At 65.0% G+C, this 225,851-nt stretch carries 216 protein-coding genes, 5 tRNA genes and 3 pseudogenes (1 of these 224 only partly in view); 110 read left to right on the plus strand and 114 right to left on the minus strand.

The features are described from left to right. Window positions 1–56: 56 nt before the first annotated feature. From ACSBP4_RS01140 to ACSBP4_RS01150, 3 genes are all read left to right on the plus strand, one after another. The gene (locus tag ACSBP4_RS01140; protein WP_006183066.1) at window positions 57–305 is read left to right on the plus strand and encodes a GIY-YIG nuclease family protein; all 249 of its coding nucleotides are present in this window, start codon (window positions 57–59) and stop codon (window positions 303–305) included. 88 nt (window positions 306–393) lie between these two features. Next, window positions 394–1,347: a hypothetical protein gene (locus tag ACSBP4_RS01145; protein ID WP_435551122.1), complete on the plus strand. Its 954-nt coding sequence runs from the start codon at window positions 394–396 to the stop codon at window positions 1,345–1,347. A 62-nt stretch (window positions 1,348–1,409) separates the two neighbouring features. After that, window positions 1,410–2,804, plus strand: coding sequence for a phosphoglucomutase/phosphomannomutase family protein (locus ACSBP4_RS01150; protein WP_435551123.1), 1,395 nt, complete (start codon window positions 1,410–1,412; stop codon window positions 2,802–2,804). 288 nt (window positions 2,805–3,092) lie between these two features. Here ACSBP4_RS01150 and cysE read toward each other — a convergent pair whose 3' ends face one another. The 4 genes from cysE to ACSBP4_RS01170 form a co-directional block, all read right to left on the minus strand. After that, window positions 3,093–3,608: a serine O-acetyltransferase gene (cysE, locus tag ACSBP4_RS01155; RefSeq protein ID WP_435551124.1), complete on the minus strand. Its 516-nt coding sequence runs from the start codon at window positions 3,606–3,608 to the stop codon at window positions 3,093–3,095. Between the two features lie 195 nt (window positions 3,609–3,803). Continuing rightward, window positions 3,804–4,472, minus strand: coding sequence for a metallophosphoesterase family protein (locus ACSBP4_RS01160; RefSeq protein WP_435551125.1), 669 nt, complete (start codon window positions 4,470–4,472; stop codon window positions 3,804–3,806). A 129-nt stretch (window positions 4,473–4,601) separates the two neighbouring features. Beyond that, window positions 4,602–4,988, minus strand: a complete 387-nt coding sequence (locus tag ACSBP4_RS01165) for a hypothetical protein (RefSeq protein ID WP_435551126.1) — start codon at window positions 4,986–4,988, stop codon at window positions 4,602–4,604. Between the two features lie 79 nt (window positions 4,989–5,067). Then, window positions 5,068–5,658: an IMP cyclohydrolase gene (locus ACSBP4_RS01170; protein ID WP_435551127.1), complete on the minus strand. Its 591-nt coding sequence runs from the start codon at window positions 5,656–5,658 to the stop codon at window positions 5,068–5,070. A gap of 116 nt (window positions 5,659–5,774) precedes the next feature. Here ACSBP4_RS01170 and ACSBP4_RS01175 point away from each other — a divergent pair, with 116 nt between their 5' ends. Then, window positions 5,775–6,368 (plus strand): homing endonuclease associated repeat-containing protein, encoded by a 594-nt coding sequence (locus ACSBP4_RS01175; protein ID WP_435551129.1) that lies wholly within the window; start codon window positions 5,775–5,777, stop codon window positions 6,366–6,368. 228 nt (window positions 6,369–6,596) lie between these two features. Next, entirely contained in the window at window positions 6,597–7,295 is a 699-nt protein-coding gene (locus tag ACSBP4_RS01180; protein WP_049965287.1) for a rhodanese-like domain-containing protein, read from the plus strand. Between the two features lie 4 nt (window positions 7,296–7,299). Here ACSBP4_RS01180 and ACSBP4_RS01185 read toward each other — a convergent pair whose 3' ends face one another. The 3 genes from ACSBP4_RS01185 to ACSBP4_RS01195 form a co-directional block, all read right to left on the minus strand. Further along, window positions 7,300–8,670, minus strand: coding sequence for an NADH:flavin oxidoreductase (locus ACSBP4_RS01185; protein WP_435551130.1), 1,371 nt, complete (start codon window positions 8,668–8,670; stop codon window positions 7,300–7,302). A 61-nt stretch (window positions 8,671–8,731) separates the two neighbouring features. Then, entirely contained in the window at window positions 8,732–9,232 is a 501-nt protein-coding gene (gene cgi121 / locus ACSBP4_RS01190; RefSeq protein WP_435551131.1) for a KEOPS complex subunit Cgi121, read from the minus strand. Continuing rightward, window positions 9,232–11,604 carry an ATP-dependent DNA helicase gene (locus ACSBP4_RS01195; protein WP_435551132.1) on the minus strand — a complete coding sequence of 791 codons (2,373 nt, stop codon included), beginning with the start codon at window positions 11,602–11,604 and terminating at the stop codon, window positions 9,232–9,234. The genes cgi121 and ACSBP4_RS01195 overlap by 1 nt, the downstream gene beginning before the upstream one ends. Before the next feature lie 320 nt (window positions 11,605–11,924). Between ACSBP4_RS01195 and ACSBP4_RS01200 the strand changes: the two genes are divergently transcribed. Further along, a complete protein-coding gene (locus tag ACSBP4_RS01200; RefSeq protein WP_006648422.1) occupies window positions 11,925–12,383 on the plus strand; it encodes a universal stress protein in 459 nt (152 codons plus the stop codon). Window positions 12,384–12,419: 36 nt separating this feature from the next. On the opposite strand, the gene ACSBP4_RS01205 is transcribed toward ACSBP4_RS01200, so the two are convergent. Together ACSBP4_RS01205 and ACSBP4_RS01210 are read right to left on the minus strand one after the other, a co-directional pair. Next, the gene (locus ACSBP4_RS01205) at window positions 12,420–13,628 is read right to left on the minus strand and encodes an inorganic phosphate transporter (RefSeq protein ID WP_435551133.1); all 1,209 of its coding nucleotides are present in this window, start codon (window positions 13,626–13,628) and stop codon (window positions 12,420–12,422) included. 81 nt (window positions 13,629–13,709) lie between these two features. Beyond that, window positions 13,710–14,507, minus strand: a complete 798-nt coding sequence (locus ACSBP4_RS01210; protein WP_435551134.1) for a class I SAM-dependent methyltransferase — start codon at window positions 14,505–14,507, stop codon at window positions 13,710–13,712. Between the two features lie 114 nt (window positions 14,508–14,621). Between ACSBP4_RS01210 and ACSBP4_RS01215 the strand changes: the two genes are divergently transcribed. After that, complete coding sequence (locus ACSBP4_RS01215; RefSeq protein ID WP_006648419.1) at window positions 14,622–14,867, plus strand: ferredoxin; 246 nt, start codon at window positions 14,622–14,624, stop codon at window positions 14,865–14,867. 112 nt (window positions 14,868–14,979) lie between these two features. Here ACSBP4_RS01215 and mdh read toward each other — a convergent pair whose 3' ends face one another. Next, on the minus strand, window positions 14,980–15,894 hold the full coding sequence (gene mdh / locus ACSBP4_RS01220; protein WP_049965294.1) for a malate dehydrogenase: 915 nt from the start codon (window positions 15,892–15,894) through the stop codon (window positions 14,980–14,982). 168 nt (window positions 15,895–16,062) lie between these two features. Between mdh and ACSBP4_RS01225 the strand changes: the two genes are divergently transcribed. From ACSBP4_RS01225 to ACSBP4_RS01235, 3 genes are all read left to right on the plus strand, one after another. Next, window positions 16,063–16,521, plus strand: coding sequence for a TIGR00725 family protein (locus ACSBP4_RS01225; protein WP_435551135.1), 459 nt, complete (start codon window positions 16,063–16,065; stop codon window positions 16,519–16,521). A gap of 60 nt (window positions 16,522–16,581) precedes the next feature. After that, a complete protein-coding gene (locus ACSBP4_RS01230) occupies window positions 16,582–17,301 on the plus strand; it encodes an Sjogren's syndrome/scleroderma autoantigen 1 family protein (protein WP_435551136.1) in 720 nt (239 codons plus the stop codon). 246 nt (window positions 17,302–17,547) lie between these two features. Then, window positions 17,548–18,405, plus strand: coding sequence for a phosphatase PAP2 family protein (locus ACSBP4_RS01235; protein ID WP_049965297.1), 858 nt, complete (start codon window positions 17,548–17,550; stop codon window positions 18,403–18,405). A gap of 1 nt (window position 18,406) precedes the next feature. On the opposite strand, the gene ACSBP4_RS01240 is transcribed toward ACSBP4_RS01235, so the two are convergent. The 8 genes from ACSBP4_RS01240 to ACSBP4_RS01275 form a co-directional block, all read right to left on the minus strand. Next, the gene (locus ACSBP4_RS01240) at window positions 18,407–20,842 is read right to left on the minus strand and encodes a DEAD/DEAH box helicase (RefSeq protein ID WP_435551137.1); all 2,436 of its coding nucleotides are present in this window, start codon (window positions 20,840–20,842) and stop codon (window positions 18,407–18,409) included. A 755-nt stretch (window positions 20,843–21,597) separates the two neighbouring features. Continuing rightward, window positions 21,598–22,455, minus strand: a complete 858-nt coding sequence (locus ACSBP4_RS01245) for a hypothetical protein (protein ID WP_435551138.1) — start codon at window positions 22,453–22,455, stop codon at window positions 21,598–21,600. A gap of 514 nt (window positions 22,456–22,969) precedes the next feature. Further along, window positions 22,970–23,797: an ABC transporter permease gene (locus ACSBP4_RS01250; protein ID WP_049965300.1), complete on the minus strand. Its 828-nt coding sequence runs from the start codon at window positions 23,795–23,797 to the stop codon at window positions 22,970–22,972. A 256-nt stretch (window positions 23,798–24,053) separates the two neighbouring features. Then, entirely contained in the window at window positions 24,054–25,265 is a 1,212-nt protein-coding gene (locus ACSBP4_RS01255; RefSeq protein WP_049965302.1) for an MFS transporter, read from the minus strand. Between the two features lie 99 nt (window positions 25,266–25,364). After that, a complete protein-coding gene (locus ACSBP4_RS01260; RefSeq protein WP_006648411.1) occupies window positions 25,365–25,949 on the minus strand; it encodes a dolichol kinase-like protein in 585 nt (194 codons plus the stop codon). 146 nt (window positions 25,950–26,095) lie between these two features. Next, entirely contained in the window at window positions 26,096–26,725 is a 630-nt protein-coding gene (locus ACSBP4_RS01265; protein ID WP_435551139.1) for a hypothetical protein, read from the minus strand. 166 nt (window positions 26,726–26,891) lie between these two features. After that, window positions 26,892–28,652, minus strand: coding sequence for a glycine--tRNA ligase (gene glyS, locus ACSBP4_RS01270; RefSeq protein ID WP_435551141.1), 1,761 nt, complete (start codon window positions 28,650–28,652; stop codon window positions 26,892–26,894). Next, complete coding sequence (locus tag ACSBP4_RS01275) at window positions 28,645–29,496, minus strand: CBS domain-containing protein (RefSeq protein WP_435551142.1); 852 nt, start codon at window positions 29,494–29,496, stop codon at window positions 28,645–28,647. Before ACSBP4_RS01275 ends, glyS begins: the two co-directional genes overlap by 8 nt. A gap of 129 nt (window positions 29,497–29,625) precedes the next feature. Here ACSBP4_RS01275 and ACSBP4_RS01280 point away from each other — a divergent pair, with 129 nt between their 5' ends. Beyond that, a complete protein-coding gene (locus ACSBP4_RS01280; protein ID WP_162834891.1) occupies window positions 29,626–29,787 on the plus strand; it encodes a DUF7556 family protein in 162 nt (53 codons plus the stop codon). 178 nt (window positions 29,788–29,965) lie between these two features. Further along, complete coding sequence (locus ACSBP4_RS01285; protein ID WP_435551144.1) at window positions 29,966–30,487, plus strand: hypothetical protein; 522 nt, start codon at window positions 29,966–29,968, stop codon at window positions 30,485–30,487. 158 nt (window positions 30,488–30,645) lie between these two features. Here the strand turns inward: ACSBP4_RS01285 and ACSBP4_RS01290 are convergent, their stop codons facing one another. The 6 genes from ACSBP4_RS01290 to ACSBP4_RS01315 form a co-directional block, all read right to left on the minus strand. Then, window positions 30,646–30,801, minus strand: a complete 156-nt coding sequence (locus tag ACSBP4_RS01290; RefSeq protein WP_162834892.1) for a hypothetical protein — start codon at window positions 30,799–30,801, stop codon at window positions 30,646–30,648. 152 nt (window positions 30,802–30,953) lie between these two features. Then, on the minus strand, window positions 30,954–32,273 hold the full coding sequence (locus ACSBP4_RS01295; RefSeq protein ID WP_435551145.1) for an ABC transporter ATP-binding protein: 1,320 nt from the start codon (window positions 32,271–32,273) through the stop codon (window positions 30,954–30,956). Beyond that, window positions 32,266–33,426, minus strand: coding sequence for an ABC transporter ATP-binding protein (locus tag ACSBP4_RS01300; protein WP_006648403.1), 1,161 nt, complete (start codon window positions 33,424–33,426; stop codon window positions 32,266–32,268). Before ACSBP4_RS01300 ends, ACSBP4_RS01295 begins: the two co-directional genes overlap by 8 nt. A gap of 2 nt (window positions 33,427–33,428) precedes the next feature. Next, a complete protein-coding gene (locus ACSBP4_RS01305; protein WP_006648402.1) occupies window positions 33,429–34,457 on the minus strand; it encodes an ABC transporter permease in 1,029 nt (342 codons plus the stop codon). 2 nt (window positions 34,458–34,459) lie between these two features. Beyond that, on the minus strand, window positions 34,460–35,461 hold the full coding sequence (locus ACSBP4_RS01310; protein WP_006648401.1) for an ABC transporter permease: 1,002 nt from the start codon (window positions 35,459–35,461) through the stop codon (window positions 34,460–34,462). 96 nt (window positions 35,462–35,557) lie between these two features. After that, window positions 35,558–37,135: an ABC transporter substrate-binding protein gene (locus tag ACSBP4_RS01315; RefSeq protein ID WP_373632208.1), complete on the minus strand. Its 1,578-nt coding sequence runs from the start codon at window positions 37,133–37,135 to the stop codon at window positions 35,558–35,560. Between the two features lie 291 nt (window positions 37,136–37,426). Here ACSBP4_RS01315 and ACSBP4_RS01320 point away from each other — a divergent pair, with 291 nt between their 5' ends. Together ACSBP4_RS01320 and ACSBP4_RS01325 are read left to right on the plus strand one after the other, a co-directional pair. After that, a complete protein-coding gene (locus ACSBP4_RS01320; RefSeq protein ID WP_435551146.1) occupies window positions 37,427–37,846 on the plus strand; it encodes a PPC domain-containing DNA-binding protein in 420 nt (139 codons plus the stop codon). 1 nt (window position 37,847) lies between these two features. Next, a complete protein-coding gene (locus tag ACSBP4_RS01325; RefSeq protein ID WP_435551148.1) occupies window positions 37,848–41,489 on the plus strand; it encodes a DNA polymerase II large subunit in 3,642 nt (1,213 codons plus the stop codon). 231 nt (window positions 41,490–41,720) lie between these two features. On the opposite strand, the gene ACSBP4_RS01330 is transcribed toward ACSBP4_RS01325, so the two are convergent. Next, window positions 41,721–42,632 carry an alpha/beta fold hydrolase gene (locus tag ACSBP4_RS01330; protein ID WP_435551149.1) on the minus strand — a complete coding sequence of 304 codons (912 nt, stop codon included), beginning with the start codon at window positions 42,630–42,632 and terminating at the stop codon, window positions 41,721–41,723. A gap of 352 nt (window positions 42,633–42,984) precedes the next feature. Here ACSBP4_RS01330 and ACSBP4_RS01335 point away from each other — a divergent pair, with 352 nt between their 5' ends. Further along, window positions 42,985–43,323, plus strand: coding sequence for a DUF7130 family rubredoxin-like protein (locus tag ACSBP4_RS01335; RefSeq protein WP_006183028.1), 339 nt, complete (start codon window positions 42,985–42,987; stop codon window positions 43,321–43,323). 173 nt (window positions 43,324–43,496) lie between these two features. Then, window positions 43,497–44,402 carry a ketopantoate reductase family protein gene (locus ACSBP4_RS01340; RefSeq protein ID WP_435551150.1) on the plus strand — a complete coding sequence of 302 codons (906 nt, stop codon included), beginning with the start codon at window positions 43,497–43,499 and terminating at the stop codon, window positions 44,400–44,402. Between the two features lie 97 nt (window positions 44,403–44,499). Here ACSBP4_RS01340 and ACSBP4_RS01345 read toward each other — a convergent pair whose 3' ends face one another. Both ACSBP4_RS01345 and ACSBP4_RS01350 read right to left on the minus strand, forming a co-directional pair. Continuing rightward, window positions 44,500–44,865 (minus strand): NifU family protein, encoded by a 366-nt coding sequence (locus tag ACSBP4_RS01345; RefSeq protein WP_006183026.1) that lies wholly within the window; start codon window positions 44,863–44,865, stop codon window positions 44,500–44,502. 72 nt (window positions 44,866–44,937) lie between these two features. Continuing rightward, window positions 44,938–45,255, minus strand: coding sequence for a DUF5783 family protein (locus ACSBP4_RS01350; protein WP_006648395.1), 318 nt, complete (start codon window positions 45,253–45,255; stop codon window positions 44,938–44,940). A gap of 157 nt (window positions 45,256–45,412) precedes the next feature. On the opposite strand from ACSBP4_RS01350, the gene ACSBP4_RS01355 reads away from it, so the two are divergent. Beyond that, window positions 45,413–45,802, plus strand: coding sequence for a hypothetical protein (locus ACSBP4_RS01355; protein WP_006648394.1), 390 nt, complete (start codon window positions 45,413–45,415; stop codon window positions 45,800–45,802). A gap of 32 nt (window positions 45,803–45,834) precedes the next feature. Here ACSBP4_RS01355 and ACSBP4_RS01360 read toward each other — a convergent pair whose 3' ends face one another. Together ACSBP4_RS01360 and ACSBP4_RS01365 are read right to left on the minus strand one after the other, a co-directional pair. Beyond that, window positions 45,835–46,641, minus strand: a complete 807-nt coding sequence (locus ACSBP4_RS01360; protein WP_435551151.1) for a DUF7260 family protein — start codon at window positions 46,639–46,641, stop codon at window positions 45,835–45,837. Beyond that, a complete protein-coding gene (locus tag ACSBP4_RS01365) occupies window positions 46,638–47,564 on the minus strand; it encodes a DUF7551 domain-containing protein (RefSeq protein WP_435551152.1) in 927 nt (308 codons plus the stop codon). The genes ACSBP4_RS01360 and ACSBP4_RS01365 overlap by 4 nt, the downstream gene beginning before the upstream one ends. Window positions 47,565–48,579: 1,015 nt before the next feature. On the opposite strand from ACSBP4_RS01365, the gene ACSBP4_RS01370 reads away from it, so the two are divergent. Beyond that, complete coding sequence (locus ACSBP4_RS01370) at window positions 48,580–49,335, plus strand: CehA/McbA family metallohydrolase (protein WP_006183022.1); 756 nt, start codon at window positions 48,580–48,582, stop codon at window positions 49,333–49,335. 328 nt (window positions 49,336–49,663) lie between these two features. Here ACSBP4_RS01370 and ACSBP4_RS01375 read toward each other — a convergent pair whose 3' ends face one another. Continuing rightward, window positions 49,664–51,148, minus strand: a complete 1,485-nt coding sequence (locus ACSBP4_RS01375; RefSeq protein ID WP_435551154.1) for a DHHA1 domain-containing protein — start codon at window positions 51,146–51,148, stop codon at window positions 49,664–49,666. A gap of 158 nt (window positions 51,149–51,306) precedes the next feature. Here ACSBP4_RS01375 and ACSBP4_RS01380 point away from each other — a divergent pair, with 158 nt between their 5' ends. The 3 genes from ACSBP4_RS01380 to ACSBP4_RS01390 are packed head-to-tail and all read left to right on the plus strand — an operon-like array spanning window position 51,307 to window position 53,947. Beyond that, window positions 51,307–52,185 carry a complex I NDUFA9 subunit family protein gene (locus ACSBP4_RS01380; RefSeq protein ID WP_435551155.1) on the plus strand — a complete coding sequence of 293 codons (879 nt, stop codon included), beginning with the start codon at window positions 51,307–51,309 and terminating at the stop codon, window positions 52,183–52,185. Between the two features lie 53 nt (window positions 52,186–52,238). Then, window positions 52,239–52,922 carry a DUF4166 domain-containing protein gene (locus ACSBP4_RS01385; protein ID WP_435551156.1) on the plus strand — a complete coding sequence of 228 codons (684 nt, stop codon included), beginning with the start codon at window positions 52,239–52,241 and terminating at the stop codon, window positions 52,920–52,922. Beyond that, window positions 52,919–53,947, plus strand: a complete 1,029-nt coding sequence (locus tag ACSBP4_RS01390) for a YndJ family transporter (RefSeq protein WP_006648388.1) — start codon at window positions 52,919–52,921, stop codon at window positions 53,945–53,947. Before ACSBP4_RS01385 ends, ACSBP4_RS01390 begins: the two co-directional genes overlap by 4 nt. 13 nt (window positions 53,948–53,960) lie before the next feature. Here the strand turns inward: ACSBP4_RS01390 and ACSBP4_RS01395 are convergent. From ACSBP4_RS01395 to hemC, 5 genes and pseudogenes are all read right to left on the minus strand, one after another. Beyond that, window positions 53,961–54,113, minus strand: a pseudogene (locus ACSBP4_RS01395) (recombinase RecJ); the annotation flags it as partial. A 68-nt stretch (window positions 54,114–54,181) separates the two neighbouring features. Next, window positions 54,182–55,270 (minus strand): CapA family protein, encoded by a 1,089-nt coding sequence (locus tag ACSBP4_RS01400; protein ID WP_435551157.1) that lies wholly within the window; start codon window positions 55,268–55,270, stop codon window positions 54,182–54,184. Next, window positions 55,267–56,007, minus strand: a complete 741-nt coding sequence (locus ACSBP4_RS01405) for a uroporphyrinogen-III synthase (protein ID WP_435551158.1) — start codon at window positions 56,005–56,007, stop codon at window positions 55,267–55,269. Before ACSBP4_RS01405 ends, ACSBP4_RS01400 begins: the two co-directional genes overlap by 4 nt. Window positions 56,008–56,010: 3 nt before the next feature. Then, a complete protein-coding gene (gene cobA / locus ACSBP4_RS01410; protein ID WP_435551159.1) occupies window positions 56,011–56,817 on the minus strand; it encodes a uroporphyrinogen-III C-methyltransferase in 807 nt (268 codons plus the stop codon). Between the two features lie 14 nt (window positions 56,818–56,831). Further along, on the minus strand, window positions 56,832–57,971 hold the full coding sequence (gene hemC / locus ACSBP4_RS01415; RefSeq protein ID WP_435551160.1) for a hydroxymethylbilane synthase: 1,140 nt from the start codon (window positions 57,969–57,971) through the stop codon (window positions 56,832–56,834). Window positions 57,972–58,156: 185 nt separating this feature from the next. On the opposite strand from hemC, the gene ACSBP4_RS01420 reads away from it, so the two are divergent. After that, window positions 58,157–58,522, plus strand: a complete 366-nt coding sequence (locus ACSBP4_RS01420; protein ID WP_049965323.1) for a group I truncated hemoglobin — start codon at window positions 58,157–58,159, stop codon at window positions 58,520–58,522. 250 nt (window positions 58,523–58,772) lie between these two features. Beyond that, window positions 58,773–61,097 carry a nitric-oxide reductase large subunit gene (locus tag ACSBP4_RS01425; protein ID WP_435551161.1) on the plus strand — a complete coding sequence of 775 codons (2,325 nt, stop codon included), beginning with the start codon at window positions 58,773–58,775 and terminating at the stop codon, window positions 61,095–61,097. A gap of 175 nt (window positions 61,098–61,272) precedes the next feature. Here ACSBP4_RS01425 and ACSBP4_RS01430 read toward each other — a convergent pair whose 3' ends face one another. From ACSBP4_RS01430 to ACSBP4_RS01455, 6 genes are all read right to left on the minus strand, one after another. Next, on the minus strand, window positions 61,273–61,725 hold the full coding sequence (locus ACSBP4_RS01430; RefSeq protein WP_233274328.1) for a hypothetical protein: 453 nt from the start codon (window positions 61,723–61,725) through the stop codon (window positions 61,273–61,275). A gap of 96 nt (window positions 61,726–61,821) precedes the next feature. Continuing rightward, on the minus strand, window positions 61,822–63,168 hold the full coding sequence (gene hemL / locus ACSBP4_RS01435) for a glutamate-1-semialdehyde 2,1-aminomutase (RefSeq protein ID WP_049965325.1): 1,347 nt from the start codon (window positions 63,166–63,168) through the stop codon (window positions 61,822–61,824). A 139-nt stretch (window positions 63,169–63,307) separates the two neighbouring features. After that, on the minus strand, window positions 63,308–63,895 hold the full coding sequence (locus ACSBP4_RS01440; RefSeq protein WP_435551162.1) for a PH domain-containing protein: 588 nt from the start codon (window positions 63,893–63,895) through the stop codon (window positions 63,308–63,310). Between the two features lie 126 nt (window positions 63,896–64,021). Beyond that, the gene (locus tag ACSBP4_RS01445; protein ID WP_435551163.1) at window positions 64,022–65,671 is read right to left on the minus strand and encodes an ammonium transporter; all 1,650 of its coding nucleotides are present in this window, start codon (window positions 65,669–65,671) and stop codon (window positions 64,022–64,024) included. Window positions 65,672–66,161: 490 nt separating this feature from the next. Continuing rightward, window positions 66,162–67,175 (minus strand): porphobilinogen synthase, encoded by a 1,014-nt coding sequence (hemB, locus tag ACSBP4_RS01450; protein ID WP_435551164.1) that lies wholly within the window; start codon window positions 67,173–67,175, stop codon window positions 66,162–66,164. 52 nt (window positions 67,176–67,227) lie between these two features. Beyond that, window positions 67,228–68,847, minus strand: coding sequence for a succinic semialdehyde dehydrogenase (locus tag ACSBP4_RS01455; protein ID WP_435551165.1), 1,620 nt, complete (start codon window positions 68,845–68,847; stop codon window positions 67,228–67,230). A 417-nt stretch (window positions 68,848–69,264) separates the two neighbouring features. Between ACSBP4_RS01455 and ACSBP4_RS01460 the strand changes: the two genes are divergently transcribed. Further along, window positions 69,265–69,588: a 4Fe-4S dicluster domain-containing protein gene (locus tag ACSBP4_RS01460; RefSeq protein WP_006648373.1), complete on the plus strand. Its 324-nt coding sequence runs from the start codon at window positions 69,265–69,267 to the stop codon at window positions 69,586–69,588. On the opposite strand, the gene ACSBP4_RS01465 is transcribed toward ACSBP4_RS01460, so the two are convergent. Both ACSBP4_RS01465 and ACSBP4_RS01470 read right to left on the minus strand, forming a co-directional pair. Continuing rightward, window positions 69,589–69,753, minus strand: coding sequence for a DUF6757 family protein (locus ACSBP4_RS01465; protein WP_006183007.1), 165 nt, complete (start codon window positions 69,751–69,753; stop codon window positions 69,589–69,591). 56 nt (window positions 69,754–69,809) lie between these two features. Then, on the minus strand, window positions 69,810–70,589 hold the full coding sequence (locus tag ACSBP4_RS01470) for a PHP domain-containing protein (protein ID WP_435551166.1): 780 nt from the start codon (window positions 70,587–70,589) through the stop codon (window positions 69,810–69,812). 159 nt (window positions 70,590–70,748) lie between these two features. On the opposite strand from ACSBP4_RS01470, the gene ACSBP4_RS01475 reads away from it, so the two are divergent. Continuing rightward, window positions 70,749–71,036, plus strand: a complete 288-nt coding sequence (locus tag ACSBP4_RS01475) for a DUF5789 family protein (protein WP_006648371.1) — start codon at window positions 70,749–70,751, stop codon at window positions 71,034–71,036. 233 nt (window positions 71,037–71,269) lie between these two features. On the opposite strand, the gene ACSBP4_RS01480 is transcribed toward ACSBP4_RS01475, so the two are convergent. Further along, on the minus strand, window positions 71,270–72,331 hold the full coding sequence (locus ACSBP4_RS01480) for a zinc-dependent alcohol dehydrogenase family protein (RefSeq protein ID WP_435551167.1): 1,062 nt from the start codon (window positions 72,329–72,331) through the stop codon (window positions 71,270–71,272). A gap of 89 nt (window positions 72,332–72,420) precedes the next feature. Beyond that, complete coding sequence (locus tag ACSBP4_RS01485; RefSeq protein ID WP_435551168.1) at window positions 72,421–73,428, minus strand: DUF5784 family protein; 1,008 nt, start codon at window positions 73,426–73,428, stop codon at window positions 72,421–72,423. Between the two features lie 136 nt (window positions 73,429–73,564). On the opposite strand from ACSBP4_RS01485, the gene ACSBP4_RS01490 reads away from it, so the two are divergent. Further along, a complete protein-coding gene (locus ACSBP4_RS01490) occupies window positions 73,565–73,738 on the plus strand; it encodes a DUF5786 family protein (RefSeq protein ID WP_006183001.1) in 174 nt (57 codons plus the stop codon). Window positions 73,739–73,812: 74 nt separating this feature from the next. Here ACSBP4_RS01490 and ACSBP4_RS01495 read toward each other — a convergent pair whose 3' ends face one another. Next, on the minus strand, window positions 73,813–74,805 hold the full coding sequence (locus ACSBP4_RS01495) for a YkgJ family cysteine cluster protein (RefSeq protein WP_435551169.1): 993 nt from the start codon (window positions 74,803–74,805) through the stop codon (window positions 73,813–73,815). 113 nt (window positions 74,806–74,918) lie between these two features. Here ACSBP4_RS01495 and ACSBP4_RS01500 point away from each other — a divergent pair, with 113 nt between their 5' ends. Beyond that, window positions 74,919–75,164, plus strand: coding sequence for a DUF7561 family protein (locus ACSBP4_RS01500; RefSeq protein ID WP_049905478.1), 246 nt, complete (start codon window positions 74,919–74,921; stop codon window positions 75,162–75,164). A 160-nt stretch (window positions 75,165–75,324) separates the two neighbouring features. On the opposite strand, the gene ACSBP4_RS01505 is transcribed toward ACSBP4_RS01500, so the two are convergent. Next, a tRNA-Gly gene (locus ACSBP4_RS01505) sits at window positions 75,325–75,413 on the minus strand. Between the two features lie 223 nt (window positions 75,414–75,636). On the opposite strand from ACSBP4_RS01505, the gene ACSBP4_RS01510 reads away from it, so the two are divergent. After that, on the plus strand, window positions 75,637–77,487 hold the full coding sequence (locus ACSBP4_RS01510) for a helicase C-terminal domain-containing protein (protein ID WP_435551170.1): 1,851 nt from the start codon (window positions 75,637–75,639) through the stop codon (window positions 77,485–77,487). 6 nt (window positions 77,488–77,493) lie between these two features. On the opposite strand, the gene ACSBP4_RS01515 is transcribed toward ACSBP4_RS01510, so the two are convergent. The 4 genes from ACSBP4_RS01515 to ACSBP4_RS01530 all read right to left on the minus strand — a co-directional run bounded on the left by ACSBP4_RS01515 (window position 77,494) and on the right by ACSBP4_RS01530 (window position 80,980). Next, a complete protein-coding gene (locus tag ACSBP4_RS01515; RefSeq protein ID WP_211249104.1) occupies window positions 77,494–77,607 on the minus strand; it encodes a surface glycoprotein in 114 nt (37 codons plus the stop codon). 37 nt (window positions 77,608–77,644) lie between these two features. Then, window positions 77,645–78,790 carry a class I SAM-dependent methyltransferase gene (locus ACSBP4_RS01520; protein WP_435551171.1) on the minus strand — a complete coding sequence of 382 codons (1,146 nt, stop codon included), beginning with the start codon at window positions 78,788–78,790 and terminating at the stop codon, window positions 77,645–77,647. Beyond that, on the minus strand, window positions 78,783–79,904 hold the full coding sequence (locus ACSBP4_RS01525) for a 60S ribosomal export protein NMD3 (RefSeq protein ID WP_435551172.1): 1,122 nt from the start codon (window positions 79,902–79,904) through the stop codon (window positions 78,783–78,785). Before ACSBP4_RS01525 ends, ACSBP4_RS01520 begins: the two co-directional genes overlap by 8 nt. A gap of 302 nt (window positions 79,905–80,206) precedes the next feature. After that, window positions 80,207–80,980: a creatininase family protein gene (locus tag ACSBP4_RS01530; RefSeq protein WP_435551173.1), complete on the minus strand. Its 774-nt coding sequence runs from the start codon at window positions 80,978–80,980 to the stop codon at window positions 80,207–80,209. A gap of 137 nt (window positions 80,981–81,117) precedes the next feature. On the opposite strand from ACSBP4_RS01530, the gene htpX reads away from it, so the two are divergent. The 10 genes from htpX to ACSBP4_RS01580 all read left to right on the plus strand — a co-directional run bounded on the left by htpX (window position 81,118) and on the right by ACSBP4_RS01580 (window position 94,769). Then, window positions 81,118–82,008: a zinc metalloprotease HtpX gene (gene htpX, locus ACSBP4_RS01535; RefSeq protein ID WP_006648361.1), complete on the plus strand. Its 891-nt coding sequence runs from the start codon at window positions 81,118–81,120 to the stop codon at window positions 82,006–82,008. 24 nt (window positions 82,009–82,032) lie between these two features. Then, window positions 82,033–82,638 (plus strand): PspA-associated protein PspAB, encoded by a 606-nt coding sequence (gene pspAB / locus ACSBP4_RS01540; protein WP_435551174.1) that lies wholly within the window; start codon window positions 82,033–82,035, stop codon window positions 82,636–82,638. Between the two features lie 274 nt (window positions 82,639–82,912). Further along, a complete protein-coding gene (locus ACSBP4_RS01545; RefSeq protein ID WP_435551175.1) occupies window positions 82,913–84,121 on the plus strand; it encodes a PQQ-binding-like beta-propeller repeat protein in 1,209 nt (402 codons plus the stop codon). A gap of 143 nt (window positions 84,122–84,264) precedes the next feature. Next, window positions 84,265–85,296 carry a DNA repair and recombination protein RadA gene (radA, locus tag ACSBP4_RS01550; RefSeq protein ID WP_006182991.1) on the plus strand — a complete coding sequence of 344 codons (1,032 nt, stop codon included), beginning with the start codon at window positions 84,265–84,267 and terminating at the stop codon, window positions 85,294–85,296. Window positions 85,297–85,898: 602 nt separating this feature from the next. Then, window positions 85,899–87,272, plus strand: coding sequence for a diaminobutyrate--2-oxoglutarate transaminase (locus ACSBP4_RS01555; RefSeq protein WP_435551176.1), 1,374 nt, complete (start codon window positions 85,899–85,901; stop codon window positions 87,270–87,272). Beyond that, window positions 87,269–88,852, plus strand: coding sequence for a pyridoxal phosphate-dependent decarboxylase family protein (locus tag ACSBP4_RS01560; RefSeq protein WP_435551177.1), 1,584 nt, complete (start codon window positions 87,269–87,271; stop codon window positions 88,850–88,852). The genes ACSBP4_RS01555 and ACSBP4_RS01560 overlap by 4 nt, the downstream gene beginning before the upstream one ends. Beyond that, window positions 88,849–90,738 (plus strand): IucA/IucC family protein, encoded by a 1,890-nt coding sequence (locus tag ACSBP4_RS01565; protein ID WP_435551178.1) that lies wholly within the window; start codon window positions 88,849–88,851, stop codon window positions 90,736–90,738. The genes ACSBP4_RS01560 and ACSBP4_RS01565 overlap by 4 nt, the downstream gene beginning before the upstream one ends. Beyond that, window positions 90,735–91,400, plus strand: coding sequence for a GNAT family N-acetyltransferase (locus ACSBP4_RS01570; RefSeq protein WP_049965346.1), 666 nt, complete (start codon window positions 90,735–90,737; stop codon window positions 91,398–91,400). The genes ACSBP4_RS01565 and ACSBP4_RS01570 overlap by 4 nt, the downstream gene beginning before the upstream one ends. Beyond that, window positions 91,393–92,859: a lysine N(6)-hydroxylase/L-ornithine N(5)-oxygenase family protein gene (locus ACSBP4_RS01575; protein ID WP_049965347.1), complete on the plus strand. Its 1,467-nt coding sequence runs from the start codon at window positions 91,393–91,395 to the stop codon at window positions 92,857–92,859. The genes ACSBP4_RS01570 and ACSBP4_RS01575 overlap by 8 nt, the downstream gene beginning before the upstream one ends. Window positions 92,860–92,861: 2 nt before the next feature. Continuing rightward, window positions 92,862–94,769 (plus strand): IucA/IucC family protein, encoded by a 1,908-nt coding sequence (locus ACSBP4_RS01580; protein WP_435551179.1) that lies wholly within the window; start codon window positions 92,862–92,864, stop codon window positions 94,767–94,769. 195 nt (window positions 94,770–94,964) lie between these two features. Here the strand turns inward: ACSBP4_RS01580 and sufU are convergent, their stop codons facing one another. From sufU to ACSBP4_RS01595, 3 genes are all read right to left on the minus strand, one after another. Beyond that, entirely contained in the window at window positions 94,965–95,384 is a 420-nt protein-coding gene (sufU, locus tag ACSBP4_RS01585; RefSeq protein ID WP_006182984.1) for a Fe-S cluster assembly sulfur transfer protein SufU, read from the minus strand. 111 nt (window positions 95,385–95,495) lie between these two features. Continuing rightward, on the minus strand, window positions 95,496–96,128 hold the full coding sequence (locus ACSBP4_RS01590) for an HD domain-containing protein (protein WP_435551180.1): 633 nt from the start codon (window positions 96,126–96,128) through the stop codon (window positions 95,496–95,498). Window positions 96,129–96,178: 50 nt separating this feature from the next. Next, complete coding sequence (locus ACSBP4_RS01595; protein ID WP_373632281.1) at window positions 96,179–96,631, minus strand: response regulator; 453 nt, start codon at window positions 96,629–96,631, stop codon at window positions 96,179–96,181. A gap of 300 nt (window positions 96,632–96,931) precedes the next feature. Between ACSBP4_RS01595 and ACSBP4_RS01600 the strand changes: the two genes are divergently transcribed. Then, window positions 96,932–97,198, plus strand: coding sequence for a hypothetical protein (locus ACSBP4_RS01600; protein ID WP_435551181.1), 267 nt, complete (start codon window positions 96,932–96,934; stop codon window positions 97,196–97,198). A 103-nt stretch (window positions 97,199–97,301) separates the two neighbouring features. On the opposite strand, the gene ACSBP4_RS01605 is transcribed toward ACSBP4_RS01600, so the two are convergent. Next, window positions 97,302–97,577, minus strand: a complete 276-nt coding sequence (locus tag ACSBP4_RS01605) for a hypothetical protein (RefSeq protein WP_435551182.1) — start codon at window positions 97,575–97,577, stop codon at window positions 97,302–97,304. A 295-nt stretch (window positions 97,578–97,872) separates the two neighbouring features. Between ACSBP4_RS01605 and ACSBP4_RS01610 the strand changes: the two genes are divergently transcribed. From ACSBP4_RS01610 to ACSBP4_RS01630, 5 genes are all read left to right on the plus strand, one after another. Then, window positions 97,873–99,129 carry a DNA cytosine methyltransferase gene (locus ACSBP4_RS01610; RefSeq protein ID WP_435551183.1) on the plus strand — a complete coding sequence of 419 codons (1,257 nt, stop codon included), beginning with the start codon at window positions 97,873–97,875 and terminating at the stop codon, window positions 99,127–99,129. A 140-nt stretch (window positions 99,130–99,269) separates the two neighbouring features. Continuing rightward, window positions 99,270–101,438, plus strand: coding sequence for a DrmE family protein (locus ACSBP4_RS01615; protein ID WP_435551184.1), 2,169 nt, complete (start codon window positions 99,270–99,272; stop codon window positions 101,436–101,438). Next, window positions 101,422–104,916, plus strand: a complete 3,495-nt coding sequence (locus tag ACSBP4_RS01620; protein WP_435551185.1) for a DEAD/DEAH box helicase family protein — start codon at window positions 101,422–101,424, stop codon at window positions 104,914–104,916. The genes ACSBP4_RS01615 and ACSBP4_RS01620 overlap by 17 nt, the downstream gene beginning before the upstream one ends. Then, on the plus strand, window positions 104,916–106,763 hold the full coding sequence (locus tag ACSBP4_RS01625) for a hypothetical protein (protein ID WP_435551186.1): 1,848 nt from the start codon (window positions 104,916–104,918) through the stop codon (window positions 106,761–106,763). Before ACSBP4_RS01620 ends, ACSBP4_RS01625 begins: the two co-directional genes overlap by 1 nt. A gap of 2 nt (window positions 106,764–106,765) precedes the next feature. Next, window positions 106,766–108,952, plus strand: coding sequence for a hypothetical protein (locus ACSBP4_RS01630; RefSeq protein WP_435551187.1), 2,187 nt, complete (start codon window positions 106,766–106,768; stop codon window positions 108,950–108,952). 24 nt (window positions 108,953–108,976) lie between these two features. Here ACSBP4_RS01630 and ACSBP4_RS01635 read toward each other — a convergent pair whose 3' ends face one another. The 6 genes from ACSBP4_RS01635 to ACSBP4_RS01660 form a co-directional block, all read right to left on the minus strand. Then, complete coding sequence (locus tag ACSBP4_RS01635) at window positions 108,977–109,648, minus strand: hypothetical protein (RefSeq protein WP_435551188.1); 672 nt, start codon at window positions 109,646–109,648, stop codon at window positions 108,977–108,979. A 752-nt stretch (window positions 109,649–110,400) separates the two neighbouring features. Next, window positions 110,401–111,648: an aminotransferase class V-fold PLP-dependent enzyme gene (locus tag ACSBP4_RS01640; protein ID WP_435551189.1), complete on the minus strand. Its 1,248-nt coding sequence runs from the start codon at window positions 111,646–111,648 to the stop codon at window positions 110,401–110,403. 366 nt (window positions 111,649–112,014) lie between these two features. After that, complete coding sequence (locus tag ACSBP4_RS01645) at window positions 112,015–112,866, minus strand: sensor domain-containing protein (protein ID WP_435551190.1); 852 nt, start codon at window positions 112,864–112,866, stop codon at window positions 112,015–112,017. 11 nt (window positions 112,867–112,877) lie between these two features. Further along, window positions 112,878–113,213, minus strand: a complete 336-nt coding sequence (locus ACSBP4_RS01650; RefSeq protein WP_049965352.1) for a DUF7521 family protein — start codon at window positions 113,211–113,213, stop codon at window positions 112,878–112,880. 43 nt (window positions 113,214–113,256) lie between these two features. Then, window positions 113,257–113,580 carry a hypothetical protein gene (locus tag ACSBP4_RS01655; RefSeq protein ID WP_049965353.1) on the minus strand — a complete coding sequence of 108 codons (324 nt, stop codon included), beginning with the start codon at window positions 113,578–113,580 and terminating at the stop codon, window positions 113,257–113,259. 5 nt (window positions 113,581–113,585) lie between these two features. Continuing rightward, entirely contained in the window at window positions 113,586–113,927 is a 342-nt protein-coding gene (locus ACSBP4_RS01660) for an ArsR/SmtB family transcription factor (RefSeq protein ID WP_066299244.1), read from the minus strand. Window positions 113,928–114,029: 102 nt separating this feature from the next. Between ACSBP4_RS01660 and ACSBP4_RS01665 the strand changes: the two genes are divergently transcribed. Both ACSBP4_RS01665 and ACSBP4_RS01670 read left to right on the plus strand, forming a co-directional pair. Then, window positions 114,030–115,016: an ABC transporter ATP-binding protein gene (locus ACSBP4_RS01665; RefSeq protein WP_435551191.1), complete on the plus strand. Its 987-nt coding sequence runs from the start codon at window positions 114,030–114,032 to the stop codon at window positions 115,014–115,016. Then, window positions 115,013–115,888: an ABC transporter permease gene (locus ACSBP4_RS01670; protein ID WP_435551192.1), complete on the plus strand. Its 876-nt coding sequence runs from the start codon at window positions 115,013–115,015 to the stop codon at window positions 115,886–115,888. The genes ACSBP4_RS01665 and ACSBP4_RS01670 overlap by 4 nt, the downstream gene beginning before the upstream one ends. 43 nt (window positions 115,889–115,931) lie before the next feature. On the opposite strand, the gene ACSBP4_RS01675 is transcribed toward ACSBP4_RS01670, so the two are convergent. Then, entirely contained in the window at window positions 115,932–116,132 is a 201-nt protein-coding gene (locus ACSBP4_RS01675) for a hypothetical protein (protein ID WP_435551193.1), read from the minus strand. 597 nt (window positions 116,133–116,729) lie between these two features. On the opposite strand from ACSBP4_RS01675, the gene ACSBP4_RS01680 reads away from it, so the two are divergent. Continuing rightward, window positions 116,730–118,334, plus strand: coding sequence for a PH domain-containing protein (locus tag ACSBP4_RS01680; RefSeq protein WP_435551194.1), 1,605 nt, complete (start codon window positions 116,730–116,732; stop codon window positions 118,332–118,334). A gap of 102 nt (window positions 118,335–118,436) precedes the next feature. On the opposite strand, the gene ACSBP4_RS01685 is transcribed toward ACSBP4_RS01680, so the two are convergent. From ACSBP4_RS01685 to ACSBP4_RS01700, 4 genes are all read right to left on the minus strand, one after another. After that, entirely contained in the window at window positions 118,437–119,342 is a 906-nt protein-coding gene (locus ACSBP4_RS01685) for a halocin C8-like domain-containing protein (protein ID WP_435551195.1), read from the minus strand. A gap of 572 nt (window positions 119,343–119,914) precedes the next feature. Then, on the minus strand, window positions 119,915–120,205 hold the full coding sequence (locus ACSBP4_RS01690) for a DUF424 domain-containing protein (RefSeq protein WP_435551196.1): 291 nt from the start codon (window positions 120,203–120,205) through the stop codon (window positions 119,915–119,917). Between the two features lie 4 nt (window positions 120,206–120,209). Further along, window positions 120,210–121,148: a tetratricopeptide repeat protein gene (locus ACSBP4_RS01695; RefSeq protein ID WP_049965357.1), complete on the minus strand. Its 939-nt coding sequence runs from the start codon at window positions 121,146–121,148 to the stop codon at window positions 120,210–120,212. A gap of 64 nt (window positions 121,149–121,212) precedes the next feature. Further along, on the minus strand, window positions 121,213–122,865 hold the full coding sequence (locus ACSBP4_RS01700) for a hydroxysqualene dehydroxylase (protein WP_435551197.1): 1,653 nt from the start codon (window positions 122,863–122,865) through the stop codon (window positions 121,213–121,215). Window positions 122,866–122,984: 119 nt separating this feature from the next. Between ACSBP4_RS01700 and thpR the strand changes: the two genes are divergently transcribed. From thpR to ACSBP4_RS01725, 5 genes are all read left to right on the plus strand, one after another. Further along, window positions 122,985–123,542 (plus strand): RNA 2',3'-cyclic phosphodiesterase, encoded by a 558-nt coding sequence (gene thpR / locus ACSBP4_RS01705; protein WP_435551198.1) that lies wholly within the window; start codon window positions 122,985–122,987, stop codon window positions 123,540–123,542. 175 nt (window positions 123,543–123,717) lie between these two features. Further along, window positions 123,718–123,870 (plus strand): 50S ribosomal protein L39e, encoded by a 153-nt coding sequence (locus ACSBP4_RS01710; RefSeq protein WP_004267621.1) that lies wholly within the window; start codon window positions 123,718–123,720, stop codon window positions 123,868–123,870. Between the two features lie 2 nt (window positions 123,871–123,872). Further along, window positions 123,873–124,151: a 50S ribosomal protein L31e gene (locus ACSBP4_RS01715; RefSeq protein WP_006182969.1), complete on the plus strand. Its 279-nt coding sequence runs from the start codon at window positions 123,873–123,875 to the stop codon at window positions 124,149–124,151. A 2-nt stretch (window positions 124,152–124,153) separates the two neighbouring features. Next, window positions 124,154–124,819 (plus strand): translation initiation factor IF-6, encoded by a 666-nt coding sequence (locus ACSBP4_RS01720; RefSeq protein WP_006648335.1) that lies wholly within the window; start codon window positions 124,154–124,156, stop codon window positions 124,817–124,819. A 136-nt stretch (window positions 124,820–124,955) separates the two neighbouring features. Beyond that, window positions 124,956–125,279: a hypothetical protein gene (locus ACSBP4_RS01725; RefSeq protein WP_435551199.1), complete on the plus strand. Its 324-nt coding sequence runs from the start codon at window positions 124,956–124,958 to the stop codon at window positions 125,277–125,279. Window positions 125,280–125,282: 3 nt separating this feature from the next. On the opposite strand, the gene ACSBP4_RS01730 is transcribed toward ACSBP4_RS01725, so the two are convergent. After that, window positions 125,283–125,594 carry an ASCH domain-containing protein gene (locus tag ACSBP4_RS01730; protein ID WP_435551200.1) on the minus strand — a complete coding sequence of 104 codons (312 nt, stop codon included), beginning with the start codon at window positions 125,592–125,594 and terminating at the stop codon, window positions 125,283–125,285. Between the two features lie 150 nt (window positions 125,595–125,744). Here ACSBP4_RS01730 and rpl18a point away from each other — a divergent pair, with 150 nt between their 5' ends. The 8 genes and pseudogenes from rpl18a (at window position 125,745) to ACSBP4_RS01770 (ending at window position 133,271) form a co-directional block, all read left to right on the plus strand. Beyond that, on the plus strand, window positions 125,745–125,918 hold the full coding sequence (gene rpl18a / locus ACSBP4_RS01735) for a 50S ribosomal protein L18Ae (protein ID WP_006182965.1): 174 nt from the start codon (window positions 125,745–125,747) through the stop codon (window positions 125,916–125,918). Next, the gene (pfdA, locus tag ACSBP4_RS01740) at window positions 125,918–126,364 is read left to right on the plus strand and encodes a prefoldin subunit alpha (RefSeq protein ID WP_006648332.1); all 447 of its coding nucleotides are present in this window, start codon (window positions 125,918–125,920) and stop codon (window positions 126,362–126,364) included. The genes rpl18a and pfdA overlap by 1 nt, the downstream gene beginning before the upstream one ends. A gap of 28 nt (window positions 126,365–126,392) precedes the next feature. Continuing rightward, on the plus strand, window positions 126,393–127,982 hold the full coding sequence (gene ftsY, locus ACSBP4_RS01745; RefSeq protein WP_435551201.1) for a signal recognition particle-docking protein FtsY: 1,590 nt from the start codon (window positions 126,393–126,395) through the stop codon (window positions 127,980–127,982). Window positions 127,983–128,073: 91 nt separating this feature from the next. Beyond that, window positions 128,074–128,277 (plus strand): annotated as a pseudogene (locus ACSBP4_RS01750) (signal recognition particle-docking protein FtsY); the annotation flags it as partial. A 239-nt stretch (window positions 128,278–128,516) separates the two neighbouring features. Further along, on the plus strand, window positions 128,517–129,101 hold the full coding sequence (locus ACSBP4_RS01755) for a hypothetical protein (protein WP_435551202.1): 585 nt from the start codon (window positions 128,517–128,519) through the stop codon (window positions 129,099–129,101). A gap of 303 nt (window positions 129,102–129,404) precedes the next feature. Continuing rightward, entirely contained in the window at window positions 129,405–131,090 is a 1,686-nt protein-coding gene (locus ACSBP4_RS01760) for a nitrite/sulfite reductase (RefSeq protein ID WP_435551203.1), read from the plus strand. Next, window positions 131,080–132,816, plus strand: a complete 1,737-nt coding sequence (locus ACSBP4_RS01765; protein ID WP_435551204.1) for a Coenzyme F420 hydrogenase/dehydrogenase, beta subunit C-terminal domain — start codon at window positions 131,080–131,082, stop codon at window positions 132,814–132,816. The genes ACSBP4_RS01760 and ACSBP4_RS01765 overlap by 11 nt, the downstream gene beginning before the upstream one ends. Before the next feature lie 260 nt (window positions 132,817–133,076). Next, entirely contained in the window at window positions 133,077–133,271 is a 195-nt protein-coding gene (locus tag ACSBP4_RS01770; RefSeq protein ID WP_049965366.1) for a hypothetical protein, read from the plus strand. A gap of 355 nt (window positions 133,272–133,626) precedes the next feature. Here ACSBP4_RS01770 and ACSBP4_RS01775 read toward each other — a convergent pair whose 3' ends face one another. After that, a complete protein-coding gene (locus ACSBP4_RS01775) occupies window positions 133,627–134,586 on the minus strand; it encodes an AEC family transporter (RefSeq protein ID WP_435551205.1) in 960 nt (319 codons plus the stop codon). 324 nt (window positions 134,587–134,910) lie between these two features. Between ACSBP4_RS01775 and ACSBP4_RS01780 the strand changes: the two genes are divergently transcribed. From ACSBP4_RS01780 to ACSBP4_RS01800, 5 genes are all read left to right on the plus strand, one after another. Next, complete coding sequence (locus tag ACSBP4_RS01780) at window positions 134,911–135,519, plus strand: GNAT family N-acetyltransferase (protein ID WP_049965368.1); 609 nt, start codon at window positions 134,911–134,913, stop codon at window positions 135,517–135,519. An 84-nt stretch (window positions 135,520–135,603) separates the two neighbouring features. Further along, window positions 135,604–136,269, plus strand: coding sequence for a thiamine phosphate synthase (gene thiE / locus ACSBP4_RS01785; protein ID WP_049965369.1), 666 nt, complete (start codon window positions 135,604–135,606; stop codon window positions 136,267–136,269). Continuing rightward, window positions 136,266–137,096 (plus strand): hydroxyethylthiazole kinase, encoded by an 831-nt coding sequence (gene thiM, locus ACSBP4_RS01790; protein WP_435551206.1) that lies wholly within the window; start codon window positions 136,266–136,268, stop codon window positions 137,094–137,096. Before thiE ends, thiM begins: the two co-directional genes overlap by 4 nt. Window positions 137,097–137,184: 88 nt before the next feature. Beyond that, on the plus strand, window positions 137,185–137,457 hold the full coding sequence (locus tag ACSBP4_RS01795) for a DUF7553 family protein (protein WP_435551207.1): 273 nt from the start codon (window positions 137,185–137,187) through the stop codon (window positions 137,455–137,457). A 183-nt stretch (window positions 137,458–137,640) separates the two neighbouring features. Continuing rightward, a complete protein-coding gene (locus ACSBP4_RS01800; protein ID WP_435551208.1) occupies window positions 137,641–138,315 on the plus strand; it encodes a hypothetical protein in 675 nt (224 codons plus the stop codon). Window positions 138,316–138,668: 353 nt separating this feature from the next. Here ACSBP4_RS01800 and ACSBP4_RS01805 read toward each other — a convergent pair whose 3' ends face one another. The 3 genes from ACSBP4_RS01805 to ACSBP4_RS01815 all read right to left on the minus strand — a co-directional run bounded on the left by ACSBP4_RS01805 (window position 138,669) and on the right by ACSBP4_RS01815 (window position 140,680). Then, window positions 138,669–139,304: a hypothetical protein gene (locus ACSBP4_RS01805; RefSeq protein WP_006648320.1), complete on the minus strand. Its 636-nt coding sequence runs from the start codon at window positions 139,302–139,304 to the stop codon at window positions 138,669–138,671. A gap of 68 nt (window positions 139,305–139,372) precedes the next feature. Beyond that, window positions 139,373–139,585: a hypothetical protein gene (locus ACSBP4_RS01810; RefSeq protein ID WP_006648319.1), complete on the minus strand. Its 213-nt coding sequence runs from the start codon at window positions 139,583–139,585 to the stop codon at window positions 139,373–139,375. Between the two features lie 237 nt (window positions 139,586–139,822). After that, window positions 139,823–140,680, minus strand: coding sequence for a sulfurtransferase (locus tag ACSBP4_RS01815; RefSeq protein WP_006648318.1), 858 nt, complete (start codon window positions 140,678–140,680; stop codon window positions 139,823–139,825). Window positions 140,681–140,959: 279 nt separating this feature from the next. Between ACSBP4_RS01815 and ACSBP4_RS01820 the strand changes: the two genes are divergently transcribed. Continuing rightward, window positions 140,960–141,763, plus strand: a complete 804-nt coding sequence (locus tag ACSBP4_RS01820) for a sulfurtransferase (protein WP_435551209.1) — start codon at window positions 140,960–140,962, stop codon at window positions 141,761–141,763. A gap of 16 nt (window positions 141,764–141,779) precedes the next feature. On the opposite strand, the gene ACSBP4_RS01825 is transcribed toward ACSBP4_RS01820, so the two are convergent. From ACSBP4_RS01825 to ACSBP4_RS01840, 4 genes are all read right to left on the minus strand, one after another. Further along, window positions 141,780–142,121: a HalOD1 output domain-containing protein gene (locus ACSBP4_RS01825; protein ID WP_373632322.1), complete on the minus strand. Its 342-nt coding sequence runs from the start codon at window positions 142,119–142,121 to the stop codon at window positions 141,780–141,782. A gap of 52 nt (window positions 142,122–142,173) precedes the next feature. Beyond that, a complete protein-coding gene (locus tag ACSBP4_RS01830) occupies window positions 142,174–142,851 on the minus strand; it encodes a helix-turn-helix domain-containing protein (protein ID WP_049965374.1) in 678 nt (225 codons plus the stop codon). Window positions 142,852–142,909: 58 nt separating this feature from the next. Then, entirely contained in the window at window positions 142,910–144,364 is a 1,455-nt protein-coding gene (locus tag ACSBP4_RS01835) for a dihydrolipoyl dehydrogenase (protein ID WP_435551210.1), read from the minus strand. An 84-nt stretch (window positions 144,365–144,448) separates the two neighbouring features. Beyond that, window positions 144,449–144,670 carry a type II toxin-antitoxin system HicB family antitoxin gene (locus tag ACSBP4_RS01840; protein WP_049965376.1) on the minus strand — a complete coding sequence of 74 codons (222 nt, stop codon included), beginning with the start codon at window positions 144,668–144,670 and terminating at the stop codon, window positions 144,449–144,451. A gap of 145 nt (window positions 144,671–144,815) precedes the next feature. Between ACSBP4_RS01840 and ACSBP4_RS01845 the strand changes: the two genes are divergently transcribed. The 4 genes from ACSBP4_RS01845 to ACSBP4_RS01860 all read left to right on the plus strand — a co-directional run bounded on the left by ACSBP4_RS01845 (window position 144,816) and on the right by ACSBP4_RS01860 (window position 148,428). Continuing rightward, a complete protein-coding gene (locus ACSBP4_RS01845) occupies window positions 144,816–145,352 on the plus strand; it encodes a DUF7342 family protein (RefSeq protein WP_435551211.1) in 537 nt (178 codons plus the stop codon). Next, complete coding sequence (locus ACSBP4_RS01850; RefSeq protein WP_435551212.1) at window positions 145,353–145,802, plus strand: hypothetical protein; 450 nt, start codon at window positions 145,353–145,355, stop codon at window positions 145,800–145,802. 123 nt (window positions 145,803–145,925) lie between these two features. Beyond that, window positions 145,926–147,320: a signal recognition particle protein Srp54 gene (locus tag ACSBP4_RS01855; protein WP_006648310.1), complete on the plus strand. Its 1,395-nt coding sequence runs from the start codon at window positions 145,926–145,928 to the stop codon at window positions 147,318–147,320. 112 nt (window positions 147,321–147,432) lie between these two features. Beyond that, window positions 147,433–148,428, plus strand: a complete 996-nt coding sequence (locus tag ACSBP4_RS01860; protein WP_435551213.1) for a hypothetical protein — start codon at window positions 147,433–147,435, stop codon at window positions 148,426–148,428. Here the strand turns inward: ACSBP4_RS01860 and ACSBP4_RS01865 are convergent. Continuing rightward, window positions 148,425–148,838 (minus strand): RNA-binding domain-containing protein, encoded by a 414-nt coding sequence (locus ACSBP4_RS01865; protein ID WP_049965380.1) that lies wholly within the window; start codon window positions 148,836–148,838, stop codon window positions 148,425–148,427. The two genes, ACSBP4_RS01860 and ACSBP4_RS01865, sit on opposite strands and share 4 nt — an antisense overlap. Next, entirely contained in the window at window positions 148,835–149,413 is a 579-nt protein-coding gene (locus ACSBP4_RS01870; RefSeq protein ID WP_006648307.1) for an AAA family ATPase, read from the minus strand. Before ACSBP4_RS01870 ends, ACSBP4_RS01865 begins: the two co-directional genes overlap by 4 nt. A 331-nt stretch (window positions 149,414–149,744) precedes the next feature. Here ACSBP4_RS01870 and ACSBP4_RS01875 point away from each other — a divergent pair, with 331 nt between their 5' ends. From ACSBP4_RS01875 to ACSBP4_RS01885, 3 genes are all read left to right on the plus strand, one after another. Next, complete coding sequence (locus ACSBP4_RS01875; protein ID WP_435551214.1) at window positions 149,745–150,101, plus strand: hypothetical protein; 357 nt, start codon at window positions 149,745–149,747, stop codon at window positions 150,099–150,101. A 176-nt stretch (window positions 150,102–150,277) separates the two neighbouring features. Beyond that, window positions 150,278–150,352, plus strand: a tRNA-Arg gene (locus ACSBP4_RS01880). A 476-nt stretch (window positions 150,353–150,828) separates the two neighbouring features. Further along, entirely contained in the window at window positions 150,829–151,494 is a 666-nt protein-coding gene (locus tag ACSBP4_RS01885) for a YIP1 family protein (protein ID WP_435551215.1), read from the plus strand. Here ACSBP4_RS01885 and ACSBP4_RS01890 read toward each other — a convergent pair. Next, window positions 151,491–152,606 (minus strand): glutamate-cysteine ligase family protein, encoded by a 1,116-nt coding sequence (locus ACSBP4_RS01890; RefSeq protein ID WP_435551216.1) that lies wholly within the window; start codon window positions 152,604–152,606, stop codon window positions 151,491–151,493. The two genes, ACSBP4_RS01885 and ACSBP4_RS01890, sit on opposite strands and share 4 nt — an antisense overlap. Before the next feature lie 221 nt (window positions 152,607–152,827). Between ACSBP4_RS01890 and ACSBP4_RS01895 the strand changes: the two genes are divergently transcribed. The 3 genes from ACSBP4_RS01895 to ACSBP4_RS01905 are packed head-to-tail and all read left to right on the plus strand — an operon-like array spanning window position 152,828 to window position 154,740. Further along, window positions 152,828–153,433, plus strand: a complete 606-nt coding sequence (locus ACSBP4_RS01895) for an FAD-dependent oxidoreductase (RefSeq protein WP_435551217.1) — start codon at window positions 152,828–152,830, stop codon at window positions 153,431–153,433. Window positions 153,434–153,481: 48 nt separating this feature from the next. Further along, window positions 153,482–154,102, plus strand: a complete 621-nt coding sequence (locus tag ACSBP4_RS01900; RefSeq protein WP_049965385.1) for a VOC family protein — start codon at window positions 153,482–153,484, stop codon at window positions 154,100–154,102. Further along, window positions 154,099–154,740, plus strand: a complete 642-nt coding sequence (locus ACSBP4_RS01905) for an alpha/beta hydrolase (RefSeq protein ID WP_049965386.1) — start codon at window positions 154,099–154,101, stop codon at window positions 154,738–154,740. Before ACSBP4_RS01900 ends, ACSBP4_RS01905 begins: the two co-directional genes overlap by 4 nt. A gap of 33 nt (window positions 154,741–154,773) precedes the next feature. Here ACSBP4_RS01905 and ACSBP4_RS01910 read toward each other — a convergent pair whose 3' ends face one another. Further along, window positions 154,774–155,193, minus strand: coding sequence for a universal stress protein (locus ACSBP4_RS01910; protein ID WP_006182934.1), 420 nt, complete (start codon window positions 155,191–155,193; stop codon window positions 154,774–154,776). A gap of 118 nt (window positions 155,194–155,311) precedes the next feature. Beyond that, on the minus strand, window positions 155,312–156,406 hold the full coding sequence (locus ACSBP4_RS01915; protein WP_435551218.1) for an aminopeptidase: 1,095 nt from the start codon (window positions 156,404–156,406) through the stop codon (window positions 155,312–155,314). Window positions 156,407–156,531: 125 nt separating this feature from the next. Here ACSBP4_RS01915 and ACSBP4_RS01920 point away from each other — a divergent pair, with 125 nt between their 5' ends. Then, window positions 156,532–157,548 carry a threonine aldolase family protein gene (locus ACSBP4_RS01920; protein ID WP_435551219.1) on the plus strand — a complete coding sequence of 339 codons (1,017 nt, stop codon included), beginning with the start codon at window positions 156,532–156,534 and terminating at the stop codon, window positions 157,546–157,548. A gap of 20 nt (window positions 157,549–157,568) precedes the next feature. Here ACSBP4_RS01920 and ACSBP4_RS01925 read toward each other — a convergent pair whose 3' ends face one another. Together ACSBP4_RS01925 and ACSBP4_RS01930 are read right to left on the minus strand one after the other, a co-directional pair. Then, window positions 157,569–157,715, minus strand: a complete 147-nt coding sequence (locus tag ACSBP4_RS01925) for a hypothetical protein (RefSeq protein WP_006182931.1) — start codon at window positions 157,713–157,715, stop codon at window positions 157,569–157,571. A 439-nt stretch (window positions 157,716–158,154) separates the two neighbouring features. Beyond that, window positions 158,155–158,667: a metallophosphoesterase gene (locus ACSBP4_RS01930; RefSeq protein ID WP_435551220.1), complete on the minus strand. Its 513-nt coding sequence runs from the start codon at window positions 158,665–158,667 to the stop codon at window positions 158,155–158,157. Between the two features lie 149 nt (window positions 158,668–158,816). On the opposite strand from ACSBP4_RS01930, the gene ACSBP4_RS01935 reads away from it, so the two are divergent. Beyond that, the gene (locus ACSBP4_RS01935; RefSeq protein ID WP_049965390.1) at window positions 158,817–159,761 is read left to right on the plus strand and encodes a cation diffusion facilitator family transporter; all 945 of its coding nucleotides are present in this window, start codon (window positions 158,817–158,819) and stop codon (window positions 159,759–159,761) included. Window positions 159,762–159,781: 20 nt separating this feature from the next. Here ACSBP4_RS01935 and ACSBP4_RS01940 read toward each other — a convergent pair whose 3' ends face one another. Beyond that, on the minus strand, window positions 159,782–160,192 hold the full coding sequence (locus tag ACSBP4_RS01940; protein WP_049965391.1) for a hypothetical protein: 411 nt from the start codon (window positions 160,190–160,192) through the stop codon (window positions 159,782–159,784). 150 nt (window positions 160,193–160,342) lie between these two features. Between ACSBP4_RS01940 and ACSBP4_RS01945 the strand changes: the two genes are divergently transcribed. After that, entirely contained in the window at window positions 160,343–162,511 is a 2,169-nt protein-coding gene (locus ACSBP4_RS01945) for an ATP-dependent DNA helicase (protein WP_435551221.1), read from the plus strand. A gap of 1 nt (window position 162,512) precedes the next feature. Here ACSBP4_RS01945 and ACSBP4_RS01950 read toward each other — a convergent pair whose 3' ends face one another. Both ACSBP4_RS01950 and ACSBP4_RS01955 read right to left on the minus strand, forming a co-directional pair. After that, window positions 162,513–163,013 (minus strand): 2'-5' RNA ligase family protein, encoded by a 501-nt coding sequence (locus ACSBP4_RS01950; RefSeq protein ID WP_006648294.1) that lies wholly within the window; start codon window positions 163,011–163,013, stop codon window positions 162,513–162,515. Window positions 163,014–163,061: 48 nt separating this feature from the next. Further along, complete coding sequence (locus ACSBP4_RS01955; RefSeq protein WP_006182922.1) at window positions 163,062–163,247, minus strand: DUF7554 family protein; 186 nt, start codon at window positions 163,245–163,247, stop codon at window positions 163,062–163,064. Between the two features lie 84 nt (window positions 163,248–163,331). Here ACSBP4_RS01955 and ACSBP4_RS01960 point away from each other — a divergent pair, with 84 nt between their 5' ends. The 10 genes from ACSBP4_RS01960 to argF all read left to right on the plus strand — a co-directional run bounded on the left by ACSBP4_RS01960 (window position 163,332) and on the right by argF (window position 174,029). Then, window positions 163,332–164,453, plus strand: coding sequence for a helix-turn-helix transcriptional regulator (locus ACSBP4_RS01960; RefSeq protein WP_435551222.1), 1,122 nt, complete (start codon window positions 163,332–163,334; stop codon window positions 164,451–164,453). Window positions 164,454–164,793: 340 nt separating this feature from the next. Continuing rightward, window positions 164,794–165,993, plus strand: coding sequence for an argininosuccinate synthase (locus ACSBP4_RS01965; RefSeq protein WP_435551349.1), 1,200 nt, complete (start codon window positions 164,794–164,796; stop codon window positions 165,991–165,993). A 2-nt stretch (window positions 165,994–165,995) separates the two neighbouring features. Beyond that, complete coding sequence (argH, locus tag ACSBP4_RS01970) at window positions 165,996–167,510, plus strand: argininosuccinate lyase (protein WP_435551223.1); 1,515 nt, start codon at window positions 165,996–165,998, stop codon at window positions 167,508–167,510. 228 nt (window positions 167,511–167,738) lie between these two features. Next, complete coding sequence (lysW, locus tag ACSBP4_RS01975) at window positions 167,739–167,903, plus strand: lysine biosynthesis protein LysW (RefSeq protein ID WP_006182918.1); 165 nt, start codon at window positions 167,739–167,741, stop codon at window positions 167,901–167,903. Between the two features lie 88 nt (window positions 167,904–167,991). Continuing rightward, window positions 167,992–168,870: a lysine biosynthesis protein LysX gene (lysX, locus tag ACSBP4_RS01980; RefSeq protein WP_006648290.1), complete on the plus strand. Its 879-nt coding sequence runs from the start codon at window positions 167,992–167,994 to the stop codon at window positions 168,868–168,870. After that, window positions 168,867–169,943 carry an N-acetyl-gamma-glutamyl-phosphate reductase gene (gene argC / locus ACSBP4_RS01985; RefSeq protein WP_435551224.1) on the plus strand — a complete coding sequence of 359 codons (1,077 nt, stop codon included), beginning with the start codon at window positions 168,867–168,869 and terminating at the stop codon, window positions 169,941–169,943. Before lysX ends, argC begins: the two co-directional genes overlap by 4 nt. After that, entirely contained in the window at window positions 169,944–170,864 is a 921-nt protein-coding gene (locus ACSBP4_RS01990; protein ID WP_435551225.1) for an acetylglutamate/acetylaminoadipate kinase, read from the plus strand. It begins immediately after the preceding gene. Beyond that, on the plus strand, window positions 170,861–172,009 hold the full coding sequence (locus ACSBP4_RS01995; protein ID WP_435551226.1) for an aspartate aminotransferase family protein: 1,149 nt from the start codon (window positions 170,861–170,863) through the stop codon (window positions 172,007–172,009). The genes ACSBP4_RS01990 and ACSBP4_RS01995 overlap by 4 nt, the downstream gene beginning before the upstream one ends. Further along, window positions 172,006–173,076 (plus strand): [LysW]-lysine hydrolase, encoded by a 1,071-nt coding sequence (locus tag ACSBP4_RS02000; RefSeq protein WP_049965399.1) that lies wholly within the window; start codon window positions 172,006–172,008, stop codon window positions 173,074–173,076. The genes ACSBP4_RS01995 and ACSBP4_RS02000 overlap by 4 nt, the downstream gene beginning before the upstream one ends. Window positions 173,077–173,099: 23 nt before the next feature. Beyond that, window positions 173,100–174,029: an ornithine carbamoyltransferase gene (argF, locus tag ACSBP4_RS02005; RefSeq protein WP_136396877.1), complete on the plus strand. Its 930-nt coding sequence runs from the start codon at window positions 173,100–173,102 to the stop codon at window positions 174,027–174,029. Window positions 174,030–174,248: 219 nt separating this feature from the next. Here the strand turns inward: argF and ACSBP4_RS02010 are convergent, their stop codons facing one another. Further along, window positions 174,249–174,734 carry a hypothetical protein gene (locus ACSBP4_RS02010; protein WP_049965416.1) on the minus strand — a complete coding sequence of 162 codons (486 nt, stop codon included), beginning with the start codon at window positions 174,732–174,734 and terminating at the stop codon, window positions 174,249–174,251. A gap of 472 nt (window positions 174,735–175,206) precedes the next feature. On the opposite strand from ACSBP4_RS02010, the gene ACSBP4_RS02015 reads away from it, so the two are divergent. The 3 genes from ACSBP4_RS02015 to ACSBP4_RS02025 all read left to right on the plus strand — a co-directional run bounded on the left by ACSBP4_RS02015 (window position 175,207) and on the right by ACSBP4_RS02025 (window position 178,393). After that, window positions 175,207–175,590 (plus strand): helix-turn-helix domain-containing protein, encoded by a 384-nt coding sequence (locus ACSBP4_RS02015; RefSeq protein WP_049965417.1) that lies wholly within the window; start codon window positions 175,207–175,209, stop codon window positions 175,588–175,590. Window positions 175,591–175,645: 55 nt separating this feature from the next. After that, window positions 175,646–176,923 (plus strand): threonine synthase, encoded by a 1,278-nt coding sequence (thrC, locus tag ACSBP4_RS02020; protein ID WP_435551227.1) that lies wholly within the window; start codon window positions 175,646–175,648, stop codon window positions 176,921–176,923. Between the two features lie 543 nt (window positions 176,924–177,466). Further along, on the plus strand, window positions 177,467–178,393 hold the full coding sequence (locus tag ACSBP4_RS02025) for a transcription initiation factor IIB (protein WP_015299249.1): 927 nt from the start codon (window positions 177,467–177,469) through the stop codon (window positions 178,391–178,393). A 90-nt stretch (window positions 178,394–178,483) separates the two neighbouring features. On the opposite strand, the gene ACSBP4_RS02030 is transcribed toward ACSBP4_RS02025, so the two are convergent. Together ACSBP4_RS02030 and ACSBP4_RS02035 are read right to left on the minus strand one after the other, a co-directional pair. Then, entirely contained in the window at window positions 178,484–182,002 is a 3,519-nt protein-coding gene (locus tag ACSBP4_RS02030) for an LAGLIDADG family homing endonuclease (protein WP_435551228.1), read from the minus strand. 86 nt (window positions 182,003–182,088) lie between these two features. Continuing rightward, window positions 182,089–182,618: pseudogene (locus ACSBP4_RS02035) on the minus strand (DUF502 domain-containing protein). A gap of 243 nt (window positions 182,619–182,861) precedes the next feature. Between ACSBP4_RS02035 and ACSBP4_RS02040 the strand changes: the two are divergent. Continuing rightward, entirely contained in the window at window positions 182,862–183,038 is a 177-nt protein-coding gene (locus ACSBP4_RS02040) for a hypothetical protein (protein ID WP_006182904.1), read from the plus strand. Between the two features lie 938 nt (window positions 183,039–183,976). On the opposite strand, the gene ACSBP4_RS02045 is transcribed toward ACSBP4_RS02040, so the two are convergent. The 4 genes from ACSBP4_RS02045 to ACSBP4_RS02060 form a co-directional block, all read right to left on the minus strand. After that, a complete protein-coding gene (locus tag ACSBP4_RS02045; RefSeq protein WP_435551229.1) occupies window positions 183,977–184,117 on the minus strand; it encodes a hypothetical protein in 141 nt (46 codons plus the stop codon). 565 nt (window positions 184,118–184,682) lie between these two features. Next, complete coding sequence (locus ACSBP4_RS02050) at window positions 184,683–186,797, minus strand: tetratricopeptide repeat protein (protein ID WP_435551230.1); 2,115 nt, start codon at window positions 186,795–186,797, stop codon at window positions 184,683–184,685. Window positions 186,798–187,394: 597 nt separating this feature from the next. Beyond that, entirely contained in the window at window positions 187,395–187,661 is a 267-nt protein-coding gene (locus ACSBP4_RS02055; protein ID WP_435551231.1) for a hypothetical protein, read from the minus strand. A 193-nt stretch (window positions 187,662–187,854) separates the two neighbouring features. After that, a tRNA-Pro gene (locus ACSBP4_RS02060) sits at window positions 187,855–187,927 on the minus strand. Window positions 187,928–188,009: 82 nt separating this feature from the next. Here ACSBP4_RS02060 and ACSBP4_RS02065 point away from each other — a divergent pair. Then, a complete protein-coding gene (locus ACSBP4_RS02065; RefSeq protein WP_006182897.1) occupies window positions 188,010–188,261 on the plus strand; it encodes a pro-sigmaK processing inhibitor BofA family protein in 252 nt (83 codons plus the stop codon). Here ACSBP4_RS02065 and ACSBP4_RS02070 read toward each other — a convergent pair whose 3' ends face one another. Continuing rightward, window positions 188,262–188,954: a DUF7504 family protein gene (locus ACSBP4_RS02070; RefSeq protein WP_435551232.1), complete on the minus strand. Its 693-nt coding sequence runs from the start codon at window positions 188,952–188,954 to the stop codon at window positions 188,262–188,264. A 110-nt stretch (window positions 188,955–189,064) separates the two neighbouring features. Then, window positions 189,065–191,131, minus strand: coding sequence for a DEAD/DEAH box helicase (locus tag ACSBP4_RS02075; RefSeq protein WP_049965427.1), 2,067 nt, complete (start codon window positions 191,129–191,131; stop codon window positions 189,065–189,067). Window positions 191,132–191,273: 142 nt separating this feature from the next. On the opposite strand from ACSBP4_RS02075, the gene ACSBP4_RS02080 reads away from it, so the two are divergent. After that, window positions 191,274–193,622, plus strand: coding sequence for a methyl-accepting chemotaxis protein (locus tag ACSBP4_RS02080; protein ID WP_435551233.1), 2,349 nt, complete (start codon window positions 191,274–191,276; stop codon window positions 193,620–193,622). A 1-nt stretch (window position 193,623) separates the two neighbouring features. On the opposite strand, the gene ACSBP4_RS02085 is transcribed toward ACSBP4_RS02080, so the two are convergent. The 7 genes from ACSBP4_RS02085 to ACSBP4_RS02115 form a co-directional block, all read right to left on the minus strand. Then, complete coding sequence (locus tag ACSBP4_RS02085; RefSeq protein ID WP_435551234.1) at window positions 193,624–194,733, minus strand: ABC transporter substrate-binding protein; 1,110 nt, start codon at window positions 194,731–194,733, stop codon at window positions 193,624–193,626. Between the two features lie 67 nt (window positions 194,734–194,800). Next, window positions 194,801–195,904: an ABC transporter substrate-binding protein gene (locus ACSBP4_RS02090; protein WP_435551235.1), complete on the minus strand. Its 1,104-nt coding sequence runs from the start codon at window positions 195,902–195,904 to the stop codon at window positions 194,801–194,803. A 48-nt stretch (window positions 195,905–195,952) separates the two neighbouring features. Further along, complete coding sequence (locus ACSBP4_RS02095; RefSeq protein WP_435551236.1) at window positions 195,953–196,816, minus strand: ABC transporter ATP-binding protein; 864 nt, start codon at window positions 196,814–196,816, stop codon at window positions 195,953–195,955. Continuing rightward, window positions 196,816–197,925 carry a FecCD family ABC transporter permease gene (locus ACSBP4_RS02100; protein WP_006649759.1) on the minus strand — a complete coding sequence of 370 codons (1,110 nt, stop codon included), beginning with the start codon at window positions 197,923–197,925 and terminating at the stop codon, window positions 196,816–196,818. The genes ACSBP4_RS02095 and ACSBP4_RS02100 overlap by 1 nt, the downstream gene beginning before the upstream one ends. 120 nt (window positions 197,926–198,045) lie before the next feature. Next, window positions 198,046–198,411 carry a cupin domain-containing protein gene (locus tag ACSBP4_RS02105; protein ID WP_006649760.1) on the minus strand — a complete coding sequence of 122 codons (366 nt, stop codon included), beginning with the start codon at window positions 198,409–198,411 and terminating at the stop codon, window positions 198,046–198,048. 185 nt (window positions 198,412–198,596) lie between these two features. Further along, window positions 198,597–198,791 carry a cold-shock protein gene (locus ACSBP4_RS02110; RefSeq protein WP_005554588.1) on the minus strand — a complete coding sequence of 65 codons (195 nt, stop codon included), beginning with the start codon at window positions 198,789–198,791 and terminating at the stop codon, window positions 198,597–198,599. An 87-nt stretch (window positions 198,792–198,878) separates the two neighbouring features. Continuing rightward, entirely contained in the window at window positions 198,879–199,097 is a 219-nt protein-coding gene (locus ACSBP4_RS02115; protein ID WP_006649761.1) for a hypothetical protein, read from the minus strand. An 83-nt stretch (window positions 199,098–199,180) separates the two neighbouring features. On the opposite strand from ACSBP4_RS02115, the gene ACSBP4_RS02120 reads away from it, so the two are divergent. From ACSBP4_RS02120 to ACSBP4_RS02130, 3 genes are all read left to right on the plus strand, one after another. Beyond that, window positions 199,181–199,642 (plus strand): Lrp/AsnC family transcriptional regulator, encoded by a 462-nt coding sequence (locus ACSBP4_RS02120; RefSeq protein WP_006182886.1) that lies wholly within the window; start codon window positions 199,181–199,183, stop codon window positions 199,640–199,642. A gap of 304 nt (window positions 199,643–199,946) precedes the next feature. Beyond that, window positions 199,947–201,443, plus strand: coding sequence for a proton-conducting transporter transmembrane domain-containing protein (locus ACSBP4_RS02125; RefSeq protein ID WP_049965432.1), 1,497 nt, complete (start codon window positions 199,947–199,949; stop codon window positions 201,441–201,443). After that, window positions 201,433–203,889, plus strand: coding sequence for a DUF2309 domain-containing protein (locus ACSBP4_RS02130; protein WP_435551237.1), 2,457 nt, complete (start codon window positions 201,433–201,435; stop codon window positions 203,887–203,889). Before ACSBP4_RS02125 ends, ACSBP4_RS02130 begins: the two co-directional genes overlap by 11 nt. 18 nt (window positions 203,890–203,907) lie before the next feature. Here the strand turns inward: ACSBP4_RS02130 and ACSBP4_RS02135 are convergent, their stop codons facing one another. Continuing rightward, on the minus strand, window positions 203,908–204,627 hold the full coding sequence (locus ACSBP4_RS02135; RefSeq protein WP_435551238.1) for a carbonic anhydrase: 720 nt from the start codon (window positions 204,625–204,627) through the stop codon (window positions 203,908–203,910). Between the two features lie 130 nt (window positions 204,628–204,757). On the opposite strand from ACSBP4_RS02135, the gene ACSBP4_RS02140 reads away from it, so the two are divergent. Further along, a complete protein-coding gene (locus ACSBP4_RS02140) occupies window positions 204,758–205,774 on the plus strand; it encodes an NADP-dependent oxidoreductase (protein ID WP_435551239.1) in 1,017 nt (338 codons plus the stop codon). A gap of 34 nt (window positions 205,775–205,808) precedes the next feature. Here the strand turns inward: ACSBP4_RS02140 and ACSBP4_RS02145 are convergent, their stop codons facing one another. The 4 genes from ACSBP4_RS02145 to ACSBP4_RS02160 all read right to left on the minus strand — a co-directional run bounded on the left by ACSBP4_RS02145 (window position 205,809) and on the right by ACSBP4_RS02160 (window position 209,496). After that, window positions 205,809–206,321, minus strand: coding sequence for a DUF4870 domain-containing protein (locus ACSBP4_RS02145; protein ID WP_338044089.1), 513 nt, complete (start codon window positions 206,319–206,321; stop codon window positions 205,809–205,811). A 31-nt stretch (window positions 206,322–206,352) separates the two neighbouring features. After that, window positions 206,353–207,156: an ABC transporter permease gene (locus ACSBP4_RS02150; protein WP_435551240.1), complete on the minus strand. Its 804-nt coding sequence runs from the start codon at window positions 207,154–207,156 to the stop codon at window positions 206,353–206,355. Then, window positions 207,156–208,163: an ABC transporter ATP-binding protein gene (locus ACSBP4_RS02155; protein ID WP_049905774.1), complete on the minus strand. Its 1,008-nt coding sequence runs from the start codon at window positions 208,161–208,163 to the stop codon at window positions 207,156–207,158. The genes ACSBP4_RS02150 and ACSBP4_RS02155 overlap by 1 nt, the downstream gene beginning before the upstream one ends. A 94-nt stretch (window positions 208,164–208,257) precedes the next feature. Next, on the minus strand, window positions 208,258–209,496 hold the full coding sequence (locus ACSBP4_RS02160) for a CBS domain-containing protein (protein ID WP_435551241.1): 1,239 nt from the start codon (window positions 209,494–209,496) through the stop codon (window positions 208,258–208,260). Window positions 209,497–209,692: 196 nt separating this feature from the next. On the opposite strand from ACSBP4_RS02160, the gene ACSBP4_RS02165 reads away from it, so the two are divergent. Next, window positions 209,693–209,944 (plus strand): hypothetical protein, encoded by a 252-nt coding sequence (locus tag ACSBP4_RS02165; protein ID WP_049965439.1) that lies wholly within the window; start codon window positions 209,693–209,695, stop codon window positions 209,942–209,944. 47 nt (window positions 209,945–209,991) lie between these two features. Here ACSBP4_RS02165 and ACSBP4_RS02170 read toward each other — a convergent pair whose 3' ends face one another. Both ACSBP4_RS02170 and tnpA read right to left on the minus strand, forming a co-directional pair. Further along, window positions 209,992–211,266: an RNA-guided endonuclease InsQ/TnpB family protein gene (locus ACSBP4_RS02170; RefSeq protein ID WP_049965440.1), complete on the minus strand. Its 1,275-nt coding sequence runs from the start codon at window positions 211,264–211,266 to the stop codon at window positions 209,992–209,994. Then, on the minus strand, window positions 211,263–211,643 hold the full coding sequence (gene tnpA, locus ACSBP4_RS02175) for an IS200/IS605 family transposase (RefSeq protein WP_006649773.1): 381 nt from the start codon (window positions 211,641–211,643) through the stop codon (window positions 211,263–211,265). Before tnpA ends, ACSBP4_RS02170 begins: the two co-directional genes overlap by 4 nt. Before the next feature lie 164 nt (window positions 211,644–211,807). On the opposite strand from tnpA, the gene ACSBP4_RS02180 reads away from it, so the two are divergent. Then, window positions 211,808–212,338: a 50S ribosomal protein L16 gene (locus ACSBP4_RS02180; protein ID WP_435551242.1), complete on the plus strand. Its 531-nt coding sequence runs from the start codon at window positions 211,808–211,810 to the stop codon at window positions 212,336–212,338. A gap of 283 nt (window positions 212,339–212,621) precedes the next feature. Continuing rightward, entirely contained in the window at window positions 212,622–213,491 is an 870-nt protein-coding gene (locus ACSBP4_RS02185; RefSeq protein ID WP_435551243.1) for an ATP-grasp domain-containing protein, read from the plus strand. Between the two features lie 440 nt (window positions 213,492–213,931). Here ACSBP4_RS02185 and ACSBP4_RS02190 read toward each other — a convergent pair whose 3' ends face one another. Both ACSBP4_RS02190 and ACSBP4_RS02195 read right to left on the minus strand, forming a co-directional pair. After that, window positions 213,932–214,333, minus strand: coding sequence for an Hsp20/alpha crystallin family protein (locus ACSBP4_RS02190; protein WP_435551244.1), 402 nt, complete (start codon window positions 214,331–214,333; stop codon window positions 213,932–213,934). Window positions 214,334–214,491: 158 nt separating this feature from the next. Then, window positions 214,492–215,505, minus strand: coding sequence for a type II glyceraldehyde-3-phosphate dehydrogenase (locus tag ACSBP4_RS02195; RefSeq protein WP_435551245.1), 1,014 nt, complete (start codon window positions 215,503–215,505; stop codon window positions 214,492–214,494). 212 nt (window positions 215,506–215,717) lie between these two features. On the opposite strand from ACSBP4_RS02195, the gene ACSBP4_RS02200 reads away from it, so the two are divergent. The 5 genes from ACSBP4_RS02200 to ACSBP4_RS02220 all read left to right on the plus strand — a co-directional run bounded on the left by ACSBP4_RS02200 (window position 215,718) and on the right by ACSBP4_RS02220 (window position 219,753). Beyond that, window positions 215,718–216,674: an aminopeptidase gene (locus ACSBP4_RS02200; RefSeq protein WP_435551246.1), complete on the plus strand. Its 957-nt coding sequence runs from the start codon at window positions 215,718–215,720 to the stop codon at window positions 216,672–216,674. Between the two features lie 70 nt (window positions 216,675–216,744). Continuing rightward, a complete protein-coding gene (locus tag ACSBP4_RS02205; RefSeq protein ID WP_435551247.1) occupies window positions 216,745–217,326 on the plus strand; it encodes an LURP-one-related/scramblase family protein in 582 nt (193 codons plus the stop codon). Window positions 217,327–217,392: 66 nt separating this feature from the next. Next, window positions 217,393–218,046 carry an HVO_0476 family zinc finger protein gene (locus ACSBP4_RS02210; RefSeq protein ID WP_435551248.1) on the plus strand — a complete coding sequence of 218 codons (654 nt, stop codon included), beginning with the start codon at window positions 217,393–217,395 and terminating at the stop codon, window positions 218,044–218,046. A gap of 163 nt (window positions 218,047–218,209) precedes the next feature. Beyond that, window positions 218,210–218,851: a protein-L-isoaspartate(D-aspartate) O-methyltransferase gene (locus tag ACSBP4_RS02215; RefSeq protein WP_435551249.1), complete on the plus strand. Its 642-nt coding sequence runs from the start codon at window positions 218,210–218,212 to the stop codon at window positions 218,849–218,851. A 131-nt stretch (window positions 218,852–218,982) separates the two neighbouring features. Next, window positions 218,983–219,753, plus strand: a complete 771-nt coding sequence (locus tag ACSBP4_RS02220; RefSeq protein ID WP_435551250.1) for a protein-L-isoaspartate O-methyltransferase family protein — start codon at window positions 218,983–218,985, stop codon at window positions 219,751–219,753. Between the two features lie 643 nt (window positions 219,754–220,396). Here the strand turns inward: ACSBP4_RS02220 and ACSBP4_RS02225 are convergent. From ACSBP4_RS02225 to ACSBP4_RS02240, 4 genes are all read right to left on the minus strand, one after another. Then, window positions 220,397–222,511 carry a bacterio-opsin activator domain-containing protein gene (locus tag ACSBP4_RS02225; RefSeq protein WP_435551251.1) on the minus strand — a complete coding sequence of 705 codons (2,115 nt, stop codon included), beginning with the start codon at window positions 222,509–222,511 and terminating at the stop codon, window positions 220,397–220,399. Window positions 222,512–222,622: 111 nt separating this feature from the next. Then, complete coding sequence (locus ACSBP4_RS02230) at window positions 222,623–223,036, minus strand: group I intron-associated PD-(D/E)XK endonuclease (protein ID WP_435551252.1); 414 nt, start codon at window positions 223,034–223,036, stop codon at window positions 222,623–222,625. A gap of 97 nt (window positions 223,037–223,133) precedes the next feature. Then, window positions 223,134–223,206, minus strand: a tRNA-Asp gene (locus ACSBP4_RS02235). Window positions 223,207–223,572: 366 nt separating this feature from the next. Next, window positions 223,573–223,645, minus strand: a tRNA-Asp gene (locus ACSBP4_RS02240). A gap of 316 nt (window positions 223,646–223,961) precedes the next feature. Here ACSBP4_RS02240 and ACSBP4_RS02245 point away from each other — a divergent pair. The 3 genes in view from ACSBP4_RS02245 to rpoB are tightly spaced (at most 3 nt apart) and all read left to right on the plus strand, a layout consistent with a single transcriptional unit that may run on beyond the window. Beyond that, entirely contained in the window at window positions 223,962–224,189 is a 228-nt protein-coding gene (locus ACSBP4_RS02245) for a DNA-directed RNA polymerase subunit H (RefSeq protein ID WP_006649783.1), read from the plus strand. Beyond that, window positions 224,190–225,770, plus strand: coding sequence for a DNA-directed RNA polymerase subunit B'' (locus tag ACSBP4_RS02250; protein WP_049965451.1), 1,581 nt, complete (start codon window positions 224,190–224,192; stop codon window positions 225,768–225,770). Between the two features lie 3 nt (window positions 225,771–225,773). Next, window positions 225,774–225,851 carry the 5' portion of a DNA-directed RNA polymerase subunit B gene (rpoB, locus tag ACSBP4_RS02255; RefSeq protein WP_006649785.1) on the plus strand. It continues 1,752 nt past the right edge of the window, so the window shows 78 of its 1,830 coding nt (coding positions 1–78); it begins with the start codon at window positions 225,774–225,776; the stop codon falls past the right edge of the window.

Below are 225,851 nucleotides of genomic sequence, written 5' to 3' on the forward strand. Positions count from 1 at the left end.
ACCACGCGCCCCCACGGACGAGACGCTTTTTAGGCTGGTCTCCCTGCTCACGACCGATGGCCGATCACGTCGTCTACGTCCTCGAGTGTGCCGATGGCTCCCTCTATACCGGCTACACGACCGACCTCGAGCGACGCGTCGCCGAACACGATGCGGGCGAGGGCGCGAAGTACACCCGCGGTCGGACGCCGGTCGAACTCCGCTACCACGAGCGCTTCGACTCGAAATCGGCGGCGATGTCCCGCGAGTACGAGATCAAACAACTCTCACGAACTGAGAAGGAACGGCTTGTGGGCCTCGAGTAACGCCGGTCACGACGAATGTCTCGCCGGTCATTTCCCTCTGACACACGCCGAAAAATAGATATCCATCGGGAATGACAGTTCTCTCGAGATGCAAATCGACGTCGTCGACGAACTCAGACAACCGGAGTACACCGGCGACAACCGGTGTGAGCCCTGTACAGTCCTGAACCTGGTTATCGCGGCGATACTTGGTTCGATCGTCGCCCGCAAATCCCGTCTCGGCGGACTGGTCGCCGTCGGCGTTTCGATCGCGCTGATCTACCTCCGTGGGTATCTCGTCCCCGGGACGCCGACGCTGACCAAGCGGTACCTCCCGCCTGCAGTACTGCGCTGGTTCGGCAAGGATCCCGAGCCCACGGTCGCGAGCGGCCTCGGCGGCGGCCCGACGACCGAAACCGACCGCGATTCGACGGCGGACGACGCGGTCACGTTCGACGAGGACGCGGCCGTCGCGACCGACGACACGACGTCAGCCGCCGACGGCGACGGGACCGCCGCTGCCGGAGCCGACGCCGATCCTGTCGCCGATCTCGAGACGTTCTTCCTCGAGAACGACGTCCTCGAGCCCTGCGAGGATCGCGACGATCTCTGTCTCACCGACGAGTTCGAAGCCGTCTGGTTCGGCGAGATCGACCCGCTCGCTGAGTCGGGGGTCGACGTCGAGGCGGCCGTCGACGCCTTCGGGTTCGACGCCGACCCCGAGCGGTTCGAACTCGGCGAACACGGGGAGGCGTACCGACTGCTCTCGGAGACGGGCGCGGCCGGCCGCTGGCCTTCCCACGCCGCCCTGCTCGCCGACGTTGCCGCCAGCCGCGCGCTCGCGTCGTGGACCGACGACTGGGACGCCTACGCGCCCGAGACGAAAGGCGAGGTCCTCAACGGCCTCCGGATGTTCCTCGAGACCTGTCCCTCCGGCGGCGACGTCCGGATGGGCGAGGAGGTCGTCGAGTCCTGCTGTAGCTCCCACGAAGTGATCGCGGTCACCTGCGAGGACACCGGCGAGCGACTCTTCGAGCAGCGACTCGCGGACGTCGACGCCTGATCGCTTCCGACCGGCCCCGTCGTCCCGTCGCTTTTTTCGCGCCGGCCCTCGACCACCGGTGCATGGAGTCGATCAGCTTCGGTACCGACGGCTGGCGGGCGACGCTCGAGGAGTTCACGTCGCCCCGCGTTCGGATGGTGGGGCAAGCGGTCGCGACGTATCTCACCGACGAGGGCCTCGAGGGACCGGTCGCGGTGGGGTACGACGCCCGCGAGGGTTCGCGGGGGTTCGCCGAGGAACTGGCACGGGTGCTGTGTGCCAACGGGTTCGACGTCCTGCTCGCCGATCGGGACCGACCGACGCCGCTCGTCGCCTACGCCATCGCCGACCGTGACCTCGCCGGCGGGCTGGTGATCACCGCCTCGCACAACCCGCCGGAGTACAACGGCGTCAAGTTCATCCCCGGCGACGGCGCGCCGGCCCTCCCCGACGTTACCGACGCCATCGCCGACCGGCTCGCCGAGCCAGATCCGCTCCCCGAGGCCGACCACGGGGCCGTCACCGAGGTCGACTTCGCAGGGCCACACGCCGACGCCGCCCTCGAGCTGGTCGAATCGATGGCCGGCGACGTCGACCTCGCCGACCGCACCGTCGCCTACGACGCCATGCACGGCAGCGGCCGCGGGACCACCGACGCCCTGCTCGAGCGGGCCGGCGCGTCCCTCGAATGCCTGCGCTGCGAGCCCGACCCCGAGTTCGGCGGCGGCGCGCCGGAACCGGCCGCCGAGAACCTCGAGACGCTGATCGACCTCGTCACCGCCGACGACACCGCGCCGGAGCTGGGGATCGCCAACGACGGCGACGCCGACCGCCTCGCCGTCGTCACGCCCGAGCGGGGCTACCTCGACGAGAACCTCTTTTTCGCCGCGCTCTACGACTACCTGCTCGAGACCGACTCGGGGCCGGCGGTCCGGACCGTCTCCACGACCTACCTGATCGACCGGGTCGCCCAGTCCCACGGCGAGACAGTCCACGAGGTCCCGGTCGGCTTCAAGTGGGTCGCGCAGGCGATCGGCGAACACGACGCCCTCGTCGGCGGCGAGGAGTCGGGCGGGTTCACCGTCCGGGGCCACGTCCGCGAGAAGGACGGCGTCCTCATGGCGCTGCTCGCAGCCGTGATGCACGCCGCGGAGCCGATCGACGACCGGGTCGATCGCCTGCTCGAGGCCCACGGGACCGTCGTTCAGGACAAGATCAGCGTCGACTGTCCCGACGACGAGAAGTCGCGGGTACTCGCCGACCTCGAGGACGTGATCCCCGAGACCGTCGCGGGGACCGCCGTCGAGGACATCAACACCGCCGACGGGTTCAAGCTGCTGCTGGCCGACGGCTCGTGGCTGCTGGTGCGTCCCAGCGGCACCGAGCCCGTGCTGCGGGTCTACGCCGAGGCCGAAGACGAGGCGCGGGTGAGGGAGTTGCTCGAGGCCGGTCGGGAACTGGTCGAACCGCTGGTGTGAGTAACCGCATCTGTTGAACGGTTTGCGTAGGCAGCAGTTCCGGGGTTCAGCGCGTTCTGCTATCGTGGCAACAGGGAGCGGCCACGCCCTCCCCAGCCGATTCGCTCGTTCCTTCCAGTCACTCGCTCATCCCTCGCGCAGTGTCATCGATCGCCCTCGCTAGCGCTCGGTCGATCGACAGTACGCGCCACCGCAGACGACAATTGGCTTGCAGTGAGACGCCTTTCACGTGTCTGTTTGAGGCGTCGGTCGGGCGTGCTGGATGAGGCGATCCGTTTCCTCGAGCCCTCAGTCGACCCGCTCTGCGGGAACGCCGACGACGGTCGCACCTGCCGGCACGTCGCTCGTGACGACCGAGCCGGCGCCGACGGCCGCGTCCGCGCCGATCGTGATGTCGCCCAACAGCGTCGCGTTCGCGCCCAGTTGCGCGCCGTCCTCGACGGTCGGGTGGCGCTTGACCGGTTCGTTCGTGTCGCCGCCGAGCGTGACGCCGTGATACATGTGAACGTCGTCGCCGATTTCGGCCGTCTCGCCAATGACGACGCCCATCCCGTGGTCGATCGTCACCCGGCGGCCGAGTTCGGCGGCCGGATGGATCTCGACGCCGGTCAGCCAGCGCACCAGATGCGAGATCAGTCGTGCGAGCAACCGGAACCCGCCGCCGCGGTTCCAGCAACGGTGGGCGAGCCGATACCCCCAGACCGCGTGTAGCCCCGAGTAACACAACAGGACCTCGAGTCGCCCCTTCGCGGCGGGGTCGCGCTCGGCCATCGCCCGGACGTCCTCACGCACGCGCTCGAACATCGGTCTCCGTCGCGGCGGCGGTCTCGCGGCGACGCGTGCGGTGCGGGGACGGCAAGCGACAACACCGGCCCACGGCGCGACGGGGTCGGTTCCGAGCGGGACGCGCGGTGTGGCCGATGGATACCATGTCCGGCAGTAGCAGCGGGGTGAGTGTAAAAGGGTTCGTTTCGGGGTGCCGACCGCGTCGCTCGAGTCCTATTTCCCGCGGGCCAGCCGGGTGCCGATGCGACTCGGCAGTTCGGCCTCCTCGACGGCCGCCTGGACCGCGTCGATATCGTACTCGACGCGGTGGGTCTCGACGGTCAGCGCGTCGAGATCGACTACCGCGTAGCCCGCTCGCGGGTCCCCGTCGCGGGGCTGGCCGACGCTGCCCGGGTTGACGACGATCCCCTCCCCGAACCGCTCGACGCCCTGGACGTGGGTGTGGCCGAGTACCAGCACGTCCTCGTCGCCGAGCATCCGTTCGGTGAACTCCTCCGGGTAGGTGTAGCGCGTGTAGCGGTCGGGATCGTCCGGGTGGCCGTGAACCAACTTCACCCGGCCGTCGCACGCCAGCCGTTCCGCCGGCAGGTCGGCCAGCCACTCGAGCTGGTCGTCGGATAGTGTCGCCTTCGCGTGGTCGACGCCGGCCTTGGCCATGCCGTTGAACCGGAACGGGGTATCCCCGGCGACGGCAGCGTCGTGATTACCCATCACCGTCGGCACGTCCCGCGCACACAGTTCGTCGACGCAGTCGCCGGGCCAGGGGTTGTAGCCGACCACGTCGCCCGCACAGCACAGTACGTCGACCGCGGGCATGTCCGCGAGGACGGTCTCGAGCGCGACCCGGTTGCCGTGGACGTCAGAGACGAGTCCGACCTTCATGTGCGAGTGATAGCCCCGCGAGGGATTTGTAGGTTGGCCGACCGTCCGTCATCCGTCGAGCATCCTCGAGCGGGGACCGCGGCTCAGGAACGGCCAACAGACACGACAACTGTGGTGACGCTGCTGCTGTCAGTCCGGCCCGATCCGGAGCAGGAACTTCCCGGCGACGCTCCCCCAGACCACCGCAAGGACGCCGAGTTCGACCGCAACTGGCAACCCGTCCGGGACGACGATTGTACCCAGAACGAATCCGCCCCCGACGACGGCGACGGCCACGCGGAGTCCCCGCCGCCATGCACCGGTACGGACCGTCCGTCGGTCGTCGAAGACGGCGGCCATACCGCCCAGCGCGAGTCCGCTCCCGACGGCTATCAGCAGCACCACTGTGTCCGGAAGCGGCGGGACCGCCCCGTCCCACCATTCGACGTAGACGACGGTCCCCACGAAGAGCGCGAAGAGGAACTCGAAGACGAGCCCTGCGGACTCAAACCGTCGGCTATCCCGGTCGGTCGCCATAAATATCGATCATATGGGTGTTGATAAAAAGGCACCGACGATTCTCACGTCCGCCGATCAATTCCGTCCGCCAGCGGCGTCACTTGCCGTTCTCGATCGCCGTCTCGAACCCGTCCTCGGTCCGGGCGACGCCGGCCGCACAGACCGCGTGTTCGAACTCGAGGTCGTAGGCCTCGCTCGCGGCCTCGGACGCGCTGTCTGCCTCGAAGTCGAACGCCTCAGGCACGTTCTTCTCGTAGGTCGCGACCAGCGTTGGCTCGTCGACGGTCTCGATCAGCAGGGCGTCCTTGCGAACGGTCCCGATCAGGGCCTCGCCGTCGCCGCCGATCGTCGCTGCGATCCGGGGCGTGTCGTAGTCGTCTTTCTCGTAGTCAAGCGCCAGCAGGCTCTCGGCGAGGGCGTCGCGGGCGGGATACCCCAACTCGAGTTTCTCCGCGATCGGATCGACGTGCGAGCCGTTGCCGAAGGCGGCCGTCTCGCCGGTCGGCGTCTCGACGACCCGCAGGCAGTTGTAGGAGACGTAGGGGTTGTCCGTCTCCGGGGCGTCCGCGGTGGGGCCGACGGTCAGGGCCTCGTCTCGAGCGGTGAGCTTGCGGTTCGGGAACGATCGCGAGGAGACGCGATAGGCGCCGACCTCGGGACCGACGACGACGAATCGTCCGACGTACATACTCGGGGGTGCGCGCGACTGGGGAAAAGGAATGTCGGTTCGCGCCCGCTCTCTCGCCGGGCTTCGGATCGGAGCGCCGACGAGGGTTTATATGGGATGCCGCGGCCAACGGCGATATGGTTTCCGAGGCGGAGTGCCTCGAGGCGCTGCGGGAGGCCGCCGAGCGACTGGGTGAGTCGCCGACGAAGGCGCAGTACGAGGAGCTGAGACTGACGCCGGCTTCCGCGACGATTATGGAAACGCTAGGTGGTTGGAACGCGGCGAAAGAGCAGGCAGGCTTGGAAACGTTTGACCCATCTGTGACGGGCGGACAGCCCGTTCAGCCGAAACCAGAGTGGGTCGATATTCCAGATGACGCTGACTGGGAGGAACTCACTGGCCAACAGCGCTGGTATTACAAGAACCGTGAGGAACGGATCGAACGGAAGGATCGCCGTCGAGCGGCGATCCGGAGATGGCTCTACGCGTACAAGAACCGCTACTGCGAGTGTGCCCACTGTGGGGAGGAACGCCCACCCTGCTTGGATTTCCATCACCCCGACGAGAAAAACCACAGCATCGCTACGATGGTCGTTAACGGACATTCGAAGGCGAGTATCCGCGCAGAGATCGAGCGTTGCATCGTTCTCTGTGCGAATTGCCATCGTCTCGAACACGCGGATCCGCCGGACTGCGGTTCAGTTGAACTCCAACCCGACAGTCATAAATAGGGTCGAATCCAACCATCTGTCGCAGCGCAGTCCCCTGGGGTAGTGGCCAATCCTGAAGCCTTCTGGGGGCTTCGACACAGGTTCGAATCCTGTGGGGACTACTTCTCTCCCGTTTCGACTCGAGCAATCTTCCAGCCTCGTCTGTCGGTCTCCAGTTGAAACGAAGGGGTCGGTGGTGACGTGAGAGTCACCAGAAACCATATCTCCCTCTCGTCGCTAGACGAACCTATGAACCGACGGAGATTCCTCGCTCTCGGGGGGACGGTATCGCTCGGGGCGGTCGCCGGCTGTCTCGGCGACGACAATGGAACGCCGGCCAACGAGTTCGACTACGAGACGACGACGACCGACGGAACCGAGGTCCCGCTCGCGCCGGTCACGGACGTTTACGAGTGGTACGACAACGATAAGGCACGGTTCGCGGACGCACGGGGCCGCGATCAGTACGAAGAACTCCGCATCGCGGGTGCCGTGTTCTCGCCGGCTCCGGACGGAACCGAGAACGACCCGGTCGAGGAATGGTCGACGGACACGCGGATCGTTACCTATTGTCGGTGTCCCCATCACCTGTCCTCTCAGCGCGCCGCGTCGCTGATCGATGCGGGCTACGAACACACGTACGCGATCGACGAGGGACTGGGCGGCTGGGAAATGCAGGGATATCCGGTCGAGGGGTCGAACGTTCAGGCAGACTTCCAGCGCTACGAGATCAGCGGGACGACCGATACCGAGTACGCCGACGAGATGGTCGCACTCGAGCAGGTCGATGCGGACCGGAAGGAAGCGGCACCGATCGCCGACGACGGTTCGTACACCCTGCAGCTTCACTATGCGGGCCCGACCGACTCGCGGTTCAGAGTCGGCGTCGACGACACCTGGACCGAGGGGACGCTCGCGGAGTTGACCAGCGACACCGTGACGCTGTAAGGCGCTACGACCGGTCGTAGGTACCGTTTCGCTCGAGTTCGCCCCGTTTTCGCACCACTGTGGGCGTCCGGCAGATCCCCGGTGCCCCGGTCACTTGCGGCACCGTACAGTTGTTGCAGCTCTCACAGAGGGCGCGTGTCCGTTCGCTTGCCGTGCCGTCAGTGCCACCCTCGAGCAGCCGTGCGCCAAGTCGCGGCTCGGCGTAGAACGGTCGAGCCATGCCGGCCATGTCACAGGCCGGGTCGGCGTTGCTCGCACCGCCCCGATCCCCGCTCGAGTCGCCCAGCAACCGATCCATCTGCGCTCGCTCGCGAATCCCTCCCTCCGCCAGCACCGGGATCGACACCTGCTCGCGAACCCGGCGACAGAACGTCTCGTTCCACGCGGGTTCGAAGTCGTACTGCAGCGATTGGAGCCGGTTCGCCAGCGCGACGAGTCGCTTTCGGGCCGGGCCGCCGAACGCCGCGTCGTACTCCGCCTGCAGCCCCTCGTTGTCCCACGCCCGCTCGGGGTACTCTCCGCGGACGATGCTCATGTCCCAGACGACGGACGTCTGTACCGGCACGACCGCGTCGTAGCCGATCCGCTCGAGTCGACGCGCGATCTCGACGCCGTCCCGAAGCGAGAGTTTGCGACGGACGATCGGCGCGGGCGGGGCGGGCGTTTCGGCCGGCACCTTCGTCAGCAGCGGCACGTCGCCGGCCCGCTCGCGGATCTCGTCGTGGACGACCGCGAGGAACTCGAGTCGCGCTTCGGGCGAGCCGCCGAACTCGTCGTCCCGGCGGTTGTAGAAGGGCGAGCAGAACTGTTGGACGATCCCCATGTTCGCGCCGGCGAGGTGGACGGCGTCGTAGCCGGCGTCGACGGCACGGGCCGCCGCCCGGCCGAAATCCGCCACGAGTTCGTACACTTCTTCGGTCGTGAGGACGTGCGGGTCGTACGCGAGAAAGCCCAGCCGATCGAGGACGCGTAACTGCCACGGCGGCTCCGAGACGGCGAGTTGCTCGAGATCGGGATGCTCGTCGTGGTATTCGGCGTGCCAGGTCTCCATGCTCCGGAGGCCGCCGTGTTCGAGCTGGATGGCGATCCGGCTCCCGTGGTCGTGGATCCGGTCGGTCAGCCGCGACAGTCGCGAGACGAACTCGGGGTCGTGGACGCGGGTCATCCCCGGCGCGGCACAGCCGCCCTCGCCGCGGACGATCGTCGCGCCCTGACAGACGAGCCCGACCCCCGATGCCGCCGCAGGCTCTAAGTCCGCGATCAGCGCGTCGACTGCGTCGGGGCCGTTGCCCGCACACTCGAGCAGCGGCGCGCGGTAGAGCCGGTTCGGGATCGTGAGACCGCCGATCTCGACGGGATCCTCGAGGGTGGCCATGGCGGATGTATCTCGTGCCGACACAAGAGCGTAGTGTCGATTCGGGACTGTCGACGCCGGCCTACTTCTCGACCTCGAGCAGCGCCACCCGCTCGCGGACCAGCGCCGCCAGCCCCGCATCGGTCGCCGCCCGCTCGGCGTCGGGAACCCCGAAGAAGTCACACAGCGTTTCGTCGTCCCGCGACTCGAGCGTCTCGGTCCGTCCGTGAAACGCGGTCAGGTCCTCGACCGCCTCGAGCGCGGCGCGTTCGTCCCCGTCGCCGTCGACGAGTACCACCGCCTGCGTCTCGCCCTCGTCGACGCCCATCTCGAGGGCCCGATCGATCTGCCGGCGGCCCGCGGCGTACAGCAGGATCTCGACGGCGCGGTCCCGAGCGACGTTCTCGTCGCGGTCGATGGCTCGATCGGCCAGTTCGACGGCGCGCTCGAGGTGTCGTCGATCGGCCACGTACCGCGAATCGAAGGCCTGGACCGTCACACCGTGGCGGTCGCCGAGTTCGCCGAGCGCGGCAACGAATTCGTCCAGATCGTCGATCACAAGGGTACACTCGAGTAGCTCCATCAGAAATCACCCAGGCTCGCTTGACTGTCGTCTGGCTCCGCCTCTGTCGCTTCCACGGTGCCGTCGTCCGTTCCATCGCTTCCGGCCGTCCCGTCAGCGGCGTCGCTCGCGCTCGGCTCGACGCCGTCCATCGAGGGGTCCTCGCGGCCGGCGTTCTCGAGGACGGTCTCGGCCGTCTTCTCCCCCTTGAGGACGCTCAGGACGACGCCCTTGTCCGCGGTCCGGAGGTCGGCGGGCTCCTCGATCCCCGCGTCGTGGAGCCGCCGGGCGCGCTTGCGGCCCACGCCGCCCACCGAGACGAGTTCGAGCAGGTCCTCACCGACCCCGTGTTCGACGCGGGCGCGGGCCTCCCGGACCGCGACGGTCCACTCGCTGTCGATCTCGGCGGCCAGCGATTCGGCCGCGCCCAGCAGCCACTCGGCGGTGTCGACCTTCCCGCGGAGGTCGCCGGGGCCGACCTGGTACCGGTCCGTGATCCGCTCTTCGTCGGTCTCGTCGGCCCAGTCCTCGAGCAGCTTGCCCGTCTTGAGCGCGGCCAGCCAGTCCTCGAAGCGTTCCTCCTCGAACTCGCTGGGGGCGGCACCCAGCAGTTCGGCCTCGCGCTCGTAGAACAGTTCGCCGTACTGCTCGTCCTCGCCCGACCGGAGGTAGAGTTCGTACATGTCCGGCGTCCGCGAGACGAGTTGGTAGAGCCCGAGCGCCGTCGGACGCTCGTCGGCGTCCTCGAGTCCGTGGACGATCTCGGCGGCGCTCATCGGATCCAGATAGAGCCGCGAGACGGTGTGGCCGAGGCTGGTCGCCTCGAGTTTCTCGTCGCGGCCGCCGCCCTCGAGGGCGGCCGCGGTGGTGAACGCGCCGTCGTCGTCGCGCTCTCGCGGTGAATCGCTCGAGGATTCCGAGGCGCTACGCGCCTCGCGCTCGATGAAGTCGTTCGACTCGAGGTACTCCAAGACGGTGTCGGTCACCGTCTCGAGCCGGCCGGCTTCGCTCGACTGGCTGGCATAGAGGGTGGCCTCGAGGAACTCGAGCAGGCCCTCGCGGGTGCGGGCGAAGCCCGAGGCGATGGTCGCGAGGACGTGGGTCCGCAGCGCGGGCTCGGCCGCCAGTTTCGACCGGACGGGCTCGGGATCGGCCCAGATATAGCGGTCGAACAGCTCCTCGCTCTCGTCGTGGCTCTTGGCGAGTAACACGGCCTCGCCGTAGGGGTCGAGCCCGGGACGCCCCGCTCGCCCCATCATCTGGTGGACTTCGAGGACGTCGAGCGGGGACATCCCGCCCGCACTGGGGTCGAACCGCCGCCAGTCGCGGACGATCACGCGGCGGGCGGGCGTGTTGACCCCCGCGGCGAGCGTTGGCGTCGCCGAGATCACCTTCAGGAGCCGGTCGCGGAAAGCCGCCTCGACGATCGAGCGCTGGGTACTTGAGAGGCCGGCGTGGTGGAAGGCCGCGCCCCGTTCGACGCAGTCGGCCAAGTCCTTGCTCGTCTCGGTGTCGCTGTCGTCGCGGATATCGTCGGCCAGATCGGCGAGTTCGGCCCGCTCGTCGGCGGTCAGCTCCGGTTTCACGACCCCGCCCAGCCGGCCCGCGGCGGCCTCGGCGTTCCGGCGGGAGTTGACGAACACCAGCGACGAGCCGCCCTCCCGGACGATGTCGCGGACGAGCGCGGCCTCCTGCTTTTCGCTGCCCTGGACCGGCACCTCCCGGGTCGAGCCGTCGTCGAAGTTCAGGGCGTTGCCGTAGTGGACGCCCATCCGCAGGTCGATCGGCCGCCAGTCGGTGTCGATCAGGGCCGCGTCGAGCCAGTCGGCGATCTCGTCGGCGTTGCCGACCGTCGCCGACAGCGCGACCTGTTGCATCCCCGGGTTGAGCTTCCGGAGTTTCGCGAGGGTCACCTCGAGGGTCGGTCCCCGATTGCGGTCGTCGATCAGGTGGACCTCGTCGCTGACGACACAGGTCAGCTCCGAGAGCCAGTCCGCGCCGTTGCGCACGAGCGAGTCGACCTTCTCGCTGGTGGCGACGACGATGTCCTTCGTCGCGAGCCAGTCGCTGGTACTCTCGTAGTTGCCCGTCGTGACCCCGACCGTGACGCCGAACTCCTCGTAGGCCTCGAATTCCTCTTTCTTCTCGCTGGCGAGCGCCCGCAGGGGGACGATATAGAGCGCTTTCCCGCCGCGTTCGATCGCCGACAGCATCGAGAGCGCGGCGATCATCGTCTTCCCGCTGGCGGTCGGGACGGCGGCCACGAGGTTCTCCCCGTCGGTCGCCCCGGCCTCGACGGCCTCGGCCTGGGGCGGGTAGAGTTCCTCGATGCCCTCGCGCCGGAAGTGGTCGACGGCACCGGCCGGGAGCCCCGACAGCTCCTCGATATTCATTACGCGTCCTTGGCGCGTCCCGTGGTTTAAACTGTCGTCTCGCGCTACGCTGGACGCTCGACTGCCCCGTCACGTCTCGCCCGCCATCGGCCGAACGGTCTGCGGTGGCGCGCGCTGTCGACTGCCTGAGCGTCAGCGAGGGCAGTCGATGATGTCGTGCGAGGGATGAGTGAGGGAGTGAAACGACTGAACGAATCGGTTGGGGAGGGCGTGGCCACTCACTGTTGCCACGATAGCAGGGCACTTCGTTTTCTCGATACCATCGGAACCCACCGTTCTAATACCTCCCTAGAGAGCGATCGGTCGACGGCGATAGACCGATGCGACTGGCTCCCGAAGCGCAACGCATGTCCGACCCCGATCACGTCCTCGTCCCTACGCTCGGTCGCCCCCGCGAGGACGAGGCGCTTGCCTACGCCCTCGAGACGTTTTCCGACGCCGAGATCACGCTACTCGCCGTTGTCACCCCGCTCGATGCCCCCCTCAGCGAGGGCGGCGTCCTCGAGCGCGACGACGAGCGAACGGCGGCCGCCCGGGAGAGCGCGACCGAGTTGCTCGAGTCGGTCACCAACGCCCGGCCGGAGCGGGTTCGGATCGAGACGGCCGAGGGCCGACCGGGGACCGTCGTCCCGCGCTATGCGTCCGACGAGGGGATCGACCACGTCGTGCTGTACGGCTCGGAGACCGGCTCAACGGGCTTTTTCAGGCGGTTCCTGGGTCGCGGGATCGCCGCCACGGTCGTCGAACGCACCGCGGAGCCGGTGACGGTGCTGGAATGACGGCCCGGGGTCGCTCTCGAGCCGCGCGGATACTCATCATCCGCCGATTATCGCCGCGAACAGCCGGTACAGCCCGTAGCTGACGACGACGGAACTCGAGAGCGTGATCAGCCAGAAGGTGATCGTGACGGCGATCTTCCGTCGGGAGACGCCGGCCGAGCCGCCGGCCAGCCCGCCGCCGATGACCCCCGAGAGGACGATGTTGTTCAACGAGATCGGGATGCCAAGCGCGATGGCGAGCTGGGCGATGATAAAGCCGGGTACCAGCGCGGCGATCGACCGTCGCACGCCCAGCTGGGCGTACTCCCGAGAAGTCGCCTGCAACAGTCGCGGTGCGCCCATCCACGCGCCGGCGAGGATGCCCGTCGCACCGATCGCCAGCAGGAGAATCCCCGGCAGCCCGAGTTCGACGCGGAAGAGGTTCTCGAGCGGCCCGGTCGCGAGCCCGACCTGCGAGCCGCCCGAGGAAAAGGCGACGATGCCGCCCAGCACGAGCAGGAACGAGCGGATGCCGTCCTCGACGGAGACGCGGACGCGCTCGCGGACCAGGAAGAACGCGAGGAGACCGGCTCCGAGCGTCACGAGGGCGGTGCCGAGGTCGATCCCGGCGGCAAGCGTGGGACCGCCGCCGAACTGCCGGGAAACGAAGCCGGCCAGCGTTCCCTGCGCGGCGGTCGGATCGGGGATCACCCCGAGCCGGACGTTGGCGACGATCGCGCCGACGATACCGGCCAGCAGGGGGACCCCGACCGTTTCGGGAACGTCGTCGCGTCGCAGGATCGTCGCTGTCGCGTACGCCAGTCCGCCGGACATGACCGGCACCAGTGCCCAGAAGATCCCGAGGCGGCGGTAGGTCGCTATCGCGGGATCGCCACCGAGCGAGAGGCCGACGCCGATCATCGCGCCCGTGGTCGCGAACGCCGCGGGGATCGGATACCGCGTGTAGATGCCGATCGCCATAAAGCCCGCCGCGGTCAGCAGGCCCGCGGTGGCCGCAAGTGGCGTGATCGTCACGCCGTCGATCAGGTCCGCGCCGACGGTCTCGGAGATACTGCCGCCCTGCATGAGCGCCCCCGCGGCCGCAAGTAGGCCGATGACGAACGCCGCCTGCATCGTCGAGATGGCGTTCGCGCCGATCGCCGGGGCAAAGGGCGGCGAGTTGCTGTTGGCCCCCAGCACCCACGCCATGAACAGACAGGTGACGACGGCCGCGGCGACGAGAACCGCGAAGGAGAATGCAACCATTCAGTCTCTCGTACCTTCCCGTTCTACGACGGGGTGGAAAAGCGTTGCTCGGCAGTCGAACGAGATGCCCGGGGCTCGTCGTTATTTCGTCGATCCCGCTGCGGTCCCCTCCTTTCGCAACTCGAGGCTGTAATGACCATCCTCGTCAGTCCGAGAGACGCGGGCCGTCGTCCACGGCGTTCCGACCGTCGCCTCGCGAAGCCGTCCGGGCGAACACAGCAGGAACTGCAGGGTGGGTCCGACCTCGCGTCGCTGCTCGCCGTTTGCCTCGCGAACGAACTCGAGGTGGAAACAGCGATGGGCGATGCCCTCGCGGGGATCCGTCCGGTAGCCGAGGAAGTCGTCGTCCAGTCGCGCCGGGTCGTAGTTGTCCACGACGGCCACGCCCGCGTCGTCGGTCACGCGGGCGAACTCGCGGAGCAGGTCGCGGATTCCGGCCAGCGACCGCCCGAGGCCGACCTGCGTCCCGACGGCGTGGACCGCGCCTACTGCGCCGGTCGCGACTGGCAGGTCGAACATGTCGCCAGCCAGAACGCCCTCGAAACCGCGTTCACGGGCCGTTCGCGCGGCGCTCGGACTCACGTCGACGCCGACGGCCTCGACGCCGCGCTCGTCCCACCACAGGAGGTGTTTGCCCGCGCCACAGCCCACGTCGATGACCGGTTCGCGCTCGGCGAGTCGCTCGAGGCCGTCGATCGTCGCCGGTGCCCACGAGTCGGGGCTCGAGAAGTAGAACTCGGCGACGTTGCCATCCCGTACGTCCGTCCCGTCGCGGTAGACGAGTCGTCCCGGCTCGTCGCGGTGGTGTGCGAGCATCGCCAGTCCGAGCGGGTCGGCCGCGGCCGTCGATTCGGACGGCCCGGATCGGTCCGCAGTCATGCTCGGAGTGACGACCCGCCGAGTAATAAAATCATACTTATATGTGGTCTATGGTATCACGACTCATGGGCAGGGACCGCTACCGATTTACGCCGATCGATCCAACGCCATCGCATGAAGGTCGAATTCGACGAGGACGTCTGTATCGGGATGTTCCAGTGTGTCGCCGAATGGGACGCTTTCGAGGAGGACAAATCGAAGGGGAAGGCGATCCTCGCGGACAGCGAGGAAGTCGAGGAGGGTGTCTTCGTCCGCGAGGTACCCGACGACGCGGAACTGGACGCGAAGTTCGCCGCCCGCTCCTGTCCGGTCGACGCGATCACGATTTACGACGACGACGGCGAGCAGGTGATCCCGTAGCGAGCAGGCACGGGGTCCGTCCGTCGACGGTCAGCACGTTCGGTCCGTCGAGACACACTGCTGACGGCGAGGACGAAACTATGCAAAAAACGGACCGCAAGCGAGGACCGCGTTAGCTGATCTTGTCGTACTGTTCCGAGAGCTTCTCGGCGGCCTCGCCGAGCTGGTTGCGCTCGTACTCGGTCAGGTCCCACTCGACGATCTCCTCGACGCCGTCCGAGCCCAGCTTGACGGGGACGCCGAAAGCGGCGTCCTCGTGGCCGTACTCGCCCTCGAGCCTGACGCTCGCGGGCAGCACTTCGCCCGTGTCCCGGAGGATGGCCTCGACCATGTGGCCGACGCCGGTGGCCGGCCCCCACTCGGTCGCGCCTTTCTTCTCGATGACGTTCATCGCCGAGGTCTGGAGTTCCTCTAAGAGTTCCTCCTTCTCGTCCTCGTCGAACGCGACGTCTCGCCCGTCGACCCGCACTTTGGAGAAGACGGGGACCTGGGCGTCGCCGTGTTCGCCGAGGATGGTCGCGTCGACGTTCTGGACGGGGACGTCGAAGCGCTCGGAGATCACGTAGCGAAAGCGGGCGGAGTCGAGCCGGCCGCCGAAGCCGATCACTTTCTCGCGGGCGCGGTCGCCCGTCTCGTAGAGGTGCCGGTTCAGCAGGTCGACCGGGTTGGACGTGGTGACGGTGACGAAGTCGTCGTTGTGTTCGGCGATCGAGGAGCCGATGTCCTCCATGATCGGCGCGTTGTCGCCGGCCAGATCGATCCGGGTCTGGCCCGGCTGGCGCGGAATGCCGGCCGTGATGACGACGACGTCCGAGCCGGCGGTGTCCGCGTAGTCGCCCTGTCGGATCGTCGTGTTCGAGTCGTAGGCCACGCCGTGGTTCGTGTCGGCGGCCTGTCCGACCGTGTCGTCTTCCTTGTCCGGAATGTCCACGAGGACGATCTCGTCCGCGACCTCCCGAAGCGCGATGTTGTAGCCCGCAGCGGCCCCGACGGTTCCGGCCGCGCCGACCACGCTAACTTTCGTCATACCGCGTAATGCTTCCCCATCACACACGTTAAATCCGTCGAAACCTCCCACTTCTAACGGATTGTCCGATACGTATTTCGTCGATCGTCGTACCGAATTCTCGGCCCGTTGATCGGCAGTCGGCTCGAGACCGAACCGATCATGGTGGCCGCTCGCGGCCACTCACGTATGCGCGTCAGCGTCATCGGCGGCGGGACGATCACGGACGAACAGGCGGCCCGCGCCGAACGGGTGGGACGTGAACTCGCCGCGCGCGGCCACACGGTCGTCTGTGGCGGCCGCGGCGGAACGATGGCTGCGGTCTGTCGCGGCGCGAAAGCCGAGGGTGGGACCACGATCGGCATCCTCCCCGGCGAGCGTCGTGACGCCGCCAACGACGATGTCGATCTCCCGATCGCGACCGGGCTGGGCCACGCCCGGAACGCGCTCGTCCCGCTGAACGGCGATGCGGTGATCGCGCTGGCCGGCGGCGTCGGCACCCTCTCGGAGATCGGCTTCGCCGGAATCTACGATCGGCCCGTCGTCGGCCTCGAGACCCACGACATCGCCGACGCCGGGATCGACCTCGTGACCGTCGATACCCCCGCGGCGGCCGTCGACGCCGTCGAGGCGGCGCTCGATCCCTGACCGCCTTTCCGACCTATCGCTGTCGCAGCTTTTTCGACGCCCCGTCACTTCTAGACGGATATGAGCGACTTCGATAAGGAAGCCGAGCGCGAGAAACTCCGCGAGAAGTACGAACAGGACAAGAAAGAGCGCGAGGCAACCCAGCGGATGAGCGACCTGCTGCTCAAGGGTGCGACGATGACCAACGCCCACTGTGGCACCTGTGGCGATCCGCTGTTCCAGCAGAACGGGACCACGTTCTGTCCCAGCTGTCACGGCAACCCGGATGCCGTCGAGGGGACCGATCTCGAGGCCCAGCCGGCCGAGGGAGCTGCCTCCGAGGGAAGCGACGACGAACGGGCCGAATCGGCGTCGACCGACACCGCCGCACCGGGCGCTGCTGGGACCGAATCCACGACGGGCGACGGTGTGGCCCCGACCGACCAGCGACATGATGACCGAACCCCGACCACCGACGACGCGACTCCCCCGAGCGCCACCGACCGCACGCGGTCGACTCCGACCGAACCCGAGCGCCAGCCATCGACGGCCGACGCCGCCGGCCGCGACGCCTCGCGTTCGCCGACCGACGACCGCTCGAGCGACTCCGACCCGTCGCGACGCGCTCCCGCGGCGAGCCCGTCGTCGGTCGACGGCGACCTCGATGCGGCCCGCGACGCGCTCGTTCGGTCGCTCGAGCGGTTCGCCGAGGAGGCGGCCGCCACCGACGACCCGCGGTACGCGCGGGACTGTCTCGCGGCGGCTCGCGAGGCTGGTGAAGCGCTGTCGACGCTGCGGTAACCGGTTCGACGCGCCGGTGTCGTCTTTCTCGCCATGGCACCACGGTTCCCGCCGTCGCCCCGGCTCGAGGTGATTGACGTACCAATAGATATATATTTGATATAGATGTATGCTATCGTGAGTTTCCAACAGATGGATAGATCGACCGGCGCGTGTGTCCCGTCCGGTCAGTACCGCCCTCCCCGGGCGACCGACGTCTCGCCCGCCCCCGTCAATCGGTCCACGATCACCTACTAATCCCCACCCATGGCACTCGGATTCGTCGTACTGCTTACGGTACTCGTCGTCTGCATCGGACTCGTCGCGACCTGCGTGGCGTGTCTCGATCGAACCATGCTCGGCCGGACGATGGCCGACTACGATCGCCGATTCGTCGAGATCGTCCCCTATCTCGGTGTCACGGCGCTGTTCTTCGTGGCAAAACGTGCGACACACGGCCACACGCTCCGCATCTCGAAGGCGCTTGACTGGGACCTCACCGCCGAGATCTACGCCGTCGAAGGGGAGTTCGTCGCGTGGCTCCAGACGATTACGCCCGAGGCCACGCTCGAGTTCTTCTCGGCGATGTACATGTTCGGGTTCCCGTACCTGCTGGTGACCGCGCCGATCCTGTACTTCCTGCTGTCGTCCCAGCGGTATTTCAAGGAACTCCTCGTCTCATATCTGCTGAACTACGTGATCGGGGCGCTTTTCTACACGCTGTTTATCGTCTACGGGCCGCGCAATCACCTGTCGTCCGTCGACGGACTGATGTACTCCTTTTACCCCCAGACACAGGAGGTGACCGCGGCCGTGTCGGCGAACACGAACGTCTTCCCGTCGCTGCATACGTCGCTGACCGTCGTCGTCGTGTTGCTCGCGTGGCGCTCCCGACGGGAATATCCGCGATGGTTCCCGATCGCGTCGTTCGTCGGCGCGTGCGTCGTCTTCTCGACGATGTATCTGGGCATCCACTGGCTGATCGATGTCGTCGCCGGCGTCGTCCTCGGCGTCGGGGCCGTCGTCGCCGCCGAACGGATCGTCGACCGGGCGGAGGGCGACGCCGGCCCGACTCCCGCGTCCGACGAGCGCGAGGACGGGATCGCGTCCGGCCCGAGCGACTGAGCTACCCCGTGTAGTCGCTCCCGACGACCTCTCGAATTCGCTCGGCGGTCACCTGCCCGACGCCGTCGGCGTCCTGTAACTCGTCTTCGGTCGCGATCATCACGCCCTCGACGGTCCCGAACTCCTCGAGCAGCGAGCGCGCCGTCACGGGGCCTATCTCGGCGATCGAGGCGACGACGTACTCCTGCTGTTCGGACAGCGTTTTGGACTGTTTCTCGCCATGGACTGACACCTCCCGGTCCGACACTTTCTGTTCGCGGCCGGCGATCACGTCGAGCAGTTCCGTCGTCTCGTCCTCGCCGCCGGTCCGCAGGACGCTCGCGCCGAAGTCGACCGCCAGACTCGAGAGCGCCCCCCGGATGGCGTTGGGGGCGACGTTGCGCTGTTCGTACAGCCCCTCGCCCTCGACGATCACGATCGGCCGAGAGTAATGGCGCGCCATCGCGCCGACCTGCTCGAAGACCGAGCGGTCGCCCCCGACCAGCGAGTCGACGAAGTCCGCGACCGACTTGCGCTCGACGACGACGCGATCGGACAGGACGTAGTCGCCAACGTCGAGCGTCTCGAGTTGGACCTCGATCGCCTCGCGTCGCGAGAGGTCCCGCGCGATGTTGGCGTCCATCTCGCGCTGGTCGGCGACGATCCCGACGGCCTCGCCCTCGGCGTGGGGTTCGTGGGTCTCGACCTCGTCGTCGGCCGGGTCATCATCGCTCGAGCCGGCGGCGTCGGCGGCGAAGTCCTGCAGTCCGGGCCGGTCCGTGACCCCCTCGCTTCCGTTGGAAGAATCGCCGACGGCGTCGGGATCTCCATCGTCGTTGTTCACTTCCGCTGTACGCTTCCCGTCGCCGAAGTCGGCGAGTGACTGCTGGGAGTCGTCGAGTTCCTCTGCCAGCTCGTCGGCCATCCCCTTCAGCTCGCGCAGTTCCGACTCCATCTCCTTCTCGCGCCGCCGGGAGATCCAGAAGTAGGCCTCGTCGCGGGTGTCCTCGGCCATGAGGACGACGACCCGCCCCTCCGACTGGCGGCCGGTTCGGCCCTTCCGCTGGATCGACCGGATCGCCGTCGGCACGGGCTCGTAGAAGAGGACGAGATCGACCTCGGGGACGTCCAACCCCTCCTCGGCGACCGACGTCGAGACCAGCACTTCGAACTCGCCGGCGCGGAACTCGTCGAGGACGGCCTGCTGTTCCTTTTGGGTCATCCCGTCGGAGCCCTCGCGGTCGCCCTGCCCGACGAACCGCTTGGCGTCGAAACTGTCCGAGAGGAACTCCGTCAGCGCCTCGGCGGTGTCCCGCGATTCGGTAAAGACGATCACGCGCTCGCCGCCCTCGAGGCCCAACGTTTCGGCGAGTAACATCCGCGCCTTGCTGTATTTCGGGTGGATCTCGTCGAAGCTCTCGGCCTTCCGCATCGCCTCGCGGACGCGGGGATCCGAGACCATCCGCTGGCTGGCCTTCGACGCCCCCGACGAGCGGGCCTGGTTGCGCTGGCGGTCGAAGTACCGCCGGACCGCCTCGACGCTCTGGGTCTCGACCAGCGTGACGGCCTGCCGGAGCTTCATCACCTCCGCGTGGATCGACATCCCCTCGAACCCCTCCGACTGGTCGTTGTTGATCAGCTCCTGGAGTTCGGCCCGCATCCGATTGAGATCCTTCTGGGACTGGTCGGGCTGGGTCGAACTCGCGACGCCCAGTTCCTTGAGCTTCTCGAGCCGTTCCTTGATCACCTCGTTTAACGCGTCCCGGATCTCGAGGACGTCCTCGGGGAGGTCGATCCGCTCCCACTCGACGTCGGTCTCGTGGGTGAACTCGTCGACGTCGGCGTCCTCCTCGGTCATCACCTCGACCTCGTCGAGGCCGAGGTTCTCACAGACCTCGAGGATTGCTTCCTCGTCGCCGCCGGGCGAGGCGCTCATCCCCGTCACGAGCGGCCGTTTCGCGTCGGCGTGGTAGCGCTCGGCGATGTAGTTGTAGGCGTAGTCGCCGGTCGCGCGGTGGCACTCGTCGAAGGTGATGTGGGTCACGTCGGCGAGCGAGATCCGGCTCCCGACGAGGTCGTTCTCGATCACCTGCGGCGTCGCCATCACGACCGTCGCCTGCTCCCACATCTCGGCGCGGTCGTCCGGACTCACGTCGCCCGTGAAGACGACGATTTCGTCGTCCGGGATCTGTAGCGCCTCCCGGTAGAAATCGGCGTGTTGCTGGACGAGGGGCTTGGTGGGGGCGAGCATCAGCGCCTTCCCGCCGACCTCCTCGAGCCGTCGTGCGGTCACCAGCAGGCTCACCGTCGTCTTCCCCAAGCCGGTAGGGAGACAGACCAGCGTGTGATGGTTCGCGGCCGTGCCGGCGAGCTTCAACTGGTAGAGTCTGCGCTCGAGGAAGTCGGGCTCGAGGAGCGGGTGCTCGATTGAGGGCGGTTCCTCGTCCTGTGCTGCCATTGCCGGCGGTTCGACGCGGCTGCGGTTAAGCGTTGAGAAAGCACGGTGGAAGTATAACTCCCGTGTATTGCATTGTGGTTGGCTTCCTCAGGGGTGTGTACACGACGTTCTAGGATATGATCGTCCCTGCCGCTGGAACTGTCTGAACCCCAAGGGTCATGCTCGGACCGAGAACGATACTGTGCCACCGACTGGTGGCTCCGGAAGCGCCTCTATCGAGCTGCCGATCGATTCTTCGACACACACTTATCGACGACTGAACGAAACGAAGGCCTCGAGGATCTACCACACCCGTTAGTGCGTTGTATCGTTCGAGAACGATCATGTGTCCATCGGGCTGCTATCCATTTCGGTAGGAGAACTGAGTAGTACTTCTATTTCTCTGGCTATTTATATACCTCGTACAATGTGAGTATAGCCCCGGATGCGTGTAAGGCGACGGCACCGGGTCGTAGCGACTCTTCCATAAAGGCAATTGTTAGTGCAGCCACCCACACTAGCGCCAACGGAAGCTCGAACAGCGGACGCCCCTTCACGACACCAAGAGCAGTACTCAGTACTCCTCCCATCCCGATACTGACGAGAATGACTACCCAACTTATAGAGAATCCCTGCACAAAACAGACAACGCCTGACACTACCGTTAATAATACGAAAATGACAGAATCGCGCCACCTATCGCGATAAGTTATATCCCTGCTATCCATGGTTAGTTTCCACTACTTAGGGTAAAAAATCTTCTGATGATGTAATCCTTAGACTGGAAGGTGAACGTTATAATCAAATTCCTTGCTAGCTCCCATCTCGTCCCAATCCTTGTAGTAGCCGCCCGCGACCCCCATCATTATCGTTGGGCTGGTGTTCACGCCGAAAGGATACTCTTCGTCTTTGTCCCAGTACGACACTGTCATTGAAGCCTTGTTTGGAATCATTTCGAGGTCGATAAGTTGGTCCACCGCAGCAGCGAACCCTCCACAGCCGACTGCAGCGGCCGCTCCGCTCCATCCACCCGTGGGGATGGAACCGGCAGCACCAGCCACGTAGCAGACCAGGGCTGAAAGGCCTGAGACTCCGATACTGCTGAACGCACCTCCACCTTGGAGGTGGAATTCGACCGCGCTGTGGTTATTGAACGCAATGTCTCCACAGGAGTCGGAGATTTTCTTGGTATCGACATCGTAATCCTCGATGAAGTTCTCCGGCGTGAAGTCAGGCCCTTGCGCTTCTATTCCGCCGGTAGTGCTGATGTTGCTCGCGGTGACCGCCGTATCGATCTCCCCGAACTCCAGCGGATGGCCACTCTTCGTGGCTTCATACGTTGATTGCGTGGACGGGCCGTTCGAATGCCTATATTTCTCGGCTTCTCTGAATAGGTATTTCTTCCCAGATACTTCGACGATAACCACTGTAGCATTATCTTCAGTTTCGACCCGCTTTCTGCTGATGTTTTCTCCACTGCAATTGAACTCGTCACTGTTGCTCCGGTCAGAACCGCTCTCCTTCGCACTGGCAGTTCCACTCGCACCGAGGATCAGGCCGCTGCCAATCGTTGCACTGGTAGTTCGGAGGACGTTACGACGATGGAGTCCATCTCGACTATTATTGTCTTCCATCCACCATATTATTATCGACTAATAATATAAATTTCCTCCCCATTATCACCCTGGTTAAACCATCAGATACTACAATAATAGTAGTCACAATGGTGGTGGTATCCGAGAGATAATTGACAAAATTATCGTTCGAGCAGCTTTAGATTCTGAAACGCAACGCTTGATCACGAGATACGGTGAACTGGTTATCCGGATCGACGAACGATTCGTCGGTTTGACTCCAATTCCGACGTTGCGAGGATCACCGATGTTATCGGCGTCGATTTTATACGAGATTCGACACGCTGTCGCCGCGGCTCGATCGACGGCACCGCCGTATCCTCGTCCGTCGCTGCCATTGTCGGTCGTTCACCGCCGCCCCGAAGAGGGTTCCCGTACCGCGGTGAAAGTGAACGCGCGGGACGACGGCGCGCTCGCGTTCGGGTCCGCACGCCACGGTGACGGAAGAACGGGGCCGAGACGCACTGTCGCAGGACGAGAGCCTCGAGGCCGGTCGGGACGCGGTACCGACCGCTTACAGTTCGGCTCGGTTGAAGTTCCAGCAGCCGAGCGCGATCGGTCCGCCGATCCACACCGCGAGGAGGACGAACGCGAACCAGTGTTGGAGGTAAAACGGAACCTCGCCGCCGCCGCTGACGGCCGTCGAGGCGCTGGTGACGTCGTCGTTCCACAGCGAGGCGACCGCGTTGGCGATGTCTTCGCTGACGGTCCCGAGTTGAAACCGAGCGACGAACGTCGCCGCGTGGCCCTCGAGGAGTCCGAACGCGTCGTTGATCGCGGAGAAGATCCCCTGCCAAGAATATACGAGAAAGAAGATGGCGAACCCGGCGACGGACGCCCGCGATTCCGATTTCGTCAGCGCCGACGCACAGAGGCCGATGTTGAGGAAGATGAATCCGAAGCAGACCATGACGACCAACACGCCGAGAAACTGGACCACTGCGAAGCCGGGAATCCCGACGGCGAGGATGACCAGCGCCGGGAGGTAGCCGACGAGGATCGCGGCCGTGAACACGGCCAGCCGCCCCAGTAGTTTGCCGGCGTACACCTCCGTTCGCGTGTGCGGACAGGCTAACAGGAACTTGATGGTTCCGTGTGACCGTTCGCGAACGATCGATTTGATGCTCACGAGCAACGCCGTGACGGGAATGAGGACGGTCATCACGAACACGGCCGAAAAGACGATCGCGGGCGGGAGGCCACCCTCGACGTTGGTGTCCGCGGTCACGTCGTAGAGGGCCACGACCGGCAAGAACAGGACGAAAAGCCCCATGAGAAGCCACAGTTCCTTCGACCGAACGGCATCGCGGAACTCCTTTTTCGCGACGGTGAGCGTACTCATGGTCTCACCGCGGCCGTTTCGGTCGCGACGGTGTCGGCACTGTCTCGGTTTGCCATCGTCACGCTCGCTGCCGCTGGCATAGTCCAACGTTTACCCCCGCTGTCATTAAAACGTTTGATTTCTAACCATAGTAGCAGAACGAAATCCGCCGCGCTTTCGTCCCGACGACGGCCGACGCTGCCGACGGACTCGCGGCCGGTTTTCGAGGACCGGACCGACTGGGCCGATGGACGGTCCGACGATCCCGATGACCGGCCTACTGCTCGGGCAGCCACCACGTCAACCCGATCGCGACGACGACCAGTCCGGCCAGGGCGAGGTACGCCTCGTCGAAGTAATTCCGGTCGGCGAGCGCGCCGAACGCGACCGGGCTGATCGCCCCGATCGTCATGTAGACGGTCCGCAGGAACCCCAGCCCGGTCCCCTGCATGTCCGAGGGAAACGCCGAGGTCATGTACGGCAGGGTGATCGTCCCGTAGCCGAGGATGCTCGAGAGGAAGACCGTCCCGACGACGATCGGCCAGAACCCCTCGAGGACGGGGAGCGCGACGAGCGAGACCACGACGACACCCAGCACCGGCGGTAGCGATTTCCGGATGCCGAACCGGTCGTACAGCCGGCCGGTCAGCGGCTGAACCACGATTCCGGCCGCGAAGAAGGCGCTGAAGAGCCCGGTCGCGACGCTCTCCGAGAACCCCTTGATCTCGATCAGATAGGTGGGGTAAAACCCGGTAAAGGCCTGCCAGACGCAGTAGGTCAGGATCTGGATCGCGGTCACGGTGACGATCTCGGGCCGGCGCAGCTCCGAAAGGACGTATCGGACCGTCTCGAGCGAGACGCTGTCGACGGCGCTGTCCGCGCCGGAGGTGTGGGCCGGCACGACCAGCCGGAGGCCGACGGCGACGAGCGCGAAGGCGGGGACGACGAGGCCGAAGCCGTACTGCCAGGCGAAGGCCGAGGCGATCCCGCCGGCGGCAAGCGGCAGGAGGGTGTTGCCGGCCTGGCCGGCCGCCATCGTGACGCCGATCGCCGTGCCGTCGTTGTCGGGGTAGACGTCCGACAGCGTCGTGAAGCGGGCGACGCCGTACAGTGCGGTCCCGAAGCCGAAGGCTCCGGTCGCGAGGTAGACGACCGGCGCGGAGCCGGCGACGGCGACGACGCCGAGGGTCACCGCCGAGACGAGCGTACTCGCGACGAGGACGTTCCCCTCGCCGAACCGGTCGGCGAGCAGTCCGCCGGGAAGTTGGCCCAGTGCGTAACAGAGCCAGAGAGCGGTCAGCAGGAAGCCGGCCGTCGTCAGATCGAGGCCGTAGGCCCGCCGGAGGTAGGGCAGCAAGACGGGGTAGGCGAGTCGAACGCCGATCGAGAGGAACCAGCCGGCGGCGACGGCAACCAGAATCTCGCCGCGGCCGTCCGTCAGGAACGACCCCACGTTCGACAGCTTCGTCCGCGCGCTTGACAGCGACACTGTTGCCCCTCTTTCGCTGTCGATCGCCTTGAGGGACCCAGAACGGTGTGCGTTTGCCGGTATCGGAACCACGGTCCTGCGGCGCTGCCCTCGAGGCCGCTACAGCGGCGCGAACTCGAGGGCCGCCCACGCTAGACAGGCCGCGTAGATCGGGATCGTCAGGTTGTCGTCGACGATGTAGGTCCGGACCTCGAGGGTGACGCCGTCGGCCAGTGTCGCGCCCACCGCGGCGATCAGCGCCGCGGTGATCGGCAGGAACGGGATCGCGATGAGCGTCGAGACGAGAAACATCGTCCCGAGTACCTTCGGCGGCTTGACTCGCTTGAGGGTGTTGTCCGAGACCGCGCCGCTGATCGGGTCCCCCAGTGCGAGCATCAACATTGCGGGCAGCGCGATGTCGGGTTCGAAGACGACCACGACCGCCGCCATACTGATCAGATAGAGCGCGTAGGCGGCGGGGTTGTCCTGTTCGTACTCGCGGGTGAGAACGTCGTAGAGCCGCCAGTCGAGTCCGATCCGAAGTCGGAGGAACTCGAGGACGAGTGCGCCGGTCGCCAGCACGACCATGAGGAGCCGGAAGCCGGTCCAGGTCAGCCCGGCATCGAGGGCGTCGGCCAGCAGCCAGAGGGCGACCAGTCCCGAACCGCTGGCGTGAACCAGGCGGCGCTTCAGTTCGTCGGCCATCACGTCGTGCCTCGGGAGAGGTGACCTTCAGTCCGTCGGTTAGTTCTCCGGACACCTATATAGTATATAATGGCTCGCGGGACGGGCCCCGTCTCGAATCGAGGGCCGGGTCCACGAGATGACTCGGCGGGTGCCGTCGATCGCCGTCAGCGGTTCCCGCGGACGTAGCCGCCGAGTCCGCCGAACCCGACGGTGAACAACGCGCCGAAAAAGAGGAGTCCGAGCCCGAGTTCCGGCCCCGCGACGATCTCCGGATCCTCGACGGAGAGGACGAACGTACCGAGAACGAACAACGGGAGATAGCCGACGGCGACGCTCGCCCCGGCGGCGGCACTGCTCTCGGCCGACAGCGAGGATCCCGCCCGTCCAGCGATCACGTATCCCGTGAGAAACAGAATCGCGGCCGGAATCGCGTTGAACACCAGCGGATTGAACTCGGGCGCACCGACGGCAGTGAGCTGGTTGAACAGGTCGAAGTAGCCGTCGGCGACCGTCTGCGAGCCGAGGCCACCGCCCGCGTTGAACTCGATCGGCGTGTTCACCCGGTGTGCGTTGTAGAACGGGTACCCGACGAACTCCGGCACCGGGAACACCTCCTCGAGATCGGGCTCCGTTTCGGCCGCATCGAAGATCCGGTAGGTGAAATAGCCAGTCGTAATTATGAATACTGTGATGAATGATAGGATGCCATAGATTATCCCGCCGATCGGACGGATACCTTCCGTTATTGGCTGGCTAGACGACCGTGGCTCCGTATTCGTCTCTTGTAAGGACACACATCAATCACGTAATTTGTAAAGAATAAAATTTGTGGCGGACGTTCCCGGACACGAGCGACGACTCACCTGCGCTCGGCGGCGTTGGCCGCCGATTCGCGGGGCAGTCGCCGTCCACGGGCGCGTCCTCTCCGGCCAGTCCCGTCTCCAACCGCGAAACGGTCGCTTACAGCTCGTCGAACGCCAATTCGCCGGCACGGATCGCCGCCAGCGTCTCGGCGAGATCGTCCACCGGGAGTCGCTTCTGCTCGGTCGTGTCGCGTTCGCGGACGGTGACGGTCGTCTCCTCGTCCTCAACGGTCTCGAAGTCGACGGTCACACAAAACGGCGTGCCGACCTCGTCCTGCCGGCGGTAGCGACGGCCGATGTTCCCCGAGTCGTCGTACGTGACCGAGAGGCCGGCCGCGCGCAGGTCGTCGACGATCTCGTTCGCTTCTGTCTCGAGTGCGTCGTCGCTTTGCAGCGGGAAGACACCGACGAAGGTGGGTGCGACCTCTGGCTCGAGTTCGAGGTAGGTCCGCTCCTCGCCGTCGACTTCGTCCTCGCGGTAGGCGTGGTGGAGAACGGTATAGACCAGCCGGTCCACGCCGAAGGAGGGTTCGACGACGTGGGGCGTGATGTGTTCGCCGGCCTCGGTCTGTTCCTCGACCGCGAAGCCGGTCTTTTCGACGGGGATCTCGTGGGTCTCGCCCTCGAGGTCGATCTCGACGCTGTCACCCTCGAAGGCCGAGCGGTCGCGGGCGGCGAGGTCCTCGAGTTCGTCGACCACGTCGCCAGCCGCGCCGCCGAACTCGGGGCCGAGGTAGCTCATGTCGGGGTCGACGGTCGCGCGCTCGACCGTTTTGGGCTCGTCGTACTGCTTGAAGATCGTGAAGCGGTCGTCCGAGTGTTCGCCGTGTTTCGAGAGGTCGTAGTCGCCGCGGTAGGCGAAGCCGGCCATCTCGATCCAGTTGCCGTCGACCTCGCTCTCGGCGTCCCAGCAGTCGCTGGCGTAGTGGGCCCGCTCACCCGAGAGATGCTGGCGGAATCGGAACCGGTCCATGTCGACGCCGACCGCCTCGTACCACGGCTTGGCGACCCCGAGGAAGTACGCGACCCACGGGCTCGAGACGATCCCCTCCTCGACCGCCGCGCCGATCGTCGTCTCGATCTCCTCGCCGCCCTCCTCGTTCTGCTCGCTGGCCGGGTAGAGCGTGACCTCGACGTCGGCGACGCTCTCGAGGTCGGGCTCGTCGGTCTCGGGGTCGATGAAGTACTCGAGTTCGGCCTGCGTGAACTCCCGGGTCCGGATGATCGAGCGCCGGGGGCTGATCTCGTTGCGGTAGGCGCGGCCGATCTGGGTGACGCCGAACGGCAGTTGGTTGCGCGCGTACTCCTTGAGCCGCGGGAACTCGACGAAGATGCCCTGTGCGGTCTCGGGACGCATGTAGCCCGGGTCCGAGTCGCCGGGACCGATGTTCGTCGCGAACATGAGGTTGAAGGTCTCGACGGCCTGGCCCGCGAGTCCCGCCCCGCAGGCGGGACAGACGAGTTCGTACTCGGCGATGACCTCCTCGACCTCCGGGATCGGGAGGCTCTCGGCGTCCTCGTACTCGGTTTCGTCCTCGACGACGTGGTCCGCGCGGTGGCTCTCGCCGCAGTCGGGGCATTCGACGAGCATGTCGTCGAAGCCGTCCAGATGGCCGGAGGCCTCGAAGACGGGTTCGGGCATGATGGTGGGCGCGTCGATCTCCATGTTGCCCTCCGCGACGGCGAAGCGGTCGCGCCAGGCGTCCTCGACGTTGCCCTTCAGGGCCGCGCCCTGCGGCCCGAAGGTGTAGAAGCCGCCGACGCCGCCGTAGGCGCCCGACGACTGGAAGAAGTAGCCCCGCCGCTTGGCGAGTTCGACCAGTTTCTCGCTCGTCACGGCCGTCTCGTCGTCACTCATAGAGCGCCTCCAACAGATCGACGTCGCGGGCGATGCCGACGAGGTCCTCGCCCGTGATCAGCGGGATCTGTTCGATGTCGTTGCTGATCATCCGCTGTGCGGCCTCCTGGACCGCCGTGTCCGTCGCGACCGTCACCACGTCGTCGCTCATGAACTCCCGGATCGGGCCCGCGGGAATCTCGATGTCCCGCGTCGGGAGATAGCGGCTCCCGACGGCCTTGATCCCCTCCCACGACCAGTCGTCGTCCTGATCGCCGAAGTTGTCGCCCGTCTCCTCCTCGCCCTCGACGATCCGGGCGACCTCGAGGATGTCGACCTCAGTCAACACGCCGCTCATTCGTCCCTCGTCGTCCAGCGCGACGGTGTAGGGGACGTTGGCGTAAGAGAGTTCCCGCTCGGCGACGGGCAGGGGCGTTCCCTCGTAGGTCGTGTTCACGTCCTGGCTGGCGTAGGCGTCGACGGTGCCCTCGGTCGCCTGATCGCCGGCCGCGATCGCGTGGATCACGTCGGTCACGGTAACGATCCCCTCGAACTCGCCGTCGACGACCGGCACGCGGCGCGCGCCTTCCTCGACCATCGTCCGCGCGACGTCCGCGAGCCCGGTTTCGGCGGTCGTCGTCGGTACCTCCTCCATCAACATGACGAGCTGGTCCTCGTCGGGCTCCTCGATGAGTCGCTCTCGGGAGATCAGACCGCGGTACTCCGGCCCGTTGTCGGTCGGTTTGACGACCGGGACCGACGAGAACGATTGCTCTTGCAGGTACTCGAGGACGTCCGAGCGGGTCCCGGGCAGGTCGGCGGTAACCACGTCTTCACGGGGCGTCATCGCGTCGGCTACGTTCATATCCCGTCGGTACGGCGAAAATGAGTATAAACCCAGTGTTTCACGGACCGACGTTCGATCGGCGACCGGTCATTTGGCTGGACAGTCCGATTCGATGCGTTTATATGTGAGTGGTTGTCACTCACTCACATGGCGACGAACCCCCACGCCATGGCGTCCGACGAGACGATCGTCGGTTCGATCGATTCGACGGCCACGAGCGATGAGTACGTCATCGCGGACATCTCGGCCGACGGTGCCTGGCTGTCCATGCGGGCCGATGACGCGCTTGCGCTTCCGGCCTGGCGATAACTGGGGGTGGGATGGGATCGATTGTCGCGTCCGGTCGCGACTGCGCTGTTTTCCGTTGTCCGCGTTCCGACGCGAGATGGCCCCGATCGGACGGTTGCTGCGATGTCGACGTTCTCGCCGTTTTCAGCACGTCTCGAGCGGCCATACCGTTTAGTGGATTCGGGTGGTCGCTACGGCCATGAGACGCTCTCGGCCGCGACGCGACGCGGAACCCGACCCGAGCGACGGCGACGAGTTCGGCCTCGAGCGCGCGCGCTCTCGTCCCTCCGTCGTCACGGCCCTCTCGCGGTTCGTCCCGGCGGCGCTCGCCCGCCGCTCGATCGCCGTCTCCGTCGCGACCGACCGCGAGGTCTACGCGCGTGACGACCCGGTCGAGATCACCGTCGACTTCGAAAACCGGCTCCCGGTCCCCGTCGAACTCCGGACGCCCCGCCAGCGCCGCTGGGGCTGGACGATCGACGGCCACCTCGAGGCCACCGACGAACGCCGGTACACACCGGACCGACCCGCTACGTTCGACTTCCGCGCCGGCGAACGAAAGCGCGCGTCGGTGATCTGGAACGGCCGCCTCGAGCGGACCGACGGCGACCGCCACGAGTCGGTCGTCCCCGACGCCGGCGAGTACGAGATCCGGGCGTTCGTCGCGACCGCTGCGGGGACGACTCGGCCGGCCGACGCGACGACGATTACGATCAACTGACTGGCCGAGGCGTGGCTACGAGAGGAGGATATCGATCGGGAACGACGGCGCGTCGCTCCCGATCGGAAAAACCGCGTGTCGTCCGTGACTCGCCGGTATCGGTTCGGCCCCGTCGTCGGGGCGACTCGAGCGGTGCATGCTCAGTCAACTCCTTCGGCTTAGCCGGTGAGGAACCCGCCGGGCGAGACCTGCGTCGCCGGCCGGCCGTCGTCGGTCGTCTGGACGCCCGTGAACGAGGGCGAGTGTTCGATCGTTCGCTGTACCTTCGCGCCGGTTTTCGTGTGCGTTGCCAGGATGGCGAGCATCTTACTCATGTATGAGTAAATAGTGGCGGCCCACTCATAAGTATTATTGCGATGATCGACCGTGTTGGATGATCGTCGCCGGCACTATTAGTGAATGATTCTCACAGCTTCGGTGCTATCGGCGCGCCGGCGGTCGCGGTCGTCTCGGGGCCACGTCTCCGTTATCGGTGGAGGTGACAGGCGGCGAACCGCTCTCCGTCGCCGGACTCGAGTTCGTAGGCCGGCCGTTCGCGGGCACAGACACTCTCTTCGGCGAAGGACTCGAGCAACAGGTCGGTCGCCGCCGCCCAGCGGTCGGCTTCGTCGCCGTCCGCCTCGCCGTCGGTGGCGACCAGCTCGATCGCCTCCGCGACGATCGAGCCCGCCTCGCCACGGGGCAGCGTTCCGTCGAAGAACTCGGCTTCGATCCGCGCCGCCGGCATCGGTTCGAACGTCCGCCGTTTGACCGCTCGCATGAACGCCCGCGTCCGTGGCCACTCCTCGCCGGTCCAGTCGTACGCGTCGGGGGCGATCAGGCGCGGACACCGCGTCCGGAACCGACACCCCGAGGGCGGATCGACCGGGCTCGGGACCTCGCCCTCGAGGACGCCCCGGGAGCCGTTCTCGCGGGGATCCGGGACGGGAATCGACTCGAGCAGGGCGCGGGTGTAGGGATGCTGTGGGTTCTCGAACAGTTCCTCTTTCCCCGCCAACTCGATGATGTGGCCCAGATACATCACCGCCACGCGGTCGGAGATATGGCGGATGACCGAGAGGTCGTGGGCGATAAAGAGGTACGTGAGACCGAACTCCCGCTGCAGTTTCTCCATCGTGTTCAGCACCTGCGCCTGAATCGAGACGTCCAGCGCGGAGACGGGTTCGTCACAGACCACGAAGTCGGGATCGACCGACAGCGCCCGTGCGAGGTTGATCCGCTGGCGCTGCCCGCCGGAGAAGGCATGGGGATAGCGGTTGTAGTGGCGTGGGTCGAGCCCCACCTTCTCGAGCAGTTCCTTCGCGCGGGCCTCCCGCTTCTCGTCGTCTAACATGTCGTGGGCCCGCATCGGCTCCTCGATGATTTGCCCGACCTTCATCCGCGGATCGAGCGATGACTGGGGATCCTGGAAGATCATCTGCATGTCCGAGCGCGTCTGCCGGAGTTCCTCACCACCGAGGTCGGCCAGGTTCTCCCCTTTGAAGTAGATGTCTCCCTCGGTCGGCTCGAGCAGGCGCAGGATCGTCCGCCCGAGCGTACTCTTGCCACAGCCGGACTCCCCGACCAGTCCCAGCGTCTCGCCGGGTCGAACCTCGAGCGAGACGTCGTCGACCGCTCGCACCCGCTCTTGCTCGACGCTGAACGGCGGGAACTCGCTCGCGTCGAACTGCAGGCCCGCGAACAGTCCGGACTCCTGCCCGAAGTGTTTCGAGACGCCGTCCAGTTCGAGCAGCGGCCCCTCGCTGTCGTACTCGCGGTCCTCGTCCAACCGGAGCCCGCTACTCACGACCCTCACCCCCGTCGTCGGCCGGGTTCGGCGCGAGTTCCGACGCAGTGCCCTCGGCCACCCCGTCTCCGGTTTCCCTCGTCGCGCCCGCAAGCGGCGGACTGCCCTCGTAGTCGACATCGAAGGCGTCGTGTTTCACGCAGGCCGCCCGGTGGGGCTCACCGTCGGCGTCCGCGACCACCCTCGTCTCGGGATGGACGCGCTTGCACACCTCGCGCGCGTCGGGACAGCGCGGGTGGAACCGACAGCCCGACGGCGGCTCGATCGCCTCGGGCATCACCCCCTCGATCGCCTCGAGTTCCGTGACGGTGCGGTCGGGTCGGGGGATCGAGTCCAGCAGGGCGTCGGTGTAGGGGTGTTTCGTCTCGTAGAACAGCTCGTCGACCGGTGCTTGCTCGACGATCTCGCCGAGGTACATCACGTTGACCCGGTCACAGATCTCGGCGACCACACCCAGGTCGTGGGTGACCCAGACGAAGCTCGTGCCGTATTTCGACTGTAGCTCGTCGACCAACTCGAGGATCTGGCCCTCGACGGTGACGTCCAGTGCCGTCGTCGGCTCGTCGGCGATGATCAGACTGGGTTCGCAGGCCAGCGCCATCGCGATCAGCACGCGCTGGCGCATCCCGCCGGAGAACTGGTGGGGGTACTCCTCGTAGCGCTCCTCGGGGTCCGGAATGCCGACCTCGCGGAGCATGTCGATCGCTTCTGCGCGAGCCTCGTCGGCCTCGAGGCCGCGGTTGAGTTCGATGAACTCCCGCAGTTGGCCGCCGACAGTGAACACGGGGTTGAGCGACTCCATCGGGTCCTGGAAGATCACCGCGATCTCGTTGCCCCGGATGCGGGTCCGAATCTCCTCGTCGGAGAGGGCGTCGTCTCGCTTTCGCAACTCGCCGTCGGGGCCCTCCTCGAGGCCGAAGATCGTCTCGCCCTTGTAGGTGATCTCGCCGCCGACGATCTCGCCGGGGGCCTCGACGAGTCCCATGATGCTCATCGAGGCGACCGACTTCCCGGCGCCGCTCTCGCCGACGAGGCCGACGATTTCGCCCTCACGGACCTCGAAGGAGATGCCGTCGACGGCGCGTACTGTGCCTGCTTCGGTGAAGAACTGGGTCTTCAGGTTCTCGACGCGGAGTAGTGGTTCGGAACTCATTGTCAGTCGTCGATTCGGGGGTCGAGGGCGTCCTGCAGGCCGTCGCCGAACAGGTTAAAGCCCATAATGGTGATCATGATCGCGATACCCGGCCAGATCGAGAGCCAGACGTTCGAGTGCATGTAGCCGTGGGCGATGTTGAGCATCTGCCCCCAGTCTGGCGTCGGCGGCTGTGCGCCGTAGCCAAGGAAGGAGAGCCCGGCGACGATGAGGATCGTCACGCCGATCTGGAGCGTCGCGTAGACCAGCACCGGCGCGAAGCTGTTGGGAACGACGTGACGCAGGATGATCTCCCGATCCCTGACGCCGGCCGCCCGCGCCGCTTCGATGTAGTCCATCTCGCGGACGCTCAGCACGCGACTCCGGATGATGCGGGCGAAGACGGGGACGAACGCGATCCCGACGCCGAGGACGGCGTACCAGATGTTCGCGCCGCCGACGAAGACCGTGAAGACGATGATGAGGATCAGCGGGGGGATCGCGTACACCGTCTCGACGATCCGCATGAGGACGTCGTCGACCCGGCCGCCGTAGTAGCCGGCGACGGCACCGACGACCGTCCCGCCGGTGAGTCCGATGAACGTCGAGACGATCCCGACGAACACCGACACCTGCGTCCCGTAGACGATCCGCGTAAAGTAGTCCCGGCCGGTGTGGTCGGTCCCCAGCGGATGCTCGAGCGTGCCGCCGGCCGGCAGCGGGTTCCACGGCTGCTCGGCCAGCGGAAAGTACGGCGGCATGTGTTGGGTTCCCTCCCCCGGCGACGGGATGTAGGTCGGGTGATCGAAGATCGGCAACAGCCGCGCGAACGTATAGTCCGACAGGACGCCGAACGTGAGCAGGGAGAGGTTGCTGTCGATCGCGGCGTAGATCGCGACGAACAGGACGACCGTGACGACGTACAGTCCCCAGCGGGCCGTCGTGTCCGCTTTGATCCGTGCGGCCGTGTAGCGCCAGCCGACGCGGGCCTCGATGTCGTCTTCGCTTTCCGTCTCTCGATTGTCTTCGAACTGTGATTCACTGACTGCCATGCTTATTCTCGCTCACCGTAGGTGACTCGCGGATCGACGTACGCGTACGAGATGTCGGTGATGATGACGCCGACGACGAACAGGACGCCGAGCATCATCGTCACGCCCATCACGAGCTGGTAGTCGTTTCGCTGGATCGCGCCGACGAACAGCTGTCCCATTCCGTTGATGTTGAACACCGTCTCGACCAACACCGCACCGCCGATCGCCGTCGATAGGTTGAGTCCGACGATCGTGATGATCGGTAACTGGGCGACCTGGAACGCGTGCTTTCGCAGGACTGTCCGCTCGGGCACGCCGTAGGCACGGGCCAGCTTGACGTACTCGCCTTGCAACGACTCGATCATCTGGGTCCGCTCGACACGCATGATCGTCGCCATCTGCAAGGTCCCCAGTGCGATCATCGGCAACAGCAGGTGTCTGGCCGACTGATAGTACAGCTCGAGGTGGCCATCGATTCCCCGATAGGCGCTCGGCGGTCGCCACGGGTAGTAGAGCCCGCTCGAGGGGAGCCAGCCGAGCTTGACGGCGAAGACGAGGATCAGGACGATCCCGATCCAGAACGAGGGGGTGCTGACGCCGACGAGCGCGGCGATGCGGGAGACGTGGTCGGTCGGTTCGTTGCGTCGGTCGGCGGCCACGACGCCGAGCGGGATCGCGGTCGCCAGCGCGAACACGTACGCCGAGACGACCAGCAACAGCGTCGGGCCGAGCCGGTCCAGTATCAGGTCGGTGACCGGCCGCTCGTAGTAGATGCTCTGTCCGAGGTCTCCCTGTAGCAGCCCCGCCATGTACGTCAGGTAGCGTTCGTGTAACGGCCTGTCGAGCCCGTACCGCCGTTCGATCGCCCTGACCAGTTCTTCGCTGTGTTCCTGGCCCTGAAGCATGAGGCTAACCGGATCGCCCGGTCCCAGGTTCGCCAGCAGGAACGTGATGACGGAGATCCCGATCAGGACCGGGACCGCCTGTGCCAGCCTGTATACCGTGTACTTGAGTAGCTTCATTGCTCAGCGAGTCGATCGCGTTGGTCGTCGGACGATGCGACGCGGTCGAGGGGAGTCGACGGCCCGCCGACCGCGACGGGATCGCCGTTCGTCAGTTCACTCCATCGAGACGTTCGTGTACTCCGCGACGAGGGTCGGATTCCTCGTCACCTCCGGATGCGCCTGGAGGTCCTCGACGTAGTCGCGGGACGCCATCGTGTTGTCCTGCGTAAACGCCGGTAAGACGGGTAATTGCTCGACGATTTCCCGGATGACGGGTTCGTAGATGTCGTAGCGGTTCTCCTGACCTGCCGAGTTACGCCCCTCGGCGATCGCCTCGTGGAACCCGTCGCTACCCCCGTAGTAGTGGCCCTGATTGGTTCCCGCCTGGCTCTCGTGGAACAGCGGGTAGAGGTAGTAATCGGGGTCGGGACCGCCGGTCCAGCCGAGCAGGTACATCTGGTAGTCGTCGGCGTTCCCGCTGGTGTAGGTATCGACCAGCGTCGCGAAATCCAGTACCTGTACGTCCGCGCCGTACCCGATCTCGTCCAGTCGGGTCGCGATCCGCTCGGCCAACTGGGCACGGATCCCCTCCGGCGTAATGATCGTCGGGGTGAAGTCGTCGGGCGCGTGTTCATCGAGCAGCGACTGGGCCTGATCCGGATCGTACTCCGGCAGCATCTCCTGATACTCCTCTTCGGGGAATTCCCAGACCTCGTTGACGACCGGCGGGATCGGGCTGTACATCGGCGAACTCACGTTGCCCGCGTTCGACTCGATGAAGTCCTGCATCGAGAACGAGTGGGCGATGGCCTGTCGCACCTCGGGGGTGGTCGTCGGCCCCTCGTTGCAGTTGAAGGCCATGTACATGAACGTCGGGCTCTCGGCCGAGTGGAGGGTCACGCCGTCTTCGTTCTCGAGGACGTCCCAGTCGTCGTTTGGAATGCCCGCGATGACGTCGGTGTTGCCCGCCCTGATGTCGGAGACGCGACCGGCGGGATCACCGTGGGCGACGAACCGAACCTCCTCTAAATTCGGCTCGAGGTCGCCCCAGTAGTCGTCGTTTCGCTCTAAGTCGACGTATTCGTTTTCTTGCAGGTCGGCGAACTCGAACGGGCCGGAGCCGACCGGGTCCGTGTTGAACGCCTCGCGGTCTTCGGTCCGGACGCTCTCCGGAACGACCGTCACGCCCATGGTCGCGAGTTCGAACGGGCCGTAGGGCTCCTCGCCGAGGTCGACCTGGAGCTGGTAGTCGTCGATGACCTCCGTACTCTCGATCATGTCGTACTCGGAGGCGTTCTCCGTCTCCTCTTCGACGGGTGCGGTAAAGGAGTGGGCGACGTCCCCGGCGGTCACCTCGTCGCCGTTGTGGAACGTCGCCCCTTCCACCAGCTCGAAGATGTAGCGCGTGCCGTCGCGCTCGACCGTCGGCTCGCCGGCCGCGAGTTTCGGCTGTAACTCGAGGCCCTCGTCGTACTCGTAGAGCCCGTCGAAGACGAGCTGAATGACCTGAAAGCTGTACGCGTCGTTCGAGACGACCGGATCGAACTGCTCCTCGCGCGATTGTTCCTGTGTGAAGTGGAACCGATCGCCGTCTCCGGAGCCGCCCCCACCGATACAACCCGCAAGCGCCGCCGCGGAGACGGCAGCGCCCGAGGCGAGTAGCCGTCGTCGCGTTGGGTAGTCCAGCACCATCCTGTGGAGAGTTATCACCCAACCCATTTTGGTATCGACCGAGTACGGCGTGCAATCAGCTCTTACTAACGGAGAATACGTCTACTACCGGTTCCATCAGTGAGACGATTCGGCCAGCGATGAACCCACCTGTGCATCGATGTCGGTTCGCGAAGTCGGGGCCGTCGCCGTCACGAGTCGGGCCACGACGCGGGGTCACGCTTGTGGAGTGAACGGCCGCTATCGACGGTCGGCGCGGCCAACGCCGACGGACCCGTGGTATTTTTCTTCAGCCGGACACAGAACACGTGTATGAACTATCGCGCCGTCGAGACCACCGAAGAGTACGTCGCCCGACTCGAGACGGGTGCCGACTGGCGGGCCGAGATCGAGTCGCTGGCGGACGCGGTCGAGGCCGAGGCCGGCTGGTTCACCGCGCTCGGCGCGGTCCAAGACGCCGAACTCTGGTTCTACGATCAGGACACCTGCGAGTACTCCCCAATCGAGTTCGACGAGCCGCTCGAGGTCGCCAGCTGCGTCGGCAACGTCTCGTGGCTCGACGAGGAGCGGTTCGCACATACTCACGCCGTCCTCTCCGACGACGAGGGTCGGACCTACGCGGGCCACTTGAACGAGGCGACCGTCTGGGCCGGCGAGGTCCACCTGCGCGTCTTCGAGGAGTCCCTCGAACGCGAGTACGACGAGCCCACCGAACTGGATCTCTGGCTCTGACATGCGCGAAGAAGACGAACAGTACTTCGAGCGACTCGAGGGCCAACTCGAGTCGGCCTTCGACGTGGCCGAACGCGCCAAGGAACGGGGCGGCGATCCGAAACCCGAAGTCGAGATCCCGACCGCGCGGGACATGGCCGACCGCGTCGAGAACATCCTCGGTATCGACGGCGTCGCCGAACGCGTCCGCGAACTCGAGGGGAAGATGAGCCGCGAGGAAGCGGCGCTCGAACTCGCCGAGGACTTCGCCGAGGGACGGGTCGGCGACTACGAGACGAAAGCCGGCAAGGTCGAGGGGGCCGTTCGCACGGCGGTCGCCCTGCTGACCGAGGGCGTCGTCGCGGCACCGATCGAGGGGATCGACAAAGTCGAAATCCTCGAGAACGACGACGGGACGGAGTTCGTCAACGTCTACTACGCCGGCCCCATCCGCTCGGCGGGCGGGACCGCACAGGCACTGTCCGTCCTCGTGGCCGACTACACCCGCGCGCTCGTCGGTATCGATCAGTACGGCCCTCGAGAGGAGGAGATCGAACGCTACGCCGAGGAGATCGCCCTCTACGACAAGGAGACCGGCCTCCAGTACTGCCCGAAGGCGAAGGAGGCCAAGTTCATCGCGAAACACCTTCCGATCATGTTGGACGGGGAGGCCACCGGCGACGAGGAGGTCTCGGGCTTTCGCGACCTCGAACGGGTCGACACCAACAGTGCCCGCGGCGGGATGTGTCTCGTCCTCGGGGAAGGGATCGCGCTGAAGGCCCCGAAGATCCAGCGCTACACCCGCAACCTGGACGAGATCGACTGGCCGTGGCTGCAGGACTTAATCGACGGCAACTACTCCGACGACGGCGACGAGGACGACGCCGCCGACGAGGCCGACGGCGACGACGACGCGGACGAGACGGCCGCCGAGGAGAGCGAGGACAGTGACGACACCGCCGACGAACCCGAGGGACCGCCCCGCGTCGACACCTCCGAGAAGTTCCTCCGGGACCTGATCGCCGGCCGGCCGGTCTTCTCCCATCCCTGCGCGGAGGGTGGCTTCCGGCTGCGCTACGGTCGCGCGCGCAATCACGGCTTCGCGACCGCCGGCGTCCACCCCGCCGCGATGCATCTGGTCGACGACTTCCTCGCGACGGGCACCCAGATCAAGACCGAACGGCCCGGGAAGGCCGCCGGCGTCGTCCCCGTCGACTCCATCGAGGGACCGACGGTCAAACTGGCAAACGGCGACGTCCGCCGGATCGACGACCCCGAGGACGCCCTCGAGATCAGAAACGGCGTCGAGAAGATCCTCGACCTCGGCGAGTACCTGGTTAACTACGGCGAGTTCGTCGAGAACAACCACCCGCTGGCCCCCGCCTCCTACACCTACGAGTGGTGGGTCCAAGACCTCGCGGCCGCCGGTGCCGACGTCCAGGCCCTCGAGGACGATCCCCGAATCGACCTCGAGTTCCCCGACCCCGAGGAGGCCCTCGAGTGGGCTACGGAGTACGACGCCCCCCTCCATCCCGAGTACACCTACCTCTGGCACGACATCTCCGTCGATGCCTTTCGCGACCTCGCGGCGGCGGTCGCCGAGGGTCGGATCGAGCGCGACGGCGACGGCAGCGTCAACGGGAACGGGGACGACAGCATCCTCGTCCTCGCGTCCGACGACGGCGTCGCCGACGCCCTCGAGACGATCGTCATCGAACACCGCCAGCGCCCCGACGACGACCGCATCGAGATCGACGACTGGCGGCCGTTCGTCCGCTCGGTCGGCTGCGAGCCCCGGCAGGCCGTCGCCGACGGCGCGGCGCTCGAGCCCGACCAGCGTCCCGAGATCGAACTCGAGCGCACCTGGACCGACGGCGACCTCTCCGAGCGCGCCCGTACCTGGGGCCACGAGACCGAGGGCGACAACGCCATCGAGGCTGTCAACGAAGTCGCGCCGTTCCGGGTTCGCGAGCGCGCCCCCACGCGGATCGGCAATCGAATGGGCCGGCCGGAGAAATCGGAGAGCCGCGATCTGAGCCCGGCGGTCCACACGCTGTTCCCGATCGGCGAGGCCGGCGGCACGCAGCGAAACGTCGCCGACGCCGCCAAACACGCCGAGACGATGTCGGATACCCCCGGCGTCGTCGAACTCGAGGTCGGCCGCAAGCGCTGTGACTCCTGTGGCACGGAGACGTTCAAGAACCGCTGTCCCGACTGCGACGAACGCACCACGCCGGACTACCGCTGTCCCGACTGTGACCAACAGCTCGAGCCCGACGAGGCCGGCCGCGTCGAGTGCGATCACTGCGAACGCGAGGGCTCCTGCGTCGAGACCCGCGAGATCGACGTCAACGACGAGTTCCGCAGCGCCCTCGAATCGGTCGGCGAACGCGAGAACGCCTTCGAGATCCTCAAAGGCGTCAAGGGACTCTCCTCGCAGAACAAGGTTCCCGAACCTATCGAAAAGGGGATTCTGCGGGCCAAACACGACGTCTCGGCGTTCAAGGACGGCACCGTCCGCTACGACATGACCGACCTCCCCGTGACCTCGGTCCGGGCCAGCGAACTCGACGTCGACGTCGGTCAGCTCCAGGCGCTGGGCTACGAGGAGGACATCCACGGCGAACCCCTGACCCACGAGGACCAACTGGTCGAGCTCAAGGTCCAGGACATCGTCCTCTCGGACGGCGCGGCCGAACACATGCTCCAGACGGCCGACTTCATCGACGACCTCTTGGAGCAGTACTACGGGCTCGAGTCCTTCTACGAGTTCGAGGACCGTCAGGACTTGGTGGGCGAACTCGTCTTCGGGATGGCTCCCCACACGAGCGCAGCAACTGTCGGGAGGGTGATTGGTTTCACGAGCGCGGCAGTCGGATACGCTCATCCGTACTTTCACGCCGCGAAACGCCGGAATTGCGACGGTGACGAAGACTGCGTGATGCTGCTACTTGACGGGTTGCTTAACTTTAGTAAGACGTTTCTGCCCGACCAGCGCGGGGGGAAGATGGACGCCCCGCTGGTGATGTCCTCCCGGATCGATCCCTCCGAGATCGACGACGAGGCCCACAACATGGACGTCGTTTCGCAGTACCCCCGCGAGTTCTACCTCGCGACCCGCGAGCAGGCCGATCCCGAGGACGTCGACATCGAGATCGCCGAGAAGAACCTCGGCACCGACCTCGAGTACACCGGCTTCGACCACACCCACGACACCACCGACATCGCGATGGGGCCCGACCTCTCGGCGTACAAGACGCTGGGTTCGATGATGGACAAGATGGACGCCCAGCTCGAGCTGTCGCGCAAGCTCGCGGCGGTCGACGAGACCGACGTCGCCGAGCGGGTCATCGAGTACCACTTCCTGCCGGACCTGATCGGGAACCTGCGGGCGTTCTCCCGGCAGGAAACGCGGTGTCTCGACTGCGGCGAGAAGTTCCGGCGGATGCCCCTGACCGGCGACTGCCGCGAGTGTGGCGGTCGGGTCAACCTTACCGTCCACAAGGGCTCGGTCAACAAGTACATGCAGACCGCGATCCAGGTCGCCGACGAGTACGACTGCCGGCCCTACACCAAACAGCGGTTAGAGGTGCTGGAACGATCGCTCGAGAGCATTTTCGAGAACGACAAGAACAAGCAGAGCGGAATTGAAGACTTCATGTAAACCTAAATTTTGCTCTGCGGGCCGCCTTCGGCGGCCCTCGGCAAAATTTAGTATAAAAGCACTCCTCTTTCCGTTCGCTCCCGTGGTCGCTCACATCAGTCGTCGGCCCGCTCGCTCACTCCGTTCGCTCGCGGTCGAAAACGGGTAACAGCCTGCCCTCCCCCGGGTCGAACGGTTCGCCGCGGGTGCGGCGAACCGCTCTCTCGGCCGGACGCAAACTGGTCGTAGGGATCAATCGCCGCTGGCCCGCGTCACGCCGGGCATTCCTTCCTTGGTGTACTGCGGTTCCGGCGCGTGACGGGGGTCCGGCAGCCAGTCTTCGAGGACCTCGTTGAACCGGTCGGGTCGCTCTCGAGGCGTCCAGTGGCCGCAGTCCTCGATGATCTCGAGGTCGGCCTCGGGGATCCGGCCGGCGGCCCGTTGTGACCACTCGAGGGGGACCAGCGGGTCCTGCCGGCCGTGGACGAGCAGCGTCGGCACGGAGAGGGTCTCGAGGTCGTCGACGTAGTTCGTCGCGACCCGGCCGTTGAACGAGAGTTCGTTGTCCTGAAACTGCTTGAACGCCTGTATCGAGCCCGGTTCCTGCAGCTTTTCCCTGACGTCCGCGACGAAGGGGGCGGGGAGGGCGTCGGCGTCCGCGACGAGGCTATCGAGGACCAGCCGGACGCTCCGCGTGGATGCGCTGGCCGCGATCTTCCCGAACTCGGTTGCGCCGGGGAACCGCGAGAGGACCTTCCACTGGAGGGCGCTCGGTAGTCGGTCACCCAGCCCGTAGCTGTCGATCAGCGCCAGCCCCTCGACGCGGTCGGGGTTCGCAAGCGTATAGCCCAGGGCGACGCCGCCGCCCATCGAGATGCCTGCAAGCGTCACTCGATCGAACGGCAGCGTCTCGAGAAAGCCCTCGAGAACGTCGATGTAGCCGTCGACGGTGTGGGTGACGTCGCCGGTGCTGTCGCCGTACTCGGGCCAGTCGATCGCGTAGACGCGGTAGTCGTCGGCCAGTGCGTCGATCGCGTGTTGCCAGGAGACGGTCGCGTCGTCGATCCCCGCGCCGTGACAGAGGACGACCGGCGGGCCGTCCGTTCCCGCGCGTCGGTAGGCGACCCGACAGCCGTCGATCGTGGCGACGCCGGTCCCGCTCATGATCGAATCACGTGCCCGTTTCGAGGGCCCGTGACTATCTCAGCGACCGGGTTGCCCGTGCCGGCCGCGATCGGCCACGGGAGACACGCACTACCAGTGGCCGTGTCTGGTGGGACGCCGGCGAGTACTCCCTGGGTGAGACGAACTATCATGATACGGGTTCAGTACTGGGAGTGTATATTGTTTTCTATTATCACGGTGTGGCTTAACAGTCGTATCTCGTCGCGGTGCTGACGCATCGACTGCAGCCATCGCTCCGTTCGTGGCCGATTCACGCCGTCTCGAGGCTGTGAGCGGCCGCTCGCACAATGCACGCCCTGTCTTTATTCCGATCGGCGGTGTGGCTCCGGTCATGGTCGAAACCGGTGAGAAGCCCGCGGAAGAAGGTGAGCAGGAGGCAATCGAGGCGGTAGAGAAACTCAACTTCGGCCAGCGGGTCTACGACGAGGACGGGAACGAGATCGGGCGGATCCGGGGGTTCGAGCAGAGCGGCGTCTTCGTCACGACCCGCGAGGGCGCGGAGGCGATGAGCGTCGAACACGCCCGCTCGGGCCACGAGTTCGGCGAGGCCGAACTGATGTGGCGCTGCATGGAGTGTGGCGAGATGGGCGAAATCGACGACGGACTGCCCGATCGGTGTCCGAACTGTGACTCCGAGCGCGAGCAGTTGATGTACTGGACCGAGGACTGACTCGACCGCGTCGACCGGGTTTCTCCACCGGCTAGTCCGCGATTTAATATAGCACCATAGGATTTACGGAGGGTATTGCTCACGTCTTCGGGTGTCGGCGGGGAACTCGTCCAGCCGGTTCGAGTCGCCCATCGGACGAAACCCGTTTATACCGCTCCGTGTGACCTCGAGCCATGGAGATCGTCGTGTTCGGAGCCGGCAGCCTCGGCAGTCTCGTCGGCGGCCTCCTCGCGCGCGACCACGACGTGACGCTGGTCGCTCGCGAGGACCACGCCCGCGCCGTCCGCGAGTCAGGGCTGTCCCTCGAGGGGGCAGTCGACGGCCCTGACCGCGTCTTCCCGGCGGCGACGACCGACGGCACCGGGCTCGAGGCGGACCTCGCCGTGGTGACCGTCAAGGCCTTCGATACGGCAACGGCGGCCGACCGGCTCGCGACGGGAGCCATCGATGCGGTTCTCTCGTTGCAAAACGGGATGGGAAACGAATCGATCCTCGCCGACCGGCTCGAGGCCCCGGTTCTCGCCGGGACGGCGACCTACGGGGCCGTCCTGCGGAAGCCGGGCGTCGTCGAGTGTACCGGCGTCGGCGAGGTGGTACTGGGCGCTCGCGAGGGCGGTCCCTCCTCACTCGCCGACCGCGTCGGCGAGCGGTTCCGCTCGGCGGGCATCGAGACGCTCGTCGCCACGGATATGCCCCACCGTCTGTGGGAGAAACTCGCGGTCAACGCGGGGATCAACGCCGTTACTGCCCTGACCGAAACCGAAAACGGGGCCGTCCTCGACGCGCCGGCGGCCGATCTCTCGCGCGCGGCGAGCCGCGAGACGGCCCGCGTTGCCCGCGCCTGCGGCGTGTCGCTCTCGAGCGACGAGGCGGTGGCTGCCATGGAGGCCGTCGCCGAAGCGACGGCCGCGAACACGTCCTCGATGGCCCAAGACGTTTGCGCCGGTCGGCGCACCGAGATCGACGCGATCAACGGCTACGTGGTCGACCGGGCGGCCGACCACGGTCTCCCGGTCCCGACGAATCGGACGCTGGCGGCGCTGATACGGACGTGGGAACGCGGTCGCGGGTTGCGATAGCGCCGTTCGCTCGGATCAATAATGGACGTTCCGCGACCCGTACCGTCGGCTATCGGGGCGGAAATAGCGGAAAACTCGCGTCGAAACTACGGCGGCGTTAGAACGGTGCTTCGGGGCCTTCGTCGACCTCGCCGTCGTCGTCATCGACGGTTTCGCCGGGGAAGGAGGGACTCATGCCGCCCATCTCCTCTTCGCCGCCGTCCATGCCGGTGGAGGCGTTGACTTTCTCGATTTCGGGAATCTCCTTGACCATCCGGCTCTTGATCGCCTGGATCGTCATCGGCGAGATCCCACAACCGCTGCAGGCGCCACCGAGAGCGATGCTGACTTCGCCGCTCTCGCGATCGATGTCCTGAATCGCTGCGCTGCCGCCGTGCATCTGGATCTGCGGGAAGTTCCGGCGAAGGAAGTTCGTCACGCGCTCCTCGAGGTCGTCCCCGTCGTTCTGGGTCTCGGTGCTCATGAAACGCTCTTGGGTATCAGCCCCCCTAAACCTTCCGTCCGCCATGTTCGTCTGCCACCGTCGCCGACGACGTTACTCGAACTCGAAGACGCGTCGGAGTTCCGTTTCGATCTCCGTGACGTGTTTCTCGAGGAGTTGCTCGAAGCGCTCTTCCTCGACGAGGACGCCGTCGAGACGGCCATAGGGGTCGTCCGGGAGTTCGACCCGGAACTCGCCGTCGCCCTCGTAGAAGGGCTCGCTCTCGTTCAGGACCTGCTGGTCGATCGCATGGACCAGTTCGGAGTCGTAGCTGTCGTTCATCCGGTTGAACGCGTTCTTGTACGCCTGCTGGAGTTCGGGGAAGTAGTTGGCGTACTTGTCCTCGAACTGCTCGGGGTCGAAATCGGCCATACCCGACTCGAGGACGAGCGGAGACAAAAGTCGGACGATCGACCCGTTCGCCCGGCTTCCTCGCGACCGACCGTCGACCCGCGGTAGGGGATGCCTACAGAGGTGCCCGCGCTCGCAAGCGGAACGAACACCCCTGCACCCGGCGATATCAGCGTACATGGCTGTCGACCAGGATCCCATTCCCCAGGAGGCCCTGCCGCCGCGCTGGGGCCTCGCAGAACGCTGTGAGGGTCGATTCGTCTACCGACACGCTCGCCCGCGGATCGACCTGATCGCGGACTGTGTCCCCGCACGGTCCCATCCGACCCTCGGGCTCTGTCGACATTGGGAGCTTCAGTATCGCTTTTTCCTCACTGATCGGTCGGTCTCCCGCTCGATCGGGCGCGTCTCGACCCGACGGGCGGCCGTCGACGGCCTGCTCGAGTGCATGCGGCGGGTCCACGAGAGGGTCTCGACGGCCGACGATCCGCTCACGGTCGGGACCGTTCTCGAAGACGTTTCGCTGGCCGATCTCGTTCCGGACCGACTCTCCGAGTCGCCGCCGTAGCGCGGTCCCGCCGGACTGAGACGCGATACGGACTACACGCGCCGAGTCAGGTGGGCCCGGACCGTCCGCTGACAGTCGCCACAGACCCCGTAGAGCCGCGCGGCCGTCGAGAGGAGCGGATATCTAGCCGGCTGTGCGGAGTACACCGACTCGACCAGCGTCCGATACCGGGTCCCGCCCGGCCCGTACCGGTTCGTCGTCTCGGTGAGCTGTGACTGCCGCCGGGCAGTCAGTTCGTCGAGTCGCTCCCGGTAGCGCTCGAGGCGGTCGTGTTTCGCCCGCAGCGTCTCGAAATCACACTGTAGCAGCGACTCCTCGGCCGTCGACTGCAGCCACGTCAGGATCTCGTCGACCTCGTCGATCGCCGCGACGACGGTCTCCCGTTCGGTCTCGAGGGTCTCCCGAACGACGTCGACCTCGCGGCGTCTGGTGGCGATCTCCTCGAGAACCGCGCGTTTGAGCGTCGGCGTCCAGCCCGTTTCGGCGGCGAGCGCGACGGCGACGTCCTCGTTCAGTTCGGCCGCGATCGTCTCGACGAGCGGTTCGTCGTCCGCGAGATCGGCGGTGCTGTGGGGTGCGACCGTCTCGGCGAAGGCCTCGCGAACGGCGACACACTCCTTCCCGTCCGTCGTCGCGCTCGCGCCGCCCGCTTCACCCGCCGTCGTCATCGCGACCGGCGCCGCCGCGGTCGTCCCTCCGCGGCCCGTCGCCGGGTTCGTCGCTGGGAGGTCACGGACGCGCCGGGCGAACGTCCCGAACGCCTCGTCCCGAGTGGCTATCGCCGCCAGTTCCCGGTCGATGCAGTCGGGGGCGCCGTGGAGCGCGGTCGATCCGGTCATGGCCGCTCCCCTCGAGTACAGACGAGTCCGGCCGCCGTTCCCGCGTTGCTGGTGAGGACGAACTCCCAGTCGCCGTCGCCGAGGGCCCGCACGTCGGTGACGGCCGGTGTGTCGGCCGTTTCCGACCGTCGCAACACGTCGATCCCGATCGGCAGCGTCGGGAACCGCCGGTCGCCACACTCGATGGCGTACCCCCGCAGCGAGACGGTCCATACGTCCCGGTCCCCGGCCGCTGTCGACCCGCGGCTCAGTCCGTACTCCCGGAGCAGCGACAGCGAGTCCAGGAACTCGAGGCTCGCGGCGACCGGATCCGCAGCCGACGCCACCGGCGGGAGGTTCGACGCCGCTGCCTCCAGCAGGCGGGTCCGCTCGGCCGCCGTGAGGTGGGTCTCCAACTCCGCGGCCATCGCCTCGAGCAACACCAGACAGAGCGTGTTCGGGTCTGTCGTCGCCTCGGCCGCGGCCAGATACGTCTCCATGATCGCTCGCTCTGCGGCGTCGTGATCGCGGGCCGACAGCGCCTCGAAGACGGAGCCGGAGACGTCGTGGCAGAAGCTGATCAGGGGGTCGTCGTCCGCGGGCGCGCTTCCGGTCGTCGACGCCGAGACCGCCTCTTCCGCCCGTGGCTGTCCCGACTCCGGGGTCGGCCGACTCGAGGCCGTCGGCGTCGGGTCGTCGCCGGACCGCTCCTGACAGACGACCGGATCGTAAAACGGGAGCTGTGGATCGTAGCGTCTGAGCGCGGCGCGGTACTGTTCGGTCGCCTGTGCGGCGTCGGCCGCGGCGGTCCGCGTCGGGAACCGCTGTCCGGCAACCGGGACGGGGCGCTCCCCGGAGCGGGCACAGACGACGTAGTAGTTCCCGTCGTCGCTGGCCAACTGTTCGATGTGATGGCGAATCTCTCGGAGCGTGGTTCCGACCATGGGTTCCTCCTGTCTCGTCCCCGAAGAGCCGACTCCGAGCCGTTCGGGATGGCTCGAGTGCCCATCGGCGACGGTGTTGTTATCGTTTAGGCCAACCTAAACAATGATAAGTCCATCGGAATTTAGGCCGGCCTAATTCACCCGTTCACGCGAACGATCCGGCAAACCTGGCTCGAGAATCCGGTAACAGGTGATTTCCGGTCGATCCCCTGTTCGCTCTTTCTGACCGACTATCACCAATTCTGTATACCGAAATGGAATATATGATCGGGCCGCGTTCCGGTCGGCTGGGTCACGATTCCCCGACGAGACGTCCTGTCGCCGGGTCACACGACCGTTTACGAGGATTCGGCCATCTATTGTGGCCGCTTCCTCGAGCGCGGGCATCCGCTACGTCTCGCGACGCGGCGAAAGCGACGGATTCGACCGACGCTCGAGACGGTCGTGCGCCACGTAGCGACTCCGATGCGGTCGTGCGGTTCGGCGGCTGGCTGCTGTCGCGCCGGCTCGGTCCCCGGTGTGAATGGCCAGTTGCCGGCTGCCTACCGGCGACGACCGAACGAAACCGACCTCCTCCTGACCTCCCACGGGGTCACGTCGTGCCCTCGAACGGAGTCCCCGGCCTCGAGTGGTCGTCACCCGTCACCCGTCGGCTATCGACCATCGTGGACACCGGTGAATACCGGTCACGCTGACGACCGTCGACGCAGGGGGGTCGTTCGCTCGCGACTCGGGATCAGCGACCCTCGTGATGACTGTTCACGGCTGCTCGTCGACCATCGAGTATGGCATTTCCGTCGGTGTAATCCGCTGACACCGCGTTTTCACCGTTTTGCTGCCGTCTCGCCGTTCGCGACTGCCGCTCTCGAGTCGCCCGTTCCATCTCCTATTAAACTGAATAACGATATATTGAATTGGGCGACGGCTCGACGATGCCCCGATCGCCGCGACACACAGTGTTTATGCTCGGCAACGAGCTATTGGTAGTCACGACGCGCAGGCCAGTCATTCCCCTATGTCCTCTCAGATTCCGTTCGCGATCGACTTTCACGTGCATTCGGACGACTCCTACGACGGCCACGAACCGATCGAACTCATCCTCGAGCAGGCCGCCGACATCGGACTCGACGGCGTGGTGATCACCGACCACGACGAAATCTCGGAGTCGCGGCGGGCTGCCGACCTCGCGCCCGACTACGGGCTGATCGGCATCCCCGGCGTCGAGGTGTCGACGCGACACGGGCACCTGCTGGCGATCGGGGTCGAGGAACGGCCCGATCCCGGCCAGCCGTTCATGGCAACCGTCGAGACCGTCCGCGAGCTGGGCGGGGTCGCGATCGTTCCCCATCCGTTTCAGCGCAGTCGCCACGGCGTCCGCAAGCGCTATATCGAGGACGCCGACGCGATCGAGACCTACAACTCGATGGTCTTTACCGGGTATCGCAACCGTCGGGCCCGGACTTTCGCCAGCCGGCGGGACTACCCACAGATCGGTGCCAGCGACGCCCACTACCTGCCCAACGTCGGCAAGGCTTACACCGAGGTGCTGGTCACGCCCGAGGCCGCGACCCCGACCAAAGCCGACATCGACGGCGACGACCTCGTCGAGGCGATCCTCGAGGGCCGGACCCAGATCCGCGGCAAGCGCACGCCGATCCGGAAAAGCGCCGTCCAGTACGGCAAGGGAGCAGTGCGCAAGGCGACCTACATGTTCACCTCGCGCGCGCCACTGTTACCGACGGTGCCGGCCTCGATGGACCGATCGACCTGATTCGTGGGTAGCGGAACCGAGTTGAGTCGCCGTTCCGTCTCCGTTCCGTTCGAACCGGTATCACACCGGCAGACTTGCGTACCGGATTCCAAAATCGGGTCGAGTCTGCTATCGTGGCTGCAGTGAGTCGCCACGGCCTCCCCAACCGACTCACTCGCTGCTCACGGCTCCCTCCGGTCACCGTTCGCTTTCGAGACCTCACTCCGTTCGGCCTCGCACCGCTCGTTCGTCCCTCGCACGACGTCGTGAGACGGCTCACTGGTCATTCGCCGTCTCACAGCGCGCGCCACCGCAGACCGGTCGAACGGTCCGAGCTGCGACGACAGTACTAGGACAGTTGCTCGCCGACGAGATCGTCGGCGCGGTCGACGAACGTCTCCTCTTCGCCTTTCGGTACCGTCGCGCCCGCGGCCACGTCGTGACCGCCGCCGTCGCCGCCGACGGCGCGGGAGGCTTCACCCATTACGACCGAGAGGTCCAGTCCCTGCCGGACCAGCGAGTGGGTCCCTCTGGACGAGACCTTGACCTCCTCGTCGTTCTTCTCTGCAAAGGCGATGATGGGCTTCGAACGACTGATTCCCTCGTTGCCCATCGCCATCCCGGCGACGATGCCGACGATGGTCTCGCGGATCTCGTCGCCCGCGTGGAACCACTGGATGTGGTCTTCTTGAGTCGCCCCCTTGCGGGTGACCAAATCGATCCCGTTCGAGAGGTTCCGCCGGTGTTCGCGCAGGAGCTGTCGCGCCCGCTCGAGCGCGCCGTCCCGATCGCCCAGACAGACCCCAAGGCCGACGTCAGCCCGCTCGTAGCGGGCGGTCGCGTTCAAAAGCGTCGAGAACTCGCTGGCATCCCGGAGTTCGGTGCCGACCGGCTCCTCGCACAGGACGTAGGCCGTGCTGACGAGTTCGTCGATCTTGTTCGCAGGGACGCCGCTCGAGACGGCCCGCTGGACGAGCGCGCTGGCGACGGTCCGTTTCTCGTCGTTCGAGAGATCGGCCCACGTTCGCCACTCGCCGTCGCGTTGCAACTCGAGATCCAGCCCGTCGAGAAAGCGCAGCGCCCCGTTCTCGTCGTTCGAGATGCCGGGAATGTGAACGTCGGTGGCGTACTCGAGCAGTTTGGGAAGCGGCCGGGTCTGTTTGCCATAGAGCGCGAGGTCCTTGCCGGTCTCGAGGACGCCGGCCTCGACGCCCTCCTCGACGATACCCGCGTTCGCCCCGTGGAGTTCCCCGCTGGTGGCTTGCATGTCCCCGACCGCACCGACCACGGCGAGGGCGGCGAGATCGCGGTTGTCCGCGCGGGCGTCGGCTGTTCCCGACGCGGTGATCGTCCCTCCATCGGTCGCGACCGACGAACCGGGACCGCCGTCCGCTACGTCCGCGAGCGCCCGTGCAAGGACGTAGCTCGCGCCCGCTCCCGACAGCTCCGACGCGCCGTTGATCCCGAACAGCAGCGGATTGAGGTGGTACTCGGTCTCCCGGTCGGCGGGCTGGTGGTGGTCGGCGATGACGGGGGTAAAGTCGCCCGCGTCCTCGTGGTCGCCGATGAGATCGAGCTGGCCGCTCCCGAAGTCGGTAAAGAGGACGGTGTCGTACTCCGTCGCCGCGATTGCCGCGATCGCCTCGTCGTCGAGCTGTTTCTCGAAGACCGTCTCGAAAGGGATTCCCGCCCGCTCGAGCGCCTGTGCGGCGATCGCGGCGCTGGTGAGTCCGTCGGCGTCGATGTGTGAGGCAAGCAGCACGCGGTCGGCCGCACACAGCCGCTCGGCGCACGCGACCGCACGATCCTCGAGTTCGGGAACCGGCCCTGTCATCGGTGCATCGGTCGATGATGGGGCGCCATCGGGGATAAATTTCCGGATGCACGTTCCCCCGTCCGACGTGTCACGTCCCGGCGCTCGAGCGTTCCGAACCGGATTGTGTGCCGTCAGTACAGCGGTAACATTAGGTTTCGTTGGCCGAATAAAAGCGTATGAACGTCCTGATCGCGGGCGGTACGGGATTCGTCGGCCGTTCCCTCTGTCGCGTTTTGGTCGACCGCGGACACGCGGTGACGGCCGCCTCGCGGACGCCCGACGCGGCCGGATTGCCGGACGGCGTCGAGACGACGATGCTGGACGTGACCGAACCGGATCTCACCGACGCCGTGACCGGTCACGAGGCGGTCGTCAACCTCGTAGCGCTCCCTTCTCACGTCCAGCCCCGCGGCCGGAGCCACGAGGCGGTCCACTACGACGGGACGCGCCACCTCGTCTCGGCCAGCGAGGACACCGGCGTCGAGCGGTTCGTCCAGCTGAGCGGACTGGGCGTCGACGGCGGCGTGGAGACGGCGTACTTCCGAGCCAAGCGGCGAGCAGAGCGCGTCGTCCGCGATTCGAGTCTCGAGTACGTGATCTACCGCCCGTCGGTCGTCTTCGGCGACGGCTGTGCGTTCGTATCGTTCGTCGAGCGGATGGTCCCGCCGCTCGTGACGCCGCTGCCCGGCGGCGGCCGGATGCGACTGCAGCCGATCTGGGTCGAGGACCTCGCCCCGCTGATCGCCGATGGACTCGAGGACGACCGCCACGCGGGCGGATGTTACGAGATCGGTGGCCCCGAGCGGCTCACCCTCGCGGAGACGGTGACGACGATTCGCGGCGGTGGCGTCGTCGTGCCGATTCCGATGGCCGTCGCCGGACTCGCGGCGCGAGCCGTCGACCCGCTCCCCTGGCCCCCGTTCGGTCGCGATCAGTACCGCGTGCTTGGGTTGGAGAATACGACGGCCGACGCCGCCCTCGAAGCCTTCGGCGTCGATCCGGACGCGCTTTGCACGCTGTCGGCGTACATCGAACGGTCTCGAGGTGAGCGATAGATGCGAACGACGGGTGCAGGCGACCGGATCGACGCAATCGCGGAGGGACGACCGTGACCGGACTCTTCGAGCGTGCGGTCGGCGAGGGCTGGGACACCCTCTATCCCCGCGTCCGAGAGCGCTACGGCCTCGAGGCCGGCGAGGACCGCGAGGCGGTCGGCGTCGGTCGGATGGACGACCTCCAACGGAACCCGCTCGCGACGCCGATCCACTGGCTCGCGACCCTCGACGACTTCCTCTTTCCGGAGGGCGGCACCGACGTTCCGTTCTCCATCGTCACGGAAGCGTTCGTCGACGACGCCGGGAACGAGGCGCTGTGTCTTCACCGGCGATTCGAGACCGACCCGCCGCGGGAGTTCGTGGACACGCTACGGTGGAATCCCGCTCGAGGCTGTCTCACCGACCTGTTCGGCCGCCGGGGCCACGTCGCTGCGGACCTCCACGTTCGAGCCGACGACGGTGCGCTCGCGCTCTCGATCGGGACGCAGTGGCTCCGTGCGGGTGGACGCTACGTTGCGCTCCCCGGCCCGCTGTCGGTCGACGGCCGGCTCCGCGACTGGTACGACGATGACAGCGACCGGTTTCGCGTGGCCGCGGAGATCACCAACCCGATCGTCGGGACCGTGTTCGGCTACACGGGCAGGTTCGAGAGCGACTTCCGGACCGTCGACCGCGACGCGGCGACTCGGACCCGATCCGATCTCGGCGGCGTCGATCTCCCGGGTGAGAACGCGTGACCGACCTCGAGCCGTCGAGCGCCAGAACGCGGCGCTCGAGTCCGTCCCCGACCGTCGCCGGCCGCCGTCTCACCGACCTGAGCGCGCTGATCGGCGGTGCCGTCTGGCTGGCGCTGGCGATGGGGACTGTCGGCGGGTCGATCCCGCTTTCGCCCGTCGAACGCTACGTCGCCCTCGCGACGTTCGTCGTCGTGCCGCTGGGGCTCGGGCTGCTCGAGCCGATGAGCGACGCCGCGGGCTCGCTCCCTGACCGAACGGTGACTCCCTATCGAGTCGCCGTTGGCGGCCAGCTTCCCGCCGCGCTGGCCGTCGTCGCCGGACTCGTCGCGCCGCAGGGATCGCCGGCTGCGGTGGCGCTCGTCGCTCCGTGGCTCGTCGTCACCGGTGCGATCGCGCTGGTTGGACTCCGACGATCCCTGGCTCGAGGCACCGGTCCGCTGCCGGAACTCGCGATCGACGCCGCGCTCCTCTACGTGCCAGTGGCCGCAGTCTTCCTGTGCCTGCACGCGGCCGACATCAGTTTACGATTCGCACCGATCATCGTTCTTCTGACAGGGGTCCACTTCCACTACGCGGGGTTCGCCCTGCCGCTGGTCGTCGGCCTGACCGGGCGCATCGCGGCGACCGACGACGGCGGATTCCCGCCCACCGTCGCGGGACGAGCGTCGGCCGCGGTGACGGCCGTCATCGCGGTCGGCATTCTCCTGATCGCCGTCGGTATCACCTTCTCGCCGCTGCTCGAGGTGGTCGCGGCTGCTGCGTTCTCGGCCGCCGTGGTCGGGTTCGCGCTGTGTCTCCTCCGCACGGTCGTCCCGACGGTCCCGCGGTTCGCTGGGGCGCTGTTCGCGGTCGCCGCGGTCTCGCTGTGCTGGACGATGGCGCTGGCGCTCGCGTTCGCCTACTCGGCCCTTCCCGGCACCGCCACGCTCGTGTCGATTCAAGAGATGATCCGCTGGCACGGGAGCGTCAACGCCTTCGGGTTCGCGCTGCCGGCGCTGCTCGCGCTTCGATCGCTCGAGCGATGATGCATCACGTACGGATCGCCGCCCGCTCGAGGGCCCGGGCGGCGATCGCGGCGCTGGTGAGCCCGTCGGCGTCGATGTGTGAGGCGAGCAACACGCGGTCGGCCGCACACAGCCGCTGGGTACACGCTACCGCACGATCCTCGAGGTCGGGAACCGGCCCTGCCATCGACACACTGTGGGGCGGCTTCGCCCATAAACCAGCGGATCGCCGGCAGCGAGCGGCCGCCGACGCACTTACAGCGAAAGGACGAGGTCCCTGCCGTCGCGGTCGTACTCGGTGTCGAACGGTGCGGAGCGATCGCGCATCGTTTCCCGGAGCCACGCCGCCTCGTCCCCGTCGGCCGATGTGACCGTCTCGTCGTCGATGACGGCGGGAACGAGGCGTAGTTCCGCCGGCGTTCCGTCCTCGAGGCCGAGTTCGAAGAGAACGGTGCGGTCGTTGCGCAACTCCTCTTTGATCACGTAGTCGTCGACGATGTCGCCGGTGTCGTGGAGGACGAGGCCGTCGCCGTATCGCTCGACGCCCTGGACGACGTGAGCGCTATGGCCGTGGACGACGTCGACTCCCTGATCGATCAGCCAGTGGCCGAACGCCCGGAGGTCGTCGTCGGGATGTTCGACCCAGTTCGGTCCCCAGTGGACCGACGCGACCAGCAGGTCGGGGTCGGTCGCCGCGGCGCGCTCGAGGGACTCGCCGACGAGCCGCCGACTCTCGGCCGATTCCGGGTCGAACTCGACGTAGGCCGTGCCGGGTCGGTCGTCGGTCGCGCCGTACTCGGCGTAGTGGTCCGCGAAGGAGACGACCGCGACGTCGACATCGCCGATCGAGACCGTCGCGGGAGCGTGGGCCGCCGTCGGCGTCTCGCCGGCACCCGCGAACCCGATCCCCGCGTCGTCGAGGGCGTCGACGGTGTCGCGAAGCGCCGTCGGTCCGTAATCCAGCATGTGATTGTTCGCGAGCGATGCAAAGCAGACGTTTCCGGCCTCGAGGGCGGGAACGGCCCACCCGGGATCGGCCCGGAAGTAGTAGGTCCGGTCGGGGAACCGCTGGCCCCGCGTCGACAGACAACACTCGAGATTACAGCAGACGCCGTCCAGCGACTGCAGTCGGGGTCGGAGGGCCCCCCAGACGGCTGCCGGGTCGGTTCCGGCGCGTCCGTATCGCCCGTCGACGTTGCGGCCGAGCATCGCGTCGCCGACGAATCCGATCGTCGCGTCGTGGCGCTCGTGGTCCTCGAACGCGGTCGGCTCGACAGCGGGCGCGGCACAGCCGCCAAGCGCCGCGGCACCTGCGGTCGCGAGAAACGCGCGACGGCCGGTCATTCGCCGTCTGTCGCCGCGTCGACGGTCTCCGCGGCCAGCCGCTCGAAGGTCGCTTCGCTCGCGACCAGATCGACGTCGACGCCCCGCTCGGCGGCGGTCTCGGCCGTCGGCTCGCCGATGACGCCGACGACGGCGTCCTCGAGTCCCGCGATGGTTGCTTCCCGAACCCCCGCCTCCGCGGCGGCCTCGAGGAAGTGGTCGACGGTCAGCGACGAGGTGAAACAGGCGGCGTCGAGGTCGCCCGCCGCTGCCAGCCGGGCGGACTCGCCGCTTCCCTCGGGACGGACCAGCCGGTAGAGGATCGTCTCGTGGACGTACGCGCCAGCCTCCTCGAGCCCGTCGAGCAACACCGGGCTGCCGTGGTCGCTGCGGGCGACCTCGACGCGTGCGCCGTCGACGGCGTCCGAAAGCGCTGCGACCAGTCCGCTCGAGGTGTACTCCTCGGGAACGAGATCGACCGTGTATCCCTCCGCGCGGAGCGCGTCGGCCGTCGCTGGCCCGATGGCACAGACGGTTTCGCCGGTCGGCTCCCAGCCGGCTGCGGCGATCAGTTCCGCGCCGGTCTTGCTCGTGAAGACGACGTAGTCCGCATCGGTCCGCGGGACGGCGTCGGTCGCCTCGACCGCGAGCATCGGGTCCGGGACCGGCTCGGCACCCAGTTCCGCGAGCAGTTCGGTCGCCCGCTCGATGCGGTCGTCGTCGGGCCGAAAGACGGCGACTGTCGGTGTCTCGGTCATCGGTTACTCCCCGGCCCCGGCGTCGCCGGCCGCGCCGTAGTCGTTTTGCAGGAACTCAACCACCGACTCCCGCGTCCCAGCCACGTCGCCGATCACCGTCACCGCGGGCGGTTCGATCCCCGCCTCGTCGCGGGCGTCGACGATCGTCTCGAGGGTGCCCGTCGCGACTCGCTGGCCGGGCCAGGTGCCGCGCTCGACGAGCGCGACCGGCGTCTCGGGGGCCATCCCGGCCTCGAGCAGGGCCGTGGTGTAATCCGGCAGGCGGCCGACGCCCATCAGGACGACGATGGTGCCGCCGGTCGCGGCCAGCGCGTCCCAGTCGACCGCGGATTCCGCCTTGGTCGGGTCTTCGTGGCCGGTCACGAACGAGACCGAGGAGGCGTGATCGCGGTGGGTGACGGGAATGCCCGCTACCGCGGGCGCGGCGATCGCCGAGGTGACCGCGGGAACGACCTCGAAGGGGACCTCGTGGGCCGCGAGATACTCCGCTTCCTCCCCGCCGCGGCCGAAGACGAACGAATCGCCGCCCTTCAGCCGGACCACGCTTTTGCCCTCGCGGGCGAGTTCGGCCAGCCGCTCGTTGATCTCGGACTGGGGCGTGCGTTCGCCACCGGCGCGCTTGCCCACGTCCTCGCGGCGGTCCTCGGGAAGCCGGTCGATGATCTCGGGGCCGGGCAGCTTGTCGTGGAGGACGACGTCGCACTCCTCGAGCAGCCGCTTCGCTTTCACGGTCAACAGGTCGGGATCGCCGGGGCCGCTGCCGACGAGGTAGACGGTGCCGGGTTCGGCGTCGATGGCGTTGCCTGACATTCGTTACTCGCTAGCTATTTCCCCTCGGGCTTATCTTCCTCGGAGACGCCCTCGTCGTCGCCCTCGGCGTCCTCCCGTGCCCCTTCGATCAGCGCCGCGGCCCCGCGGTCGGCGAGGTCCCGGGCGAACTCCCGGGCGGCCTCGGCGTGGCTGTCGACGGGCAGGTCGCGGCTCCCGGTCACCGACTCGTCGCCGTCCCGATCGAAGACGGTCACGGTCGCATGGACGTGTTCCCCCTGCAGGATCGCGTAGATGCCGACCGGCGCGATACAGCCCCCACCGAGTTCCGCGAGAATCGTCCGCTCGACCGTCGTCTCGACGCGGCTCCGCGGGTGATCGATCGCGCTCTTGATCTCGCGTGCGGTCTCGCCGTCCGGGGCGGTCACCGCCAGCGCCCCCTGTCCCGGCGCGGGGACGAAGGTGTCGGTCGGCAGCTCCTGATAGTCCACGTAGTGGGCGAGCCCGCTGCGCTCGAGGCCGGCCTGTGCCAGCACGATGGCGTCGTACTCCGTCTCGACCTCCCGGCCCAGGGCTTGCCGCTCGAGTTCCGAGAGATCGTCGAACCACTCGTCGGTGGTGCGGTCGTACTCGGCCTCGAAATCGTCGTCGCCGGTATTCCCCTTCCGTTCTTTGTCGGCTTCCGAGCGCTCCTGATGTTCCGCCTGCAGCGACGGGGCCAACAGCTTCTCGAGGCGCGTGTCGACGTTGCCACGCAGGGGTTCGACCTCGAGGTCGTCCCGTTCCGAGAGCAGTTGTGCGCGCCGGCGCAGACTCGAGGTGCCGACGGTCGCACCCGCCGGCAACTCTTCCAGCGTCGAGCCGTCGGGCGTGATGAGGACGTCACCCGGTCGTCCGCGCTCGGGAATCCCGGCGGTCACGAGTTCTTCGGGCTGTTCGGTGGGCATGTCCTTCATCGAGTGGATCGCGCCGTCGAGGTCGCCCTCGAGGACCCGTTCGTCGAGTTCGCGGACGAACGCGCCCGTCTTGCCGAGCCGGTGAATCAGTTCGTCCCGGATCTGGTCCCCCGTCGTCTCGACCGTGACGAGTTCCACCTCGTACCGGCGGTCTTCGAGGGCCTCCTTGACGAGCGAGGCCTGTCGCCGGGCGAGAGCGGACCCCCTCGTCGCCAGTCGTAACGTCCCGCGTGTTCTCATAGGCGTCAGTCCGAGCCTCGGGTATGAAAAGCGCACGCTTGTCCGACGCGTGGCGGATCGGTCTCGGACCCGTCGATCGAGAATGAAGTCGGTCTCTTTTCATGTGTTTGGTAACCACACACAAGTTTTTTCCACAACGTGTTCGGGCCGGACTTTATCTACTTCAAGTGGGTACATATGACCCGATGACAGACTCGCTTTACGAGCGACTCGGTGGCGAAGACGCGATTACGGCCGTCGTCGACGAATTCTACGACCGCATCATGGCGGACGAACAGGTTGCAGGGTACTTCGACGACGTCGATATGCAGAAACAGCGGGCCCATCAGGCCCAGTTCATCAGTTCGGTCACCGGCGGTCCCGTCGAGTACGCCGGCGGGGAGATGGAAGCCGTCCACGCGGACATGGGTATCACGCCGTCGGACTTTCAGGCGATCGCAACCCACCTCGACGACGCGCTCGCCGAGTTCGACGTCGACGAGGACGACCGCGAGGCCGTCCTCGATGAGATCGCGAGCTATCAGGACGCGATCGTCACGGCCGCCGACTGAGACGGTCCATCCGAATCGCAGATCGACCATACCCGTCGTATGATGGGGCCAGCACCGTTTTCGTGACTCGAGCGATCACCGCCTCGCAGCGGCGGCTGCGACCCGTTCTAGCCCCGTAATTTTCGACCTTGACCGGACTGATACTCGCTCCGTTCCCCTAACCGCTGTCGCGAACACGTTCGTATGTTTTTCCAGTCCGTAGGAACTCCCGGGACGTTTGACGGGGGTCACGGACTGAGTTGCGATCGTCATGCAAGTAACGCGAAAACAGCTGGCGACGTTCCTCGCCACGATCTTCGTCGTCAACCTCATCGTCATGGGCGGTGGGGCGTGGCTCTCCTATGCGAACTCGCCCGACATCCCCGATACCATCGTCGGGCCCGACGGCGAGACGGTCGCCACGAGCGAGGACGTCCAGGACGGCAAAGCTGTCTTCCAGGAGAACGGCTTGATGAACCAAGGGTCGATCCTCGGGCGCGGTAGTTACTACGACACCGACTACACCGCCGACACGCTCGATTCCAAGGCCGAGTACATGCGCGACTATTACGCGCAAGAGCGCCACGACGAGAACTACTCGGCGCTGAACGCCTCGGTCCAGGCCGGCATCGACCAGCAGGTCCGGCAGGAACTGCAGGACAGCGAGTACGGCTCGCAGGTCCAGTACTCCGCGGCGGAAGTCTATGCCCACCAGCAGGTGCGTGAGGACTACGTCGAGCGCTACCACGAGGGCGACCGGGAGCGCGGTATCCCCGCCGGACAGATCGAGAGCGCCGAGGAAGCGGAGGAGTTCGCCGACTTCGCGCTCTGGACCGCCTGGATCTCCCACACTGACCGCCCCGACTCCTCGGCTTCGTTCACCAACGACTGGCCGTACTCGCCCGCGGCGGGCAACGACGCCGGCGGCCCCATCATGACCTGGAGCGTCATCGCCATGGTGTTGCTGGTCGGCGGTGCCGGGGCCGCCATCTGGCTCTACCAGTCCATCGACCTCCCCGAACCGGAGGCCGAGGGCGCGTCGATTCCCCACCCCAGCGAGATCGAACTCACGCCGAGTCAGCTGTTGAGTACCCGGTTCGTCCTCATCGGGGCCCTGCTGTTCGTCGCCCAGACGTTCCTCGGGGGCTTGCTCGCCCACTACTACATCGAGCGCGACGGCTTCTTCGGCATGCGGGAACTGATCGGCGTCGAAATCCTCCAGTGGCTCCCCTGGTCGATCGTCAGGACCTGGCACGTCGATCTGGGTATCCTCTGGATCGCCACCATGTGGCTCGGCGCCGGGCTCTTCCTCGCGCCGCTGCTGACCGGCCGCGAACCGCCGAAACAGGCGCTGTACGTCAAAGGCCTCGTCGGCGCACTACTGGTCGTCGCCGTCGGCGGTCTGGCCGGCATCTGGCTGGGCATCAACAACTTCTTCGACGGCCAACTGTGGTGGCTGCTGGGCAACGAAGGCCTCGAGTACGTCGAGATCGGCCGGATCTGGCAGGTCGGCCTGCTGGTCGGCTTCCTCGGCTGGACCGCCCTCGTGGCCCGGGGCTTCAAGCCGCTGCTCGATCGCGAACCCCGCTATGGACTTGCCCACATGATCGTCTACGCGGGCGGCTCGATCGGCCTGCTGTTCATGGCCGGCTTCCTCTATACGCCCAAGACCAACATCGTCGTGACGGAGTTCTGGCGCTGGTGGGTCGTCCACATGTGGGTCGAGGGCGTCTTCGAGTTCTTCATCCTCGTCGTCATCGCCCTCACGTTGGTCTCGATGAACCTCCTCTCGAAGAAGTCCGCCGAGAAGGCGGTGATCTTCCAGGCCGCCCTCGTGATGGGCAGCGGGATCATCGGCGTCTCGCATCACTACTGGTGGGCCGGCCTCCCCGAGGTCTGGCTCCCCATCGGGAGCGTCTTCTCGACCATCGAGTTCATTCCGCTCCTCTTTATCCTCTACGAGGCGCTGGGCCAGTACCGCGCGATGGATACCGCCGGGAAGGACTTCCCTTACCGGATGGCCTTCTACTTCATCGTCGCCTCGAGCGTCTGGAACTTCTTCGGGGCCGGCGTCATCGGCTTCTTCATCAACCTCCCGATCATCAGCTACTACGAGACCGGGACCTACCTCACGGTCGCCCACGCCCACGGCGCGATGTTCGGTGCCTTCGGCCTGCTCGCGATGGGGATGTCCGTCTACATCCTCCGGGTGACCACCCGCGCCGAGAGTTGGACCACGCGCCGGCTGCGCTGGTCGTTCTGGCTGTGTAACCTCGGGCTGGCGCTGATGATCTTCCTCTCCCTGCTGCCCGTCGGCTTCCTCCAACTCGAGGTCGGGTTCACGCAGGGGTATGCCGCCTCACGGAGCCTCGAGTTCTACAACGGCGAGCTGATCCAGACGCTGTTCTGGCTGCGTATGCCCGGCGACACGATGCTGATCGCCGGTGCAGTCCTCTTCGCCTGGGACGTCGTCGCGAAGCTGCTGTTCCAGCGGAAAGCGACCGCCGGCGAGTCGAGCAGTCACGTCATCGCCGACCGGATCTTCGGCGACAGTGACCCGTCGGACGTCGTCGACCCCGTCAGCGACGACGACTAACCCGACGCGGGCCGGCGGCTCTTTTCGAGGTATCCTGCCGATCAGTGACGGCCCCCTCGGCCGTCCCGGTCCCGTCGAGACCGAAAACCAGATCGCCGGGGCCGGAACCCGATCCCGACTACTGAAACGATTCTCCACCGATCATACCGCATCGGACGAGCAGGGACGTTCGATTTCAGTCGCTACTCGAGTCCGTGACCGCGATCGTGTGTTCTTTCGTCACCGAGTCGGCGTCGTCGCGGTCGGCATCGGCCCAGGCCGTGACCGCGTAGGCGTACTCCCCCGGCTCCGCGTCTTCGGCGGCCCGAATCGGCACCTCGAGGTCGACGTTCGAACGCGTCTCGGCCCAGCGCCAGCACGGCGGCGACGAGTCGGTCCGATCCGACGGCGACGGTGACAGCGTCGCTGCGTCGATCTCGAAGACCACCGTCTCGGTGGCCGGGACGCGCTCGAACTCGATCGCGCCGACGGTCGTGGCCGAGAGGTAGAGGGTCGTCTCTTCGCCGGGACCGAGCGAGACCGTTCCGCCACCGATACTGGGAGACCGCTGTGCGCGGGCACCGAGACACCCGGCAAAAGCGCCGATACTCGTAACTGCCGCGGACGAAAGCAGCGCCCGTCGATTCATGCCGACGGCTTTCCGGACGACCCGGATACGTGCTCCCCCGAACACGTCCGCGTCGGCGGCGAGGGGTCAGCGATCGAGCCCGCGACGGGCGGACACCTATAGCGCTTCTTTGTACGCCTCGAGGGTCCGCTCGACGTCGTCGTCGGTGTGGCCGTAACTGACGAACTGACACTCGAACTGGTTCTGCGAGAGGAACACGCCCTCGTCTTTCATCCCTCCCCAGAAGACGCGCCGCCAGCGTTCGGTCTCGGCGTTTTTCACGTCGGCGGCGTTTTTCGGACAGTAGTCGTAGCGCGGACAGGTCGGATCCTGTCGACAGCCGGCCGAACACTGCTCCTCGAGCGAGTCGGGACCGGGACCGTCTCGCGTGAAGATGACTTTGAACATGCTGTCGGTGCCGGTGACGGTGTAGCTCGGTGCCTGGTCGGCGACGATGTCGCTGAGCCCGCTCCGGAGCCGGTCGCCGAGCCCGTTGACGTGGTCGTAGACGTCGTTTTCCGCGGCGAATTTCAAGGTCTCGAGGCCGGCGGCCATCGTAACGGGGTGGCCCGAGAAGGTCCCGGCCTGGAAGACATCGCCAGAAGGCGTGAAGTTCTCGACGATTTCGGCGCGGCCGCCGATGGCGCCGACGGGGAAGCCGCCGCCGATGATCTTGCCGAACGTGGTCAGATCGGGGGTGACGCCGAACTCGCTTTGGGCACAGCCCAGTCCGCCCACGCGGAAGCCGGTGATCACTTCGTCGAAGATCAGCAGGGAGCCGTGTTCGTCGGTGATCTCCCGGAGGAACTCGTGGTAGCCCTCTTCGGGGTAGACGATGCCGTAGTTCCCGAGGATGGGTTCGGTCAGCACCGCGGCGATGTCGTCGCCGTGTTCCTCGAAGACTTCTCGGATGGCGTCCTCGTCGTTGAACGGCACGGGGAGGGTGTGTTCGGCAAAGGACTGCGGGATGCCGGCCGAGGAGGGTCGGGGGTTCTCGGCGTCGCCCTCGACCAGCGTCGACTCCTGTGCGCCGTGGTAGCCGCCCTGCATGACGACGATCTTGTTCCGGCCGGTGTAGCCCCGCGCGAGCCGCACTGCGGAGGTAGTCGCCTCGGTGCCGGAGTTGACGAAGCGGATCTTCTCGACGCTTGGGACGTGACGGACGACGAACTCCGCGAGGTCGACCTCGATCTCGGTCGGGGTGCCGTACATCGGCCCTTCGCTTGCCTTCTGCTGGACGCTCGCCTGGACGGGGTCGGGTAGGTCGTGGCCCAAAAGCAGCGGGCCGAGCCCCATCACCCAGTCGATGTAGCGGTTGCCATCGGCGTCGATGACGTGGCCGCCCTCGCCCTTCCGGACGAAAAACGGATAGGGTTCGATCGCTGCGCGAACTGCGGAGTTGACGCCGCCGGGCAGCACCGACAGCGCTCGATCGTACAGGTCACGCGAGTTGTCGTCGCTCATATCGCTGCCTTGGAAACCCGACGGGAAAGTAGTACCGAGGTCTCCTCGCTGACGGTTCCGGACCGGCGGTTCGGACGGCTACGAGTCGATTTCGGTGCGGTCGAGACCCATCCATCCGTCACCGAGCCGACAGCCTGTCTCAGTAATCGCCGGCCTTCCGCTCGGATTGGCGCTGTCGGATCGTGTTCGCCACGTCGTCGTAGTTCGGCACGCCCGAGAGTACCAGCGAGTTCGTTCGGCTGAACCCCTGCGTGAACCCCTGCGGGATCACTGCGTGCGAGACGGCGATCGTTCCGAACCCCCGGTCGCGGCTGAAGGCGGTCGTACTCGTCTGTAGCCCGCGGATGTCTTCCATCCACGTCTCGGTGGTCTTCCTGGCGGTAAATCCCGCGATCACGACGATCCGCCGATCGGTGACGAGATAGCGGACTCGGTTCCGTCGATACCAGATATAGCCCCCGATCACGAGCGCCGTGACGAACCCGAGCAACGCCGCCGCCGTACTCCCGACTGCGAGGCCGACTACCCCGACCAGTCCGGCCAGTCCGCCGACGACGGCGTGGCCGATCCAGTTCCACCACGTCGGCTGTGCGTCGACGAGGACCTCCTCGCCCTCGAGAAGCGAAAGTGGGCTCGTCGAGTCGGTTCGATCCGACCGGTCCGGATCGCGACCGACCGTTTGAGCTTCGTCGTACGCTACGTTCGACCCGTCGCGTTGCTGACTCATTCACGATCCGTCTCGGCGGCAGATAAATCAGTGTACTGGTCGGTTCGCTCGAGCATCACGCGAGCGCTCGGGCGACACACGAGGGAGGAGGACCCACAGAAGCAGTGAAACGGGGTGTGGCCGCGATCAGACCGCGTCCCGGCCGGTCTTGCCGGTCCGGATCTGGGTCGCGCTCTCGACGGGCATGACGAAGATCTTGCCGTCGCCGGGTTCGCCGGTTTCCGCGCCCTCGCGGATGGCATCGACGACCTCTCCGGCAGGGATGTCGGCGACGACGCACTCGATCTTGACTTTCTGGTGGAGGTCGACCGTGTACTCCTCGCCGCGCCATTGGCCCTTCTTCGCGGGCTGGGAGCCGCGGCCGGAGACGTTGGTGACCGTCAGCGACGGCGCGCCGGCTTCGGCCAGCGACTGCTTGATCGCCCCGAGGCGGTCGGGGCGGACGATCGCGGTGACCATCTTGATCTCGCCGTCGTTCGGCTCGCCGCCGTCCGCGCGGATGACTTCGTCGGAGCCACCGTCGGTGGCGACGTCGGGCTGGCCGAACTCGGGGTAGGTGTCGACGCCGTGTTCGGAGACGTCGAGCCCGTCGCGTTCGTGTTCCGGCGAGACGCGGGCCTGGCCGGTAGCCTTGAACGCGTACCAGATAACGCCGGTCGCGACGATCGTCCAGGCAGCGATGACGACGACGCCGATGACCTGGGCGACGAACGCGTTCACGATGCTATCGACGACCCCCGGTGCGGCGACGAAGGGGAACAGCAGCGTCCCGAGGACCCCGGCCGAGCCGTGGACGGGGAACACCGCACAGACGTCGTCGATCTTCAGGTACTGCTCGACGAACTCGAAGACGAGGGGCAGTTGCACGCCGGCGAGGCCGCCGACGACGAACGCGCCCCACCACGCCGTGGTGTCGGGGATCGCGGTGATCGCGGCGAGGCCGGCCAGCAGCCCGTTGGCGACGTACAGGGTATCGACTTTGCCGGTCTTGAGCCACGCGACGAGGCCGGCCCCCATCGCACCGCAGGCCATCGCGGCCGTCGTGGTCAAGGCGACGCGACCGAGCTGATCGCCGAGGAACGCGCCCTCGCCGATGATCGCCGAGGTACCGACGTTGAAGCCGTACCAGCCGAAGGCGAGGATCAGCGTGCCGAGCACGGCGAAGGTCAGCGAGTGGCCGGGAATGACGTTCGCGCTCCCGTCACTGTTGTATCGGTCCATGCGCGGACCGAGGACCCACGCGGCGGTGAGACCGGCGATACCGCCCATGCCGTGGACGATCATCCCGCCAGCGAAGTCGTGGAACAGGACGTCGCCGTACGCGAGGTGTTCGCCGGCCCACGTGAGACCGGTGACGACCGGGTAGATGACCGCCGCCAGCAGGAAGGTGTAGCTGACGTACGCACGGAGTTTCGCACGACCGGCGACGGCACCCGAAACGATCGTCGCCGCGGTCATGGCGAAGACCGCACCGTACAGCCAGTCGAGCCAGCCCGCGGCATCGCCTTGGAAGGCCGGCACGAAGCCGTCACCGGCGACGACGCCCTCGACACCCACGCCGATGAGGAAAAACACCGTCACGCCGACGCTCCAGGTCAGCAGGTTCTTCGTCAGCTGGTTCGCCACGTTCTTCGAGCGCACCTGCCCCGCCTCGAGCATGGCGAAGCCGGCGTGCATGAAGAAGATCAGGAACGTGGCGACCAGGATCCACATGTAGTTGATCGAGTCGATCAACATCTCGACCTCGGCCTCGCTCTGCAGGAGCGTCGGCTCCATCAGGCGTCCACCCCAGTTTGCCACGCACTGTTACTCCCATCGACCAAACGATCGTCGTCTTCCAATGCAATTGCGCTCATGTTTGACCTCTTAATCACGTTTGAGTTGGTTGCACTTACACCATTTAAGGGTTAGCGTTGACAAATGGCTAAAATTGTGGGTGTAATAGGGTCATCCGTTCAAAGCTAAAGCAGCTTTAATGTGTATAAGGGTGTTGGAAATTACGTCCTTTTCGAACGGCGGTTATATTTTGCTTGTTTGTAAACCCGGACAGTACGGGCTATCCGCTCGCTGTTGCGAGAATTACCGGTTATCGTCGTCCGGGCGGGGCCTATCAGTGCGATTCCGCTCGCGCGCGGCAGATCTTGCCACTCCTTGCTCCGCGGCGGACTGCTAATTGACGATCGTCTATTATTCGGTCCAGAGCGGTCAAACGTGGTCGATTCGACGGTGGCCGACTACGGGCGGGTCGACCGGCAACCCGACCGATCTACAGTTGCTTTGCGATGTCTTCGGCGAAGTAGGTCAGAATCAGGTCCGCGCCGGCTCGCTTGATCGACAGCAGCGACTCCGTCGCGACCGCCTCGAGGTCGAGCCAGCCCTTCTCGGCGGCCGCATGTAGCATCGCGTACTCGCCGGAGACGTTGTAGGCGGCGACGGGGTGGTCGAACTCCCGGCGGACCGAACTGATGATATCGAGGTAGGAAAGCGCGGGCTTGACCATCATCACGTCCGCGCCCTGCTCGGCGTCCAGTCGGACTTCCCGCATGGCCTCGCGGGCGTTGGCCGGATCCATCTGGTAGTGTCGGCGGTTCCCGAAGGTCGGCGCGCCGTCGGCGGCGTCCCGGAACGGCCCGTAGAACGCGCTCTCGTATTTGGCCGCGTAGCTCATGATCGGGACGTTCGCGAACCCCTCGCGGTCGAGCGCCGACCGGATGGCCCCGACCATTCCGTCCATCATTCCGCTGGGCGCGACCATGTCCGCGCCCGCCCGGGCGTGAGACGTCGCGATCTTCTCCAGGGCCGTGAGCGTCGCGTCGTTGTCGACGGTCATCGTGGGCTCGCAGGCCGGACCGTCCGCGGCGACGCCGCTCTCGCTTCGCAGCTCCTCCTCGAGCGGGCCGCAGTGGCCGTGGTCGGTGTACTCGCAGAGACAGACGTCCGTGATGACGTAGGCGTCGGTCTCGCTCGTGATTCGGCGCAGCGCCTCCTGGACGACGCCGTCCTCGGCCCAGGCGCGGGTCCCCTCGGGGTCTTTCGATTCCGGGATCCCGAACAGCATGACGGCCTCGACGCCCGTCTCGAGGACGTCCTCGACGCGGGCGACCGACTCCGCGATCGGGACCCGCTCGTGGCCGGGCATCGACTCGATCGGCCGGCGCTCGTCGGTCGTCGCGTCGACGAACACCGGGGCGATCAGGTCCGAGGGCTCGAGGCTCGTCTCGCTGACGAGCCCGCGAACCCGGTCCTGTCGGAGCCGCCGGGGGCGATGTGTGAGGTCCATACCCGAGTATTCGACGGGAGCCGCAAAAGCGCCTCGTTCCCGGACTCGTCGGTCAGAAGCCCGCGTCCCGGAGTCGCCGCGTGACGCTCGCAACCGTTGGCAGCCGCTGTTGGAGGCGCGCCAGCGCGAACATCCCGCGAGCGTACCACGCGGTCGGCACCCCCGGCGGGACGTCGAGCGGTCCGGTTCGGGAGGTGGCGATCGTCCGGGACTCGAGGTAGCGCTTGATTCCCTCGGGGCCGTGCCGGCGGCCGAGCCCGGAGTCGCCGAAGCCGCCCATCGGCGCGTCGACGGCCGCCCAGCCGGAGACGTAGGCGTCGTTGACACAGACGGTCCCACAGTCGATCTCGCGGGCGACGGCGACGCCGCGCTCGCGGTCGCCGGTCCAGACGCTCGCGTTCAGGCCGTACTCGGTGTCGTTGGCCCGCTCGATCGCGGTCGCGACGTTCGGGACCGACTCGACTGACACGACCGGACCGAACGTCTCCTCGCAGGCGGCCGTCGCCTCGGGCTCGAGGTCCGTCAGGATCGTCGGTTCGTAACAGAACGGCCCCACCTCGGGTCGGCGCTCGCCGCCGGTAAGTACCGTCGCACCGCGCTCGCGCGCGTCCTCGACGTGGCGCTCGACACGCTCGAGTTGGTCGCTGTCGATCAGCGAGCCCACGTCGTCCTCGTAGTCGAAGCCGGTTCCGAGGGTCAGGTCCCGCGTCGCCGCGACGAAGGCCTCGACGAACTCGTCGTGGATCGAGTCGGCGACGTAGACCCGCTCGGCCGCGAGACACAGCTGGCCGGCATTCGAGAAACAGGCCTGGACTGCGCCGCGGGCGGCCTCCTCGATGTCGGCGTCGTCGAGGACGAGCAAGGGGTTCTTGCCGCCGAGTTCCAGCGAGCAGCCGATCAGGTTGCGGCCCGCCTGTTCCGCGACGAGCCGGCCCGTCTCGGTACTCCCGGTAAAGGAAATGTAGTCGACGCGGTCGATCAGCGCCGGCCCGACGGTCGCGCCGCGGCCGGTGACGATCTCGAAACAGCCGTCCGGAAGCCCGGCTCGCTCGAGCAGGTCCGCCAGTGCCAGCGCGGTGTACGGCGTCTTCTCGTCGGGTTTGAGGACGACGCTGTTGCCCGCGATGAGCGCGGGGAGGACGTCGGTCAGCGAGAGCGTGAGCGGGTAGTTCCACGGGGAGATCGCGCCGACGACGCCGACCGGCTCGTAGGTCACGCGAGCGGTCGTCGCCGGCGGGATCGCGCCGCGTCGCCGCTCCTCGCGAAACGCCGCGTCCCCGCGATCGGCGTAGTACGAACACGTCAGCGCCACGTCGACGACTTCCTCGACGGCGTGGCGGCGGGATTTACCGGTCTCGAGTTGCAGGATATCGAGCAGCTCCGCCCGGTGTTTCAGGACGAGGTCGCCGAACCGGGCGACGATCTCGCGGCGTTCGTCCATCGCCGTTTCGGCCCACGACGATTGGGCCGCTCGAGCGCGGTCGACGGCCCGCTCGACGTCGGCGCCGTCGCAGTCCGGAACCGCACCGACTGCGGTGTCCGTCGCCGGCGCTCGTACCTCGATCGTCTCGCTGCCGTCGGCGTCGACTCGATCGGCCAGCGCCGCGAGTCGACTCGCGGAGATGCCCGTCGCCGCGAGGACGTTCGCTCGGGATTCGGTCTCGAGTGACATGTGTACTCATCTCGTCTGTGCCTGCACCCATACGCCTTTGTGTCGCGGAGGGTCTCGATCGGTCTCGGCCGCCGAAGCGGTTCCCGTGTCCCGTTTCGCTATAGTAGCCACTGACAGTCATTGCACACCTGACCGCACGACAGCGTTGCGATCAGTGTGTGAATCGTTTCAGTGGCTACTATAGCGGAGGCCCGGCCGACCGGAACGCGATCGGCCGTCCGGACCTACGGCCGGAATCACGGCTTCGCCGTCTGGACCCGCGAACTGCTCGCCGACCGGGTGGCGGACCGCGACGCGGACCGGACGACGGGCGGCTGCATTCCTGCGACCGCGTCCTGCGGTCGCTCGAGTCGGCGAGTCACGCGTCGCAACGAGTACGCAAATTTAAGTGCGCGTCCCGCATTGAACCTGTTAGCAATGGCCATAGATCCGCAGTTCAATGAGAACCGCGAACAGGTCGACGAACACGAGGGCCACGCGGTCTGGGGCCCGGTCGAGGAGCCGGAGGAACTCGGCATCCACGGCACCCACGTGGCGGTCGATTTCGACATCTGCATCGCCGACGGGGCCTGCGTCGAGGACTGCCCGGTCGACGTCTTCGAGTGGATCGACACGCCGGGGCATCCGGAAAGCGAGGAGAAAGCCGACCCGGCCAACGAGGCACAGTGTATCGATTGCATGCTCTGTGTCGACGTCTGTCCGGTCGACGCCATCGACGTCGACGCCGGACGAACGGCCTGATTACTCGGCGCGGTCGACGTCGACCTTCTCTTTGAGGCTCTCGAGCCCGTCGGCTTCAGCGAGTTCCTGGAGGCGCTCGCGGAAGTGTTCCTCACAGAGGCCGACTTTGAGTCCATCGGACTCGGCTGCGAAGGCGGCCTCGCGGTCGCAGTAGTGGCAGTTCATACTCACGCGTTGGGACCACGTCGCATTGAACCCTCCGCTAGCGGCCAACGTTTGGATCAATCGACTCTCAACTCGAGTCGCTCGAAGGCTTCTCGCGAGAGGCCCGCGACGCCGATTCGGTCGTCGTGGGCGTCGCTGCCGCCGGTGACCAGCAGACCGTGGCGCTCGATTGCCCGTTCGACGGGGGCGCGATCGATGTCGCGGCCGTACGGATATCGCAACTCGACGGCGTCGAGATCGGCCGCCAGCGCGAGCGCGCTTTCAGGGTCGCGATACCGCAACGGGTGGGCGAGCGAGACGAGCCGACACGACTCGGCCAGTGCCGCCCGCCCGCGCTCGAACGACGGCACGTCCCGCGGCACGTAACACGGGCAGTCCGAGCCGATGAGGTGATCGAACGCGCCCTGGTAGTCGTACGCGGCCTCGGGGTGGGCCTCGATCGCCCGCGCGATGTGGGGCCGTCCGAACCCGCCGTCGACCGTCACGTCCAGCTCGAGCCCCAGCCGGGACTCCACGCAGTCGACGATCGCCCGGCCGCGCTCGATGCGGTTCTCCTGAATCGTCTCGAGGATCGCCTCGAGGTCGCCGCTCGGCTCGAGGCCGTAGCCCAGCAGGTCGAGCCGCTGGCCGCCCGGCGTCTCGACGCGAAGCTCGATCCCGTGGATGAGCGTCACGCCGTCGCGTTCGACGACCGGGCCGGCGAACGGCTGGACCCGGTCGTGATCGGTCACCGCGACCACCTCGACGCCGCCGCGGCGCGCGGCCTCGGGCACTGCCTCGAGATCGAGGCTCCCGTCCGACCGCGTCGTGTGAACGTGTAAGTCCGCGTGAGGCATACGCTATCCGAACCGGGCCGCTCCTAAAGGCGTTTCTCCGTGCCCGCGTTCTGTTTTTCGCGATCTCTAGGGGTCTACTAGGTGTTCTAGGTCTACAGTGCGACTAGGAAACATAGATGGACAATGTTTATAATCATTGTTCACGGAGGATCTGGTGTAATGCTGCTCAATGGCACCGGCGACGTCATCGACGACCACGAGTACCCCGCCACGACCGAGGAACTGATCGAGGAGTACGGGGACCGCACGCTCGAACTCCCCAACGGGACCGAGACGGTCGGCGATGTACTCGCCCGCCTCGAGTCCGAAACCTTCGAAAACTCGGAGGACGCACGCTTTGCCGTCTACTCCGCCGTCAGCGACAAGGCCGTCGGCCGCGTCGGATACAGCGACCGCGACCCGACGCCGGTCGGCAGCCCGTACGCGCCCGACGCCGTTTCCTTCTAGAACCGAACTTTTGCTCTGCGGGCGCGGCGAAGCCGCGCCCTCGGCAAAACTTCGATGAAAAGCACTCCTCCTTCCTTTCCGTTCGCGTTGCTCACTCCAAGTCAGTCGTCGGCCCGCTCGCTCCCTACGGTCGCTCACGGGTGGTAATAGTTGATTCCCACCTGTGGTAAGTACAAGTAGCTGTACTGAGCGCGAGCGAAGCGAGCGAGGATCCCGCGCAAAAAGTTTGGTTCTTAGAACTCGTCGATAACCGGAATGCCGACCGTCTCGAAGTCGGTCATCGACTCGAGTTTGTCGCTGACGTCCTCGAGGCCGATCGTCTCGGAGACGACTTTCTCGGGCTCGAGTTTGCCGGTCGAGACCATCCGGAAGATCTCGTCGTAGCGGGTCGGTGGCATCCCGAGCGAGCCGATGAACTCGATCTCCTGCATGACCATCGCGTCGGACGGCAGCGAGATCATCCCCTGTTCGTCCTGGGTCGTCAGCCCGACCTGAATGTGCTGACCGCGGGCGTCGAGACTCGAGACGGAGTTTTGGCTGGTCGTCGCGATACCCAGCGCGTCCATCGAGACGTGAGCGCCGCCGTCGGTGATCGCCGAGACCTCGCCGGGGACGTCGCCGACGTCGTCCGCGTTGATCGTCTCAACCGCGCCGAGGGACTCGGCTTTCTCGAGTTTCTCGTCTTTGAGGTCGACCGCGACGACGTTCGCGCCCAGCGCGTCGGCGATGTGGACCGCCGAGAGGCCGACGCCGCCGCAGCCGTGGACCGAGACCCAGTCGCCCGCGTCGACGTCCGCGCGGTGGGCCAGCGCGTGGAACGAGGTCATGAACCGACAGCCGAGGCCGGCCATATCGACCGACGAGACGCCGTCGGGGAGTTCCACGAGGTTGTGGTCGGCGACGGGGACGTGGACCTGTTCGGCGAACGCACCCTGTGCCTGCTCGATGAACCCAAGCGGCATCACGTTCTCGCAGATGTTCGAGCGGCCGCGCTGGCACCGCGGACAGGTCCCGTCGCCGAGGTTGAACGGGACGGCGACGTGATCGCCTTCCGCGACGTTTTCCACCTCGTCGCCGACGGCGACGACGTGGCCGGCCGGCTCGTGGCCGAGGATCTGGCCGGGCTGGGTCTCGAGGCCGAGCCAGCCCCAGTCGCCCTGCCAGCCGTGCCAGTCGCTCCGACAGACCCCGCATGCTTCGAGTTCGACGACGGCCCCGGTCGGTGCCGGCTCCGGCGCGTCGACGTCTTCGATCGAGAGCGGTTCGCCGTGTTCTTCGAGGACTGCTGCGCGCATGGCTGTGGCTATCGTTGCCAGTGGTCAAATACACCCGACCCCGTCTCAGAACCTGATAATTCACGCGTCCGAACGGTCGGCGGCCGCGCTCAGTCCAGAAAGTCGATCGCGTCGGCCAGTTCGAGCGGGACCGCGCCCTTGCGGTAGCCCTCGACGTGGCCGTTCGGACGGGTGCGGTAGACGACCGCGGGGCGGTGGCGCACGTCGGGTTGTTCGCCCCGAACGGCGGCCCACGCGTCGTCGCGAAAGCTCGAGCAGTCGACGAAAAGGGTCGCGCCGCCGCCGTGTTCCGCGAGTTGGCCGTTGGTCTTGGTCTCGGCGGTATCGCGGACGGCGGCCACGGGGCCGGCCGCAGCGCGGTTGATCGGCGGCTGGGGCCGCGTGACCTCCACGAGGACGTTCGTCTCGGCGTCTTCCGCCCGGAAGTCAAGCGAGTGGCCGGTCGTGACCTCGATCTCCGGGACCACGTCGTAGCCGGCCTCCGTGAGGATCTTCGCGGCGATGAACTCGGCCATCGCGGCGCTCATCCGGACGCGATCGACGTGGTCGCTGGTGCCGAGTTTGCCCGACATGACGTGTCGGTACCCGTCGAGGACGCCGGTCGAGAGGAAGTCCTCGAAAAAGCGGGTCGTCTCCCGGCGGCCGGCATCGGGGAAGCCGGCCGCATGCTCGCGGAAGAACGCGCGGGTCGACTCGCGGCCGTCCTTGGACATGAACACCGGGAGGAAGAACCACGAGAGATGCGGATACTCGGCGAGCCACGGATCTTCCTCGTGCAGCGTCGCGGTCAGTTCCCGCGTCGCCCACCGCGAGACGGGGTAGGGGATCTTGCGCCAGCCGAACTTGTCGGTCTTCCACAGCGCGGAGGGCGTTTCGGTGTTGCCCATCCAGTAGGCCTCCCCGTCGGTGCGCGCGAACAGTGCGATGTCGCCGTTTGCCATCTCGAAGCGGTGTGTCTGCCAGTCGCCGCCGATCTTGAACCACGGCGTGACCGACTGTGCGCCGATGTTTGACTGCAGCGGCTGGAGAATCTCGTTGTGAACTCGCCCGTCGCTCCACGACTGGGGCGAGTACCGAAAGCGAAGCGGCCGTGCCACGGCCGTCCCTACGGGTCGAGGTCGCATATATCGTTCGTTGCGCGTCTCGACGGCGCGCCTACGTTTCACTCGTCCGAGGGGTGTGAGGGACCGTTACATTCATACCTACCACGCGTCTACTATGTACATACCTACCATGTCAATGGGTGCCTATGACGAGGACGAACACGAGCGTCGCGAACAGCAAGCCTCGAAGGTGGACACCGATTTCGACGACGAGCGGACGATCTATCACGGCGAAGTCGAGTACGACTCCGGCGACTCCGCCGAGGACCTGCTAGACACTTTCGAGCAGATCAAATCCGAGTAACGACGGTCGTTCGCTTCTCCCTTCTTCGCCGCCGGACCTTCGACACACCCGTCGCCGCCCGCGGCGACGGACCGTCACTCGAGGGCGTCCCAGCCCGGCGTCTCGGGCGCGCCCCGATCGGTCTCGACGGCGTCGGCGACGGCCGGTGACGGTACCGTGCCGTCGGCGTCCCGAAAGCGGCGCTGCCAGTCGCGGATCGCCGGCCCGACCCACGAGGACCGCTCGTTGTCCCCCTCGAAACTCGCGTCGCCGTCCGCATCGCCGAGCATGCGCTCTCTGGCTCGCTCGTAATGGTGGTCGGAGATGGCCAGCGTTCCGGGGCTCGAGGCGGTTGCGATCGCGACGGGTTCAGCCCGATCGTCCCGCGTGAGTTCGCCCGCCGCAGCCCGGCCGACGATCCCCTCGAGTTCGGCGGGCTGGGGGTGACAGAACAGTTTCGTGCCGATCGCCTGCGAGCCCAGCAACAGCCCCTCGGGATCGTCGTGGTCGGCATCGAGCAAGCGTTCGCCCCCGACGGTCGCCTTGACGCGTTCGCATTCGGTCGTTCCCTCGAGCGCGAGATTGTGTTCGGGATACGCGCCGCACTCGTCGGGAAAGCGCTCGTCCCCGTGGATCCGACACTGCAGCGTCGTCGGATCGAGGAAGACGCAAGTCGGGAGCCAGACCGGCTCCGCGAGCCCGAACGGGGCGACGGGCTTTGGCGGCTTCCGGAGGCCGACGAAGAAGGCCGGCCGGCCCGCGACGGCGGCGAGGGTGTGGCCGTCCACGTCGACGCCGTCGTCCTCCTCTCGAGCCGCCCAGAACCGCGGCGTCAGGACCTCGCCCATCCCCGCCTCGAGGAACCCGCGTACCTCGTCGCGGGTCAGCGCCACGAAGTTGGTGTCGTCGTCGAGGGGCTCTCGAGACGGTCGTTCGCCCTCGCCGCCGGTGAACGGGTCGTCCCGCTGCCGGTGTCGGTGATCGGTTTCGCCGCCCTCGCCGTCGTCCTGAGGCGCGGATCCGTGTTCCTCGAGCAGCGATCGCCAGTCCATGCAACAGCCGGCACAGCCCTCGCAGTTCACCTCCATGTGCGGCCGTATGTCACTGGTACCCATAACCGCTCTGCGGGCCGTTGCAGGAGTCCGTCCCGGCTGGTGGTCGTGGGCGAACGACTTTCATCGTCGGGCACCGACGACCGTGTATGTCGAAGGACTCCTGTGACGGCTGTGGTCGCACCGTCACCGTCTCGGGCGGGATCGCCAACATCTGGTCGTTCGGGACCGACGCCGGCACCGTCGGAACCGCGATAACGCTCGAACTCGATGACGGGGGGTCGTACCTGCTGTGTTATCCGTGTCTCGAGGCGTTGCCCGATTATCCGACCGACGCGGACATCGATCAGCTGGAGCAGGTCGACGAGGAAACCTCGCGAGTCGGATCGCCGTAGGCCGCGGTCGGCAGTGTCGTGCCGTGGTCGCTACTGCTTCTGGTCCGTCGGCGCAAAAAATACGGAGTCGGCGGCCTCGAGAGACGGGTCGGTCCACCGCATCGCTCGAGCGTGAGTACGGCCGGGCCGGTCGGACCGCCGCGGTCCTCGCGGCCGGAAGCGGAAGGGGTGGGATTCGAACGCCACGAGGCGAAATGCCGCCGCGGACCCGGATGGTACCGCGGTACTCTACCGCTGAGCGACCCTTCCGTACCTGAACCGAAGGGCGGAGTCCGTATTTGTAATCGGTCGGTTACCGGCCCGGTTGTGGACAGCCGTCGACGGTAGGCGGCTGCTACCGGCCGGTAGACGGTAGTTTCGGCCTCGAGCGTCGGTCGCCGTCGATCGACCGCTGGCTCTCGTCGACCGGTCGTTCGTCAGCGGGCGCGACGCTCCGTAGCCTTTAGGACGTGGCCGCGCCCTGCAACGAACGGTGAATCCCGAGCGGATCTTCGAGGAGTTCCCCGCGCCGAGTTACCGCGGGACGCAGGAACAGGCCCTCCGCGACGTTCGCGACGCCTTCGCGGCCGGCAACGACGTCGTCCTCGTGCGCGCGCCGACCGGGAGCGGCAAGTCCCTGCTGGCCCGCGCCGTCGCCGGCTGTGCGCGCCGTGCCGGCGCGGGCGATCCCAGCGACGCCACCGGGGCCTACTACACGACGCCGCAGGTCTCCCAACTCGACGACGTGGCCGCCGACGATCTGCTGGCCGACCTCAACGTCATCCGCGGGAAGTCCAACTACACCTGTATTCTGCCCGAGGAGCGGGACACGCCGGTCAATCAGGCCCCCTGCGTTCGGGAGCGGGGGTACGACTGCTCGGTCAAACACCGGTGTCCGTACTTCTCCGACCGGGCGATCGCCTCGAACCGCGAGATCGCGGCGATGACGCTCGCCTATTTCATGCAAACTGCCGGCAGCGACGTCTTCCGCAAGCGCGACGTCGTGGTCGTCGACGAAGCCCACGGCCTCGCCGAGTGGGCCGAAATGTACGCGACGATCCAGCTTGGCCCCCGGACAGTGCCGTTCTGGGACGACCTGCGGGTCCCCGAGGTCGACTCGATCGAGCGCGCCGTCCGCTACGCCGAGAGCCTCGCGGGGACCTGCGAGCGCCGGAAAGACGACCTGCTCGCCCAGGACTCGCTGTCCCCCGCCGAGGTGCGCGAACGCGACCGCTTGCAGGAACTCATCGGCGACCTCGAGTGGTTCGTCTCCGACTTCCGCGACCCCCAGAGCCCGACGACGTGGCTGGTCGACCAGTCCGACCCGCGTTCCAGCGGGCGAGACGGCGGCGACGGGGACGACCCGCAGGGCGGCCCCTTGACGATCAAACCGATGAGTCCCGAGAAGTACCTCCAGCACACCGTCTGGGACCGGGGCAACAAGTTCGCCCTGCTGTCGGCGACCATTCTGAACAAGGACGCCTTCTGCCGGCAGGTCGGTCTCGAGCCCGACCGGGTAGCGCTGGTCGACGTCGACCACACCTTCCCCGTCGAGAACCGCCCGCTGTACGACGTGACCCAGGGGAAGATGACCTACGACGAGCGCGACGAAACGACGCCGAAGATCGCCCGGATGATCGTCCGGCTCATGCAGCACCATCCCGACGAGAAGGGGCTGATCCACGCCCACTCCTACGACATCCAGGACCGACTCGCCGACCTGCTTTCTGACTTCGGTGTCGGCGACCGGGTCCGCACCCACGACCGGGACGGCCGCGACGCCGCCCTCGACGCGTGGAAAGCGAGCGACGACCCCGACGTCTTCCTCTCGGTGAAGATGGAGGAAGCGCTGGATCTGAAAGGCGACCTCTGTCGCTGGCAGGTCATCTGCAAAGCGCCCTTCCTCAACACCGGCGACTCGAGGGTCGCGCATCGCCTCGAGGAGGGCCAGTGGGCGTGGTACTACCGGACGACGCTGCGGACGGTCATCCAGGCCTGCGGCCGGGTCGTCCGCGCCCCCGACGACTACGGCGCGACGTATCTGGCCGACTCGAGCCTGCTCGATTGCTTCGAGCGCGCGCGGACGGACATGCCTGACTGGTTCGCAGCACAGGTCGACCGGATGAAACGGCCGGAGCTACCGTCGTTCGAGCCTCGAGCTGCGCTTGCGGGGACGGACGCGGGCGGTCGCTCCGGCCGCGGGTCCCGAACCGGCTCGCGCACGGCGACGAGCGGGTCGAACGCCGATGGGAGCGGCGGCTCCGGGCGGTCGTCGCGCTCGAGCGGATCGCGACGGTCCTCGGGCTCGAGCCCGCTGGCGGACGTCTGGGACACCGACGAGTAGTACGGGCTAGAAGATGGCCGTCGCGCCCCAGGCGACCATCGAGGTCACCATCAGCAGCGCGAAGACGACGGCGATGAGCTGATTCTTGTCCATACCCGGCCACAATCGTTGCTCGAGCATCAATGCCACGACACCTGGTGACCGTCACCGCCCGATTCTACGCGAACCGGGCGTCGACGACGACGTGTGTAACACCCGCACTGTGGCTCTTGACCCGTCGTTTCTCGAGGATCTCGAGATCGCGTCCGGCCGCGTCGGCGGCCGCCTCGAGGCGTTCTCTCGGCCGCTCCCACAGTAGCGATTCGGGCGTCGCCTCGTGGTAGTGAACGACGCCGCCGGGGACCAGTGCCGCGAGGGCATCCTCGAGGAAGTCGTGGGCCTCGTCGCTGCGCGTGCCGTGATCCGCGGTTCCGTCTCCACCGCCATCGCCGTCGGCGTGCCCGTAGTAGCCCATGACGACCCGGTCGGCCTCGATCTCGCTCGCGAGGTCGCGACAGTCGGTCATGTAGGCGTCGACCCGGTCGTCGACGTCGTTGAGGACGGCGTTCTCGAGCAGGTAGCGGAAGGCGGTCGGGTTGATCTCGGTCGCGGTCACCCGCGCGCCGGCCCGGGCCATCGGGAGGGTGAAGTAGCCGATGCCGGCGAACATGTCGAAGACGCGTTCGTCGCTACTCCCGAGTTCTCCCATCCGGACCCGCTCGGCCTGGTTGCCGGGCGAGAACATCACTTTCGCGGGGTCGAGCCCGTACTGCGTCCCGTGTTCGGTGTGGATCGTTTCCGTGTTCGCGTCGCCGGCGAGCAGCCGTGTTCGGGGCTCGCGGTGGGCGCCGGCCGCACCGTCGTTTGCGATCCCTTCGTCGGCCAGCACGCTGTCGGCCTCGCCGTGGAGTTCGAGCAGCGCCTCGCCCAGCGCCCGCTCGTCGGGACAGCCTTCGGGCACCGTCACGAGGATCACCGACCCGATCACGGCCCACGAGCCCGGCACCGACTCGAGGTCGCGCTCGCTCCAGCCCCGGTCGGCGAGCAGGTCCTCGAGATCGGGGCTCCGGGATTCGGGCTCGAGTTGTCGGACGATCTCGAGGACGTCGGTCTCGGTCGGCGGCTCGGTGATCGGGAGCGCGACCCTGTCGGGGCCGTCTTCCCGGACGCGCCGCGTTTCGTCGTAGACTCCCTCCGCACGGAGCGACTCGGCGGCCGTCTCGGCTCGGGGTTTCGCGACGACCGCGGCCAGCGGGCCGTCGGCCGTCGCCCGCTCGAAGACCTCGTCGGCCGCCGGCTCGAGGTCGGCGTCCTCGTCAGTCATCGTCCTCGGGCAGGATGTGCAGGCCGGCACGGCTCTTCAGCACGGGGACGGTCTCGGCGTCGGGATCGAAGTAGTCCGGCCGAGCGACCGTCGTGGCCCGGAACGTCTCGGGATCGAGGACCTGCACGGCGTTGTCGTCCTCGACGGTGACGACTGTCGCCTCGGCCGCGTCCTCGAGGTCGCCCAGTTTCCGTGCGTCGGGGGAGTTGCCCTCCTCGTAGCCGGCCTCGTAGCGCTCACCGGTCGTCACGCGGACGCCCTTGAGGTTGCCGCGAGCGCTGCGGACGAGGACGGGGCCACCATCGTCGTCGGCGAGATCGATCACGTTGCCGGGCCTGTAGGGCGGCAGGCGGACGGCGAAGGTGACCCGGTAGACCTCGTTGCCGTCCTCGTCCTCCGTGACGAGGGTTTCGGCGTCGTTGACGGTGCCGCCGAACTCCTCGATCATCTTGTTCGAGATCTTCTTCCCGATCTTGTTGGTCGAGACTTTGATGTTCAGCCCGTCGTCTAGCTCGCCGATCTCGGTAACGAAGGCGTTGCGGTCGCCCGTGGCCTCCATGTCGGCGACGATCCCGTTCGCGATCTCCTTTGCCCGTTCGATCTCCTCGGTCGTCGGGGTCCGGTCCTCGGCGCGGATCTGGACGATGCTGGCGTAGTAGTCGCCGGCGATCCGTCCACAGCGGGTACAGGTCTGGCGGGCGATCTTGACCGGGACGGTCACCTCCTCCTCGACCGGCGTCTCGCGGACGACGCCGGTGAAAAACGAGTGCATCCGGATCGTGTTCTGGTCGACCTGCTCGGGGTCGATCTGCCAGGCGACGTCCTCGACGTCGACGTGGACGCCAAGCGCCTCGCTGACCTCCTCGATGGCGATGTCCGTGTAATCCTGTGCGCCGACGTCGACCCATCGGTTCCCCCGGTAGACCGCGCCACATTGGGCACAGACCCGGACGTCGATCCGGTCCGGCGCGTCGACGAAGTCGAAGTCCTCGAAGTAACAGGAATCGCAGAGTTCGACCTCGGCACCGGGGCGTAACGGATCGTTCGCGTCGGTGGTCGACCGCTCGGGGACCGGATCCCCACACCGGGGACAGAACGCGCGCGACTCACTCATTGGCCCCGTTTGGGACCTCGCGGAGTTAAGCGGCCCGTCTCCGCTCGAGAGCCGTCCGATCGGCCCCCGTCGCTTCCGGTCTACGACCGGGACGGTTCCGTGACCCTCGCACCGCTCTACGCGGAACGGGGGGAGAGTAGCAAAACGTCAGACAACCGTCACACTACAGCCGGTACGGTCGCGTCAGACGTGACTCCGTCACAGGGTCTCCATGCGAAACGAAGGGGTTCGATCGACCGACTCGCGACGTATCAACTGCGATTACAATACCGCCGGCGGGCACGACGCGGAGCCGTCGCCGGTCACTGCGTCCCGTCGCTTACCGCGTCGCGTTCGGCTTCGATACGCTCGACGTACGCGTCGGTGACGGCGTCGAAAATCGCCTCGCCGGCGTCGGCCGTGGCCTCGCCGGGATCTCCCAGAACGCCGTTCTCCGTGATCGATTCGAACCCCTCGCTGAGCAGTCGCGCCGTTGAGAACGATCCCTCCGGTCCCGTCTCGAGGCGGTCCGTCCGGACGAGCCCCTCCTCGATCGCGAGGATCATGGCCGTCTCGGCGGCACCGGCGTGGATAACATCCTGTTGATACTCGAGGCCGGCCTCCCGAAGACCCTCGTTCAGCAGTTCCATGTGATCGTCGAGGTCCGCGAGGGCGATCACGGAGGCATCGATCTCGCGAGCGATTTCGGGCGCGACCGTCGAGACCGGCGCGAAGTTCCCGCCGTGGGTCGGGACGAGGACGACGTGGTCGAACCCGTGATCGTCCAGCGAGCGACAGTAGGCGCGGATCACGTCCATCAGCGTCTCCGGCGGCATCGTGATCGTCCCCGGAAACTCCATGTGGTGGCCCGAGCAGCCGGGGCGGATCGTCGGGGCAGCCAGCGCGTCGCCGAGTTCCGTGGCGATTCGGCGTGCGAGTTCGTCGCCATCGAGCGTGTCCATGTTCAGCGGCAGGTGCGGTCCGTGTTGCTCGATCGACCCGACCGCGACGATCGCCGTCCGCGTTCCGTTCTCGAGTGCCGTTTTGACTTCCGTCCACGTACACTCCTCGAGGCGTACCGACTGTGGGGAGGGCATTGCTGTTTCGTCGAAACGCGTCGACCAAAATATACGTTTTCACGGACTGGTCCGACGGCTCCACCCCTCGACGGGCCGGTGCGTTTCTCGGCCCGATGGTCAAGGTACTTATTTCGGCCCAGCCCGTTGCTCTAGGCATGAACTGGCAGGCGGACTGGGGATTGCGACTTCGGATGTTCGTGACGATGTTTCTGCTCTTTGCGCTGTATATCGTCTTCGCGGCCGTGATCACCGCCTACGTCGGCGGCGGATTGCTGGTCTTCGGGCTGTTCTTCGGCGGCTTCTCGCTCGTACAGTACTACTTCAGCGACACGCTGACGCTGAAGAGTATGGGCGCGAAGACGGTCTCGGCCGACGAGTACCCGCAACTGCACGCCTCGATCGAACGGCTCTCCCAGCAGGCCGACCTCCCGAAACCGAAGGTGGCAGTGGTCGACTCGAACACGCCAAACGCCTTCGCGACCGGCCGCAATCAGAAAAACGCCGCCGTCTGCGTGACGACGGGCATCCTGAACACGCTCGAGCAGGACGAACTCGACGGCGTCCTCGCGCACGAACTCGCCCACGTCAAAAACCGCGACATGATGGTGATGACTATCGCCTCCTTCCTCTCGACGATCGCGTTCATGATGGTCCGCTGGGGGGCGTTCTTCGGCGGCGGCCACAGACGCGGGGGCGATCGCCAGGGCGGGGGCGGTATCGTCGTCGCCATCCTCGTCTCGTTGCTGGTCTGGATCATCAGCTACCTGCTGATCCGGGCGCTCTCCCGGTACCGCGAGTACGCCGCCGACCGCGGGGCCGCGGCCATCACCGGCAACCCGTCGGCGCTCGCCTCCGCACTGTTGAAGATCTCGGGCGAGATGGACAAGGTTCCCAAGGACGACCTGCGCGAGGAGGCCGAGATGAACGCGTTCTTCATCATCCCGATCAAGTCCGGCGTCGTCGGCCGCCTGTTCTCGACGCACCCGCCGACCGAGAAGCGCGTCGAACAGCTCCGCGATCTCGAGCGCGAAATGCAATCGTTCTAAGGTACGGCGCCCGTCACTCGAGGTATGGGACTGCTGGACGGGCTGCGGGCTATCCTCGGCTCCCGGGCCGAGGCCGACGCCGGCCGCGACGCCGACCCCGACGACCTCTTCGGGATGAGTACCGCCTACCTCACGATGCAGGCCGATCTGGGCTACGAGTCGCTCGACGTCGGTGCGCTCTGTTTCTCCGGCGTCGACTCCGCGGATTTCCGCGACGCCGTCGACGAGGTCGAGGCGATCCTCGAGGCCGGCCGCGAGGAGACCGGCACCGAGTTTTCGGTCACCAGTGACGACCACGGCTATCACTGGGTCGTCCTCGCGGACGACGACCCCGAGGACCTGATCACGAGCATGCACTTCGCGGCGGACACGTTCATCGAACACGGCTACGGCTCGCGGCTGCTGGCGGCCGTGTTCGCCTACGAGAATCGCGACGGACCGGCGTACTGGATCTACTCCTTCCGCCGGGGCCGCTTCTACCCCTTCGTGCCCCTGTCGGGCCGGGAACGGGACTCGAGCGCGGAGTTCACTCTCGAGTCGGCCTTGGACGGCGAACTCGAGATCGAGCGCGAGAAGGAGTACTGGTACCCGCTCTGGCCCAGCGAGGGCGGAACCCACCCCTGGGAGTAGCGGCGTCTTCGAACGGGTCGAACCCGCCGTTGCCCGACGAGGGGATCACGTCGTCGGGGTTTCCCTCGCGGATCGACCGACTTCCAAATCGTGTAGGAGTCAGTGGTATGCCTGCGCCCCGTCTAGGAGGAGGTACGCGGCAGGAAGCCACATCATCATCATCACAACTGCGCCATACACCAGTTGCAATCTTTTCCTGCCGCTCGCTCCGTTCGATGAGCGACGGCAGCGGCTCCACCCACTGTTATGGCGGTTCGCTCGGTAGCCGGGGACAGTGACCGAGTGGAACCAGTTCAAGGGCGATCCGCACAACTCCGGGTGTCGGCGCGAGATCGACGGGCCCACCCGCGTGACCGAGGGCTGGACGGCCGACCTCGTCGGACCGCCGGGTTCGCCGGTCTGTGACCGCGATACCGTCTACGTCGGGACGACACGGGGGAACTGCTATGCCCTCGAGCGGGCGACCGGCCGTCGGCGGTGGGTCGTCGAGACGACGGCCGCGACCGACGCCGCGCCGCTCGTGACCCGCGATCGGCTGTTTCTGGGGACCGCCGACGGCACGGTTCGCGCGCTCGACCCCGGCCGAGGCGAGGTGGAGTGGGAAGTCGACCTCGCGGACGGCCTCGAGGCCGCACTCGCGCTCGCGTCCGGCCGACTCTACGTCGGCCACGCGGACGGGCTGACCGCGCTCGAGCCCGAGACGGGGACCGAACTGTGGACCCACGAGACTGAGTCGGCCGTGGTCGGCGCGCCGGCGGTCGCCGACGGCCGCGAGGGACGGCGTCGTCGTTCGGCCCTCGAGCGGGACGACCCGTCAGCCACGGACTCGCTCGAGTCGACGCCCTCGGCCCCGCTCGAGACGGGCCGACCCGCCGACACCGACGGCGAATGGGCCGGGGATCGTCTCTTCGCCGGCACCGCGTACGGGGCCGTCGTCGCCGTCGATGCCGAGACGGGCGAGGCGGCTTGGACCGCGCCGGCCGACGGCACAATCGAGGCGGGGCCGACCGTCGCCGACGGCCGGGTCTACGTCGCCGACGACGAGGGCACGATGGTCGCGATGGACGCCGGTACCGGCCAGTCGTGGTTCACCTACGAGATCCGCGACGCCTTCACCACGTCCGCGACCGTCCTCCCGGCCGCCGAGACCACCTTCGTCGGGGCCGCGGACGGCTACTGCCACGTCACCGATACGACCGTCGGCCGGCGGAAACTGCGGGGCTGGCTCTTCTCCCGGAAGGGGATCGAACTCGACGGCCCGATCCGGTCGTGTCCGGTCGTCGCCGGCGATGTCGTCTGCGTCGGCGACGCCAGCGGCTCGATATACGGGATCGACGTCGCCGACGACTGTGACCTCGCGTGGCACGTCGCCCTCGAGGACGGCGTGATCGGCACGCCCGCGATCGGGGACGGCCGGCTGTTCGTCGGCTGTGAGGACGCGCGCCTCCACTGCCTCGAGTGGGACGACGAACCGCGGCGCTGACCGCTGCCTGCTGACTCCGTCGACCGCGCCTTTCGTTCTAAACCCATTGCTTCTGTTCCCGTGTCCCCCGCTGCCCGCTTGCACTTTCACTTTCACTCCCCTGTAAACGAGGGTTTATGGGGGGTCCGGCACAACGGAGGAGTATGCCCGAAGCAGATCTCGAGGAACTCCCCGGTGTCGGACCCGCGACCGCAGACAAACTCCACGATGCAGGTTTCGACTCCTTCCAGAGTCTCGCCGTCGCCTCGCCGTCGGAGCTGTCGAACACGGCCGACGTCGGTGAGTCCACCGCTGCGGACATCGTCAACGCCGCCCGTGACGCCGCCGACGTCGGCGGCTTCGAGACCGGCTCGACGGTACTGGAGCGGCGGAACGAAATCGGCAAGCTCCGCTGGCACATCGACGAGGTCGACGACCTGCTCGGCGGCGGGATCGAGACCCAGTCGATCACCGAAGTCTACGGCGAGTTCGGGGCCGGCAAGTCCCAGGTCACCCACCAGATGGCCGTCAACGTCCAGCTTCCACAGGAAGTCGGCGGCCTCCACGGCAGCGCCATCTTCGTGGACAGCGAGGACACCTTCCGGCCCGAGCGGATCGACGACATGGTTCGGGGCCTGTCCGACGAGGCCATCAACGCGACCCTCGAGGATCGCGAGATCGAGGGCTCGGCCGACGACGAGGACGCAGTCGACGCACTCGTCGAGGACGTCCTCGAGAAGATCCACGTCGCGAAGGCGTTCAACTCCAACCACCAGATGCTGCTTGCCGAGAAGGCCAAGGAACTCGCGAGCGAACACGAGGACAGCGAGTATCCGGTCCGTCTCCTCTGTGTGGACTCGCTGACCGCCCACTTCCGCGCGGAGTACGTCGGCCGTGGCGAACTCGCCGACCGACAGCAGAAACTCAACAAGCACCTCCACGACCTCGACAAGGTCGGCAACCTCTACAACACCGCCGTCATCGTCACCAATCAGGTCGCCTCGAACCCCGACTCGTTCTTCGGTGACCCGACCCAACCGATCGGTGGCAACATCCTCGGCCACAAGTCTACCTTCCGGATCTACCTGCGCAAGTCCAAGGGCGACAAGCGGATCGTCAAACTGGTCGACGCGCCAAACCTCGCCGACGGCGAGGCCGTCATGCGCGTCCAGGACGGCGGCCTGAAGCCCGAGTAATCGGTTTGTCGCCTTTTTCTACCGATCTCAACCGTCTCGCCGCCCCGCCACTCACGCGGCGGCCGCTTTTACGCGCTCGCGTCGAAGCGCGACCATGACCGAGACGGTCGCCGTCACCGGTGGCAACGGTCGCGTCGGCCGGACCGACGACAGGCCGGTACTGGACCCGTCGCCGGCTCTCTGACTCCCCTCGATCCGGGGCCGACGGTGGACTGCGGCGTCCGAACCGATCCCTCAGTACGACGGCTACTTAAATTAACCCGCCCTGTTTCGCGGGTCGGCGTCGGGACGGTCCGATCCTGAACCCGGCCGGGTAGCGGTAGTTACCGCCTGCTACCGGTCGATCCGGCGACCGGCTGCCGGCCGCTGATTCCGCGGTTCGGACCCGATCACTGGCTGCTTCAGTGGGTCGATTCGTCCACTGTGATCGCCGCTTAGCTCCGTTCCACGCCGTTTTGCTTTCTTTCAGCACTTCCCGTATAAGCTTTAGGTTGGCCTAAAAACCGATACGCTTTTCAATATTTAGGCTGGCCTAAAACCTGCATGACGACGCGACGACTACTACCGACCCGACTCGAAGATCGGTCATCGGGTGAGCGACCGTGACCGACGGCAGTTCGTCGGCCGAGCAGCTCCTCGCACAACAGGCCCGGCGCGAATCGAACGCGCGGACCTACCCCCGATCGCTGCCGCTGGCGATCGAACGTGCCGACGGGGCGATCCTCGAGGACGTCGACGGCAACGAGTACATCGACTGTCTGGCGGGTGCGGGGACGCTCGCGCTCGGCCACAACCACCCCGCGGTCGTCGAGCGGATGGAGGAACTGCTCGAGCGGGGACGTGCGATCCACACGCTCGATCTGACGACGCCAGTCAAGGAGCGGTTCGTCGACCGGCTGCTCGAGAGCCTCCCCGACGCGTTCGCCGAGAACGCGAACGTACAGTTCTGCAGCCCGGCCGGGACCGACGCGGTCGAGGCCGCGCTGAAGCTGGTCAAGACCGCGACCGGGAACCGGTCGATGCTGGCCTTCCAGGGCGGCTACCACGGGATGACCAACGGCGCGCTCAGCCTGATGGGTGACACGGCGGCGAAAGAAGACGTGCCGGGGCTGATGCCGGACGTCCAGCATCTGCCCTACCCCTACGCCTATCGGTGCCCGTTCGGGCTCGGTGGCGAGGACTGCTGGCGGACGAGCGCCGAGTACGTCGAGCGAACCCTCTCGAACCCCGATAGCGGACTGGTCGACCCCGCCGGCATGATCCTCGAGCCGGTCCAGGGCGAGGGCGGCGCGGTGCCGGCCCCCGCCGACTGGCTCCGCGAGATGCGCCGGATCACCCGCGAACGCGACGTGCCGCTGATCGTCGACGAGATACAGACCGGGCTCGGGCGAACCGGCGAACTGTACGGGATCGAACACGCCGACGTCGTCCCGGACGTGATGACGCTCTCGAAGGCCATCGGCGGCGGGCTCCCGCTGTCCGTCGTCGTCTACGACGAGTCGCTCGACGTCTGGGAGCCCGGCGCACACGCCGGCACGTTCCGCGGCAATCAGCTCGGCATGGCCGCCGGCGCGGCGACCATCGAGTACGTCCTCGAGAACGATCTCGAGGACCACGCCGCGGCGATGGGCGATCGGTTGCGGGGCCGTCTCGAGGAGACCGCGGCGACGTTCGAGGCGGTCGGGGACGTCCGCGGGCGCGGCCTCATGCTCGGCATGGAACTCGTCGATCCCGACGGCGAACCGGACTCGCTCGGTCACTATCCCGCCGACGGTGACCTCGCATCGGCCGTCCAGTCGGCGGCGTTCGATCGCGGCCTCGTCGTCGAGACCGGCGGTCGCGACGGGAGCGTCGTCCGGTTCCTTCCCCCGCTGACGATCTCGCCCGCCCGGATCGACACGGTCGCCGAGATCGTCCACGAGAGCGTTCGCGCGGCCCTCACGGCCGGACAGGATCGCGCGGAGGCCCCAGCATGACCGGCAGCGACCTCGCCGGGCGGCGTCGCCCGGCGGGCGATGGTCCGACGCCGCCGGACGCGGCCAGCTCATTCCTCGGCGACCCGGACGGCAACGCCGCGTACGCGGCGGCGATCGACCGGGCCCGCGACTGCCTCCTCGAGTCGTTCGCGACGGTCGATGGCCCCTACGCCGGAACCGACCACGAGACGCTCCGTGCGCGGATCGACGAGCTGACTGTCGTCCCCGAGACGGGCGACTCGCTCGCAGCCGTCCTCGAGACGGTCGGCGACGAGATCCTCACCGACTCGGTCCGGGTCCACGACCCCGACTGCGTCGCGCATCTGCACTGTCCGCCGACGATTCCGGCACTGGCCGCGGAGCTGTTGCTTTCGGGAACCAACCAGTCGCTGGACTCGTTCGATCAGGCTCCCGCCGCCTCCGTCCTGGAGGAACGGGTCGTCGACGCCTGCTGTGACCTGTTCGACTATCCGGCCGGTGCCGACGGCGTCTTCACCGGCGGCGGCACGGAGTCGAACCTCCTCGGGCTCTTGCTGGCTCGGGACTGGTACTGCCGGACGCGGTTCGACCGCGACGTTCAGTCGGCCGGGCTCCCGCCAGAAGCGGCCGACCTCCGGCTACTCTGTTCGGACGCCGCCCACTTCACCGCCGACCAGGCCGCCCACCACCTCGGGCTCGGCGAGGACGCGGTCGTGACGGTACCGACCGACGACGACCGCCGGATGGACCTCGCGGCGCTGGACGAGACCCTCGAGGCCCTCGCGGCCGACGGTCGACACCCGTTCGCGATCGTCGGCACCGCGGGCACGACCGACTTCGGGAGTATCGATCCGCTCGCGGCCCTGGCGGATCGGGCCGCCGAGCGGGACCTGTGGCTGCACGTCGACGCCGCCTACGGCGGGGCCTGTGCGATAAGCGACTCGCTCCGATCGAAGCTCGCGGGGATCGATCGCGCCGACTCGATCGCGGTCGACTTCCACAAGCTGTTCTACCAGCCCATCGGCTGTGGGGCCTTCCTGTTGCGCGATGGCGACCGCTATCGGTTCCTCGAGCGCAACGCGGCCTACCTCAACCCCGAGCGCGACGACGCGGCGGGGGTGCCGAACCTCGTCTCGAAGTCGCCGCGGACGACCCGCCGGTTCGACGCGCTGAAGCCGTTCGTGACGTTCAACGCGCTGGGCCGGGCCGGCGTGGCCGACTGCGTCGAGTACGTCTGCGAGCTGGCCGACGCCGTCGCCGCCGAGATCCGGGCCGAGCCAGCGCTGGAGCTGTGTTGTGACCCCGAACTCAGCGCGGTGGTCTTTCGGTATCGGCCCTCGGACCGCGGCGCTCGAGCGGGCGAGTCGGACGACCGGCCCGGTTCCGCGTCTCGGCCCGCGCTCGATCGGCTCAACCGCGGGATCCGCGACGAACTGTTCGCCGACGGCGAGGCCATCCTCGCGCGGACCGAAGTCGACGGTACGGCCGCGCTGAAACTCACCCTGTTGAACCCGAAAACGACGCCTTCCGACCTCCAAGCTGTCCTCGCGGCGGTCGTCGACCGCGGCGAGGCACTCGAAGCGGAGACCGATTCCACATGACAGTACGACCCACGACACGGACGAGTTCGTCCAACGACGGCGTCGACGCGACGCGAGTCGCACGCGACGCGACGGTGCATAGCTTCCTGAACTGCTACTGCCTCGAGACCGGTGCCGGCGAGTTCGTTCCCGCGGCCGAGACGCCGATCGACCGCCGGCCCGAGAGCGGGCTCGTCCTGCGGTGCCCGCTCGCGAACCAGGGGATCGACCTCTTCGTTCCGGTCGGGTACCGGTCCCCGACGGGCCGTCATCTGTTCGATCTGCCGGCCGCCTACCGGGCCGGCGACGGCGAGCCCCAGCCGTTGGACTACGCGACGCTCGCGACGCTCGCGACGAAGGAACTCGAACTCGCCCGCGGCGCGGACCCCAACCGCGACGACCTCCTCGAGCGGGTGGTTCGCTCCTGCCGGAACGTCGAACGGTACGTCGCGGCCCGCGCCGACGACGGCGACGCCCTGTACGGGACGGACTTCACGTTCCGCGAGGCCGAGCAGTCGCTGGTCTTTGGCCATCTCCAGCACCCGACGCCCAAGAGCCGTCGGGGAATGGGCGACGACGCCGAGCGCTACGCCCCGGAACTCGAGGGCTCGTTCCGGCTGCACTACGTCCGCGCGGACGCCGAGATCGTCGAGAGCGAGTCCGCCCGCGAGGACTCGGCCGCCGACTGGGTCCGCGAGGCGCTCCGGGCCGATCCGGCCGTCGCCGACTCGGTCCTCGAGGGGTATCTCGGGGACGACGACGTTCTCCTGCCCGTCCACCCCTGGCAGGCCGAGCGACTCCTCGATCGCCCCGACGTGCAGGATCTCGTCGCGGCGGGGAAACTCGAGTCCATCGGTCCGCTGGGACGGGAGTTTTCCCCGACGACGTCGGTGCGGACGCTGTATGCCCCCGAGTCGCCGTTCATGGTCAAGGGGTCGCTGGCCGTCGAGATCACCAACTCCCTGCGAACGAACAAGCGGCCGGAACTCGAGCGCGGGGTCGCGATCTCGACCCTGCTGGCGACCGAACTCGGCGACGACCTGCGCGACCGGTTCCCCGATTTCGACGTGATCCGCGATCCGGCTTACCTAACCGTCGATCCAGACGCGCTGGCGACCGACGGCGACGAGTCCGGCTTCGAGGTCGTCCTCCGGGAGAACCCATTCCGTGGCGAGGACGCCCGGCAGGCGACGCCGGTCGTCGGGCTCTGTCAGGACGCCATCGGTGACGGCCGCTCGCGGCTGGGCCGGATCGTCGCCTCGATCGCCGAGCGCGAGGGCCGCGACCCCGCCGCCGTCAGCGAGGAGTGGTTCCGGCGCTACCTGTCGATCTCGGTGCGGCCGCTGCTGTGGCTCTACCTCGAGCGGGGGATCGGCCTCGAGGCCCACCAGCAAAACAGCGTCCTGACGCTCGACAAGGCGGGGTATCCCGACGAGTTCCGCTACCGCGACAATCAGGGCTACTACTTCCCCGAGAGCGCCTACGACCGGCTCGAGGCGGTCTGTCCGGGGATCGGCGAGCGGGCGAACTCGATCTGTCCCGACGCGGTCGCCGACGAGCGGATCCGTTACTACGTCGTGTTGAACAACGCGCTGGGCGTGATCAACGCCTTCGGGACCGCGGGGCTGGTCGCGGAGGAACGGCTGCTCGCGATCCTCCGCGCGGAACTCGAATCGCTCCGGGAGTTCGACCGGCCCGGCACGTCGATCCTCGACCCGCTGCTCGAGTCCGAGACCGTCCCCCGCAAGGCGAACCTGCTGACGCGGTTTCGCGGACTGGACGAACTCGACGCGCCGTCGCTGGACGAGCAGTCGGTCTACGCCGAGGTGCGGAACCCGCTGGTCGACGCCGGGGACGCGGCCGGTACCAGTACGGGGCAGTCGTCGGGACCGGAGGTGAACCGATGACGGCCCGGACGCCGGAACGTGGCCCCCACGCCACCGCCGTCGCCGAGTACGACTTCGAGTACTACGACCGGACCATCGACCGACACATCGGCTTCCGGCCGGTCGACCTCGAGCGCGACCTCGGTCGCCTGCACGCGTGGCTGGGTTCGGACCACGTCAAGCCCTCCTGGGACCTCGACGAGCCGCTGCCCGAGTTCCGCGAGACGCTCCGGGAGAAGCTCGCGGACGACCACCAGTCGCTGTATATCGGCTGTCTGGACCACGTCCCGATGAGCTACTGGGAGCGCTACTGGGTCGCCGAGGACGACCTCGCGGCGTACTACGACGCCGAGCCGGCCGACCAGGGGATTCACCTCCTGCTCGGTCCGCCCGAGTACGTCGGCGAGGGGGACGCGATCCCGTTGCTCCGGGCGATGACGGCCTTCCAGTTCAGCCACCCCGAGACCGACCGGGTCGTCGGCGAGCCCGACGCCCGCAACGACGCCGTGTTGACGGTCGCCCAGCAGTGTGGCTTCGAGTTCCGGCGACAGTTCGAGTTCCCCGAGGAGGAGAAGACGGCCAACCTCGTCGTCTGCACCCGCGAGCGGTTCGAACGCGAGGTCTGCCCGCCGACCGCCGACGGGGCCGCCGCGTCGCCGACCGAGGTGGACGACGATGACTGAAGGCAATGCCGACGACGCCGACGAACCAGTCGTCGATCGGGGTCACTACGACGTCCTCGGCGTCGGCCTCGGTCCGTTCAACCTCGGGCTCGCGGCGCTGCTCGACGGCGCGGACGCCGATCTCGAGGCGGTCTTTCTCGAGCGCGACCCCGCGTTCGCCTGGCACGAGGGGATGCTGATCGAGGGGGCCACCCTCGAAGTCCCGTTCCTCGCCGATCTGGTGACGATGGCCGACCCCACCAGCCCCCACAGCTTCCTCAACTACGCCCGGGAACGGGACCGTCTCTACGAGTTCTACTTCTACGAGACGTTCCAGATCCCCCGCCGGGAGTACGACGATTACCTGCGCTGGGTGTCCGAACGGGTCCCGACGACGGCGTTCGACCGCGAGGTCACGAGCGTCGAGTACGAATCCGACGGCGACTCGGAGGGAACGGAGCCGGACTCGAGCGGTGCCGACCCCGGCGATGGCGGGACCTTCGTCGTCGAGGCCCGCTCTCCCGAGACGGGCCGGCGCTACCGCTACCGGGCCGCCGACCTCGTCATGGGCGTCGGCTCCCGGCCCGCCCTGCCGGGGTTCGCCCGCGACTACGCCGACGGAGAGGCTCCCCTGTTTCACACCGCCGACTACCTCGAGCGCCGCGATGCGGCCCTCGAGCGCGACGCGATCACCGTCGTCGGCTCGGGACAGAGCGCCGCCGAGGTCGTACTGGACCTACTCGAGCGCCAGCCCGATGGCGGCTACCGGCTCGACTGGCTCACCCGCTCGGACGGGTTCTACCCGATGGAGTACTCGAAGCTCGGCCTCCAGCACTTCACGCCCGAGTACTCGCGGTACTTCTACGATCTCCCCCAGTTGGAGAAGGACGACCTGCTGGCCGACCAGGACCTGCTGTACAAGGGGATCGATCCCGAGACCAGCGAGCGGATCTACGACGCCCTTTACGAGCGCTCGATCGGCGACCGCGACCCCGAGTTCGGCATGCTCGCGACGACCGCGGTCCGGGACCTCGAGCGCCTCGAGGGCAGTTACTGGCTCGCCTGCGAACAGCGCCAGCAGGAGCGGTCGTTCGCCCTCGAGACCGACGCCGTGATCTTCGGGACGGGGTATCAGCGGCCGACGCCGACCTTCCTCGAGCCGATCGCCGACCGGATCGCCTTCGACGACCGGGGCCGGTTCCGCGTGACCGAGGACTACCGCCTTGAGGGCGCGTTCGGCGGCCCCGATGCCGGCCGCGTGTTCGTCCAGAACGCCCCGCTACACGCCCACGGGGTCGGGACACCCGACCTCGGGCTGGGCTGTTACCGGAACGCCATCATCGTCGAACAGCTCGCCGGGCGCGAGATCTACCCCGTCGACCGGGACACCGTCTTCCAGGACTTCGATGTCGACCAGTTCGCCGACCACGCGTCAGTTCGTGCCGACGCGCCCCAGTCGCTGTCGCTCAACACGGAGTAATCATGCAACACACACGACACACCACGGACCAGGAGTACGGATTCGACGGAACCGACACGCTCGAGACGGTGCTGACCGAGGCCCGCTGGGACGACGCCGGCCGCGAACTCCTCGCGAAGATCGTCCGGGAGTTCACCTACGAGGACCTCCTCGAGCCGGAGCCGGTCGCCGACCCCGACGGCGAGTGGACGACCTACGAGGCCGACCTCGACGGGACCCGGTACCGCTTCGACGCCGTCGAGCGGTTCTGGGACTCGATCAGCGTCCGCGTCGACTCGCTCGAGCGCGACGACGGCGACGGGTTCGAGCCCGCCGCCGACCCGCTGCAGTTCGTCGTGGACCTCGAGCCGACGATCGAGATGGACTCGATCACGGCGGGGCATCTCGTCCGCGAGTACACCAACACGCTGCTTGCGGACGCCCACATCGACGCCGACGACGGGGCCGACGCTGACGCCGCCGATGCGACGGCCCGCTCCGTCCTCGATATGCCCTACGCCGAGATCGAGGGCGAGATGACCGGCCACCCGTGGCTCACGTTCAACAAGGGCCGGGTCGGCTGGGGGTACGACGACTACCGCGACTACGCGCCCGAGCGGTCCGAACCGATCCGGCTCTCGTGGTGTGGCGTCTCCCGCGAGGCCGCCACGTTCGTGGGCGTCGACGGCCTCGATCACGAGGCGCTGCTCGAGGCTGAACTCGGCGACTACTACGGGCGGTTTCGGGACGACCTCGCGGACCGCGGGCTCGACCCGGACGACTACCTGTTCCTGCCGGTCCACGACTGGCAGTGGGAGAACGCGATCGTTCCCCTGTTCGGCCGCCAACTCGCGACCAACGACATCGTCCCGCTGGGGCCCGGCCCGGACGAGTACCTGCCGATGCAGTCGGTCCGCACCTTCGTCAACGCCGACGAACTGGCCAAACACAACGTGAAGCTCCCGCTGCAGATCGTCAACACGCTCGTCTGGCGTGGCCTCCCCGGCGAGCGCACCGAGGCTGCGCCGCTTGTCACCGAGTACGTCAAGGACGTCCGGGATTCGGACCCGTTCCTGCGCGACGAGTGCGAACTCGTCTTGCCCGGGGAGATCGCCGGCGTCAACTTCGATCACCCCACCTTCGACGCGCTCGAGGCACCGCCCTACCAGTACAACGAACTGCTGGGCTGTGTCTGGCGCGAGAGCGTCACCGACCTGATCGACGACGATCAGCGAGCGATGAGCCTCGCCGCACTCCTTCACGTCGAGGACGGCGAGCCGGTGGTCTCGAAGTTAGTCGAGCGCTCCGATCTGTCGCTGTCGGCGTGGCTCGACGAGCTGTTCGAGACGATGTTGCCACCGTTGTTGCACTACCTCTACCGGTACGGGACCGCGTTCTCGCCCCACGGCGAGAACACGATCCTCGTCCTCGAGGACGATCGGCCCGCCCGGCTGGCGGTCAAGGACTTCGTCGACGACGTCAACGTCGCCGATGCGCCCCTCGCGGAACTGCAGGGGCTGCCCGAGGACCTCGACGACGTGTTGCTGTCGGTCCCGCCGGAAGAACTGCGGCTGTTCGTCGTCTACGGGCTGTTCGTCGGCGTCTACCGCTACCTCGCCGACCTGCTCGCGCGCCATCACGACTACCCCGAAACCGAGTTCTGGGGCCGGGTCCGGGCCGCCATCGAGGACTACCCCGAAACCGAGTTCTGGGGCCGGGTCCGGGCCGCCATCGAGGACTACCACGATCGCTTCCCCGACCTCGAGGAGCGGTTCGAGCTGTTCGACCTGCTCGAGCCGTCGTTCCCGAAGCTGACGCTGAACCGCAACCGGATCGTCGACGTGGGCTACGGCGACCTCCCCAAGCGGCCTCACGCGATCGAACACGGCACCGTGCCGAACCCGCTGGCCGAAGTCGACCCGCAGCGGTAAGCTGGGCCGGGAGGTAGCGATTCGCTGTGTCGCAGAGGGGTGGCAGGCGTCATTAGGAGGAATGGCTCCCGCGAGCGAACGAGGGCGCGGCGCGTAGCGCCGCGCCGAGTGAGCGAGCGGCCTTTTTTGGTCCAGATTTTTTGCGTGAGGGTGAGCGAGCGTAGCGAGCGAACCCGAACGCAAAAAAGGTGGGTGTTAGTCCTCGGTCGTCGTCTTCTCCACGTCGAGTTCGCCCTCGTAGATCTCCGCGCCGTCCTGTGCGACCTTCTCGGCCAGCACGGCACATTTGACTCGCATGGGCGAGACCTCGACCCCGAGCATGTCGATCACGTCGTCGCGATCCATCTCCTGGAGTTCCTCGAGGGTCTTGCCGACGAGTTCCCCGGAGAGCATGCTGGCGGAGGCCTGACTGATCGCACAGCCGTCGCCCTGGAAGGCGACCCGTTCGATCGTCTCTCCGTCGTCGGCGAGGTCGATGTCCATGCGGATCTCGTCGCCACACATCGGGTTCTCGCCGATGTGTGTGTACGTTGGATCCTCGAGTTCCCCGTAGTTGCGCGGGTTCTTGTAGTGGTCGAGGATCTGCTGTCGGTACATATCGGAGCCCAGTCCCATCGTTGGCTACGGATAGGCCAGTGAGTTGTAAAAGGGTTCCGGGGCCGAAACGGCCGATCGCGTCGGTTTCCGACGGGTTCGGGGCCGTCGGGTCCGGTCGGCGACCGGCCCCTATCGCTCGCCGACGACCTCGCTATCGAACCGCTCGAGGTACTCGCGAACGAACGCCACACGCTTCGCGGCGAGGTCGCGACCGACGTCGGTGTACATCCGCTCTGGCAGGTCCAGGATCTTCTTGTGGAAGTGGTTGTACTGTGTCGCGCCGGCGTCGGTGTCGTCTTCCGCGATCGGCTGGGCCGGATCGTGGATCGGATCGCCGATCTCGCCACCGTAGGCGAACACGCGGGCGATGCCGACCGCACCGAGCGCGTCGAGGTTGTCCGCGTCGGCGACGAGTTTCGCCTCGAGCGTCGCGGGCTCGAGGTCGTTCGAGTAGCGGTGAGCCCGAATACAGTGTTGGACCCGCTCGATTGTCGCCGCGCCGGCCCCGCACTCGCGCAGGATCCCCTCGGCTTCCCGCGCGCCCCACTGCGCGTGGTCGTCGATCTCGCCGCGGTCTTCCTTCGCCCGGCCGACATCGTGACAGTAGACGGCGAGGCGGACCACCCGATCGTCGACGGCGTCGGAGTGGCGCTCGCACAGCGTCTCGGCCAACCGCTCGACCCGCTGGACGTGGTGCCAGTCGTGGGCCGGTGACGCGTCGTCGAAATAGGTGCGGGCACGGTCGCGAACTGCCTCGAGCATCGTCCCCGCCTTTCGCCGGCCGGAAAATAAACGCGCCGTCCTCGCGGCGGTCACTCGGCGGACTTCTGGACGATCGCGAACCAGAAGTCCTCGACGGACCGGACGAACTCGACGAAGTCCTCTGGTTCGACGGGCTTTTGCAGGTAGGTGTCGGCCTCGAGGCCGTGGGACCGGACGACCTGCTCTCCCGCATCGGAACTCGTGAGGACGACGACCGGGATCTCGTTCAACACGGCGTCGTTCTTTAGTTCCGAGAGGACTTCGATCCCGCTCTTGCCGGGCAGTTGTGGCTCGAGCAGGACGATGTCGGGTCGGGGTTCCTCGGCGAACTCGCCACGCTGGTGGAGAAACGCGAGGGCCTCGTCGCCGTCGGAGACGGTGTGGATGGTGTTGAGCAACTTCGCATCCGTGAACTGCTCCTCGAAGAGCCGGCTGTCGCCGGGGTTGGGCTCGACCAGCAGGATATCGATCGGATCGTCCGTGCCCTCGTCGTCCGTGGCCATCGCCGTTACGTAGCGAGCGAGCGGGTAAAACGTCCGTGTCACTCGCGTTGAACAGTCCCCGCTATCGCCACAGTCGAACCCCGATTCGAGCCACGCCCAATTCATTCGCCCGATCCGTCAGTAGTTATAAGTCACTATGGGGGGACAATCAGTACGGAAGCCGTCTCCAAACGCGCGAGCGGAGGGGGTACGAAATACCCCGGGTGCGGCAACACCCGAGACTGGCTTCCAATCCCCTAGCCGGGATTTGCAAGCCATGATTACGTACGTTCTAGCGGGATATAAACGTCCCGCACGGCAGTGGAATCAACTCGAACGACCAGCGACAGCGCCCGATCGCGGGGCTCGATCACGCTTCCCGCGGAGGGACCGATGAGCGACGATCCCGACTCGAGGCCGGTCGAGGTAGTCCCCGAACGGACCGGCGACCCGGACGAGGAGTGGTCGGTCCCCGACTGCCCCCACTGCGGTCGCCCCGTCTGGGTCGTGACCGTCGCCGGCCCCCGCGTCGGCACCGCCTCCCCCTGTGGCTGTCCCGTCGTGCCGGGTAGCCTCGAGCGGGAGTAGGGCGCCGCTCGCGCCGTCTCACTCGAATCGGTAGCTGATCGATAGTTCGCTCTTTTCGGTGTGTCGTTGCAACCGGTCGACGAACCCCCTTCCGGGAACGAACTCAACTCGAGCCGTCCCGAAACCGCTCGATCGGAACGGCGGTGATCTCGTCGTAATCGTCGTCACCGCCAACCAGTACCGTTCCGTCGACGTGGACGGCCGTCGCCAGTGCGAACGAATCGCCCAGCGCCGGATTGTATTCCAGCACGTGTTCGGACGCGTCGCGCCAGATCGGCTCGACGGCGACCGACTCGAGTTCGAGGTCGAACAGCCACTCGAGATACTCGCTGCCGCTCTTCTGATCCTTTCGTTCGTGTTCGCTATTCGCTGACTTCAATTCGAACGACGGCAAGTACAGGGGTTCATCAACACCCTCTACCAACGGTAGGTACTCATCGATTAGCCGTATCCCCATTTCGGAACTTTCTAGCTCCCACAGCTCAAATACGTACTAACTCCATGCAGGATGATCTCTACAGCCGACTAAATTTCCCCTCGCCCAAATGGGAACACTCTCGTCTCGTTACGTTGGACGAAATCGTATGAAGATCAGGGTATTTATCATCTCGCACCCCTATAACACAGTACAAGATGACCTCTTTCCCTCCCCGACTTTTTGGAGGTGATTATCAGTGGTTCATGTTGCTGCCGTAGACCTCTTCTGTGGGGCGGGTGGTCTCACGTATGGTCTTGAGAAAGCCGGTATTGATGTCGTCGCTGGCGTGGACATCAACAGCCACTGCCAGTACCCCTACGAGACGAATACCAACGCTGAATTCCTCCAACGAGATATCGAATGTGTCCTCGACCACGTCGATGAACCCGAGGACGACGATATCCCCGCGCTCGATGTATCCGAACTCAAATACAGACTCCCTGATACTGCCGTGACTGTTGTCGCGGGCTGTGTACCCTGTCAGCCGTACTCCAATTTGAGTAACGGAACCAACCCCCAAGACCACGAGAAGAGCCAGCTCCTTGAGGCGATGCACGAAGTAATCAAATGCATCGACCCAGACATCGTCGCCATGGAAAATGTCGGCCCCCTCGTCGACGATCCGCGCTACAAGTTAAACTTCAAATCCTGGTTCCAAGAGAATCCAGCATACACAGCGATCGATGCCGTCCACGACTGCACAAACTACGGCGTTCCACAAGCCCGAGAACGACTCGTCTTCCTCGCCTCCAAGTTCGGTCACATCGAAACGGTCGACCCACCGAACCCACCGAAGTGGGAAGTAACCGTTCGGCACGCTTTCAGCCAACATGACATTCCAGACCTAGATGCGGGTGAGTGGCGACCAGATTATCACCACCTCCACAAAGCAGCCGACCTCCGGGGAGCTAACCCCAAACGGATGCGGCACACGAAAGAAGGCGAAGACTGGCACGACCTTCCCGAGGACCTGAAACCTCCGTCTGAAGCGAATAGTTCTTACACAGCATACGGCCGCATGTGGTGGGACAAACCCGCCCCAACCCTCACGACCAACTTCCACAACTGGGGGAGTGGTCGGTTCGGTCACCCGAACTACGACAGCAATCCTGACCAGAGTACGGACCGAGCAATCTCGTTCTTCGAAGGGGCACTTCTCCAAACATTTCCATCAGACTATCAATTCGTCCCAGAGGATACATGCCCACGACACAAAGAAATGGGTGAACTCATCGGGAACGCCGTCCCCGTCCGTCTCGCAACCGCAATCGGTGGCAGTATCCGCCAACACCTTGACAACATATCAAAAGACGTCGTCTTCGATTCACAACACACGAGTAAGATGTCGAACTCAACCGTCGAGTTGGTTGCCCCACCACAGTTGGACGAACTGCGATACGATCTCATCGACAAAGACCTCAAACAAAACAGGGGTTCCCGGACATCAGTCTAACACCCTCGACCTGACACGCTCTAGGCGCTTCTACAATCACGGTCATAGACGGAGATCCCATGAGGATCGCCACTTTTCATGTTTTTGGTAAATAGTGCTGAATGATATGATTTATAGTTGGCTAGTACGTAGTTATTGGAGTGGTTGACTCACAGGAGTTATTTGATGCAGCACGCGACACCGACCTCTTCGATATGCTCGAATCTGGCCGCATTGAATTCGAGGGAAGTCCCCTCCAGTTGGGACACTCTGAGCGTGCACTCCTCCAATACACACTAAACGGTATTACTGAGCGAGAAGTTACGTTTGTCGTGAGTCCCATCCAAGACGATCTCTACCCACTCCTTTCGTGTTTCGCCTACCAGATTCTCTCGCAAGCCGACTCGAACCGATTTGAAATGAACGATGTGTATCCATCGTTGCTCTGTGCAAAACGAGGCTATCTGAGTCGATTCGCCTCATTCCACCGTTCCGATAGCACCAATAAAAGGCCGATTATGCGTCGAGAGCCACTCACACCCAGTGAATTCAACCAACGCAAACCCACGCTATATTCAACACAGTCCCCAGAAGACCTCGAATACCGTGGCGATGAATGGCTGCTCGGGAACGTGTTCGTTGATCTGCGAAACGAGAAGTGGCGATCAAACTTATCGAAATTCAGTGATTTCAACGACCACCACCAAGTGTGTTCATACACGTTTTTCGTAGATATAGGTTGGGCCGCACGGGAAGTCCGCGACAAGCTACCTGATGCGCTCAATGTAAACCGAGAGTGGGTGATGGATGTTGAGCCACCAACGAAGACTGTCAGTAACCCGAGTCCGGTCCGCCGGTATGAGACAATCCTCGATTCAGACTTTGATATCGAGTACCTAATTTTGAACGACGAAACGTTTGTCGAGAACCTGGAATCTCTCTACCGTCTCCACAAGCAGATCGAAACCGAGTACGATGGCTACGTTCGAACGGGCCGCCTGTTCAAAGAGCTGAGTGCACTTGCGGCACTCCCCGCGCAGTTTGATGCTGCTGCTGGACTGAATTACGGCCAACCCAAACTTGAGCGACTCATTGAAGCAATCGAAGAGCGGGCAGCAGCCGCTAGTGGCAGCGCGAGAGGACTCTTGGGATCGTTCGCTGATGACGCCCGGGAAATTTTGGAGTACCTGTCGGAGAACAACCTCAAGCGATCGACATTCCACTCGGTACTCGATGACGCCGCAGAGTCAAGTAAACCAGTGACGGTCGTCTCGAAAAACGAAACTCACAAAACAGCAATCAAAACCGACTTCGAGCAATCAGCGCGGTCCATCCCGGCAAACGTCTCGATCAAACACGCAAACGAAATCAAGCCGATGCCTTCACATCGACTTGTCATGCTCGGCCTCATGCCGTACACCGCGAACGCATTCAACTTTCCACTTAGTCCGGACCTTAAAATTCTCTGTTACCCAACAGAGTACAACCCTATCAAGAATCAACTCAACATGTCCACTGAAGACTCTCCAACGGACTCCAGTGCAGTATCTGGGACGGTGACTAAGTCGACTGTTAATAGCGATTCAGATCACGGCACTGTGTCCTTCGATTTAGACGATATTACAGAATCGATCTCTGAAGATATCCTCGAGCAGCGCGAGTCGACCTCGACGGTCGAAAGCAGCGATGGCCGGTCATGCGACCCAGATATGTACCTCGTAACGTTCGATAATCGTCTTCAGGAGTCTTTCCGGGGTGGCCGTCGACTGACCACGTATAACGAATCGACACACGAAGTTGAGAAACGGCCAGTTCGCAAGATTTCGGCTGGTGACGCGATCGTTCGTTTAGGTGATGCAGAGCAGGACCTCTATGAATATCTCAGAGAGAAAGAAAAATCACGCGGGAGTCTTGGCGATAAAGAACAACTTGTTGAGTACTGGAGAGATATTCTACGGGCGGCACGAAAAGAATCCTCTCTTGAGGATATCCAAGCGACACTCGCCGAGCAGGGCTCGTCGATTGAATCGACGTCTGCGATTCGATTGTGGATCTCTGGAGAGACAACCGGGCCGCAAGATCCAGAGGACGTGCGTCGTGTCTTAGAGGCCTACCAGCCTGACGCGCTCGGCGTTTACGATGAAATCAATGCGGCGATTGAGTGGATTCGAAAATTCAATGAAGAAGTTGGTGAGGAGATTCGGAAGATGCTAGCTGGGGAGCTAGATTCTCGTAAATCACTTGACGTTGGCGGTGATGTTAGACAAAGGATTATACAGCTGCGCGAAGAGATTGAGGTAGTTCAGGTGGAGGATGTCCGGAAACAGTAGCGACCTCGACTCTCAAGCATGTTATCAGATCGGAGAAGAGCTGTTCAAGCGTGCGCTCGATCATGCATCGGGGAAAGTGACGGATACATGCTGGGGGAGACCACAAACGCAGTACTACGTCGCGAACCTGTCTCCAGGGTCGATTGATTCTGATAAAGAGTCAGACGAAGGGCCGTTTTCACAGGCTCGACCATCGATGATTGGTCTGCGTTGGCAGCCAACACCAGAGCGCTCAGGGTACCAGCTTTCTTTCTCGTGTGATATATACTATCGCTGTCTGCCAACGATTAAGGAAATCCGAGAGAGCAACACCGAACTGTCTACTAAGGGGCTCTCGGAAGAAAAGTTCCATCAACGCTTCTCCGTTTCCACGAGACTCTCTATCGATTCATTCGCTGACCCCTCTGAGGTCGCATCGAGGTTCAAATCCGAGATTCAGAGCGCAATCGCAAACAAATACGAGCAAGCCTGCGATAATCGGATAGTATTCCCAGAAACTGACTTGTCCGAACTCGCCGATCAAGTGAATGTAGAAGGCGACCTGTCTGAAGAGGAGTACAGTCGGCTACGCGATGCTGCAGCCGACGACCCTCCTATCGACCAGTCGTGGTCAGTTGGCTGCCAGATCCACCGGTGGACGCGAGATGTGGAAGATGAACCTACGGAAATCACTGTCAAAGTCCACAATACGAGTGATGGAGATGCAAGCGGGTGGTGTCCGTTCTTGTTCAACCAGCGGATCGAAGTCGAAGGCGAATTCCAACGGTACCAGTTTCGGTCGATCCCAGAGGACTACCGGTACGACCGAACGTTGTGGGGGAAAGGTCTCAATGCAACTGTCGACAACACAGAGCTACAGTCACCCGACGCGCGAACCTCGACAGGCACACTAGCAACCACCCAAATTGCGACGCATCAAACATATCGATTCAAGCACCGGAAATATCCCGACGACGTTACTGATCGAGTCGCCAGTAACACAGACCCTGCTGTCCAGGACCGGAAGCATACAGCGTTTAGCGAACTAAAGTCTGAACGTACCCTCTCACATCTGCGGGTGATCCGCAACGACATGCAGGCGTATTTAGAGGACGCTAGGAGCAGCCGAGGCCGGCGTAGTGAGTTCGTTGATGGACTCACTGACGAAGAAATCAGCGAGTTCGATCGTGTCCTCCAAGCGTTTGATTCCGAAGTAGATAATTTCAGCCGCGGGATCGATGTTCTCGAAAATCATCCAGACACCGCGCTGCGTGCGTTCCGACTGATGAATCGAACATTCCACGAAGACGAAGAGGAGTTCGACTCGTGGCACGCGTTCCAACTCGTCTTCATCGTATCGAACCTCCCGGCCATTGTTGACCGTATGGACAGCTCAGACATCGATAATGCCCGTCACAATGAGGCAGAAGTCCTCTGGTTTCCCACTGGTGGCGGGAAGACTGAAGCATACCTCGGGTTGATCCTGTTCAACTTGTTTTTCGATCGACTACGTGGCAAGGAGCGAGGTGTTACTGCGTGGATTCGCTTCCCGCTGACCCTTCTGGGCGAACAACAAATGGGTCGATTTCTCGAGAAACTTGTTGCAGCCAATAACCTCCACGCTAGTGAAGATCTCGAGGGTGAACGATTCGAACTCGGATACTTTGTCGGTGGTGAGACGACACCGAACCAAATCGAGAAACCAAACTCCGGTCGGTCGAACGACTTCCACAAAACGTTCGACGAGGATCATGCCCTCCTCGAAGAGAAGTGCAAGCGTGTCAATAAGTGTCCGAATTGTGGGTCTCCCGTAGAGATCGAGTTCCAGCAAGAGACGAATCGAGTCAAGCACTATTGTACGAACGACGCGATGGGTGAGGATGGGTGCCGTGTGGATGAGCTACCGCTGTACGTGACTGATTACGAAATCTATCGAAAGGTCCCATCAGTATTACTCGGAACATTGGACAAGATTGCAATCACTGGCACGAATCCACGATTCGCGAACCTACTCGGCAACCACACTACCAAGTGTAAGAAACATGGCTTCGGGTATTCTGGGAAGTGTTCAGAAAAGAATACGGTCGGATGTAATGGACCACTTGAGGAAGTCAGTCCGCAGTTTTCAGATCCGATTCCAACGCTGCACTTAGTTGACGAGGTCCACCTCCTCAATGAAGAACTCGGTGTGTTTGCTGCCCACTACGAGACGATGTACTTAGAGCTATGCAAGAAGAGTGATGACAAGACACCGAAGATCGTGACGTCAACGGCGACGATCTCTGACCGGGAGGGCGTGACTGATACACCTTCCTACGAGCGCCTCATGCAAGGATTGTTTTTGAAGGATGCGAACCGCTTCCCCGAAGAGGGACCTTCGCTGACTGAATCTTACTATGGTGAAGTTCAGGAAGACGATCCAGATGAACGGCTACGGACCTTCTATGGTATCACGCCGAATAACAAGACGCACATTTATGCCGTCTTAGATCTCGTTAAACAGTATCACGAATCGATCCGTGATGCGCGACGGGACGACGTGGAGTTTCTGTCAACGACCGCTGCAGATAGGGAGATTGCTTCCGAGGAGCTGGCGGAAATCCTGTATCTCTACGAGCTTAGCATCATCTATTTCCTGCGAAAGACGGAGAAGGACCGATTCAAGCGGAGTATTCGAAGCCAGATCCGCCGCGAAATGGGGAATGATGGCTATGATGATGACGAATTAAATATATCTGAGTTGACTGCTGACGTCGATACGACTGGGGTGCTTCAAGAACTCCAGGAGTCACGCAACATGGATTTCGAGGATCGACACGATCTGCTGGCAGCGACGAGTTACATCAGTCATGGGATCGATGTCGATCGGTTCAACAGTATGTTTTTCTTTGGGTTCCCACGCCGTACGTTCCAGTACATTCAGTCCAGTAGTCGCGTGGGGCGTGACTATCCCGGATTCGTGGTTGATATGTTCAGCCCTGTTGACAACCGAGATCGACATCGGTACAAGTATTTCGAGAAGACACACGAATATTTAGACCGGAGTGTCGAGGAGACATCTGTAGCTCGCTGGTCGCGATTTAGCCTAGATAAGACGTTTCCAGGTCTCTTCCGAGCAATTCTCCTCCAATACTATCGTCCGTTTATGCATCGGGAGTACGACGTGAACGTCCAGAGTTCGAAGCAAATGCAAGAGGTATTACATAATCCCAATCAGTACCCAGAATTTGGGAAGGATTCCTTTGAGGGAGTATTGTCGCGAGCGTATGGGGTTGGTGGTGACGTTGCGGGAGATGAGCAGGAGTACTTCAAGGAGTCTGTCACTCGCCGGGTGGAAGAGTACTGGCAGTACTGGCTGGATCATCTCCAAGAAGAATTCTATACGACGTTTAAGCAAGATCCGATGCGGAGTCTCCGAGATATCGGTGAGGAGGTTGAGATACGGGTTGATACTGATGCTCGAAATGCGTTCGAGGCATTGACGGGGGGAGATGACTGATGGAGCGCAGCAAGTCCCAGATACTATATAACTTCCTGCAGGACGATACGTTTGATCATGCAGAAACCGGAATCATTGGCCGGGTGACGGATGTCCGGCGGCAGCGTCAGGACAAACCATTCCCGGACACTTATTTCATTCAACGGATCGGGGCACAATTAGGCGAGTGGACGAACGATGTTGAATTCAACTTCGGGAATACCCAGATCATCGAACCTCGAGCTGTCGAATTCGAGGTGTTCCCCCGAACGTTCGAGTGTCCGTCGTGTGGTTATCTCACGCAGTTCAATCGCAGTGAGATGCAGTCGGCTCGCAACGGTACACTTCGATGTGAACACGATACCTGCAGTCACCGGTTTACTGCACGGGATCAGGTGCAGCTTGTTCAAGTGTGTAAATGTGGACGGATCGAATCGTTGTACGTTCCTGACAACGGGATATATAAACTGAATCGAAGCAGCCGTGGACTCGCATCAAGTACGCTTGAAGGGCCGGGTGACGAGTCGAGACGGCTTGGTCGGAACATGGGCGAGTGCTATGAATGTGGAAGAAGTTCTCGGGAACAGCGGGTGAAAGTTCATTCGGCGTCATCATGTTTCTACCCGCAGCGAGCGACGTTCGTCAATGCCGACCGCGAGGAAATCAAACGCATACAAAACAATACCCGGTATCAAGAGAATGTTCTTGTTGATTATCTTTCAGCGGACACTGAGTCTCAGCCTGCGTCGGCGAATGAAGCACTCAATGACAAAATAAAACAGGCACTTGATAAGATCGGGCAGGACATCGATGAGGTCGAGGCTGCGGTGGACGATGTCGAAAAAGAACGCGAGCAACAACGAGAGGAAGTACGCGAGTTCGTTGAGGATGCAATCCCACCTGACCAACAGGCGCAATTGAGTGAGGAAATTTTCGAGTATCAAGCTCTCGACGAAGATTCTGAAAAAGCAGAGGTATACTCCCATACACTCCAGGATCTCATGGAGCGTGCTAGCCGTCGGACACCTCAATTCTCCACCGGTGAATCTGCGACAGTCTATAGTGAAGACAAACTTGAGGAGTTTCTGCAGACCCGCAACGAGCTGGGGGTTTCTGAGGTACGACTCCTAGAGAACTTCCCTGTCACGACTACTATTTATGGCTACTCGCGCCTAAATTACGAACCCACCAATGGCACGCACTTACGGAAGTTCTATGGTGAACACGGTACCGAGATCTATGCTTTGACCGCTGAGGCGGAGGCAGTACAGTTCACACTTGACCCGGCAACGGTCTACGAGTGGCTAATGTCACTCTCGTTTATCGAGGTCGACGAAACAGTCGACACAGACGATGTCTACGAACTCCGGCGGTGGTTCTTGGAAGAACTCACTCCCCCAGGTGACTCGCCAATCCCGAGGTTCGACGACATCACGAGAGAGAACGAGGTACGGCATGCAGTCTTGACGCTGCTGCATTCCTACTCGCACGTCATCATTAACTCGATTGATGCTCTCTCTGGGTACTCTCGCGAAAGTCTGGTTGAGTATCTGCTCCCGCGACCACTCTCCTTTGTCATCTACAAGCGGTCAGATACAGATTATAGTCTGGGATCGATTTTTACCCTCATAGAGGATCGATTCACCGATCTTGCCGAGCAAATCCGGAGTGAAGAAGCCGAATGCCTGTATGATCCCGTCTGTCAGAACGAAGACGGTCATGCCTGTGAAGGCTGTCTTTACGTCTCTAACCTCTCGTGCCAGTTCTCAAACCACAGTCTTTCTCGAGCTCCACTCTATGGAGGATCGTACCACGATGCGGGCTTCGATAGCTACCTCGAAACTGCCCGGGACCTAGTACTCAACTAACAATGAGCAAGGTACGGTCGAAATTCAAACATTGGAAGAAACTAACCTTCGCCCTCTTGGTAGGGGCACCGACCTTAGTTGGTTTAGTGTCCCTCGCTTGGGAGGGACAACTGCCTTCTTTGGTCGACTCCATTATTAACAGTATTGGGTTCCTCGATATTAGGAGCAGTAATCTGAGGTTCGTATTGACAACCGTTGCGACGGCACAAGCGAGCATCCTGGCGATCGTATTCTCAGTAACGTTCCTGAGCATTCAACTCGTCTCAACGAATTATACCCTCCGGACGCTTGGCCAATTCGACAGTAGCCATCTGTTCTCTGAAGCCTACCCCGTTCTCTTTTTGTCAATTCTTTATGACGTTACATTAATTGTCTTTCTCCCACAGACACTACTGATCGGCTATCTCTGGTTAGGGATCAGTGCGGGCATTTTGTTCCTCGCATCGATCGTCTCCCTCGGATTCGCAGTAAATCGGACGCTTGAACTGAGTACCCCCTCAGGCCTAGCGGCGTTCATCCGACAGGCAGCAAACCCCAGAAAGACATTCGCTATCACTAGCGATCGAAAACAAAACAACTGGGACGACACAAATCCCAACCAACGAGCGACGGACCCGCTTCACTCTTTGATAAATAGCGCCGTCCAGAACGACGAAACAAATACTGTGAAAGAGGTTCATGATACGTACAATGATATGATTGATGACCATTTCGACGTGGTCGACAAAGCCGGGGTAACCCGTCAAAGCGAGCAACAGCGAACGTGGTGTACGATACTAGGGCTGTCCAGTGAACCTGTAGCTAGACACGCCGTAATTGATCAGTTCAGTGCGGTTATTCAAAGTGAGTATGAACCGTTGTTGATTTCGTCGATTAATACCGGAAATGAGGCATGGGTGGATGACTTTTCCGATGACATTGCGACGATTGGTGAACGTTCTTTAGATAGGAAGTTGCCGGAAATTGCAGAAACCGCATTCGACACACTCAGATCAGTCAAGAATCCCGGTGATAGAGCTAATTTAACCATAGGTGAACAACGGTGTCTCTTCCAGGCGAGGACGAAATTATTGATCTCCTCCGTAAATCACGGCTACGATGACCTTGCGTTGAATTTCACCGAAACACTGAAAAAAGACTATGAAAACTTCAATTCAAACGCACAAGCAACCTCATTAGATCCTGATGAAATAGAGGAACGAAAGGCGATTTATCGTAATGGGATCAATGCTGTCTGTCAAGCGTTACTGACGTTGATTGAGCGTCGACAGTTCCCAGTGGGCCAACACACTCCAACTGCCGCGAATTTCAAGGCTGATGTCTCTAAGACTGATGGTCAATTCCTCTATCGAGAACTCATCGGTCTCCAACGTACGTTCCACCAGTTTATTATTGTTGATGAGGCTGACGAGTTAGATAAGCTTAAAAAACCGTTATTCGAGTCATGGATTGCTCTCTTTGAGACTGCTGATACAGTTGGCCGCCGTCATTTCATCATTGATAACATTCGTTATCTTGCGGCGCGCATGGTTTCAGACAACAACGAAACCTCACAGTCGGAAACTGCTTATACGACCTCAATAGAATTATTTGCTCGTATTTCAATGAGCATCGGGCTGGAGAAAGTGATGCAATTGCTCGCTGGCTGTAGTGAACTGGCCGATAACAGTGCGTTCGATACTAACGGTCCGATCAGGACTGACGCGCGTTCAAACCAGCTTGTCTCATTCTCTGCTGAATCCAGCTCACCTACCGAACTATTTGAGACGGCGCAAAACAGAATTCGAGCAGAGTATGAAGCACTTTACTGGAAAACGTACGGTCATGATACTGCTTGTGACGCATTCAGCAAGCATTGTAGTCGTATGTTGGGGGAGTCTGTAAGCCCCAAAACGAATCTTTCGAAGCGCACATTCTTGTGTGAAACCGACGACGGCCGATCGATTGTTGTAACACTCACAAGAGTTCTCTCAGAAGAAACGATCGAAGAAGTCTGTGAAGAGCTAGAAACCATCCACGAGTCAGTGCTGCACGAACGCCGAAATCTCGAATTCCGCATCCTCACCTGCACCAGACGAGAACCCCTCCCAGAGAACCTAGAAATGGAGTGTACTGTTGAGGAATGCCGTTTTTCAAACTTTATCAGCCAATATCAAGATCACCTCCTACAGACTCCTACGCAACTATAGTATTCCTGAGCATAGCGTTGCTGGTTAGAGCTTTCTCAGCTCCCTCAGATACTCCTGATAGTGTTGTTGGTACTCCGGGTACTTGCTATCAAGACTGGCTCTGAGGATTTCTTCATATTCATTTTTCTGTGGACCTCGAATATGACGGACTGCGACACAGTTCATGAGCAGCGGCCATGTTGTGTCCTCGAAGAACTCTTTCGTGAGTACGAACCGTGCTTTTGGATTTGTGACGGACTCTCCCGGATCGAGTACTGTTTCGAAGGCCAACTTTGAAATCTCCGTAGCTTCGTGTAACGTGTCCGCGAGCGATTTCCTCCACCGATCCTGGCGCTCTGCTGCCGATTCTTTGTCATCCTCGGCTTCCACCTGACCCGCTTCGGAATCACCACTGTCAGGTGTGTTCTGAGAGCTATCAGCCCCCTGCGCTGAGTCAACGACAATGACTGTATCGAGTAGGTCTGAGGCGACAGTCTGGAAGAATATTGTCGACAACTTAGACTCAATCCGCTCAAATTCGTCCAACATACTGATGCGATAGTGGCTTCCAGAGCCTGCGTCAACGTCAGCAAGCAGTGACCTGTTACCGTCGTCGGGAGCTGGTAGTTTCCGTGCAACGTCATCGAGGAGATTCTGTAACTCCAAGCCAGCGGTCATGAGCCGACGCCGTTCCTCAGGGAAATGATCCTCAAGCACGACGCATTGAAATTCGCGTTGCGCAATTGTAAGCTCGTGAGAGCGCTTGTGACTCGGCATATACTCACTCGCAGACCGGACGAGTGGATCGAAGAACGCTTCCAAAGCTCCTAATGATGGAGTGTGGGGTGAACGAGGACTTGGGGCATCACCCCCTCCTCGCCCTCTCATGTTGGGGCGATTCGAACGAACCCGCGACTGGGAGGGCATCAATGACTGATGAATGGTGGTTTCGAAAGCGACCTCGGCGTAGGAGTCCACATCAGGACCGAGCCTGTTCGTCGTCCCGCTACCCGATTGATGTGTAAAAAACTGAGCCCCTTCGGAGGTCCACGTATGGGTCAGGGGGAGTGAATACTCACGGGTTACTCTAAGGAGTAACGTTTGTAGCGTTTGTGGTGGGAAAGGAAAGCGATTTGCGTTTTTTCGATCGTAGGATCGTGAACTCTCAATGGCACGAGATAACCCTCGATGGAGATCTTCATAGATCTGACTCGCTCGCTTCGCAGCATTGTCTCCCCGACCAGTCCCGCGCGACATACCACACCTCTCAAACCCAAAACAAATAGACCTATCGTACTCTGCCAGATCTCCTCACTGGCTGTCAGGTAAGAATCTATACTAAGGGCAACGCAACTAGATGGCGGGTCGACGAACCGTTGTGAAATCAGAACACCGATTATGCGAAGTAACTCTTTGCATGATCGGTCCGCCGCTTTGATCCTCTCACGGAACAGGGAGACGTTCGAGCGTCAGCTAAACAGCTGACGCGCGTCGTCAATGGCGTCGACCAGTTTGTCGACTTCTTCTTTCGTGTTGTAGATGTAGAACGAGGCGCGAGCCGACGCGGCCACCCCGAGCTTGTCGTGTAGCGGCTGGGTACAGTGATCGCCGGCGCGGATCGCGACCGCGTGGTCGTTCATGATCGAGGCCAGGTCGTGGGCGTGGACGCTCTCCAAGTTGAACCCAACGAGGCCGCCGCGTTCGGGGCCGGGCTCGGGGCCGTAGATCTCGATGCCGGGCTCGGCGTCGAGCTGTTCGTAGGCGTAGCGGGCCAGTTCCTCCTCGTGGGCCTCGATGCGTTCCATGCCGATCTCCTCGAGGTAGTCGATGGCGGCCACGAGCCCGACGGCTTCCGCGATCTGTGGCGTGCCGGGTTCGAATTTCCAGGGGAGGTCGTCCCAGGTGGAGTCCTCGAAGGTGACCTTGCGGATCATGCCGCCGCCGTAGAGGTAGGGTTGCATGTCCTCGAGGATCGCTTTCTTGCCGTAGAGCGCGCCGATGCCGGTGGGGCCGGCCATCTTGTGACCGGAGAAGGCGTAGAAGTCGGCGTCGATCGCCGCGACGTCGACGGGGCGGTTGGGGACGGCCTGTGCGCCGTCGATGAAGGCCAGCGCGTCGTGGTCGTGGGCGATGTCGACCAGGTCGGACACGGGGTTGACCGTGCCGAGCGTGTTCGAGACGTGGACCGCCGAGACCATCGCGGTGTCGTCGGTGATGATCTCGCTCGCGTGGTCCATGTCGAGGCGGCCGTCCTCGTCGATCCGGATATACTTCACCTCGGCCCCGGTGCGCTTGCCGATCTGTTGCCACGTGACCAGCGAGGCGTGGTGTTCCATCTCGGTCAGCACGATCTCGTCGCCGGGGCCGAGTTCGTTCAGTCCCCACGAGTAGGCGACGAGGTTCTCGGCTTCGGTCGTGTTCTTCGTGAAGACGATCTCCTCGCGGCCGCCGCTGGCCCCGATGAACTCGGCGACGCGGTCGTGGGCCTCCTCGTAGGCGATCGAGGCCTCCTGGCTGAGGTGGTGGATGCCGCGGTGAACGTTGGCGTTGTACTCGCGGTAGTAGTCGCTCATCGCGTCGACGACCGGGTCCGGCGTCTGGGTCGTCGCCGCGTTGTCGAGGTAGACGAGTTGCTCGCCACTGAACTCCCGCTGGAGGATGGGGAACTCCTCCCGGATCGCCCCGACGTCGAGCGCCTCGAGGTTCTGTTGACTCATTGGCGACTAGCAGGGACCGCACGCAAAACACTCCTTCGGTCCAGCGGTGGCCGACGTTCCGGAATCGCGTCGAATCGGCCGCGTCGGTTCGGGGCCGCGATCGCCGGCCGGTCGGCTTCGGACGCGTGGGCGAAACGGACGGTGGGTGGGGAGGAAGGGGGTGGGGTGAGGCGGGGTTCGGGAGGTGACGGCAGGGGGGGAGTGGGGTCGGATCTGGTGGGTGCCCTGCCGCAGTGGGTACGTGGAGCGCCACGGGGATACGGCTACCTCCAAACGATTTTGGGACGCCGACGGCGCGAGTGACGAGCCCGGCTGCGGACCGACGGATGCGGGACCGGAGACGGCGAGCCACGGTGGCCGCGTGGTTCACTCCGTCGGCGGTTCGCTGAAGACCGACGGCTGGGTGCCGTCCAACACCAGCTCCGCGTACCGGGCGAACAGCCACGCGACGGCGTTGAGCAGATGGAGGATGACCAGTCCGACGAGGACGCCGACGGCCGAGACGACGAGCGCCGACGGCAGCGCGTCGACGTACACCGACACCAGTTCGCCGTCGGTGATCGACAGCGGGATCGGCGAGGTCAGGTCGATGGCCCAGTCCTCGTGCTGGTAGGTGAGTTCGGGGACGATCTCGATCGGGTCGCCGATGTGGATCCCGACCAGCTGGTTCCGGTAGTGAAGCGGTGCGGCGACGAGGACGTACGTGAACGCAAACCCCATGATGACCGCGATAAACGAGCAGAGTCCGAACACGAACTTGCTGAACAGGTAGCCGACTCCCTTCCACGTCCCTCGATCGAAGACGAGCCGGCGGGCCCGCTCGCGGATGGTGCTGGCCGGCTCGCCGGTCCGGACGTCCGCACCGAGCAACCGCGTCGCCAGCAGCCGCTCGAGGGCGGTCAGTTCGATCGACGCGAACAGGACGCCGGCCACGAGCGGGCCGCCGATACACACCAGGACCAACGAGAGCGGAATCCCGGCGATAAGCAACGCGATCGGCTCCGTCATGGCCATATCGACGACCGCGAACCCGAGCCCGATCGGGATCGCCGCGCCGGTCACGAGGACGGTGAAGTAGCCGATCCCGAGCGGGAACGACAGCAGCAGGTACGCGATGTTGGCGTAGGTCCGCTTGCGGGCGACGACGCCGAAGAACCAGCGGCTCCAGGCGCGGACGCGGTCGAATACGGTTCCGACTGTCGTACGTGCTGAAGTCATGGGTGTGGATGTCATGTCGAATCGGGCCTCCTGAACGAGCGAACGATCGCGAGCAGTCCGAGCAGGTGCGAGACGGTGACGACCAGCAACACCGTCGCGTCGGTCGCGTCGGTGCCCCAGTCGACCGCGTACGACGAGACGAACGGTACGACCGTGAGGAGGGCGATGCCGACGGCCAGAAACAGCATCGGCCGACTGTCGTTTCGCGCGTACCCCCGATAGGCCGTCCACGCCACGACCGTTCCGAGCGCGGCGCTTGTCAGCCCCGTCAGGAAGATCGTCGTCGCCTCGTCGAGCCCGAAGACGGTCGTCTCGAGCGCGGCCGTCGCGAGCCCGGGCCCGGTCATCGGCCCCACCTCGCGCTCGCTCGAGCGGGTCGGCCGCTATCGGTCACGGCCGCCCGTAGACGGTATAGAGGATCGCGACCAGGCCCGCGATCTCGCTGCTCGTCGCGAGGACGGACGTCGTCACCGACGACGCACCGAGTACCGTCGGTAACAGGAACCGAAGGACCGTCGGCACCGCGGCCAGCAGCGTGATCCCGAGCGCGAGCCACAGCAGGGGCTTCCGGCGGACGTCCCGGTAGCCGTCGTAGGACCGCTTTGCGATCCAGCACGCGACCACGAACGCCGTCGCCTGCCCGAGGAAGACGGCGACGGCGATCGCCGTCGTCCCGCCTTCGCTTTCGACCGTTTGTAGTAGTGGTCCGAACATGACGCTCACAGGTCTTCGAACAGTCTGGTAAACCGGTCGGCGGGATCCTCGTCGCGGCGGTACACGTCCATCTCCATCGAGCCCTCGGCGATCTCGATCGCCACGCGCTCGAGTCGCGTGCTGTAGGTCTTGTAGTGGTGTCCATCGGGATCGAGTTCCTGATACTCGTCGAGGAACCCCTGGTCCGCGAGCCGCTCGATCCGCCGGTAGATCGTCGGCGGCGAAGCGTCGCAGCGTTCGGTGAGGCGGTCGACGGACATCGGTTCCTCGCTGGCCGCGATGAGGATGCGACGCGCGTACTCGTCGTCGAGTAAGGCGAGTACTTCCTCGTCCTCATCGTCGGTCATTCGATCGTTCGTATGACAGGACGATATAAAAGACCCCACAGTTTCCGGCCGTGAAACCGTGGTTCCAGCACTATACACGTGTCCGCCGTAGCCTCGCTCGAGATGGTTGCCATCGAAACGACCGGTCTGACCAAGGAGTACGGCGATCTCACCGCCGTCGACGACCTGGATCTGACCGTCGACGACGGCGAGGTGTTCGGCTTCCTCGGCCCCAACGGCGCGGGGAAATCGACGACGATCAACATGCTACTCGATTTCGCGCGGCCGACCGCGGGGTCGGCGACGGTGCTGGGCTACGACGCCCAGGCCGAGGCCGACGCGATCAGCCCCCGCGTCGGCGTCCTCCCCGAGGGGTTCGACGTCTACCCCCGGCTGTCCGGCCGCCGCCATATCGAGTTCGCCGCCAAGACGAAGGGGGCCGACGACGACCCCGACGACCTCCTCGAGCGGGTCGGGCTCGATCCCGCGGACGCCGAGCGGCCGGCCGGCGACTACTCGAAGGGGATGCGCCAGCGGCTCGCGACCGGCATGGCACTGGTCGGCGACCCCGACCTGCTGATCATGGACGAGCCCTCGACCGGGCTCGATCCCCACGGCATCCGCGAGATGCAGGACCTCGTCCGTCGCGAGGCCGAGCGCGGGACGACGGTCTTCTTCTCGAGTCACATCCTCGAACACGTCGAGGCGGTCTGTGACCGCGTCGGCGTGTTGAACGAGGGCGAACTCGTCGCCGTCGACACGATCGCGGGGCTACGCGAGGAACTCGGTGGCGGCGCGACGCTGACGCTGACGCTGGGCGATCGGAGCGCGGCCGACGCCCGCGACCTCCTCCGCGACCGGTCCGGGATCACCGACGTGACCGCGTCCGGGCGCACCCTCGAGTGCACGGTCACCGATCCGGCCGCGAAGGCCGACGCTGTGACCGCCGTCGCCGGCGCGGGCGCGACGATCGACGACGTGCGGATCGAGGAGGTCTCCCTCGAGTCGCTGTTCACCGCCCTGACGAACGGCGACGCGGCCGAGAACGAGGGGATAACGGGGACGGCCGAGGCGGACGCGACCGCGGTCGAACCGGAGGTGACCCGATGACCTCGCACATTCCGACCGTCGCCCGCAAGGAGTTCGACGACGCCGGCCGGTCGAAGCTCCTCTGGTCGCTGATCGGGCTGCTCGTCGGGCTGGTCGCGATCGGCTACACCGCGATCTGGTACACGACCGACGACGTGACCGCGGCCGAGGTTCTGAACTTCCTCGGGCTCCCGCTGCAGGTGATCATTCCGGTCGCCGCGCTGATCGCCGGCTACATGGCCGTCGTCGGCGAGCGCCGATCGGGCAGCATCAAGCTCCTGCTCGGCCTGCCGCCGAACCGGACCGACGTCGTCTTCGGCAAGCTGCTGGGCCGCACGGCGGTCGTCGGGGTGGCGGTCGGCCTCGCGTTCCTCGCCTCGCTCGTCCTCGGTGCCGTCTTCTTCCGCTCGGTGCCGTTCGTCGACTGGCTGGGTTTCGCCGCCGTCTCCCTGCTGTTCGGGACGACCTTCGTCGGACTGGCCGTCGGTGTCTCCGCGGCCGTCTCCTCGCGTGGCAAGTCGATGGCCGTCGTCGTCGGGTGCTACATGGTGTTCGTCGCGCTCTGGGAACTGCTCACTGCCGGGCCGTACTACCTCCTCTACGACGAGGGGCCGCCGATCGAGGCCAAGACGTGGTATCTCCTCCTCGAGCAGTTCAATCCCATCTTCTCGTACACCAATCTGGCCAGCAGCGTCGTCGAGGGGACGATCTACCCCTTCCAGTTCCAGTACGGCCTGCAGTCGATGGAGGCCTATCAGATGACCCCTGCCGAGCGGTTCCCGGGCGACGCACCGTTCTATCTGCAGGACTGGTTCGGCGTCGTCGTCATGCTCGCCTGGCTGGCCGTGCCCGTCGCGATCGGCTACTACCGGTTCAAGCGAACCGATCTCTGAACGCTCGAGCTGCGGCGGCCACCGGGCCGGTGTCCGTAGCCGGTTAGGATCGCATGCGGAGCCCGAGATAGTACGCGATACCGGCTGCGGCCCCGGTAACGACGACTTCGGCGATGCTCGCTCCGAGGTTGCGCCCGATAGCGAGAGGGAACCCGAGCAACAACAGCGCCGCCCCGACTGCAACGACGAGCGCCGCGATCTCGATCGAGACTTCACCGCCGAACCCGGTCCTGACGCTTTCCATACCTCAGCCATCGTTTCACAACGAGTTAATACTTTCTCGCTAACAAGACGGTGCGGGCCAGACCGATCGACATATCGGTGTCTTCAAACTGTTTTGGTGCCGGTTCGGCGGCCGCTCTTCGAGGAAGTCTCGCAAATTCCCGCTGCAGAAAACCCGATAGTCGCGTTCGCTTCGGTCGTTCGAATAACCCCAGCGAATATTTCTTCGCACTCTGCACAAAATATATGTGCGTACTGGGAATATGAGTCACTATGGGTTCCCAGTCCGACACCGATGCAGGCACTGACGACGAGGAGAACGAAAAGAACGAACTGCTCGATCGCCTGCTGAGTTTCTTCGCGACGTTCCTCCCGTAAGTCGCCGAAAGGTCGGTCCGTGGGATGCCCCTCGCAAACAGTGGCCGTCGGACCGAGTTCGCCGTACTGGAACGCGGTGATCATCAGCCAGACTGACCGAAGACGGATCGACTATGTCGCTCTGAGTCCCGGATCCCAAATCACGAGTTCACCAGTACAGCGTGGACGGAAACAGAAATACTCCACCGCACCACCGTCCAGAGGATACCGTAACGGACCGGCGTTTGAACTGCAGTTTCCAATGGCATCTGACGTCAATCACTTACACCCGTTAAGTGCAGTGCGAATCGCGTTCCGGAGGGGATTCCTCGGATTCTCGGCACCGATTTTCTTCGGTATGATTGCGGCCAGCATCTTCCCGATCGATCTGATCTGGGCACTTCGTCTCAGTCCCATCGGATTCATCGCTGGTGTCTGTTACGGTCTCACGTACTATTACCGATTCACCTATGAGATCACGCCAGACACGTTCGACATCACCTCCGGTGTCTTCGCCCGGCGTTCCCGCGAGATCCCGTATCGGCGGATTCAGAACGTCGATGTGTCACAACGTATCGCCCAGCGACTGCTCGGATTGGCCGTCGTCTCGATCGAGACGGCCGGCGACAGCGACACCGAAGCGATGCTGGATTTCGTCGGCGAGGACGAAGCCGATCGGATTCGGAGGGAGATACGCCGCCGGACGGTCGCCGCTGACACAACCGATGATGCCGACAGAGCAGCTACAACGGAGTCAAGCAGTGGTGCGGGTTCCGGCGACACCGGCCACGAGGAACCCGCTCGAACGGATCGCGAACCGACGCTGTTGTTCGAACTGAAACACCGCGAACTACTGCTGTACGCCGTTTCCTCGTTCCGATGGGACACCGTACTCTTTCCGCTCCTGCTATTTCTCTGGATAACTGACGGCGATCTTCGATCCGCGCTGTTGCCGCAGTTCATGTTTGAGATCGCCCGTCCCTTCGGCGGGCCTGTATCGCTCGAGGGTGCTGCGGGCAGTTCTCTCGTCGTGTTACTCGTGATCGCCGCGATCCAATGGGTACTCCTCACGTATCTCGCCAGTATCCTCTACAAGATCGGCACCTACTACGGGCTCTACCTCGGTCGACAGGGCTCTGATCTTGTCTATGAACGAGGTCTGGGTCGACGGTACAGCGGATCGGTCCCGTTCGATAAAGTCCAGTCCGTAACGGTGACCGACAATCCCCTGCAACGATTCGTCGGCTACGCCGGACTGTGGGTCGAAACTGCTGGGTACGGACCCAGAAGCGGCGGCAGTAGTCAATCGGTCGTTCCCCTCGCCGACGCATCTCGCGTCTTCCGCTTCGGGGAATCGCTTACCAGTATCGACCGACCGCAGTTTCGGCGTCCACCGACGACCGCTCGACGCCGATATCTCGTCCGCTACTCGCTCGTGGCTGCCGGTGTAGTCGGTACTGCCTTCGCTATCACCCGGTTCTCTACCATCGAGCGGTGGCAGTATACCGTTCTCACCTTCGCGGTCGTTCCGTTGGCTGCCCATCTGAAATACGTCCATTTGGGGTACGTCGTCGGCGACGAGTGCCTCGTTATCCGACGCGGGTTCTGGCGGCGCCGGACGACCATCGTTCCCTACTACCGAATCCAGACCGTCTCGACGCGTCAATCGATCTTCCAACGCCGGCTCGGACTCGCCTCTCTCGTCGTGGACACAGCCAGTTCACGGACGTTCGCCTGGAGAACGCCTGTGATCTACGATATTGACCTACAGGCGGCTCGAGAAATTCATCGCACCAGTCGGGGGAACCTACAGCGGTCGCTCCGGGACCGCGCACAAAACAATCAATTTCCCGACGGGATTGCGTGAGTTCGCTGGCGTTCGTCCGGATATTCGAAAGAAGTTCCGAGTCAGGCGGAGCGGTCCGAGTCGCGTGGACCGCTTCGAAGACGATGTGCGTTCGTGTCGCCCTCAGAAGTACGGGATATCGACGTCGATGATATCACCGTCAGCGTCTGGTCCACAGACACCGAGCCCGGACGATTTACAGAGGGTAGCTGCAACGTCGTCACCGCAACCGCTTGCTCTCTCAGCGACCCAACAGACTCCTTTTACGAACGCGACGCAGCCCACCGGTCCGACGACCGTGATCCCGAGCAGTCCACAGAGGAATCCGCCGAACGCCCCGCACACGTTCCGACAGATCAGCTTCGAAGCGTAGTAACAACCACTACACGAATTGATGTTCAATTCGTCGGGGAGATCAGGTAACGACTGCGCCGGCGTGACGGCATTAGCTCGTTGCAGGTCGTTCGTGAACTGCCGGACCGACGCCTCGTCGGGTCGAATCTCACGCTTTTCGATTGTCGGCTCAGTACTGGCCGCGGAACTGAGGCCCGTTTCCGACGGATAGTCGCTCACGGACAGTTCGTATCGGTCTACTTTTTCAAGGAGTCCGTCGTCGTAATAGTACTCGACATCAAACTGCGCGAACTCAATCTCGTGCGTGTCCAGGTTCCGGCCGATAATGATCCCAGCACGAGCGTCCGACTCGACGTCTTCGAGTTCATACGCGACGACCTCACGGCGCAGTGTATCGGCCTCAACTCGACCCGCATCGATAGCGTCGGCCTCAAACTCGAACTCGTAACCCAGCTCGGTTGCCGTCTCGAGCAGATCGGCGAACGCCCGAGTTTCTTTGATTTCGCCAGCGACCCTAAGCTTTTCCCGACCTTCGAGAATCGTGATCGGATCTGACGACGTACCGTCGGCTGCTGCAACAGATACCGACATCGATGCCCCGATTCCGACCAGCCCGGCACTGCTAAGTCCTTTTAGCACGTTGCGCCTGTCTATTTTGCTGTCTTCATCGGGCATCCATCTAGTATATAAAGATTAGAAATTAAGAATTTTTCTAACGATCATAGATATGTATGAAGAATGTTACTGGTTGGTGGTGTGGTAAATATTTGACATGCTATTTCCGACCTCGGAATGAATACACCGTCTACGATGGTTTGAGCGGTCTAATAGGCCGATATGAGAATACCGCAGCGGAAGCCGCGGGAGGGAGTGAACGCTCGGTAACTTAGGGGATTGATTATTAGTCTGATAAGAGGGCCGTGATATTACTGAACTGGTGGTCGTGAAAGCGGGTCACGAAGAGAGGTTCTGCCGCCTCGCTGCTACGCAAACGCGTCGACTCATGAGGTTCGAAAACGGCATGTCGCAGGATTCTGTCGTCCGTTTCCGCTCCGTATTTCGCGTACACCGTCGTGTCTCAATCCATTCTCCTCGTCGCTTTCGGGGCGTAAACGGTCAGAATTCCTCCCGTGAAAACCCGTTTCGTCTCTCGAAAAACGGGGTCTTCGAGCCGTCCCCGGGTTCAAATCGATTGGTGTCCGCTCGATCGGATTGCTTCCACTGTCTTTGAACGCCGCCCGCGAGCGCTACATCCACAGCAGTTGCGCGTGCAGCGTCGCCCCGACCTCGAGGACGTTCGCCTCGTCAATGAAGCCCTCCTCGACGGCGAGTTCGACGGCGCGGGTGCCGACGATGTTGGCCACGTCGGCCTGCGCGAGGCTCTCGACGACCGCGCGCTCCTCGACCGCGTCGCCGCCGTAGAACTCCTCGGTGACGGTCAGCGAGAGGTCGCCCTCCTCGAAGGTCTCGCCCAGCACGTCCTCGTCGCAGACCGAAACCAGCAGCCCCTCCTGAGTGTCGCGCTCGTTGACGATCATCCGATCACTCGAGTTCCCACTCGCGGTCCTCGTCCTCGTCGCCGGTGTCGAGGTCGCCCAGGCCCAGGTCCTCGAGCCCGATGTCGCCCTGCTGGGGACGGGACTGCCGGCCGGTTCCCAGTCCGGGCTGGCCGCCGGCGCCCGGTCCGGCACCCATGCCGCCGGCCCCGCCGGGGCCGCCCTGGCCCCCGCCGAGGGTCTCCTTGCGGTCGTCCATCATCTCCTGTTCGGCCCGCTCGCGCATCTCGTTCGCCTCCTCGGCGATCTCCTCGGCCTGATCGAACTCGCCGAGTTCCTCGAGGATCTCGGCCTTCTCCTCTAAGACCTTCGCGTTGCGCAGGCCCAGCCGGATCGCGTTGTCGATGCAGTGGAGCGCCTCCTCGGAGAGGCCGCGCTCCGAGAGGAAGAACGCGCGGTTGAACCAGCCGGCGGCGAAGCGCTCGTCGATCTCGATGGCGCGTTCGGCGTGTTCGAGCGCCTCGGTGGTCTCGCCGAACTCCCAGAGCGCGTAGGCGAGGTTCGTCTCGGCGGTGGCGGCGTGTTCGCTCTCGTCGTCGATCCGCAGCGCCTCGCGGTGGGCCCCGATCGCCTCGTCGTACTCCTCGAGTTCGGCGTGGGCGACGCCCTTGTTGACCCAGGCCTCCTGCTCGAGACGGTCGTCCTCGGCGTAGCGGGCGGTCCGCTCGAAGGCCTCGGTGGCCTGCTCGTAACGGTTGATCTGCATGTAGTTCAGGCCGACGTCGAGCAGTTCGGTGGCGTCGACCTCGTCCGAATCGATGTTGTGTTTGTCCAGCGTGTCGGTGACGACGCGGGAGTCGACGGGATCGACCTTCGAGGGGTCGACGCCGAGTTCCGGCGGATCCAGATCGAACTCCTCGTAGGGATCGCCGAAGCCCTCGCCCTCGGAGAACTGATGGTCGCGATCGTCGTCTCGATCAGTCATTAGCAGGAATTGGCGACGGCGACTGTTAAGGGCTGCGACCCGGGTAGCGACGGGGCTCGAGGGATCAGATCCGCTCGCCGAGCCGCCTGGTCACGCCCCGCAGCGACTGGGTCACCGCGGCCGGATGGGGGAGCCCGAGCCGGTACCGGACCCGGTCCTGGCGCTTGAACGGTTCGAACACGCCGGGCTCCTCGAGGTCCCAGATCCGCGCCCGCGAGCAGCGGGCACCGCGTCGGTCGAGGACGGCGTTTGCCGCCCGTCGGCCGGCCTCGTTGGCCGACTCCATCGAGGCCAGATCCGAGTTCGTCCGCACGTAGTCGCTGGCCAGCGCGAGGTTTCGGACGCCGACGTCGGCCGGCGGCCGGTTCCGGAGCGAGCCGACGGTGTTGATGAGGAGTGGCGAGCGGTTCTCGACGCCGCCGTCCGCGCGTTGCGTCGGAGACGCAACGCTCTCGACGATCGACGGATCGAGGAACCAGTCGACGAGATGGTCGTCCCGCAGTCGCTCGTTGGGACCGTTCAGATGCGCTTTCAGCTGCGCCCAGATCTCCTCGGCGATCTCCTCGCGGGTACACTCCCGGGCCGGCTTCTGGTGGACGATTCCCGGCGTGTCCCAGTCGGAGGCGATCACCGACAGGACGCCCTCGACCCCGTCGGGACCGCGCCCCTCGAGGTCGTAGTCGGTCCAGAACTGCCGCTGTGAGATCGAGGTCAGCGCCCACGGGGCGTCCGCGTAGACCTGATGCCCCCGCGTCAGCTCGATGTCCGTCGAGAGGTAGAACTGAATCCCGTTCATCCAGGCCGTCTCGAGGCGTTCGATCCGCCCCAGCTCCGGTGCGGCCCGGCGCAGTTGGGGCGTGACGAACTCGGGAGCGACCTCGACCGGCACCGCCAGTACGTAGTCGTCGGCCGCGACCGTCTCACCGCCCGCCAGCGTGGCGCCCGTGACCCGGTGGCCGTCGAACTCGAGGGCTCGAACGGGCGTCTCCGGCCGGAAATCGACGCCCAGCGACTCGAGGTGGCGGAGCCAGGGGTCGATCCAGGCCTCGTTGGTCGGTGCGTTCAGGATCCGCTCGGTCGGCGCGGTCGGGTCGATCTGGCCGAACAGCAACTGCAGGTAGATCGTCCCGACGGTCCGGGCGCTGCCGACCTGCGGTCGGAGCGCGACCAGCGCCTGCGTGGCGTAGGCGAGTCGGTCCCGGAACTCCGGCGAGCGGTTCTCCGCGTCGATGAACTCCCACCACGAGACGTCGTCGAGTTCCTCCTCGCGTCGCTGCTGACAGGCCGTCAGCAGGTAGAGCAGTCGCTCGAGGAGGTATCGAACGTCCTCACGGGGCAGGTCCTCGGCGAAGGCCGGGCGCAGCGCCGCGAGCCAGCCACGGACCGAGTCGGGCGTCTTCGTCTCGGCGGTCCGTTCCTGACCGTCGGTACTCGCGATCAGGGTCGCTTCGGTCTCGACGAGGTTGTCCGCGACGACCCCGTCGCCGTCGGGGATCCGCTCCATCGTCTCGATGACGTGCCGGTAGAACGCCGGAAAGAACCGGAAGCCGTGTTCGCCGTGTAACGCGTCCGGCTCGTCCGTGATCGGCATCGAGCGCGCTTTGCCGCCGAAGCGATCGTTGGCCTCGAAGACAGTCACCTCGAGTCCCCGCTCGGCGAGTTCGTGGGCCGCGGTGAGGCCGCCGATCCCGCCGCCGAGGACGGCTACGTCGGTCATTACCCTCTCTGGGGTCCCAGCCGTCATAACGCGACCCCCTAACTACGAACTGCCCGGGGCGGACGCCGCCGGTTCGGGTACCCGTCACGCTTGAGTGGCCCGCCGACGAGGCTCCGCGTATGCGACTGTTCGCCAGCGTCGACCTCCCCAACGACCTCGCTGAGCCGGTCGCCGATCTCCAAGACGAGTTCGCGGACGCGAGCGGCCTCGAGTTCACCGACCCGGCACAGGCCCACGTCACGATGAAGTTCCTCGGTGACGTGGACGAGGACCGACTGCCGGCCCTCGAGCGGGCACTCGGGGCGGCGGTTGCCGACGCCGCCGTCGACCCCTTCACGGTTCGCTACGGCGGGCTGGGTGTCTTCCCGAGCCTCGAGTACATCAGCGTCGTCTGGCTGGGCGTCGCGGACGGCGGCGAGGAGCTGACCCGGCTGCACGAGGCCATCGAGGACCGAACGACGGCGATGGGGTTCGATCCCGACGACCACGACTTTACGCCACACGTCACGCTCGCCCGGATGACGCACGCCGGCGGGAAGGAACTGGTCCAAGAACTCGTTGAGGAGCGCGAGCCGGCGATCGGCGAGGCCCGCGTCGACGAGGTCCGACTCACCGAGAGTACCCTCACCGACGAGGGGCCGGTCTATTCGACCGTGGCGTCGTTCCCGCTCGAGTGACTGTCGGGGACGGACCGGCCTCGCCGTACGTGACGCCCGTTCTCGGGCGGCGGTTCGAGAACCGAACCCCGTCTTCAGGACGTGTTCGCGCGGTCTCGTGCCCGTTCGAGGGCCGACCGGCCGGCCCCACCAGATGGACAAGATTTTAAGCCACCGCGGGCTACGTCCGGCTACTATGGGTAAGAAATCGAAGGGCAAGAAGAAGCGACTTGCCAAACTCGAGAACCAGAACAGCCGCGTGCCGGCCTGGGTCATGATGAAGACGGACATGGAAGTCCAGCGCAACCCCAAGCGACGCAACTGGCGGCGCAACGACACTGACGAGTAACGATGAGTGCAAGTGATTTCGAGGAACGCGTCGTCACCGTTCCCCTGCGAGACGTCAAGAAGGGCGCGAACCACGAGGCCGCCGACTACGCAATGCGACTGGTCCGCGAACACCTCGCGAAACACTTCGCGGTCGAGGAAGACGCCATCCGACTGGACCCCTCGATCAACGAGGAAGTCTGGTCGAACGGGCGCTCGAACCCGCCGCGAAAGCTTCGCGTCCGCGCGGCCCGCTTCGACGAAGAGGGCGAAGCGGTCGTCGAAGCCGAGGTCGCCGACTAAACTTGCAACGCCTCGCCTTCGCCGGGTCGGCCTACGTCGGCGTCTTCGCCCGCGCGACCGACTCGTGCGTACTCGTTCGCCACGATGTCGACGACGACGTCGTCGCCGATCTGTCCGACGAACTCGAGGTCCCCGTCGTTCCCACGACCGTCGGGGGCTCCTCGACGGTCGGTGCCCTAGCGACGGGTAACGAGAACGGCCTGCTCGTCAGCTCCCGGGTCCTCGAGTACGAACTCGAGACCCTCGCGGACGAGATCGACGTGCCCGTCGCCGAACTGCCCGGCAGTATTAATGCTGCCGGCAACGTCGTCCTCGCGAACGATTACGGGGCCTACGTCCATCCGGATCTGCCCCGCGAGGCGATCGGGATCGTCGAAGACACCCTCGAGGTCCCCGTCGAGCGCGGCGACCTCGCCGGGGTCCGGACCGTCGGCACCGCCGCGGTGGCGACCAACACCGGCGTCCTCTGTCACCCGAAAGCTACCGACGAGGAACTCGACGCGCTCGAGGAGGCCCTGGACGTTCGGGCCGACGTCGGCACGGTCAACTACGGCGCGCCGTTGGTCGGCTCCGGCCTGATCGCCAACGAGGCCGGCTACGTCGTCGGCGAGGACACGACCGGCCCCGAACTCGGCCGGATCGAGGACGCGCTGGGCTATCTCGACTGACGGTCAGTCCCCCCCGATTTCGATTCTCACGTCTTCTCGAGCGGCCGCGATCGACGCCGCTTGACGCCGGTATTTCGTCTTCTCGAGACCGTTCCCGACCGATGTCTATATTTACTCGGTGGCGAGTACCCTCTGTATGGTCTGGCAGGATTTGCTTTTCATGGCCGGTAGTCTGCTCTCGGTGGTCGTTCTCGCGCCCGCGCTTCGGGACGTAAACGCGCGGATCCCTCTCGCGACGAGCGTTCCCAAAATGGCGCTGGGTGGCGTCTACGCGATCACGTTCGCGACGATGGGCATGTCGCTGGCCGCGGTCGGCCTCCTCGCAACCGGGCTCATGTGGGGGCTGCTCGCGGCGTCCCGGTCGCCGTCGTCGCCCGCGCCCGCTCGCTCTCGCCCGAACGCGCCGGTCGGTACGGTCGAAAACGATGGACAACGGCCGCTTCGGCGACTCGAGGACTGAGTCCTACTGCCGTTCGAACCGATGGCGGACGACGTCGCTGTCGTCGTCCCACTCGAAGTTCTCGTGAGCGTGATCGAGCATGCGTCGATACCCCTCGAGATCGTCCATCCCTTCGGCTCGGGCGTCCTCGTCGGTCAGGTCCCCGAGCGTCCGCTCCCGAACCGCAGTCACCTCGAAGGTCGTGTCGTCGATCACGAACGTGTCTCCTTCGTTGGCATACTGCTGGCCGCGATGGATCTGGGTGACCGCGCCCTCGAGGGCCTGCTCTCGCATTCGCTCGCTGGGCAACAACTCGTCGGGATCGAGTTCGCTCATGCGGCCGGGTTCGATCGCCCGTCGGAAAACGCTTGACCCTTCGCTCGTGGGGAACGTCGGGGAGAGACCCTCGCTCCGGCACCTCGCGTCGGTCGGCGGCCGTCGAATGGGAAGGGAAGATTCTTCCGACTGCCTGCCGGAGGGATAGGCATGAGTCAATTTACGGTCAGTGGTCGGTTCAAGAACCGCGACGGGTTCGCGGAGTTCGAGACGACCATCGACGCCGAGAACGAGAACGTCGCTCGCGAATACGCCTACACGCAGCTCGGAAGCCAGCACGGGCTCAAACGTACCGAGATCGAACTCGAGGAGGTATCCCAATAATGGGTCAGCAGCAACTCCAGCAGCTGTCCCAGGAGCTTCAGGAGATCGAAGAACAGATCGAAGGTCTGCAGGCGAACGTCGAAGCCCTGCGACAGGAACAGACCGAGGTCGACGAGGCCATCGAAGCGATCGAGACCCTCGAGACCGGCTCGACGGTCCAGATGCCGCTTGGCGGCGGTGCCTACCTGCGAACGACGATCGAAAACATCGACGAGGTCATCGTCGACCTCGGCGCCGACTACGCCGCGGAGTTCGAGGAGGGCGACGCCGTCGACGCCCTCGAGAACAAGAAGGATCACCTCGACGACCAGATCGACGAACTCAACGAGGAGATCTCGGAACTCGAGACCGAGAGCGACGAACTCGAGCAGCAGGCCCAGCAGCTCCAGCAGCAGGCGATGCAACAGCAGATGCAGGGAATGGGCCAGGGCCAGCCCGACGAGTAACGCGGCGTAGATACTTTCATCGCCAGCCATGTTCGATAACCTGAAGGACAAGCTCGGAAGCTTCCGCGACGACGCCGAAGAAGCCGCCGAGGAGAACGTCGAGGAGGTCGACGAGGAAGACCTCGAAGCGGACGAACTCGCCGACGGCGACGCCGATACCGAACCGACGGAGTCGGCCGACGCGGAACCGGCGAGGTCGGCGGACGCGGAAGCCACCGATACTACCGCCGACGCCGAGACGGCGGCCGCCGCGGTCGAACCGGACGCGTCGGTCACTTCCGAGTCGGGAACGGAGCCGACGACCGAGACCGCCACCGCGGACGCGGCCGAATCCGCGGGGCAGGAACCAGCGACCGGCCCCGATCTCGAGGCCGACGACGCCGGTTCGGCCCCGGACGAACCGGTCTCGGACGAGGGGCCGGCCGTCGACGAAGACGACGAGGCCGCGGCGGACGACGAAGACGACGGCGGTCGGACCGGGCTCGGTGCCAGAGCCCGCTCGCTCTTTTCGGGGTCGTCCGACGACGAATCCGATGCCGACGAAACCGGCTCCGACGACGAGCCGGTCGACGCCGCGACGCCGGACGAGGCGGCGGCAGAGACGGCGACGGTCGACGACCCGGCCGCCGAAACGGCGGTCGACGAGGGGCCAGTCGCCGGGGACGCCGACGAGACCACGGATGAGGCCGACGCCGACGAGGACGATGCGACCGCCGACAACGGCGGAACCGGCTTCGGCGCGAAGGCCAAGTCCCTCGTCAAGGGGAAGTTCGTCATCGAGGAAGAGGACCTCGAGGGGCCGCTGCACGAACTCGAGATGGCGCTGCTTTCCAGCGACGTCGAGATGGGCGTCGCCGAGGAGATCCTCGACAACATCCGCGACGAACTGATCGGGGAGACCCGGACCTTCACGACCTCGACCGGCGAGGTCGTCGAGGAGGCGCTGCACAACGCGATCTACGACGTGATCAGCGTCGGTCAGTTCGACTTCGACGAGCGCATCGCCGAGGCCGACAAGCCGGTCACCATCGTCTTCACCGGCGTCAACGGCGTCGGGAAGACGACCTCGATCGCCAAACTGAGCCGCTACTTTGAGGAGCGGGGCTACTCGACAGTGATGGCCAACGGCGACACCTACCGCGCCGGTGCCAACGAGCAGATCCAGGAACACGCCGACGCGCTCGAGACGAAACTCATCAGTCACGAACAGGGCGGTGATCCCGCTGCGGTGTTGTACGACGCCGTCGAGTACGCCGAGGCCAACGACGTCGACGTCGTGCTGGGCGATACCGCCGGCCGGCTCCACACCGACGAGGGGCTGATGGATCAACTCGAGAAGATCGACCGCGTCGTCGGCCCGGACATGACGCTGTTCGTCGACGAGGCGGTGGCAGGACAGGACGCGGTCAACCGCGCTCGGGAGTTCAACGACGCCGCCGAGATCGACGGCGCGATCCTGACGAAGGCCGACGCCGACTCCAACGGCGGCGCGGCGATCTCGATCGCCCACGTCACCGGGAAGCCGATTCTGTTCCTCGGCGTCGGGCAGGGGTACGACGACCTGGAGCGGTTCGATCCCGACGAGATGCTCGATCGGCTGCTCGAAGACGAGGAGTAACGTCGATCCATGCTTTCTTTGCCGCTGGACCCTCGAAATCGGTTACCCGAGGATTCAAGGACTGAACAGCGATTGCGTCGATTTCATGTCGGCCGACGCCGACTCCAACGGCGGTGAGCCGAGCGAAGCGAGGCGATCCTCGTCGGACCTCCGGTCCGACGTTGGCGCGGCGATTTCGATCGCTCACGTCACCGGGAAGCCGATCCTGTTCCTCGGCGTCGGGCAGGGATACGACGACTTGGAGCGGTTCGATCCCGACGAGATGCTCGACCGGCTGCTCGAGGACGAGGCGTAACGCCCATTCGTCGCCGCTGGATTCTCGAAAGATCGTCCGCGGAGTCGAAGGCTTGAACGACGATTCTCCCGATCTCACGGCGGGTAACGAGACCCCAACCGTGGTGAGCCTCGTCGGACCGCCGGTCCGACGCTGGCACGGGACCTCGATCGACTGCTCGAGGGGTCGGAGACCCGACCGTACCAGTGGATCGATCGTTCTTTCAGAAGATACTTATTGTTAGTTTGAGACGTTAGCGTATGAACCGCCTCCGACCTCGCCGCGGGTTCCTCGCGTCGGTCGTCACGACCGTCGCGGTCACGACGGGCGGTTTCGAGTACGCGTCGGACGGGCCGACCGGCCCGCCGCTGGACTCCGGAACCGTCCCGGCCGATTGGTTCGAGTGTGACGACGTCAACCGTCCCGATCCCGATCCGCCGGACGACGCCCCGCTCGAGCCGCGGACGTATCCGTCGTCGCCGTCGTCGCTGGACGATACCATGGTCGAGTACGTCACGACGTTCGAGCGGGCGTATCAACACAACGCGTTTCTCGGCCAGTACGGTGCCGAAGCGCGGACCGTCGACCTCCGCCGAACGGACGGCCGTGTGGCTGCCGTCGGGTCGGCGACGAACCCGGACGCGGTCATGGTCGCGATCCGATACGACCTGACGACCGGGACCGGCCGCTCGAGCGTCGACTCGCGTGACAGGTGGGACATCCGCGCCGTCTATTACGTCGACGAGAACGTCGTCCTTCGATCCCGGTACCACGGACTCGCCGAGGAGTTGCGCTTCGAGCCCGATCCACGAACCCAGGGCGAACTCGTCGCCTGTTTCGACTAACCGTCCCTGCTCCGAATCCGGCGTCGCCGTCGGGTACGGTACCGGAATCAATTACCGCTACCGACGACGCGTGGCGTCCCGGTGTCGCCTCGTTCCCGCCCGTGCCGGTGTCTTGCCGACGATTTCCATCCGCCCCCCTCGTCGGTGGCACCACGTCGGGGCAATATTTACTGGTGGGAACGACCCACGTCATGATTCGCCGAGTTGCGGGGGTGTATACGAACGGGGTTGCATTACCCGCTAAACAATGGTCCTTGAAGATAGTCCGACCGCTCGAGTGGCTGCCGACCGGCGGTGGTCCCGATGAACACGGTCGAGCAGCACAAACAGGAGAAACATCCCCTCGACGTCGTCGACGACGTCTACGACTACGCCGACGAGGAACTCTCCTTCGAGGAGATCGAGGAGCGCGCCGGCGGCGGCGAGTGGGAGCGTCTGAAGTGGGCCGGCATGTACGCCCAGAAGCAGGAGGGCTACTTCATGATCCGGACGAAGGTCCCCGGCGGGAAGCTCACGCCGGAACAGGCCGAGGTCATCGGCGAGGTCACCGACGACCTCGCGGTCGCCCCCGAGGAGTACGGCGGCGAGGAACAGAACGAACTCTGGGGCGACGCGTACCTCGACATCACGACCCGACAGGACATCCAGAAACACTGGATCCGCGTCGAGGACGTCCCCGAGATGTGGGACCGATACGACGAGGTCGGTCTGACGACGGTCCAGGGCTGCGGTGACTCGGCCCGGAACGTCCTTGGCTGCCCCGCGGCCGGCCTCGACGATCACGAGTGTTTCAACGCACAGCCGGTCATCGAGGCGGTCTCGGACTTCTTCACCGAGAACCGCGAGTACGCCAACCTCCCCCGGAAGTTCAAGATCACGATCACGGGCTGTGCCCACGACTGCGCCCAGTCCCAGATCAACGACGTCGGGCTCGTCCCCGCGAAGAAAGAGATCGACGGGGAGTCCCTCTACGGCTTCCACGCCCGCGTCGGTGGCGGCCTCTCCGACGGCCCGCGGATGGGATCGGAACTGGACGTCTTCATCAAGCCCGAGGACGCCGTCGAATTCTGCCGCGCCGTCGCCCAGACGTTCAAGGAACTGGGCGACCGGAACAACCGCGGTGTCTGTCGCATGCGGTATCTCGTCGAACAGATGGGAGCCGAGAAGTTCGAGGAGGCCGTCCGCGACCGCTGTACGATCGACCTGCCGACCGGCGGCCAGAACCTGACCGTCGGCTACCAGAGCGACCACGTCGGCGTCCACGAGCAGAAACAGGACGGCCTCAACTACGTCGGCTTCAACGTGATCGCCGGCCGCATGGGCGGCGACGAGTTCGCCGCGGCGGCCCGCGCCGCCGAGACGTACGGGACCGAGGACGCCTCCGTCCGCCTCGCGACCGACCAGAACTTCCTCATCACCCACATCCCCGACGAAAACGTCGACGACCTGCTGGCCGAGCCGTTCGCCCAGGAGTACAGCCCCGATCCGGGGGCGTTCTCCCGCGGCGCGGTCGGCTGTACGGGCAACGAGTTCTGTAACTACGCCATCATCGAGACCAAAAAGCGGACCAAGCGCTGGGCCCGTGAACTCGACGACCGCATCGACGTCCCCGACGACATCGAGTCCATCCGGATGCACATGTCCGGCTGCTCGGCCTCCTGTGCCCAACCCCAGATCGCCGACATCGGTTTCCGCGGCGAGACGGTCAAGCTCGAGGACGAGGACGGTGACGACATCGTCGAAGGGATGGACTTCGGCCTCGGCGGTTCGCTCGGTGCCGACAACGAGTTCCTCGACTGGGTGGAGAGCGCCGTGCCCGCCGACGCCGTGATCCCCGCCCTCGAGCAGCTGTTCGAGGCCTACTCCGCCGACCGTGACGACGGCGAGGAGTTCTACGAGTGGTGTCGCGGCGTCGACAACGGGCAGCTGCGGTCGATCATGCAAGGGGCCGACGCGCCGGTCGCACGGGGTGTTGCCCATGGGGATTGATAGCGAGGCCGACCGACGGGAGGCCTCGAAGAAGCGAGCGGGAGCGGCGGGATCCGAGCAAGGCGAGGAGCCCGAGAATGCGAGCGGTGAAACCGCGAGCGAGAAGCGACACGCGAGCCGCGAGGACGAACGCCGTTTCCCCCACGTTCCGGCCTCGGACGACGATGACGACGCCGTCGTTGTCCCCGACGCCGACAGCGGTGCGTCCCGGTCCCGGGAGAACACCGACCACGCTCGAGAGGGCGCCATCGCCGCGGACGGCGGCGAGCGAGCCGACGCGGGTACCGAGGGCGAGAACTGCTCGCCGAACACCTGTACCTGCGGCGAGAAAACGGCCCCCGACGCCGAGTCCGAGACCCAGCCCGTCGCGACGGACGGTGCGGGCGTCGCGAACGTCGACGAGATGGGCGAACTCGGCGACCTCGAGTTCACCGAGCCCGCAGAGGACGTCAGTCAGGACGTCTACGACGACGCCCCCGACACGCGCGTCGGGATCCCCGAGGGCGTCGATCTGGACACGCCGGAGTACTCGATCCGGTCGCGAATGAACGACATCGAGACGCCCGACGAGAAGACCTGGTTCATGGAACTGGACGAGGCGGTCATCGACGAGGGCCGCTGTATCCAGTGTGGGACCTGTGTCGCCGCCTGCCCGTCGGACTCGATCGGCGTCGGCGACGACGGCCTGCCGGAACTGGTCAAGATGTGTACCGGCTGTTCGATGTGTTGGGACTTCTGTCCTCGCGGCGGCATGCGCTACGAGCGCCAGTGGAAGATCACCGGCGGCGAGGACAACGTCAAGGGCGCGGGCGACCCGATCACGGAGTTCTCCGCGAAGGTCGAGGACGACTGGACCGACGGGGCCCAGGACGGCGGCGTCGTCACCGGCGTCCTCTCGACGCTGCTCGAGGAAGGCGAGATCGACGGCGCGCTCGTCGCGACCGAGAGTGAGGAAGAGGAGTGGAAAGCGGAGAGTTACCTCGCGACCACGACCGAGGAACTCATCGAAAACGCCGGCACCGTCTACAACCAGACGCTGGCGCTTGGCAACCTCGACCTGGAGCAGTGGGAACACAAGCTCCCCGACAAGGACTGGGACGACCTCTCGCTGGCCATCGTCGGTACGCCCTGTGAGATCGAGGGTATCCGCGCCCTGCAGGACTTCGAGTGGGACTACCAGGCCCAGAACGAGGGTATTCGGGCCGTGGACTACACGATCGCGCTGATGTGTACGAAGAACTTCAACTACCACAGCCTCATGGGCGAGCAGTTGGAGGAGCAACGCGGCATCTCGCCGTCGGAAATCGGCAAGATGGACGTCCTCGATGGCAAGATGATGGTCTACGACCACGACGGCGAGATGATCGTCGAGGAGGACATCGAGAACTTCCACGACGCCGCCTTGAAAGGCTGTGACGAGTGTGCCGACTTCACCGGCTTCTGTTCGGACATCACCGTCGGCTCCGTCGGCTCGAGCGACGACTACTCCAGCGTCATCATCCGCACCGAACAGGGGATGGACGCCTGGGAGCTGACCGAGCCGAAGCTCGACTACCACGACTTAGAGGACAAGTCGGCGGTCGGCAAGCTCCAGGGCTGGGACAAGAAGAAGGCCTTCGAGAGCTTAGAGCGGCCCTTCGATCCCGACGCGCCGCGGTTCATCGACTACACCGACCACGCCGAGAACTACGGCACGGCGCTGAACCCCCACGACCAGGGCCACTGAGCGGTCGCGTCCGTCTTTTTCCGCCGTTGCGCTCCGGTTCGTATCGCGCTCCGATTTCCCTGTGTCGGACTATCGTAGCCGCTGAAACGATTTACACACTGATCGCAACGCTGTCGTGCGATCAGGTGTGTAATGACGTTCAGCGGCTACGATAGCAGTCGATACGTTCGGCGTGAAAGGAGCGGACGTCGAACGCTCGATATCGAGGTATCAGTCACTGGACCGAAATATTCGTAACGGAACTCATAGTGAATTGACGTATGAATAGAACGGATTGGTTCCTTGCGCTCATTACGTTTTTATTGGCCGTAATCGCTCTTGAAACCGTCTCGGACGCGACGAACGAACTCTTCCGAGATATCGGTGGCAGTGTCTCTCTATTGGTGATCTTTCTCTTGCCACTCTATCTCCTCGCCCATCTCGTGATGAACCATCACGACGAACCGGACTGGTAGCTGAATCCGCTTTACTGACCGTGGTTTCGGAACCGTTCCGAATACGCGAGGGGTCTCTCTACTGGTCCGTTCGGTCGCTCGAGCCAAAAGGGGGTATGAGCCCCGGGTTCGCCGCCCCCCAATGTCCCAATCGTGGCGCTCGCGGTGTCGGATCGGTCGGCGTGATCCACCTCCGGATCAGTGTCAGTTCCGGACGCGGACCATGGTTGACTGTGGGAACGAGACACATAGTCCTTGGCCCGACCTATGCATGGACGGCGCGCAGGCACGCGATCTCGGGTCCGAGCGACGGCGAGGTGCCGTTCCGAGCCGGCCGAGTTACCGGTGGCCGCGAGCCGTCACCCACCGCCCTCGTTCAGATTACGACGCCGGACTGCAAGAGTGCGATCAGGGCGGTCAGTATCGGCACCGACAGCAGCGTCGTCAGGAGGACGCAGGTCGAGACGTACTCCGAGACGAGGACACCCTCCGTCCGCGCGCCGTCCGCGAACTCGATGACCAACACCAGCGGCGTCACCGCGGCGGGCATGGCCGTCTCGAGGACGAACACGCGCGCAACGGTCGGGTTCTCGAAGCCGATCAGCACGGCGACGCCGAGCCCGACCAGCGGCGCGACGACCGTCTTGAGCGCGGTCGCGGGCCAGGCCCGGGAGACCGCCGCGGCGGTATCGGCTCGCGCGAGTTGGATCCCGAGGATGAGCAACATGAGCGGGATCGAGGCGTCACCGACGAGTCCCAAGGTCTCCATCGCCGCGGTGTCGGCGGGCGGAACGAGACCCAGCGCCCGCGCACCCAGCGCGGCGGCGACGGCGTAGACCAGCGGGATGTAAAACACCCGGCGGACGCCCTCGAGGCCGGCGGAGCCGCTGCTCCGGGAGGCGACGTAGACGCCGACGGTGTACATCAGCACGGACTGGACCGAGAGGAAGAGGACGGCCGTCTGGCGGCCGACCGGGCCGAACGCGAAGTCCGAGACCGGGACGCCGAGGTTGCCGGAGTTGGTGAAGATCGCGACGAGTACCAGCCCGCTCAGGGCCGGTTCCCGCTCGCCGACGGCGCGGCCGGTCAGTTCCGCGACCGCCCACATCGCCCCCGTGAAGACGCCGATCCCGACCGTCACTCGCACTAGCGTCGCCGCCTCGAGTTCGGTGGTAGCGAGGCTGTGAAAGACCAGCGCGGGCGCGAGGACGTAGACGACGGCGGTGTTCAGCGGCTCGGGATCGATCTCTTTGACGGTAGCCAGCAGGTAGCCCACCGCCGCGATGGCGACGATCGGCCCGATCGCCGAGCCGAAGATGGCGAGCAGGTCGGCCATCGGTCAGCGCGCCCCCTCGCGTCGCGCTCGTGGGCTCGCGGGACTCATCGATCGGTGGGCGGTCGCTCGCTGCATTCGCGGGCAGCTACTCGCCACGCCGGGTATGGCACTTGCGATGGCGGCGCGGCGCCGACCGCTGGGAGAGCGGTCCGCGTTCGTCGTTTAAGTGGCTCTGGTCACAAGGTGTAGATACGACGGGAGAACGGTCCCTTCTCGAGGCAGTCACGATCGGCCAGCGACGCGTCCCGGCCGTCGTCGGAACGCCCGGCCGCGTCGTCGGCGTCGTTCGGCGGACTTATTCGCCATCGCACGGGAGCCACGACCATGCCTTCCGACGTCCGGATCCGCGTCGCGACGCCGGCCGACGCGGCCGCCGCTCGCGACATCTACGCGCCTTTCTGTGAGTCGACGACAGTCACCTTCGAAGAGGCCCCACCGACCGAGAGCGAGTTGGCCGACCGGATCGAGTCCACCCTCGAGCGACATCCGTGGCTCGTCTGCGAACGTGACGGCGCGGTCGTCGGCTACGCCTACGCCGGCCCGCTTCGGAAGCGCCGCGCCTACGAGTGGGTCGTCGAACTGTCGGTCTACGTCGCCGACTCGGCCCGCGGGTCCGGCGTCGGCCGCGGACTCTACGAGTCGCTGTTCGCCGTCCTCGAGCGCCAGGGGATCCGCGACGTCTACGCCGTGACGACGGTCCCCAACCCCGAGACGGAGCGGTTCCACGAGTCGATGGGATTCGAGCGGCTGGTCGACTTCCCGGCGATCGGCTACACCCAGGACGAGTGGCAGGACGTGGCGTGGTGGCGCCGTCCCCTCGCCGAGAAGTCCGGCTCACCCGACCGACCGCGGCCGTTTCCGTCGGTCCGCGAGGACGACGACTGGGAGGCGCTCGTCCGGACCGGGGAAGACGCGCTCGAGCCCTCGCCGTAGCGCTCGGTCGGCGAGCGGGTGGCGGTCGCCCGCGGTCGGTGTCCGACCGACACCGCTTAGTGGCACTACCGACTGGTACCGCCCGTGAATCCCTCGAACTGGCGGACTTACCTCGTCACGCAGGCGTCGCTCTCCGACGGTCGGTCGACGCCCGAGATCGTCCGCGCGGCCATCGACGGCGGCGTCGACGCCGTCCAACTGCGCGAGAAGGACACGAGTGCCCGCTCGCGGTACGAACTGGGACTCGAGCTACGCGAACTCACTGCTGAGGCGGGCGTCGACCTGATCGTCAACGACCGGATCGACATCGCCGAGGCGATCGACGCCGACGGCGTCCACGTCGGCCAGTCGGACCTGTCAGTCGGGGTCGCCCGCGACCTGCTCGGACCGGACGCGATCGTCGGTTGTTCGACGTCGACGGTCGCCGAAGCCCGCGAAGCCGAACGCGAGGGTGCGGACTATCTCGGCGTCGGGGCCGTCTACGGCACCTCCTCGAAGGACGTCGAGGACGGAAAAGACGGAATTGGCCCGGAACGGATCGCCGAGATCGTCGACGCCGTCTCGATCCCGGTCGTCGGCATCGGCGGTGTCACGGCGGACAACGCCGCGCCGGTGGTCGAAGCCGGTGCGGCCGGGGTGGCCGTCATCAGCGCGATTACGGCGGCCGCCGATCCGGTGGCGGCGACCGCGGCGCTTGCCGAGACCGTCGAAACTTCGAAGGGAGTCGCCGACGGAGGTCGAGGCGCATGAGCCTTACCGACATCGCCGCCGCCGACCTCGCCGACGCCGTCCGGACGGTCCGGGAGACCGAGCCGCTCGTCCAGCACGTGACCAACACGGTGACGATCAACGACGTGGCGAACCTGACGCTGCACTGGGGCGGGCTGCCGGTGATGGCCGACTCCTTCGGCGACGCCGGCGAGATGACCGCGGCCGCGCGCGCCCTCGTCATCAACATCGGGCAGGTGCCCGACGACCGCGTCGAGGCCATGCACGAGGCCGGCCGGAAGGCCAACGACCGTGGGGTTCCGGTCGTCCTCGACCCCGTCGGCCTCGGCTCGACCCCCTCGCGCGAGGCGGTCACCGAGAGCCTCCTCGAGGCGGTCGACTTCGCCGCGATCAAGGGCAACTACGGCGAGATCAGCGCCCTGGCCGGGGTCGAAGCGAACGTCGAGGGTGTCGAATCCATCGGCGACTACGAGGCGATCGAGGAGACCGCTCAGTCGGTCGCCGACTCGACCGACGCGGTCGTCGTCGCCTCGGGCGTCGACGATGTCGTCGCCGACGCCGACGGCGCGGTCCGCATCACCGCCGGCCACGAGATGCTCGGCGAGGTCGTCGGCACCGGCTGTATGCTCGGCGCGACCGTCGGCACCTTCGCCGGCGCGCTCGAGGATCCCCGCGAGGCCGCCGTCCACGGGACGCTCGCGTTCGGCATCGCCGGCGAGCGTGCGGCCGCGATGGACTACGCTGGTCCGGGCAGTTACCGGACGAACTTCCAGGACGCCGTCTCCGGCGTCACCGGCGACGACCTCGAGTCGGCCGACCTCGCGGACCGGCTCGAACCGGCGCTGTAGCGCGACGCGAACCCGTCGGTTCGACCGGTGTTCCCGATTTCCGGAACGTACTGCAACGATTTTAGTCCCACCGGGCGAACCCGTTCGTATGGCTCGAGACGAACTCGAGAACGCGGCCGACTCGATCGAGGCGGCGGCAGCGGCCGCGTCGGACGACGAGGCACAGGACCGACTCGAGAACCAGGCGGCGAAGTTCGAAGAGTACGCGGGGGCCGACCGCGGGCCGGACCACGGCCAACTCGCCCGTCACGAACACATCCTAAACGACATCGCCGACGAGGAAGGCGGTGACGTCGCGTCGAAGCTCGCGGACGCGCTCGAGTCGATCAGCGCGTTCCGGGAGACGGTCGAGGGCGTGTAGCGATTCCGGCGATCGGCTTTCTTCGGTGTTCGTCTGGATAGTCAACTCATGGAGGCCCTCATAGAACTATTCACAAGGGGCTGATTTCACCGCAGAACTATCTGAACGCACTGGTGAGTGGATCTGCGAACTGAACACTTCAACTCCCGAAAACACTTACCAGTTGTACCAGAAGGCGGATTCATGAACCGGCGAACTCTCCTTACTTCGATTTCTGTGGGCGCGGCTACAGTCGCTGGCTGTACTGGAGGGGTCGAAAACGACGAAACTGGGAGGAAGTATGAGGAATGTAATCTACCCGCCCTCCAATATGGGACGTTGCCGGAGGATGTCAGGGCCGAGGTTGATACGGCATTCAATGAGGGGCAGTACGAGACCGACGGGGAGTTGCTATGGCAGCAGGTTGCAGGGCCGGGTGTGGAATTCCTCAAGAAGGGAGGGCCGTGGTATACTCCAGACGGGACGTACTATACTCCACAAGTGGATAGTGACAATGGTGTTCACACCCTTCAGTTTGAGGAGACGACGCCACAGCTTGATTCAACGAAATATCTCCATGTGGAAGACGTGCCGGAAGTGCCGGTGAATATTACTATTAAATATACGGATGGAACTGTTCTTGAGGATCATACTATCGAAGAGAAGGATGATTATCCGGAGGTGCCGGTCTCCAACAAGGTCGGGACATATTTAGTGGAAGTTACGGTCAAGGACTGGGGGACCGTGACCGAGGAGTTTGGAATCGATCATTTTACTCAAGAACTCAATTTTGGTATTCATAGAGAGTCTGAGTCATCCTTCTCGGTGTCGATACAAGATAACCCAGCCACCTATCCAGACTCCTGCCCTTGGGAATAATAGCAGTGAGGGGAAACCGTGTTCAAGATACAGAGAATTAATTCAGCACGACGTTCTTGACAGAAGTCGATGAGACTAACCGACACTCCGTTACTTGCCTACCCTGTATTGATCGATTCTGGAGAGTTGGAATACAGGTGTGCCAACTGCTCTATGACACCCTCGACTCGCGTGGTGACCGGGCTGACGGTTCGATAGGACCGTGCAACGGGACGTGTTCTACTATCGTGGCGGAACGGAGTGGCCACGCCCTCCCCAACCGATTCGCTCGGTATCGCGCCGTGGCTCACCGGCGGTTCGCCACGACCCAGCGCGCGCCACCGCACGGCGGCTGCCCGGTTCGCCGGACCCCGCTAACAGACCGGCTTCGGGTTCGCGCCCATTCCCTCGAGCGTCTCGACGTACTCGTCGTAGGCGGCCTGGATCGCGCCGCTTGCGGCCTCCTGAGCGCGCTCCCAGTCGTCGTCGCTCTCGCAAACGTCGCCGAGGAGGTCTTTCGCGCGCTCGAGTTGGTCGTCCAGGTCCTCGCCGAACCCGCGGAACAGGCTGGCCGTCTGGGGGTCGGCGTCGCCGACGAAGTAGCCGACGACCTGGTCCTTCGAGCGCTGGCTCGCGAGGATGCGGCCGACGAGCGCGCCGACTCGTTCGACGGTGTCCTCGCGGTCGCGGAGGTACTCGTGGAGCTGGGGCGTCTCGGTCGGTTCGTAGTCGTCGGCGTCGAGTTTCCCGTCGACGGTCTCGTAGTGGTCCTGCTCCTCGTCGGCCGTTTGCTCGAAGGCCGCGCGCGCTTCGTCGTCGGCCTCGTCGTCGGCCCACTCGAGGAAGGTCTGCCAGGCGGCGTACTCGGCGTCCGCCGTCGCCTCGAGGACGGGCTCGGTGTCGATCTCGCCGCCGGTGTCGGCATAGAGCGACTTCGAGGAACCGAGTCGCGAGAGCGCGGTCTGGTTGTCGTCGTTGACGGTCTCGACGAATGCGTCCGGATCGGTCATAGGCGGGCATTCGGGCAGCCGAGTGTTAGGCCTATCGTCACGAGGGGGCATGCGAGCCCACCCGACGATTACTCGCCGTCGGTACGGAGCAACCACCCGAGAAACAGGACGATCGCCGCGACGAGTATCAGGATCAGCAGGCTCTCCGCGACGACCCGTATCGCCGCGGGGCCGATGTCGCCGACGCTGACGAAGCCCGCGGCGAGGACGACGATCGCGAACCCGAGCAGTCGGTTCGTCGTCTCGCGGCTCGCGAGCCACGAGTCTTCGCCGTCGCTCATCGTTTCGGATAATTAACCGGTTCGTAATATCAGTTCCGGTCCGGGCGATCGGTCGGCCCCGATCGGGGACCGCGTCGGGAGACCCGTCGCCGGTAGTGATCACGTTCCCGTCGAGACGCACCGCTGGTCGATCGGCAGCAGGTGAAGAAACGACGCCGGGACGACCGCGATGGTCGTGTCCCGCGTCGGTCGTTCTGTCACGGCCTGTCCGAAGCGAGACCGGGCGACGCTATCGCGTTAGTTGCCCTTCTCGATCGGCGCGTTGACGAGGTTACCCCACTCGGTCCAGGAACCGTCGTAGTTGACGGTGTCCTCGTAGCCGAGCAGTTCGTGCAGGGCGAACCAGGCGACCGAGGAGCGCTCGCCGATGCGGCAGTAGGCGACGGTCGTCTCGTCGCCGTCGATGTCCTCCTCGGCGTAGAGGTCCTCGAGTTCGTCGGGGGCTTTGAAGGTGCCGTCGTCGTTGGTCACGGCGGCCCACGAGATGTTCTTCGCGCCGGGGATGTGGCCGCCGCGCTGGGCGGTCTCCTGGAGTCCCGGGGGCGCGAGGACCTCGCCGGAGTACTCCTCGGGCGAGCGAACGTCGACCAGCGGGACGCCGCGCTCGATCGCCTTCTCGACGTCGTCGCGGTAGGCGCGGATGCTCTCGCGCGGGCCGGCGGCGTCGTACTCGGTTTCGGAGAAGTCGGGCTCCTCGTCGGTGGTCGGGTAGTCGTTCTCGAGCCAGTATTCGCGGCCGCCGTCGAGGAGTTTCGCGTCGTCGTGGCCGTAGTACTTGAACTGCCAGTAGGCGTAGGCGGCGAACCAGTTGGAGTTGTCGCCGTAGAGGACGACGGTGTCGTCCTCGCTGATGCCGTGGTCGCCGAGCAGGGCCTCGAAGTCCTCTTTGTCGAGGATGTCCCGCTGGGTCTGGTCCTGAAGCTGGGTCTCCCAGTTGAACCCGATCGCGCCGGGTGCGTGTTCTTCCTCGTAGGCTTCCGTGTCGACGTCGACTTCGACGAGTCGGAGGTCGGAGTCGTCGTCCTGGAACTGGTCGAGTCGGTCCTCGACCCAGTCAGCCGAAACGAGTACGTCTTTGGCGTAGTCGTCTGCCATGGACGGTCCTACGATGGCGACACACAAAGGGACTTCTTAACCGGTCAATTCGGACACCGGTCGACCGTGGGGGAAACTTTTGCCGCGTCTTTTCGCCGTGATTCGGCTCGCGCTCGGGAAGCGCGACGCGTTCGGCGGTCAGACGCCGCTCTCGATAGATACCCGTATTTATAGGCTGGCTCCCTCGGCAAACAGGGGCAAGAGTTGCCACTGTCCCGGTATCCGCCGCTCGCCCCGAAACCGGTGCGTACTCGGGGCTTGGCTTCCTATGCCGGCCCAATGGACGAATCCGTCGTCGTCTCCCCCGACTGGCTCGCATCGCGTCTCGATGATCCCGCCGTCCGCGTCGTCGACGTCAGGGACGCCTGGGAGTTCGATGGGATCGGACACGTTCCCGGCGCGGTGAACGTCCCGTTCGACAGCTACCGCGACGAGAGCGACGTCGACCGCGGGACCCTGCCCGGTGCGGACGCCTTCGCGACCCTGCTCGGCGACGCCGGGATCTCGCCCGAGGACACCATCGTCGCCTACGACGATACCCACGGCGTCTTCGCGGCCCGCTTTGTCCTCACCGCCCTCGAGTACGGCCACGACGACGTCCGCCTGCTCGACGGCGACTACAGCGCCTGGAACCAGGCCTACGAGACGACGAGCGACACCCCCGAGATCGAGCCGACTGATTACGAGGCCGACCCGCTCGAGCCCGCGGAGAGCCCGCTGGTCGACTACGACGCCGTCGAAGCGGCCCTCGAGCGCGACGCCGTCCTCGTGGACACCCGCGAGCGCGAGGAGTTCGAGGAGGCCCGCTTGCCGGGTGCCGTGCGGTTCGACTGGCGCGACGTCATCGACGACGAGACGCGCCGGCTGAAACACGAAGACGAACTCGAGGCACTGCTCGCCGATCATGGGATCACGCCCGATCGCGAGATCGTCCTCTACTGTAACACGGCCCGCCGGATCAGTCACACCTACGTCGTCCTCACAGCGTTGGGCTACGAGGACGTCATGTTCTACGAAGGAAGCCTCACGGAGTGGCTGGCCAACGACGGCGAGACCGAGAGCGGACCGGTTTCGACCGAGTGACCTCGCCGTCCATCTGTTACTCGGCCGGTTCGCCGGCCGCTCGCTCGAGTCGCTCGAGGCCGATCCGTCGGTCACCGGTGATCGTGATCTCGTATCCGTGGTAGGTAAACGTCACTCGATCGGGTGTTCCGGCCGTTCCGAAGCCGTCGCTTCCGAACAGTGCGTCGAGTGCTTCCGGGTCGACGGCAGTGTACAGCGGGTCGAGCGCCGTCGTTCCACCGGCGGTACCGCCGGTCGGAACCATCTCGGCGTCCGAAGCGGTCGCAACCGCCGTCACGACCCCCGTACTGATCGACTCGTCGTCCGCAAGCTCGTACACCGTGGCCGTTTCCCCCCGCCGCTGGTCGCTCCTTTCCATCACGTGGGGATACTCCGGGTGGACTGGTGAGTCACCGTCTTACCTATGTAGTCTATTTATACGGCTGGTCGCTGCTCTGTGGGTCCCCGACGATCGTTCCCTCGATGAGATTCCGATACCCCCGCCTGAGTCGGGACGAAAACGCCTGTCTCGAGATGCCGAGCTGGGAGGCGAGCGTCGCCTGATCGGTCTCACGCGTATCGCTGTAGTACCCCTGATTGTAGGCCAGCAACAGCGCCTCGCGCTGTTCCGGCGTGAGGCCGTACTCGGCTCCGGCCGTCATCTCCGAGAGGCGATTGAGTCGCGTGAGCGTCACCTCGATGTCGTGGTCCGCACAGTACTGCTGGAACGCCGAGAACCGATCGACGGACCCCGCACGGAGTTCGAACACCCAGCCCGTTCTGGTCCCGGTCGCCGAGACGACCGTGACGCCGGTTTCCGCGATCGCTCGCATGATCCCCATGTACTCCGGCTTCCACTCGGCGCGATAGAGGCCCCGGTCACCCAGGTCCTCCATGAGAACCGCCGAGCGAAGCTCCGGCAACCCCTCGAAGATATCCAAGATTGCCGCCAGTTCCTCGTCGGGATCTTGTACCCAGAAGTACGGCATGACCGTGTCACCGCTCGGGACGACGCGGTCGAGATCCAGCGTCACCTCGGGTCTGTCCTCGAAGACTCGCCCGAGTGGAAAGTCCGCCGGCGCGAGGGTGAACTCGGCGATCGAAGTCATAGTGACCCTTGGCGCTCTCGACTGTTAAGCCTCACCACGGGCGGGATCCTCGAGGGCCTTACCCGTCGCCGACGTCCCGCCAGTCCGGGGCCGTGGAGTACGCCCGTGATGAGAGTTCGTCGAACGCCGCGTGGACGACCTCGTTCAGCGCGGGGTGGACGTGAACCGGCCCGGCGACGTCATCGACGGTGCCGCCGCCGTCCATCGCGACGACGACCTCGTGTAGCAGCGTCGGGGCCTGCGGCCCGACGATGTGACAGCCCAGGATCTCGCCGTCCGGTCCGGCGAGGACCTTCACGAACCCGTCGTCGGCCTCGAGGATCAGTCCCAGCGGCGCGGCGTCGTAGGGAACCGTCGCGACCTCGTACTCCCGGCTGGCGTCCTCGAGGTCGCCCTCCGTTCGCCCGACGCTCGCGACCCGCGGCTCCGTGAAGATCGCGTGGGGCATTGCCCCGTAGTCGACCGTCCGGTTCGCGTCGTCGAAGACGTTCGCCATGACGAGCCGCGCCTCGTAGTCGGCCGCGTGCTTGTACGGCTGCCGGCCGATCACGTCGCCCAGCGCCCAGACGCCGTCCACGGCCGTCTCGAGGCGGCTGTCGGTCTCGATATACCCCTCGTCGTCGGTTTCGATGCCCGTCGCCTCGAGGCCGAGCGCGTCGGTGTTGGGCCGGCGACCGGTCGCGAGCAGGAGGTCGTCGGCGGCGAGTTCGACCGCCTCGTTGCCGTCGTTGCCGTCGTCGCTCGGCTCCGCGGTAACGACGATCCCCTCCCCGCCTTGCCTCTCGTCGGCCGGCTCCACTTCGGCTGCCTCGGAGCCGGTGTAGACGTCACAGTAGTCCGCGAGCGAGTCGGTCACGACCGCGCTGACGGCGTCGTCCTCGCGGGGCACCAACCGCTCGCTCCGGCCGACGAGCGAGACGTCCGTCCCCAGCGCGCCGAAGAAGTAGCCCAGTTCGGCCCCGATGTAGCCGCCGCCGACGATCACGAGTTCGTCCGGCCGCTCGTCGAGGAACAGCGCGTCGTCGCTGGTGAGGAAATCGACGTCCTCGAGGCCGCCGATCGGCGGGACCATCGGTCGGCCGCCGACGGCGATAACGACCGTCTCGCCCGTTATCTCCGCGGTTCCACTTCCGTCGTCGGGGTCGACTGCTATCGTCCGGTCGTCGACGAACCGTCCCTCGCCACGGTAGCGCGTCACGTTCGCCGCCTCCCGCATGCTCGAGGTCTGGTTGTCAGCCTTCGCGTAGACGGTGTCGTGAATCGCGTCCGTAATGCCGTCGTAGTCGACGCCGTGTACCCCCGCATCGATACCGAACGCCTCGGCCCCGCGGACGTCCTCGATCACGTCCGCGCGGTGGATGAGCGCCTTCGAGGGAACGCACCCGCGGGTGATACACGCGCCGCCCAGCGGGCCGGGTTCGACGACTGCGGTCTCGAGGCCCCGCTCGGCCGCCGCGGTCGCGACCTGACTGCCCGAGCCGCCGCCCAGCACGACGATGTCGTACGCCTCCATACCCCTTCCGACCACGGACGGCCGCCTAAAACGAGCGCCTGCTATGCGAACGCGGGTCGCGAGCCGGTCCGCGTCGCTCGTCGCTCAGAGCCAGTCGTCGCCGGTCTCGTCCGACTCGGCCTCGCGATGGGTCTCGACGGCGGCCGCGAGGTTCGCCAGCGCCGCCTCGGGAGTCTGGCCCTGACTCGAGATTCCAGTCGCCTCGTGGTCCGCGATGTGCAGGCCGTGTTCGTTCTGTCGCATGGTGACGTCATCGCCCGCGAGGGCCTCGTAGTCGTCGGGATCGACGTCCGCGTCGGAACTCATGGACGGCTCTTGTCGCGGTCGCGTGAAATACGCATCGACGCCGCTCGAGCGAGTCGTACGCCGCTCGAGACGGCAACCGCCGCCGTGGTCGCACACATATTTGCGAACCCGCACACATATTACTGTGTATCACGTCGATACGACCATGAGCGAGTTCGATCCGGTACCGGATTCCGACGCCGTCGACGACGTCCGCCAGCGGTGGCGCGAGACGACCGATACGTTCGGCCGGGTCTACGAGACCGCCCTCGGGGTCACGGAGCCGACGCCGTATCCCGAGATCGCGTCGACCGCGGACTGTTCGCCCAACGCAGCGAAGAAACACCTCGACCGGCTCGCGGAGATGGGCATCGTCCGGGCCGACACCGACGCCCAACCGGCCCGGTACGAGCGCGACGACGGCTATCTCGAGTGGCAGGAAGCCAGCCGGATCGCGAGGGAGCTGACCGTCGAGGAGATCATCGATCGCGTTCGCCAGCTGGACGCCCGCCACGAGGCGTTCGTCGATCAGTTCGGAGCCGACGATCCGTCCGCAGTGTCGCTGCTCGAGCGCGACGACCACGAGGAAATCCACGAACTGATGGAACGGCTCAGTGACTGGGAGGCCGTCGAACGGGACATCCGCCTCTACGAACTCGCGCGACGGCTAGCCCAAAACGACGGGCATCTCATTCCCGCATAGATGGGCCCGGAACGGGAGAGCGGGCCATCGTCACCGGGGCCGCCCGATCGTCGGACGCTCCGACTCCTCGAGCGTCGCCTCGCGGACGACCCCCTCGTCGCCGGGTCCGCGTTCGATCCCGACAGTACCGAACCGCGGGTACTCGAGGCGCGTCTCGATAGTGACCTGTTTTCACCGTCGATCGACGGTGCCCGGTTCGATATTCGCTGGTTCACGACCGCCGATTTCACGATCCATTACGTCGAGACCGGAGCCGATGGCCATCGATGGGAGTGTCGCTGGGATCGACATCCGAACCCGCACGACCCGCGATTGCACTTTCACTGCCCGCCCGACGGAACCGAGACGGCCGCCCTCGAACTGCCGTCCGTCCATCCGCTAGATGTCATCGCAACGGCTCTCGCCGCTGTCGAGGAACGGATCGACCGAGCGTGGGATGCCCGTGACTGATGGCAGTCACGTCGATCACGATCGACCGGTCCGGACGAGACTGAAGCGACTCGTTCGACGGACCGAACGATCGCGTCGCGCGTAGAAAAAGCCTTTAACGCTATCGCCTCGTACACCCAGCAAATGGTACTCGACGATCTCGGGAGTTCTCTGCGGGGCACCCTCGACAAGCTCCGCGGGAAGTCGCGACTCAGCGAGGAAGACATCGAGGAGATCGTCAAGGAGATCCAGCGATCGCTGCTCTCCGCCGACGTCGACGTCTCGCTCGTGATGGAGCTGTCGGACAGCATCAAGGAACGCGCCCTCGAGGAAGAGCCACCCGCCGGCACCCCCGCGCGGGACTTCGTCCTCCGGATCGTCTACGAGGAACTGGTCGACCTCATCGGCGACTCGACCGAACTGCCCCTCGAGGAACAGACCATCCTGCTGGCGGGGTTGCAGGGGTCCGGGAAGACGACCTCCGCGGCGAAGATGGCCTGGTGGTTCTCCACGAAGGGGCTGCGCCCGGCGGTCATCCAGACCGACACCTTCCGGCCCGGCGCGTACGACCAGGCCGAGGAGATGGCCGAGCGCGCCGAGGTCGAGTTCTACGGCAACCCTGACAGCGAAGATCCCGTCGAAATCGCCCGCAAGGGCCTCGAGGAGACGAGCGAGGCCGACGTTCACATCGTGGACACGGCCGGTCGCCACGCGCTCGAGGACGACCTGATCGACGAGATCGAGCAGATCGAGGGCGTCGTCGAACCTGACACCTCCCTGCTCGTCCTCGACGCCGCGATCGGGCAGGGGGCCAAAGAGCAGGCCCAGCAGTTCGACGAGTCGATCGGGATCGACGGCGTCGTCATCACGAAACTCGACGGGACCGCGAAGGGTGGCGGCGCGCTGACTGCCGTCGACCAGACCGACTCCTCGATCGCCTTCCTCGGGACCGGCGAGGAGGTCCAGGACATCGAGCGCTTCGAGCCCGACGGCTTCATCTCGCGGCTGCTCGGGATGGGCGATCTCTCCCAGCTGGCCGAGCGCGTCGAGCGCGCGATGGAGCAGACCGAGATGGAGGAAGACGACTGGGACCCCGAGGACATGCTCCAGGGCCAGTTCACCTTGAACGACATGCAAAAGCAGATGGAGGCGATGAACAACATGGGGCCGCTCGATCAGGTCATGGACATGATCCCCGGGCTCGGCGGCGGGATCAAGGACCAGCTCCCCGACGACGCGATGGACGTCACCCAGGAGCGGATGCGGACCTTCAGCGTCATCATGGACTCGATGACCGACGCCGAAAAGGAGTACCCAAAAGCCATCGGCGCGAGCCAGATCCAGCGCATCGCCCGCGGCTCGGGCACCAGCGAGGAAGAGGTTCGGGAACTGCTCCAGCAGTACAAGATGATGGAACGCACCATCAAGCAGTTCCAGGGCATGGGCTCGGAGAAGGAGATGCAGCGCATGATGCAACAGATGCAACAGGGCGGCGGTGGCGGTGGCGGCGGGATGGGCGGCATGGGGCCGTTCGGGTAACGCCGCGCCCATCGACCCATTGTGACGGACCGTTCTCCCTCGAATTGTATGCGATATTGACACTCCCGCTGCCACTACGTTAATGCCCTTCTAGACGAACCCTCGAGTAGGAATGAATCGTCGGCAGTATCTCGCTCGGACCGGCGCGGCCGGTGCGAGCCTCGCGACCGTGACGGCGCTTTCCGGTTGTCTCGACGCCCTCGAGGAGTCGTCGGACGAGACCGACATCGAGGTCACCGATCGCAGCGGCCAGCGGGCGCTCGACCGGGCCGCCGGCAGGCTGAACAAGGCGGCACAGCAACTGGACGAAGTCGAGGGGTTCGAGGACCCCGAAACCGTCGAATTCGACTCGGCGGAGGCCCGGGGCTATCTCTCGGACGCGCGGGACCACCTCGAGACCGCCGCGTCCGAACTGGGCGACGATCGGTCGGCCGACCTCGAGACCATCCGCGCGTACGCGTCCGTCCTCGAGGGACTGGTCTCGGTGACGGTGACCGTCACGGACGACACGATCGAGGACGACATCGACGAGGTCACCGCTGCGGTCGAAGAAAACGGGGACATCGAGGGCGCGAACCAGACGGTCGACGACCGCCACGAGACCGTCGTCGCGGCCGTCGGTCGACACGGACGGGTAACCGACACCCTGCAGTCGATCGACGGCGAGCGACTCAAGGCCATCGCCGGCACCGATACCGCCGATCTCGAAGAGGGCGCGGCCACGCTCGGCGACGTGGTAACGTCGCTCGAGACGCTGACCGGGGCCTACGATTCGATGCTGGATCTCGAGACGGGATACGGCGCGCTCGAGGACGGCCGAACGCATCTGGATAACGAGCAGTTCGGAGCGGCACGGGAGTCCTTCGAAACCGCCGAAGGGACGTTCGGCGACGCGCTCCGGCGTCTCGAGGACGGGACCGAGAACGCGCCGGACGGACTCGCCGACTACTTCGAGACGGCTCGGTGTCAGAACGAGCATCTCGCGGCGGCGTCGGGGCACTTCGCCGACGCGGCGGCGGCGGCCGAGGACGGCCGCTATCGGACCGCGAGACGAAAGCGGACCGACGGCGAGGCGGCGCTCGACGACGTCGGCGACTGTACGAACTAGGCGTCGACCGGCCGCCCGTCTTCGGTCGGCGGCGCGATATGGTCGACGTACTCCTCGAGGCTGGGTTCCTCGACGCGGACGCGAACGGCTATCTCGCCGAGTTCGTCGGGTTTGCCCACCGAGAAGTTGATGTAGTCCTCGAAGGCCGCCTGCTTTTTCAGCGCGAAGGTGAAGGTGTCGCCCTCGCGATTGGCGAAGAACTCGCCGCGGGCAGTGTCGAGGATCTCCTGTTGGTGGAGCAGGTCCGAAAAGTGATCGAGGGCGTGGGCCTCGCCGCGGACTTCGCCGAATTCCTCCTCCAAGTCGGCGTTGGGGAAGATATTGGCCACGGCGTCGACCACTCGGTTCGTGACTTCGGTGTCGTAGATCGGTGCCGTGATCTCGACGTCGACGCGGTAGATCTCGCTCATGGGTCGGCTTCGGCCTCGGCGGGTTTCCCGTCGTCGGTTCGGATCACCGACCGGATCGACTCGTGGAAGGCCGCCAACGAGTCGGTGTTCTCGACGACGACGTCGGCCCGGTCCATCGCGTCGTCCATCCCGAAGCCCCGTTCGCGTTCGTCACGCGCCGCGAGGCTCTCGCCACCGTCGGCCTCGCCGGCGTCCCGGCCGCGCTCGTCGATCCGCTCGGCCCGAGTCTCGAAGGGGGCCTCGATACTGACCAGCGTGAACGCGTCGCCGAACCGCTCCTCGAAGACGTCGACTTCGACGTCCGAGCGGATCCCGTCCACGAGGACGGTGTCGTGGTCCTCGAGGCGGTCCTCGATCATCGGGAGCGACCGCTCGGCGATGGCCGTCGGGCCGTTCTCCTCGCGCAGCGCCTGCGCGACCGTGCCGTGGTCCTTCGCGGGGTCGAGCCCGCGGTCGGCCGTCTCCTGGCGAACGACGTCGCCCATCGTCACTACGGGAATCCCATCCTCGCGTGCGACGGTGGCCGCCTCGCCCTTGCCGCTGCCGGGGAGTCCCACCGTTCCGATGACGTGCATCGAGCCCACGTACCGGCGAGACGGGCATAAACGCTGTGTTCGTCGTTCGACCGTCCGTTGTTTCCCTGCAACGGTTTTGCAGCCGCCAATTGCCACGCTGGGGACCGCCTCGGTGGCCGCTCGAGGCGGGGTCGGCGTGATCCGGCCTCACTCGAGGTCGGACGCTTATGCGGGTGCTATCGGTCGGTTTGCCTGCGTCGAAACGATTATCTCGCCGGTAGCGACTCGCCCGCTCGCTCGAACTCGAGATAATTCAGGTGAACGCTGACTGATCGATGAAACGGAACTACGTCGTTATGTGGCTGTCCGTCGCGGAGACTGGTGTCGCACGATGACAGACACGCCACTCAACAGGCGGCGATTCACGGCCGGACTCGGTGCCGGACTGGTCGCCGCGGTCGCAGGATGTATGGACGACGGCGAATCCAGCGAGGCATCGCCGAGCGACGACTCGGACGGACCGAGCGATGGAGCCAACGACACCAACGGTCTCGGGCCCGATGACTCCGCGGACAACGGGTCCGACGGCAATATCGGAAACGAGTCCGCTGGCGGAATCGGAAACGAATCCGACGACGGAACCGATAACGAGTCCGACGATATGGGCGCGGACAACGAGTCCACTACCGACTCGACCGACGACTCGACGGAAAACGGGAGCGACGACGGTTCGGAGATCGATTACTGACGTCTCTCAGCGGCGTCGGTCACGTGGTTCAGGAGCGCTTCTCTTTTTTCCGTCGAGTCGACGAATAGCTCCGGCGACTCGTCGTCGAGTTTCGTTCCCGGACGGGCTCGAAGCAGGCTCGACTGCGACCGGAAACCCCAACTGCTTATACCGTTTCGCCGCCGACTCGGACTCGAGGGCGCGTAGCTCAGTCCGGAAAGAGCGTCGGACTTCTAATCCGACGGTCGTGGGTTCAAATCCCATCGCGCCCGTGCAGCGAACGAAGTGAGCGAACCGGCACGTGGGATTTGAACGAGAGAACGGCGAGCGATAGCGAGCCGTTCGCGTGGTTCAAATCCCATCGCGCCCTGGTTCTCGCCGGACTCGTCGCCGATCGCCGACGCTCGAGCGCGCTCTCCGAGGCGGTAGCCGAGACGGTTTGGTCGAAAATATACATCTAGTGACTGGTTCCGGTACACTAATGTCGGCAACTAACGTTATATACGGCGTCGGCAGCGCCGGCCGAACGGCACTACAGGGGATACGGGGGACACGGATCATCGCCACACGACGATCACCATCCCCACTGCCGACTGTGTACACCCTTTCGATACCCGACGAACCCTCGCCAGCGACTGCCTTTCTCGCATACGATTTCGTCACACCGATCGTGAATGGGCGATACCGGTCCGTCCGCGCTCGTCCTCGAGCCGGAACGCATGAATAGTCGGAGCAACGACACGACGGCATGACCGGTCGCTTGCGACGACTCCTCCTCGAGCCCGCGGCGTTTTTCGACGCCGAGTCGCCCTCGCTGTCGCGGTCGGGCGGCGTGTTGCTGGCCGTCGGGGTGGTCTCGCTGGGAATCGTCCCGCCGGTCGTCTCGCTGTTGCGGTCGCCAGTGATCCCCGACGACGTGGTCCTCGATGCGTTTCCGTCGTTGCGATACGTCACGACCGGTTGGGAGGTGTCCGTTCCCGGTGTCGTCGGCCTTCTGGTCGGGGCCCTACTCGCGATGCCAGCACTCGCCTGTCTTCTGTTTGCAGCGCTGTTTTACCTGCTCTCGTGGCCGGTCGCGAGCGAACGGGGATTCGGCCGGACCGCCGGGCTCGTCGCCTGGGGATTCGTTCCACAACTGTTCGCGAACGTCCCGGCGATCGCCGCCCTCCTCGTCGCGTTCCCGTCGACGCCGACCGAGGTCTGGGCCCTCGGAATGACCGTCCCCGCCCGGGTCTACGCGTCACCGCCCGCGTTCGATCCGCTGTTCGCCACGGTGACCGCCGTCGGCGTGATCTGTACGCTCTGGTCGGGCTACCTGTGGGCCCACGCCGTCGCGGCCGCTCGCGGACTGTCGCTCCGGCAGGCGATCGCCGTCGTCACCGTGCCGACGATCCTCGTTCTCGGCCCGATCTAGGGCGCTCGAGCCCGCCGCCGCTCGAGGTCGGCCTCGAGCCGGTCGGCGGCCCGGAGTCGCAGGCGTTTCGCCTCCCGGTCGGTGAGCCGTCCGTCGGGCATGTGATCGGCGATCGGGTCGTAGTCGGCGGGAGTGAATCCGAGCCCGCGCAGGTAGTGGCGGACGCCCGTGCCCTCGAGGCCGTCGCGGATGGCCGCGTCGGTGACCGACTCGACGGTATCGAACGCGGGGAGCCGGAGGGGCTCGTCGGCCGCGTTCGAGTCGACGATTGCGTCGGACGCCGTCCGCGATCCGAATCCGTCGTCGACGACCGTTCCGTTCGCGTCGGCGCGGGCGACGACCGACCGGACCTCGCTCGCGAGGCGTAGCACCTGACTCGGCAGGGCCGCGTCGGGTGAGCGCCACTCGACCGTTGGCATCGCTTTGCGAAGGCGAACCGGGTTCCAGGCCGCCTCGTGGGGGTCGAACGCCTCGTCGAACCGGGCCGGATCGACGCCGCGCTCGAGCGCGCGCTCCCGGAACGTCTCGTAGTCGGCCTCGAGCCGCCGTTCCCAGTCGGCGACGCTGTCGACGTAGGGTCGCAGCTGGCCCTGTTCGGGACAGGGCCCGTAACACGAGCGCCGGTAGAGGAACGGCCGGGCACACTGGTGGAGCCGCTCGCCGCGGTAGTGCGAGGCGCTGGTCACCAGCGCGAAGGCCGGATCGATCGCGGTCAGGGCGTTGAGCTGGTCAGCGACGCTGGACTGCTCGATGTGGAGGTGGGTCCCGGCACAGACCCGGGCGTCGTCGAACGTCGGGCCGACGATCCGCCGCTGGAGGTCGGTGGCCGCCGTCTCGCGGTACGGGACCTCGGCGGGCGAGGCCGACAGCGGCGTCGCCAGCGGGACGAGCCGTTTGTCCTGTCGGCGTGCCGCGTCGGCGACCCGTTCGATTCGGCCGAGCAACTCCTCGCGGAGTTCGGGCATCGACTCGCAGGGCGTCGTCTTGATTTCGAGCATCGGCTCGACGAACTCGGGATCGACTCCCGGCGAGACGTCGAGCAGCGTCTCGGGCGCGACGAGGTCGCCGTCCGTATCGACGACCCAGTACTCTACCTCGAGGCTGATTTTCATGGCTGTCTCCGTTGGAGCCGACGACCCTCGGCGACCCGCCGTCTCCTGTTGGACCCGCCGCTACGCCCGACTAATGCGAAGGGGTTGAGCCTGCGGCTGCTGGCAGTGATAGGTGGTACCGCCTCTCCTGAAACCCGTTCGTCCCCACTGACATCGGTGTTACGTGGTGGCCCGCGGGTTGCTGCTGGGTTTATACCGCTGGTAACACAATGTGACTACACATGAGCGACGAAGCGACTGCAGACGCGTCAGTGATCGTAGTCGGCGGCGGCCCCGCCGGACTGAGTGCGGCGCTGTTCACCGCGAAGAACGGCCTCGAGACGACGGTGTTCGACACCGACGGGACCTGGATGCACAAGGCGCACCTGTTCAACTACCTGGGCATCGGTTCGGTCGGCGGCAGCGAGTTCATGGCGACGGCCCGCCAGCAGGTTGAGGACTTCGGCGCCGACCGCCGACAGGGCGAGGAAGTGACCGCCGTGAGCGAGTCCGGTGACGGCTTCGCCGTCGAAACAGACGACGGCGAGTACGAGGCCGACTTCGTCGTCCTGGCGACGGGCGCGAACCGCGACATCGCCGAGGACCTCGGCGTCGACTTCGCCGAGGACGGCACCGTCGACGTCGGCGTGGAGATGGAGACCAGCCTCGAGGGCGTCTACGCGACCGGCGCGATGGTCCGCGCCGAGGAGTGGCAGGCGACAATCGCCGTCGGCGACGGTGCCGCCGCGGGACTGAACATCCTCTCGGCGGTCAAGGGCGAACACTACCACGACTTCGACGTCCCCGCCGACGCCGAGCGCCTCTTCGGCGAACAGCTCGCGGAGTAATCCGACCGACCCGGCCGCGGGACCGACCCGATACCCGATTCAGCTACCATGTCCGACGACCCAATCAATCCAGTCACCGCCGAACTACCCGACAGCCCCGTCCACACCACGGGGACCGACCACATCACCATCTGGGGCTCCAACGAGGAGGACACGATCGAGTTCTATCAGGACTTGCTCGGAATGCCGCTGGTGCTTCGCCAGCCGAACCTCGATGATCCGTCCCAGACCCACCTGTTCTTCGACACGGGCGACGGCCGCATCCTGACGTTCTTCGTCAGCGACGACCGTGCCTCCGCCCGCGGCCAGCGTGCCGGCGTCGGCGCGGTCCATCACCTCTGTTTCAGCGTCGACCCCGACGAGTACGAGGAGACGATGCAGGCCTTAGAAGACGCCGGCCACGGCTACAACGTCTTCGACCGCGGCATCTTCCACTCGATCTATACCCGCGACAACAACGGGCTCGTGATCGAACTCTCGACGGACAAATACGAGATCCCCGACGACCGCCGCGGCGAGGTCTTAGCGAAGGCACAGCAACTCCGCGAGGACGACGGCGCCGACTACGCCAAGGACGAACACCTCCGCGGCGCGATCGAAGCGCTCGGCCTCGAGGTGATCGAACACGATCTGCCCGAGGCCAGCTCGGGCGTCGGTGGTGTCGAATGAGCGCCGACGGCCCCCATCAGGGCCAGCCGCTCGTGACCGGTGGAACCGATCTCGCCGACGCCGAGGCTGTGCTGGTGCTGACCCACGGTCGCGGGGCAACCGCACAGGGGATGCTCCAGTTGGCCGACGAGATCCACCGTGAGGGCGTCGCCTTCCTCGCGCCGCAGGCGGCCCGCAAGACCTGGTACCCGAACTCGTTTCTGGCACCGGTCGAGCGCAACGAGCCCGGCCGGACCTCCGGCCTGGGGGCGATCCGCCACGCCATCGACGAGGCCACCGGTGCCGGCGTCCCCACCGAGCGGATCATGCTGGTCGGCTTCTCGCAAGGGGGCTGTCTCGCCAGCGAATACGTCGCGCGCAACCCGCGCCGCTACGGCGGACTGGCCGCCCTCAGCGGCGGCCTCATCGGCGAGGAACTCGACGACGAGTATCCCGGCGACCTCGAGGAAACCCCCGTTTTCCTCGGCTGTAGCGACGTCGACCCACACATCCCCGAGAAGCGGGTCCACGACACGGCCGCGGTCCTCGAGTCGATGAACGCCGACGTGACAACGCGGCTCTACGAGGGGATGGGTCACGGGGTCAACGAGGACGAACTCGAGTTCGTCGCCGGGATGGTCGCCGAACTGCTCGACTGAGTCGACGGGCTCGACTCTCCGGTTCGAATCGCGTCAGCGGATGACGGTCACGGGGACCGGCGAGCGGCGGACGATCTTTTCGGCGACGCTTCCCAGGAGGACTCGAGAGAGCCCCTCCCGGCCGTGGCTGCCGATGATGATGTGATCGATCTCGTCGTTTTCGTCCGCGAACGAGACGATCTCGCGGGCGGGGTCGCCGACGGTGGTCTCGGTCCGGAACTCCCTGTCGGGATCGCCGATCAACTCCGCGATATCCTTCGGGAGTTCCTTGGCGACTTTCTCCTCGCGTTCCCGAAACATCTCCTGTGCGAGTTTGATGCCGGCTCCGGTCGATCCCTCCGCCGCTTCGACGACGCGAATGAGGACGACCTCCTCGTCGGGATAGGTCGTAAACGCGTGTTCGACGGCGTCCTGTGCCGGTTCGGAACCATCGTAGGCGACGAGTACTGCCATACCTGTGGTCGGTCTTTCAGGAATATAAACCCGTCCGGTAGTTCCCGCCCGCTTTGCCCGCCACCGCTCGTGAAACACCGTCCGGAAAATCGCCCGCTTTACCCGTTGCTCGCCGTCCCTACGCGTCGAAGCCGTCTTCGAACCGGAAGGTGCCGTTCCGCTGGACTACTTCGCCGTCGACTTCGATGAACGACTCCTCGCTCATGTCGACGATCATGTCGACGTGGACCGCCGAATCGTTGGCCTCGTTGCCCTCGCCGACGGTATCGTCGTAGGCCCGACCGACGGCCATGTGGACCGTATCGCCCATCTTCTCGTCGAACAGCATGTTGTAGGTGAACTGGTCGATGTCGCGGTTCATTCCGATACCGAGTTCACCGAGTCGGCGCGCGCCGTCGTCCGTGTTGAGGACCTCCGTCAGGACGTCTTCGTTTTTCGCCGCCGAGTGGTCGACCACTTCGCCGCCCTCGAACTCGAGGTAGACGTCCGTGATCTCCCGGCCCTGATGATAGAGCGGCATGTCGAACAGCACCTCGCCCTCGACGCTGTCGGGCTGAGGGGCAGTAAAGACCTCGCCGCCGGGCAGGTTGTGTTCGCCGTGGTCGTTCAGCGTCGGGTTCCCCTCGACCGACATCGTTACGTCCGTGGTATCGCCGCTGACGATCCGGACCTCCTCGGCGGGATCCATGATCTCGACCATGTTCTCCTGGTGTTCGCGCTGGGCGTCCCAGTCCTTGTTGACGGCGTCCCAGACGAAACGCTCGTACCCCTCGGTACTCATCTCCGCGAGCTGGGCGTTTGCGGGCGCGGGGTACTGCGTGAGACACCACCGCTTGGAGAGCCGTTCCTCGAGGATGGGGCGGTGGGCCTGTTGGTGGGCCGCTTGCGTTTCGGGGTCGACGTCGCTCGTCTGGGTCATGTTGTCCGTCGCGCGGATGGCGATGTAGACGTCGGTGTTCTCGACGAGCGCGAGTTCGTGGTCGGGCGTCTCGAACTCCTCGTCCGACGCGCGTAGGTACGCGCGTTGCTGGCGTTTTCCGGTCCGTTGGCTCGTCGTGATCGGGTTCGCGCCCCGATCGCCGATCACTTCGTGGAGGGCGACGACGAGGTCCTCGGCGACCGGATGGGCGTCGATGATGACGTTGTCGCCTTCCTTGAGGTCGACGGAGTGGTTGGCAATGATCTCGGCGTGTTCGCGAATGCGCGGGTCCATATCCCGACATTACTCCGGGAGGAAAAAAACGGTTCGTAATGGCGACCCCGTCATCTAGTGGTCCGTCGTTGGGTCGATCCGCCGCGAACAGGACGTATTTCACCCTCGATCCGGTAGCGAGTTTCATGATTGACTTCCGAAGCGATACCGTCACCACTCCCGACGAAGCGATGCGCGAGGCCGCCGCCACCGCCGCGGTCGGGGACGACGTCTACGGCGAGGACCCGACGGTGAACGAACTCGAGGCCCGCGTTGCCGACCGCCTCGGTACCGAGGCGGCGCTGTACTTTCCGACCGGGACGATGGCGAACCAGACCGCCGCCCGCGTCCACACCGAGCGCGGGCAGGAAGTGATCGCCGATCGGGAGAGCCACGTCGTCAAATACGAACTCGGCGGGCTGGCACAGCACTCCGGGCTCCAGCTCCGGACGCTCGACGCCGACCGCGGGGTTCCTTCGCCCTCGCGGGTCGACGCGGCAATCGTCGACGAGGACCTGCACCGCCCCGGCACCGGACTGTGCTGTCTCGAGAACACGCACAACGCCCGTGGCGGGCTCGCGATCGAACCCGAGGCGATCGCCGCGGCGGCTACGGCCGCCCGCGAGCGCGGCGTGTCAGTCCACCTCGACGGCGCGCGACTGTTCAACGCCGCGACGGCGCTCGACGTTTCCGTCGCCGAACTCGCGGCGCCGGTCGACTCCGTCATGGTCTCGCTCTCGAAGGGACTGGGTGCGCCCGTCGGTTCGATGCTCGCCGGCAGCGACGAGTTCGTCGAACGGGCCCGCCGGACGCGGAAACTGTTCGGCGGCGGGATGCGCCAGGCCGGGATCGTCGCCGGGCCGGCCCTCAAGGCGCTCGAGAACGTCGCCGACCTCGAGCGGGATCACGAGAACGCGCGGCTACTGGCCGCGGGATTCGACGACATCGACGGGTTCGACGTTCGAGAGCCCGAGACGAACATCGTCATCGCGGACGTCTCGGGGACGGGCGAGGCTCCGTCGACCGTCGTCGACCGCCTCGGTGAGCGGGACGTGCTGGCGTCGCCGTTCGGCCCGACGACGATCCGGTTCTGTACGCACCGTGACGTCTCCCGCGGGGACATAGAGCGGGCGCTCGAGCGAATCGGCGACGAGTTCGCCTGATCGCGGCCGCGTCGTTTGTGCTACCGCTCGCCGCGCATCCCGTCTCGAAACTCCAGGACGGTCCGTCGCAGGAGGAGATACGAGAAGAAGACCAGCGACAGGAGGATGACGACGACCGCGATGATGACGGGATCGTCGGGGACGAGACCGGTCAGGGTGTCCAGCATACGCGGGCGGTACACTGTCAGCGTGGTTAATCGTTTCGACCTCGATCGGTCGTATCCGTACGGCTACGTACCTAACTAAAACTCGAGTTTCAGCTTGCGCCGACTATAACGTGGGCCGGCGCGTATCCCCGAATGCGCCTCGATCGCCGGCCGCTGCCCTCCACGCCCGTTCGGGTCGGCTCGGGATCGAGGCCAGCTTCCCCTGACATCCGTTCCGATCATCCCCCGACCGCCCGCGGCCCGCTCCGTTCGACAGCCAACCGCCGCGGGCGGTCGTTTCCCACTGCTGGCCGTTCCGCCCTGGACCCCCTGACGCTTGCACTCCCACTGACCGGTTCGCTGTCTACACGCTTCTCTGTTTCGTCGCCCGCTGATTTACGCAAGATTCGAGGCGAACGCCTCGCCGTTCACGGCGGGGACGAAACCACCCGACTGGCGCTCATTCTCCCGCGAACGCCACTGTCTCGAGGACCGTCCCGTCGGGCTCGCGGATCTCCCCCTCGAGTCCCCCGCCGCGCTCCTCGAGGACGGCGAAGCCGGGCCGGTTTCCCCGCGGATCGGCGTGGCTGCCCGGATTCAGCAGGACGACGTCCTCGGTCTCGACGACCGTCGGCCGGTGGCTGTGCCCGAAGACGACGAGGTCAGCCCCGCGTGACCGGCCGAACATCGCGAGTCCCGTCTCGCCGCCGTCACGCCGGTGGGTCACCGCGATCCGAACGCCGCTCGCCTCGACGACCCGGGCCGTCGGCAGCCGGTCCCTGACGGCCATGCTATCGGCGTTGCCGTGGACCGCGAACAGGCGGTCACACTCGTCTCGAAACGCCTCGAGCGCCGCGTTGCTGGTGAAATCGCCCGCGTGGACGACGACGTCCGCCTCGCGCGCGGCGGTCAGGGCCGCGCCCTCGAGTTCGTGGCCCGCGCTGCTGTGCGTGTCCGAAAAGATCGCGATCATGGGCGGCCTTCGACCGGCGCCGACAGGTGGCTTTCGGACGCGACCGACCGGCGGGCCGTCGGCCACGTCCCGTCCGTGGCCTCGAGCCCTGCCGGAACCGGCTCTAGAACGCCTTACATTTTAGGGACGCCCCTTCGTAGTCCCCGCCGATGGCCAGTAGCACCTCCGTCGTCCTCGCCGCCCTGTTCGCGAACGGCGCGATCGCGGTTCTCAAGTTCGGCGGGTATCTGTTGACCGGCAGTCCGGCGATGTTGTCGGAGACGTATCACTCCATCTCGGACACGGGGAACCAGGTCTTCCTGTTGGTCGGGATCAAGTACGGCGCACAGGAAGCCAACCGGTCCCATCCGTTCGGCCACGGGAAAGCGCAGTTCTTCTACAGCCTGCTCGTCAGCGTCATGCTCTTTGGCATCGCCGGTTGGGAGAGCGCGCGCCACGGCTACGACGCGTTGACTCACGGCGGCGTCCACCGCGTCGCCGAAGACGTTACCCTGTTGGGTCAGACCTTCGATCCGGTCTACGTCAACTACGCCGTGTTGCTCGGCGCGATCGCCTTCGAGTCCTACGCGCTCTGGAAGGCCTATCAGGGGATCAGCCGCCAGATGGACGAGTACGGCTGGACGACCCTCCGCGAGGCCTTCGCAAAGACCAGCGACGTGACGACCCTGACCGCGCTCACCGAGGACACCATCGCGCTGGCCGGCGCGGGGATCGCCCTCTTCGGGATCTACCTCACCCGGACCACCGGGAACCCGATGTACGACGCCGCTTCCGCGCTCCTCATCGGGATCATGCTGATGGGCTTCGCAATCGCGCTCGCCTGGCAGAACAAGCGACTCATCCTCGGCGAGAGCCTGCCGAAAGAGGACGAGGACGAACTGCGCGAAATCGTCGCGGGCTGGGACGATGTCACCGAACTCGTCGACTTTCGGACCGTCTACTTCGGTGCCGAGGAACTGCTTGTCACCGCCGACGTTGCCTTCGAACCCGATCTCGATGCCGAGACGGTTGCCGAACGCATCACCGAGATCGAACTCGCGCTGATGGACCACGACGGGCAGGTACAGAAGGTCTACATCGAGCCCGAGACCTAGCTCGCGGTCGTCCGACCGCGCTATGCGTCACGTTCGTCGTCCGTATCGTCGTACCCCGCGACCACCGTCGAGCCCGGCGGCCGATCGTTCAACACCGCCGTCACCGTTGTCTCCTCCAGGTCGACCGTCGACTCGAGCGGTTCCCAGCCCGCCTCCGTTTCCACGGCGACGGCCACGTCGGTCGGGCTCGCGCCGGCCGGCAGCCGCGAGGGGTCGTAGACGAGCGCGATCCGGACGGCCTCGATCGCCTTCAGGTCCTCGCACGCCACGAGGTCGACCGGGTCGGCCAGCGCATCGACCGGCGGTTCCGTGCCGCTCTTTCGGAGGGCGAACGCGTCCGGGACGACGCCGGCCACGAGGTCGACGCGGGCTCCCACCTGCTCGAGTGTATACTCGGCGACGGTACTGGAATCGTATCCGGGAATCGTCATACGGGAGGCAGGTACTCGAGACGTATGGCCCTGTAGCGCGCGTTCGCCGGCCGGGCCGGTCGGCGAGTTGGCAGGTATCGCGTCGGCGTTTAAAGGGACCGACGGAATCGAGACGAATCCTTTTATCGGAGCGCGAACCTATCCTCCCATGTGTCCGAAACCGGGTATATGCGCTTTTTCCCGTACGATCGGCCGTACGAGAACCAGCGCGAGGCGATGGACCGCATCCACAACGCCCTCCACCGGGGACAGGACGTCCTCTTCGAGGGGGCCTGCGGGACCGGCAAAACCCTCTCGTCGCTCGTCCCCGCCCTCGAGGTGGCTCGCGAGCAGGACAAGACTGTCGTCATCACGACCAACGTCCACCAGCAGATGCGTCAGTTCGTCGCCGAGGCCCGCGCGATCACCCGCGAGGAGTCGATCCGCACGGTCGTCTTCAAGGGGAAGGGCTCGATGTGTCACATCGACGTCGGCTACGAGGAGTGTCAGACGCTCCGGGACAACACCCGCGCCGTCGTTGACGCCGAGCAGGATCGCGAGCAACTCGAGCGCCGCCAGCGCGAGTTGCTCGCCGAGAGTCAGGACGGCGACGGCTCGGCGGCCGACGCCCGCTCGGCGGTGATGGACGAACTCGAGGACATCGAGGAGCGGCTCGAGGACCTCGGAGACCAGAACGTCTGTGACTACTACCGCAACAACCTGACCGAGGACACGGACGACTTCTTCGGCTGGCTCTTCGAGGACGTCCGCACGCCCGACGAGATCTACGAGTACGCCGAGCGGCAGGAACTCTGCGGGTACGAACTCCTCAAGGAGGGGATCGAGGGCGTCGATCTGGTCGTCTGTAACTACCACCACCTGCTGGATTCGACCATTCGAGAACAGTTCTTCCGGTGGCTGGGTCGCGACCCCGAGGACGTGATCGCCGTCTTCGACGAGGCCCACAACGTCGAGGACGCCGCCCGCGAACACGCGACCCGGACCTGCTCCGAGCGGACGTTCGAGTCGGCGCTCGAGGAGTTGGCCGACAGCGACGACCCGCGGGCCGAGGACGCCGCGAACGTCCTCTCGGCCTTCCACCGCGCGCTCGTCGAGACCTACGAGGACTCCTTTGGATTCGGTGATCGGGAGGGAGTCGGTGAGAACTGGACGGACGTCCCCATCGCCAACGACGACCGCAAGGACGATCTCACCCTCGAGTTCCTCCAGCGCTACTCGGGTCGGGGAATCGACGACGATCTGGAGGCGGCGATGAAGTTGGGCCAGGAGTTAGACGAGGAGTACGAGGAGGCCTATCGGGAGGGCGAGACGGCCACGCGAACGGAGTGTCAGACCCTCCAGGCAGCGGCCTTCGTCAGCGCGTGGATGACCGAGGGTTCGACGGAGGGGTTGTATCCGGTCGTCGCCGTCACCCGCGACGCCGGTACGGACGAAATATACGGTCGCGTGGAGCTGTACTCCTGTCTGCCCCGGCAGGTGACCGGCCAGCTCTTCGACGAGATCTACGCGACCGTCCTGATGAGCGCGACGCTCCAGCCGTTCGAGGTCACCGAGGACGTACTGGGAATCGAGGACGCGGTGTCGATGGCCTACGGTCTCCAGTTCGCCGAGGAAAACCGCCGAACGTTCGCCGTCGAGACGCCGCCGCTTTTCTCCTCGGATCGCGACGACCCCGGGGTCCAGGCGGACGTGACCGAGACGATCCACGACGCCGTGCGGATGACGCCAGGTAACACGCTGGCCTTTTTCCCCAACTACGGCGAGGCGAGCCGGTACGCCGACCGACTCGTCGGTCGGACCGACCGGACGGTATACGTGGACGAGCCGGGCCAGTCGGCCGAAGACCTCCGCCAGCAGTTCGTCGCGGACGACGGGGCGGTGCTGTGTACGTCGCTGTGGGGCACCCTCGCGGAGGGGGTGAGCTTCGACGGCGACGACGCCCACACGGTGTTGGTCGTCGGCGTTCCCTACCCCCATCTCGACGACCGGGCCGAGGCGGTCCAGGAGGCCTACGACGCGGCGTTCGACGGCACCGATACGGGCTGGCGCTACGCCGTCGAGTTCCCGACGATCCGCAAGACGAGACAGGCGCTCGGTCGGGTCATCCGGTCGCCGGAGGAAGTCGGGGTTCGCGCCCTGCTCGACCGGCGCTACTCCCGGCAGGCGAAGCCCGATCTGGGCAAGTACAGCGTCAACGGCATCTTCCCCCACGCGGAGCGGGAGGAGCTGATCGATATCGAGCCGGGAAAACTCAAGTTCGCGATGCTCAACTTCTACGGCGGCCACGACGCCTACGACGGCGAGCCGCCGACGCCCTGACTCAGGACGGCAGCGAAACGCTGCTGACCGGTAGCTTGTGGGTCCCGTCCCAGAACTCGAGTTCGCCGACCGTCCAGCGGACGGGCTCGATCTCTCGGTCGGCCAATCGCCGTGCCGTCTCGCGGTCGCCGCCGCGCGCGAGGGTCACGTGGGGGACGTAATCGCTGCCCTCGAGTCCCTCGACGGCGTCGAAGGCGTCGGTGAGGTCGGCGTGGATCCGCTCGAGCCCGGGGCTCTCGACGGTCAGGTAGACGACGGGCGCGGAGCCAAGCGGCGGGTCCGCGAAGTAGTCGATGCCGGTTACCGCGGCCTCGACGGCGGGCTCGCCCTCGAGCGCGCGGTGGGCTCGGTGTTGGAGCTGTGCGACGTGGTCTGCCTCGCCGAGTCGCTTGAGCAGACAGGAGTGGTCCTCGCGGACGGTCTCGAACCCGATCAGCTCGGGGTGGAGCCGGTTCGCCAGTTGCCGGACGCGACCGGGGAGAGGGACGTTGACGCTGTACACTTCGTTCCCCTTTCGTTCGAGACGGCTATCAGTTTGCTGGTCTCTCTCTCAGAGTCGGTCGAGCAGCCAGAGGACGATCAGGACGGCGATCACCAGCGCGATCAGCGGTCCCAGCAGACCGATAATGGTCCCGACGATCGCCTCGAGAACCTCGATAACGAGCAACACGGCGAGCAGTCCGAGGACGATCTTCAGCAGCGTTTCGACCTCGAGTTCGCCGCGCGTGTCGAGCATACCGGTCGATACGCGTGACTGTCTCAAAAACGCACCGACGCGTTCGTCGGAAAACCTATCTGGACGGCTGAGGCATGTCCGATAATGGACGCGAGGGGGCTGCGAGCCCTGAGTATCGTGCTGGTGGTGGTTTGTTTGGTCGCCGCCGCGGTGGCTCCGATCGGTGCCGCGGCCGACCCGGGGAGCCGACCAGCGGCGCTGCAAGCGGAGGACGAACTGGCCCTCGAGGACGCCGATCAGATCGTGATGGACGTTTTCATCGCGGAAAACGGCTCGGCGCTGGTCACCGTCGACTACCAGTTCCGCTACGGCGAGAACGGGACGTCCAAGGCGGCGTGGGAACGGCTGCGGACGGACGTCGAGTCCGACACCGAGGCCTACGTCGACGCGGAGCGGACCAAGTGGAACGACACCGTCGCCGACGGGGCAAACGAGACCGGGCAGAACATGTCGCTGTCGAACCTCTCGATCGCGACGGAAAACGAGACCGCACTACAGAGAATCGGCCACGTCGAGGTCTCTTTCCGCTGGGAATCGTTCGCGGCCGTCGAGATCAACCAGCTCACGGCGGGGCCCGCACTCTCCGGGTTCACGCTGGACGACGATACGCGATTGCAGTTTCGCTGGCCGGCCGGGTACTCGATCTACGAGAACGACGGTCAGCCCCAGATCGATCCGTCGCCGAGCAATCGGACCGACGACATGGTCATCTGGCGGGGGAGCGAGGTCGGGTTTGCCGACGAGCGGCCGTGGATCGTCCTGATCGAGGACGGCGGCTCGAACGCGAACACGACCGCGACGCCCTCGAACGAGGGGCCGACGATGCCGTGGACGATCGTCGTTCTGGCACTGGCCCTGCTCGCGGCCGTCGGCGCCGGCGGGTGGCTGCTCGGCCGCGAACGGACCGCCGACAACGGGAGCAAACGCGAGGCCGAACGGCCGACACAGCCCGACGGATCGACCGGTTCGGCGTCGAACGCAGCCGACGGCCCGCCACCGGAACTGCTCAGCAACGAGGAACGCGTCCTCCGCCTGCTCGAGGAACGCGGCGGTCGGATCAAACAGCAGGCGGTGGTCTCGGAACTGGGCTGGACCGAGGCCAAGACGAGTCAGGTCGTCGGCGACCTGCGCGAGGCCGACGAGATCGAAGTCTTTCGGATCGGCCGGGAGAACGTACTGTCCCTGCCCGAAGAGGACGAGGAGTAGCCGGCCACCTCATCGACGAGCCGCTCGCGGCGTGTCGGCACAGTCGTCGCCGAACCGAACTCGGAAAGGTTTTAATACTCGGATTCCCCATCCCCTACCAATGAGCCACTCCGTCGGCACCACGCTCGCCGTTCTCGGTACCGACGGGACCGTCGCTCGGCGGCGACCGCGACGACTTCGACGGGCCTTTTGAGCCCGTCTACCCTTTCACTCCACGTCTCCGATTCGTTTCATCGATCCCGAAACTGCAGATTTTTCGGTTAGCAGACGCTCTACTGCTTATTTTCAAGCACTAAACCAATGGGCTTAAGGCCGTCCGCTGGTGTCGTTCGAGTACGACATGACCCGCGTTGCACTCGCGTTCTCGGGCGGCCTGGACACGACCGTCTGTGTCCCGCTGCTCGAGGAGGAATACGGATATGACGACGTGATCGGCGTTACCGTCGACGTTGGCCAGCCGGCCGAAGAGTTCGACGAAGCCGAAGAAACCGCCGAGGCGCTCGGCCTCGAACACTACGTCGTCGACGCGCGAGCGGAATTCGCTCAACTCTGTCTCGAGAGCGTTCGCGCGAACGCGACCTATCAGGGCTACCCGCTCGGCACGGCGCTTGCCCGTCCCGTGATCGCGGAAGCGATCCTGGAGGTCGCAGAGGAACAGGACTGTACCGGCATCGCCCACGGCTGTACCGGCAAGGGCAACGACCAACTGCGTTTCGAGGCCGTCTGGCGCAGTTCCGATCTCGAAGTGATCGCCCCCGTTCGCGAACTCGGACTCACCCGCGAGTGGGAACAGGAGTACGCCGCCGAGCGTGACCTGCCCGTCGAGGGTGGCAGCGGCGGCGACTGGTCGATCGACACCAACATCTGGAGCCGCTCGGTCGAGGGCGACGCCCTCGAGGATCCCAACTACGTCCCGCCGCGTGACATCTACGCGTGGACCGACGAGCCCGGCACCGAGACCGAGGAGATCGAGATCGCCTTCGAGAACGGCTACCCCGTCGCCGTCGACGGCCAGCAGTACGAGCCGGTCGAACTCATCGAATACCTCAACGACCTCGCCGGCGGGTACGGCGTCGGCCGCACCGACATGATGGAAGACCGCATGCTCGGGCTGAAGGTCCGCGAGAACTACGAACACCCCGGTGCGACGACGCTGTTGAACGCCCACGAAGCGCTCGAGGGGCTCGTCCTCACCCAGGAGGAACGCCAGTTCAAGCAGCAGATCGACCAGCAGTGGTCCCAGAAGGGCTATGAAGGCCTGATCGACGCACCGCTTGTCAGCGCGCTCGAGAGTTTCATCGACGAAACCCAACAGCGCGTGACCGGGACGGTCACGATCCGCTTCGAGGGCGGCCAGGCGCGCCCGGTCGCTCGCGACAGCAAGTACGCGGCCTACTCCGCCGAACACGCCTCCTTCGACACCGAGACGGTCGGGAAGATCAAACAGGAGGACGCGACCGGCGTCGCGAAGTACCACGGCTTCCAGCGCCGCCTCGCGAACGAGGCCATCGCCGCGAACGCGACCGACGAGGACGAGTAAGCATGACCGAGGAGAGCGCTCACGAGGGCGGCGCGGCCGAACGGGCGATCGCGACGGACGGCGGCGAGCCGACCGACGGCGACGAGGGTGTCGTCCGCCGGGACCGCTTCAGCGGCGGCCCCGCCCGGAGCTTCCTCTCCTCGCTCGCGGCCGATCGGCGCATCTTCGCGGCTGACCTCGAGGTCGACCGCGCTCACACCGTCATGCTGGCGGAACGGGACATCATCGGGGACGACGTAGCCGGCGAGATCCTCACCGCACTGGATGCGATCGAGGTCGACGGCCACGGCTCGCTGCCTGACGGCGAGGACGTCCACGAAGCCATCGAGACCGCCGTGATCGAACGCATCGGTGCCGAGGGCGGGAAGATGCACACCGCACGCTCGCGCAACGACGAGGTCGCGGCCTGCATTCGCTACCGCCTGCGCGAGGACGTCCTCGAGGCGATCGAGACGACGCTCGCGCTGCGCGAGTCGCTGATCGACGTCGCCGACGACCATCGGGAGACGATCATGCCCGGCTACACCCACCTCCAGCCCGCCCAGCCGACCACCGTGGCCCACTGGGCGCTGGCCTACGAGGGTGCGGTTCGCCGCGACACCGAACGGCTGCTCGCGGCCTACGGCCGCATCAACGAGTCGCCGCTGGGTGGTGCGGCCTTCGCGGGCACGACGTTCGATATCGACCGCGAGCGGACGGCCGACTTGCTGGGCTTCGAGGGCGTCGTCGAGAATTCGATGGACGCCGCCTCGAGTCGCGATTTCCTGCTCGAGACGACCCAGGCACTGTCGACCCACGCGACGACGCTGTCGGGGCTGGCGGAGGACGTGATCATCTTCGCGAACCGCGGCTTCGTCGACCTGGCGGACGACTACTCCTCGACGTCGTCGATCATGCCCCAGAAGAAGAACCCGGACACGCTGGAACTCGTCCGCGCGGTCGCGGGCGACGCGGCCGGCGGCGTTCAGGGACTGACGACGACGCTGAAGGGGCTGCCCCGCGCGTACAACCGCGACCTCCAGCGGGCGACGACCCACGCCTGGGAGACCGTCGACGCGGTGACCGATGCCAGCGAGGTCGCAGCGGGCGCGGTCGCCACCGCCGACTGGGACGAGGAGACGCTGGCCGCGGAAGCCGGCGCGGGCTTCTCGACGGCGACCGGCGTCGCGGACCTGCTGGCGGCGAACGGGTTGCCGTTCCGGACCGCCCACGAGTTGGTGGCCATCGCTGCCGAGGGCGGTGCGGACTACGACGCCCTCGAGGCCGCGGCTCAGGAGGTCCTCGGCGAGTCACTCGAGGCCCACGTCGAGCGCGGGGCGGTCGAAGCGGCCCTCGACCCGGTCGAGAGCGTCGCGAGCCGCGACTCGCAGGGCGGCCCCGCGCCCGAGGCGGTCGCGCCCCAGATCGAGGGGGCCCGCGAGTCGCTTTCGGCCGACGCCGACGACCTCGCGTCGTTGACCGACGCGCTCGAGGCCGCCCACGAGCGGTTGCGCTCGGAGGTGAACGGCTATGTCTGAGGTCGTCAGTTCGCCAGTGTCGGCGGAACACCGGCCGCAATCGCCCCCCGCCGACCGGCCGGTACGACGACGATCCCCGCGAGGGGATCAATTACCGAACACATGATATGTCAAAGTAGACCTGCCGTAATGTAGCTCCGACGGACCGTTAGCGTGGCGTGCAGATAATGTAATTTTGCTGTTAAGTTCGAAGGCTTTAAGGGATCCCGGCACCCACGTTGGGGTACAATGACCGAATGTGTCGAGTGTGGGGCTGAGGTGTCCCTGCACGACGATCTGGAAGTGGGAGAAATCGTTGACTGTACGACCTGCGGTGCCGAGCTGGAAGTCGTCGATACCGAGCCGCCAGTCCTCGAGCAGGCCCCCGAGCTGGAAGAGGACTGGGGTGAGTGACCTTGCAGACGGCTGGGAAACTGCCGTCCTCCGCTGCGACGGTTCGCGGGGCGCGTAGCGCCGCGACCCACAATCAGGGGTGGCTCGCGTGAACGTCGGCATACTCTACTCACGGATTCGCAAAGACGAGAAGCTCCTGCTCAACGAGCTTCGCGAGCGCGATCACGAGATCACCAAGATCGATGTCCGCAAGCAGACCTTCGACATTGCGGAAGCGCCCGCGGCGTTCGACGGGCTCGACATCGTCGTCGACCGGTGTCTCGCCACGAGCCGGAGCCTGTACGCCACGCAGTTCTTCGAATCGTACGGCATTCCCGTGGTCAACAGCCACGAGACCGCCGACGTCTGTGCGGACAAGGTAAAGAACAGCCTCGCGCTCGAGGACGCGGGCGTCCCGACCCCCGAGACCAAGGTCGCGTTCACCAAAGAGACCGCGATGGACGCCATCGAGGAGTTCGGCTACCCCTGCGTCCTCAAGCCGGTCGTCGGCTCGTGGGGGCGCCTGATGGCCAAGATCGACTCCGAGTCGGCCGCCGAGGCCATCCTCGAACACAAGGCGACGCTGGGCCACTACGAACACAAGGTGTTCTACGTCCAGGAGTTCGTCGAGAAGCCCGGCCGCGACATCCGCGTGCTGGCGATCGATGGCGAACCCATCGCCGGGATGGTCCGGTCGTCGGACCACTGGATCACCAACGCCGCGAAAGGCGCGGAGACGGACGTCTTCGAGATCGACGACGAGGCGCTGGATCTCGTCGAACGAGCCACCGACGCCGTCGGCGGCGGGCTGCTCGGGATCGACCTGATGGAGACCGCGGACGGCTACACCGTCCACGAAGTCAACCACACCGTCGAGTTCAAGGCCCTCGACGAGGCCGTCGAGACCGACGTCGCCGGCACCGTCGTCGACTGGCTCGAGGAGAAAGCCACGGCCGCCGATCCGGAACTCGAGGTGTCCGCCAAATGACCGTCGGCGGCGATATCGGTGCCGCGCCGGACGCCGAGGCGGTCACCGCGAGCGTCATCGGCGGCAGCGGCTTCACGGGCGGCGAACTCCTGCGACTGCTCGCCGGCCACCCCAACGTCGAACTCGTCGAAGTCACGAGCCGGTCGAAGGCCGGCAAGAGCGTCGGCTCCGTCCACCCGCCGCTTCGCGGGTCGGACCTGCGCTTTACCGAACCCGACGACCTCGAGTCGGTCGACGTGCTGTTCGCCGCGACGCCCCACGGCGTCTCGATGGGCCGCATCGACGACTTCTTCGAGATCGCCGACACCGTCGTCGACCTCTCGGCGGACTTCCGCCTCGAGAGCGAGGCCCAGTACGACGAGTGGTACGACGGCCACGAGGCCCCCGAGTACCTCGAGCAGGCCGAGTACGCGCTCCCCGAGATCAACCGCGAGAACCTCGAGGGCGCGGAACTCATCGCGGGTGGCGGCTGTAACGCCACCGCGACGATCCTCGGGCTCTACCCGCTGTTCGAACACGGCATCCTCGAGGGCGGCGAGCAGATCGTCGTCGACGTGAAAGTCGGCTCCTCGGAGGGCGGCGCCGGCGGCGGCGAGGCCTCGAGCCACCCCGAGCGCTCGGGCGTCGTGCGTCCGTACGCGCCGACGGGCCACCGCCACGAGGCCGAGATCGAGCAGTTCCTCGACACCTCGGTCGCCTTCTCCTGTCACGCCGTGGATATGACCCGCGGCGCGAGCGCGACGAATCACGTCTTCCCGTCGGGACCGGTCTCGAAGGGGGACCTCTGGCAGGCCTATCGGGGCTGTTACGAGGACGAGCCGTTCGTCCGCATGGCCGCCGGCGGCTCCGGCGTCTACCGCTACCCCGAACCGAAGGCGGTCGCCGGGACCAACCTCGCCGAGGTCGGTTTCGAACTCGACCCCTCGAACAAGCGCGTCGTCGTCTTCTCGGCGATCGACAACATGATGAAGGGCTCGGCCGGGCAGGCGGTCCACGCCGCCAATATCGCGCTCGGCCTCGAGGAGACGGCCGGACTCGAGTTCACGGGACTGCACCCCGTGGGGGCACCGTAAATGACGGTCGTCGTCAAGATCGGCGGCGCACGCGCCGTCGATCCCGAAGGCGCGCTTTCCGACGTGGCTTCGCTCGTCGCGGACGGCGAGGACAGCGCGGAACAGAGTTCCGCTGGCCGTTCAGGCGGCGTTGAGCCGCCTGAAGACGTCGTCCTCGTCCACGGCGGCTCGACCGCCGTCGACGAGACGCTCGAGGACCTCGGCAAAGAGCCGACCTACGTCGAAACGCCCGGCGGCGTCGTCGGGCGCTTTACCGACGAGGAGACGATGGACGTCTTCAAGATGGTCATGCCCGGCAAGCTCAACACGGACCTCGTGGAGAGCCTGCACAACGAGGGCGTCGACGCGGTCGGGCTCTCGGGCACCGACGGCAAACTGCTGGAAGGCAAGCGCAAGTCCGCCGTCCGCGTCACAGAGGACGGCAAGAAGAAGATCAAGCGCGGCGACCACTCGGGCAAAATCGAGTCGGTCAACGCCGACCTCCTCGAGACGACGCTTTCGGGCGGTTACACGCCCGTCGTCTCCGTTCCCATGCTGGGCAAGGAGAAGTCGGGCGGCTACACCGCCGTCAACGCCGACGCCGACCGCGCCGCGGCCGCCATCGCGGGCGCGCTCGAGGCCGACCTCGTGGTGCTGACCGACGTCTCGGGAATCTACGAGGACCCCGACGACGAGTCCACCAAGATCGACTCGGCGTCGACCCCCGAGGAGTTCGAGGCCGTCAAGACGGCGGCTGAGGGGTTCATGACGAAGAAGGTCATGGCCGCCGAGGAAGCCCTCGAGGGTGGCGCGGCTTCGGTCACCGTCGCGACGGCAAACGCCGACGACCCGATCTCGAGTGCGCTCGCGGGCGAGGGGACGACCCTCGAGCCCGGCGCGCTCGCGGACGAACACGACGCGGAAACGGAGGCCGACGAATGAGCGACCTCGATTTCATCTCCGGAAGCAAACCGATCGGTATCGAACGCGGTGAGGGGCCGTACCTCTACACCGACGACGGCACGGAGTATCTCGACGTCGGCGCGAGCTACGCCTGCACGCCGCTGGGCCACTCTCACCCCGCGGTCGTCGACGCGGTACAGGAGCAGGTCGCCGACCTGACGTTCGTCGACTCCTCCTATCCCGTGCAGGCGCGAGAGGATGCCTACGCCTCGCTCGTCGCGGCCGCGCCCGACGGCCTCGAGTCGGCCTGGTTCTGCAACTCCGGGACCGAGGCCAACGAGGCCGCCTTGAAGTTCGCCCGCTCGGCGACCGGTGACTCGAAGATCGTCGCCGCGACCCGCTCGTTCCACGGGCGCACCATGGGATCGCTCGCGGCTACCTGGAAGGACAAGTACAAGAAGCCCTACGAGCCGCTGGCCGGCGACGTCGAGTTCGTCCCTTACGGCGACGGCGAGGAACTCGCGGACGCGGTCGACGACGAGACCGCGGCCGTCATCCTCGAGCCGATCCAGGGCGAAGGCGGGATCAACGTCCCGCCCGCGGGCTACCTCGAGACGGCCCGCGAGGCCACCGAGGAGGCCGGCGCGGCGCTCGTCCTCGACGAGGTCCAGACGGGAATGGGCCGCACGGGCGAGATGTGGGCCTGCCAGAACGCGGGCGTCACGCCCGACGTGTTGACGACGGCGAAAGGGCTCGGCAACGGCCTGCCCGTCGGCGCGGTCGCGGTCCGGGACTGGATCGCCGACGGCGCGGCCTCGCACAACGCCACGTTCAGCGGCGGTCCCGTGGTCGGTGCGGCCGTCCACGCGACGATCTCGACGCTGGTCGAGGAGGAGTACCCCGCCCACGCCGCCGAAGTCGGCGATTATCTGGTCACGGAACTCGAGGCGGCACTTGGCGATTCGGTGCGTGAAGTCCGCGGCGAGGGCCTGCTCGTCGGCGTCGAGTTGAAACGCGGCGCGAACCGCGTCGCCCGCGATCTCGCGATGAACCACCAGGTGCTGGCGCTGCCGGCCGGTCGAACCGTCCTCCGACTGCTCCCGCCGCTCGTCCTTGAGCGGGCCGAGGCCGATCGAGTGGTCGACGCGATCGCCGACGTCCTCGGACCGACCGACGACTCATGAGCGCGAACGCCGATCCCTCGAGCGACGTGTCGACCGCGGCGGCCCGCGAGTTGCTCGTCGATCTCGTCTCGATCCCCTCGCCGACCCGCGAGGAACGCGAGGCGGCCAAACGGCTCGTGGACTTCTTCGAGGCCCACGACCGGGAGGTCTGGATCGACGCGGTCGGGAACGTCCGTGCGCCGGCGGACGATTCCGTCCTCCTGACCTCGCACATCGACACCGTGCCGGGGGACATCCCCGTCGAGGTCGAGGAGACCGGCGACGACGAGATCCTCTGGGGCCGCGGCAGCGTCGACGCGACGGGGCCGCTCGCCGCGATGGCGGCCGCCGCCGTTCGCACCGGCGTCTCCTTCGTCGGCGTCGTCGGCGAGGAGGTCGACTCGAAGGGGTCGCGTTATCTTGTCGACGACCGCGACGAGTCGCCCGAGGCCGTCGTCAACGGCGAGCCGTCCGGCGCCGACGGGATCACGCTAGGGTATCGCGGCCTGATCGCCGGGACGTACGTCGCGACCAGCGAATCCGGCCACACCTCTCGGCCGGACCCGAACGCGATCCAACACGCCGTCCGCTGGTGGTCGGCCGTCGAGGAGTACTTCGAGGGCGACGAGTACGAACCGGTCTTCGAGCAGGTGACGACCAAGCCGGTCGACATCGAGGGCGGCGTCAGCGACGACGGACTCTCCGTCGAGGCGACGATGGACGTCCAGTTGCGCGTGCCGCCGGCCCTCGACGTCGGGACCGTCCGCGAGGCCGCCGAGGCCGAACTCGAGGTCGGGACCGTGACCTGGAAGGACAAGGTCCCGCCGGTGATGATGAGTCCGCGAACGCCGGTCGCCCGGGCGTTTCGGGTCGCCATCCGGAAGGAGGGCGCCGATCCGCGTCTGGTGCGCAAGACCGGCACGAGCGACATGAACATCTACGCCGGGGCCTGGGACTGTCCGATGGTCACCTACGGGCCGGGCAACTCGGACCTCGATCACGCGCCCGACGAGCGACTGTCGCTGTCGGAGTTCGACCGATCGGTATCGGTCCTCGAGCGCGTCGCACGGACGCTCAGTGAGCAATAACGTTTCAGACGAGCTATCATACCATGACAACAGCAACGAACGAGACGGAGCCGAGACACTTCCTCGACGTCGATGACCTCTCCGAGGCGGAACTGCTTGCAGTGCTGGACAGGGCCGACGAGTACAAACGCGCCGTCGACGCCGGCGATGACCACGCGGACCTGTCCGGCCAGACCCTCGGGATGCTCTTCCAGAAGGCGAGTACCCGTACCCGGGTCTCTTTCGAAACGGGCATGACCCAACTCGGCGGGCACGCGATCTTCCTCGGGGAAGACGACATCCAGCTCGGCCGGGGCGAACCGCTGAAAGACACCTCGCGTGCGCTCTCGCGGTACGTCGACGCCGTGATGGCCCGCGTGTTCAAACACGAGAACGTCGAGGTACTGGCCGAGTACTCCTCGGTGCCGATCGTCAACGGCCTCACCGACGACGCCCACCCCTGCCAGACGCTCGCGGACCTACAGACGATCCGCGAACACGAGGACGGCTTCGAGGGCGTCTCGGCGGCCTGGATCGGCGACGGCAACAACGTCGCCCAGTCGTTCGCGCTCGGTTGTGCGCTGACCGACATCGACCTGACGATCGCGACGCCGGAGGGGTACGAGGTCGACGGCGAGGTCCTCGAGCGGGCCCGTGAACTGGGCGGCGATCCGACGGTCACGACCGATCCCGTCGAGGCCGCCACCGACGCCGACGTCATCTACACGGACGTCTGGATCTCGATGGGCCAGGAGGACGAACGCGACGTCCGGATGAACGACTTCGAGGGTTTTCAGGTCAACACGGACCTGCTCGAGAACGCCCCCGACGCCTCGGTCATGCACTGTCTCCCCGCCCACCGCGGCGAGGAGGTCACGGATGACGTCATCGAGGGCGATCGGTCGATCGTCTTCGATCAGGCCGAGAACCGACTCCACGCGCAGAAGGCGTTGTTGAGTTGGCTGCTGGAGTAAGCGGCCGATCACGAACGGAGTGAGTGATCGGTTTTTTGGTCCAGATTTTTGCGTGAGCGGTCAGCTCTGCTGACCCGAACGGAAAAAGGTGGGTTGTAGAACCGACTGCACGCGCAGAAGGCGCTGTTGAGTTGGCTGCTCGAGTAGGCGTTTGATCACGAACGGAGTGCGGGCGGTTTTTGATCCGTGTTTTTGGTGAGCGAAACGGGGTGCCGAATCTCAGCCACGGTAGGTGTCCAGCCGCGGGACGACGGCCGCGTACACGACTCCGAGGCCGAGACCGTAGACGATGTGATCGACGATCGGGCCGGCCGCCAGCGGATCGATCGGCGTCGACATCGAGAGCAGGTGTGGCGCGAGAACGAGGTTCCAGCCGATGACGATGTTGCCCAACCACAGGGCGACCCCGTAGCCAAGGCCGAGGACGGCACCCGTGGGAATCGATTCCGAAAACGGCCGCAGCCGGTGATGGTAGACGATCAGCCCGTATCCGGTCGCGAAGACGGCGCTGTATCCGATGTGGAGGACCCACCACAACTGCATTTCGGGCAGCGTCGTGAGGACTCCCGTGGTCGGTCCGATATCGGCAAAGATCGTCAGGGCCGGCCGAATCACTCCGACCAGTCCCCCGAGAAGGACTGCGTACGGCCAGTACGAGTGGACGACGAGCGATCGGTCGGCGTGGTGAGCATGGTCAGTCGACATACGCGATGCTTGGGATGGGATTCGAATATACGTCCAGTGACGTTTCCATATGCTGGGAACGAGCGCCCGGCAACCGGCCTCCGGCCCGTTGAACGGTGGCAGTATCATCCCGCCTGAACGTCCTGCTACTGATCACACGGTGGCTATTCGGTCGGCCGAACCGACTCGCTGCTCGGGGCTTCCCGCTTCGTGACCGTCAACCGATGACCCGCTCCGCTTCCGATTAATCAGTTGTTTCTCCGATATAACGTCTCCCATACCTGTTGAAACGAAAGGAAGTATTATACTGCGGGTGATAATCACTGAAATTTACAATGTGGTTTCGATTCGTACTCGCCGCACTGCTCATGCTACTGGGGCCGACGGCGGTACTCGTCGTCTACCTGTTGTAGCGGGGCGAACCCACGGCCGGAGCCGTTCGTACCGTTCCGACTGCAACGGGTATTTTGAGACGGTCGTCCATAGGGATCGTATGGCCGAGCCCCACCAGCATCGCCTCGGAGAACTGATGGAGGAATCGGACCCGGCGTTCGAAGCGGTGATGAGTTGCGTGTTTGGGATCGAGGATCACGAGACACGGACCTATCTCGTCCTGTGTGACCGGCCCGGGAGTACGATCGCGGAACTGGCCACGGCCCTCGAGCGCGACCGGAGTACGGTCAACCGGTCGCTGTCGACGCTCCGGGACCGCGGGCTCGTGTACCGGGACCGGCGGCTGCTCGACGGCGGCGGCGACGTCTACCAGTATACGGCCACGTCGCTGCCCGAGGCCAAGGCAATGCTCCACGAGGCCCTGGACGCCTGGACCGCGACGGTCCACGACGTGATCGACGAGTTCGACGACGGGGCCGACTGAGACGTCCACCGCGGAATCCACCCACTTTTTGCCCCTGCGGTCCTCCCCTCCGACAATGAGTCTCAGTCTCTCGGCCGAGCAACCCGATCAACCCGCCGACGCCGACGAGGGCGTTTGGCTCGAGTGCATCGAGTGCGGCGAAACCTTCGCTCCGTTCGACGACGTCCGCTACACCTGCGACGACTGCGACGGCCTCCTCGAGGTCCGCTACGCCGACCTGCCGACGTTCGACGACTTCGAGGGCGAGGGCGTCTGGCGCTATGCCGACGCCCTGCCGTTCGAGGCCGGCGTCTCGATCCAGGAGGGCGCGACCCCGCTGTACGAGGTCCCCCGTCTCGAGGACGAGATCGGGATCGAAGCGCTGCGGATCAAACACGAAGGGATGAACCCGACGGGGTCGTTCAAGGACCGCGGCATGACCGTCGGCGTCAAGGTCGCAAAAGAACTCGGCGTCGGCCGACTGGCCTGTGCTTCGACGGGCAACACCAGCGCCGCCCTGGCCGCCTACGGCTCCCGTGGCGGAATGCAGACGCTCGTCCTCTTGCCCGCGGGCAAGGTCGCCGCCGGCAAGATCGCCCAGGCCAGCCTCCACGGAGCCCGCATTCTCGAGGTCGACGGCAACTTCGACGCCTGTCTCGACATCGTCCAAGAACTCGCGGGGCAGGGCGAGGCCTACCTGCTGAACTCGCTGAACCCCTTCCGGCTCGAGGGCCAGAAGACGATCGGCCTCGAGATCCTCGAGGGCTTTCTCGCCGACTACGACGCCGTCCCGGACCGAATCGTGCTGCCGGTCGGCAACGCCGGCAACACGTCGGCGCTGTACAAGGCCTTCCGCGAACTCGTCCAGGCCGGCGCGCTCGACGAGGACGACGTGCCGAAACTGACCGGCGTCCAGGCCGAAGGGGCCGCGCCGATGGTCGAAGCGATCGAGAACGGGGCCGACGAGGTCCGCCGCTGGGAGGACGTCGAGACCCGCGCGACCGCGATCCGGATCGGGAACCCGGTCAACGCGCCGAAGGCACTGCCCGGCATCCGGGAGACCGGCGGGACCGCCGTCGCGGTCTCCGACGAGGAGATCACCGAAGCCCAGCGGGATATCGCCGCCGAAGGGATTGGCGTCGAACCGGCTTCCGCGGCCTCCGTCGCCGGCCTGCGAAAACTCCGAGCCGAGGGGATCGTCGACGACGACGAACGCGTCGCCTGTCTGACCACCGGCCACCTGCTCAAAGATCCCGACGCCGCCGCTGCGGCGGGGAGCGAACCCGAACCCGTGCCGGCCGACACCGACGGCGTCCTCGCGAGTCTTGCGAGTGAGGGCTCGTCGGATCGATAGATCCGACGGCGTCCTCGAGTACCTGCAGGAGTAACGTCGGCCGGATGCACGACCGCCGTCTGACGCGTCTGACACCCGACTGACTGACCTTTTTCCGATCCAGCGTCGAACCCGCAGGCGAGCCATGTCCGTCGAACGAGGTCCGACCCAATCCGCCGTCGACGAACCGACGCGTATTACTCACCGGAACCGGTCCGTTCGAGCCGATCCACGCCGGTGTCGTCCTCCGGCCGAATCCATCGACCAGACAGCCCCCTGTGAACTGCCGCTGTCCGTTCGGATCGAACGAACTCGACTTCGACTCCGAATCGCCGCGCTCGAGCGACTCGTCGCGAGGAGCGAAACCCGCCGACAGGCCGTCATCGACCGGTACGAACGGTTGTTAGCGGACCGAGACGATTCGACCCAGGACGCCGCAACTTCGTCGTCGTCATCGCTGCTGGCTCAGCTACGCAGTCTCTGACCCTGTCCTGTTTAATTCAAACAGTCCTACATTTTAAATATCAGGGGTTGTCAATCTATTGTAGGGAGAACAAATAACCGATGGCAGATACGGCTGCAGTCTGTCCCGAATGCGATGGCAGATTACGGCAGAGAGGTACCGAAATCGTGTGTGAGGACTGCGGACTCGTCTCCGGCGAGGATTCGATCGATCGCGGCCCGGAATGGCGGTCCTTCGAGGACGAGGACACCGATCGACGACGGACCGGCGCGCCGCTTACCCGCTCGAGACACGATCGTGGACTGTCGACGGAGATCGGCTACGGCTCCGGCTCCGATTCGGGATACAGCTCCCGGCTGACCGGCCGGAAGCGTCGACAGATCGCTCGCCTCCGAAGGGAACACAACCGCGCACGCATCTCCTCGAAAGTCGAACGGAATCAGGTCTACGGGTTCGCCGAAATCCGACGGATTACCGCCTCGCTCTCGCTGCCGGAATCGGCCAGAGAGCAGGCCTGTGCCCTCTTCGAGTCCGCACAGTCCGAGGGGCTCTTCCAGGGCCGCTCGCTCGAGGGGTTTGCGGCCGCCGCCATCTACGCGACCTGCCGGACCCGGTCGATCGCCCGGACGACCGACGAGATCGCCGAGACGGCCCGCGCCGACGGCGACGAACTCTCCGTCGCCTACGACGCGCTGAACCGCGAACTCGGGCTCCCGACCGGGCCGATCGATCCCGCCGAGTACCTGCCCCGATACGCCTCGAAACTCGAGGTCGGAACGGCCGTCGAGCAACGCGCCCGCGATCACGTCCAAACCCTGCTCGAGTCGGGACGGATCGGCGGGCGAAACCCGAGTGGCGTTGCGGCGGCCTGTCTCTACAAAGCCGCCGGGGAACGCGAGGACTGGCCCACACTCACGCAGGCCACGGCGGCCGAGGTCGCCGACGTCGCACCGGTGACGATCCGGTCGACCGTCGTCGATCTCAGGGAACTCGGGTCGGCCGAACTGGTCTCCGCTCCCTCGGACTGACCGGCAATCACCGTTTCTCGGTGCCGAGTGGCAGTGGCACCTCGCTCGACGCGTAAAAACACTCTCGTCCCGTTCAGCGGCCCCGCTCGATCACGTCGTCCGGAGCGTATTCGTACTCGGTTCGTAGACCTCGCCTTTCTGTTTGAGCTTGTCGATCTCGTGTTCGGCCTTTGACTGGTCCATGCCGATCTCCTCGGCCCGCTCCATGACGATGTCGACCGGCGCACCGTCGTCGTACTCCTCTTCGATGTCCCCGATGAGCTGTTTGAGGTTCTTGATCCGGTCGCGCTGGGACTTCGAGGTGCCGGCCTCGACGATGTCCGCGTCGAACTCGCCGGTCTCGGGGTCGACCCCCACGTCCTGCAGACACGAGCGGACGATCTCGATGACCCGTTCGGCGTCGCTCTGTTCGACCGTATCCGAGAGCCGAACGCGGGCGCTGGCCTCCGAAAGCCGCACCAGCGCCTCGAGCTTGCGGGCCGTGACCGGCACCGCGGCGTCCTCGTCAGTCCCTTTCGAGCGCAGATCGACGTAGAAATCCCGGATCGCGTTGCGGGCCGCCTCGGTCATCCGCGGGTGGCAGTTCTGCTTGGCGTAGGCGATGTATTTCCGCAGGAGTTCGGCGTCGATCTCCGGATCGACCTGGTCGGTCATCTCGTCGATCTCTCCCTGACTGACCTCGAGACTGGACATCTCCTCGCGCTGGGTGGTCAACTCGCCGGCGTAGTTGGTCGTGATGATGTGTTCCGCGAGATTTCGGTCTTTCTCCTCGTCGGGCGTGTCCGTCACGGTAAAGATCAGGTCGAACCGCGAAATCAGGGCCGGCTCGAGGTCGATCTGCTCGCTGATCGGTTCGTACTGATCGAATCGGCCGTACTTGGGGTTGGCCGCGCCAAGCAGCGAACAGCGAGATTTCAGCGTGGCGTTGATGCCGGCCTTCGAGACGGAGATCTTCTGTTGCTCGAGGGCCTCGTGCATGGCGGACCGGTCTTCCGGTCGCATCTTGTCGAGTTCGTCGATGGCGGCGATCCCCTGGTCTGCGAGGACGAGCGCACCGGCCTCGAGGCTCCACTGCTGGCCGTCGCCGAAGTCGTCGCGAACGGCCGCGGCGGTGAGACCCGCCGAACTGCTGCCCTTCCCGGAGGTGTAGACGGCCCGTGGCGCGATGTTCTCGATGTATGCCAGCATCTGAGAGTTGTGCGAAACGATGCCGTTCGAAACGTAGTTGTGCGTCCCTCCGACCTCGAGGTCGTATACCCAGTCGTAATCGGGGTCGACTTCGTCGATGGATTCGATCCGTTCCCAGCAGATATCGCCTTCGGCGAACTGCTTGAGAGCAGTGACGTCCTTTGCTACCGTTCCTCCGTCAGTCAGAACTGCGCCCTCGTTCGGATGTTCACTTTTCGGTAACGCATCTTCGAAAGCCGAAACGATTCGTCGGAGACTGTCTCGGCTCGGATTTCGTGATCCTCGTTCGTAATGCTGGTACGTCGACCGGGGGAGCCCACATTCGGCCTGTGTGAGCGAGAGCGCTTCACGAATTCGTCGAAGCTCCGTTCCGAGATTCGGGATGATGTCGAGATTGGTGTTCCCGTCCGTGTCAGCGTACTGTCGCGCGGTCCGCTGTTTCCGCTGAGTTACGAACCCGATATTGGAAACGTATTTCTCGAATTCATCGCCGCTTATTCTGAGCCGGTAACTCCCGTTCTGTCGGTCGTGAAGCTGTGAACGAATCCCCAGTGAGAGAAGCAGTGTCCTCACGTTTTCGAGGAGTTCACGACTCGTCGAGGCAGCAGTTATCTCTCGCTGAGATTCCGAGACGTGCCCTTCTCCTTCGATGAACGCTTTGAGGAATTCGGATCTGATCGACTCGGTGGTCCGGAAAATCGGATCGGGAACGCATTGATTGTCCGAGGACTGTAGAAGCTGTTCTGCTAATGTGTCGAGGAAGCTTACGAATTCGCCCGCTGAACAGAGCAGTTCGCGTGCGTCCTTGGACTCATGCGGGTCCCGTTCAGTAACATTCAGCCCCAAGTCCGCTAGTGCATTCGCTGCGTCATCTAACACTTCTCTATCGTTGTTCGTAATCGAAACGAAGCCTGTCTGATCGTCTCGCTGCTCGACGTATCCTTCTGCAACGATGTATCCGATTAGACGTGCCAGTGATGGAGTCCATTTCTCGGGCAAATCAAGCTGAACCGCATTTCGGGACTTGGATCGTCGGAAATCAACCTCAAGGGTATCGTCGCTGTTCGTCTCGACACTTCGCGGGGTTGCGATAAACTGTCCCTCGTTGAGTTCATCAGCAACGATCGGCATGAACCGTCCGTCCTGTTGGACGAACAGGGGATGCGACGGTGTCACCTCGAGTTCCCGCCCGCCTGCAGTCCGGAGTCGATACATCCGGTCGGGAGCCTCTCGTTTCCAGACCTTTGTCGCACGCTGTGGATCGATCTCCCCGTTTTCTTGCAAGGAGGGGACGTCGATATCGATCTCGTCGTACCAGCCGTCGTCGATCGGTTTCGGATCGTCGAGGTTCGATTCGACGAGGTCGCGGATGGGCACGTCACGCCCGTCTGCGAGCGTGACCTTCGTATCGCCGCGGACGCACTTCCCCGTCCCGGGGTCCCCGATGAGAAGCATGTGCAGGTCGCCCCGGATCCGCGAGCCGTCGGGCAACTGCTTCGTGACGCCGGAGAACAGCTGGAGGATCATCGAGAGCTTCTCCTGGTCGTAGCCGTAGATCGAGGGGGCGATGGAGGCGACCATCTTCTCGTAGATGTCCTCGGAACTCGAGAGACGGACGATCTCCTCTTTGTCCTCGCCGGTGATGTCCATGTCCTCGAACTGCTCTTCGTCGATCTCGACGGACATGCCCTCCATGTAGAAGTCGAAGACCGGCGACGGATCCTGTTGGTCGCCCTGTTGCTCGAGGCGGAGAACGCCGGTCGCGGAGACGTGGTCGCCGGGGGTGACCTCGCCGGTGATGTCGTCCTCGATGTTGATATCCAGTGCTTGTGGCGTCTCCCCGCCGCGAAGCCCCTCGGGACTCTCCTGGACGCGGAGCTTCTGGGAGTCGACGAACTCGGACTGGTCGAAGTTCACGCGGAAGGGACCCTGCCGCTCACAGCCCTGACATTCGTGGGGTTCCTGGAAGTCGCCGCTGGACTGGGGGACGCGAGTGAGCGTCCCACAGAGCTGGCACTCGAAGGCGGCCTCTTCGATCTTCGGGCGGACGTCGGTGGCTTTGCGGACGATGCCGTGGACCTGCACGAGGGAGTTCATATCGCGGGCGCGGATCTCGCGGATCTCGGGCGACTCCGTCTCCGGGAGGTTCCGCACGCGGACGTGGGCCTGCCCGAGGCTCACGTCGATCGGGAGGTCGTACAGCCGCAGCGCCTCCTCGGCGTATCGTTGCAGCTGTTCGGGCTGGTTGATGAAGTCGTCGGCAAGATCGGGATCGAACCGGTAGAGGTCCTGCCAGTCGACGTGCAGCGACCGCTGCTCGTTGGGGTACTGCTGGGCAAGCTGCTTGATCTCGCTGTCGTAGTAGTTCCGGAAGAACTGCTCGAAAGAGTCGACGAGTTCGGAGTTTCCCGCTTGCGCCATTGCACACCGCTAGGGCCGCCATCGGGTATAAATGGTCGTATACCGGGGCGAAACTGGTTCCGGACAGTCACGTCGCCTGCCGCCACTCAGTCGCCGGACTCGGCCTCGCCGAGGCTGTCGGCGGCCACGCCGAGCGTCGCGATCGACCGGAACGCCTCCTCGACGGTCAGGTCGACCTCGTGGACCTTCTCGGCGGGCATGTGCATGACGTAGCCGTTCGTGGCGGGGTTGGTCGCGAGCGGGACCATCAGCGTCACCATCTCGTCCTCGCCCGCGCTGGCCTCGACCATGGTGGTGTCTCGGCCGTGAGAAAGCCGAGCATGTACGCACCCTCGTGGGGAAACTCGACGAGTTTCACGTCTTTGAACTGGTCGGACTCGTCCTCGACGAGCAGTTTGCTGGCGCGGCGAACGCTCTCGTAGACGGTGCTGACGCCGGGGATCGTCTCCATCGTCGCGTGGACCTGTTTGGAGAGGTAGGTTCCGGGAGTGTATTCGGCGACCAGTCCGACTAGCAGGAAGACCCCGATCACCGACGCGAGCGTCGCGACCAGCGGAATCGTGATGACGACCCCGCTGATGAACAACCGCTTGACGCTCGAGGCAGGATCGGCCATGCGTCCTGTCACTTGCGGTGACGCCGAAACCGTTGGGCTTGCGGGCGGATCAAGCACGGACCTGTTCCGGTCGGAGTGTGTCCCCCGCAGTCATGTGTTTGGCCGCTGAGGGCTCCGGTTCCGTGGGTCGGCGCTCGGCCGTGGCCGCCGGCTCGAACTGATCGTTCTCGCGGACGGTCCGCTTTGGTCCTCCTTCACATTTTGGAACGACAGTGATTGCGATGGAGGGCGTTGTTGTACTCGATGTCGACACACTCCGACCCGACGCGAGCCGCGGTCCGCTGTGAGGGCTGTGGCGTGATCCTCGTCGCGGAAATCACGGGCGACGACTCGATCCGTCCACTCGGCACCAGCGAGGACTGCGTCTGCGGCGACGGGAGTTTCGTTCGACTCGAGCGACCCGCGACGGTCGCGCACTGACCCGGTCTGTCGGTCGGTTCCGTCGCAGTCGGTCTCCGTCCCCTGTCCTCGAGCGTTAATTGGTCACAAACACCAGTGTCCGTGTTCCAGAAATCGAACAGTGTCGTACTGAGCTGATCTGTATGGACATTCGTTTCTCTTCCCCGCATAGACTACATCTATTGCGCTAGTGGGAACCTTTATTATTGAACGGACGATACAGTGGTGTGAGGTGATGACAACGAACACAGACACGACCAATGCAGCACCGACCCGCCCACTGTGGCCATTGTGACCGCTTGTCCATACACCCCTCGTGGTTTGACACTGGACGCCGCTTGTTCCCGCCGTGGAACGTCGCCATCCACGGTCGTTTACCCCGTCTGCGTTTTCGTCTGTCCCATCGAAGCGCCCGCTATCGGTATCTCCTGTTCCCACCGTGATCGTCGGTCGCCGTCGCACTCGAGACCGCGAGACGGTCCCGTCTCGAGCGTTCGATCGCTACCGGCCGGCTCGAGCGACCCCGCCGTTCGGTATCGTGACCGCGATAGTAGCCACTGCAAGTCATTGCACACCCGACCGCACGACGGCTGTGTGATCGGTGTGTAACCGTAGAGTACGGCGATCTGCCCCACCTCTGGACAAGAGTGATTGGTTCCATCGGATGGGTACCAAACCGGGGCAGATCACGCGAATCTTGCAAGCGTTCCTACAAAACCCCTCTCATTTACTGCCGGTGAACGACTCGTCCCCGCGCTGGTACTGGTCTCCTGTCGATACGTGTCGGCGGTTCCGACTCGCGGACTCGTCCACACGGGCCCTCGCTTTTCGGCGCACTATCGTAGCCACTGCAAGTCATTGCACACCAGTTCGCACAGTCGTCGTGCGATCGGTGCGTAAATCGGTTCAGTCGTTACTATCGCTGGTCGATCTCCCACCGGCGGTGCCCGGTCGAAGAATCAGAACCCGAGCGACACCAACCCGTAGTAGTCGGTGACGACATCGACCGCCCCGTACGCTACCGCCAGGATCACAGCCGCACAAAGCAGGAGCAACAGCACGACGAGAGAGACGATATACGTGAGGCTCTCGGAGTCCATACTACTCGATCAGCGACTCTCCGACAAAAACGTGGTGTTGATCCGTTTCCGGGATCGCCTTGGGGTCATCCGGCGCATCTGGGGCACAGCGGACGTAGATCGGACCCTGTAATTTTTCGGTACTGTCGGCCTCGGAGACTCCCAGCAAGGGCCTTTCGCACGAAGCGCGAACCGGTTCTGCCGGCGTTGCCGTCGCTATTGGTCGGATTCACAGACTCGTACACACGCCCCCCGAAATTCGCGTGCTTTCGACTCACTGAACGGCCCCGTTTCAGTCCAACAACGACGGGCCCTCGTGGTCCAGCGTGCAGAACAGTGTCTCGAGTGGTGGCTCGACTCGAGAGATGCACACGCGATGTCGCGACTCGTGTGCATATTCGGGGATCGGATTCTGTCGACGTACATCCACAGGGGCCCGAAGGGAAGGAGGCAGTAGCGGTATACCTCACTACGTCAGTCCGCGTACGTCTCCTTTTGTACATCGTCCACCCACACGATACACTGACGAGGCACGTTGTCGAACCGGATAAAAGGTGGTTACTCGAGAGAACCGTATAGTTGACCGCTACGCCGAGTCTTCAGTATTGTTGTCTTCTTCGCTTACCTGACTGGCATACTCTGGATCCAGTTCAGCGGCGCGCTCGAAGTGTTCTCGCGCCTCCTCAAACTCCTCGAACTCTTCCTCCAGAAGTCGAGCTAAATTATTATGGGCTGTAGCGTACTCAGGATCGATCTCAATAGCACGTTCGAAGTGTTCTCGCGCCTCCTCAAACTCCTCGAACTCTTCCTCCAGAAGTCGGGCTAAATTATTATGAGTTGTAGCGTGCTCAGGATCGATCTCAATAGCACGTTCGAAGTGTTCTCGTGCCTCCTCAAACTCTTCAAATTCCTCCTCAAGGAGACGGGCTAAATTAGCATGGGGTTGAGTGCGATCGGGTTCGACCTCAATAGCGCGCTCGAAGTGTTCTCGCGCCTCCTCAAACTCCTCAAATTTCCATGCGAGAAGATGGGCTAAATTATGGTGGGCTGAACCGTACTCAGGATCGATCTCAATAGCACGTTTGAAGCGTTCTCGCGCCTCCTCAAATTCCTCAAACTCGTCCCCAAGGAGACGGGCCAAATTACTATGAGCTGGTGCGTACTCGGGGTCGCTCTCAATAGCGCGCTCATAGTGTTCTCGCGCCTCCTCAAACTCTTCAAATTCCTCCTCAAGGAGACGGGCTAAATTAGTATGGGATGGGGCGTGCTCGGGATCGCTCTCAATAGCGCGCTCGAAGTGTTCTCGAGCCTCCTCAAACTCTTCAAACTTCCATACAAGTAGATGAGCTAAATTATTATGGGATGGAGCATGCTCGGGGTTGTTCTCAATAGCCTGCTCGTAGTGTTTCCGAGAATTCTCAATCTCTCCAAATTCTTCCTCAATTAGAACCCCTAAATTATTATGTGCTGAAGCGAATTCAGGATCAATTTCAATAGCGCGTTCGAAGTGTTCCCGCGCTTCCTCAAACTCCCCAAACACCTCCTTAAGAAGATGTCCCAACGAGTTACGGACGCGTGCAAACTGATATGAAATGTCGCCTTCGTCCGGTTCCTTCTCGACGATTTCTTCGAGTTGGTCTCTTGCTTTCTCGTATTCGCCATTCCTTCGATAAGAGACAGACTCATCGAAGGCATCAGCCACCGCGAATTCAGTTTGATCTTCTTCCGGGGCATGTATTTGGGCCTCGTCTCGCTTGTTGCTCAGCGCCTCTGCTCGCTCCTCAGCGCGGTCGAGAATCTTGTCGCCGGTCGGCGTCTGCAGTCCATCGATACGCGCAAAGAACTTCGAGAACAGTTCCTCAGAGCCCTCGATTTCGACTCTGAACGTATTTGGTTGCCGTAACAACGTCTCGGCGTACTCGCTTAGTTCATCTTCTTCCCGAACACACCAGAACACACCCTCTCCCGATCGAGTCGCCTCTATCAACGGTTTCATGATTGAATCATCGTGTCCTGCATAGCCGACCACTACCAGACCAAATTCACCAATTGCTTGGACAATTCGATCTTTGATATCTTCTTCCAAATTTTTTGTTTCATTGCCAAGGTTCTTCACATTCTGGTACAAATAATCGCCATGTACCTTGACAATCGTCGGTGTGTCTTCAGTGAGCGAGAACTCTAAAGCAAGGGCGTTGTGATTGACCAGTTTTGGGCGCTCTTCGATGAAATGGTAGAAGGCATCGTACAGCAGATCATCGAAGTTCGGTGTTAACGTAAATGGGACGTACCTCTCTCCATGGTCCTCAGACATCATTGACGCGAGAACGATATGTCCAAACTCGGGCTCAGCACCATCAATTACTTCATTTTCAATGTATTCTCGCCTTTGTTCCTTGGTGGTGTATACCTGTTCGAACCAGAATCCGTATCGATTCTGATCTGGCCCTATTTTTTCTTCTTGTTCCTCAATCCATGCTTCTTTCTCTTGTTTGGGCGACCAGAAGTCATAAGCTTCCGACTGCCAATCATCAATAAGCTCTCCAGAGGTCAAGATCCCCGCAGGTTTGGATGTCCCAGCACCGATCAGAAATCCGTACTGCCCTTTGGAGTCGGTGATCGCTTTTATGAGTTCATCGATCGATTTGTCCTTGATCCTATTGCCAGGAACGCCCTCATCTTCATGACTATCTGTTCCCATTACTCCCAGTAGCGTACAGGAGAGTGATAAAACACACGTAGATCAATACAAACTAACTCGATTGATCCCTGATTCAGCACATTCCCTGTTACATTCGCGCTCTCTATTCAGTATGTCTTCGGAAACCCATATTCATTAGGTGTTTGATAGAGTCGAAATTATATCGTATTTATCCGTAATACCCAGCAGAAGTTCTTATTGTACGAAGACGCTGTCTACGGCAAGCACTGACACAACCAGCAAATTTGTTAATCTAATCGTGTTATATAATACTTTATTTTTACAGCATTATTCAATAAACTATCCTATAACCATGTATCTGGATTATCCTCCGTTTCGCGTGCTTCAACTGGAGATTTTCGCGCGAAGATGGGACGGGGGCGCTGTAATTTTTTGGCGCTGTCGCCTTGGCGACACCCGCCAAGGGGGCTTTCGCGCGAAGCGCGAAACGACCCCGCCGGCGTTGCGGTGCGATCGCGGTGCTGACCCCTGCCCTCGAGCCACTGGCTACAACCAGAGTTGCAGACGAAACCGTGGTAGTCAACCTAACTTGCAGAAAAGAGGGGTCCTGAGAGTGTTGCCACTACCCAGACCGGTTCACCGATCCGCGACCGCGCCGACGAATCCGGTTTCAGTCCCGCCGCCCGGAGTCTTCCAGGTCAGTTCGGCGCTGCGAAGAATCGTCGGATCGTTCCCCGACGTCGACCACTTCTCGAGGCCCTCGCTGGCGATCGTTGCGACGGTCTCGACGCTATCGGCGTTCAATTGCGAGCGGATCGTCTCGATCCGCATCCGGCACGGGTTCCCGTTCTCGTCGCACTCGAGGGCATACGCTTCTCGCGTCTCATTTGGAACTCGAGTCACGCTCGAGAACCTGCGCTCCGCGCAGAACCTTAGAATCCGATCTTGTAGCCACCGCTTACCGATCGGTCACGATAACGGAGGGATCGCCCGGATTTGAACCACGCGAACGGCTCGCTATCGCTCGCCGTTCTCTCGTTCAAATCCGGGCTCGTTCCAATTGCTGCCGCTCACGAAGTTGTTCGCGGCAGCAATATGGGATCGCCCGGATTTGAACCGGGGTCACGGGCACCCAAGGCCCGAAGTATACCAAGCTAACCCACGATCCCGTACCATCCGCTACCGTCCCAACGCCATAAAGCGTTTCGTTACGGTCCGAACGGTTTTGGGGGCTGCCGTGATACCGCCGCTATGACCGGCCTCGAGATTCTGGTGTTGGTGGCAGTCCTTGCACTCGTCCTCGTTGCGGCCCAACTCGTCAGAGCGGCCAGCCCCTTCATCGTCAACGCGATCGTCGGCCTCGTCGTCTTGTACCTCGCCCAGGCGGTCTTCGGCCTCGCGATCGCGATCACGCCGGTTGTCATCGCCATCGTCGCCCTCGGCGGTCTTCCCGGTTCGATCGTCGTGATCGTCCTGTCGGTCCTCGAGATCGCGTTCGTCTGACTATCGGCTGAGGGTTCGCGCGATCTCCTCGTCGGTGGCCTCCGAGTCCGCCGTGGGCTCGAGGTCGTCGCTTGCCTCGTCCTCCCACTCTGCGAGGAGGTCGGCGACTTCCTCGTCGGTCGCTTCCGGGAGCGACTCGTCGGTATCGTCGGCGACGACCTCGTCGAAGATCGTTCCGAACGTCGAGACGACCCGGTCCTCGTGACGGGTGGGATCGAAGTGAAAGTGGGCGTAGGCGTCGACGTTCGCCAGCCGGTTCGTGAGGACGTGTGCGAACTGGAAGACCGCCTCGGGCGAGGTATGTCGGAGGAGTGCGTCCAGCGAGTCGAAACAGACGGCGATATCCTCGTCGGCCTCGGACCAGTGCTTGCAGAACCGACTGACGGCGACGCCGATCTCGGAGAGGTCGGTCGGATCGGTGACCGAGTCGGTGACGACTGTCTCGCCGAAGTCGGGGGACGACTCGGTCCCCGAATCGGCCAGCACGTCCCCGATGGTGAGCAGGCCTCGCTTGCCATCGACGTCGTCCGCGGCCGGTGGCTCCGGTGTCTCGTCCCCGAAGGTCACTATGAGTCGCGCCGTCTCCGCACTCTCGTGACACAGTTGTTCGCAGGCGTCGGGCTCGTCGCAGTCGGGATGGACGAGCAGGAGGTTCGCCGGCGGCTCGATCGCGGCTGGCGTAAGCGGATCCATGATAAGGCCGGGGAGATCCCCGCGTTGGCCTTCGATTGCGCGTTCTCGTTCTTTATGGTTCCGGCCGGATCGAGACCGCGGGCACGGCCGCCGTCACCGATCGTCGACGGTCACAGCTCCGCGTCGCGTAACTCGATGTCGGCGACGAGTTCGTAGGGGTGGGCGTCCTTCCGGATGCCGTCGAGCAGGGTAAACGCTTGGCCGGGCGCGAGGAAGTGTTCGGTGACGACCTGTCCCAGCGGCGTGGGCTCGAAGCCGTCGATGAAGTCGTACTCGAGCAGTTTTCCGATGGCGTGTTTCGTAGGGACTTCGCCGAGCATGCGGTCGTTCAGGGCCTTCGCGGCCTTGCCGCCGACCGCGACGTTCGCGAGGGTCTCTTCGACGGCGGCGGCCTCGTCGTAGTGGGTCATCACGGACTCCATCTCCCCTTTGAGGAGTTTGAACGCGACCTCGTCCTCGGTCATCTCCATCGAGTTGTGGTAGGCGGTGTCGGGTTCGACCAGCACGTACACTTTCCCCTCGTCGTGGTAGTCCGGCCGTCCGGCTCGTCCGAGCATCTGGTGGAACTCCTGGACGGAGAGCCACTCGATGCCCATCGCCAGCGAGTCGAAGACCACCTGCGAGGCGGGAAAGTCGACACCGGCTGCGAGCGCGGCGGTCGTGACGACCGCCGACAGCTCCTGCTCGCCGAACTTGCGCTCGACTTCCTTGCGGCGTTTGTAGTCCAAGCCGGCGTGGTAGGGCGCGGCCGAGTAATCGAGTTTGCGCGAGATTTCGTGACAGCGCCGCCGGGAGTTGGTGAAGATGATCGTCTGCCCCCGGTACCCCTTCGACGATTCCGTATCGAATTCGCGTTTGACGAGCTTGTTCTCGACCCGAACCTTCTCCTGGCCGTCCGCGAAGGTGACGTGGCGTTCGATTGGGACCGGCCGCTCTTCGAACTCGATGAGTGTCGACTCGAGTACCTCGGCGAGGTGTTCGGGGTTGCCGACCGTCGCCGAGAGGTAGACCCACTGCGCGCCGCCGTAGTCGTCGCGGCGCTTCGCGCGCTGCTCGCAGGTGTACTTGAGTCGGGAGATCAGCCCGTCCAGCCGGTGGCCCCGGTCGTCCTCTTTCAGGGTGTGGACCTCGTCGATGACGACGGTTCCGATGTCGCCCATCTCCTTGCCCGTCCGCAGAGCGTGGTCGATCCCCTCGTAGGTGCCGACGATGACGTCGGCCTCGGGATCGAACCGTTCGCCCTCGTCGGCGATCCGGCTCGCGCCCACGCGAATGGAGACGTCGACGAGGTGGCCGTACTCGTCCTGGAAGTCCTCGTACTTCTGGTTTGCCAGCGCCACGAGGGGCACGAGAAAGAGCATCGTCCCCTTATCGTTCAACACGCGGTTGATGCCGGCCAGTTCGCCGACCAGGGTCTTCCCGGTCGCCGTCGCGGAGACGACGAGCTGGTCGTCGCCCTCAAAGAGACCGTGTTCGACCGAGAGGCTCTGGACCGGTAGCAAGGTATCGAACCGGTCCTCGAGTAAGTTCTGCAGGCCTGGATGCAGGTTCAGCGAGTCGGTCCGGACGGGGTCGACCTCGTCGGTCGTCGCCGAGATGGTATCGAACTTCGTCAGATCGGGATCGAGCCGCCCCTTGAGGAGGTTGACGATCCGCTCTAGGTCCTGGACCTCCATCATGAGGTCCTCGAGGCGTTCCTTTGCGGCACCCGAGACCGCGCCACCGCCGGAAAAGGACAGTTGGCGCTCGAGTTCCTGCCGAGCGCAGTCGCGACAGATCCAGTCGTCGTCGTCCTTGACGGCGGTGTCGGTCGTGATCGGCGAGTACCGCCCCGCGCCGGCACAGTACCGACAGGTCCGGACGGTCTTGGTCTTGTCCTCGAGCTGGTAGCCCGCGAGCATCTCCCGCAGGTCCTGTCGGCCCGCGGCGGAGGTCTGTTCGGAGATACGGATCCGCTTGGCTCGGCGGGCCAGTTCGACGAACTCGTCGGGCTGGCGGGGCTCCTCGCTCGAGCCCTGTTTCAGCCGGAACTTCGCGGGGCGTGGCCCGGCCGAAGTCTCCGAGAGTCCGAGTTTTGCGCGGAATAGCCGTTTGCCGTCACGTTCGACGACGACGAGGTAGTCGTCGCCCGTCTCGTGACAGAAGATCGTTTCGACCTGCTGGACCTGCTTCGACACGGAACGGAGTAGGCCGTGACGGTATTTCAGCGATTCGGACTGCGGCGACGGCGATGGCGTCCATATCCGTCGGGACCGATCTATAGCCGTATATATAATTCTTAGCGAGGTACATATCGGGGGCGTCGGAATCCGACGCTGTATGGGGATACTTTCGTGGGAGACCGTGCCGGGAGTCCGCCGCAGCTACGCGCTCCGGTTCTTCGCCGCGCTCGTCGCCATCCTCGTGGTGATCGGGGCGTTCGGGGGCAGTATCTACGCACACACCGGGACCGAACTCGAGTCCGAGGTCGAATCGCAGCTGGTCGGCGACGCGAAACAGGACGCCGATCGGCTCGACATCTGGTTCCAGTCGACCGAACGGCAGCTGGAGTCGCTGCCCAGATCGGCGGCGTTTCGCGGCGACGACCGGGTCGCGATTGCCGATTCGCTCAACCGCCTGACCGACCGGACCGCCGTCGAAGGGGCCTACTACGTCGGGTCGGACGGCACCGTTCACGTCGACGCCGGGACGGACGCGGTCGTCGACGACGACCGGACCGTCAGTCCGGCGGTCGCCGACCGGCTCTCGAACGCGGCGGCGGACGGGTCGCAGGTCGTCTTTTCCGAGGCGTTCGAGACGGGCGACGGGCGACCGGCGATGCTCGCGATCAGTCAGGTCCCGGGCGAGTCCGACCGGGCCCTCGTGGCGCTCGTCGACCTCGAGTCGCTGTCCCGGTACATGGTCGGGGGCGACGACACGAACGAGGTCGTCGTCACCGACGCGAGCGGGACGGTCGTCCTCGCCGAGGACCGCTCGCTGTTGCTCGGAAACGATACGGTCGCGCCGACGGGTGACGGTGACGACGCCGGAACCACGTCGATCGAGGGCGAGGACGACGAGACGCTCGTTGGATACGCGGACCTCGGGAACGCGGACTGGACGCTGACGACCCGCGTGCCGGCCTCGCAGGCCTACTCGCTGCAGTCGGACATCTCGAACTGGATCCTCGCGATGCTCGCGGTCACCTTCGGGGGGATACTCGTCCTCGGCGCGACCGTCGGCCGGTCGACGGCCCGATCGCTCCGGTCGCTGTCCGACCGCGCGGCCGCGATCGAGGACGGCGATCTCGCGGAGCCAGTCGAGTCGGACCGGAGCGACGAACTCGGGGAGCTGCACCGCTCGCTCGATCGAATGCGCCGATCGCTGCGCGATCGCCTCGAGGAGACCGAGGCCGCCCGGACAGAGGCCGAACGGGCCCGTTCGGAGTCCGAGGCGTTCTCCCGGCACCTCGAGCGGACGGCCGACGAGTACGGCGCGACGATGCAGGCCTGTGCCGAGGGCGATCTCACGCGGCGGCTCGAGCCCGATACCGAGAGCGAGGCGATGGCGACGGTCGCCCGCGAGTTCAACGCGATGATGGACGACATCGAGGCGACGGTCGCCGCTGCACGGGCCTTCGCCGACGCGGTCGACGACGCGGCCGCGTCGACGGCCGACGGCGTCGTCGAGGTGCAGTCGGCCTCTCAGCAGGTGACGACGTCGGTCCAGGAGATCGCCGACGGGGCCGAGCGCCAGAGCGACCGGCTCGCGTCGATCAGCACCGAGATCGACGAGCTGTCGACGACGACCGAGGAGATCGCGGCGACCTCCTCGCAGGTCGCCACCCTCGCGGAACGGACCGCGACCACGAGTACCGACGCCCGCCGGGCCGCTCGCCGCGCCATCGAGGGGATGAACGCCATCGAGGACGAGGCCGACGCGGCCGTCACCGAGGTCGACCGCCTCGAAGCGGAGATCGAGGCGATCGACGACCTCCTCGAGTTCATCGGCGGGGTCACCCAGGAGACGAACCTGCTGGCACTCAACGCGAGCATCGAGGCCGCCCGCTCGAGTTCCGACGACGCGGAGTTCACGGCCGTCGCCGATCAGGTCAAGTCACTCGCTGCGGATACCCAGGAAGCCGCCGAAGACGTCGAGGAGCGCCTCGAGCGGGTCAGCCGCCGGACCGAAGCGGTCGCGGCCGTCGTCCGCGAGACCGACGACCGGATCGCCGACCACCGGGAAGCGGTCGAGACCACGGTCGGAGCGCTCGAGGAGATCTCGGACTACGCCGCGGAGACCAACGACGGCGTCCAGGAGATCTCGGCGGCGACCCAGCAACAGGCCGGGGCGACCCAGGGGCTCGTCTCGATGACCGACGACGTGACGGCGATCAGCGAGGAGACCAGCGCGGAGGCGGAGACGGTCGCGGCGGCCGCGGAGGAACAGACGTCGTCGCTTGCCGCGGTGTCCCGGACCGCAACGTCGCTGTCGGACCGTGCGCGGGAACTCTCGGACGCGCTGTCGACCTTCGAGGTCGACGCCGAGCCGGCGGACATCGTTTCGAGCGGGACCGAGGGCGAACCGCCGGCGGTCGACGATTACGCGGCCGACCCGGACGCCGACGAGCGCGGGGTCGCGGACGAATCGTCGGCCGAGCGGCCGTTCGACTGGCTCGAGGCGCAGTAGACTAGAAGTCGCCGTTGACGATGTCGCTGACTTCCTGCGGGTCGTACAGTTGCTCGTCGACGCCGTAGAGCTGCTCGGCCAACCGCTGAGTGGCGACGAGGTTGATGATCGGGCCCTGATAGAACGGGACGGTCTTGTATACGTTGTCGTTCTGGACGGCCGTCAGTTTCTGCCCGGCGTCGTGGCTCTGTATCGGTTCGATGTAGTTTTGCTGGAACTCCTCCTCGCTGAGGTATTGTTCGGTACGAAGCAGGATGTACTCCGGATCGACTTCGAGGAGCGTCTCGTAGTCGATCGATCCGCGGGTGCTGTGGAAGTTCTGGACGTCGGAGTTCGCGAGCGCGTCCTCGACTCCGAGGTCCCGTAGGTGTTTGTAACTCGTCGACTCGTCGATGGTGTAGGGGAGGAACGAGTCGTCCGCTATCTGCGGGTACAGGACTGCAGCCTCAGGTCGATCGCTCGAGGGAACGACGTTCTCGAGTTCCGACTGGAACTCGTCGTGTAGCGTCTCGAACTCGTCGTAGCGTTCCTGTTCCTGGAAGACTTCGGCGAGTTTCTCGAAGGCCTCGTACATCGTGAGGTAGTCGTAGTCCTCATGCCACGAGTAGCCCCGAGAGGTGATACTGTTCCCGAAGAACGGCGTCCCCGTCGATTCGATCCGCTCGATGGCGTCACCGCTCCAGTCGGCCCGTCCCGTGAGGAAGTTCGGATCCATGACGAGGGCATCCACGTCCTCGGCAAGGTCCATGAACTTCTCGGGGCCGAACTCGTCGTCCCACAGTGTTTCGATATCGTCCGGGTCGACGCTCACGTCGGGAATGTCGTCGTAATACCCCCTATGTAACCGCCCCGCAATATAGAGTCCCACCGGCGGCTCCTGACCCAGTGCGATCCCCATGTCTGCCCAATCCGCGGTGCCGGCGGCCCACGTCTCGGGGACCGACTCGAACTCGACGTCGCCGACCGGCGGCATCGAGACCGTGTACGGATCGACATCGCCCTCGTCGTCCGATCCGTCACCGCTGATACAGCCGGCCAACGCGCTCACGCCCGCGATGGTCCCGCTCGTTCGAAGCACGTTGCGCCGCGTCCACGTCGGTTCGTCACTCATAACTTTTAGGCTGGCCTAAAACAATAAAAGTGTTCCGAACCCGACGCTGTCTCGCTCCCGCCGAGCATCACTCGCCGGTGACGATATCGCCGACGGCCTGCCGGTCGAACAGCTCCTCGCCGCCGAACTCGTCGGGATAAATCCCCTGTGCCGCCCGCTCGAGTTGGAACAGGTGGATAATCGGTCCCTGATAGGTCATGCCACCGTAGACGACGCGGTCGTTCCGGACCGCACGGAGTTCACTCGCGACATCGTGATCGCGCATGAACGAGACGATCCCCCGTTCGAAATCCGACTCGGTGGTCTCCCCTTGCTGTCTGATCGCGATGACGTCGGGATCGATCTCGAGCAACGTCTCGTAGTCGATGGTGCCACTCGCCGCCTGCGCGTCGCCGACGCCGTTCGCGGCGAGCGCGCCGTCGACCTGCAGATCGGCCCAGTGTTTGGACTGGGTATCGTCCTCGATGTGGTACGGGTAGAACGCGTCCGGCTCGGTCGAGGCGGGGACGAGGACCGCAACCTCGGGCCGCTCGTCGGGGAGTCGGGACTGCACGTCGGCCAGCACGTCATCGTGGAGCCGTTCGAACGCCTCGTAGCGTTCTCGCTCCTGAAAAACCTCCGCTACCTTCTCGAAGGCCTCGTAGAGGGTGTAGCGAGGGTAGTCGTGCCACTCGTAACTGGCCGAGAAGACGGTGTTGCCGACGAACGGCGCGACGTTGTCGTCGATTTCGTCGACCGCTTCCCGGCTCCAGCCAAGCCGGTTGATCATGAAGTTCGGATCGATGAGGTGGACGTCGGCCTCGAGTTCGTAGAACACCTCCTGCCCGGTCCCGTCGTCCCAGAGTTCGGTCAGGTCGTCCGGTTCGACCGAGACGCCCGGTAGTTCGTCGTAGTAGTGGGTTCCGTACCGGCTCTGCAAGCCGATTCCGACCAGCCCGTCGGCCCGTCCGAGCGCAACGCCCATGTCCGCGTAATCCCCTGTATAGGGGAGCCACGTCTCGGGCACGGAGTCGAACTCGACGGTACCGACGGGCTCCATCGTGACGGAGTACTCGCTCTCGCCGTCTCCCGTCCCCTGCGAGCCGAGACAGCCAGCGGTCATACCGAGCCCGGTGATCGCTGCTCCCGTTTTCATCAGGCGTCGTCTCGTCCGTTTCGATTCGGTGGCCATTGATGTTTAGGCTGGCCTAAAAATACAAAAACGTTCCGACTGGCGGCGTCAGCTCCGGCTATTCGAGAGTGCCCGCTTCGGCAGTACCTGCAGTTCGGGCTCGTACTCGACGGTGGCCTCGACGCCAAAGGCGTCGGCGAGCAACTGTTCCGTCACGACTTCCTCAGGCGGCCCCCAGTCATAGAGTTCGCCGTCGCACATCGCGACCAGATAGTCCGCGAACCGGGCCGCCTGTGAGATGTCGTGGAGAATGACCGCGACCGTCACGCCCCGTTCCTCGTTCAGTTGTCGAATCGTCTCGAGGACGCGGAACTGGTGGTGAATGTCCAGAAACGTCGTTGGCTCGTCGAGCAACAGGACGTCGGTGTCCTGTGCCAGCACCATGGCGATCCAGGCCAGTTGCTTCTGCCCGCCGCTCAGCTGACCGAGTTCCGACTCCCGGAGGTGGTCGATTCCCGCCAACTCGATCGCGCGTTCGACTGCCTGCTGGTCCTCCTCGCTGACGCCGTCGAAAAAGCCCCGATGCGGGTAGCGGCCGTGATAGATGAGATCCTCGACCGAGATCGAGCCGAGCGAGTCGTTCTCCTGCGAGAGGACACCCATTTCGCGCGCCAGTTCCTTGCGACTGAACGCATCGAGGTCCTTGCCGTGTATCTGTACGGACCCCGCGTTCGGCTCGAGATGCTTCGAGAGCGCCTTCAGCAGGGTACTCTTCCCGCTGCCGTTGGGTCCAACGAGCGCGGTCACCGCTCCCTCGGGGATGTCGAGGCGCGCGCAGTCGACGATGGTTTCCTCGCTCGTCGGATAACTGAGTTCGAGGTCGTCGCCGACCAGTGCGCTCTCGACCGCGTTGCCGTCATCGTCGGTGATCCGCTCCTGTTCTCGATCCCCGCTCTGCTGTGTGCGTGACATTATAGCTCACCCATCGATTGCTGCTTCCGCATCAGATAGAGGAAATACGGGCCGCCGATCAGTCCGGTGACGACGCCGACGGGCATCTGAGCCCCGCCCAGCGCGAGTCGCGCACCGACGTCGGCGGACACCATCAGTGCGGGTCCGGCGAAGAGACACCCGACCATCAGGCGTCGGTAGTCCCCACCGACCGTGTTCCGGACGATGTGGGGAACGACGAGGCCGAAGAAGCTGACGATACCGGCGACGGCGATTGCGGCGCTGGCGGCCACGATCGCGACGGCCGAGAGAGAAAACCGGACCCGTTCGACGCGCATACCGAGCGAGCGAGCGGTGCTTTCACCCAACATGAGGACGTTCAACTGCCGCGCACCGGCGAGCGCGATCGCGATCGCCACGGCCGCTGGCAGGACTGCGATCCGTACTTCTTCCCAGCCGGTGCCCGTGAGCGATCCCGTCAGCCAGGCGATCGCCGTCTGGACGACACCCAGATCGTCCGCGAAGAAGAACAGCCCCTGCTGGAGCGACTGAAAGACCATGTTTACGACAACGCCTGCGAGTACGAGTCGGACGGGGCTCGTCCCGCCCTTCCAGGCGATCGAGTAGACGGTCACGAACGCGGCCGTCCCGCCCAGGGCGGCGATCAGCGGCAGGAACGGCGTGAGGCCGCTAAAGACGACCAACGTCGCCAGCACGGCGAATCCAGCGCCGGAACTGACGCCGAGTACGAACGGACTCGCCAGTTCGTTCCGCGTCACGGCCTGGAAGATCGCACCGGAAATCGCGAGCGTCGCACCGGCGATGATCGCGACGAACACCCGCGGCATTCGGAGGGTCCAGACGACGATGCTCGCGGTACTCATCTCCGGCAGGTCCGTCCCGAAGAGGAACGCCGACCAGGCGTGGAGGTTGAATATCACGCTGGGCTCGAACACCGCTTGCCAGGCCTCGAGGAACGTCATCGAGTACTCCCCGAAGCTCACCTGTACGAGTCCGGCGACGACGGTGATGACCGTACTCGCCAGACAAAAGAGGACAAGCCGCCCGGTTACCCATCCCTCCCGCTCTCGGGCGGACCTGTGTCCCTCGACCGACTGCGCTTCTCCCATCACATTTAGGTGTGCCTAAAAGACGTTTAGTAGTTGCGGTTGCAGAACGATGTGACAATCGCTGCCACCAGCCGGAGTCGGTCGGTTCTCCCGACTCGATCCGCACGACGGGCCGTGCCGTTACTCGAGCAACTCGATCTCGTCGTCGCCGTTTGGCACCGCACAGATGAACGCGCCCGGCCGGTCGCTCTCGTTGCGGTACCAGTGGACCGTCCCCGCGGGGATAAGCAGCGAGTCGCCGGCTTCGACCTCGTACTCCTCGTCCTCGAGCCCCACGGTGTACTCGCCCGCGAGGACGTACTGTTCGTGTTCGACGTCGTTGGTGTGTTTCGGTACCTCGGCGCCGGGCTCGAGGACGAACCGCCGGATCGCAAACGTCGGCGCGCCGTGATCGTCGTTGAGCAGGACGGCCTTCTCGAGGCCGTCGGCCGCCTCGACGGTCTCGTACTCGAGGTCCGCGCCGCGGCGAAGCAGTGGCTCGGTCATACCGGAACACAAGCGCCGTCGCTACTAAAGGCCAGTGTCACGGCCACGAGCGCTGCGGCTCGGGGATATAAAATACTGCAGTCAAGTGCCGATACCGTTACGAATCATAGCACCGACTGAAACGCTTTCCGCCGCTCGCACGGAAGCGTGCGAGCGACGGGCAGCGGGTTCCAGTCGCCGCTACCTTACAGGCGCTCGACGTTCGTCGCGCGCGGGCCCTTGGGGGCCTGCTCGATGTCGAACTCGAGTTCCTGTCCTTCTTCCAGGTCCGGGCCGCCGATGTCTTCCATGTGGAAGAACACGTCGTCGTCCGCGTCCTCAGTCTCGATGAATCCGTAGCCGCCAGTGTCGTTGAAGAAATCAACGGTTCCTTTCGCCATTGCTTCTAAAGAGAACGGCCGGGAAGTCTTAAACCCTGTGACTCCGGAGTCGTCTCGAGAACTGTCGGATACGACGCGCTCGGGCCCTCAGATACTGTCGCCGTCCTCGAGGCGCTGGACCGAGATAGCGATGAAGTACACCAGCATGAACACGAAAAAGCCCCCCGAGAGGCCGACCAGTTCCACCGTTCCCACGCCGTCGGGGTTGATGAAGGCAAAGGCCGCCATCCCGACGACGAACACGGCGATGATGAAGCCGCCGACGGCGTAGTAGAAGCCGAGATCCGACTCGAGTCGTTCGCGCATGCCTTCCCCTTTCGGCTCCCAGTATAAGTATTCGGAGTCTTGGGAGCCGAAGTACCTTATAGCCGCCGCGGCAACGAACGCGTATGGCGGAGTACGAGCTGGACGCGGTCGACCGGGAGATCCTCTACGCGCTCCAGGAGGAGGCACGGAACCTCTCCTCCAGCGAGATCGCCGACCGGACCGACGCCTCCTCGAGTACGGTCCGCAAGCGCATTCAGCGACTGGAGTCCGAGGGGGTCATCAAGGGCTACAGCGCCAACATCGATTACACGAAGTCCGGCTATCCGATCCGGATGCTACTGTTCTGTACGGCACCGATCCCCGACCGCGGGGAGTACATCGACGACCTGCTCGAGATTTCGGGCGTCGTCTCGGTGCAGGAGTTGATCACGGGCGAGCGGAACCTCCTCGTGACCGTGGTCGTCGAGAACGACAGGGCCGTCACGCCGATCGCACAGCAGATCGCGGACATGGGACTGACGATCACCGACGAAGTCCTCGTCCGCAGTCATCGATCGACCTCGTTCGACGAGTTCTCTTCCTAACGCGGTCGTCGGGAACCCCGACCTCGACGACCGGCGCGAGGGGACCGGGCCCGCGGGCTTCGTATCGACAGCCGGAGGCGACTTCGTCATGCGATTCAGCCGAAAGCCGCCGGCTCGGCGCTCGAGCGGCCGGTTACGAACGATCGTAACGGCCCGTGTCGCCGACTAACGAACGATTTGTTCGAACCGAAGGCTATAATAACCGCTCTGTTCACATATGGGGTAGAGACGACCGGTTACGCAAGTGTTGCCGCGAACGACACGTCGCGACGGGACCCGGTCCCGTACTGGTCGACTACGATACATGACCGAGGACACAGCAACGATCGACGACGACGTCGCACAGCGCCCCGAACCGACGCCGCCGAGTTCGGCCGTGCCGCGAGCGTCGACCTGGACGGTCTGGACGCTCTTTCTGGCCAGTCTCGGCGTTCTCGCGCTGACGGTTCGAGGGGGTGCCGGCTGGGAGTTTTCGACGCTCCTGCGGGTTGACGGATTGACCGCGGTCATGTGGGTCGTGGTCACGTTCTTCAGTGGGATCGTCCACAGCTACTCGCGGCGCTACATGGCCGGCGACCGTGACATCGAGCGGTTCTTCGGTCGCGTGTTCGGCTTTACCCTCGCCGTCATGACGATGACCGCGGCGAACCACGTCGCGCTGTTCGTGGCCGCGTGGCTGGCGATGGGCCTGCTGCTGGCCGGTCTCATCGGCCACGTTCGCGACTGGCCACAGGCCCAGGCCGCCGGCCGAGTCGCCCGCCGCTATTTCCTCGCCAGCAGCGCCCTGCTCGCCGGCTCGGTGGCGCTGCTCGCCTGGGCGACCGGCGCGATGACGCTCACCGGGATCCTCACCGGGCTCGAGGGCGTCTCGCCGACGGTCACGCTCGTCGCCGCCGCGGGGGTCGTCCTCGCGGCGATGGTCCAGTCGGCGCTCGTGCCGTTTCACGGGTGGCTGCTGTCGTCGATGACCGCGCCGACGCCGGCGTCGGCCCTGATGCACGCCGGGTTCGTCAACGCGGGCGGGGTCCTGTTGACCAGGTTCGCGCCGCTGGTCGGCAACGAACTCGTGATCATGTCGGCGATCGTCCTCGTCGGCGCGGTCAGTGCCCTGCTCGGGCAGGCGATGATCCTCGTCCAGACGGACGTCAAGCGCAAGCTCGGCAGCTCGACGATCGCCCAGATGGGCTTTATGTTACTCCAGTGTGGGCTCGGCTTTTTCGCCGCGGCCATCGCTCACCTCATCCTGCACGGTTTCTACAAGGCGTATCTCTTCCTCTCGTCGGGGGCTGGCGTCGAGCGCGTAGCTCCCAAAGATGCGGGCCACACCGAACTCGGCTTCCCCGGGATCGCCGTCAGCCTCGTGACGGCCGTCGGTGGCGGCGCGCTCTTTGGCATCCTCACCGGAAAGGCGACGAGCCTGACGCTGAACAGCGGCACCATCCTGACGCTAGTCGTGGTCCTGACGACGCTGACCGCGGCCCGCGATATCCTCCGCCGCTCGACCCTGCCGACGATGGTCCGGTTCGTCAGCGTCCCGCTGGTCGTCCTGACCGCCATCGGCGGCTACGCCGTGATGTTCAACGCCGTCTCGTCGATGCTGTCCGGCGTCCCGATGACCCACGTTTCGACCGAGCTGACCGTCGTCCACTACCTCGTCGTCGCCCTCTTCGTCGGGGCGTATCTCGTCGCGGAACTCGGCTGGTATCGCTCGAGCGAGCGTCTCTACGTCGCCTTGCTGAACGTTTCCCAACCCGATCCGTCGACCGTCCTCACCAACACGGAGGAATACAATGACGCGTAACACCGACGACGCCCGTCGCATCGAAGCGAGCATCGACAGCGCGGCCGAGCGCATCGGCTCGGTCTGGCCGCTGCACTCGTTCGTCACGGCCAACCCCCTCTCGGGGTTCGAGGACGAGCCGTTCCACCGCGCCGTCGCGGAAGCCGAAGAGCTGTTCGGCGGCCGGGGCTACCCCCACCCGTCGGTCTTCCGCCGCGCCTGGGAGTCGGGCCGTATCGACGCCGACACGCTCCGGGCGGAACTGGCGGCCCACGGGATCGACCGCGATCCCGAGACGCTGCTCGAGGAGATGGCCGACGCCGAAGCGGAACGCACGGCCGCAGACCCCGACGACGCGACCGAGACCGTCGATCGGGTCCTCTCGAAGTGGCTCGCGGCCTTCCTCGACGAGGGGCAGGCCAAGTGGCCGATGCCCAACCGTGAGGCGGGGTTCTATCGGGCGTGGCGCGCGGTGGCCCCCCACGACGGCGACGTGCCCGGCCCCGCCGACGCCGACGACCTGCCCGAGACGGCAATCGAGGCGCTCGAGTCGGTCCTCGGCGACTACCCCGAGGGGCGCTGGGTCGAGATCCTCGAGGCCCATCTCGCGGCGTTGCCGGGCTGGAGCGGGTTCATCACGCAGCGGACCGACGACGCCGTCGATCCGTGGCAGGAGCAGTACCCGATCACGCTGGCTCAGTACCTCGCCGTGCGGCTGACGATCACGGATCTGCTCGACGCGCCGATCGATCTCGACGCCGGCGACGGGATCGACGCCGATGCCGACGAGGTCCCGCTGCCCGAGATCTGGCTGACCGCCTGGGAGAAGAGCTACCGCGAGCGACTCCTCGACGGGATCGACGACGCCGTGACCGATCCCGCAACCGCCGGGGACGGCGGCCGTCCGGCCGCCCAGCTCGTGTTCTGTATCGACACCCGTTCGGAGGTGATCCGCCGTCACATCGAGGCGCAGGGCCCCTACGAGACCCACGGCTACGCGGGCTTTTTCGGCGTGCCGATGCGCCACCGCGGCTACGAGGCCGCGGCCGACACCGACGCCTGCCCGCCGATCGTCGAGCCCGAACACCGGATCGTCGACCGGCCCGCCGACGCCGAGTCGGCCACCGCCCGCGACCGCTGGACCGGGCTCGCCACGGCCGCGCGCAAACACTTCAAGACGCTCAAGTCCAACCTCGTCGCCGCCTTTACGTTCGTCGAGGGGGCCGGCAGCGCCTACGGGTCGGCGATGGCCGCGCGGACGCTCTCGCCGTCGACGATCGCCACGCTTCAGTCCGCCATCGCGGAGCGCGTCCCGAGCCGCCACGAGGCCGCCGCGCCCGCCGTCGACTACGACGCGTACGACGATCACGACCACGCCGACCACGCCCTCCCGCAGGGGATGAGCCACGAGGCGAAAGTCGAGTACGCTCGGAACGCCTTCGAACTCATGGGCTGGACCGAGTTCGCCCGGCTGGTCGTCTTCACGGGCCACGCGAGCGAGACGACGAACAACCCCTTCGGCTCGAGTCTCGACTGCGGGGCCTGTGCCGGCAACCCCGGCGGCCCCAACGCCCGCGTCCTCGCGGCGATCTGTAACGACCCGGACGTCAAGGCGGCGCTGCGCGAACACGGGATCGATATCCCCGAGGACACCGTCTTCCTCGCGGGCGAACACAACACGACGACCGACGAGATCACGCTGTTCGACGACGACGTGCCCGAGAGCCACCGTGAGGACCTCGCGTCCCTGCGCGCGGACCTCGCCCGCGCCCGCGCCGAGGCCGCCGCCGAGCGCACCGCGTCGGCCGACGACGAGGCGGCCGTCGACGAAGTCGAGCGCAAGGCGGCCGACTGGGCCGAGACCCGTCCCGAGTGGGGGCTGGCCGGCAACGCCTCGTTCGTTATCGGGCCGCGCGAACTGACCGCCGACCGCGACCTCGACGGCCGCGCGTTCCTCCACTCCTACGACTGGTCGGTCGATCCGGACGGCGACGCCCTCGAGGCGATCGTCACGGGGCCGCTCGTGGTCACCCAGTGGATCAACAACCAGTACTACTTCGCGACGGTCGACAACGGCGTCTACGGGAGCGGCTCGAAGGTCACCCAGAACCCGGTGGGCAACGTCGGCGTCGTCCAGGGCAACGGCGGTGACTTGTTGACCGGCCTGCCGCTGCAATCGCTCAAACTCGACGACGAGCGCCCGTTCCACCAGCCGCTGCGCCTGACCGCGGTGATCCACGCGCCCCGCGAGCGCGTGACCGAGATCCTCCGCGACCACGAGGACGTCAGGGAACTGCTCGACAACGGGTGGATCGGCGATCTGACCGTCGTCGATCCCGAACGCGACAACGAGTCGTTCCACTACGCGGGCGATCTCGAGTGGGCGAGCCACCGCGAGGAGGCGACTCCGGAGGCGGCGACGCCGACGGAGACGACGCCGGTCGCGGAGTCGACGGCCGACGACTGACGCTGCTCGCGGTCGCCGTCACTCCACCGATCCGTCGCCGTACAGCAGACTTTTCACCGCTGACTCGTCGCCCGACGGCACCCGTTCGGCGAGGACGTCGGGATCGGTCTCGCCGTCGACGCTGACGAGATACGCACGCCCCGGCTCGTCGCCGTAGACGCCCTGAAAGTCGTAGACGAAGCCGTAGACATCGACCCGGTCCGGGATCTCGTCGGCGGCACACAGCGAGCGGGCCTGATAGTCGACGTTGTACTCGACGAGCCGGTTGATGACGGCCTCGTCGTCGGCCGCGCGGTCGATCAGCCCGCTCTCGAGGGCCTCTTCGATCACGGGGACGAGCATATCGACCCACTTGTCGACGCCGCGCGGCCCGGGCGGATCCCCACCGGTCGCGACCCGATAGGCGGCGGTGACCGCCCCACAGCCGGTGTGGCCCACGACGGCGACGGCGTCGGTCCCGGTGTGGTGGATCGGATAGAGGACGCCGCCGTCGACGATCCGCTCCCCGTTGTCGTCGTCCCAGACCTGATTCCCGATGTTGCTGGGCGTAAACACCGTTCCCGGCCGATCGACGCCCCACATCCCCTCGTGAGAGACCCGCGAGTCGGAACAACAGACCGCGACGACGGACGGGTGCTGGCCGGTCTGGACGTCCGCGAAATGCTCCTCGGGCAGCGACTCGACGTGGCGGCGGTTCCCAGCGAGTAGCCGCTCGAGGGTATCGCGATCGGTTCCCATACTCGACCTACACGAACGGTGATGAAAAAGGTTCGAGGCCAGTATCCCGTCGTGGGAAGACGGCGCCCGCGCCGACGCCGCGAGGTTCCGCGAGCCCAATCTTCACCTATGACCGTCTCCATGAGTGGGTATGGCAGAAACCAGACAGTGGCAACTTGCCAGCCGCCCCGTCGGCGAACCGACTCACGACAACTTCGAACTCGTCACCGTCGACCGGCCCGAACCGGACAACGGTGAGGTACTGGTCGAGACGCTCTATCAGTCGGTCGACCCGTACATGCGCGGTCGCATGCGCGACGCGGAATCGTACGCCGAACCCTGGGACGTCGGCGACCCGATGAAAGCAAGTGTCGTCGGCGAGGTCGTAGAGTCAAACAGCGGCCGGTTCGACGAGGGCGACATCGTCACCGGTGAGCTCCTGTGGGCGGAACACGCCGTCGCGGACGCGAACGAACTCCAGCGAGTCAATCCCGACCACGGACCGATCTCGACCGCGCTGGGCGTTCTCGGAATGCCCGGCGTCACGGCCTACTGGGGGCTGAACGACGTCGGTGACCCGAAACCCGGCGACACGGTGGTCGTCTCCGCCGCGGCGGGCGCGGTCGGCTCCGTCGTCGGTCAGCTCGCCCGCCTCGCGGGCGCTCGAGTGGTCGGTACCGCCGGGAGCGAGGCGAAGATCGACTGGCTCACCGACGACCTCGGTTTCGACGCCGCGATCAACTACAAGGAGACCGACGACCTCTCGAGCGCGATCGACGAGACCTGTCCCGACGGCGTCGACGTCTACTTCGACAACGTCGGCGGCCCGATCACCGACGCCGTCTGGCCTCGGCTGAACGTCGACGCTCGCGTCGCGGTCTGTGGCCAGATCGCGCTCTACAACGAGACCGAGGTGCCGACCGGCCCGCGGAAACTCGCCAAGCTCATCGAATCCCGCGCGACGGTCGAAGGGCTCCTCGTCAGCGACTACCAGCCCCGGTGGGGCGAGGCCCTCGAGCGACTCTCGACGTTCGTTCAGAACGGCGACGTCCAGTACCGCGAGAACGTCGTCGAAGGCTTCGAGAACGCACCCGACGCCTTCCTCGGACTGTTCGAGGGCGACAACATCGGGAAGCAGTTGGTGCAGGTCGCCGAGTACGAGGGGTAAGCCGCGCCTCGCCGGCGGCGGTCGTTCCGGTTCTTCAGATGATGTCAGGAGTCGCCGGATACGACCACGCCTCGCCGTCGGCAGCCTTGACCGCGGCGATGGCACAGAACGCCAGATCGACGACCGGCAAGAGCAGTACCGGAACGATGCCGATGATCGCGAGGACGAAGACGGCCGAGACGAGCATGTAGAACGTGAACGCGATCTGCCAGTTCAGCGCGTTCCGCGCGTTCTCCTCGACGAACGGGTCGTCGGTCGCGATGAGGACGATCAGCGGCCCGATGGCCCACGTGAATATCGCGAGGACGTGGGTGAGCGCCGCCATCGTCGTGTCCCCGTCGGTCCGGCGGCTCGAGCCATATTCCGTCCGCGAGTCGCTCCGCGAACCGTCCGAGTCCCAGCTACTCTCCTCGCTCGAGACGCCCCACGAATCGTCGTCAACCGCGTCACCGCACTCGCTGCAGTAGTTCGCGGTCGGCGAGAGCGAGGCACCACAGTTCGGGCAGCTGTCGGGAACCATGGTCCCACATCGAGTCGACGGACAAATAATTGTATCCCGACCGGTCCGTCGATCGCTATCAGTCGGTCAGCCCGTACCCGATCTTGAACAGGTAGACGTCGATCGCCAGTACCAGTCCGGTAGCGGTCGTCAGGATCCCCAGCGCGAACAGCGGCGCGAAGTCGGCGTAGGGCGCGGGCAACACGCCGACGCCGATCAGGTCCGAGTGGCCAAGCAGCCCATAGCGGACGCTGTCGACCATGTAGACCATCGGGTTCAGTAGCGAGAGGGTCACCTGCCAGCCCTGCTCGAACGTCTCGAGCGAGTAGAAGACCGCGCCGAAGAACACGAGCGGTCGGAGGATGAACTGGTTCATGACCGTCAGGTCGTCGAAGTCCCGCGCGACGAGCCCGCCGATAATCCCGAGCCCGGCGAACAGCGCCGTGATGACGACCATCGTCGCGATCAGGAACAGGCCGTGTTCGAACCCGATCGGGACGAACAGCCGGCCGACGGCGGCGATGATGATCCCGACGACCAGGCCACGCACCGCGCTGGCACCGACGTAGGCGACGACCATCTCCGCGTAGGACAGCGGCGAGGTCAGTGTCTCGTGGATGTACTCGTTCCACCGCCCGTGGAAGATCGAGAACGAGGCGTTCTCGAAGGCGTTCGAGATCGCCCCGAGGACGATCAGTCCGGGGACGATAAAGAGAATGTAGGGATAGCCCGCGATCTCGTCGATCCGGCCACCCAGGATCACGCCGAAGACGGCGAAGTAGAGGACGTTCGTGATCGCCGGCGGCATGAACGTGTTCTTCGGCCGGCGGACGAACCGCAATACCTCGCGCCGAAAGAGCGCCCGGAAGCCGACTGACAGCATCAGGCGACCCCCTCCTGTTCGCGCTCCGGTTCACGGCCTTCGGCGGCGCTCTCGCCGTCCGCGCTCTCGGCCGACGATCGCGTGACGGTCCGGTCCTCGCTGCGGGTCAGATCGACGAAGATCTCCTCGAGCGAGGTCCGCGTGATCTCGAGGTCGGCGATCTCGAACCCGCGGGCCTCGAGGTCGTTGAGCAGCCGCGGCGCGGTTGCGCCGCCGTCGTCGACCCGGACCTCGAGCCGGTCTCCCGACACCGTCGTTTCGTGTGCGTAGGCCCCGAGATCCGGCGCGGTCGACGGTTCGGACTCGAGTCGCACGGCGATGGTGTCGGTGCCCCGCTGTTTCAGTTCGTCCGGGGTCGCGACGGTCACCTTCCGGCCCTCGTTCATGATCGCGACCCGATCACAGAGCCGTTCGGCCTCCTCGATGTAGTGAGTCGTCAGCAGGATCGTCGTCCCCTCCTCGTTGAGTTCGGTGACGAGTTCCCAGAGGTCGTGGCGGAGTTGAACGTCGACGCCGGCGGTCGGCTCGTCCAGAATGAGGAGATCGGGATCGGTGACGAGCGCTCGAGCGAGCAGCAGCCGACGTTTCATCCCGCCGGAGAGCCAGTCGAAGCGTTCGTTTCGCTTGTCGTAGATCCCGACGCGTTTGAGGACCTCGTCGGCCCGTTCGGCGGCCTCGTCCTCGGGGATTCCGTGGTAGCCGGCCTTGTGCATCAGCACCTCCTTGATGGGGAAGAAGCGATCGACGTTGAACTCCTGGGGGGCGAGGCCGATGGCGTCGCGAGCTTGCCGGTAATCGTCCTCGACGTCGTGACCGAAGACCCGTGCGTCGCCGCCGGTCTTGCGGACCAGGCCGACCAGCGTATTGATAAACGTCGTCTTGCCCGCCCCATTGGGGCCGAGCAGGCCGAAGAACTCGCCTTCCTCGACGGTCAGCGACAGCTCTTGGAGGGCGCGGAGATCGCCATATTCCTTCACGAGATCGACGGTTTCGATGGCCGGTGGCATCGCCATGGCATCGGCCCCCGCCGCGGTTAAGAATGTTGGTATCGGCACTCGAACCGGCCGATACGGCCGATATCGTTGCTCACACTGGGGGCGCTCAGTCCGCGGTTCGGGGCCGGCTCGAGGGCGCGATCGAACCGCTTTGCTGGACGATATCGAGGGCGGTCATCACGTCGCTGCGCGAGATCAGCCCGACGAGGTCGCCGTCTTCGGGTCGGGCTTCGCCGAACGACCCGCCCGCGTCGGGGGTCTCGACGACGAGGAGTCGGCCGATCCCGTGTTCCTGCATCCGTTCGATTGCGGTCATCGCGTTCGAGTCCGGCGTGATCGTCTGCAGGTCGGTCGTCATCACGTCCGCGACGGTGTAGGCCTCCCGTTCGACCTGATCAATCTCGCGGGCGTCGGACAGGGTCACGAGCCCGACGAGGCCCTCGCCGGTCGCACTGCGTTCGACGACCGGGTAGCCGGTGTGTCGCTCCCGGAACATCCGTTCGATCAGCACCGCGACCGTCGTGTCGGGTTCGACCGTGTGGAGGTCCTCGACCGGCGTCATGATGTCGCCGACGGTGACGTCCTGAAAGGCCGCCTTCATCGTCACCTGCTGGGCCTCGCTCGAGGCGGCGATGAAGACGAAGAAGGCGACGCCGATGAGGATGATGTTCAGTGCGAACAGTCCAAACAGGCCCATGAAGACCGCGAACAGCTTCCCGACGCTCGCGGCCTGTTGGGTCGCCTGCGCGTAGGGGCGGCCCCGGGCCAGCAGCGCGCGCAGCACGCGGCCGCCGTCCATCGGGAACGCGGGGAGCATGTTGAAGACGGCGAGCGCGACGTTCAGAATCGCGAGATAGCCGAGGACGAACCGCGTCCCGCTAAGCAGTCCCGGCGATGCTCCGCCGAGGACTTCGGGCGTGAGGACGAAGAGACCGTAGGAGCCGATGCCGACGAGGACGCTGACGATCGGCCCAGCGATGGCGATGTTCAGTTCCTGTCGCCAGTCTTCGGGCATCTCCGAGAACGAGGCGATACCGCCGAACAGCCAGAGCGTGATCGAATCGATGGGGAACCCGTACCGCTGGGCGGTCAGCGAGTGGCCCAGCTCGTGAAGGACGACGCCGACGAACAGGCCGACAGCGGCTGTCAGCCCGAGGAGCCACGGAATCGGCCCGCCGGTGATGGCCCCGATGTTGATCCCGGCTCCCAGCACCTCGTTGAGGATCTCGGCGACGGGTTCGATCCGTGTGCCGATCAGGTACGCAAACAGCGGCAACACGAGCAAGAACGTGAGATCGAGCTTGATCGGGATCCCGAACAGCGAGCCGATCCGGAAACTTCTCATAGTCGTTTCTTTCGGCGGCGGACCCTTAAGCGCGCCGACGACTCGACGTTTGCGGTCGAAGCCGCGCGGCGCTCGAGCGGTTCGACCGCTCGAGCAGGCTATCGGGACATATAATTGCAATAATACTACCTAGCGTCTCGATACTATGCCTCCCATAGCGTTATATGCGAGTTCGTGGTTTCGTGTTCGTACACTGATGGAAACGACCACCCACTCACCGCGCGTCGACGAGCTACCGGCCGAACTCGAGTCCGCCCAGTCGAAACTGGTCTACCTCTACCTCGAGGCGGCCGGCGAAGCGACCGCGACCGACCTACAGCAGGCGCTTGGCCTCCGAAAACTGGCGATTCTGAGCGTCGTCGGCTCGCTCTCGAGCCGGGGGCTGCTCGAGGAAACCGAGGCCGGCTACGTGACCGCGGCCGCCGCGACCGACCCGATCACGGCTTGACATCCTCCCCGCGCTAAAGCGCGAGGATTCCTCCGTTGGGGGTTCGGCTACCGACCCACGGAGGCAACTTGCGGGTTCGTGCGCACTTCTTTGGGACCTTCATGAGGGTATGGTTTCCCCGACCAGTCGTGGTCGTCCCACTCGAATCGCACGGGCCGTGCCATCGGCCTGACTTCGCAATCGCTGTTTTCTCGAAGGAACGTCTCTGACGCTGTGAGGTCGGCGTGCCCCTCGAACCCACACGGACACGACAGCGTATCCTCGTGGCGAACCGTCTCCTCGTGGTCGCCACACTCAGGACACGTCTGACTCGTCCATGCTTCCGACTCGACTTCGAGAGAGATGCCGTACTCCACACAGACACACGCGAGACGGTGGATGAACTTCTTGAACGCCCAGAAGTTGTGCGTCTTCTCGTTCACCCTGTCCGACCAATGTGTTTCCAGCACGTCGGTCAAATCGCCCACGTACACCGTCGCCACGCCCTCGTCGTACAACCGTTCAACGAGGTCACGCACTAGCGCGTTCTGCGCGTGGTCACGGCGCTTCGTCCGCTGTCGGTACAGCCGTCGAATCCGCTTGGAACTGTAGCGTCCCTCTCGGAGTTTCGACTGTAGGCGGGCAATTTCGTTGGTCGTCTCGCGGAACCGTCCGAACAACTCACGACCGTCGTAGAGGTACTGGGTACCAGTAGTTGTGGAACACGCGACGAGATTGTTCGCGCCAACATCGAGGGCGGCTTCTTCGGAAGCCAGTGGTGAATCCAGTCGAGAATCAGGGACAGTGACTGGTTGAAAAGCCCTGAACGTGTCGCTAACCCCGTCGTACTCGAGTTCCAGACGACCCTGTTCGCCGTTCCACTTCGGGTTGCCTCGGACTTCGAGGCGGAGTCGTTCGTGGTAGCCGAGTCCGTATTCGTCTTTCAGTTCTTGCCCGACAGGAATTTCGAGACGGCTACGATCGCCCCACTCAATCGTGTACTGGTTGTTGCGGATGTAGGTACGGAGTTCGCGTCCGTCTTCCTCGTTGCCCCAGTACGACGGTGGGTTGGCGTCCTCGCCTTTCTCTTTGAGGGCGAAGAACGACCGCCACGCTTCGCTGTTCTTGCGCGTGACCTGTTGGACGGTCGCGCTTCCGACGACGCCGTTGTAGCGCCCTCGATACTCGGAAGTGTCCCACACGTCGCCGTCACCGAAGTAGTTCTGACGACGTTCGTAGGTCAACTCGTTCCACAGAGAGGCGGAGGCGTCAAGTAGCCGTAGGAGGCACTCTTTGTCGTTCTCGGTCTGTGGAACCACCTCGAAGGTGTTGACGCGCTTCATTCGCCGTCACCTTCCTGTTCAGCGATGTACTGTTCGACAGCGCCCTTCGAGGCGCTTCCCGCTGTTCCGACGTAGTACGAACGAGTCCACTTCACGCGGTCATCGTACCGCTGATTGTACTTGCGGGCGGAGATGCCCTTCACCCAGTTGACGATGAGTGACGGGGCGTTCTTCGGTGGACTCCCGATGAACAGGTGTACGTGGTCAGGCATGACCTCGGACTCGGCCAGTTCGAGGTCTTTGTCGTCACAGATTTCCGCGAAGATGGTTTCGAGACGTTCCTTCGTCTTCTCCGTCAGGTGCGAACGCCGATACTTCGGCACGAACACTATGTGGTAGTAGAGTTCGTATTTCGCGTGACGGGTACTCTTTACCATCTATGCATACTATTACGGTCAGATGATTAAAGACTGCGTTGGAACCCCGTCTATGCCATCGTCGGCGGTTGAATACTGTTGGTCGTAACTTCCCGACAGCGACGGACGCGGCGCTTCGAAGCCTTTATCCGCTCGGTGGGCTTCCGTTTTCGTAAGTAACCACCATGTCCGACAAACCTGCCTCCATGTACCGGGAGATCAGTAAGCCGGCCTACACGCGCCGCGAATACATTACCGGCATCCCGGGTTCGAAGATCGCACAGCACAAGATGGGCGACGCCCAGGCAAACGCTGAGGACTACCCCGTCCAGATCAGCCTCATCACGGAAGAAGAGGTCCAGATCCGCCACGGGAGCCTCGAGGCCTCGCGCCTCTCGGCGAACCGTCACATGCTGAAAAACGCCGGCGAGAACAACTACAAGATGGTCCTGCGCAAGTTCCCCCACCACGTCATCCGGGAGAACAAGCAGGCGACGGGCGCGGGGGCAGACCGTGTCTCCGACGGGATGCGCCAGGCCTTCGGGAAGATCGTCGGCACCGCCGCTCGCATCGACGCCGACGAGCGCATCTTCACCATCTGGTGTGACGTCGACGACGCCGAGTTCGCCAAGGACGCCCTGCGGCGCTCCTACAACAAGATCTCGCCGCCGTGTCGCGTCGTCGTCGAGCGCGGCGAAGAGCAGCTGATCGCGTAAAACGAAGTTTTGCTCTGCGGGCGCGGCGAAGCCGCGCCCTCGGCAAAAATTCGATTAAAAGCACTCCTCCCTCCGTTCACTCGCTCCTGATAGTCGCTCGTTCACATCGGTCGTCGGCCCGCTCGTTCGCTTCGCTCACTCGCGGTCGGTACCGGTGAGCGCCTGCCCTCCCCCGGGTTGTGCGTCTCTCGCAGTCGCTCGAGACGCACTCCCGGCCACTGCGGTTTGATTCCGGATCGCCGCCTCGAGCAGTTTTTTGCCTCCCTCGCCCCGAGTCCCACGTATGATCGATCTCGCGGTCGCGAACGACCAGGAGACGTTCGGGCGGATGCGAGAGCCGCTGGCCGAGCGGGGGATACGGGTTCATCACGTGCCCGCGAGCGAGCGCGTGATCCCGCTGGGGGACGACGCGCCGTGGGCGGCCGGCGACTACGACGTCGGCTTCGTCTACCCCGGCCGGCTCATGGAGGGCGGGGTCGCCGACGCCCTGCTCGAGATCCCGTGGCTCAACGACCACGACGCCGTGCTGACCTCGCGGAACAAAGCCGAGGTGCTGGCCCGCCTCGAGCGGGCAGACCTCCCGGCGCCGCGGTCGGTCTACGTCTCGAACGACGTGAGCGAGGACGAACTGGCGGCGGTCTTCGACCGCTTCGAGCCGCCGGTGGTCGTCAAGCCCAACTCGACGACGCGGGGGACTGGCGTGGCGAAAGCCCACGACCTCGATTCCTTCCTGGGGATCTGTGACTACCTCTCGCTGGTCCACGACTACCGGGCGACCGGCGACCGCTCCTTTCTCGTTCAGGAGTACCTCCCGAACGCGACGGACTACCGCGTCATGGTCCTCGAGGGCGAGTACGTCGGCGCGGTCGAGCGGCGACTACCCGACGACGCGATGCAGGAGGGCCAGTGGAAACACAACGTCCACCGCGGGGCCGAGGCCACCGGCGTCGATCTCCCCGCGGAGTGGCGCGCCCTCGCCGAATCCGTCGCCGCCGAACTCGAGATTCCGTTTCTGGGTGTCGATCTGCTCGAGACCGATGACCGGCTGGTAGTCAACGAAACGAACGCCCGACCGACGATCGACGCCGAGACGAAGTACGAGCCGGACTTCTACGACCGGCTCGCGGCTGCGATCCGCACGGCTGCGGAGTGACGGTCGTCGGAGCGCCGACTGGTCGTTCGAAACGCGGCCTGAAATGCTGCGCTTCCACGTACGCATACGGATGGAGATGCGGTGGCGCGCGCTGTCGACTGCCTGAACGATAGTGAAGGCAGTCGAGGACACTGTGCGAGGGATGAGCGAGGGAACGAAGTGACTGAGCGTTAGCGCGGAACCGACGGTTCCGCGAACCATACGAACGGGCACTTCGTGCCCGTGAGTAGAAATCGGCTGGGGAGGGCGTGGCCATTCAGTATTGCCACGATAGCAGGACGCTTTCTGCCCCAACCGTGTCAAAAGGGATCGTTCCATTTCCATTAGATCCCGCCGATCCGCCCGTCTTGCCCGTGAACTCCACAATCAGTTAGCCATAGAACCAGCTCCGAACGCCCAATGACGAGACGGAAAACGAGGGGTCGACCGCGACTGCCCGACTACTCGAGACTGATGTCCGAGGACTGTTCGGCCTGCTCGAAGACGACCTCGAGGACGCCGTTGTTGTAGGTCGCCGAGGCGGTGTGTTCGTTCACGGGCGACGGCAGGGAGACGCGCTCGTCGTACTGGCGGTGGTCGCTTTCCGCGGAGATAGTCAGGGTCGTCCCGTCACACTCGAGTTCGATGTTGTCCTTCTCGACGCCGGGGAGGTCGGCGACGACCCGGACCTCGTCGTCGGTCTCGTGGATGTCGACGTGGGTGTCCATACCGAAGCCGTTCTCGACGTCGCTCGAGGAGTCGAAATCGACGTTAGCGTCCGCGCCGTTCATCATCTCGTTCATCATCCGCTCGATCTCGCGAAACAGGTCGTCGAAGGGTTCGTCGCGGTCGTCTCGGCGCATGTGGCGGTCTAGGGGACCGCGTGGCAAAAACTTTCTGTCGTCGCTATAGGATCGGTGGCCGGGTTCGATCGCCGGTACCCGGCCCGATGTCGCCCCCGGTGTTCTCGAGGCCTCGAGCGGTCCTCGAAACCCGTCCCGAGAACCGGCGTTTCTCGCGTCTATAGTCCAATACCGAGCGTCTCGTTGGTCGTTGCGATGCTCTCGGCGGCGTCGGCGCTGCCGGTCACGGCACGGATCGCGTCGACGTTCTCGGGGACGACGTCGCTCTCCTGGTGGATCCCCTGGAAGAGATAGAGGTCGTCGCCGACGGTCGAGATCGACTCCTCCCAGATGCAGTTCTCCCAGATGTCGCCGCGCGGGCGACCCGCGTCCATCGCGTACTCCTTGAGTTTGCCGCTCCCGTCGATGTCCATCCGCTCGGGGATCAGGAACAGGCGCGACTCGTCGGCCAGCAGCTCGCGGACCTCGGCGGCGTCGACCGCCTCCTCGAGGGTGACGTTGAGACTGTGCATGTGCATCAGCGTCGCGGGCACCTTCATCCCGAGCGTGTCGATGTCCAGATCGTCGAAGATCGTCTCGACGTCGGGACCGTGGTGGGACGGAATGGTGACCGGGTTCGGCAGGATGTCGTTGATCGGACCCCGCGAGGTCTGGCCGGGATCGCCGCCGCGCCGAACCAGCGTCGCGCGGACCTTCTCGACGCCGTATTCCTCGCGCAGCGGAGCGATGACCCGCGAGAGACCGGTCGTGTTACAGGAGACGACGCGGACGTGGTCGGCATCGACGGCGTCCTCGAAGTTCGAGCGCGCGTTGAAGCTCGTCTCGACGAGGTCCGCGTCCTCGCCGCCCTGATAGAGCGCCGGCGTGTCGTACTCCTCGTAGAGGTCCTTGTTTTGGGCCCCAATACCGGAGGGCGTGGCGTCGACGACGACGTCGGCCTCGGCCACGAGGTCCTCGACGGGACCGGCGATCTCGAGGCCGGCCTCGTCGAACAGGTGTTCACGCTCCTCGACGGCCGCGTACAGCGGGAACCCCTTCTCGACCGCCGTCTCGGCCTCGAAGTTAGGGCGGGTCTTCGCGACGCCCAGTACCTCCATATCGGGCTGCTGTCGGACCGCGTCCGCGACGCGTTTGCCGATCGTGCCGTAGCCGTTGATCGCGACCTGTTGCATATGCTCGGGAGTGGACCACCGAGCGGGATAATCGTTTCGAGCCGTCACAGTCGACGTTTACTCGGATCGGAGTTTTCGATCCCTCTCGAGGCCGATCTCGGCGCTCGGACGGCGCGCTCGAGCCGCCGACCTACCGTGTCGGGACCGGACGATTGCATGCCGGCGACGGGCCGAGGGCAAGACATATCGGCCCGCTTACCCCAGGGTAGTGTATGGCAGCACTTCGATCGGCGGCGGAGACGGCCGTCCGTCAATGTCTGGCTCTCGACGCGGCGGAGTCGTGTGCGATCGTCACCGACGACAAGCGCGAGCGGATCGGCGAGGCGCTCTACGAGGTCGCCTCCGAGATCACCGACGACGCCGTGATCGTCAGGTATCCGCCGGGCGACACGCACGGCAGCGAGCCGCCCGAGCCCGTCGCGGCGGCGATGGCCGGGGCCGACGTGGTTCTGGCACCGACGACGAAGAGCCTGAGTCACACCCGCGCCCGGACCGAGGCCAACGAGGCCGGGGCACGGGTCGCCACCCTGCCGGGGATCACCGAGGACGTGTTCACGACGGGACTCGAGGCTGATTACGAGTCGATCGCGGCCCATTGCGAGTCGGTCCGCGAGCAGGTCGCCGACGCCGACGAGATCCGGGTCACGACCGAAGCTGGGACCGACATCACCTTCGGCGTCGCCGGGCGGCGGTGGCTCTCGGACACCGGCATCGTCCACGAGTCCGGCGAGATGTCGAACCTGCCCGCGGGCGAGGTGTTCATCAGCCCCGAGACCGCCGACGGCACCTTCGTCGTCGACGGGACGATGCGGCCCCACGGGCTGCTCGCGGACGGCCAGCGGCTCACCTTCGAGGTCGAGGACGGCCTCGTTACTAGCATCTCGGACGACGAGATCCGCGAGACGGTCGAAACGGCCGCTGAAGACGTCGGCGACGCCGCGTACAACCTCGCGGAGCTGGGCATCGGGACGAACGTCGCGGTCACCGAACTCGTCGGCTCGGTCCTGCTGGACGAGAAGGCGGGCGGGACCGTCCACATCGCGATCGGCGACGACGCGGGGATCGGCGGCGACACGGACGCGCCGATCCACCTCGACGGCATCCTCCGCGAGCCGACCGTCTACGCCGACGGCGACTCCATCGATCTGCCGACGCCGACCGACGCCTGACCGGCTTCGATGCGTGCCGGAAGTGTGCGAATATAGTGGATTCAAGTGATGGTGCCGTGTGGCCCCAATCATGAGCGATTCTCGAGCGTACGACATTCGGGGTCTCGAACTGACCGACGACCGCTACACGGTCGAGCAGGGACTCGTCCGGAACAAGTACAGAGCCCTCGATAGCGACGGTAACACCGTTCTCAAGGGGAAGCAGAAGATGCTGAAGATGAAAGAGGAGTTCCCCTTCGTCGACGGCGAGGGCAACGAGGTCTTCACCGTGAAAGCCGGCGGGATCCTCGACGTCGCGGGCAACTACGTCCTCACCGACGCCCGGACCGGCGAGGACCTCGTGGTTCTGGACAACGACTACTCGCTGTTGCAGGACACGTGGACGATCCGCGACGCGACCACTGAAGAGAAACTGGCCGCCATCGCTTCCCGCGGCGCGATGGTGACGCTGGTCCGGAACGTCGTTCCGTTCGGCGAGCTGATCCCGCACAAGTACGAAATCACCGACCAGTCGGGCGCTCACGTCGGCTCGATCGACGGCCAACTCGGGCTCCGTGACCGGTACGAGATCTCCATCGACGACGCCAGTTCCGTCCCGAAAGAGCCGATCGTGGCCGCGGCGATGGTCATCGACGCGATCCAGGACAACTGACGACCGCCGTTCGAACGGGCGCGACGGGTTCAATCGCCTTTTCAGTGCGTAGCGTCTAGACAGCCTATGAGCGAGACACCGGATCGGGTTCCGACGCCCTGTCCCTCCTGTTCGCCGGACCTCGAGACGGTCCATGAGGTACTGACGGAAGGCGGCGGCACCTACACCGTTCGTTGCAGCGAGTGCAGTCACGTCCACAAGGTCCAGCCCGACAGCGAGCGCGAGGTCACGATAGACGTCGTCGTCTCCCAGGGCGGCGAGTCCTTTACTGCGAACGTCACCGCGCCCGAAGACGAGTCGATCGAGGTCGGCGACGAGTTCATCTTGGAGACCGAGGAAGTCCTCTCGACGGTTCGCGTCACGAGCGTCGAACTCGAGGGCCACAAGCGAGTCGAGGAGGCCCCCGCGGACGAGGTCGAGACCGTCTGGACCCGCGAGGTCGACAACGTGGCGGTCAACGTCACCGTCCACCCGCAGGACGGCTCGAAAGACGACAGCCGCTCCATTACGGTCCAGGTGCCCGGCGACTACGAGTTCGAGGTCGGCGCGGTCGACTCGTTCGGCGACGACGAGTTCGAGATCGACGCCTTCGTCGTCCGCGGCGACGCCGAGGGCTACCGCCGAGACCGCTTCGAGGAACCGGGCGACACCGGCTTCGCGAAGGACATCAAGCGCGTCTACGCCTACGACGAGCAAAGCAGCGCCTGGTCGGCCTGGTAGTCGGACGACATCACGAACCGTCCGGTTCGTGTCGGTCTCCCCACTGGTACCGACCGACGGGTTCTGCCTCGAGAGTCGTACCCAATCCCGTCAGCCGCTGCTCCGGTCGGTGCCGGGACCTGCTACCCGACCGCATACGGCGTCCGAGTCCGTACCCTCGACTATGTCCGACAGCGACGAGGCCGCCCGCCAGCGGATGGTCGAGACCGTCGCGGCTCGCGTCGACGACAACCGTGTCCTCGCGGCCCTCGAGGCGGTCCCGCGCCACGAGTTCGTCCCGCCGGACCGCCGGGACGGCGCCTACGCCGACCGACCGCTCCCGATCGGCGACGGGCAGACGATCAGCGCGCCGCACATGGTCGCGATCATGGCCGACCTGCTCGCGGTCGAGCCCGGCGACGCGGTCCTCGAGATCGGCACCGGCTGTGGCTACCACGCGGCCGTCACGGCCGAACTGGTGGGCGACGAGCGCGTCTACAGCGTCGAGTACAGCGCCGAACTGGCTAACCGAGCCCGCGAGCGACTCACCGATCTGGGCTACGACGGCGTCTCGGTCCGGGTCGGCGACGGCCGCGAGGGCTGGCCCGACCACGCGCCCTACGACGCCGTCTACTTCACCTGCGCGACCGCCGAGTTCCCGGCCCCGGGCGTCGAACAGGTCCGGCCCGGCGGACAGCTGCTCGCCCCTGTCGGCACCGGCCGCCAGACGCTCGTCGACGCGACGAAACGCCCGGACGGCTCGCTCGAGCGGACCGAACGCGGCGGCGTCCGGTTCGTCGAGATGCGGGGCGATAGTAGCCACTGAAAGTCACTGCACGCCCGATCGCACGCCAGCGTTGCGATCAGCGTGTCAATCGTTGCAGTGGCTACGATAACCGTGTGACGGCGTCTCCCCGCAAGCGCGCCATTCATAACCGCCGCCCCGATAGCTGACGTATGGACCCCGCGGTACTGCGCGAGGACATGGTCGACGGCCTCGAGTCCCCGCCCAGGGACGTACTGAGCGATGAGGACGTGGCCGTCGCGATGCGCGACGTCCCGCGTCACGCCTTCGTCGACGACGAGCGGACGGCCTACGCCGACCGCGACCACGAGGCGTTGGGGACGCGCGTCCTCGCCCCCAGCACCGTCGCCCGCCTGCTGCAAGCACTGGCGCTCGAGCGCGACCAGACGGTGTTGATCGTCGGTGCCGGCGTCGGCTACACCGCCGCCGTGACGGCCGAGATCGTCGGCGCGACGAACGTCCACGCCGTCGATATCTCCCGCCCGTTAGTCGTCGCGGCTCGAGGCAACCTCGCTGAAGCGGGCTACGAGGGCGTCCTCGTCGACCGCCGCGACGGCGCGGACGGCCTCCCCGAGTACGCGCCCTTCGACCGCATCCTGCTCGAAGCGGCCGCGGTCGATCCGCCCCGCGCGCTGCTCTCGCAGTTGACCGACCGCGGCCGGCTCGTCTTCCCCCGTGGCACTCAGCGACAGCGTCTCGAGGCCGTCTCGAGCGACGGCACGGTCGACCGGTTCGACCCGGTTTCGTTCGACCCGCTTCTCGTTGAGGGCGAGCAGTCCGGCGCGGTCGAGCGCAACCGGACGACTCGCGAGGACCGCGAGCGCGCCCAACGACGCGCCGAATCCCGCCGGGGCTGGGAACACGACTGGATCGAGTGGGAGGACGCAGGCGACGGGCAGTCCCGGCGACGAACGTCCCGTTGACGTCGTTGTCCTATAGTGGCCACTGAACGTCATTGTACACCTGATCGCACGACAGCGTCGCGATCAGTGTGTGAATCGTTTCAGTGGCTACGATAGCGCACGGCCAGTCGCACCGTTTTGCCGGTCGGTTTCGCCACTGATGCCGTCCGACGTCGCTGTCGCTGAACGGGTCGTGTCGGGAAAGGGGGTGGGGAAGGGGGAAAGGGGGTGGGGGGTGGCGACAGTCTGTCTCGTATCGCCACTTACGGATACGTGCCGGTTGGGGTTAAGAATGGCTTCTAATCTATTAGTGCTACTGAAGCATCGATACTAATCAGTTAGTACCGTATTAGACAATAACTACTGGCAGCTACTATCCACCGTCGGGTTCGGGCGTCCATCCGACTCGATCGTCGGCACGAATGGCGAGAACCAGCGGTCTCTCTCGAGCGCGAGTTCGGCGAAAGGGTGGGGGGATTGGGGGTGGCGACAATCGATTGCGGATCGCCGGTCGTCGAGACGACCCGAGATTACGTAAGTATAGTCACTAATTCTTCGGTGTCGACACCGAACGGATACTATAGTAGCCGCTGAAACGGGTTACACACTGATCGCAACGCTGTCGTGCGATCTGGTGTGCAATGACTTTCAGCGGCTACTATAGTCAGGTAGAACTCCCGTCGAACGCCAACGAAACGAGCTTTCGTTCGGCCGCCCGGAGGTGGTAGTGGTAGGTCGGCGGCGACACGTCCAGTGCGTCCGCCAGCTCCTCGCCGGTACTCTCGCGCGGCCACTCGAAGAACCCGCTGTAGTGGGCCGCCTGCAGCGCTTCGAACTGTTTGTCGGTGAGTCGCTCGGCCAGATGCGTATCGAGCTGTCGCGCCGATATCGTCCCCGTCCGCTCGCGTTTGGCCACCAGCTCCGTCTCGGGATACGTCTCCCCGATCGCCTCGACCAGCGACCGGGTTTCGACCCCCTGTGGCACCTCGAGGACGACCGTCGCCGTCCCGTCCTCGGCCGTCGCCATCCGTATCTGGACGTCGTAGGTCCGCAAGACGTCGAGAAACGGCGTCGACGTGACGGTGAGTTCGAACAGCCGTTCGTCGTCGCCCTCGGAGACGATCGACAGCGTCTCGATCGACGCCCAGTCGGCCTCGAGGTCAGTCAGCGACGCCGTCGCCGGCACGCTGACGAACAGCACGACGCCGTCCTCACCCCGATCGACCACGCCCTCGAGCCTGATCGGTCCCGCGTTCGCGGCGTGATCGGAGAGGCGGTTGAGCAACAACCGCGAGTCACCGACCGTGAGTTCGAGTTCGAGACGGCTGTCGGTCACCATCGCGCGGGTCCGTTCGACCGACCGGATCGCGTGGCCGATCGTCTCCCCGAGTTCGGCGAGGACTTCGCGCTCGCTCTCGCCGACCGAGTCGGCCCCCGCGACGTGGACCACCAGGGCCCCGTATCGGCGCTCGTCGGCGACCAACGGTACGCCGAGTACAGTCTGATAGCCGTAGGTTAGCGCCTCCTTGCGCCGCGACTGCCACCCGTCGGCCTCGAGGACGTCCCGGACCGTTCGGACGCCGTCGCCCTCGAGCGTCTCCCGGACCAGTCCGATCTCGGGCGCACGCTCCCCGTCGTCACGGATCCGGTCGATGTAGGCGGCGTCGATACCGGCCCAGGCAGCCGGGACGGGCGGGTCGTCGTCGCTCGCGGCGATCCAGGCGAAGCGATACCGGTCCGTCTCGGCGAGTCGATCGCAGACGGTCACTTCGATTTCGTCCCGCGTCGACGCCTGTGCGATCCCGTGATTGATCTCCCGGACGATCTCGTTCGTGTGATTGAGTCGGGTCAGCTCCTCGTTTTGCTGGGTCAACGTCCGGTCGTGATCCCGAAGCAACTGCTCGCGCTCGGCGCGATCCAGTGCGGCCTCCGTGTTGGCCCCCAGGATGTGCAACAGCTCCGTCATCGTCTCGTCGAATCCGCCAGTCCCCTCCGTTCCCGCGACTAACACGCCGTGGGTTCCAAGCGGTACGATCGCCTCGCACCGACTCACCGCCTCGATGCCGTCTCCGCGAGTGACGTCCGTGTAACAGGCACTTTCCCCTTCGGAGAACACGTCCCAGACGAGCCCCTCGCCCCGCTCAAAGCGCGTCTCGGGATCGCCCAACTCCAGTGACTGCCCCGTCGATGCTGCGTGTTCGAGAACGCCCGCGGTCGGCTCGAACGCGTAGGCCGCGGCGACGGCTACCTCGAGGATCTCGTCGGCCGTCTCGACCGCCGACCGATAGATCTCGTCTTTGGTTTCCGCGCGCATCAGGTCCCGCGTCGTCTCGTGAAGCGTCGTCAGCGTTCGCTCGTACCGGCGCTCGCTCTCCCGGAGTTCCGTCTCGGTACGGTACTGGGCGACGGCGTTCGTGATCTGGTTGGCCAGCAGGGCATACTGCTTCGTGCCCGACTCTTTCTGGCGGTACTGTGTGACCCCCGCCGCGATCGCCTCGCTGGCGATCTCCTCCGATCCCCGCCCCGTAAAGAGAATAAAGGGGAGATCCGGATCGTCCTCGCGGACCCGCTCCAACAGCTCGAGGCCGGTCATCTCCGGCATCTCGTAGTCGCTGACGATACAGTCGACGTCCTGCCGCTCGATGACTGCCAGCGCCTCCCGGCCGTTCGTCGCCGCCTCGGCGACGATCGACTCGCGTTCGCGCTCGAGCATCTCGCCGGTGAGGTCCGCGAATCCGGGTTCGGTATCGACGATGAGTACGGTGATCGGGTTCGTCATTGCCTTGGACGCTACTCCTCGTTTTCCGACGTATTGGTGAGCGGGGACTAAATGATTAGCATTCCGTTCGGGCCGACTCGAATTATCTAGTGTCCGCATCGGTCGCGGGAGTCACGGCAGCCGCCCATCGAACTCGTACTCCGAAGCCCAGTTGATCGCAGGGTGATCGATCTCGCCGTCGAACCGCAGCTCCATCTTCTGTGCCGTCGCTTCGGCCGCGTCGATGCAGTAGAATCGTTCGGTCCCGGGATAATAGACGAGGAACGCGTCGACCGAATCGTGATACGTCGTCTCGTGGTACTGTCCGTCCCGCGTCGTCTGGGAGTGCGTGTTGAATCGCAGCGTTTCCGGCTTGTTCGACCAGCCGGTCTTACACTGAATCCGCGTGAGTTCGGAGCCGTCGTCGGCGATGAGGTCGTACTTATCGTTATCGCCGAACGGAATCGAGACGCTGTACCCGTGGGCGACGAGCGTCGCGATGGCCCTCGCTTCGGTCTCGTTACCGATCGCTTTCGAGTTTCGCATGCTGCGATTCGCCGTCCGTTGGCAGAAAAACGATCGGACGGGACACCTTCCTCGCGGCCAGTAAGCTGACCGCTCGTGGACGTTGAGATTGGAAAAGCGCCCGAGGCGGGATTTGAACCCGCGTCACAACCGTGACAGGGTTGTATGATGGGCCACTACACCACCCGGGCTCGCAACTCTTCGTTTCGCCGTCGGAGTATTAAGGGTTTTGTTCCCCGACCGTTTTTGATACTGACTGACACGTTATTCTCGCGGGTCCCGTAACAGCGTACCGTGTCGTCTATATAATGTGTCTGCCGGTGGCAACTGTGTCACGGTGCAGTTACTCGAGTGAGCGTTCGATCCGTTGACCCGTCTCGTTGTGATCCTCCATCGCGACGTTCTCCGCTTACGGCGTCGGGGTCGTCTTTGCGTGATACGTAGCGCTACACATTGCTGTCGGTTAGTTCATGAAAAACGCCCGAATACCGCTGTTCCGATCCCGGACTACTCGCGGCCAGTAAGCTGACCGCTCGTGGACGTTGAGATCGGAAAAGCGCCCGAGGCGGGATTTGAACCCGCGTCACAACCGTGACAGGGTTGTATGATGGGCCACTACACCACCCGGGCTCGCAACTCTTCATTTCCCGGTTACAGTATTAAGGCTTTTCAATCGAACCCCGTGTGGTACGGTCAATCGATCCATGATCGCCGCCTCGAGCGCCCCTCTCGCCAGTATCGTGATACCGGATCACACGACCCACAAGGAATATAACTGAGAACCGGCTACTCTCGAGTGTGATCGTTCGCTCCGGTCAGGTTCGCCCGGCCGGGTAGCCCTGCTTGTGCCCCGAGTTAGTAACCGTTAAATGGTTCCCGCCGCTATCTGCCTGTAGTATCTCGTGACAGCCGCTTCTCTCCCGATAGCAGACACGCACACCCACACATGGTAGACGTAAGCCAACACGAACTCGTTCCGGAGCATACCGTCCTCGAGGACGACGAACTCGAGGAAGTGCTGACGGAATACAACATCGATCGTACAGATCTGCCGAAAATAAAGCGCAACGACGCCGCGCTCCCCGACGACGCGGCGGTCGGCGACGTCATTCGGATCGTACGCGACTCGCGGACGACCGACCAGTCAGTCGTATACCGACTCGTGGTGGAATAAATGGCAATGGAACTCAACCGCGACAAACGACGAGAGATCTCGCGCGAATATTTCTCGAAGGAACGGATCGCCGAACACCACTACCGCTCGTTCAACGCCTTCCTCAACCGGGGGATGCAGGAGGTCGTCGACGAGAAGGCGACGATCGACACGGACATCGGTGACAAGGAAGGCGAGGAGCCGGTCCACGTCGAGCTGGGCGACGTCCGCGTCGTCACGCCCCGCGTCCGCGAGGCCGACGGCTCCGAGGAACTGCTGTACCCACAGGAGGCCCGCCTCCGGAACATCACCTACTCCGCGCCCGTCTTCATGGAGATGTCGATCGTCAAGGGCGAGGAGGGCGACCAGCGGGTCGTCGACTCCACGGAGACGAAGATCGGTCGGATGCCGATCATGGTCGGCTCCGAGAAGTGTAACATCGCCGGCTTCTCCGACGAGGAACTCATCGAGATCGGTGAGGACCCAGCCGACCCCGGCGGCTACTTCATCGTCAACGGCTCCGAGCGGGTCCTGATGACCAGCGAGGACCTCGCACCGAACAAGATCCTCGCCGAATACGACACCAAGTACGGCGACGAGATCCAGGTCGCCAAGACGTTCTCCCAGCGCCGTGGCTACCGCGCCCTGGTGCTGTGTGAACGAACACGGGACGGCCTGCTCGAGGTATCGTTCCCGTCGGTCTCGGGCTCGATCAATTTCGTCACGCTCGTGCGCGCCCTCGGACTGGAGTCGGACGAGGAGATCGTCCACAAGGTCTCGAACGACCCCGAGGTCGTCAAGTACATGCTCGAGAACTTAGAGGAAGCGGAGGTCCAGACCGAAGAGGAGGCCATCGAGGAACTGGGCAAACGCGTCGCCTCCGGGCAGGGCAAGAACTACCAGCTCAAGCGCGCGAACTACGTCATCGACCGCTATCTCCTGCCGCATCTCCACGAGGACGGCGTCGAGGAAGAGGACGTCCGCATCAACAAGGCCCACTACCTCTGTCGGATGGCCGAAGCCTGCTTCGAACTCGCCTTGGGCCGGCGCGAGTCCGACGACAAGGACCACTACGCGAACAAGCGGCTGAAGGTCAGCGGCGACCTGATGAAGGACCTGTTCCGGACCGCGCTGAACAAGCTGGCCCGGGACGTGAAGTATCAGCTCGAGCGCGCGAACATGCGCAACCGGCAGCTCTCGGTCAACACGGTCGTCCGCTCGGACGTCCTGACCGAACGGCTCGAGCATCCGATCGCGACGGGCAACTGGGTCGGCGGCCGCTCCGGCGTGAGCCAGCTGGTCGACCGGACCGACTTCATGGGCGTTCTCTCGCACCTGCGTCGCCTGCGCAGTCCGCTCTCGCGCTCGCAGCCGCACTTCGAGGCGCGGGACCTCCACGCGACCCAGTGGGGTCGCATCGGTCCCTCCGAGACGCCGGAGGGTCCCAACTGTGGGCTGGTGAAGAACTTCGCCCAGTCGATGGAGCTGTCCCAGAACGTCGAGGACGAACAGGAACTCAAACGCGAACTGGCATCCATGGGGGTCGAGGGCATTCCCGGCCTCGAGGGTATCGAACGAACGGCGGCCTCAGGGGACGACTAAATCATGAGCAGCCAAGAACGAGAGGCGAAAGTCTACGTCAACGGATCGCTGGTGGGGACCCACCCCGATCCGCACGAACTG

The organism is Natrinema sp. CGMCC1.2065 (assembly GCF_051225675.1).
GTDB lineage: Archaea > Halobacteriota > Halobacteria > Halobacteriales > Natrialbaceae > Natrinema > Natrinema thermotolerans.

Coding starts and splice junctions, on each gene's coding strand:
- ftsY (WP_435551201.1), top strand. CDS start 126,393: ATGTTCGATAACCTGAAGGACAAGCTCGGAAGCTTCCGCGACGACGCC.
- ACSBP4_RS01365 (WP_435551152.1), bottom strand. CDS start 47,564: ATGGTCGGAACCACGCTCCGAGAGATTCGCCATCACATCGAACAGTTG.
- ACSBP4_RS01160 (WP_435551125.1), bottom strand. CDS start 4,472: ATGAAGGTCGGACTCGTCTCTGACGTCCACGGCAACCGGGTCGCGCTC.
- ACSBP4_RS01995 (WP_435551226.1), top strand. CDS start 170,861: ATGAGCGACCTCGATTTCATCTCCGGAAGCAAACCGATCGGTATCGAA.
- ACSBP4_RS01845 (WP_435551211.1), top strand. CDS start 144,816: ATGAGCGAGTTCGATCCGGTACCGGATTCCGACGCCGTCGACGACGTC.
- ACSBP4_RS02230 (WP_435551252.1), bottom strand. CDS start 223,036: ATGCGAAACTCGAAAGCGATCGGTAACGAGACCGAAGCGAGGGCCATC.
- ACSBP4_RS01855 (WP_006648310.1), top strand. CDS start 145,926: ATGGTACTCGACGATCTCGGGAGTTCTCTGCGGGGCACCCTCGACAAG.
- ACSBP4_RS02095 (WP_435551236.1), bottom strand. CDS start 196,816: ATGTCACGCACACAGCAGAGCGGGGATCGAGAACAGGAGCGGATCACC.
- ACSBP4_RS01795 (WP_435551207.1), top strand. CDS start 137,185: ATGGCTCGAGACGAACTCGAGAACGCGGCCGACTCGATCGAGGCGGCG.
- ACSBP4_RS01955 (WP_006182922.1), bottom strand. CDS start 163,247: ATGCTCGACACGCGCGGCGAACTCGAGGTCGAAACGCTGCTGAAGATC.
- ACSBP4_RS01400 (WP_435551157.1), bottom strand. CDS start 55,270: ATGACCGGCCGTCGCGCGTTTCTCGCGACCGCAGGTGCCGCGGCGCTT.
- ACSBP4_RS02065 (WP_006182897.1), top strand. CDS start 188,010: ATGACCGGCCTCGAGATTCTGGTGTTGGTGGCAGTCCTTGCACTCGTC.
- ACSBP4_RS02105 (WP_006649760.1), bottom strand. CDS start 198,411: ATGACCGAGCCACTGCTTCGCCGCGGCGCGGACCTCGAGTACGAGACC.
- ACSBP4_RS02250 (WP_049965451.1), top strand. CDS start 224,190: ATGGCAATGGAACTCAACCGCGACAAACGACGAGAGATCTCGCGCGAA.
- ACSBP4_RS01180 (WP_049965287.1), top strand. CDS start 6,597: ATGAACCGACGGAGATTCCTCGCTCTCGGGGGGACGGTATCGCTCGGG.
- ACSBP4_RS01965 (WP_435551349.1), top strand. CDS start 164,794: ATGACCCGCGTTGCACTCGCGTTCTCGGGCGGCCTGGACACGACCGTC.
- ACSBP4_RS01620 (WP_435551185.1), top strand. CDS start 101,422: ATGTCCGGAAACAGTAGCGACCTCGACTCTCAAGCATGTTATCAGATC.
- ACSBP4_RS01355 (WP_006648394.1), top strand. CDS start 45,413: ATGGCTGTCGACCAGGATCCCATTCCCCAGGAGGCCCTGCCGCCGCGC.
- ACSBP4_RS02115 (WP_006649761.1), bottom strand. CDS start 199,097: ATGCGCGAACGACTCGAGTCGGATCTCGGCTTCTACTACGCCGTCGGC.
- ACSBP4_RS01960 (WP_435551222.1), top strand. CDS start 163,332: ATGGACGCGAGGGGGCTGCGAGCCCTGAGTATCGTGCTGGTGGTGGTT.
- ACSBP4_RS02205 (WP_435551247.1), top strand. CDS start 216,745: ATGAGCGATTCTCGAGCGTACGACATTCGGGGTCTCGAACTGACCGAC.
- ACSBP4_RS02085 (WP_435551234.1), bottom strand. CDS start 194,733: ATGAGTGACGAACCGACGTGGACGCGGCGCAACGTGCTTCGAACGAGC.
- ACSBP4_RS01275 (WP_435551142.1), bottom strand. CDS start 29,496: ATGAACGTAGCCGACGCGATGACGCCCCGTGAAGACGTGGTTACCGCC.
- ACSBP4_RS01145 (WP_435551122.1), top strand. CDS start 394: ATGCAAATCGACGTCGTCGACGAACTCAGACAACCGGAGTACACCGGC.
- ACSBP4_RS01225 (WP_435551135.1), top strand. CDS start 16,063: ATGCGCGTCAGCGTCATCGGCGGCGGGACGATCACGGACGAACAGGCG.
- ACSBP4_RS01810 (WP_006648319.1), bottom strand. CDS start 139,585: ATGAGCGACGGCGAAGACTCGTGGCTCGCGAGCCGCGAGACGACGAAC.
- ACSBP4_RS01920 (WP_435551219.1), top strand. CDS start 156,532: ATGATTGACTTCCGAAGCGATACCGTCACCACTCCCGACGAAGCGATG.
- sufU (WP_006182984.1), bottom strand. CDS start 95,384: ATGGGACTGGGCTCCGATATGTACCGACAGCAGATCCTCGACCACTAC.
- ACSBP4_RS01670 (WP_435551192.1), top strand. CDS start 115,013: ATGACCTCGCACATTCCGACCGTCGCCCGCAAGGAGTTCGACGACGCC.
- pfdA (WP_006648332.1), top strand. CDS start 125,918: ATGGGTCAGCAGCAACTCCAGCAGCTGTCCCAGGAGCTTCAGGAGATC.
- ACSBP4_RS01340 (WP_435551150.1), top strand. CDS start 43,497: ATGGAGATCGTCGTGTTCGGAGCCGGCAGCCTCGGCAGTCTCGTCGGC.
- ACSBP4_RS01470 (WP_435551166.1), bottom strand. CDS start 70,589: ATGCCTCACGCGGACTTACACGTTCACACGACGCGGTCGGACGGGAGC.
- ACSBP4_RS01690 (WP_435551196.1), bottom strand. CDS start 120,205: ATGATCGTCAACGAGCGCGACACTCAGGAGGGGCTGCTGGTTTCGGTC.
- ACSBP4_RS02110 (WP_005554588.1), bottom strand. CDS start 198,791: ATGGCGAAAGGAACCGTTGATTTCTTCAACGACACTGGCGGCTACGGA.
- ACSBP4_RS02190 (WP_435551244.1), bottom strand. CDS start 214,333: ATGCGCCGAGACGACCGCGACGAACCCTTCGACGACCTGTTTCGCGAG.
- ACSBP4_RS01230 (WP_435551136.1), top strand. CDS start 16,582: ATGAGCGACTTCGATAAGGAAGCCGAGCGCGAGAAACTCCGCGAGAAG.
- ACSBP4_RS01140 (WP_006183066.1), top strand. CDS start 57: ATGGCCGATCACGTCGTCTACGTCCTCGAGTGTGCCGATGGCTCCCTC.
- ACSBP4_RS01715 (WP_006182969.1), top strand. CDS start 123,873: ATGAGTGCAAGTGATTTCGAGGAACGCGTCGTCACCGTTCCCCTGCGA.
- ACSBP4_RS01430 (WP_233274328.1), bottom strand. CDS start 61,725: ATGAATCGACGGGCGCTGCTTTCGTCCGCGGCAGTTACGAGTATCGGC.
- ACSBP4_RS01730 (WP_435551200.1), bottom strand. CDS start 125,594: ATGAGCGAACTCGATCCCGACGAGTTGTTGCCCAGCGAGCGAATGCGA.
- ACSBP4_RS02220 (WP_435551250.1), top strand. CDS start 218,983: ATGGACCCCGCGGTACTGCGCGAGGACATGGTCGACGGCCTCGAGTCC.
- ACSBP4_RS01725 (WP_435551199.1), top strand. CDS start 124,956: ATGGTCTGGCAGGATTTGCTTTTCATGGCCGGTAGTCTGCTCTCGGTG.
- ACSBP4_RS02195 (WP_435551245.1), bottom strand. CDS start 215,505: ATGCAACAGGTCGCGATCAACGGCTACGGCACGATCGGCAAACGCGTC.
- ACSBP4_RS01710 (WP_004267621.1), top strand. CDS start 123,718: ATGGGTAAGAAATCGAAGGGCAAGAAGAAGCGACTTGCCAAACTCGAG.
- ACSBP4_RS01380 (WP_435551155.1), top strand. CDS start 51,307: ATGAACGTCCTGATCGCGGGCGGTACGGGATTCGTCGGCCGTTCCCTC.
- ACSBP4_RS01650 (WP_049965352.1), bottom strand. CDS start 113,213: ATGACCGGGCCCGGGCTCGCGACGGCCGCGCTCGAGACGACCGTCTTC.
- ACSBP4_RS01755 (WP_435551202.1), top strand. CDS start 128,517: ATGAACCGCCTCCGACCTCGCCGCGGGTTCCTCGCGTCGGTCGTCACG.
- ACSBP4_RS01200 (WP_006648422.1), top strand. CDS start 11,925: ATGCGACTGGCTCCCGAAGCGCAACGCATGTCCGACCCCGATCACGTC.
- ACSBP4_RS01445 (WP_435551163.1), bottom strand. CDS start 65,671: ATGGAGCCGACGCTCCTGCAGAGCGAGGCCGAGGTCGAGATGTTGATC.
- ACSBP4_RS01640 (WP_435551189.1), bottom strand. CDS start 111,648: ATGAGTCAACAGAACCTCGAGGCGCTCGACGTCGGGGCGATCCGGGAG.
- ACSBP4_RS02100 (WP_006649759.1), bottom strand. CDS start 197,925: ATGGGAGAAGCGCAGTCGGTCGAGGGACACAGGTCCGCCCGAGAGCGG.
- ACSBP4_RS02000 (WP_049965399.1), top strand. CDS start 172,006: ATGAGCGCGAACGCCGATCCCTCGAGCGACGTGTCGACCGCGGCGGCC.
- ACSBP4_RS01245 (WP_435551138.1), bottom strand. CDS start 22,455: ATGGAAGACAATAATAGTCGAGATGGACTCCATCGTCGTAACGTCCTC.
- ACSBP4_RS01645 (WP_435551190.1), bottom strand. CDS start 112,866: ATGACTTCAGCACGTACGACAGTCGGAACCGTATTCGACCGCGTCCGC.
- ACSBP4_RS01665 (WP_435551191.1), top strand. CDS start 114,030: ATGGTTGCCATCGAAACGACCGGTCTGACCAAGGAGTACGGCGATCTC.
- ACSBP4_RS01315 (WP_373632208.1), bottom strand. CDS start 37,135: ATGGTGCTGGACTACCCAACGCGACGACGGCTACTCGCCTCGGGCGCT.
- ACSBP4_RS01770 (WP_049965366.1), top strand. CDS start 133,077: ATGAATAGAACGGATTGGTTCCTTGCGCTCATTACGTTTTTATTGGCC.
- ACSBP4_RS01475 (WP_006648371.1), top strand. CDS start 70,749: ATGCTGCTCAATGGCACCGGCGACGTCATCGACGACCACGAGTACCCC.
- ACSBP4_RS01240 (WP_435551137.1), bottom strand. CDS start 20,842: ATGGCAGCACAGGACGAGGAACCGCCCTCAATCGAGCACCCGCTCCTC.
- cgi121 (WP_435551131.1), bottom strand. CDS start 9,232: ATGGAGCTACTCGAGTGTACCCTTGTGATCGACGATCTGGACGAATTC.
- ACSBP4_RS01325 (WP_435551148.1), top strand. CDS start 37,848: ATGCGCGAAGAAGACGAACAGTACTTCGAGCGACTCGAGGGCCAACTC.
- ACSBP4_RS02015 (WP_049965417.1), top strand. CDS start 175,207: ATGGCCGAGCCCCACCAGCATCGCCTCGGAGAACTGATGGAGGAATCG.
- ACSBP4_RS02200 (WP_435551246.1), top strand. CDS start 215,718: ATGGCAGCACTTCGATCGGCGGCGGAGACGGCCGTCCGTCAATGTCTG.
- hemL (WP_049965325.1), bottom strand. CDS start 63,168: ATGAGCGACGACAACTCGCGTGACCTGTACGATCGAGCGCTGTCGGTG.
- ACSBP4_RS01800 (WP_435551208.1), top strand. CDS start 137,641: ATGAACCGGCGAACTCTCCTTACTTCGATTTCTGTGGGCGCGGCTACA.
- radA (WP_006182991.1), top strand. CDS start 84,265: ATGCCCGAAGCAGATCTCGAGGAACTCCCCGGTGTCGGACCCGCGACC.
- ACSBP4_RS02215 (WP_435551249.1), top strand. CDS start 218,210: ATGTCCGACAGCGACGAGGCCGCCCGCCAGCGGATGGTCGAGACCGTC.
- ACSBP4_RS01925 (WP_006182931.1), bottom strand. CDS start 157,715: ATGCTGGACACCCTGACCGGTCTCGTCCCCGACGATCCCGTCATCATC.
- ACSBP4_RS01205 (WP_435551133.1), bottom strand. CDS start 13,628: ATGGTTGCATTCTCCTTCGCGGTTCTCGTCGCCGCGGCCGTCGTCACC.
- ACSBP4_RS02030 (WP_435551228.1), bottom strand. CDS start 182,002: ATGGCGCAAGCGGGAAACTCCGAACTCGTCGACTCTTTCGAGCAGTTC.
- ACSBP4_RS02135 (WP_435551238.1), bottom strand. CDS start 204,627: ATGGGAACCGATCGCGATACCCTCGAGCGGCTACTCGCTGGGAACCGC.
- ACSBP4_RS02045 (WP_435551229.1), bottom strand. CDS start 184,117: ATGGACTCCGAGAGCCTCACGTATATCGTCTCTCTCGTCGTGCTGTTG.
- ACSBP4_RS02245 (WP_006649783.1), top strand. CDS start 223,962: ATGGTAGACGTAAGCCAACACGAACTCGTTCCGGAGCATACCGTCCTC.
- thpR (WP_435551198.1), top strand. CDS start 122,985: ATGCGACTGTTCGCCAGCGTCGACCTCCCCAACGACCTCGCTGAGCCG.
- ACSBP4_RS01695 (WP_049965357.1), bottom strand. CDS start 121,148: ATGACTGATCGAGACGACGATCGCGACCATCAGTTCTCCGAGGGCGAG.
- ACSBP4_RS01560 (WP_435551177.1), top strand. CDS start 87,269: ATGACCGGCAGCGACCTCGCCGGGCGGCGTCGCCCGGCGGGCGATGGT.
- tnpA (WP_006649773.1), bottom strand. CDS start 211,643: ATGGTAAAGAGTACCCGTCACGCGAAATACGAACTCTACTACCACATA.
- ACSBP4_RS01235 (WP_049965297.1), top strand. CDS start 17,548: ATGGCACTCGGATTCGTCGTACTGCTTACGGTACTCGTCGTCTGCATC.
- ACSBP4_RS01930 (WP_435551220.1), bottom strand. CDS start 158,667: ATGATCGCGATCTTTTCGGACACGCACAGCAGCGCGGGCCACGAACTC.
- pspAB (WP_435551174.1), top strand. CDS start 82,033: ATGGGACTGCTGGACGGGCTGCGGGCTATCCTCGGCTCCCGGGCCGAG.
- ACSBP4_RS02210 (WP_435551248.1), top strand. CDS start 217,393: ATGAGCGAGACACCGGATCGGGTTCCGACGCCCTGTCCCTCCTGTTCG.
- ACSBP4_RS01260 (WP_006648411.1), bottom strand. CDS start 25,949: ATGGCCGACGAACTGAAGCGCCGCCTGGTTCACGCCAGCGGTTCGGGA.
- ACSBP4_RS01320 (WP_435551146.1), top strand. CDS start 37,427: ATGAACTATCGCGCCGTCGAGACCACCGAAGAGTACGTCGCCCGACTC.
- ACSBP4_RS01595 (WP_373632281.1), bottom strand. CDS start 96,631: ATGGCCACGGACGACGAGGGCACGGACGATCCGATCGATATCCTGCTG.
- ACSBP4_RS01305 (WP_006648402.1), bottom strand. CDS start 34,457: ATGGCAGTCAGTGAATCACAGTTCGAAGACAATCGAGAGACGGAAAGC.
- htpX (WP_006648361.1), top strand. CDS start 81,118: ATGAACTGGCAGGCGGACTGGGGATTGCGACTTCGGATGTTCGTGACG.
- argF (WP_136396877.1), top strand. CDS start 173,100: ATGACAACAGCAACGAACGAGACGGAGCCGAGACACTTCCTCGACGTC.
- ACSBP4_RS02025 (WP_015299249.1), top strand. CDS start 177,467: ATGGCAGATACGGCTGCAGTCTGTCCCGAATGCGATGGCAGATTACGG.
- ACSBP4_RS01895 (WP_435551217.1), top strand. CDS start 152,828: ATGAGCGACGAAGCGACTGCAGACGCGTCAGTGATCGTAGTCGGCGGC.
- ACSBP4_RS01330 (WP_435551149.1), bottom strand. CDS start 42,632: ATGAGCGGGACCGGCGTCGCCACGATCGACGGCTGTCGGGTCGCCTAC.
- ACSBP4_RS01875 (WP_435551214.1), top strand. CDS start 149,745: ATGACAGACACGCCACTCAACAGGCGGCGATTCACGGCCGGACTCGGT.
- ACSBP4_RS02010 (WP_049965416.1), bottom strand. CDS start 174,734: ATGTCGACTGACCATGCTCACCACGCCGACCGATCGCTCGTCGTCCAC.
- ACSBP4_RS01935 (WP_049965390.1), top strand. CDS start 158,817: ATGGCCAGTAGCACCTCCGTCGTCCTCGCCGCCCTGTTCGCGAACGGC.
- ACSBP4_RS02090 (WP_435551235.1), bottom strand. CDS start 195,904: ATGGCCACCGAATCGAAACGGACGAGACGACGCCTGATGAAAACGGGA.
- ACSBP4_RS01515 (WP_211249104.1), bottom strand. CDS start 77,607: ATGCTCGAGCAACGATTGTGGCCGGGTATGGACAAGAATCAGCTCATC.
- ACSBP4_RS01460 (WP_006648373.1), top strand. CDS start 69,265: ATGGCCATAGATCCGCAGTTCAATGAGAACCGCGAACAGGTCGACGAA.
- ACSBP4_RS01840 (WP_049965376.1), bottom strand. CDS start 144,670: ATGAGTTCCGACGCGGACGTCGATCCCGACGACTACGAGGCCCTCGCG.
- hemB (WP_435551164.1), bottom strand. CDS start 67,175: ATGGACCTCACACATCGCCCCCGGCGGCTCCGACAGGACCGGGTTCGC.
- ACSBP4_RS01530 (WP_435551173.1), bottom strand. CDS start 80,980: ATGCCCTCCCCACAGTCGGTACGCCTCGAGGAGTGTACGTGGACGGAA.
- ACSBP4_RS01405 (WP_435551158.1), bottom strand. CDS start 56,007: ATGACCGAGACACCGACAGTCGCCGTCTTTCGGCCCGACGACGACCGC.
- ACSBP4_RS01765 (WP_435551204.1), top strand. CDS start 131,080: ATGGGGATTGATAGCGAGGCCGACCGACGGGAGGCCTCGAAGAAGCGA.
- ACSBP4_RS01360 (WP_435551151.1), bottom strand. CDS start 46,641: ATGACCGGATCGACCGCGCTCCACGGCGCCCCCGACTGCATCGACCGG.
- ACSBP4_RS01195 (WP_435551132.1), bottom strand. CDS start 11,604: ATGAATATCGAGGAGCTGTCGGGGCTCCCGGCCGGTGCCGTCGACCAC.
- ACSBP4_RS01655 (WP_049965353.1), bottom strand. CDS start 113,580: ATGTTCGGACCACTACTACAAACGGTCGAAAGCGAAGGCGGGACGACG.
- rpl18a (WP_006182965.1), top strand. CDS start 125,745: ATGAGTCAATTTACGGTCAGTGGTCGGTTCAAGAACCGCGACGGGTTC.
- ACSBP4_RS02050 (WP_435551230.1), bottom strand. CDS start 186,797: ATGGGAACAGATAGTCATGAAGATGAGGGCGTTCCTGGCAATAGGATC.
- hemC (WP_435551160.1), bottom strand. CDS start 57,971: ATGAGAACACGCGGGACGTTACGACTGGCGACGAGGGGGTCCGCTCTC.
- ACSBP4_RS02170 (WP_049965440.1), bottom strand. CDS start 211,266: ATGAAGCGCGTCAACACCTTCGAGGTGGTTCCACAGACCGAGAACGAC.
- cysE (WP_435551124.1), bottom strand. CDS start 3,608: ATGTTCGAGCGCGTGCGTGAGGACGTCCGGGCGATGGCCGAGCGCGAC.
- ACSBP4_RS02125 (WP_049965432.1), top strand. CDS start 199,947: ATGACCGAGGACACAGCAACGATCGACGACGACGTCGCACAGCGCCCC.
- ACSBP4_RS01175 (WP_435551129.1), top strand. CDS start 5,775: ATGGTTTCCGAGGCGGAGTGCCTCGAGGCGCTGCGGGAGGCCGCCGAG.
- ACSBP4_RS01660 (WP_066299244.1), bottom strand. CDS start 113,927: ATGACCGACGATGAGGACGAGGAAGTACTCGCCTTACTCGACGACGAG.
- ACSBP4_RS01335 (WP_006183028.1), top strand. CDS start 42,985: ATGGTCGAAACCGGTGAGAAGCCCGCGGAAGAAGGTGAGCAGGAGGCA.
- ACSBP4_RS01835 (WP_435551210.1), bottom strand. CDS start 144,364: ATGGAGGCGTACGACATCGTCGTGCTGGGCGGCGGCTCGGGCAGTCAG.
- mdh (WP_049965294.1), bottom strand. CDS start 15,894: ATGACGAAAGTTAGCGTGGTCGGCGCGGCCGGAACCGTCGGGGCCGCT.
- ACSBP4_RS01280 (WP_162834891.1), top strand. CDS start 29,626: ATGGCGACGAACCCCCACGCCATGGCGTCCGACGAGACGATCGTCGGT.
- ACSBP4_RS02140 (WP_435551239.1), top strand. CDS start 204,758: ATGGCAGAAACCAGACAGTGGCAACTTGCCAGCCGCCCCGTCGGCGAA.
- glyS (WP_435551141.1), bottom strand. CDS start 28,652: ATGAGTGACGACGAGACGGCCGTGACGAGCGAGAAACTGGTCGAACTC.
- ACSBP4_RS01900 (WP_049965385.1), top strand. CDS start 153,482: ATGTCCGACGACCCAATCAATCCAGTCACCGCCGAACTACCCGACAGC.
- ACSBP4_RS01760 (WP_435551203.1), top strand. CDS start 129,405: ATGAACACGGTCGAGCAGCACAAACAGGAGAAACATCCCCTCGACGTC.
- ACSBP4_RS01185 (WP_435551130.1), bottom strand. CDS start 8,670: ATGGCCACCCTCGAGGATCCCGTCGAGATCGGCGGTCTCACGATCCCG.
- ACSBP4_RS01990 (WP_435551225.1), top strand. CDS start 169,944: ATGACGGTCGTCGTCAAGATCGGCGGCGCACGCGCCGTCGATCCCGAA.
- ACSBP4_RS01490 (WP_006183001.1), top strand. CDS start 73,565: ATGTCAATGGGTGCCTATGACGAGGACGAACACGAGCGTCGCGAACAG.
- ACSBP4_RS01625 (WP_435551186.1), top strand. CDS start 104,916: ATGGAGCGCAGCAAGTCCCAGATACTATATAACTTCCTGCAGGACGAT.
- ACSBP4_RS01820 (WP_435551209.1), top strand. CDS start 140,960: ATGGACGAATCCGTCGTCGTCTCCCCCGACTGGCTCGCATCGCGTCTC.
- ACSBP4_RS01910 (WP_006182934.1), bottom strand. CDS start 155,193: ATGGCAGTACTCGTCGCCTACGATGGTTCCGAACCGGCACAGGACGCC.
- ACSBP4_RS01940 (WP_049965391.1), bottom strand. CDS start 160,192: ATGACGATTCCCGGATACGATTCCAGTACCGTCGCCGAGTATACACTC.
- ACSBP4_RS02120 (WP_006182886.1), top strand. CDS start 199,181: ATGGCGGAGTACGAGCTGGACGCGGTCGACCGGGAGATCCTCTACGCG.
- ACSBP4_RS01805 (WP_006648320.1), bottom strand. CDS start 139,304: ATGACCGATCCGGACGCATTCGTCGAGACCGTCAACGACGACAACCAG.
- thiM (WP_435551206.1), top strand. CDS start 136,266: ATGAGCCTTACCGACATCGCCGCCGCCGACCTCGCCGACGCCGTCCGG.
- ACSBP4_RS01215 (WP_006648419.1), top strand. CDS start 14,622: ATGAAGGTCGAATTCGACGAGGACGTCTGTATCGGGATGTTCCAGTGT.
- ACSBP4_RS01865 (WP_049965380.1), bottom strand. CDS start 148,838: ATGAGCGAGATCTACCGCGTCGACGTCGAGATCACGGCACCGATCTAC.
- ACSBP4_RS02080 (WP_435551233.1), top strand. CDS start 191,274: ATGGGGATACTTTCGTGGGAGACCGTGCCGGGAGTCCGCCGCAGCTAC.
- ACSBP4_RS01630 (WP_435551187.1), top strand. CDS start 106,766: ATGAGCAAGGTACGGTCGAAATTCAAACATTGGAAGAAACTAACCTTC.
- ACSBP4_RS01285 (WP_435551144.1), top strand. CDS start 29,966: ATGAGACGCTCTCGGCCGCGACGCGACGCGGAACCCGACCCGAGCGAC.
- ACSBP4_RS01850 (WP_435551212.1), top strand. CDS start 145,353: ATGGGCCCGGAACGGGAGAGCGGGCCATCGTCACCGGGGCCGCCCGAT.
- lysW (WP_006182918.1), top strand. CDS start 167,739: ATGACCGAATGTGTCGAGTGTGGGGCTGAGGTGTCCCTGCACGACGAT.
- thrC (WP_435551227.1), top strand. CDS start 175,646: ATGAGTCTCAGTCTCTCGGCCGAGCAACCCGATCAACCCGCCGACGCC.
- ACSBP4_RS01685 (WP_435551195.1), bottom strand. CDS start 119,342: ATGCCCGATGAAGACAGCAAAATAGACAGGCGCAACGTGCTAAAAGGA.
- ACSBP4_RS01300 (WP_006648403.1), bottom strand. CDS start 33,426: ATGAGTTCCGAACCACTACTCCGCGTCGAGAACCTGAAGACCCAGTTC.
- ACSBP4_RS01570 (WP_049965346.1), top strand. CDS start 90,735: ATGACGGCCCGGACGCCGGAACGTGGCCCCCACGCCACCGCCGTCGCC.
- ACSBP4_RS01165 (WP_435551126.1), bottom strand. CDS start 4,988: ATGGCGACCGACCGGGATAGCCGACGGTTTGAGTCCGCAGGGCTCGTC.
- ACSBP4_RS01815 (WP_006648318.1), bottom strand. CDS start 140,680: ATGGCAGACGACTACGCCAAAGACGTACTCGTTTCGGCTGACTGGGTC.
- ACSBP4_RS02225 (WP_435551251.1), bottom strand. CDS start 222,511: ATGACGAACCCGATCACCGTACTCATCGTCGATACCGAACCCGGATTC.
- ACSBP4_RS01825 (WP_373632322.1), bottom strand. CDS start 142,121: ATGGAAAGGAGCGACCAGCGGCGGGGGGAAACGGCCACGGTGTACGAG.
- ACSBP4_RS01290 (WP_162834892.1), bottom strand. CDS start 30,801: ATGAGTAAGATGCTCGCCATCCTGGCAACGCACACGAAAACCGGCGCG.
- argC (WP_435551224.1), top strand. CDS start 168,867: ATGACCGTCGGCGGCGATATCGGTGCCGCGCCGGACGCCGAGGCGGTC.
- ACSBP4_RS01170 (WP_435551127.1), bottom strand. CDS start 5,658: ATGTACGTCGGACGATTCGTCGTCGTCGGTCCCGAGGTCGGCGCCTAT.
- ACSBP4_RS01575 (WP_049965347.1), top strand. CDS start 91,393: ATGACTGAAGGCAATGCCGACGACGCCGACGAACCAGTCGTCGATCGG.
- ACSBP4_RS01565 (WP_435551178.1), top strand. CDS start 88,849: ATGACAGTACGACCCACGACACGGACGAGTTCGTCCAACGACGGCGTC.
- ACSBP4_RS02155 (WP_049905774.1), bottom strand. CDS start 208,163: ATGCCACCGGCCATCGAAACCGTCGATCTCGTGAAGGAATATGGCGAT.
- ACSBP4_RS02165 (WP_049965439.1), top strand. CDS start 209,693: ATGGAAACGACCACCCACTCACCGCGCGTCGACGAGCTACCGGCCGAA.
- ACSBP4_RS01520 (WP_435551171.1), bottom strand. CDS start 78,790: ATGACTGACGAGGACGCCGACCTCGAGCCGGCGGCCGACGAGGTCTTC.
- ACSBP4_RS01420 (WP_049965323.1), top strand. CDS start 58,157: ATGACAGACTCGCTTTACGAGCGACTCGGTGGCGAAGACGCGATTACG.
- argH (WP_435551223.1), top strand. CDS start 165,996: ATGACCGAGGAGAGCGCTCACGAGGGCGGCGCGGCCGAACGGGCGATC.
- ACSBP4_RS01590 (WP_435551180.1), bottom strand. CDS start 96,128: ATGCTCGAGGCAGTTCGCGACCGTGCCCGCACCTATTTCGACGACGCG.
- ACSBP4_RS01915 (WP_435551218.1), bottom strand. CDS start 156,406: ATGGACCCGCGCATTCGCGAACACGCCGAGATCATTGCCAACCACTCC.
- ACSBP4_RS01455 (WP_435551165.1), bottom strand. CDS start 68,847: ATGTCACTCGAGACCGAATCCCGAGCGAACGTCCTCGCGGCGACGGGC.
- ACSBP4_RS01210 (WP_435551134.1), bottom strand. CDS start 14,507: ATGACTGCGGACCGATCCGGGCCGTCCGAATCGACGGCCGCGGCCGAC.
- ACSBP4_RS02180 (WP_435551242.1), top strand. CDS start 211,808: ATGTCCGACAAACCTGCCTCCATGTACCGGGAGATCAGTAAGCCGGCC.
- ACSBP4_RS01310 (WP_006648401.1), bottom strand. CDS start 35,461: ATGAAGCTACTCAAGTACACGGTATACAGGCTGGCACAGGCGGTCCCG.
- ACSBP4_RS01350 (WP_006648395.1), bottom strand. CDS start 45,255: ATGGCCGATTTCGACCCCGAGCAGTTCGAGGACAAGTACGCCAACTAC.
- ACSBP4_RS01345 (WP_006183026.1), bottom strand. CDS start 44,865: ATGAGCACCGAGACCCAGAACGACGGGGACGACCTCGAGGAGCGCGTG.
- cobA (WP_435551159.1), bottom strand. CDS start 56,817: ATGTCAGGCAACGCCATCGACGCCGAACCCGGCACCGTCTACCTCGTC.
- ACSBP4_RS02130 (WP_435551237.1), top strand. CDS start 201,433: ATGACGCGTAACACCGACGACGCCCGTCGCATCGAAGCGAGCATCGAC.
- ACSBP4_RS01495 (WP_435551169.1), bottom strand. CDS start 74,805: ATGGAGGTGAACTGCGAGGGCTGTGCCGGCTGTTGCATGGACTGGCGA.
- ACSBP4_RS01860 (WP_435551213.1), top strand. CDS start 147,433: ATGAATCGTCGGCAGTATCTCGCTCGGACCGGCGCGGCCGGTGCGAGC.
- ACSBP4_RS02070 (WP_435551232.1), bottom strand. CDS start 188,954: ATGGATCCGCTTACGCCAGCCGCGATCGAGCCGCCGGCGAACCTCCTG.
- ACSBP4_RS01370 (WP_006183022.1), top strand. CDS start 48,580: ATGTCCTCTCAGATTCCGTTCGCGATCGACTTTCACGTGCATTCGGAC.
- ACSBP4_RS01675 (WP_435551193.1), bottom strand. CDS start 116,132: ATGGAAAGCGTCAGGACCGGGTTCGGCGGTGAAGTCTCGATCGAGATC.
- ACSBP4_RS01375 (WP_435551154.1), bottom strand. CDS start 51,148: ATGACAGGGCCGGTTCCCGAACTCGAGGATCGTGCGGTCGCGTGCGCC.
- ACSBP4_RS01250 (WP_049965300.1), bottom strand. CDS start 23,797: ATGAGTACGCTCACCGTCGCGAAAAAGGAGTTCCGCGATGCCGTTCGG.
- ACSBP4_RS01425 (WP_435551161.1), top strand. CDS start 58,773: ATGCAAGTAACGCGAAAACAGCTGGCGACGTTCCTCGCCACGATCTTC.
- ACSBP4_RS02150 (WP_435551240.1), bottom strand. CDS start 207,156: ATGCTGTCAGTCGGCTTCCGGGCGCTCTTTCGGCGCGAGGTATTGCGG.
- ACSBP4_RS01500 (WP_049905478.1), top strand. CDS start 74,919: ATGTCGAAGGACTCCTGTGACGGCTGTGGTCGCACCGTCACCGTCTCG.
- ACSBP4_RS01700 (WP_435551197.1), bottom strand. CDS start 122,865: ATGACCGACGTAGCCGTCCTCGGCGGCGGGATCGGCGGCCTCACCGCG.
- ACSBP4_RS02160 (WP_435551241.1), bottom strand. CDS start 209,496: ATGAGAAGTTTCCGGATCGGCTCGCTGTTCGGGATCCCGATCAAGCTC.
- ACSBP4_RS01775 (WP_435551205.1), bottom strand. CDS start 134,586: ATGGCCGACCTGCTCGCCATCTTCGGCTCGGCGATCGGGCCGATCGTC.
- ACSBP4_RS01885 (WP_435551215.1), top strand. CDS start 150,829: ATGACCGGTCGCTTGCGACGACTCCTCCTCGAGCCCGCGGCGTTTTTC.
- ACSBP4_RS01525 (WP_435551172.1), bottom strand. CDS start 79,904: ATGAGTGAGTCGCGCGCGTTCTGTCCCCGGTGTGGGGATCCGGTCCCC.
- ACSBP4_RS01480 (WP_435551167.1), bottom strand. CDS start 72,331: ATGCGCGCAGCAGTCCTCGAAGAACACGGCGAACCGCTCTCGATCGAA.
- ACSBP4_RS01830 (WP_049965374.1), bottom strand. CDS start 142,851: ATGACTTCGATCGCCGAGTTCACCCTCGCGCCGGCGGACTTTCCACTC.
- ACSBP4_RS01680 (WP_435551194.1), top strand. CDS start 116,730: ATGGCATCTGACGTCAATCACTTACACCCGTTAAGTGCAGTGCGAATC.
- ACSBP4_RS02185 (WP_435551243.1), top strand. CDS start 212,622: ATGATCGATCTCGCGGTCGCGAACGACCAGGAGACGTTCGGGCGGATG.
- ACSBP4_RS01905 (WP_049965386.1), top strand. CDS start 154,099: ATGAGCGCCGACGGCCCCCATCAGGGCCAGCCGCTCGTGACCGGTGGA.
- ACSBP4_RS01150 (WP_435551123.1), top strand. CDS start 1,410: ATGGAGTCGATCAGCTTCGGTACCGACGGCTGGCGGGCGACGCTCGAG.
- ACSBP4_RS02040 (WP_006182904.1), top strand. CDS start 182,862: ATGTCGACACACTCCGACCCGACGCGAGCCGCGGTCCGCTGTGAGGGC.
- ACSBP4_RS01780 (WP_049965368.1), top strand. CDS start 134,911: ATGCCTTCCGACGTCCGGATCCGCGTCGCGACGCCGGCCGACGCGGCC.
- ACSBP4_RS01580 (WP_435551179.1), top strand. CDS start 92,862: ATGCAACACACACGACACACCACGGACCAGGAGTACGGATTCGACGGA.
- ACSBP4_RS01440 (WP_435551162.1), bottom strand. CDS start 63,895: ATGAGTCAGCAACGCGACGGGTCGAACGTAGCGTACGACGAAGCTCAA.
- ACSBP4_RS01465 (WP_006183007.1), bottom strand. CDS start 69,753: ATGAACTGCCACTACTGCGACCGCGAGGCCGCCTTCGCAGCCGAGTCC.
- ACSBP4_RS01870 (WP_006648307.1), bottom strand. CDS start 149,413: ATGCACGTCATCGGAACGGTGGGACTCCCCGGCAGCGGCAAGGGCGAG.
- ACSBP4_RS01890 (WP_435551216.1), bottom strand. CDS start 152,606: ATGAAAATCAGCCTCGAGGTAGAGTACTGGGTCGTCGATACGGACGGC.